The organism is Nitrosomonas sp. Is79A3 (assembly GCF_000219585.1).
Classification (GTDB): Bacteria; Pseudomonadota; Gammaproteobacteria; order Burkholderiales; family Nitrosomonadaceae; genus Nitrosomonas.
Genome location: NC_015731.1, coordinates 1,841,158 through 2,071,843, shown reverse-complemented (window position 1 = coordinate 2,071,843; position 230,686 = coordinate 1,841,158). Strand labels below are relative to the sequence as shown.

186 protein-coding genes, 4 tRNA genes, 2 other RNA genes, 11 pseudogenes, 2 riboswitches and 2 other annotated features (2 of these 207 running past the window's edge) are annotated in these 230,686 nt (G+C 43.7%); of the genes and pseudogenes, 111 read left to right on the top strand and 92 right to left on the bottom strand.

Annotation, left to right across the window (positions count from 1 at the left end; all coding sequences use genetic code 11):
* Window positions 1-2,371: the 3' portion of an endopeptidase La gene (gene lon, locus NIT79A3_RS09500; RefSeq protein WP_013965985.1), read on the top strand. It extends 41 nt beyond the left edge of the window; the window shows 2,371 of its 2,412 coding nt (coding positions 42-2,412); the start codon falls outside the window, past its left edge; its stop codon occupies window positions 2,369-2,371.
* A gap of 48 nt (window positions 2,372-2,419) precedes the next feature.
* On the opposite strand, the gene NIT79A3_RS09495 is transcribed toward lon, so the two are convergent.
* Entirely contained in the window at window positions 2,420-3,175 is a 756-nt protein-coding gene (locus tag NIT79A3_RS09495; RefSeq protein ID WP_013965984.1) for an endonuclease/exonuclease/phosphatase family protein, read from the bottom strand.
* A gap of 436 nt (window positions 3,176-3,611) precedes the next feature.
* Between NIT79A3_RS09495 and NIT79A3_RS09490 the strand changes: the two genes are divergently transcribed.
* Window positions 3,612-4,211, top strand: coding sequence for a CDP-alcohol phosphatidyltransferase family protein (locus NIT79A3_RS09490; protein WP_013965983.1), 600 nt, complete (start codon window positions 3,612-3,614; stop codon window positions 4,209-4,211).
* Window positions 4,212-4,497: 286 nt separating this feature from the next.
* On the opposite strand, the gene NIT79A3_RS09485 is transcribed toward NIT79A3_RS09490, so the two are convergent.
* Both NIT79A3_RS09485 and NIT79A3_RS09480 read right to left on the bottom strand, forming a co-directional pair.
* Complete coding sequence (locus NIT79A3_RS09485; protein ID WP_013965982.1) at window positions 4,498-5,757, bottom strand: hypothetical protein; 1,260 nt, start codon at window positions 5,755-5,757, stop codon at window positions 4,498-4,500.
* A 299-nt stretch (window positions 5,758-6,056) separates the two neighbouring features.
* Window positions 6,057-7,364 carry an alkyl/aryl-sulfatase gene (locus tag NIT79A3_RS09480; protein ID WP_013965981.1) on the bottom strand — a complete coding sequence of 436 codons (1,308 nt, stop codon included), beginning with the start codon at window positions 7,362-7,364 and terminating at the stop codon, window positions 6,057-6,059.
* A 355-nt stretch (window positions 7,365-7,719) separates the two neighbouring features.
* Here NIT79A3_RS09480 and NIT79A3_RS09475 point away from each other — a divergent pair, with 355 nt between their 5' ends.
* From NIT79A3_RS09475 to rng, 21 genes are all read left to right on the top strand, one after another.
* The gene (locus NIT79A3_RS09475; protein WP_013965980.1) at window positions 7,720-8,367 is read left to right on the top strand and encodes a PEP-CTERM sorting domain-containing protein; all 648 of its coding nucleotides are present in this window, start codon (window positions 7,720-7,722) and stop codon (window positions 8,365-8,367) included.
* Window positions 8,368-8,713: 346 nt separating this feature from the next.
* Window positions 8,714-9,580, top strand: a complete 867-nt coding sequence (locus NIT79A3_RS09470; protein WP_013965979.1) for a PHB depolymerase family esterase — start codon at window positions 8,714-8,716, stop codon at window positions 9,578-9,580.
* Window positions 9,581-10,027: 447 nt separating this feature from the next.
* Window positions 10,028-10,468, top strand: a complete 441-nt coding sequence (gene tnpA, locus NIT79A3_RS09465) for an IS200/IS605 family transposase (RefSeq protein ID WP_013965978.1) — start codon at window positions 10,028-10,030, stop codon at window positions 10,466-10,468.
* 702 nt (window positions 10,469-11,170) lie between these two features.
* Window positions 11,171-19,447 (top strand): type I polyketide synthase, encoded by an 8,277-nt coding sequence (locus NIT79A3_RS09460; RefSeq protein ID WP_013965977.1) that lies wholly within the window; start codon window positions 11,171-11,173, stop codon window positions 19,445-19,447.
* The gene (locus NIT79A3_RS09455) at window positions 19,447-24,201 is read left to right on the top strand and encodes a type I polyketide synthase (protein ID WP_013965976.1); all 4,755 of its coding nucleotides are present in this window, start codon (window positions 19,447-19,449) and stop codon (window positions 24,199-24,201) included. The genes NIT79A3_RS09460 and NIT79A3_RS09455 overlap by 1 nt, the downstream gene beginning before the upstream one ends.
* Window positions 24,202-24,225: 24 nt before the next feature.
* Entirely contained in the window at window positions 24,226-24,519 is a 294-nt protein-coding gene (locus NIT79A3_RS09450; RefSeq protein ID WP_013965975.1) for a hypothetical protein, read from the top strand.
* Window positions 24,520-24,533: 14 nt separating this feature from the next.
* Complete coding sequence (locus NIT79A3_RS09445; protein WP_013965974.1) at window positions 24,534-26,132, top strand: alkaline phosphatase family protein; 1,599 nt, start codon at window positions 24,534-24,536, stop codon at window positions 26,130-26,132.
* A gap of 50 nt (window positions 26,133-26,182) precedes the next feature.
* Window positions 26,183-27,202 carry an alpha/beta fold hydrolase gene (locus NIT79A3_RS09440; protein ID WP_348225768.1) on the top strand — a complete coding sequence of 340 codons (1,020 nt, stop codon included), beginning with the start codon at window positions 26,183-26,185 and terminating at the stop codon, window positions 27,200-27,202.
* Window positions 27,203-28,660, top strand: coding sequence for a hypothetical protein (locus NIT79A3_RS09435; RefSeq protein ID WP_013965972.1), 1,458 nt, complete (start codon window positions 27,203-27,205; stop codon window positions 28,658-28,660).
* Between the two features lie 117 nt (window positions 28,661-28,777).
* A complete protein-coding gene (metK, locus tag NIT79A3_RS09430) occupies window positions 28,778-29,941 on the top strand; it encodes a methionine adenosyltransferase (RefSeq protein WP_013965971.1) in 1,164 nt (387 codons plus the stop codon).
* 50 nt (window positions 29,942-29,991) lie between these two features.
* Window positions 29,992-30,069, top strand: a riboswitch (S-adenosyl-L-homocysteine riboswitch).
* A 16-nt stretch (window positions 30,070-30,085) separates the two neighbouring features.
* Entirely contained in the window at window positions 30,086-31,519 is a 1,434-nt protein-coding gene (gene ahcY, locus NIT79A3_RS09425) for an adenosylhomocysteinase (RefSeq protein WP_013965970.1), read from the top strand.
* 147 nt (window positions 31,520-31,666) lie between these two features.
* Window positions 31,667-32,527, top strand: coding sequence for a methylenetetrahydrofolate reductase [NAD(P)H] (gene metF, locus NIT79A3_RS09420; RefSeq protein WP_013965969.1), 861 nt, complete (start codon window positions 31,667-31,669; stop codon window positions 32,525-32,527).
* 145 nt (window positions 32,528-32,672) lie between these two features.
* Window positions 32,673-33,362, top strand: coding sequence for a hypothetical protein (locus NIT79A3_RS09415; protein ID WP_013965968.1), 690 nt, complete (start codon window positions 32,673-32,675; stop codon window positions 33,360-33,362).
* 88 nt (window positions 33,363-33,450) lie between these two features.
* Entirely contained in the window at window positions 33,451-34,317 is an 867-nt protein-coding gene (folD, locus tag NIT79A3_RS09410; protein WP_013965967.1) for a bifunctional methylenetetrahydrofolate dehydrogenase/methenyltetrahydrofolate cyclohydrolase FolD, read from the top strand.
* A 31-nt stretch (window positions 34,318-34,348) separates the two neighbouring features.
* Window positions 34,349-37,009, top strand: a complete 2,661-nt coding sequence (aceE, locus tag NIT79A3_RS09405) for a pyruvate dehydrogenase (acetyl-transferring), homodimeric type (RefSeq protein WP_013965966.1) — start codon at window positions 34,349-34,351, stop codon at window positions 37,007-37,009.
* A gap of 94 nt (window positions 37,010-37,103) precedes the next feature.
* Window positions 37,104-38,414, top strand: a complete 1,311-nt coding sequence (aceF, locus tag NIT79A3_RS09400; protein ID WP_013965965.1) for a dihydrolipoyllysine-residue acetyltransferase — start codon at window positions 37,104-37,106, stop codon at window positions 38,412-38,414.
* A 36-nt stretch (window positions 38,415-38,450) separates the two neighbouring features.
* A complete protein-coding gene (gene nadD, locus NIT79A3_RS09395; protein WP_348225593.1) occupies window positions 38,451-39,125 on the top strand; it encodes a nicotinate-nucleotide adenylyltransferase in 675 nt (224 codons plus the stop codon).
* Entirely contained in the window at window positions 39,122-39,448 is a 327-nt protein-coding gene (gene rsfS, locus NIT79A3_RS09390; protein ID WP_013965963.1) for a ribosome silencing factor, read from the top strand. The genes nadD and rsfS overlap by 4 nt, the downstream gene beginning before the upstream one ends.
* 57 nt (window positions 39,449-39,505) lie before the next feature.
* Window positions 39,506-39,976 carry a 23S rRNA (pseudouridine(1915)-N(3))-methyltransferase RlmH gene (gene rlmH / locus NIT79A3_RS09385; protein ID WP_013965962.1) on the top strand — a complete coding sequence of 157 codons (471 nt, stop codon included), beginning with the start codon at window positions 39,506-39,508 and terminating at the stop codon, window positions 39,974-39,976.
* Window positions 39,977-40,075: 99 nt separating this feature from the next.
* Entirely contained in the window at window positions 40,076-40,696 is a 621-nt protein-coding gene (locus NIT79A3_RS09380) for a Maf family nucleotide pyrophosphatase (protein WP_013965961.1), read from the top strand.
* Window positions 40,697-40,831: 135 nt separating this feature from the next.
* Window positions 40,832-42,286 (top strand): ribonuclease G, encoded by a 1,455-nt coding sequence (gene rng / locus NIT79A3_RS09375; protein ID WP_013965960.1) that lies wholly within the window; start codon window positions 40,832-40,834, stop codon window positions 42,284-42,286.
* A gap of 35 nt (window positions 42,287-42,321) precedes the next feature.
* Here the strand turns inward: rng and NIT79A3_RS09370 are convergent, their stop codons facing one another.
* A complete protein-coding gene (locus NIT79A3_RS09370; protein ID WP_013965959.1) occupies window positions 42,322-43,635 on the bottom strand; it encodes a porin in 1,314 nt (437 codons plus the stop codon).
* 291 nt (window positions 43,636-43,926) lie between these two features.
* Here NIT79A3_RS09370 and NIT79A3_RS09365 point away from each other — a divergent pair, with 291 nt between their 5' ends.
* Window positions 43,927-44,349, top strand: coding sequence for a hypothetical protein (locus NIT79A3_RS09365; protein WP_013965958.1), 423 nt, complete (start codon window positions 43,927-43,929; stop codon window positions 44,347-44,349).
* A gap of 81 nt (window positions 44,350-44,430) precedes the next feature.
* On the opposite strand, the gene NIT79A3_RS09360 is transcribed toward NIT79A3_RS09365, so the two are convergent.
* The 14 genes from NIT79A3_RS09360 to NIT79A3_RS09295 form a co-directional block, all read right to left on the bottom strand.
* Window positions 44,431-45,780, bottom strand: a complete 1,350-nt coding sequence (locus NIT79A3_RS09360; protein ID WP_013965957.1) for a porin — start codon at window positions 45,778-45,780, stop codon at window positions 44,431-44,433.
* A gap of 215 nt (window positions 45,781-45,995) precedes the next feature.
* On the bottom strand, window positions 45,996-46,469 hold the full coding sequence (locus tag NIT79A3_RS09355; protein WP_041360296.1) for a hypothetical protein: 474 nt from the start codon (window positions 46,467-46,469) through the stop codon (window positions 45,996-45,998).
* 159 nt (window positions 46,470-46,628) lie between these two features.
* Window positions 46,629-47,282 (bottom strand): response regulator transcription factor, encoded by a 654-nt coding sequence (locus NIT79A3_RS09350; RefSeq protein ID WP_013965955.1) that lies wholly within the window; start codon window positions 47,280-47,282, stop codon window positions 46,629-46,631.
* Window position 47,283: 1 nt separating this feature from the next.
* Window positions 47,284-50,169, bottom strand: coding sequence for an ATP-binding protein (locus tag NIT79A3_RS09345; RefSeq protein WP_013965954.1), 2,886 nt, complete (start codon window positions 50,167-50,169; stop codon window positions 47,284-47,286).
* 92 nt (window positions 50,170-50,261) lie between these two features.
* Window positions 50,262-50,873: an exopolysaccharide biosynthesis protein gene (locus NIT79A3_RS09340; RefSeq protein WP_013965953.1), complete on the bottom strand. Its 612-nt coding sequence runs from the start codon at window positions 50,871-50,873 to the stop codon at window positions 50,262-50,264.
* A 55-nt stretch (window positions 50,874-50,928) separates the two neighbouring features.
* Window positions 50,929-52,152, bottom strand: coding sequence for an ABC transporter permease (locus NIT79A3_RS09335; RefSeq protein WP_013965952.1), 1,224 nt, complete (start codon window positions 52,150-52,152; stop codon window positions 50,929-50,931).
* Window positions 52,153-52,215: 63 nt separating this feature from the next.
* Window positions 52,216-52,974 carry an ABC transporter ATP-binding protein gene (locus NIT79A3_RS09330; RefSeq protein ID WP_013965951.1) on the bottom strand — a complete coding sequence of 253 codons (759 nt, stop codon included), beginning with the start codon at window positions 52,972-52,974 and terminating at the stop codon, window positions 52,216-52,218.
* On the bottom strand, window positions 52,974-54,122 hold the full coding sequence (locus tag NIT79A3_RS09325) for an efflux RND transporter periplasmic adaptor subunit (protein ID WP_013965950.1): 1,149 nt from the start codon (window positions 54,120-54,122) through the stop codon (window positions 52,974-52,976). Before NIT79A3_RS09325 ends, NIT79A3_RS09330 begins: the two co-directional genes overlap by 1 nt.
* A 104-nt stretch (window positions 54,123-54,226) precedes the next feature.
* Window positions 54,227-55,738 carry a M48 family metalloprotease gene (locus NIT79A3_RS09320; RefSeq protein ID WP_013965949.1) on the bottom strand — a complete coding sequence of 504 codons (1,512 nt, stop codon included), beginning with the start codon at window positions 55,736-55,738 and terminating at the stop codon, window positions 54,227-54,229.
* 44 nt (window positions 55,739-55,782) lie between these two features.
* Complete coding sequence (locus NIT79A3_RS09315; protein WP_013965948.1) at window positions 55,783-57,411, bottom strand: NAD+ synthase; 1,629 nt, start codon at window positions 57,409-57,411, stop codon at window positions 55,783-55,785.
* A gap of 189 nt (window positions 57,412-57,600) precedes the next feature.
* The gene (locus NIT79A3_RS09310) at window positions 57,601-58,977 is read right to left on the bottom strand and encodes a phosphomannomutase/phosphoglucomutase (protein ID WP_013965947.1); all 1,377 of its coding nucleotides are present in this window, start codon (window positions 58,975-58,977) and stop codon (window positions 57,601-57,603) included.
* 113 nt (window positions 58,978-59,090) lie between these two features.
* Window positions 59,091-59,294: a zinc-finger domain-containing protein gene (locus NIT79A3_RS09305; protein WP_013965946.1), complete on the bottom strand. Its 204-nt coding sequence runs from the start codon at window positions 59,292-59,294 to the stop codon at window positions 59,091-59,093.
* A 25-nt stretch (window positions 59,295-59,319) separates the two neighbouring features.
* Window positions 59,320-60,240 (bottom strand): branched-chain amino acid transaminase, encoded by a 921-nt coding sequence (locus tag NIT79A3_RS09300; RefSeq protein WP_013965945.1) that lies wholly within the window; start codon window positions 60,238-60,240, stop codon window positions 59,320-59,322.
* Between the two features lie 284 nt (window positions 60,241-60,524).
* Entirely contained in the window at window positions 60,525-61,457 is a 933-nt protein-coding gene (locus NIT79A3_RS09295; protein ID WP_013965944.1) for an NAD-dependent glycerol-3-phosphate dehydrogenase, read from the bottom strand.
* 189 nt (window positions 61,458-61,646) lie between these two features.
* Between NIT79A3_RS09295 and NIT79A3_RS09290 the strand changes: the two genes are divergently transcribed.
* From NIT79A3_RS09290 to NIT79A3_RS09250, 10 genes and pseudogenes are all read left to right on the top strand, one after another.
* A complete protein-coding gene (locus NIT79A3_RS09290; RefSeq protein WP_013965943.1) occupies window positions 61,647-62,513 on the top strand; it encodes a hypothetical protein in 867 nt (288 codons plus the stop codon).
* Between the two features lie 233 nt (window positions 62,514-62,746).
* Window positions 62,747-63,979: an alpha/beta fold hydrolase gene (locus NIT79A3_RS09285; protein ID WP_013965942.1), complete on the top strand. Its 1,233-nt coding sequence runs from the start codon at window positions 62,747-62,749 to the stop codon at window positions 63,977-63,979.
* A 7-nt stretch (window positions 63,980-63,986) separates the two neighbouring features.
* Window positions 63,987-64,391, top strand: coding sequence for an RNA-binding S4 domain-containing protein (locus NIT79A3_RS09280; RefSeq protein ID WP_013965941.1), 405 nt, complete (start codon window positions 63,987-63,989; stop codon window positions 64,389-64,391).
* 60 nt (window positions 64,392-64,451) lie between these two features.
* On the top strand, window positions 64,452-65,237 hold the full coding sequence (locus NIT79A3_RS09275) for an aldolase (protein WP_013965940.1): 786 nt from the start codon (window positions 64,452-64,454) through the stop codon (window positions 65,235-65,237).
* A gap of 400 nt (window positions 65,238-65,637) precedes the next feature.
* Window positions 65,638-66,867 carry an aspartate kinase gene (locus tag NIT79A3_RS09270; protein ID WP_013965939.1) on the top strand — a complete coding sequence of 410 codons (1,230 nt, stop codon included), beginning with the start codon at window positions 65,638-65,640 and terminating at the stop codon, window positions 66,865-66,867.
* A gap of 47 nt (window positions 66,868-66,914) precedes the next feature.
* Window positions 66,915-67,007, top strand: a tRNA-Ser gene (locus NIT79A3_RS09265).
* A gap of 232 nt (window positions 67,008-67,239) precedes the next feature.
* Window positions 67,240-67,335, top strand: a pseudogene (locus NIT79A3_RS19490) (hypothetical protein); the annotation flags it as partial.
* A gap of 18 nt (window positions 67,336-67,353) precedes the next feature.
* A complete protein-coding gene (locus NIT79A3_RS17895; RefSeq protein WP_348225592.1) occupies window positions 67,354-68,358 on the top strand; it encodes a site-specific integrase in 1,005 nt (334 codons plus the stop codon).
* 356 nt (window positions 68,359-68,714) lie between these two features.
* On the top strand, window positions 68,715-68,954 hold the full coding sequence (locus NIT79A3_RS09255) for a hypothetical protein (protein ID WP_156797055.1): 240 nt from the start codon (window positions 68,715-68,717) through the stop codon (window positions 68,952-68,954).
* 75 nt (window positions 68,955-69,029) lie between these two features.
* Window positions 69,030-70,006, top strand: a pseudogene (locus NIT79A3_RS09250) (IS1595-like element ISNtsp4 family transposase).
* 2 nt (window positions 70,007-70,008) lie between these two features.
* Here the strand turns inward: NIT79A3_RS09250 and NIT79A3_RS09245 are convergent.
* A complete protein-coding gene (locus tag NIT79A3_RS09245) occupies window positions 70,009-71,124 on the bottom strand; it encodes an ISAs1 family transposase (RefSeq protein ID WP_013964816.1) in 1,116 nt (371 codons plus the stop codon).
* A gap of 195 nt (window positions 71,125-71,319) precedes the next feature.
* On the opposite strand from NIT79A3_RS09245, the gene NIT79A3_RS09240 reads away from it, so the two are divergent.
* Both NIT79A3_RS09240 and NIT79A3_RS09235 read left to right on the top strand, forming a co-directional pair.
* Window positions 71,320-72,219 carry a hypothetical protein gene (locus tag NIT79A3_RS09240; RefSeq protein ID WP_013965938.1) on the top strand — a complete coding sequence of 300 codons (900 nt, stop codon included), beginning with the start codon at window positions 71,320-71,322 and terminating at the stop codon, window positions 72,217-72,219.
* Between the two features lie 175 nt (window positions 72,220-72,394).
* The gene (locus NIT79A3_RS09235; protein WP_013965937.1) at window positions 72,395-72,760 is read left to right on the top strand and encodes a hypothetical protein; all 366 of its coding nucleotides are present in this window, start codon (window positions 72,395-72,397) and stop codon (window positions 72,758-72,760) included.
* A 62-nt stretch (window positions 72,761-72,822) separates the two neighbouring features.
* On the opposite strand, the gene NIT79A3_RS09230 is transcribed toward NIT79A3_RS09235, so the two are convergent.
* Entirely contained in the window at window positions 72,823-73,332 is a 510-nt protein-coding gene (locus tag NIT79A3_RS09230; protein ID WP_013965936.1) for a membrane protein, read from the bottom strand.
* A 306-nt stretch (window positions 73,333-73,638) separates the two neighbouring features.
* Between NIT79A3_RS09230 and NIT79A3_RS09225 the strand changes: the two genes are divergently transcribed.
* Together NIT79A3_RS09225 and smbP (NIT79A3_RS09220) are read left to right on the top strand one after the other, a co-directional pair.
* On the top strand, window positions 73,639-74,244 hold the full coding sequence (locus NIT79A3_RS09225) for a Spy/CpxP family protein refolding chaperone (protein WP_013965935.1): 606 nt from the start codon (window positions 73,639-73,641) through the stop codon (window positions 74,242-74,244).
* Between the two features lie 126 nt (window positions 74,245-74,370).
* Complete coding sequence (gene smbP, locus NIT79A3_RS09220; RefSeq protein ID WP_013965934.1) at window positions 74,371-74,715, top strand: small metal-binding protein SmbP; 345 nt, start codon at window positions 74,371-74,373, stop codon at window positions 74,713-74,715.
* 203 nt (window positions 74,716-74,918) lie between these two features.
* Here smbP (NIT79A3_RS09220) and NIT79A3_RS19485 read toward each other — a convergent pair whose 3' ends face one another.
* From NIT79A3_RS19485 to NIT79A3_RS09200, 4 genes are all read right to left on the bottom strand, one after another.
* Entirely contained in the window at window positions 74,919-75,017 is a 99-nt protein-coding gene (locus NIT79A3_RS19485; protein ID WP_348225767.1) for a hypothetical protein, read from the bottom strand.
* A 314-nt stretch (window positions 75,018-75,331) separates the two neighbouring features.
* Window positions 75,332-75,916: an HdeD family acid-resistance protein gene (locus tag NIT79A3_RS09210; protein ID WP_013965933.1), complete on the bottom strand. Its 585-nt coding sequence runs from the start codon at window positions 75,914-75,916 to the stop codon at window positions 75,332-75,334.
* A gap of 122 nt (window positions 75,917-76,038) precedes the next feature.
* Entirely contained in the window at window positions 76,039-76,452 is a 414-nt protein-coding gene (gene smbP / locus NIT79A3_RS09205) for a small metal-binding protein SmbP (protein WP_013965932.1), read from the bottom strand.
* 100 nt (window positions 76,453-76,552) lie between these two features.
* A complete protein-coding gene (locus NIT79A3_RS09200; RefSeq protein WP_013965931.1) occupies window positions 76,553-77,440 on the bottom strand; it encodes a YfdX family protein in 888 nt (295 codons plus the stop codon).
* A gap of 445 nt (window positions 77,441-77,885) precedes the next feature.
* Between NIT79A3_RS09200 and NIT79A3_RS09195 the strand changes: the two genes are divergently transcribed.
* The 3 genes from NIT79A3_RS09195 to NIT79A3_RS09185 all read left to right on the top strand — a co-directional run bounded on the left by NIT79A3_RS09195 (window position 77,886) and on the right by NIT79A3_RS09185 (window position 80,873).
* Window positions 77,886-78,569, top strand: coding sequence for a response regulator transcription factor (locus NIT79A3_RS09195; RefSeq protein WP_013965930.1), 684 nt, complete (start codon window positions 77,886-77,888; stop codon window positions 78,567-78,569).
* Window positions 78,556-79,818: a HAMP domain-containing sensor histidine kinase gene (locus NIT79A3_RS09190; RefSeq protein WP_013965929.1), complete on the top strand. Its 1,263-nt coding sequence runs from the start codon at window positions 78,556-78,558 to the stop codon at window positions 79,816-79,818. The genes NIT79A3_RS09195 and NIT79A3_RS09190 overlap by 14 nt, the downstream gene beginning before the upstream one ends.
* A 68-nt stretch (window positions 79,819-79,886) precedes the next feature.
* The gene (locus NIT79A3_RS09185) at window positions 79,887-80,873 is read left to right on the top strand and encodes a PstS family phosphate ABC transporter substrate-binding protein (RefSeq protein WP_013965928.1); all 987 of its coding nucleotides are present in this window, start codon (window positions 79,887-79,889) and stop codon (window positions 80,871-80,873) included.
* 241 nt (window positions 80,874-81,114) lie between these two features.
* Here the strand turns inward: NIT79A3_RS09185 and NIT79A3_RS09180 are convergent, their stop codons facing one another.
* The 5 genes from NIT79A3_RS09180 to NIT79A3_RS09160 form a co-directional block, all read right to left on the bottom strand.
* Window positions 81,115-82,365, bottom strand: coding sequence for a ferric reductase-like transmembrane domain-containing protein (locus NIT79A3_RS09180; RefSeq protein WP_013965927.1), 1,251 nt, complete (start codon window positions 82,363-82,365; stop codon window positions 81,115-81,117).
* A 154-nt stretch (window positions 82,366-82,519) separates the two neighbouring features.
* Window positions 82,520-82,873, bottom strand: coding sequence for a DsrE family protein (locus tag NIT79A3_RS09175; RefSeq protein ID WP_013965926.1), 354 nt, complete (start codon window positions 82,871-82,873; stop codon window positions 82,520-82,522).
* A 48-nt stretch (window positions 82,874-82,921) separates the two neighbouring features.
* Window positions 82,922-83,974, bottom strand: coding sequence for a cytochrome-c peroxidase (locus NIT79A3_RS09170; RefSeq protein WP_013965925.1), 1,053 nt, complete (start codon window positions 83,972-83,974; stop codon window positions 82,922-82,924).
* A gap of 310 nt (window positions 83,975-84,284) precedes the next feature.
* The gene (locus NIT79A3_RS09165) at window positions 84,285-86,726 is read right to left on the bottom strand and encodes a plasma-membrane proton-efflux P-type ATPase (RefSeq protein ID WP_041360291.1); all 2,442 of its coding nucleotides are present in this window, start codon (window positions 86,724-86,726) and stop codon (window positions 84,285-84,287) included.
* A gap of 38 nt (window positions 86,727-86,764) precedes the next feature.
* Window positions 86,765-88,327, bottom strand: a complete 1,563-nt coding sequence (locus NIT79A3_RS09160; protein WP_013965923.1) for a sigma 54-interacting transcriptional regulator — start codon at window positions 88,325-88,327, stop codon at window positions 86,765-86,767.
* A gap of 260 nt (window positions 88,328-88,587) precedes the next feature.
* On the opposite strand from NIT79A3_RS09160, the gene NIT79A3_RS09155 reads away from it, so the two are divergent.
* Together NIT79A3_RS09155 and NIT79A3_RS18305 are read left to right on the top strand one after the other, a co-directional pair.
* The gene (locus tag NIT79A3_RS09155; protein ID WP_041360832.1) at window positions 88,588-89,241 is read left to right on the top strand and encodes a carbonic anhydrase; all 654 of its coding nucleotides are present in this window, start codon (window positions 88,588-88,590) and stop codon (window positions 89,239-89,241) included.
* 98 nt (window positions 89,242-89,339) lie between these two features.
* Window positions 89,340-89,591: a zinc ribbon domain-containing protein gene (locus tag NIT79A3_RS18305; protein ID WP_013965921.1), complete on the top strand. Its 252-nt coding sequence runs from the start codon at window positions 89,340-89,342 to the stop codon at window positions 89,589-89,591.
* A gap of 235 nt (window positions 89,592-89,826) precedes the next feature.
* On the opposite strand, the gene NIT79A3_RS09150 is transcribed toward NIT79A3_RS18305, so the two are convergent.
* A complete protein-coding gene (locus NIT79A3_RS09150; protein WP_013965920.1) occupies window positions 89,827-90,117 on the bottom strand; it encodes a type IIL restriction-modification enzyme MmeI in 291 nt (96 codons plus the stop codon).
* 24 nt (window positions 90,118-90,141) lie between these two features.
* Complete coding sequence (locus tag NIT79A3_RS09145; RefSeq protein WP_041360830.1) at window positions 90,142-90,600, bottom strand: putative phosphothreonine lyase domain-containg protein; 459 nt, start codon at window positions 90,598-90,600, stop codon at window positions 90,142-90,144.
* A gap of 185 nt (window positions 90,601-90,785) precedes the next feature.
* Here NIT79A3_RS09145 and NIT79A3_RS09140 point away from each other — a divergent pair, with 185 nt between their 5' ends.
* Entirely contained in the window at window positions 90,786-91,010 is a 225-nt protein-coding gene (locus NIT79A3_RS09140) for a hypothetical protein (protein ID WP_013965918.1), read from the top strand.
* Here NIT79A3_RS09140 and NIT79A3_RS09135 read toward each other — a convergent pair.
* A protein-coding gene (locus tag NIT79A3_RS09135; RefSeq protein ID WP_156796972.1) for an IS3 family transposase occupies window positions 91,007-92,235 on the bottom strand; the annotation gives its coding sequence in 2 pieces (ribosomal slippage) (window positions 91,007-91,947 and window positions 91,947-92,235; 1,230 coding nt in all). The two genes, NIT79A3_RS09140 and NIT79A3_RS09135, sit on opposite strands and share 4 nt — an antisense overlap.
* Window positions 91,841-91,957, bottom strand: a sequence feature (AL1L pseudoknot). It overlaps the preceding gene by 117 nt.
* A 38-nt stretch (window positions 92,236-92,273) precedes the next feature.
* On the opposite strand from NIT79A3_RS09135, the pseudogene NIT79A3_RS09125 reads away from it, so the two are divergent.
* Both NIT79A3_RS09125 and NIT79A3_RS09120 read left to right on the top strand, forming a co-directional pair.
* A pseudogene (locus tag NIT79A3_RS09125) lies at window positions 92,274-92,985 on the top strand (IS256 family transposase); the annotation flags it as partial.
* A gap of 760 nt (window positions 92,986-93,745) precedes the next feature.
* On the top strand, window positions 93,746-94,096 hold the full coding sequence (locus NIT79A3_RS09120) for a DUF3147 family protein (RefSeq protein WP_013965916.1): 351 nt from the start codon (window positions 93,746-93,748) through the stop codon (window positions 94,094-94,096).
* A 74-nt stretch (window positions 94,097-94,170) separates the two neighbouring features.
* Here the strand turns inward: NIT79A3_RS09120 and NIT79A3_RS09115 are convergent, their stop codons facing one another.
* Entirely contained in the window at window positions 94,171-94,521 is a 351-nt protein-coding gene (locus NIT79A3_RS09115; RefSeq protein WP_013965915.1) for a DUF6488 family protein, read from the bottom strand.
* A 26-nt stretch (window positions 94,522-94,547) separates the two neighbouring features.
* Complete coding sequence (locus NIT79A3_RS09110; protein ID WP_013965914.1) at window positions 94,548-95,312, bottom strand: HupE/UreJ family protein; 765 nt, start codon at window positions 95,310-95,312, stop codon at window positions 94,548-94,550.
* A 129-nt stretch (window positions 95,313-95,441) separates the two neighbouring features.
* Here NIT79A3_RS09110 and NIT79A3_RS17890 point away from each other — a divergent pair.
* Window positions 95,442-96,502: pseudogene (locus NIT79A3_RS17890) on the top strand (IS5 family transposase).
* Window positions 96,503-96,784: 282 nt separating this feature from the next.
* Here the strand turns inward: NIT79A3_RS17890 and NIT79A3_RS09100 are convergent.
* Window positions 96,785-97,219 carry a hypothetical protein gene (locus NIT79A3_RS09100; protein ID WP_013965913.1) on the bottom strand — a complete coding sequence of 145 codons (435 nt, stop codon included), beginning with the start codon at window positions 97,217-97,219 and terminating at the stop codon, window positions 96,785-96,787.
* Window positions 97,220-97,605: 386 nt separating this feature from the next.
* On the opposite strand from NIT79A3_RS09100, the gene NIT79A3_RS09095 reads away from it, so the two are divergent.
* From NIT79A3_RS09095 to NIT79A3_RS09060, 6 genes are all read left to right on the top strand, one after another.
* Entirely contained in the window at window positions 97,606-98,973 is a 1,368-nt protein-coding gene (locus NIT79A3_RS09095; protein ID WP_013965912.1) for a hypothetical protein, read from the top strand.
* A gap of 27 nt (window positions 98,974-99,000) precedes the next feature.
* Window positions 99,001-99,912, top strand: coding sequence for a class I SAM-dependent methyltransferase (locus NIT79A3_RS09090; protein WP_013965911.1), 912 nt, complete (start codon window positions 99,001-99,003; stop codon window positions 99,910-99,912).
* Window positions 99,913-99,947: 35 nt separating this feature from the next.
* On the top strand, window positions 99,948-100,439 hold the full coding sequence (locus NIT79A3_RS09085; RefSeq protein WP_013965910.1) for a hypothetical protein: 492 nt from the start codon (window positions 99,948-99,950) through the stop codon (window positions 100,437-100,439).
* A 137-nt stretch (window positions 100,440-100,576) separates the two neighbouring features.
* Entirely contained in the window at window positions 100,577-103,255 is a 2,679-nt protein-coding gene (locus tag NIT79A3_RS09080; protein ID WP_013965909.1) for a glycosyltransferase family 39 protein, read from the top strand.
* A gap of 527 nt (window positions 103,256-103,782) precedes the next feature.
* A protein-coding gene (locus NIT79A3_RS09065) for an IS3 family transposase (protein ID WP_156797054.1) occupies window positions 103,783-105,011 on the top strand; the annotation gives its coding sequence in 2 pieces (ribosomal slippage) (window positions 103,783-104,071 and window positions 104,071-105,011; 1,230 coding nt in all).
* Window positions 104,061-104,177, top strand: a sequence feature (AL1L pseudoknot). Its footprint overlaps the gene before it by 117 nt.
* A gap of 26 nt (window positions 105,012-105,037) precedes the next feature.
* Window positions 105,038-105,358, top strand: coding sequence for a hypothetical protein (locus NIT79A3_RS09060; RefSeq protein ID WP_013965906.1), 321 nt, complete (start codon window positions 105,038-105,040; stop codon window positions 105,356-105,358).
* Window positions 105,359-105,433: 75 nt separating this feature from the next.
* On the opposite strand, the gene NIT79A3_RS19125 is transcribed toward NIT79A3_RS09060, so the two are convergent.
* Window positions 105,434-105,580, bottom strand: a complete 147-nt coding sequence (locus NIT79A3_RS19125; RefSeq protein ID WP_013965905.1) for a hypothetical protein — start codon at window positions 105,578-105,580, stop codon at window positions 105,434-105,436.
* A gap of 739 nt (window positions 105,581-106,319) precedes the next feature.
* Between NIT79A3_RS19125 and NIT79A3_RS09055 the strand changes: the two genes are divergently transcribed.
* The 10 genes from NIT79A3_RS09055 (at window position 106,320) to NIT79A3_RS09010 (ending at window position 113,837) form a co-directional block, all read left to right on the top strand.
* On the top strand, window positions 106,320-106,613 hold the full coding sequence (locus tag NIT79A3_RS09055; RefSeq protein WP_013965904.1) for a hypothetical protein: 294 nt from the start codon (window positions 106,320-106,322) through the stop codon (window positions 106,611-106,613).
* Between the two features lie 705 nt (window positions 106,614-107,318).
* Window positions 107,319-108,530, top strand: a complete 1,212-nt coding sequence (locus tag NIT79A3_RS09050; RefSeq protein ID WP_013965903.1) for an integrase arm-type DNA-binding domain-containing protein — start codon at window positions 107,319-107,321, stop codon at window positions 108,528-108,530.
* A 99-nt stretch (window positions 108,531-108,629) separates the two neighbouring features.
* Window positions 108,630-109,172, top strand: coding sequence for a hypothetical protein (locus NIT79A3_RS09045; protein WP_013965902.1), 543 nt, complete (start codon window positions 108,630-108,632; stop codon window positions 109,170-109,172).
* A 168-nt stretch (window positions 109,173-109,340) separates the two neighbouring features.
* The gene (locus NIT79A3_RS09040; protein WP_013965901.1) at window positions 109,341-109,574 is read left to right on the top strand and encodes a hypothetical protein; all 234 of its coding nucleotides are present in this window, start codon (window positions 109,341-109,343) and stop codon (window positions 109,572-109,574) included.
* Window positions 109,575-109,576: 2 nt separating this feature from the next.
* Window positions 109,577-109,990, top strand: a complete 414-nt coding sequence (locus NIT79A3_RS09035) for a hypothetical protein (protein ID WP_013965900.1) — start codon at window positions 109,577-109,579, stop codon at window positions 109,988-109,990.
* Window positions 109,987-111,603, top strand: coding sequence for a YfjI family protein (locus tag NIT79A3_RS09030; RefSeq protein ID WP_013965899.1), 1,617 nt, complete (start codon window positions 109,987-109,989; stop codon window positions 111,601-111,603). Before NIT79A3_RS09035 ends, NIT79A3_RS09030 begins: the two co-directional genes overlap by 4 nt.
* A complete protein-coding gene (locus tag NIT79A3_RS19120; protein ID WP_013965898.1) occupies window positions 111,600-111,971 on the top strand; it encodes a hypothetical protein in 372 nt (123 codons plus the stop codon). The genes NIT79A3_RS09030 and NIT79A3_RS19120 overlap by 4 nt, the downstream gene beginning before the upstream one ends.
* Window positions 111,972-111,978: 7 nt before the next feature.
* The gene (locus tag NIT79A3_RS18745; RefSeq protein ID WP_013965897.1) at window positions 111,979-112,251 is read left to right on the top strand and encodes a hypothetical protein; all 273 of its coding nucleotides are present in this window, start codon (window positions 111,979-111,981) and stop codon (window positions 112,249-112,251) included.
* Window positions 112,238-112,414: a hypothetical protein gene (locus NIT79A3_RS09015; RefSeq protein ID WP_348225591.1), complete on the top strand. Its 177-nt coding sequence runs from the start codon at window positions 112,238-112,240 to the stop codon at window positions 112,412-112,414. Before NIT79A3_RS18745 ends, NIT79A3_RS09015 begins: the two co-directional genes overlap by 14 nt.
* Window positions 112,415-112,685: 271 nt before the next feature.
* On the top strand, window positions 112,686-113,837 hold the full coding sequence (locus NIT79A3_RS09010; RefSeq protein ID WP_156797052.1) for a hypothetical protein: 1,152 nt from the start codon (window positions 112,686-112,688) through the stop codon (window positions 113,835-113,837).
* Window positions 113,838-114,187: 350 nt separating this feature from the next.
* Here NIT79A3_RS09010 and NIT79A3_RS09005 read toward each other — a convergent pair whose 3' ends face one another.
* From NIT79A3_RS09005 to NIT79A3_RS08990, 4 genes are all read right to left on the bottom strand, one after another.
* A complete protein-coding gene (locus NIT79A3_RS09005; RefSeq protein WP_013965894.1) occupies window positions 114,188-115,168 on the bottom strand; it encodes a serine/threonine protein kinase in 981 nt (326 codons plus the stop codon).
* Between the two features lie 2 nt (window positions 115,169-115,170).
* Complete coding sequence (locus tag NIT79A3_RS09000) at window positions 115,171-115,764, bottom strand: DUF1415 domain-containing protein (protein ID WP_013965893.1); 594 nt, start codon at window positions 115,762-115,764, stop codon at window positions 115,171-115,173.
* Between the two features lie 192 nt (window positions 115,765-115,956).
* Window positions 115,957-116,373 carry an alternative ribosome rescue aminoacyl-tRNA hydrolase ArfB gene (gene arfB, locus NIT79A3_RS08995; protein WP_013965892.1) on the bottom strand — a complete coding sequence of 139 codons (417 nt, stop codon included), beginning with the start codon at window positions 116,371-116,373 and terminating at the stop codon, window positions 115,957-115,959.
* A 119-nt stretch (window positions 116,374-116,492) separates the two neighbouring features.
* Window positions 116,493-117,143, bottom strand: coding sequence for a nitroreductase family protein (locus tag NIT79A3_RS08990; protein WP_013965891.1), 651 nt, complete (start codon window positions 117,141-117,143; stop codon window positions 116,493-116,495).
* Window positions 117,144-117,304: 161 nt separating this feature from the next.
* Here NIT79A3_RS08990 and NIT79A3_RS08985 point away from each other — a divergent pair, with 161 nt between their 5' ends.
* The 4 genes from NIT79A3_RS08985 to NIT79A3_RS08970 all read left to right on the top strand — a co-directional run bounded on the left by NIT79A3_RS08985 (window position 117,305) and on the right by NIT79A3_RS08970 (window position 121,235).
* Window positions 117,305-117,799 (top strand): YbhB/YbcL family Raf kinase inhibitor-like protein, encoded by a 495-nt coding sequence (locus tag NIT79A3_RS08985; RefSeq protein WP_013965890.1) that lies wholly within the window; start codon window positions 117,305-117,307, stop codon window positions 117,797-117,799.
* 473 nt (window positions 117,800-118,272) lie between these two features.
* Window positions 118,273-118,695 carry a hypothetical protein gene (locus NIT79A3_RS08980; RefSeq protein ID WP_013965889.1) on the top strand — a complete coding sequence of 141 codons (423 nt, stop codon included), beginning with the start codon at window positions 118,273-118,275 and terminating at the stop codon, window positions 118,693-118,695.
* A gap of 420 nt (window positions 118,696-119,115) precedes the next feature.
* Window positions 119,116-119,736, top strand: a complete 621-nt coding sequence (locus NIT79A3_RS08975; RefSeq protein ID WP_013965888.1) for a PEP-CTERM sorting domain-containing protein — start codon at window positions 119,116-119,118, stop codon at window positions 119,734-119,736.
* A gap of 194 nt (window positions 119,737-119,930) precedes the next feature.
* Entirely contained in the window at window positions 119,931-121,235 is a 1,305-nt protein-coding gene (locus NIT79A3_RS08970) for an IS5 family transposase (RefSeq protein WP_013965887.1), read from the top strand.
* An 88-nt stretch (window positions 121,236-121,323) separates the two neighbouring features.
* On the opposite strand, the gene NIT79A3_RS08965 is transcribed toward NIT79A3_RS08970, so the two are convergent.
* Window positions 121,324-121,656 carry a helix-turn-helix domain-containing protein gene (locus NIT79A3_RS08965; RefSeq protein ID WP_013965886.1) on the bottom strand — a complete coding sequence of 111 codons (333 nt, stop codon included), beginning with the start codon at window positions 121,654-121,656 and terminating at the stop codon, window positions 121,324-121,326.
* Window positions 121,657-121,848: 192 nt separating this feature from the next.
* On the opposite strand from NIT79A3_RS08965, the gene NIT79A3_RS08960 reads away from it, so the two are divergent.
* Window positions 121,849-123,165, top strand: coding sequence for a hypothetical protein (locus NIT79A3_RS08960; RefSeq protein ID WP_013965885.1), 1,317 nt, complete (start codon window positions 121,849-121,851; stop codon window positions 123,163-123,165).
* A 518-nt stretch (window positions 123,166-123,683) separates the two neighbouring features.
* Here the strand turns inward: NIT79A3_RS08960 and NIT79A3_RS18740 are convergent.
* Entirely contained in the window at window positions 123,684-123,821 is a 138-nt protein-coding gene (locus NIT79A3_RS18740) for a hypothetical protein (protein WP_156797051.1), read from the bottom strand.
* A 280-nt stretch (window positions 123,822-124,101) separates the two neighbouring features.
* On the opposite strand from NIT79A3_RS18740, the gene NIT79A3_RS08950 reads away from it, so the two are divergent.
* Window positions 124,102-125,016: a sulfotransferase domain-containing protein gene (locus NIT79A3_RS08950; RefSeq protein ID WP_013965884.1), complete on the top strand. Its 915-nt coding sequence runs from the start codon at window positions 124,102-124,104 to the stop codon at window positions 125,014-125,016.
* Between the two features lie 3 nt (window positions 125,017-125,019).
* Window positions 125,020-126,114: a glycosyltransferase family 4 protein gene (locus NIT79A3_RS08945; protein ID WP_013965883.1), complete on the top strand. Its 1,095-nt coding sequence runs from the start codon at window positions 125,020-125,022 to the stop codon at window positions 126,112-126,114.
* Between the two features lie 135 nt (window positions 126,115-126,249).
* On the opposite strand, the pseudogene NIT79A3_RS08940 reads toward NIT79A3_RS08945, so the two are convergent.
* Window positions 126,250-127,329 (bottom strand): annotated as a pseudogene (locus tag NIT79A3_RS08940) (IS630 family transposase).
* Between the two features lie 589 nt (window positions 127,330-127,918).
* The gene (locus NIT79A3_RS08935; RefSeq protein WP_013965882.1) at window positions 127,919-129,154 is read right to left on the bottom strand and encodes a hypothetical protein; all 1,236 of its coding nucleotides are present in this window, start codon (window positions 129,152-129,154) and stop codon (window positions 127,919-127,921) included.
* A gap of 107 nt (window positions 129,155-129,261) precedes the next feature.
* Window positions 129,262-129,348, bottom strand: a riboswitch (cyclic di-GMP riboswitch).
* A gap of 331 nt (window positions 129,349-129,679) precedes the next feature.
* Between NIT79A3_RS08935 and NIT79A3_RS08930 the strand changes: the two genes are divergently transcribed.
* Window positions 129,680-129,919, top strand: a complete 240-nt coding sequence (locus NIT79A3_RS08930) for a hypothetical protein (protein WP_041360280.1) — start codon at window positions 129,680-129,682, stop codon at window positions 129,917-129,919.
* A 943-nt stretch (window positions 129,920-130,862) separates the two neighbouring features.
* Here NIT79A3_RS08930 and NIT79A3_RS08925 read toward each other — a convergent pair.
* The 3 genes from NIT79A3_RS08925 to NIT79A3_RS08915 all read right to left on the bottom strand — a co-directional run bounded on the left by NIT79A3_RS08925 (window position 130,863) and on the right by NIT79A3_RS08915 (window position 134,391).
* On the bottom strand, window positions 130,863-131,063 hold the full coding sequence (locus NIT79A3_RS08925) for a hypothetical protein (protein ID WP_156797050.1): 201 nt from the start codon (window positions 131,061-131,063) through the stop codon (window positions 130,863-130,865).
* A gap of 731 nt (window positions 131,064-131,794) precedes the next feature.
* Window positions 131,795-133,099, bottom strand: a complete 1,305-nt coding sequence (locus NIT79A3_RS08920; protein ID WP_013965881.1) for an IS5 family transposase — start codon at window positions 133,097-133,099, stop codon at window positions 131,795-131,797.
* 296 nt (window positions 133,100-133,395) lie between these two features.
* Window positions 133,396-134,391, bottom strand: a complete 996-nt coding sequence (locus NIT79A3_RS08915; RefSeq protein WP_013965880.1) for a zinc-binding dehydrogenase — start codon at window positions 134,389-134,391, stop codon at window positions 133,396-133,398.
* Between the two features lie 310 nt (window positions 134,392-134,701).
* On the opposite strand from NIT79A3_RS08915, the gene NIT79A3_RS08910 reads away from it, so the two are divergent.
* The gene (locus tag NIT79A3_RS08910; RefSeq protein WP_013965879.1) at window positions 134,702-136,603 is read left to right on the top strand and encodes a GGDEF domain-containing protein; all 1,902 of its coding nucleotides are present in this window, start codon (window positions 134,702-134,704) and stop codon (window positions 136,601-136,603) included.
* A gap of 140 nt (window positions 136,604-136,743) precedes the next feature.
* A pseudogene (locus NIT79A3_RS19480) lies at window positions 136,744-137,169 on the top strand (transposase).
* A 270-nt stretch (window positions 137,170-137,439) separates the two neighbouring features.
* On the opposite strand, the gene NIT79A3_RS08900 reads toward NIT79A3_RS19480, so the two are convergent.
* On the bottom strand, window positions 137,440-138,237 hold the full coding sequence (locus NIT79A3_RS08900; protein ID WP_013965878.1) for a sulfite exporter TauE/SafE family protein: 798 nt from the start codon (window positions 138,235-138,237) through the stop codon (window positions 137,440-137,442).
* Window positions 138,238-138,286: 49 nt separating this feature from the next.
* The gene (locus NIT79A3_RS08895) at window positions 138,287-138,742 is read right to left on the bottom strand and encodes an EVE domain-containing protein (protein WP_041360276.1); all 456 of its coding nucleotides are present in this window, start codon (window positions 138,740-138,742) and stop codon (window positions 138,287-138,289) included.
* Window positions 138,743-138,841: 99 nt separating this feature from the next.
* Between NIT79A3_RS08895 and NIT79A3_RS08890 the strand changes: the two genes are divergently transcribed.
* On the top strand, window positions 138,842-139,495 hold the full coding sequence (locus NIT79A3_RS08890) for a thiol-disulfide isomerase (RefSeq protein ID WP_013965876.1): 654 nt from the start codon (window positions 138,842-138,844) through the stop codon (window positions 139,493-139,495).
* Window positions 139,496-139,534: 39 nt separating this feature from the next.
* Here NIT79A3_RS08890 and NIT79A3_RS08885 read toward each other — a convergent pair whose 3' ends face one another.
* From NIT79A3_RS08885 to smc, 7 genes are all read right to left on the bottom strand, one after another.
* Window positions 139,535-140,149, bottom strand: a complete 615-nt coding sequence (locus tag NIT79A3_RS08885) for an HAD family phosphatase (RefSeq protein WP_041360274.1) — start codon at window positions 140,147-140,149, stop codon at window positions 139,535-139,537.
* Between the two features lie 92 nt (window positions 140,150-140,241).
* Window positions 140,242-140,421, bottom strand: a non-coding RNA gene (gene ssrS / locus NIT79A3_RS18295) — 6S RNA.
* A 20-nt stretch (window positions 140,422-140,441) separates the two neighbouring features.
* Window positions 140,442-140,741, bottom strand: coding sequence for a cell division protein ZapA (locus NIT79A3_RS08880; protein WP_013965874.1), 300 nt, complete (start codon window positions 140,739-140,741; stop codon window positions 140,442-140,444).
* Window positions 140,734-140,931 (bottom strand): hypothetical protein, encoded by a 198-nt coding sequence (locus NIT79A3_RS08875; protein WP_013965873.1) that lies wholly within the window; start codon window positions 140,929-140,931, stop codon window positions 140,734-140,736. Before NIT79A3_RS08875 ends, NIT79A3_RS08880 begins: the two co-directional genes overlap by 8 nt.
* A gap of 134 nt (window positions 140,932-141,065) precedes the next feature.
* Window positions 141,066-141,311, bottom strand: coding sequence for a CDGSH iron-sulfur domain-containing protein (locus NIT79A3_RS08870; RefSeq protein WP_013965872.1), 246 nt, complete (start codon window positions 141,309-141,311; stop codon window positions 141,066-141,068).
* Window positions 141,312-141,562: 251 nt separating this feature from the next.
* The gene (locus NIT79A3_RS08865) at window positions 141,563-142,732 is read right to left on the bottom strand and encodes a cell division protein ZipA C-terminal FtsZ-binding domain-containing protein (protein WP_348225590.1); all 1,170 of its coding nucleotides are present in this window, start codon (window positions 142,730-142,732) and stop codon (window positions 141,563-141,565) included.
* A gap of 101 nt (window positions 142,733-142,833) precedes the next feature.
* Window positions 142,834-146,379: a chromosome segregation protein SMC gene (gene smc / locus NIT79A3_RS08860; protein WP_013965870.1), complete on the bottom strand. Its 3,546-nt coding sequence runs from the start codon at window positions 146,377-146,379 to the stop codon at window positions 142,834-142,836.
* A 94-nt stretch (window positions 146,380-146,473) separates the two neighbouring features.
* Between smc and queF the strand changes: the two genes are divergently transcribed.
* Together queF and NIT79A3_RS08850 are read left to right on the top strand one after the other, a co-directional pair.
* Window positions 146,474-146,893: a preQ(1) synthase gene (queF, locus tag NIT79A3_RS08855; RefSeq protein ID WP_013965869.1), complete on the top strand. Its 420-nt coding sequence runs from the start codon at window positions 146,474-146,476 to the stop codon at window positions 146,891-146,893.
* A 155-nt stretch (window positions 146,894-147,048) separates the two neighbouring features.
* A complete protein-coding gene (locus NIT79A3_RS08850) occupies window positions 147,049-148,338 on the top strand; it encodes a LysM peptidoglycan-binding domain-containing protein (protein WP_013965868.1) in 1,290 nt (429 codons plus the stop codon).
* Between the two features lie 22 nt (window positions 148,339-148,360).
* Here NIT79A3_RS08850 and NIT79A3_RS08845 read toward each other — a convergent pair whose 3' ends face one another.
* The gene (locus NIT79A3_RS08845; RefSeq protein WP_013965867.1) at window positions 148,361-149,818 is read right to left on the bottom strand and encodes a leucyl aminopeptidase family protein; all 1,458 of its coding nucleotides are present in this window, start codon (window positions 149,816-149,818) and stop codon (window positions 148,361-148,363) included.
* A gap of 169 nt (window positions 149,819-149,987) precedes the next feature.
* On the opposite strand from NIT79A3_RS08845, the gene NIT79A3_RS08840 reads away from it, so the two are divergent.
* Window positions 149,988-150,782, top strand: coding sequence for a thymidylate synthase (locus NIT79A3_RS08840; protein ID WP_013965866.1), 795 nt, complete (start codon window positions 149,988-149,990; stop codon window positions 150,780-150,782).
* Window positions 150,779-151,297, top strand: a complete 519-nt coding sequence (locus tag NIT79A3_RS08835) for a dihydrofolate reductase (RefSeq protein WP_013965865.1) — start codon at window positions 150,779-150,781, stop codon at window positions 151,295-151,297. Before NIT79A3_RS08840 ends, NIT79A3_RS08835 begins: the two co-directional genes overlap by 4 nt.
* A gap of 116 nt (window positions 151,298-151,413) precedes the next feature.
* On the opposite strand, the gene NIT79A3_RS08830 is transcribed toward NIT79A3_RS08835, so the two are convergent.
* The 4 genes from NIT79A3_RS08830 to apbC all read right to left on the bottom strand — a co-directional run bounded on the left by NIT79A3_RS08830 (window position 151,414) and on the right by apbC (window position 155,922).
* A complete protein-coding gene (locus tag NIT79A3_RS08830) occupies window positions 151,414-152,589 on the bottom strand; it encodes a type III PLP-dependent enzyme (protein ID WP_013965864.1) in 1,176 nt (391 codons plus the stop codon).
* 366 nt (window positions 152,590-152,955) lie between these two features.
* Window positions 152,956-154,239, bottom strand: a complete 1,284-nt coding sequence (locus NIT79A3_RS08825; protein ID WP_013965863.1) for a TIGR03790 family protein — start codon at window positions 154,237-154,239, stop codon at window positions 152,956-152,958.
* Window positions 154,240-154,253: 14 nt separating this feature from the next.
* Window positions 154,254-154,820: a dCTP deaminase gene (gene dcd / locus NIT79A3_RS08820; RefSeq protein ID WP_013965862.1), complete on the bottom strand. Its 567-nt coding sequence runs from the start codon at window positions 154,818-154,820 to the stop codon at window positions 154,254-154,256.
* 13 nt (window positions 154,821-154,833) lie between these two features.
* The gene (gene apbC, locus NIT79A3_RS08815; protein WP_013965861.1) at window positions 154,834-155,922 is read right to left on the bottom strand and encodes an iron-sulfur cluster carrier protein ApbC; all 1,089 of its coding nucleotides are present in this window, start codon (window positions 155,920-155,922) and stop codon (window positions 154,834-154,836) included.
* A gap of 123 nt (window positions 155,923-156,045) precedes the next feature.
* On the opposite strand from apbC, the gene metG reads away from it, so the two are divergent.
* The 3 genes from metG to NIT79A3_RS08800 are packed head-to-tail and all read left to right on the top strand — an operon-like array spanning window position 156,046 to window position 159,319.
* Window positions 156,046-158,154, top strand: a complete 2,109-nt coding sequence (gene metG, locus NIT79A3_RS08810) for a methionine--tRNA ligase (protein ID WP_013965860.1) — start codon at window positions 156,046-156,048, stop codon at window positions 158,152-158,154.
* 14 nt (window positions 158,155-158,168) lie between these two features.
* Entirely contained in the window at window positions 158,169-158,546 is a 378-nt protein-coding gene (locus NIT79A3_RS08805; protein ID WP_013965859.1) for a DUF4440 domain-containing protein, read from the top strand.
* Between the two features lie 23 nt (window positions 158,547-158,569).
* Window positions 158,570-159,319, top strand: a complete 750-nt coding sequence (locus NIT79A3_RS08800; RefSeq protein WP_041360808.1) for a YggS family pyridoxal phosphate-dependent enzyme — start codon at window positions 158,570-158,572, stop codon at window positions 159,317-159,319.
* Window positions 159,320-159,360: 41 nt separating this feature from the next.
* On the opposite strand, the gene NIT79A3_RS08795 is transcribed toward NIT79A3_RS08800, so the two are convergent.
* The 3 genes from NIT79A3_RS08795 to NIT79A3_RS08785 all read right to left on the bottom strand — a co-directional run bounded on the left by NIT79A3_RS08795 (window position 159,361) and on the right by NIT79A3_RS08785 (window position 161,862).
* On the bottom strand, window positions 159,361-159,636 hold the full coding sequence (locus NIT79A3_RS08795) for a hypothetical protein (protein WP_156797048.1): 276 nt from the start codon (window positions 159,634-159,636) through the stop codon (window positions 159,361-159,363).
* A gap of 136 nt (window positions 159,637-159,772) precedes the next feature.
* A complete protein-coding gene (locus tag NIT79A3_RS19475) occupies window positions 159,773-160,834 on the bottom strand; it encodes a PEP-CTERM sorting domain-containing protein (protein WP_013965857.1) in 1,062 nt (353 codons plus the stop codon).
* A 422-nt stretch (window positions 160,835-161,256) separates the two neighbouring features.
* Entirely contained in the window at window positions 161,257-161,862 is a 606-nt protein-coding gene (locus NIT79A3_RS08785) for an FxDxF family PEP-CTERM protein (protein WP_013965856.1), read from the bottom strand.
* 733 nt (window positions 161,863-162,595) lie between these two features.
* Here NIT79A3_RS08785 and NIT79A3_RS08780 point away from each other — a divergent pair.
* Entirely contained in the window at window positions 162,596-163,726 is a 1,131-nt protein-coding gene (locus NIT79A3_RS08780) for a DUF3616 domain-containing protein (RefSeq protein WP_013965855.1), read from the top strand.
* 107 nt (window positions 163,727-163,833) lie between these two features.
* Here NIT79A3_RS08780 and NIT79A3_RS19470 read toward each other — a convergent pair.
* A pseudogene (locus NIT79A3_RS19470) lies at window positions 163,834-164,055 on the bottom strand (IS3 family transposase); the annotation flags it as partial.
* Window positions 164,056-164,236: 181 nt separating this feature from the next.
* Window positions 164,237-164,312 (bottom strand) — tRNA-Lys (locus tag NIT79A3_RS08775).
* 897 nt (window positions 164,313-165,209) lie between these two features.
* Here NIT79A3_RS08775 and cysD point away from each other — a divergent pair.
* From cysD to galU, 5 genes are all read left to right on the top strand, one after another.
* A complete protein-coding gene (cysD, locus tag NIT79A3_RS08770; RefSeq protein WP_013965854.1) occupies window positions 165,210-166,106 on the top strand; it encodes a sulfate adenylyltransferase subunit CysD in 897 nt (298 codons plus the stop codon).
* Window positions 166,106-168,016 carry a sulfate adenylyltransferase subunit CysN gene (gene cysN / locus NIT79A3_RS08765; protein ID WP_013965853.1) on the top strand — a complete coding sequence of 637 codons (1,911 nt, stop codon included), beginning with the start codon at window positions 166,106-166,108 and terminating at the stop codon, window positions 168,014-168,016. The genes cysD and cysN overlap by 1 nt, the downstream gene beginning before the upstream one ends.
* A gap of 72 nt (window positions 168,017-168,088) precedes the next feature.
* Complete coding sequence (locus tag NIT79A3_RS08760) at window positions 168,089-169,045, top strand: DHH family phosphoesterase (RefSeq protein ID WP_013965852.1); 957 nt, start codon at window positions 168,089-168,091, stop codon at window positions 169,043-169,045.
* A gap of 75 nt (window positions 169,046-169,120) precedes the next feature.
* Complete coding sequence (gene galE / locus NIT79A3_RS08755) at window positions 169,121-170,146, top strand: UDP-glucose 4-epimerase GalE (RefSeq protein ID WP_013965851.1); 1,026 nt, start codon at window positions 169,121-169,123, stop codon at window positions 170,144-170,146.
* Between the two features lie 78 nt (window positions 170,147-170,224).
* Window positions 170,225-171,118 carry a UTP--glucose-1-phosphate uridylyltransferase GalU gene (gene galU, locus NIT79A3_RS08750; RefSeq protein WP_013965850.1) on the top strand — a complete coding sequence of 298 codons (894 nt, stop codon included), beginning with the start codon at window positions 170,225-170,227 and terminating at the stop codon, window positions 171,116-171,118.
* Between the two features lie 343 nt (window positions 171,119-171,461).
* Here galU and NIT79A3_RS08745 read toward each other — a convergent pair whose 3' ends face one another.
* Complete coding sequence (locus NIT79A3_RS08745; protein ID WP_013965849.1) at window positions 171,462-172,040, bottom strand: DUF2780 domain-containing protein; 579 nt, start codon at window positions 172,038-172,040, stop codon at window positions 171,462-171,464.
* A 199-nt stretch (window positions 172,041-172,239) separates the two neighbouring features.
* On the opposite strand from NIT79A3_RS08745, the gene NIT79A3_RS08740 reads away from it, so the two are divergent.
* The 5 genes from NIT79A3_RS08740 (at window position 172,240) to NIT79A3_RS08720 (ending at window position 177,103) form a co-directional block, all read left to right on the top strand.
* On the top strand, window positions 172,240-172,437 hold the full coding sequence (locus tag NIT79A3_RS08740; RefSeq protein ID WP_013965848.1) for a hypothetical protein: 198 nt from the start codon (window positions 172,240-172,242) through the stop codon (window positions 172,435-172,437).
* A 153-nt stretch (window positions 172,438-172,590) separates the two neighbouring features.
* Window positions 172,591-173,703 (top strand): magnesium/cobalt transporter CorA, encoded by a 1,113-nt coding sequence (gene corA / locus NIT79A3_RS08735; protein ID WP_013965847.1) that lies wholly within the window; start codon window positions 172,591-172,593, stop codon window positions 173,701-173,703.
* A 133-nt stretch (window positions 173,704-173,836) separates the two neighbouring features.
* Window positions 173,837-175,375: an IS5 family transposase gene (locus tag NIT79A3_RS08730; protein WP_013965846.1), complete on the top strand. Its 1,539-nt coding sequence runs from the start codon at window positions 173,837-173,839 to the stop codon at window positions 175,373-175,375.
* Between the two features lie 44 nt (window positions 175,376-175,419).
* Entirely contained in the window at window positions 175,420-175,986 is a 567-nt protein-coding gene (locus NIT79A3_RS08725; protein ID WP_013965845.1) for a hypothetical protein, read from the top strand.
* Window positions 175,987-176,674: 688 nt separating this feature from the next.
* A complete protein-coding gene (locus NIT79A3_RS08720) occupies window positions 176,675-177,103 on the top strand; it encodes a hypothetical protein (protein WP_013965844.1) in 429 nt (142 codons plus the stop codon).
* 5 nt (window positions 177,104-177,108) lie between these two features.
* On the opposite strand, the gene NIT79A3_RS08715 is transcribed toward NIT79A3_RS08720, so the two are convergent.
* Window positions 177,109-177,363 carry a hypothetical protein gene (locus NIT79A3_RS08715; RefSeq protein ID WP_013965843.1) on the bottom strand — a complete coding sequence of 85 codons (255 nt, stop codon included), beginning with the start codon at window positions 177,361-177,363 and terminating at the stop codon, window positions 177,109-177,111.
* A gap of 484 nt (window positions 177,364-177,847) precedes the next feature.
* On the opposite strand from NIT79A3_RS08715, the gene NIT79A3_RS08710 reads away from it, so the two are divergent.
* Entirely contained in the window at window positions 177,848-179,266 is a 1,419-nt protein-coding gene (locus NIT79A3_RS08710) for an IS5 family transposase (RefSeq protein ID WP_013965842.1), read from the top strand.
* On the opposite strand, the gene NIT79A3_RS08705 is transcribed toward NIT79A3_RS08710, so the two are convergent.
* The gene (locus tag NIT79A3_RS08705) at window positions 179,240-179,779 is read right to left on the bottom strand and encodes a hypothetical protein (protein ID WP_013965841.1); all 540 of its coding nucleotides are present in this window, start codon (window positions 179,777-179,779) and stop codon (window positions 179,240-179,242) included. The two genes, NIT79A3_RS08710 and NIT79A3_RS08705, sit on opposite strands and share 27 nt — an antisense overlap.
* A 668-nt stretch (window positions 179,780-180,447) precedes the next feature.
* Between NIT79A3_RS08705 and NIT79A3_RS08700 the strand changes: the two are divergent.
* Together NIT79A3_RS08700 and NIT79A3_RS19465 are read left to right on the top strand one after the other, a co-directional pair.
* Window positions 180,448-181,293 (top strand): annotated as a pseudogene (locus NIT79A3_RS08700) (IS110 family transposase); the annotation flags it as partial.
* A gap of 70 nt (window positions 181,294-181,363) precedes the next feature.
* Window positions 181,364-181,914: pseudogene (locus NIT79A3_RS19465) on the top strand (transposase); the annotation flags it as partial.
* A 6-nt stretch (window positions 181,915-181,920) separates the two neighbouring features.
* On the opposite strand, the gene NIT79A3_RS19115 reads toward NIT79A3_RS19465, so the two are convergent.
* Window positions 181,921-182,469: an IS630 family transposase gene (locus NIT79A3_RS19115; RefSeq protein ID WP_348225766.1), complete on the bottom strand. Its 549-nt coding sequence runs from the start codon at window positions 182,467-182,469 to the stop codon at window positions 181,921-181,923.
* Between the two features lie 8 nt (window positions 182,470-182,477).
* Window positions 182,478-182,981, bottom strand: coding sequence for a winged helix-turn-helix domain-containing protein (locus NIT79A3_RS08680; RefSeq protein WP_013964644.1), 504 nt, complete (start codon window positions 182,979-182,981; stop codon window positions 182,478-182,480).
* A 56-nt stretch (window positions 182,982-183,037) separates the two neighbouring features.
* Between NIT79A3_RS08680 and NIT79A3_RS08675 the strand changes: the two are divergent.
* Window positions 183,038-183,661: pseudogene (locus NIT79A3_RS08675) on the top strand (IS3 family transposase); the annotation flags it as partial.
* 317 nt (window positions 183,662-183,978) lie between these two features.
* Here NIT79A3_RS08675 and NIT79A3_RS08670 read toward each other — a convergent pair.
* Window positions 183,979-184,955: pseudogene (locus NIT79A3_RS08670) on the bottom strand (IS1595 family transposase).
* Between the two features lie 90 nt (window positions 184,956-185,045).
* Here NIT79A3_RS08670 and NIT79A3_RS19460 point away from each other — a divergent pair.
* Window positions 185,046-185,327: a PEP-CTERM sorting domain-containing protein gene (locus NIT79A3_RS19460; protein WP_049785362.1), complete on the top strand. Its 282-nt coding sequence runs from the start codon at window positions 185,046-185,048 to the stop codon at window positions 185,325-185,327.
* On the opposite strand, the gene NIT79A3_RS08660 is transcribed toward NIT79A3_RS19460, so the two are convergent.
* The 6 genes from NIT79A3_RS08660 to NIT79A3_RS08635 all read right to left on the bottom strand — a co-directional run bounded on the left by NIT79A3_RS08660 (window position 185,310) and on the right by NIT79A3_RS08635 (window position 194,047).
* Window positions 185,310-186,719 (bottom strand): IS5 family transposase, encoded by a 1,410-nt coding sequence (locus NIT79A3_RS08660; RefSeq protein WP_013965838.1) that lies wholly within the window; start codon window positions 186,717-186,719, stop codon window positions 185,310-185,312. The genes NIT79A3_RS19460 and NIT79A3_RS08660 overlap by 18 nt on opposite strands.
* A gap of 356 nt (window positions 186,720-187,075) precedes the next feature.
* Entirely contained in the window at window positions 187,076-188,188 is a 1,113-nt protein-coding gene (gene dnaJ / locus NIT79A3_RS08655) for a molecular chaperone DnaJ (protein WP_013965837.1), read from the bottom strand.
* A gap of 147 nt (window positions 188,189-188,335) precedes the next feature.
* On the bottom strand, window positions 188,336-190,270 hold the full coding sequence (gene dnaK, locus NIT79A3_RS08650) for a molecular chaperone DnaK (RefSeq protein WP_013965836.1): 1,935 nt from the start codon (window positions 190,268-190,270) through the stop codon (window positions 188,336-188,338).
* 67 nt (window positions 190,271-190,337) lie between these two features.
* Window positions 190,338-190,931, bottom strand: a complete 594-nt coding sequence (gene grpE / locus NIT79A3_RS08645) for a nucleotide exchange factor GrpE (RefSeq protein ID WP_013965835.1) — start codon at window positions 190,929-190,931, stop codon at window positions 190,338-190,340.
* Between the two features lie 139 nt (window positions 190,932-191,070).
* Entirely contained in the window at window positions 191,071-192,447 is a 1,377-nt protein-coding gene (gene purB / locus NIT79A3_RS08640) for an adenylosuccinate lyase (protein WP_013965834.1), read from the bottom strand.
* Window positions 192,448-192,712: 265 nt separating this feature from the next.
* Window positions 192,713-194,047, bottom strand: coding sequence for a DUF3422 domain-containing protein (locus tag NIT79A3_RS08635; protein ID WP_041360796.1), 1,335 nt, complete (start codon window positions 194,045-194,047; stop codon window positions 192,713-192,715).
* Between the two features lie 172 nt (window positions 194,048-194,219).
* Here NIT79A3_RS08635 and bioA point away from each other — a divergent pair, with 172 nt between their 5' ends.
* Together bioA and NIT79A3_RS08625 are read left to right on the top strand one after the other, a co-directional pair.
* Window positions 194,220-195,557 carry an adenosylmethionine--8-amino-7-oxononanoate transaminase gene (gene bioA, locus NIT79A3_RS08630; protein ID WP_041360795.1) on the top strand — a complete coding sequence of 446 codons (1,338 nt, stop codon included), beginning with the start codon at window positions 194,220-194,222 and terminating at the stop codon, window positions 195,555-195,557.
* 23 nt (window positions 195,558-195,580) lie between these two features.
* On the top strand, window positions 195,581-196,978 hold the full coding sequence (locus tag NIT79A3_RS08625) for an MBL fold metallo-hydrolase (RefSeq protein WP_013965831.1): 1,398 nt from the start codon (window positions 195,581-195,583) through the stop codon (window positions 196,976-196,978).
* A 197-nt stretch (window positions 196,979-197,175) separates the two neighbouring features.
* On the opposite strand, the gene NIT79A3_RS08620 is transcribed toward NIT79A3_RS08625, so the two are convergent.
* The 6 genes from NIT79A3_RS08620 to NIT79A3_RS08595 all read right to left on the bottom strand — a co-directional run bounded on the left by NIT79A3_RS08620 (window position 197,176) and on the right by NIT79A3_RS08595 (window position 206,027).
* Window positions 197,176-200,088, bottom strand: coding sequence for an EAL domain-containing protein (locus tag NIT79A3_RS08620; protein WP_013965830.1), 2,913 nt, complete (start codon window positions 200,086-200,088; stop codon window positions 197,176-197,178).
* 16 nt (window positions 200,089-200,104) lie between these two features.
* Complete coding sequence (locus NIT79A3_RS08615; RefSeq protein WP_013965829.1) at window positions 200,105-201,460, bottom strand: hypothetical protein; 1,356 nt, start codon at window positions 201,458-201,460, stop codon at window positions 200,105-200,107.
* A 22-nt stretch (window positions 201,461-201,482) separates the two neighbouring features.
* Window positions 201,483-201,758: a hypothetical protein gene (locus NIT79A3_RS08610; RefSeq protein WP_348225757.1), complete on the bottom strand. Its 276-nt coding sequence runs from the start codon at window positions 201,756-201,758 to the stop codon at window positions 201,483-201,485.
* A gap of 239 nt (window positions 201,759-201,997) precedes the next feature.
* Window positions 201,998-202,768: a PEP-CTERM/exosortase system-associated acyltransferase gene (locus NIT79A3_RS08605; protein ID WP_013965827.1), complete on the bottom strand. Its 771-nt coding sequence runs from the start codon at window positions 202,766-202,768 to the stop codon at window positions 201,998-202,000.
* A gap of 440 nt (window positions 202,769-203,208) precedes the next feature.
* On the bottom strand, window positions 203,209-204,444 hold the full coding sequence (locus NIT79A3_RS08600; protein WP_013965826.1) for a pyridoxal-dependent decarboxylase, exosortase A system-associated: 1,236 nt from the start codon (window positions 204,442-204,444) through the stop codon (window positions 203,209-203,211).
* Window positions 204,441-206,027, bottom strand: a complete 1,587-nt coding sequence (locus NIT79A3_RS08595; RefSeq protein WP_013965825.1) for an acyl-CoA ligase (AMP-forming), exosortase A system-associated — start codon at window positions 206,025-206,027, stop codon at window positions 204,441-204,443. The genes NIT79A3_RS08600 and NIT79A3_RS08595 overlap by 4 nt, the downstream gene beginning before the upstream one ends.
* A gap of 200 nt (window positions 206,028-206,227) precedes the next feature.
* On the opposite strand from NIT79A3_RS08595, the gene gltX reads away from it, so the two are divergent.
* From gltX to NIT79A3_RS08570, 5 genes are all read left to right on the top strand, one after another.
* Window positions 206,228-207,619, top strand: coding sequence for a glutamate--tRNA ligase (gene gltX, locus NIT79A3_RS08590; RefSeq protein ID WP_041360791.1), 1,392 nt, complete (start codon window positions 206,228-206,230; stop codon window positions 207,617-207,619).
* 53 nt (window positions 207,620-207,672) lie between these two features.
* Window positions 207,673-207,748, top strand: a tRNA-Ala gene (locus tag NIT79A3_RS08585).
* A 39-nt stretch (window positions 207,749-207,787) separates the two neighbouring features.
* Window positions 207,788-207,863: transfer RNA gene (locus NIT79A3_RS08580), tRNA-Glu, on the top strand.
* An 815-nt stretch (window positions 207,864-208,678) separates the two neighbouring features.
* Window positions 208,679-209,896 (top strand): metallophosphoesterase, encoded by a 1,218-nt coding sequence (locus NIT79A3_RS08575; RefSeq protein WP_013965823.1) that lies wholly within the window; start codon window positions 208,679-208,681, stop codon window positions 209,894-209,896.
* Window positions 209,897-210,007: 111 nt separating this feature from the next.
* Complete coding sequence (locus tag NIT79A3_RS08570; RefSeq protein ID WP_013965822.1) at window positions 210,008-211,738, top strand: dihydroxyacetone kinase family protein; 1,731 nt, start codon at window positions 210,008-210,010, stop codon at window positions 211,736-211,738.
* A 47-nt stretch (window positions 211,739-211,785) separates the two neighbouring features.
* Here NIT79A3_RS08570 and NIT79A3_RS08565 read toward each other — a convergent pair whose 3' ends face one another.
* A complete protein-coding gene (locus NIT79A3_RS08565; protein ID WP_049785361.1) occupies window positions 211,786-212,310 on the bottom strand; it encodes a CIA30 family protein in 525 nt (174 codons plus the stop codon).
* Between the two features lie 266 nt (window positions 212,311-212,576).
* Between NIT79A3_RS08565 and NIT79A3_RS08560 the strand changes: the two genes are divergently transcribed.
* Genes NIT79A3_RS08560 through NIT79A3_RS08550 form a run of 3 tightly spaced genes read left to right on the top strand, consistent with a single transcriptional unit; the run spans window position 212,577 to window position 215,340 of the window.
* The gene (locus NIT79A3_RS08560) at window positions 212,577-213,515 is read left to right on the top strand and encodes a chromate resistance protein ChrB domain-containing protein (RefSeq protein WP_013965820.1); all 939 of its coding nucleotides are present in this window, start codon (window positions 212,577-212,579) and stop codon (window positions 213,513-213,515) included.
* Entirely contained in the window at window positions 213,515-214,879 is a 1,365-nt protein-coding gene (gene chrA, locus NIT79A3_RS08555; RefSeq protein ID WP_013965819.1) for a chromate efflux transporter, read from the top strand. The genes NIT79A3_RS08560 and chrA overlap by 1 nt, the downstream gene beginning before the upstream one ends.
* Window positions 214,880-214,887: 8 nt before the next feature.
* A complete protein-coding gene (locus NIT79A3_RS08550) occupies window positions 214,888-215,340 on the top strand; it encodes a chromate resistance protein ChrB domain-containing protein (protein WP_013965818.1) in 453 nt (150 codons plus the stop codon).
* A gap of 179 nt (window positions 215,341-215,519) precedes the next feature.
* Here the strand turns inward: NIT79A3_RS08550 and NIT79A3_RS08545 are convergent, their stop codons facing one another.
* From NIT79A3_RS08545 to umuC, 3 genes are all read right to left on the bottom strand, one after another.
* Window positions 215,520-216,536, bottom strand: a complete 1,017-nt coding sequence (locus NIT79A3_RS08545) for a formylglycine-generating enzyme family protein (protein ID WP_013965817.1) — start codon at window positions 216,534-216,536, stop codon at window positions 215,520-215,522.
* 88 nt (window positions 216,537-216,624) lie between these two features.
* Window positions 216,625-217,989, bottom strand: a complete 1,365-nt coding sequence (locus tag NIT79A3_RS08540) for an NAD-dependent succinate-semialdehyde dehydrogenase (RefSeq protein WP_013965816.1) — start codon at window positions 217,987-217,989, stop codon at window positions 216,625-216,627.
* Between the two features lie 64 nt (window positions 217,990-218,053).
* A complete protein-coding gene (gene umuC, locus NIT79A3_RS08535; RefSeq protein WP_013965815.1) occupies window positions 218,054-219,451 on the bottom strand; it encodes a translesion error-prone DNA polymerase V subunit UmuC in 1,398 nt (465 codons plus the stop codon).
* Window positions 219,452-219,581: 130 nt separating this feature from the next.
* Between umuC and NIT79A3_RS08530 the strand changes: the two genes are divergently transcribed.
* Complete coding sequence (locus tag NIT79A3_RS08530; RefSeq protein WP_013965814.1) at window positions 219,582-221,387, top strand: hypothetical protein; 1,806 nt, start codon at window positions 219,582-219,584, stop codon at window positions 221,385-221,387.
* Window positions 221,388-221,579: 192 nt separating this feature from the next.
* On the opposite strand, the gene NIT79A3_RS08525 is transcribed toward NIT79A3_RS08530, so the two are convergent.
* Together NIT79A3_RS08525 and NIT79A3_RS08520 are read right to left on the bottom strand one after the other, a co-directional pair.
* Window positions 221,580-222,809 (bottom strand): hypothetical protein, encoded by a 1,230-nt coding sequence (locus NIT79A3_RS08525; protein WP_013965812.1) that lies wholly within the window; start codon window positions 222,807-222,809, stop codon window positions 221,580-221,582.
* Between the two features lie 177 nt (window positions 222,810-222,986).
* Complete coding sequence (locus NIT79A3_RS08520) at window positions 222,987-224,249, bottom strand: hypothetical protein (protein WP_013965811.1); 1,263 nt, start codon at window positions 224,247-224,249, stop codon at window positions 222,987-222,989.
* Between the two features lie 426 nt (window positions 224,250-224,675).
* On the opposite strand from NIT79A3_RS08520, the gene NIT79A3_RS08515 reads away from it, so the two are divergent.
* Window positions 224,676-226,115, top strand: coding sequence for a mannose-1-phosphate guanylyltransferase/mannose-6-phosphate isomerase (locus NIT79A3_RS08515; RefSeq protein ID WP_013965810.1), 1,440 nt, complete (start codon window positions 224,676-224,678; stop codon window positions 226,113-226,115).
* 43 nt (window positions 226,116-226,158) lie between these two features.
* On the opposite strand, the gene NIT79A3_RS08510 is transcribed toward NIT79A3_RS08515, so the two are convergent.
* Window positions 226,159-227,592: a TM0106 family RecB-like putative nuclease gene (locus NIT79A3_RS08510; protein ID WP_049785411.1), complete on the bottom strand. Its 1,434-nt coding sequence runs from the start codon at window positions 227,590-227,592 to the stop codon at window positions 226,159-226,161.
* A 118-nt stretch (window positions 227,593-227,710) separates the two neighbouring features.
* Window positions 227,711-228,838, bottom strand: coding sequence for an HD domain-containing phosphohydrolase (locus tag NIT79A3_RS08505; protein ID WP_041360785.1), 1,128 nt, complete (start codon window positions 228,836-228,838; stop codon window positions 227,711-227,713).
* A 153-nt stretch (window positions 228,839-228,991) separates the two neighbouring features.
* Here NIT79A3_RS08505 and ffs point away from each other — a divergent pair.
* Window positions 228,992-229,090, top strand: an RNA gene (gene ffs, locus NIT79A3_RS18065) — signal recognition particle sRNA small type.
* Between the two features lie 92 nt (window positions 229,091-229,182).
* Window positions 229,183-230,686, top strand: partial view of a DNA polymerase III subunit gamma/tau gene (gene dnaX, locus NIT79A3_RS08500; protein WP_013965807.1) — the 5' portion only. The gene runs 101 nt beyond the window's last position; only the first 1,504 of its 1,605 coding nucleotides appear in the window; it begins with the start codon at window positions 229,183-229,185; its stop codon lies beyond the right edge, outside the window.

Here is a 230,686-nt window from a genome sequence, read left to right as displayed (position 1 = left end):
ACTCCTGCCGTTGCGTGATGTGGTTGTCTTTCCGCACATGGTCATACCACTTTTTGTTGGAAGACAGAAATCCATTAAAGCACTTGAACTTGCAATGGAGTCGAATAAAAATATTCTACTTGTTGCCCAGAAAATAGCATCTAAAGATGACCCTGCACCTGAGGATCTCTATAACGTTTGTAGTATTGCGAGCTTATTACAAATGTTGAAGCTACCAGATGGAACTGTTAAGGTCTTGGTAGAAGGTAATCATCGTGCTCGTATTCTGGATTTAATTGATTCTGAGACTCATTTTTCTGGCAGAGCATCGCAAGTATTGCCTGAAACAACAGATAACCCAGAAGCAGAGGCGATGCGACGTGCCATTCTGACTCAGTTTGATCAATACGTTAAACTTAATAAGAAAATTCCACCAGAAATTATCACTTCATTGGGTGGTATAGACGATGCTGGACGCTTGGCTGATACAATTGCCGCTTATTTGCCATTAAAACTTGAGCAAAAGCAGGAAGTTCTGGAAATCTTTGATGTATCCAAACGTTTGGAACATTTACTAGGTTTGTTGGAAACGGAATTAGATATTCTGCAAGTTGAAAAGCGTATTCGCGGTAGAGTTAAACGACAGATGGAGAAAAGTCAACGTGACTACTACCTAAACGAACAAGTAAAAGCGATCCAGAAAGAATTAGGCGAAGGAGAGGACGGCGCTGATATTGATGAAATTGAGAAAAAAATCAAGTCTGCTCAAATGCCCAAAGAAGCACATACAAAAGCTGAATCAGAATTAAAAAAGCTTCGCTTAATGTCTCCGATGTCTGCGGAAGCAACAGTAGTACGAAACTATATTGATGCACTCGTGGCTTTGCCATGGAAAAAGAAAAGTAAAATAAATCTTGATTTGAGCGCAGCGGAAAAAGTTCTTGATAAGGATCATTACGGTTTAGAAAAAGTCAAAGAGCGGATTGTTGAATATCTGGCTGTTCAGCAACGCGTAAACAAAATGAAAGCACCGATCCTTTGTCTTGTTGGCCCGCCTGGCGTTGGCAAGACCTCGCTTGGGCAATCAATTGCACATGCCACAAACAGAAAATTCGTACGTATGTCACTAGGTGGTGTGCGGGATGAAGCTGAGATACGTGGACATAGAAGAACCTATATCGGATCAATGCCAGGCAAGATATTACACAATATGAGTAAGGTGGGTGTTAAGAATCCATTATTTTTACTTGATGAAGTGGATAAGATGGGCATGGATTTTCGTGGTGATCCTTCTTCTGCCTTACTGGAAGTTCTTGACCCAGAACAGAATAATACATTTGTGGATCATTATATTGAGGTGGAATATGATCTATCCGACGTTATGTTTGTGGCAACAGCTAATACTCTGAATATTCCTCCAGCTTTACTTGATCGTATGGAAGTAATCCAAATATCAGGGTACACAGAAGATGAGAAGTTGAATATAGCCACACGCTATTTATTAACCAAACAGATGCGTAATCATGGTCTCGAGGAAAATGAGCTAAGCGTATCGGAATCTGCGTTGCGAGATATTGCGCGCTATTACACAAGAGAAGCAGGTGTAAGAGCAATGGAAAGGGAAATTTCAAAAATCTGCCGGAAAGCTGTAAAAGCGATGTTGCTAAAAAAGGGAAAGAATAAAGTAGTTGTTACATCGCGAAATTTGGATAAATTCTTAGGTGTGAGACGTTACACTTATGGCGTTGCAGAAGAAAAAAATCAAGTGGGGCAAGTAACTGGGTTAGCCTGGACAGAAGTCGGTGGTGAACTGTTGACTATTGAAGCTGTTGTATTACCTGGAAAAGGAAAAACTATTACTACTGGAAAACTCGGTGAAGTTATGCAGGAATCAATTCAAGCCGCACTTTCTGTTGTTAGAGGACGTTCTCATCTGTTAGGGATTGCGGAGGACTTCTATCAAAAAAATGATATTCATATACATCTCCCAGAAGGTGCAACACCAAAAGATGGGCCAAGCGCCGGGATTGGAATTTGTGTTGCAATGGTGTCTGTTCTTACAAATATCGCCGTGAGAGCGGATGTCGCTATGACAGGAGAAATTACTTTAAGAGGTGAAGTGCTTCCGATAGGCGGTTTAAAGGAAAAATTACTAGCTGCGCATCGAGGCGGGATTAAGGCAGTGATTATTCCTGAGAAGAATATGAAAGATTTAACTGATATCCCTTCAAATGTGAAAAATCAGCTAACTATATATCCCGTTAAATGGATAGATCAAGTACTTGATTTAGCGCTAGAGCACAAACCAGAACTAATACCTGCTCCCATTACCCAGCCAACTCTACAGTCAAGTAGTGAAGAAAAATTAGTGGAATCTTTAATTAAACATTAAGAAGAAAATAAAACTTTTATTTTCTTCTTTTGGTATCGAAGTAATATTTCAAATTAATTTGAATTCGGCAAATAGCGGAATATGATCTGACAATTGTTGCCATGGTTGGCCGTGTAAATGGTTGCAGTTGATAACATCGAGTCCGCGGTAATAAATCCGATCCATTGATAAGACAGGCAACCAAGCAGGGAAGGTGCGTGCATATGCGCCACGGGCCATCTTAAAAACCTCCTTAACACCTAAATCTCGATGCAAGTAGTGTTCTGCGCGACCACGCCAATCGTTAAAATCGCCGGCAATGATCAATGGCTCACTGGATGGAACATGGGAGTTGATGCGTTTTGCTAGCGTTGAAAGTTGACGTTCTCTTTCATGCCCAAACAGTCCCAAGTGTACACATATAATGTGAACTTTCTGATGGATTCCGGGAACTTGAATCGTTCCATGTAAAAGACTGCGACTGGCTGATCGTAACATAGAGACATTAATATTCTCCCATTCAATAAAGGGATATTTACTTAATATCGCGTTACCATGATGTCCCGATTCATAAATAACATTCTTTCCGTATGCGTAATGATGCCAAACTTGATCTGCAAGAAATTCAAATTGCCGGTTATTGGGCCAATCATCAAACCGGTTATTGGAGATGTTGCGTTCACCGTGTACTTCTTGTAGAAAAATCACATCGGCATCGATATGGCGCAATAAATTCTTTATTTCATGAAGGATAAATCGAAGATTAGTTGCACTAAAACCCTTGTGGATGTTGTAGGTTAAAACTTTTAGTGATGCACTAGACATACGGTTCCTGAATTTCGGTACAGATCTTAAGTCAAATCAGAAGTAATTTCTGTATAACTTATTGCTTGATTCTACATAATAATGACTGTTGAATTCTTACAGCCAATATAATTAATTATAATAGCAAATAGGGCACTAAGATTAATACGGATGCTTCTTAATGATAATTAAAACTTAGCGATTGATTTTGGTGTTAAGTTAGCACATAACAATAGGGCGCTAGGCTTCTCAAAAGTATAGTGAGACGATTATATTAAGTATCGACTCGAGATGACCCCAAGCAGCAAAGCTCCTTTACTTGATCAGGTGCCGGGATCGCTTTTCCCTGCATTCATGATGATACAAGTTTTTATAATTTTGAGATTTCTTCCATCTTATTGTCTTTACCACTGGACGATGCTCAAGAAGTCCAGTTAATTGTTGGAAGGTTATTATTATGGATCACGCTAAAGATCAAATAGTCAATCTGCCTAACCTGGTTAGCCTAATTCGGATATTGATGGCACCAGTACTGTATTACTTTGCATTTATTCAACAGCCGTACTGGTTTATTGGGGTATTATTATTTGCAGTATTTACCGACGTAATTGATGGATTTCTTGCCAGAATATTAAACCAGATTACCACGATAGGTTCGCGCCTTGACAGTTGGGGTGATTTCATAATCTATTCGACAATGGCAACCTGCGCCTGGATATTATGGCCAGATATCATCCTACGAGAGAAACTTTATTTTATTATTATTATTCTCAGTCTTATTCTGCCAGTAATCGTTGGTTTTATTAAATTTCACAGCGTTATTAGCTACCACACATGGAGTGCTAAACTCGCAGTAGCTATAACTGTATTAAGCTATATTTTACTTTTTACCGGCTTGCTCGACTGGCCATTCAGAATCGCTGCCTTATTCTGCCTTTGTGCAGCTATTGAAGAGATTGCCATTACAATGTTGATTGACCATGAGCTCGTTGATGTCAGAACAGTATGGCAAGCATTAGAGTGTAAAAGGGGAAATAGTAGTAAAAAAAACATATAAATCTTGATTGCTCTATGATTCCAGGATATATATTGTTTTTAACTTGTAATTTCACCGTAGTCTTGCGACGATGAGTGCTATATTGCATTTTTGACGCTAGTGTGGTGCGCCGTCTGGGTTCTCTGCCCGGATCAAATTGATTGACTCTTCTTGAGAATGAGTCAATCAATAAAAAGGATTGATTAGAATCCCCGCATTCCAACCTTCACCACTATGACAAACTATGCTGGTTAATGATTGGCTCTATAACTACTGCAAGATATTGGCTCATAAAGCATTTTAAAGATTATTGTGTTGGTCCAAGTCCAGGGTCAACACGCCATACGCCATCTTGAATAGCAGGGGATGTATCCGTTTGGGGTATGTAGCTATTATAATAAATATAGGGCCCGTTTGATGTTACGAATAATTCTGGATCCGATCTCACCCGAATGAGACTCTTGGTGTTATGAAGCATTCTGAAACCTGTGCTGCTAAGGTCAGTGAGTGCCAAGTAAGTTGGAATCCGCATATCTAAAATAACAGGACTCGGGCTTAACGTGAAAAAAATATAAGATTTATCGTTGTGCGTAAAAAACTCAGGAGACCAGATATTTGGAATAGCTCGTGGAGCTACAATGCTACTAATAGCTGTCCATCTTGGATCGGCACCTGCAGTTTCAGCTATCTTGCGATATACTCTGATTTCATTCCGGTTGACCATAGAAAAGAACACGTATTCATTATCAAATTCTGGCGCTTTCCACATAAAAATTGCGCCCTTCTCTCCGTCATCAAAGGTTAGCTGTTCCAGTACCTTGGTGTCAACATCGTACAAAAAGCATTGTGTCTCAGCAACTCCATTGTCATTCGTGAAGGTAGATGAAAAAACGACCGCACGCATCCCTTCTACCCATCGTCTCGAACCTACTGAACCTTGCGTGTTTGGAACAAGTTCCTCGCTTGCGGGTGCATATAATTCGCGCCAGTAAAATGGATGGCTATCGCGGGATTGGAGAGAAGACTGATAGGTTATTCTCGGAATCGGATCATCCTTATCTGAATTGCCCAAAGGGGATGCATACGCCACTTCATCATCGATAAAATTGGGTATCCAAACACCGTTATTAGATACTGCATGGGCAACACGAGCTGTAGCTGGGCTTTGGGGTTGATTTGGTAGATACTTTGTATATACTATTTCAGTTCCCGCAGCGCTTATCAACCATTCTGGGCCGTTACCGAAATCAGCCATGAATGCGGCTCCTGTATCTACCAACAAACCACGACCGTTCGATGGTTTAAATCCGCCGGTTACCGGATCAACTTTGGCAATCCATAATTTCGAGTTTCTATCCGTAAAAGTAAGCAATGCGTGCGTTTGATCGAATTCGAAGTCAATGATTTCACTCTTCGTCACCTGTACTTCTGGTGGCACAGTGGCTGCCCAGGCATTTAAGGTTAGACCAGAGAGTGCTATCAGCAATATTGATGCTAACAAACTAAATATGGGTATAAATCTATATGTTCGATTTTTGTGTCTAAGTATTTTTTTTATGTAGAACATAGCTCCTCCTAATTAAATATGTGAAATTGGATGATCGATTAACTATCTTCATAGTATTTAAAGGCTATGTAGCAGTTAGTTGTTGAATTTTCCAATTCACTGATGGCAAATGATTTTTTGATAACCATAAAAAAATATAACCAATTGATTAAAAATAAATCGTGTTAGTTTGCAGGTCATTTTCAACAACCAATTGTGACATAGCCTATTTAAATTAGATTCATCCAATCTAAGGTATGCAAACCTAACTGACATAGCTCTGAGGTTATACATGGTCGTCGCGCAGGAGATCTTAGATTTCAGGGCGAATTTAATTTCGCATTGGCTTCATCAATGCCAGATTGCAGCCAATTCTTTTCAATTCCGTTTGTCGAGAGACTTTTCAACTTGACCAGCGCATCGCGACGCACAGTCCAACCGCCGATATTATTTCCATCTGCGGCCAAAACAGCATCAGCCAAATGTAGCGCTAACACGGCATCTTCACTCGAAAGAAGGATCTCCTGAGCACGTTGAATCACATTATCGACACCGCTAGCAAGACTTACTAACTCCGATAAGGCTACTTGTGGAGGATCAGAATACATACTCGACGGGTTAGCATCGAACCATCCTGCGTAGCCTTCATAGATTCCTCGAATAGACCAACTGACTCGTCCGTAGGCTTCACCTACATATAAATCAGGTGGCAATTGTATGCTATTCATTAAAGTAAACACATCGGTGCCAGCATTCATACCAGCAACTACTGCGTCATGCACATAGAGAATAGCATTTTGATATTGCGTCAGCTTCTGCGTAATCGTTGCATTTCCAGAAACCGGCATGCCATGACTGGGCAACATCAATCTTGGTTTCCAGGATAAAACTTTATTTAACGATTGAACATAATCTAATGCCCACCGAGGTTTCGTGCCTCGTAAGCTATAAATATTCGGAAACGAGTTATAAAAATTGTCTCCAACAAAAGCCGCTTGCAATTCGGGGATCCAGACACTCAGATGATCTGGCGTTTCGCCGGGTGTGCTAAAGAGCTGGAAAGTCAACTCGCCAAGTGTAAATTGATATTTTTTATCGAACAGAATATCTGCGGGATTTTGGCCTGCGAAGTTACCGGGATTAGGATTCGAAATGACCGGTATAGGTTGACCTGCTTGTTTAGCGTTGCGTACTGCAAAGAATCCTTTCAATCGTGTCTGGTAATCTAAGAACTCGATAAGGTTATTCTGAGCTATAACTTGAGTTCCACTTTCCTTCCAAAGATCGATGCCGCCAGTGTGATCACCGTGACCGTGCGTTATAATGATATAACGAATGGGTGCACTGCTAACTGCTTTCAGCATCTCATAATGTTGTGGAGCAGCGGCGGGACTGGATGTATCAATGATCACTGCTCCTTGATTGGTGATTACCATAAAGGTGTTACTTGAAATATTGCTACTGCCCTGAGCCATATATATATTATTATTTATCTTGATTGCACTGGCAGCAGTTGCAAATTGTGGCACATAGAAAAGAGTAAACAATAGCAATAGTCCGTTACAGAACGTTCCTTTTCGCAAAAAAGGTATAAAAAAAAGTATCGAACTTAAAAGATTTTTACTCATTGTTTTCTCCAATTACAAACTTATCGCTAAGAAAAAAATGCGAAATTAAAAGAAATGTCTAACCATCTAAATTACTGGCAAGAACTCAGAATTAATATTTCGAATACGAACGCTATAATTTCGTATTAGATTCGCAAATTAAATATGATTTTACACAGTAGCATAATTCATTAGCCCAATCTAGATTGACAATGTCCTGAAAATGTCCTGATATTTAAGGAATAACAGACTATGGAGTTTATTTCTTCACTAAGTTAAAATAACCTTGTTACAAGCAATAATATTAACGAATTATTTATCATGAGATTTTTTAGATTTCTTTGTAAGCTAAATAACAAATTCCCAGGGGATAAAAATGAATAAAGGATTTTCGATAAGACAAGTATTCGTTCTGGCAGGATTGCTGATTACGACAGGTACCGCGCATGCAGGGCTTTCATTTGTGACAACGAGCACAGTAACTTTAACTCAACCGTTCAATGGAATTAGTGGCTTAACTTCAGAGCCTATTGGTTCAACATTGAACGTGGGTCATCTTGACTTCACTGGTCCTGGATCTGGGATAGTTACTTACACATTTCTCGGTGCGGAGTCCGTTACCTTTGTCGACAAGTTTTATGATATTTTAGGTGGCACCGCATTGCTTGAATCTGATTTAGTCGGAACTTCAGTAAGCTCTCAGGTTAGCGCAGCTGGGCCGTTAAACTTCATGTTTGAAGGTAATACTGATAAATTCGCTATCAACGGGGGGGCTTGGTATAAAGGTACATCGATTGGACTCATTGGAACGGATGTGCATATTGGATCAAGTATTTTTCAGTATGTAATTGGCTACAATGACAGTGCAGGCAGTGCGCTTTACGGTGATTGGGATGATTTCGTCATCGGTGTGAATGTTGCATCTATACCTGTTGTACCTGAACCGGAAGCTTACTCCATGCTGCTTATTGGGTTGGGGTTGCTTAGTTATTTAGCATTTCGTAGAAAGTTAATCTTGACCTAATACTAGTAAGTTTAAGAAGGCTAGCGCATGATGATAAAATAATCCTGATTTATTTCGGATTTTCCATTAGAAGACTAATTGATTGATTTGTTGGAGTATTCAGAAAACAGAATATTGTAGTAATTTGCTGATTTTATTAAAATTTGAGGTTCTAATGGAAAATCCTGGTTTATAAGACTCAAAGATTCATACTTTGTCTTTAGCTTTTCGGCCTTGGTTAATCCAATGCTAATAAGTTGTTTTGTATTTGTTTAGCTGCTGAGGTTCTTCAAAAATTAATAGCATAAAAATAAAAGACTAAAATCTGCTGCACTGAGGCAATACCGATACATATAAGAGCACATCTATGAATGAAATAAAATCTTTTGGGTTTTACATAATGAGAAATGTATTTTTGGTTATTTTATCTACTTTAATCCTCGGTGGGTGCGCTTCCCCTCGTGCTGTCGGTAATGATTTGAATCCAGGCAAATTTAAGGAAATGATGAAGAATGCTGTAGCGACTAACGCTCAGCATTATCAAAATTCCATTTTTAATGGAAGAAAATATCTTTTTTATAGACCAGATCAATCAGGAATTCCATTACTGATTGTCTTGCATGGTGGGTTAGGAAATCCCGACTTGATTGCAAACACATTAAATATGCGACCAGTAGCAGAAAGTAATGGGTTCGCTGTTGCTTATCTAGGCGGTACAGGGGGTAGATTCACCCCTAACAATTTGACATGGAATGCAGGAGGCGGTTGTTGTGGTGATGCAGCCAGATTAAATATCGATGATGTTTCTTATATAGAATCATTCATTAGAGAAATGATTAAAACGCAAGAAATTGATCCGAAGAAAATTTTTATAGTAGGGTATTCCAATGGATCGATGATGGCTTATCGATTAATGTGTGAAAAGGGAAATGTTGCCGGCATTCTGGCTATCTCAGGTCCTTTAATGGTTGAAGCATGTTCTAATGCTAGTGGCGTTAATGTTCTCCATATCCATGGTCAGTTAGATGATAATGTGCCGGTTGAAGGCGGCTATGGTCCAAAATCTCGGGCAAAAATTAAATGGAATTCTGTATCCAGCACCGAACAAAAATTAAAGAGTGCAGGCGCTAATGTGTCTGTACAGATCCTTCCTGATGCTGGTCATGGGCTGCCTTCGATAATGAGAGTTGTGAATTTGCCGGAAATTATTACTCGATTTATGTTTTCGAGATGAAATAACAATGTGGATTACATAATATGATCTATATAACTTATTAATAGTGTGTGGGTAATATATAAGTAATATTGCATGCTTAAAATAGAGAGACGCATTACATCGAAATTGGTGTAAAAGTCTAACGAGATCATGCTTCCTTTGGATAAAGATATATTCGAGATGAATTCTGGTAGGCTACGCCCGAGTGTGACAATCACCAAAAAATCAGTTGGTAGTTATTATTTCGGTTATCGCTAGTAAGCTTTCTAGCAAATAGCTTGATTTAGATCATCTATTCAGATCACGACAGTCAAAATTGCATCTCTGATAACTAGAAACTAGAAAGTCAACTTGGCATAATTAATAATAGGTAAACCCCTGGCTCTGCCGGGGACTCCTGAAGGTTTGACCGTTACGGCAATCGTCGTACCGTTCTCGTCCCAATCACGTGACGAGGAGTCAAAGATGAAGGAGTACCAAAGTTTGAGTCATGCACGGTGGGATTGTAAATGCCATGTGGTATTTATACCCAAGAGGCGAAAGAAGATGATATTTGGTAAGCTTAGGAAGCACATAGGGGCAGTGCTGCATGATCTTGCAAATCAGAAAGAAAGCGTGATTGTAGAAGGACATTTGATGCTGGATCACATCCACATGTGCATAAGCATTCCACCGAAGTACTCGGTATCACATGTTGTGGGTTTTATCAAAGGTAAAAGTGCGATAGCAATAGCACGTCAATTGGGAAGAAGAAAGAACTTCACGGGAGAAAATTTTTGGGCGCGTGGATATTTTGTTTCGGCTGTGGGTTTGGATGAAGAAATGGTCAAAGCGTACATACGAGATCAGGAAAAAGAAGATGAGCGATATGATCAGTTGAAATTGGATATGCAAATGCCGCTTTAGCGGCTCACAAACAGCCCTTTTGAGGGACTCCAGCTATAAGCCTCCGGCTCTGCCGGAGGTGATTTAACTATTTTATATATGTATACGATTTTGCGCATAGTATCCTTATCGAAAACTTTCTTGGAAAAACTTATGAATGAATTTGCAGTACTGAAATACAAAATCAGCAATTATAAACTGATTGCATCATAAAATGTTTATTAGATCCAAAATATCAGAATTGTCTGACATGTATACGCGCAAATCACTCGGATGAATCAGAGCGTTAAATACCGTATTCTGTGTTTAGATAATAACCTGCGATGTTTCTTGGAGCAATTAGGCGCAACATTCTATATGAATTTTTTTGAATGTATCGACATGATCACGTAGGTTGTTAGCTTATGAGCATCGCAACTTTGTAGCCATCATTTTTTTGCATCAAATCAAGTTTAACTGTTCTACAACGCGCTTAAAAAACAAGCGTGTAGTGTTATACAAATCGCTAGTATAATTTAGTGCAAATGAATTTAATGGATGCAGAATTAAATATTACTCAACTTAGCTACACTATTAACCGTATATTCACTGCACTACAGCGGATATGTTACCTAATTTGACTTTCTGATTCGAGAATGAATTATAATTTATAAATATCAGTAACTTAATATTTTTTAGCAAGTATTTAACTTCCTAAAACTAACAGGTAATTAAGATAAAATTATGTCTGAATTCATAAAATTTGTTTATACACCGATAGAACATGGCGATATAACTTTGATTATTTCTGCTTGCCGATCAGGGGGGGTTGGAGTTCTTAATGCTGAATACGAAATAAATTCTACATTAATTGTGAATCAACTTGACCTGTTGGCCAAAAAATCCTGTCATGGATATGGTCTTAAAGTCGATCAACTGGATGAATATCTTATCGCAGGAATTCACGATTGCACCAAAAAAGGTTTGCATTGGTTAATAGTTGATTCCAAGATTGTCAGTATCTATAAAGCCTTTTTCCAAGAACTACGACATGCGGGAGTTAAGGTTCTTGCCGAGTTGAAACAATCTTGTTGGACAAATCAACCTCTCGATCAATTAGTCGATGGATTGGTTGTTAAAGGTAATGAAGCTGGCGGTTTTGTTGGTGAAAATAGTAGTTTTATTCTATTTCAAAAATGGCACAAGCAAACTACTTTGCCATTATATATCCATGGAGGTTTGACTCCTCAAGTTGCAGCAGCCTGCAGTGCAGTAGGTGCGGCTGGTGGAGTTTTTGATTCCCAAGTATTGTTGATGGATGAATCACGATTACCTGATTTCTTGCGTTCTATGTTTAGTAATCTAGCAGGAAATGAGACTGTTCTAGTTGGTAATGGAGAAGTTGGTGAATACTTCCGCTTACTCGTTCGTCCTGGTTTTATTGATGTGCAGGCATTTATGCGTGAGGGTGAGGGACAAGGCTACGATACGCTCAAGCGCTTGGTAAACACTAAAATTAACTGGAAGGAATTACGAAAAGGATTATTGCCAATAGGCCAAGATATTTGCTTTGCTGGTCCATGGCAAAAGAAATATAAGCATATAGTTGATCTATTTAAAGCAGTTGATACGGCTATTGAAGAAAATCTGTGCCAAGCAATTGAAGCTAAAATAATATCTCAGAACGCTCCGCTGGCAGAAGCTTTGGGTATTCCTTATCCTCTAGTGCAAGGGCCAATGACCAGAGTGTCCGATTCTGCTGAATTTGCTGCAGCCATAGCAAACGGTGGAGCCTTGCCAATGTTGGCATTTGCCTTACTGAAAGGATCTGCATTAAGAAAGTTATTGTCGGAGACGGACCACTTGCTTGGTGATAATCCTTGGGGAATTGGTTTGCTAGGTTTTGTTCCTCAGGAATTATTTGAAGAGCAATTAACATTAGCAATCGAGTTTCATCCTAGATACGCAATTATCGCTGGTGGTCGACCAGACCAAGCCGTTCGCTTGGAAGCTGCAAAGATTCCTGCTTTCCTTCATGTGCCTACCGCAGATTTAATTTCGCTTTTTATCCAAGAAGGTGCACGCCGCTTTATTTTTGAGGGTCGTGAATGCGGAGGCCATATAGGACCACTGAGTAGTTTTGTGCTCTGGAGCGCAATGGTAGACCGTTTATTAATAGAATTGCAAAACGGGAAAGTACAAGGTGATGAATTAGAGATTCTCTTCGCTGGCGGTATCCATGATGCGATTTCTTCTGCAATTGTGCAAGTTCTTGTGGCTCCATTGGCTGCAAAAAAAGTAAAAATAGGAATTCTGATGGGGAGTGCTTATTTATTTACGAGAGAAATCGTCAGTAGTTCCGCGATACTTCCCTTATATCAAGAAGAAGTCATTAGATGTACCCGAACAGTTAATTTAGAATCAGGTCATGGCCATGCAAGTTGTTGCGCGTACACCCCATTTGCCAAGGAATTCTTTCGTAAGCGTTCGCTGCTGCGTAAAAAAGATGTGCCAGCTGACGAAGGTCGCAAAATATTAGATGATTTAATTATGGGCCGGTTGCGGATTGCATCAAAAGGCTCCATTCGGAAAGGTGCTAAAGGCAAACTACACTATCTTGATGAAGACAAGCAACACGAAGAAGGCATGTATATGCTCGGTCAAGTTGCAACGCTAAGATCGGAAGTTACTGACATAAGATTGCTTCATCAACAGGTAACTGAAGATGCTGCTGAACTGCTTGTTACCCGATTTTCAAAGATTAGCAGGGAATCCCAGCTTCTCACCGAGAAGCCTGTTGATATTGCCATTGTTGGCATGGCATGTCTGCTCCCGAAAGCAAATTCAATCGAAGATTATTGGAATAATATTCTTAATAAAGTTGATGCTATTACTGAAATCCCGTTACATCGGTGGGATTGGCGCTTATATTTTGATGAGGATCGCTCAGCGAAGGATAAGATTTATTCAAAATGGGGCGGATTTCTCGATGATATGCCTTTTGACCCAATTCGCTATGGAATGCCGCCAAAGTCGATAGAATCTATTGATCCGATGCAGTTGATGGCATTGGAAGTAGCTCAACGCACCTTAATTGATGCAGGATACCAAGACAGAGACTTTAATCGCGATCGTGCTTCAGTTATCCTAGGTGTAAGCGGTGGAACTGGAGATGTCGGGACTCAGTATGGATTGCGTGCAGAACTTCCTCGATTCTACGGTTCTTTACCTGAGAATATTGCCGATCGTTTACCCGAGTGGACGGAAGACTCATTTGCTGGACTATTGAATAATGTCAGCGCTGGGCGCATCGCAAACAGACTTAATCTGGGTGGAGTAAATTTTACTACTGATGCAGCCTGTGCATCTGCGTTGGCTGCACTATATCAAAGTGTGTCGGAGCTAACTTCAGGACGCAGTGATTTCGTTATTACGGGTGGTATCGATACTGTACAAGGTCCGTTTGGGTATTTATGCTTCAGCAAAACCCAAGCACTTTCACCGCGAGGTCGTTGTTCTTCATTTGATGCTTCTGCTGATGGAATAGTCATTTCTGAAGGTATTGCAATGGTTGCACTTAAACGTCTAAATGATGCGGAACGTGATGGTGATCGCATTTATGCAGTGATTAAAGGTACCGGGGGCAGCAGCGATGGTAATGCGAAAGGAATGACCGCTCCATTACCCGAAGGACAATTACGTGCTATGCGCCGTGCTTATGTTCAAGCTGGTTTCGATCCCAATACAGTCGGTCTTTTCGAGGCGCATGGTACTGGTACTGTCGCAGGCGACACAGCTGAGCTTGAAAGTACAATGAAATTAATTAAGGAGAGTGAGTACAATCCCAAGCAAGCAGTAATTGGTTCAGTAAAAACAATGATAGGTCACACCAAAGCTACTGCTGGTATAGCTGGGTTAATCAAGGCTGCTCTTGCATTACATCGTCGTGTTCTCCCTCCTCATCGTTGGGCAAGTCAGCCCAATCAGGTCTTACAACAAGCTGATTGTCCCTTTCAACTTATAGATCAAGCGCAGCCTTGGATAGTGTCTGAGACTGTTCCACGGCGAGCGTCGGTAAGTTCATTCGGCTTTGGCGGCACAAATTTTCATATCGCGCTAGAAGAATATACACAGGAATACCGTGAATGGCTTCGCCCTGTAACTTCTCAACAGTGGCCAGCTGAATTGCTATTGTGGAGTGACGATAGCCGTGGAGGGCTAGTTGCTCAATTAGGGGATATTGAAAAGGCTCTACAAAATATACAAAGTCTAGAATTGCGCGATATTGCGAACAGTTTAGCCAAAAAATGGCAAATGAATAATGAAATTGTCGCAATTGTTGCGAAAGATTTAACTGAATTGATAGAAAAGATTAAAGTTTTATTAGCTTATTTTCAGGACAAAAATGTAAAGCTACCTGCAGGCGTTTATCATGGATCGGGTAAAGTTCCTGCCGGGAAACTTGCAATACTGTTCCCTGGGCAAGGCTCTCAGTACACAGGGATGTTACGTGAAGTTTCACTACATTTTCCAATTTATGCTGAAATATTAACCGAAGCTGATAGAATTTTAAATGAAGCTTTCTCGCACCGTTATGGTGAAAGTAAACGTTTAAGTCACTTTATTTTTCCACGCGGCTGCTACAGTGAAGAGGCCAAAGCCAAAGCACAACAGACTTTAACTAGTACTGATATTGCTCAGCCTGCGTTGGGTGCTATTGAAGCAGGGCTTTGGAAGTTATTGCAAACATTTGGAATTGAACCGGACATGCTCGCTGGCCATAGTTACGGTGAGTTTGTCGCATTGCACGCAAGTGGCGCAATCGATTTAAATACATTAATGACCTTATCTTCTGCACGTGGAAGATTTATCATTGATGCAGCAAAAAAAGAAATAAATGAACTCGGTACCATGCTTGCAGTTCAGGCATGCCGGGAAGATATTGAAGCAGCATTGTCAGACCAAAATGACGTTGTAATTGCAAATCATAATGCGCCATTACAGAGTGTTCTTTCTGGTTCACACTCCGCCATTGAATCCGCAGAAAAAAAATTATTAGCAGCAGGAATAATCACCAATCAAATACCTGTGGCAGCTGCATTTCATTCAAGTTTGGTTAAGCCAGCACAACATGCTTTGGCAAATTTAATCGATAATATGGAATGGCAACCATGTCGTATTCCTGTTTATTCAAATACAACAGCAAAACCACATGCTGCTGAAGTGAGCGTTACCAAGAAGTTAATGGCGGAACATCTTGTGAGTTCGGTCGAATTTGTATCTGAAATTGAATCAATGTATCAAGATGGCGCAAGAATATTTCTTGAACTTGGTCCAAAATCTGTTTTATCAAAACTAACCGATAAGATATTAACTAATCAGCCGCATAAAGCAATTTCTATTGATGATGGAAGTGGGTTATCAGGCATGCTGAATGCGCTTGGGCAATTAATATGTGCCGGTGTAAATCTAGATGTAATGAAACTTTTCTCGCACCGAGATTGTATGAGTGGGGATCCTGCCAAGTTGGAATCACTTCAACGGCATAATGCGGTGCCAAAACATGTCTGGATGCTGAATGGTAGTGGTGTCAGACAAGCAAATCAACCGATTAAGCAGATCGGTGTTACCGCCGATCAAGTGGTTAATCAATCTTTGACCATTGCGACTGTTCAGGCTAGCACTGATGAAGCACAAGTTTCTGAGTATCAGATAAATCAAGTAAGTCAGGTAAATGCCGCCGGTTTGGCTAATGCAAAGCAAATACAGCAACAAAAAACATGGAAAAAGGAGAATCAAATGAGAGAGCGACGACCATTGACAAACTCTGGAAATTCTGCGGTTATGTCAGAATATTTTGAGACTATGCGTCAGTTTCTTGAAACTCAAGAACGCGTCATGACAGCATATATCGGTGAGCCGATTGTTGATCAAGGTAGTATACGAGAACAAAGGATTATTAGTTCATATACCCCCTCAAAAGTTCAGGCATACGAAGCCGTGCAGGAGCAGGAGCCTGCAAAGCAGAATCAAGTGATGCAGATACCTGATAAAAAGACTGTCGCGGCTGTATCGGCAAATGAGACAACTATTCAAAACACTTCTAACGTAACTTCTGCCCAGGTAATTGATATTGCGGATAAAAGTAAGGAAAAGAATAAAGTGGCTTCATCTCTTGATCGAGACAGCATAACTAAGATACTGCTGGGTGTGATTGAAGACAAAACTGGTTATCCGCCCGATATGATTGGACTGGATCAGAATCTCGAATCCGATCTTGGTATTGATTCTATAAAAAGAATAGAGATTGTTGGCACATTATTGCAAAAACTTCCTGAAAACTATCGCCAGGAGCTAGGTGAGAATCGTAGCAAGCTCAATACTCAATCGACGCTAAATGGGATACTCGACATATTGGCTAATTTAAAAGCTGGAGGGACCGTAACTGTCCCTTTTAATTTTGCCGAGGTGGGAGGAATGACTTCTGTTATCAGTCATCCACCTCGGCATATTATTGAATCCAAGCAAGAGAATATTGACAAAACCGCACTAAAACAGCTAAAACAAGGGCATTATCTCATCACCGAAGATGAACTAGGTATCGCGGATGAGTTAATGAAAAAACTTATTTCCCGTGGATGTACTGTTAACTTGCTCAAACGAGAGACATTGTCACACGATGATTTATTGATTAACTGGTGTAACTCGCATAAAAATGAATTCCACGAACTTGCTGGTGTAATCCATCTTGCACAGCTTAGTAGAGATTGGCTTAAAACCAATGCTACGTTGGATGAATGGCGTAAGCAGTTGCAAATCAATGAGAAATCTTTTTTTGTTTTGTTACACGATTTTAGTGACAAGTTTGTAAAAGATACACATATAGTGTCAGCAAGCGCTCTTGGCGGTTTTTTTAACCGCAATGGCAGTATTTCACATGGCGGATTAAGTATACAGAGCGGAGCTGTCGGGATGCTTAAATCATTATTCGACGAACGTCCGACTCTGCGTATCAGAGCAATTGATATTGATCCGTCGCAGAATTCTTCTGAGATTTCATCAATTTTACTTGATGAAATGGAATTGGTTGGCGGACGCCTGGAGGTCGGTTATCCCGATGGCAAACGTACGGTTTTTCACACCGTATTTTCACCCGTTAATATCGATGTAGCTAATAGTAAAAAATTGCAAGACATTATAGTTCTTGCAACAGGTGGCGCTAGAGGTGTGACTGCCGAGGTTTTGCGGGAATTGGCGCTCCCAGGTAACACACTGATTCTTACCGGACGCAGTGCATTAGCAGATAAAGAACCAGAGATTCTAAAAACGCTAACCACTGCCGACGCTCTGCGCCAATACTTTATTTCTGAAGCACGAAGCAATAATACCTCTATCACACCAGCTAAGATTGGCCAGAAAATTAATGCAGTACTTGCCACAAGAGAGATGTACAGTAATATTGAAGATTTCAAACAACGTGGTGCGATTGTCGAATATCACGCAGTTGATGTGACAAATGAAGATGAAATGCATCACTTGCTGAGTGATGTTTATACGCGGCATGGCAGAATTGATGGCGTAGTACATGGAGCAGGTATCATTGAAGATAAATTACTTGCAGATAAAAAAATTGATAGCTGGACGCGCGTAGTTGAAACTAAAGTTATGGGTCTTTTAATATTGCAAAAATATCTGCGCCTTGAGTCACTTAAGTTTCTCACAGTTTTTAGTTCTGTTGCTGGACGTTATGGGAATAGTGGTCAATCGGATTATGCTACTGCAAACGAGATTATGAATCGATTATGTTGCCAATTGAAGATGAATTGGAACAATCAGGTAAATATTATCGCTTTTTGTTGGGGTCCTTGGGGTCAAACAAAATTTGGGGCAGGAATGGTGACCGCAGAGACTGAAGCGAAATTTGCAAAAAATGGAGTAAGACTTGTAACAGCCGGAATAGGACATCAGTTATTTAAAGATGAATTAATGCGCATTAATAATACTGATGTTGAAATTATTTGTGGCGAAGGCCCATGGGAAAAGCGTGAATCAACTATTGGTGAGATCAAGAAAAGTTCTCAGATATCAGATGCACATCATATAGGACCACTGATAGGCCGCTCAGAAAAAGTTATATTGACGAAGAATAATCAAGCAATTAATTTTCATATTGATGCTAAGCAAAATTATCTGCAGCATCATCGCATTGATGGAATTCCAGTGCTGCCAGCGGCAGCAGCGCTGGAAATGTTTGCCGAGATTGCACAGCACCTTTGGAATGGCTGGAAGGTAGTTGAAATACAGAATTTCTGCCTCCTAAAAGGAATTGAACTAAAGGATGATGTGCGTAACTTTAGTATTGTTATCAGTCCTCCCCCTTATGGCAGCAGTGCTGGTTTTGAAGTCAATGCGATACTGCAGTCCGAAAAGAAAGATAGTAAGCCATTAATCCACTACAAATCTACCTTGCGTTTAGAACAAAAACTACCGCACGGTATTGAACAAGTCAATAAATTTCATTCCGAGAAGAAACTGACAGTAACCAAAGCATACAATGAATTATTGTTTCATGGTCCTTGCTTTCAAGTTATCGAAGATATTGAGGGATTATCAACGCTTGGCGCAAGCGCAACTGTAAAAACCACCTGCCCGGCTAATTGGATTATTAACGCTGATAAGCATGATAAATGGATCTTTGATCCTGCGATCATCGATTCTGCTGCTCAAATGGGTATTTTGTGGACACGAAATTTTCGTGACGAAACAGCATTGCCGACAAAATTCGGTCGGGTTGTACGCTACCAAGAAACATTGCCTGATCAGTTATATATGGAATTTGAGCTAATACCATCGCAAGACTCTAATTTATTGCGCGCTAATATTTATTTTTCAGATATTGCTGGCCAAATGGTTTTCTTGATTGAGAATATGGAATGCATATCGAGCAAAGCTTTAAATCGGCTTGGGGGAAGCGCAAGAATTACGTCAAACGCTATTGAACTTTTTTCTGGAGAATTGTAATGGGGACCGTCCATACCGACTTGGAACCAATCGCAATTATAGGTATGGCCTGTGTATTTCCCCAGGCATCTAATATACAAGAATTCTGGAAAAATATTGTCACTGGCGTGGACGCAATCACCGAACCGACATCGAAATGGGATGCCGATCGTTACCTTAAATCTGGTCGAATTAAAACAGCTTTTGGAGGATATCTTAAAGATCTGTATCATTTTAGTCCACGAGAGTTTGGTATTATGCCAAGTTCATTGGATGGCGGAGAACCTGATCAGTTCATGGCGCTTCGGGTAGCCCGTGATGCGCTCCTTGATGCTGGATATTTAACTGGCGACCATGATCATAATGATACCGGCATTATACTTGGCCACAGTACTTATCTGCACAGAGGGCAGGGCACGCTGATACAAAATCATATTGTGTTAGACCAAACTATTGAGTTGCTTCAAGTTACCTGCCCTTTTATCAGTGAAGGAAAATTGATCGAGATAAGGGCATTGCTAGAAAGTAAGTTGCCACAATCCAATTCAGATATCGCTCCCGGTTTAGTTCCAAACGTAATGACTGGTAGAATCGCTAATCGATTAAATTTCAAAGGCCCAAACTATTTAATTGATGCTGCTTGCTCATCTTCATTGTTGGCTGTGAACGCAGCGATTGATGAGCTACGTGCAGGGCGTAGTCGTATGATGTTGGCTGGAGGGGTTAATGCTTCCCTACCAGCTGAAGTTGCAGTTATTTTTACTCAACTTGGCGCATTAAGCGAACGTCGTAAAGTTCGTCCATTTGAAGAGGGTAGCGATGGAACATTACTTGGTGAAGGTCTCGGTGTTGTCGCTCTAAAGAAATTATCTGATGCAATTTCCGCCGGGGATCGTATTTATGCAGTTGTCAGAGGAATCGGGCAAGCCAGTGATGGACGGGGGCATGGCCTGCTAGCACCAAGTATCGAAGGTGAAACATTAGCTATACAAAGAGCATATAGCAAGAGTGGTATTGATCCGGCTTCTATCAGTCTAATCGAAGCGCATGGTACTGGTATTCCGCTCGGCGACAAAACTGAAATAGCTGCATTAGAGAATGTTTTTGGTAAGCGCAAAGAAAATTATGGGAGCATAGCGCTAGGGTCAGTAAAATCGATGATCAGTCATTGTATTCCTGCTGCAGGAATCGCTGGATTAATTAAAAGCGCGCTTGCCCTACATCATAGAATTTTGCCACCAACACTATGTGACAATGTTAATCCGGAGTTGGGAATTGCAAGCACGCCGTTTTATATTAATACGCAAAAATCTCCTTGGGTTAGTCAATTAAACGTACCTCGCCGGGTAGGGATCAATTCTTTTGGTTTCGGTGGGATTAATACTCACGCGATTCTGGAAGAAGCGCCCGAATTAGCGGTGAAGCCAGAGAAATTTACTCCGTGGGAGGCAGAAATCTGCATTTTTTCTGCTGATAATCGCGAGGAATTGACGAAGAATCTTAAGCAAGCTGCAGATTTCATAGATCTTTATCCTGAACGACGGATAGTTGATATTGCAGCAGCATTAGCTGCAAAAGATAAAGAAGGCCAATATCGCCTCGCTATCATAGCCAAAGATAACGAAGATCTCACGAGAAAAATTGAAGATTCACTGCGGCGATTACGTAAAAGTGATTCCGCGAGATGGACAACAAAAAGCGGTATTGTGTACAGTGAGACAAGATCTGCTGGAAAGCTTGCATTCCTATTTCCGGGAGAAGGTTCACAGTATATTGGTATGTTATCTGATCTCGCAATGTGCTTTGATGAAGTTCGTCAATGGTTCGATTTCTGGCGAAGCTTATATGATGATCCTCCTGGTTCTACACGAACAGATGTTATATTTCCTCCAATCAGTGAGCTGACTGAGCAACGTCAATCAGAGTTGGAAAAACGACTCAATGATATGGATGTTGGCTCAGAAGCAGCATTTATTGGCGGTCAAGCTATGTATGCTTTACTTCGTTCACTGGGGGTGGAACCCGATGTCATGGTTGGCCACAGTTCTGGGGAATCATCCGCACTCGCAGCATCTGGTGCAATTCCTGCAGATAATCCACAACAATTGGCTGAGTTTATTCGACAGCTTAATAAAGTTTATCAACAGATATTAAAGGATGGCAAGATACCAGTGGGTAAATTGCTGACTGTCGGTGCATTGCCATTGACAGTTGTTGAAAAACATATTGATGCACTTAATGAAAATATAGTTATTGCGATGGATAACTGTACAAATCAGCTGATACTTTATGGCGATGCCGGTCCGATTGAATCAATCCATAAGTCTCTTAGTGCGGAAGGAGGAATCTGCTTTCCGTTACCTTTTGACCGTGGTTATCATACAGCCGCATTCTCTGAAGCAAGCAAGGCATTTTTGAAATATTATAAAAAAATCAAGTTAGTCTGCCCAAGAGTACCACTTTATTCTTGTTCATCGGCTGATTTATTCCCAGATACCACACCATCAGTACAGCAATTAGCTGCCGCACAATGGTCTACCAAAGTCCGCTTCAGAGAAACTCTCTTGAAAATGTATCATGATGGAGTGCGCTATTTTATTGAAGTTGGACCTTCTGGCAACCTGAGTGCATTTGTAAAAGATACTTTAACTAAAAAACCACATGTTTCACTTGCCACGAATCTTCGTCACCGTAACAACCTTGATCATTTTCTGACGACGCTGGCATTTTTATATGTTGATGGTAAGCAAGTAAAAATTGGAAATTTATTTAACTCACGTTTCATTGCACCAGTTGACCTCTCTAATAGTATACAAATAAAACATTCGAGTGTACTACTGGACAATACTATGCCAAAAATACGTTTGAGTGATGCCGATCGCGTTAGTTTGCAAAAATTAGCAATTAATCATGATAAAGAAACTGATGTAATGAGTTTGTCCTCGAGTGACATAGTAATAAAAAGTGAAGAAAATAAATCGAAAGGATCAATAACTCAAGAAAATGTTATGTCGGATTATTTTGATGTAATGCGTAGCTTCTTGGAGCAACAAAGTTCTGTAGTTAAAAATTGGCAATTACAAACTGAATTAATAGCAGAAGAGCAACCGTCATCTTCAGTAATAGAATATACGAGTTTACTGGATTCAATTGTGGAGTTGGATCAACAACATCTGAAAGCGCGATGCTATTTTAATATTAAAGACGACCAATTTATTATAGATCATGTTTTGTCAGGTATCGTATCAAAAAGTGAACCCGATTTGCGAGGCCTTTCTTGCATACCTTTCATGGTTAGTTTAGAGATAATGGCGGAAGCATGTGCAATTCTGGCCAATAGCATTGAAGTATTTGTAATTGAAAATGTCAAAGCCATGAATTGGATTACGCTTGATGATGGAGAAATTACATTTGAAGTACATGCTGAATTAACTGATATAGAATCCAGGATTTTCTGTGCAAAAATTATAACAGCCCAAGGAGTTGCTGTAAGTGCAGATTTCCGATTTAAACCCGACTGGCGTTGCGCAAAATTGTCTGAGCTTAAGGAAAAAAAAGTATCTCGCTGGAATGGGCCTGAATTGTACTCGACCGGAATGTTTCATGGCCCTATTTTTCAAAGTATAGCTCATATTGAAGGTTGGAATGAAGAAGGTATTGATGCAAATCTTTCGAATGTTAGCTTAGATGGATTTCTTACTGCAGGCGAAACACCCAAATTAATAATTAATCCAGTATTACTCGATGCGATGGGGCAACTTTCTGCGTATTGGATAGCACAGCAGATTGGCACTGACTTTAATAGTTTTCCATCCACTATTCAACGAATCGAGCTCTATACCCAGTGTCCCGCAAATATAACGGGCCTAATACTAAAGGCCCGGCAATACTTATTGGATGATACAAGCAAAGAAATTTCATCTGCACGTACTTGGCAGTTTGAATGTATTGATCAGAATGGATATCCGATTGTTAGGTTAGCTAATTTGATAAATATCTTTTTTCCTGTTCCAAACAGATTCTATCAAGTAAGACGTGATCCCCTTAATGGCTGGCTTGGACATCAATTTCCGGTGTTAAAAGATGAAGTTCTGGTATGGGAGTTGCCAAATTTATCTGATGAATTTTGTACGCAATCAGGTGGAATTTTCTTACGCATTTTGTCCCATATCTTTTTATCTTTTGAAGAACGCGATGCATGGAAACAATTGCAAGCAAATAAGCGTTATCAATCTCAGTGGTTGCTTGGCCGGGCATGTATAAAGGAAGCTGTTCGTTTTTGGATTCTTCAAAAAACCGGGCAATTACTCTATCCATCAGATATTTATGTACATCATGATCAATACGGAGCGCCGTACGTTGATGGATTATGGTGCAACACACTTATACAACCACCAGAAGTCTCGCTTTCACATAATAATTGTGCGAGCTTAGTGGCGGTTTCCGAATCACAATGTCCCGTAGGCATTGATATTGAAGAGGTTAGTAAAATCCGAAATAATGATTTAATGATTGAAACACTAACTGCTCGTGAAGAAGCTTTTGTACGGGGTCTGGATAACTCGGCACTGAATGATAAGCTTCTGCGATTTTGGTGTGCTAAGGAAGCAGCATCAAAGTTTCTTGGTTTGGGTCTCCAAGGCAAGCCAACAGCTTTTGAAGTTTCATTTATAGATACAAATTGCGAAAATGCTTGTGTGACTTATTCAGAGATTAAAATTGATGTCGTTGTTACTCGGAAAGATAACTCGATAATTGCGCTGGCTAGTAGTTAACAAAAATTAAGAAAGGGAAGTAAATTGGAAGACTTAGTAAAGCAAGAAAAAATTATCCTGACTGTGATAATGATTATTGAAGACTTAGTTCAGGATTGGGAATTAAATTTGGATGAAGCAATTGGCCAGGAAACATTCTTAGTTAATGATCTGAATTTTTCTTCAGTTGATATCATACAGTTATGTGTGGCACTAGAGCAAAATTATGAACGCAAGCTGGGATTCCATGAACTTCTTATGGAAGATGGCAAATATGTCGGTGATTTATCAATTCAACAGATTTCTGTTTTTCTCGAATCTAAACTAAAAAATCAATAGGAGATGAGTCTCGAATGACTACTCGTACATTATTTATCGGCATGGACGGTGCTACTTTTACAGTACTGAATGATCTTGTTGCAAAAAGTGGTGAAGGTCCAGTAATGCCATTTATGGCGAAAATATTCGACAAAGGAGTACGGGGTGTTTTACGTTCAACGCCTAATCCTTTGACTCCTCCTGCTTGGGTCTCTTTAATGACTGGGAGAAATCCAGGAAATCATGGTATTTTTGATTTTATTCGTGCAGAAGAGCGTGGAAACGATGTGTTCTTTACGCTATACGATTCTCGCGATTGTAAAGCAGAAATGTTATGGTCAATTGCTAGTCGCCAGGGTAAACGAGTAGCTGCACTTAATTTTCCTTTCACTGCGCCTCCTCCAAAAAACTTAAACGGCTTTATGCTGCCTGGTTTCATTCCATGGCGTCATTTGCGGCGTAATTCAGCTCCAGAAGATTTATATGATCGGTTAAAAACTATTCCAGATTTTAATCCGAAAGAATTGGCCTGGGATTTTGAGCAGGAAAAGCAAGCGCTTGATGAGCTAACTAACGAGGATCGCGAAAACTGGGTACGTTATCATTTACCGCGTGAGAAACAATGGTTTTGTATTGCTGATTATTTGCTGCGTGAAGAATCACCAGATTTGATGGCGGTAATGTTCGATGGTGTTGATAAACTGCAACACCAAGCTTGGTTATTTGTTGATCCTAATCTACAGACTGGCGAGCTCAGCGAATATCACCTAAGAATGCGCAAGTTGTGCCACGATTATTTTCGCCAGCTTGACAGTTTTATAGAACATTTGGTTACAACAGCGGGACCGAATGTACAAGTATTTATGGCATCAGACCATGGTTTTACTTCAACAACTGAAGTGGTACGAATTAATTCTTATCTACATGAAAAAGGATATCTGGAATGGAAAGATGTACCTGATACCGAAGCAGGAAAGCGACGAGAGGATAGCATGTTTGCGTATCTAGATTGGGAAAAGACAATTGCTTATTGCCGTACGCCTTCCAGTAATGGAATTAATATCCGTGTTGCCAGAAATCCCGGTGAAGCCGGTATCAAACCAAGCGATTATGAAACTGTTAGGGCAAGACTAATAAGTGATCTGGAAGAATTAAAAGATCCTATTACAGGAGAAAGGATTATTACCGAGATACATACTAGAGAAGAAGTATTCCCAGGCGCTAGTATGGAAGATGCAGCAGATTTATTGCTAGTTTTACGTGATTTCGGTTTTGTTTCTATTAAAAATAAGAAACCTGTAGTTGAGTTACGCTCAGAAATAGCAGGCACTCATCATCCCGATGGTGTTTTTCTTGCTTATGGGCATGGAATAAAACAAGGAGTTGTGACAGAGAAATGCGATATTGTTGATGTCGGGGCAACTTTATTGTATAGCTTGGGATTAGAAGTACCAAGTGACCTCGAAGGAAAAGTACCACATTCAATCTTTAATGAAGATTATCTCTCTGAGCACCCGATCGTGATCGGCACTCCCACTAATAAACATGTTAAAGATAATGAATCAGCCAGAATAGAAGATGATGAAAAAGAGAAAATTATGGAACAACTACGACTACTAGGATATATGGAGTAGATACTGTGCCAGTCGAAATCATTAATGGCCACCGACTAAATTATGTTCAAATGAATTCGGAACAGTCAGGGGATCAGGTAGAAGATCTGATCATGGTGCACGGCTTGGCCACGAATATGGCTTTCTGGTATTTTCAATATGCCCCAGCTTTTTCGAAGAGATACCGAATAACGCTATACGATTTGCGCGGGCATGGCCGGTCTGAGATGACAGAGAGCGGTTATACTCCGCACAATCTTGCCACTGATCTTCAGAGTTTGCTTGACCATCTTGGAATTAAACGTGCATATTTTATTGTGCATAGTTTTGGCGGAATAATTGCTCTCAATCTGGCTTGTATCGATCCGACGCGCGTAGCGGGTTTAATCTTAGCAGATACGCATATTTATACTTTTCGGCAATTGCAAGGTGAGAAAAGTTGGGAATATGGCAAGAAAATTCAATCGCTCCTGCACCAGTATGGATTGGATCTTGAAATTCATAACTCAAAGTTTGGATGTAAGTTATTAACTTTGATGGCACAAATGCAGATAGAAGAAAAGAGTATTCCGGAAAACCTAGCAGAATTGATAATTCCATATTCAGGAAAATTCAGTAACAGAACGGCAATGCAATGGCTAAATTTAATGACTAATACGTCTGCCGAGAATGAATTAATGAGTGAAGATGGCTTGACTCTAGAAAAATTACAGAAATTTAATTTCCCAATCTTATCAATATATGGTGAAAATTCACAGGCTAAATTAACTGGAAGACAATTATTAGATATCTGGCCGAATGCAGAATTTAGACATGTGCGTGGTGCCGGACATTTTTTTCTGACATCAAGATCGGATGAGGTATTGACGATATGCAATCAATTTCTTAACGGTGAGCTTACTAACAATCCTAAATACCGGAACGGTGAAGATTTTAAAAATTATTTTCGATGCGAACGCTTTTTTAAATCTAATGGGAAGTGGTTTTTTTTCACTCGGGAATCTACCAGAATTGGACCATTTATTGAATTAAATGAAGCAAAAAAATTTGTAGGCTCGTATCTTTCAAAAATAATCACAAATGATCGATAAGTGAGTCGAGTAAAAAATAAACTGAGCATCAGACCGGGCCTTAAAAAAGAAGACTTTAGGCTAATTGCACACGGTGGTTTCGGCGATGGTCTAAATGCATATGCACATTCGATGGCTTGGTTTAAAAACCAACTTTATGTAGCGACCACGCGTGGTAATTTTCCCTTTATGAGTTCGCGTCTTTCAATTGGGTTGAATACATGGCCAGTCGAGTGTCCGGAGGATCCATTTGAACTAGATATGCGGGCAGAGATTTGGCGGTATAGCCCAAACAGTGGAAGCTGGGAAAGGATACATAAAGCGCCACTCATAACTGGTAGTCACGGTAAACTCATTACACGCGAAATAGGCTATCGTGGAATGATAGTATATCAGGGAAATAACAATGATGAACCGGTCCTGCTTGTAAGTACTTGGTCGCCCGCGAAAGGACCCGGGCCATTAATCTTACTCTCTGAAGACGGTACCACTTTTACACCTACTTGTGAACCGGGTTTGATTGGTTTGCCTGTAACAACAATACGAACAATGGTGATGTTTAAAGGGCGTCTTTTTACAACACCCGCCGGTTCTCGTGGTGGAAATCCAAATATATCTGCACATTCAGTGGTTTACGAAAGTATAAACCCCGCTAATGGCCAATGGCGACCAGTTAGCGATTTCGGTTTTGGAGATTCTGGTAATAAAACAATCTTTGAAATGGCTGGCTTTGATGATTATCTATACGTTGGTACTTTTAATCTAGAAGGCTACCAGGTTTGGCGTAGTACAGTAGAGGGTGACCTTCCTTATCACTGGGAAAAAATCATTGATCGAGGTGCGTATCGCGGTGCTTTTAATCAGTGCGTGCTCAGTATGTATCCATTCAAGGGGGCGTTGTATGTTGGCAGTGGAATACAAGGGGGAGGGGTTGATCGGCAAAATAAAGTTGGCCCAGCACCACCTGAACTGATACGAATTTACCCAGATGGGCATTGGGACTTAATAGTGGGCGATGCGCGCGAGACTCCAGATGGTTGGAAAGAGGCACTTTCCGGATATATGCCGGGATTTGATAACTTCTTTAACGGTTATTTCTGGCGCATGTGTGAACACCAAGGTTGGCTCTATCTAAGTACTTTCGAGTGGAGCGCATTATTAGGCTATGCAAATAGAGAGAAATGGCCGGAAGCTTTTACTGGGATAGTAAATCATGTCGATCCACAATTTATTTTAGAACGTCAATCTGGCTTTGATCTATACAGAAGTTTCGATGGTGAGAATTGGATACCAGTGACAACCAATGGGATGGGTAATCCTTATAACATTGGTCTGCGAACACTGATATCTTCACCGAATGGGTTATATATTGGCACTGCTAATCCTTTCGGTCCGAAATGTATGCGTTTGAATGATACGCGATACCGTTATAACCCACATGGAGGATGTGAAATATTTTTTGCGAAGAATAAAGAATAAATCGTCGCAGTACAGAGGCTATTTTTGTAATAGGAATAGTAAATTTGACTGAATCCTATTTTCAAAGACGCAATCAGGTATAATTTAAAACTTTTCCTAATTTTGATAGATAAAACTATGAGTGAATATCTTTTTACTTCCGAGTCTGTTTCTGAAGGGCACCCTGATAAAGTTGCCGATCAAATTTCTGACGCTGTTCTGGATGCAATCCTGAGTCAAGATGCCAACGCGCGGGTTGCTTGTGAAACATTATGCAGTACTGGTTTAATTGTATTATCGGGTGAGATAACAACGCATGCTTCTGTGGATTACAATATTATTGCGCGAGAAACTGTTAAGAATATCGGCTATACCAGCTCTAATATCGGTTTTGATTCTACCACGTGTGCGGTCTTGACGGCTTTTAACAAACAATCGCCCGATATTGCGCAGGGGGTTGATCGCACCAAAGAAGAAGAAATGGAGCAAGGGGCGGGAGACCAGGGGCTTATGTTCGGATATGCTTGCGACGAAACACCCCAACTGATGCCCATGCCAATTTTTTATGCACATCGTTTGGTTGAACGCCAAGCTGAACTTAGGAAAAAAGGGAAATTAGCATGGTTGCGTCCTGATGCCAAATCGCAAGTTTCAGTGCGATACTTGAACGGTAAACCGCAATGTATTGAGACGGTTGTGATTTCGACACAACACGATCCTGATATTTCACATCAGGCATTGACCGAAGCGGTTATTGAAGAAATTATTAAGCCAGTATTGCCTTCCGAATTGATCAGCAATCGAATTAAATACCTGGTAAATCCAACAGGTCGTTTTGTTGTAGGTGGTCCAATGGGTGATTGTGGTTTGACTGGGCGTAAAATTATTGTCGATAGTTATGGCGGTTCTGCACATCATGGTGGCGGTGCTTTTTCTGGCAAAGATCCTTCTAAAGTCGATCGATCAGCAACTTATGCTGGGCGCTATGTTGCAAAAAATATTGTAGCGGCTGGGATTGCCAGCAAATGTGAAGTGCAGGTTGCCTATGCCATTGGTGTTGCAAGACCTGTTTCATTGATGGTCAACACATTCGGCACAGGCAAAATTGCTGATGAAAAGATTGTCGAATTAATTGAAAGACATTTTGATTTACGTCCCCGCGGCATCATTCATGCACTTAATTTGTTACGCCCTATTTACGCAAAAACAGCAGCCTATGGACACTTTGGACGTGAACTTCCTGAATTTACCTGGGAAGGTAAGGATAAGGCTGCTCAATTGCGTGCCGATGCTGGTCTATAAATTTTTAGTGGCATTTACCGCTATAAATAGGTTTTAATCGATTTTTCCCCTGTGCTGAGGAGCGCTGCAGCGGTTTGTTCCGTGAGGCTCAACATAGGCGGGTATTGTTACAACGGCGCTCGTTCATATTTTGAGGAGAAGATTATGAACGCTGTGCTTAATCCAAATGGTGGTCTTTTTACTGACTATAAAGTTGCTGATATTTCATTGGCTGAGTGGGGACGTAAAGAAATAGCCATTGCTGAAACAGAAATGCCCGGTTTAATGGCATTGCGTAAAGAGTATGCAAATCAGAAACCATTGGCGGGCGCACGTATCGCGGGTTCTTTGCATATGACGATACAAACCGCCGTGCTGATTGAAACATTAGTGTCATTAGGCGCGGAAGTACGCTGGGCTTCATGTAATATTTTCTCTACCCAGGACCACGCCGCTTCAGCCATTGCCGCCAAAAATATTCCAGTATTTGCTTATAAAGGAGAATCTCTGGAGGATTACTGGGAATATGCTCACCAAATCTTCGAATGGACTATTGCCGGACAACCCAGTGGAGCCAATATGATCCTGGATGATGGCGGTGATGCTACATTACTGCTCATTCTAGGCACTAAGGCCGAGAAAAATCCTACTGTTATTGCAAACCCTACCAATGAAGAAGAGACTGTATTATTTGCCTCTATCAGAAATAAATTATCTTCGCAGCCCAATTGGTATTCAAGCAATCTTGCAAGAATACGAGGAGTTACTGAAGAGACTACCACAGGTGTTCATCGTTTATATGAAATGCATAAGAATGGAGAACTTCCGTTCCCAGCATTCAATGTCAATGACTCTGTGACTAAATCAAAGTTTGACAATCTTTATGGCTGCAGAGAATCGCTAGTTGACGGCATAAAACGAGCAACAGATGTCATGATTGCTGGAAAAATTGCATTGGTTTGCGGGTATGGCGATGTAGGCAAAGGTTGTGCACAATCATTGCGCGGCCTGGGTGCAACCGTTTGGATTACCGAAATTGATCCAATTTGCGCACTTCAAGCAGCTATGGAAGGATATCGTGTTGTGACTATGGATGATGCTTGTGATCAAGCGGACATATTTGTTACCGCAACCGGTAATCTGAGAGTAATAACGCATGATCACATGTTAAAAATGAAGGATCAAGCGATTGTTTGTAATATTGGACACTTCGACTCAGAAATTGATATTGCATCGATTCAGAAATATCAATGGGAAAATATCAAACCACAGGTTGATCATGTCATATTTCCGACAGGGCGGCGCATCATAGTTCTAGCGCAAGGTAGATTGGTTAATCTGGGGTGTGCAACTGGGCATCCTTCCTTTGTAATGTCTAGTTCCTTTACTAATCAGGTTTTGGCACAGTTGGAGTTATGGCAGAATGGAGCCAATTACCAAAAAAATGTTTATGTTTTACCAAAACATCTTGATGAGAAAGTAGCGCGTTTGCACATAGGGAAACTGGGAGTAAAGCTTACTGAATTGACCGATGAACAGGCGAAATACTTAGGACTTAGCAAGAATGGCCCATTTAAGCCAGAAATGTATCGATATTAAGCGTACGTTCCTTCTATTTTAAGCGGTAAGGGTCATTTGAATTTGTATGAATATTCAATGCCCTTTCCATTAAAAAGCTTGTGATACTACCAAAGTCATTAGTAATGACATCGACTGTGATAATTCTGCATTTAAAGACTCGCAAAGATGGAATCACAAAAAAAATTTTCTCCTACGTTCAGCTTTGAACTTTTCCCGCCTCAAACCCCCCAGGGTATTGAGAAGCTCCGGTTAACACGCAAGCAATTGGCTCAATGTAATCCAAAGTTCTTTTCTGTAACCTTTGGTGCGGGTGGGTCAACTCGTGATAGAACTCTTGAAACAGCATTGGAAATACAAGCGGAAGGGCATGTTGTTGCACCTCACCTTTCGTGTATTGGCTCGACCCAACAGAATATTCGAGCTATTCTGGAAAAATATCACCAAGCGGGGATTCGGCATATTGTTGCGTTACGAGGAGATTTGCCATCGGGTATGGCGCAAGCTGGAGAATTTCGTTATGCCAGTGAACTCGTCGCTTTTATTCGTCAGGAATTTGGAGCCTCGTTTCATGTCGAAGTCGCGGCGTACCCGGAATATCATCCGCAAGCTCGATCTGCGCAAGCGGATTTTGAAAATTTTAAGCGTAAAATTGAAACTGGCGCTAATTCAGCGATTACTCAATATTTTTATAATGCAGATGCTTACTTTCATTTTGTTGATTTATGTGAATCGGCCGGTTTAAATATTCCTGTCGTTCCAGGAATCATGCCGATTAATAAATTCTCTCAATTGGTCAGGTTTTCAGATACTTGTGGCGCAGAAATCCCTCGCTGGATTCGTAAGAAGCTTGAGGGTTATAGTGATGATAGTGCATCTATCCAGGCTTTTGGGTTGGATATTGTTACCGATCTTTGCGAGCGTTTATTGCAAGCAGGTGCACCCGGATTACATTTCTATACGTTAAATTCAGCCGATCTGACATCAATGATATGGCAGCGCCTTAATCTTAAAGGAAATACCGTTTAGTATAAGCTTACTTGTTTTTATTATTATTCTGACCCAATGCAAGCAGTATGATCAGTAGGCAATATGATCTTTCTCCTGAATTCTCTAGCCAGTATATAATGCGCACCAATACTCTGATTAAAATAAAAAAGCACGAGGTTCTGAAATGAAAGAAGTAATAACTGATCCAGATAAAACTAATGTCGAAGCATCCATTCCGGAGATAACTACTACTGATGTTTCAACAGTGGATGCTTGTATTGCGCATGCAAGGGAAATAATAGCTGAACAGCTAGAGCACATCAAAAGTAAAGATTACGACTTTGCACCTGAGTTTAAAGATATGACCATTCAACTTTATTTATTTGGTGTGATGTGGAAGTTTGCTGAAAGCTTGGGAAATATTAATGATGCGCGTGAATTAGCCTTCGCAGCTTTGAAAACCATGCTGGTACAAGATGGAATGCATAAGCAGAAAGTAGGTAAACGTATTGAATTTCTAAAAAAAATGTCCAAAGTTGAAGAGGATCATAACGCGCTGGCTGTCGCTATCGGGTATGAATCTGAATCGGATGATAACAGTCTTGCAGAAGTTTTTGACCATTACATAGACGATATGCAAGTTTCAGGCGCCTTTTGGCGACTGTATGATCGCGGTAGAAAAATCATGCTGTATGGTGGCTTATTTATCGCCTTTGCCGTGATCTGGTTTGTAACATTGTTTATGCCAGGGAATAGTGCGATTGCAATTTTTGCTGCTGGGTTAATTGCTGCGGCACTTTTTGTAATACCGGTATTTTTAATTGGCGTATTTATGTATCGCAAAAAGTTAAAGAAAAGCAAACAAGCGGGGTAATCTTTGCGCGTATTATGGGTATGTTCGATATTATCTGGCAAATAACGAGCATTTAAGATTAACTGATCAAACCGGCTACTGCGTAAAAATGGGCGCTCAAATTATTGATGGTAAGAAAATAGCCGAGTTGGTACGTGCTGAATTGAAATTACGTGCTGAAAAACTGATTCAATCCGGTATTAAGCCCGGATTGGCAGTAATTATTGTGGGTGACAATGCTGCCTCTGGTATTTACGTCCGGAATAAAGTTAAAGCTTGCAGTGAAGTTGGTATTTACTCGGAAGTGCATAGTTTTCCAAGCAGCGCACAGCAAAGTGAAGTGTTAAATTGTATTCAATCACTCAATGAGAATCCACATATTCATGGCATTCTGGTTCAATTACCATTACCCTCGCATTTTGAAAATAATCGTGTAATTACATCCATTGCTGTAGAGAAAGATGTGGACGGTTTTCATCTTTACAATGTCGGCGCATTGGTCACCGGAAATACAATATTCTCGCCTTGCACACCTTATGGTGTCGTGGTAATGCTGGAAAGAAATCATATTCCGATTGAAGGCCAGCATGCCGTCGTGATAGGACGGAGCAACATTGTGGGCAAACCGATGGCATTGATGTTACTGGAACGGGGAGCCACTGTTACCATTTGTACTTCAAAAACACGAGATTTACATGAATTTACAAAAAATGCTGATATTCTGGTGGTAGCGACGGGAAAACCGCGCATGATTACTGCAGAAATGGTAAAGCCCGGTGCGGTAGTGATTGATGTGGGTATTAATCGATTACCGGATGGGAAACTCTGTGGTGATGTTGATTATGAGTCTGTTAAAAATATTGCAGGCTATATTACTCCAGTTCCTGGAGGAGTAGGACCAATGACTATTACCATGCTGCTATGTAATACTATTCTGGCGGCTGAACGTGCTCAAGCCAATATTAAAAATAGATAAGCAAATTAAATTTTGATGAGTATGCTAGAACATGGAATTGCAACCTGATATCGATCCACAGGAAACACAGGAATGGCTGGATGCTCTGGATTCAGTCATCATCAATATGGGTGGAGAGCGCGCGCATTTTCTATTGGAGAAGCTGATTGAAAAAGCTCGCCGTTCAGGCGCTTACCTGCCCTATAGCGCCACCACAGCCTATCTCAACACAATTCCGACAGGCAAAGAAGAACACTCACCTGGCAATAATGCGATAGAGCATCGTATCCGTTCCTATGTACGATGGAACGCTATGGCTATGGTATTGCGTGCCAACAGAAATACCAATGTGGGTGGCCATATTGCTAGTTTTGCTTCCGCTGCTACACTCTATGATGTAGGTTATAACCATTTCTGGCATGCGCCTTGTGAAACGCACGGCGGGGATTTGGTATATATACAGGGACATTCTTCCCCGGGTGTCTATGCCTATGCATTTCTTTTCGGGCAGTTAAGTCAGGAACAACTCGATAATTTTCGTCAAGAAACAGGCGGTAATGGTCTGTCGTCTTATCCGCACCCGTGGTTGATGCCGACTTTCTGGAAATTTCCTACAGTTTCAATGGGTTTAGGGCCTCTTATGGCCATTTACCAAGCGCGATTTATGAAGTATTTAGATAGTCGAGGATTCATAAATACTGAAGGCCGCAAAATCTGGGCTTTTATGGGCGATGGCGAGATGGATGAACCGGAGTCATTGGGTGCAATTTCATTGGCATCTCGCGAGAATCTGGATAATTTAATTTTTGTTGTCAATTGTAATTTGCAGCGTTTGGATGGCCCGGTACGGGGAAATGGCAAAATTATTCAGGAATTGGAAGGCGCTTTTCGTGGCGCTGGATGGAACGTGATTAAAGTAATCTGGGGCTCTTACTGGGATCCATTATTGGCTAGAGATACCAAAGGATTACTGCAAAAACGCATGATGGAATGTGTTGATGGTGAATATCAGAATTTTAAAGCCAGAGATGGGGCATATGTTCGTGAACATTTTTTTGGTAAATATCCTGAGTTACTGGAAATGGTTGCCAATATGTCTGATGATGATATCTGGCGCTTAAACAGAGGCGGGCACGATCCTTATAAAGTTTATGCTGCCTATGCAGCTGCGGTAAAACATACCGGGCAACCGACAGTGATACTGGCCAAAACCATCAAAGGTTATGGCATGGGAGAAGCCGGTGAAGCACAGAATATTACCCATCAGCAAAAGAAAATGGGAACAACTTCATTAAAAGCTTTCCGGAATCGCTTTGGTCTGGATATCCCGGATGATAAGATCGACGAAGTGCCTTATCTTACCTTCGCTGAGGATTCCGCTGAATTTGCCTATATGCAAGAGCGGCGTAAAGCTTTAGGCGGCACATTTCATTATCGCAAAACAAGTGCTCAGGCATTAGAGATACCACCATTGTCAGCTTTTGAGTCTTTGCTGAAGGCCAGCGGGGAGGGACGTGAATCCTCGACAACCATGGCCTTTGTGCGTATTCTCAATATTCTGGTTAAAGATAAGCAAATTGGTAAGCATATTGTCCCGATTGTCGCTGATGAGTCGCGCACTTTTGGTATGGAAGGTATGTTCCGTCAACTGGGTATCTGGTCATCAGTCGGTCAACTGTATACACCGCAGGATGCTGATCAGCTAATGTACTATAAGGAAGACAAGCACGGACAGATTCTACAGGAAGGGATTAACGAAGCCGGTGCCATGTCATCCTGGATAGCTGCGGCGACATCTTATAGTACTCATGGCATTCAAATGATTCCATTTTTTATCTTTTATTCGATGTTCGGTTTTCAGCGTATCGGCGATTTAGCTTGGGCTGCCGGGGACATGCGCTGCCGGGGCTTTTTGCTGGGGGGAACGGCAGGGCGCACGACATTGAATGGCGAAGGGTTGCAGCATGAAGATGGTCACAGTCATATTGTTGCTTCAACAATTCCCAACTGCATCTCCTACGATCCGGCATTTGCATATGAATTGGCCGTCATTATTCAGGATGGATTGCGCCGCATGTATCTGGAACAAGAGGATGTCTATTATTACATTACTGTAATGAATGAAAACTACTCGCATCCTGAAATGCCGGATGGTGTTGACAAAGATATACTGAAAGGTATGTATTTATTCAGTGAGGGAAGCGCAAGCAATAATGATTTACGTGTACAGTTGCTAGGTGCTGGTACTATTTTGCGTGAAGTGATTGCGGCTGCAGAGATACTCAAAAAAGAATATAACATACATGCTGATATCTGGAGCGTGACCAGTTTTAATGAACTAAGGCGTGAAGCATTAAGTATAACGCGCTGGAATATGCTGCACCCAACTCAGCCAGAAAAAGTATCTCATGTGGAAAATTGCTTCAAAGAGCGGGAAGGACCTGTAGTGGCTGCCACTGATTACATGAAAATTTATGCGGATCAGATTCGTGAGTTTGTGCCTGGAAGATATCGTGTTTTAGGAACGGATGGCTTTGGGCGTTCGGATACACGTGAGAAATTACGGCACTTCTTTGAAGTCGATCGATTCTATATTACGATTGCAGCGCTCAAAGCATTATCTGAAGAGGGAAAAATCTCAAACCAACAGATTATTCAAGCGATAAAAAAATATGGCATTGATCCAGAAAGACCTAATCCGGCCACAAGTTAAATCAGAATTTAATTTGTAAAATATAAGAATCGATAACCTAAATAAAATGACTGCATCAGTGTCTTTTCGTATTGAAGCATTTTGAGGAAAGCATGTGGCTGAATTAAAGAAAGTATTAATTCCTGATATCGGTGATTTCAAAGATGTTCCAGTAATTGAGGTTCTGGTAAAAGCAGGCGATGAAATTAAAGTTGAAGATTCACTGGTTACGCTGGAATCCGATAAAGCTACCATAGAAATCCCGTCCCCATATTCAGGTTTAATTAAGGAAATCTTTGTCAAATCAGGTGACAAAGTGTCCGAAGGCACTGCGGTTCTAGCCATTGAAGTTTCAAATAGCATTAATGAGATCACTCCCAAACAAGTTTCTGAAATTGAGCCAGTTAAGAAAGATGTTACAACGCAAACTGAAATTGCAATAAAGCAAGCCGCCGTTCAACAAACACTGAAATTATCGCAACAAAATACACTCACAGTCAGCAGCACTTTTTCTCAAGCACATGCCAGCCCATCCATACGCCGTTTCGCAAGGGAATTGGGTACAAACCTCAATTTGATCACAGGTAGTGGTCCTAAACATCGCATCCTCAAAGAAGATGTTCAGGCCTATGTAAAAACCGAATTATCAAAAGCACGAAGCAATGGAACAGGACTCGCGCTTAATTTACTACCTTGGCCACAGGTTAATTTTGCCAAATTTGGTCCGATAGAATTAAAACCTTTAACACGCATTAAACAAATCTCCGGCGCCAATTTGCACCGGAATTGGGTAATGATTCCACATGTGACCCAGTTTGACGAAGCTGATATCACTGATTTAGAGGCTTTACGAAAAGAATCCAATGAAAGCGATAAAGAAAATAAAGTGAAATTGACATTATTGGCTTTTTTGATGAAAGCATTGGTAGCGCCGCTGAAAAAATTTCCAGAATTCAATGCTTCCCTCGATAATAATGCAGATGGCGAAGCTAATCTAATCATTAAGCATTTCTATCATATCGGTTTTGCCGTCGATACGATCAATGGATTAATGGTTCCTGTCATTAAAGATGTTGATCAGAAAGGAATCATAACTATTGCCGAAGAATTGACAAGACTTTCTTTACTAGCACGTGAAGGTAAATTAAAACCAAACGATATGCAAGGCGCAAGTTTTACCATTTCTAGCTTGGGTGGAATTGGCGGCACAGCATTTACCCCGATTATCAATGCACCTGAAGTTGCCATTCTGGGTATTTCAAAGGCAAGTATTAAGCCTGTCTATCGCGACCATCAGTTCATTCCACGGTTAATGCTTCCCTTGTCACTTTCCTATGATCACCGAGTCATTGATGGTGCAACTGCGGCGCGTTTTACGACTCATTTGGCGGAAGTGTTGACGGATATGCGCTTGGCTTTATTATAAGAAGATATGAGTGATGAGTGATTACTGACACAGGTGGTGGCTATCGAAAAATTTCCTCTTATTGGTATTTATGGTGGAACATTTGATCCTATCCATTATGGCCATCTGCGTATTGCTGAAGAATTGCTTGATATGATCAGCTTGAAACGTATCATTTTCGTGCCTTCTGGCGCTCCCCGTTTACGTGTCGCTCCTATTGCAGCAAGAAATCATCGTTCTAATATGGTATATCTGGCCATTCGGGATAATAGTATGTTTTCACTGGATGAGCGTGAAGTCAACCGCCCTGGAATTAGTACAACGATAGAGTCACTTCGCGAGTATCGGTGTGAACTGGGGGATAGCACGGCACTTTGTTTTATTCTCGGAATGGATGCATTTGTAAAAATAAATCAATGGCATCATTGGCATGAATTGTTCAACCTATGTCATATGATAATTGCCGCCCGCCCGGGCTATTCACCTATCAATGATCAGCAGAATCTGCCGGCAGATATCAAAAAGGAATTTATTTCCCGCCGTGTATTGAATGCCAACGATCTAGAGCTTCAAACCAGCGGCTTTATCTATGCGGCAGAAACAACATTGCTGGAAATCTCTGCTTCGCATATACGATCATTGATTAACGCCGGGAAAAGCATACGTTATCTGCTTCCTGAAAGTGTCTCTGATTATATTAAATCCAATTGTTTATACACCGGGAATATATGATTTCAGAAGAATTGGTCAATATCGTTGTCGATGCGCTGGAAGATATTAAGGCCTATGATATTGATGTAATTAATGTTTCAAAAATAACATCAATGTTTGAATATATCGTTATTGCAAGTGCAGATTCTTCTCGCCAGACAAAATCGCTGGCAAACCATGTGCAAGAGAAAGTCAAAGCTGCCGGGGGGAAAGTTTACGGTATGGAAGGAGAGCAAACAGGAGAATGGCTGCTCGTTGATTTAGGAGATGTGATTGTGCATATCATGCTACCGGTTGCACGCGAATACTATAATCTGAAGGCATTATGGTCTGGACAGAATTAAGACAAGCTATCCGGTGTAACAGAATGTGAACTGTCAGTTTTCTGATCTCTCCTAATCATGAAATTTTTTATACTCGCGGTTGGAAACAAAATGCCAGATTGGGTCAGGACTGGCTATTTTGAGTATATCAAACGTTTGCCGCGCGAAATAACAATTAATTTAATTGAGATTAAGCCCGAAAAGCGTGTCAGTGGAAAACAAACCGGACAACTTCTACTGGCCGAGTGTCAGCGGATTCGTGCAGTCCTGCCACCCGATTGTCATATTGTGGCTCTTGACGAAAGCGGCCAACAATGGGCGACAGTAAAATTTGCAAATGTAATAAAAGAATGGACGATTGAGGGTAGTTCTGTTGCATTTGTTATTGGGGGAGCCGATGGACTGCATGAAGATATCAAGCAGGCAGCAAGTGAAATGCTTGCTTTATCCAAGCTTACTTTACCACATGGCCTGGTACGTGTATTGCTGGCGGAACAACTGTATCGTGCCATATCGATTATCAAGAATCATCCTTATCATAGGGGTTAAGTGAAATCATGAAAATATGACTAGAATCACTTTCCATTCTTCTTATAAGATACGATAGATAAAAATGAAACATATTCGAATTTTTGAGTTTTGATTACGATGTTTTCAGAAAACCAAATATACCTTGCTTCAAGAAGCCCAAGAAGGCGTGAATTACTAAGACAAATCGGAGTGAAATGTAATCTGTTAATGATGCGGGAAACACTTGGCCGTGAAATTGATATTAATGAACAACCATTTGTTGATGAAACTCCTACTGATTATATCTATCGTATCGCTCAATCCAAAGCTGATGAAAGCTGGAGGCGTGTAATACAACGTCGATTGCCAATATTACCCGTATTGGTGGCTGATACGATTGTTACTATTGATGGTTGTATTTTAGGTAAGCCGCAAGATAATAAACATGCAGAAGAAATGTTAAAAACATTGTCAGGGCGCTCACATCAAGTTTTAACGGCTATTGGTGTTGGGGTCAGGGATAAAATACAAGTAAGATTATCAACATCAACTGTAAGATTCCGTGAAATCAGCGAGCGGGAAATTCGTAATTACCTGGCAAATAATAACATCCTTGATAAAGCCGGTGCTTATGCTATTCAAGGCATGGCTGCTGCATTTATTGTCGAGATATCCGGCAGCTATAGCGGAATCATGGGATTGCCTCTCTATGAAACTGCACAGTTATTAGAAGAAATTGGTATAGAAATCTTTCAATAGCTGCCAGTCGGTTGAGATTCTAAAATATTGAATTAAGATGTAATACTGAACATACTGCTGGAGAAAATATTATCTTAAGTTTAGTTAGCTTTCAAATCCAGAAGCCAGATTTATCCTATATAGTTCATACGCAACATGAGCAATGAGATTCTTGTAAATATCACTCCGCAAGAAACCAGGGTAGCCATATTAGAACAAGGCGTAACACAAGAGTTACATATTGAAAGGACGAGCGGCCGTGGCATTGTAGGTAACATTTATAATGGACGAGTAAGCCGCGTTCTGCCGGGAATGCAATCAGCTTTTGTCGACATAGGCCTTGACCGGGCAGCATTTTTACATGTTGCCGATATACGGACTTCCAATCAGGAAGGAGATATTACCAAACCAATTGAGAAACTATTATACGAAGGCAATAGCATTCTGGTGCAAGTAATCAAGGATGCGATTGGTACAAAGGGTGCGCGACTATCCACACAAATCAGCTTAGCGGGTCGTCTATTGGTTTATTTGCCGCAAGAATCACACATCGGTATTTCTCAACGTATCGAAGATGACAGTGAGCGTGAATTGTTACGCGAAAAATTACAACAAATTCTGCCGGCAGATGAAAAAGGCGGTTACATCATCAGAACAATGGCTGAAACAGCGAATGAAAGTGATTTACGTGCCGATCTCGAATATTTGCACAAGCTGTGGCACGATATCCAACAGCAATCGATGACTATTGCGGCGCCCATTTTACTATATCAAGATTTAGATTTAAGTCATCGGGTATTACGAGATTATGTGAAAGAAGATACTTCCCGGATACTGGTGGACTCACGCGAAAATTACCAAAAGCTTGTGAAATTCGCGCAAAGCTATATGACGTATATCGCCGAACGTATTATTTTATATACCGGGGATCGGCCATTATTTGATTTGTATGGCGTTGAGGAAGAAATTGAGAAATCTTTGGCTAAACGCGTTAATCTAAAATCTGGCGGATATCTGATTATTGATCAGACTGAAGCGCTTACCACCATGGATGTCAACACAGGTGGATTTGTCGGTGTTAGAAATTTCGACGACACCATCTTCAAAACGAATCTTGAAGCCGCTCAGGTAATCGCAAGGCAGCTTAGGCTGCGTAATCTGGGCGGGATTATCATCATTGATTTTATCGATATGGATTCTAAAGAACATAAAAATGCGGTATTGGCTGAATTCAACAAAGCCTTGCTGAAAGATCGTACGCGCATCACAGTCAATGGATTTAGCGCACTTGGATTGGTTGAGATGACGCGGAAGCGCACTCGGGAAAGCCTCGCGCATGTATTATGCGAATCTTGTCCGACCTGCCAAGGACGAGGAGAAGTCAGAACTGCACAAACAATTTGTTACGAGATCTTACGTGAACTGCTACGAGAATCCAGGCAGTTTGCAGCCAATGAATTCCGTATTCTTGCATCACAGCAAGTGATTGATTTATTCCTTGATGAAGAGTCTCAGAGCTTGGCACAATTGGGGGATTTTATAGCAAAGCCGATTAGTTTGCAGGTTGAGGAATCCTATACGCAAGAGCAGTATGATGTAATATTAATGTAGTGTATTTCTGTAGAATTTTGATACCTGCATAAGTTCTAGAACGGCAATATGAAATCCAGAGAAAACAGAATCTGATCTTTGTTGCCTGCGAACGGTCTGTAGGCAGCCGCTTTATAGGCATCAACGCGATCGTAGCGAATATTTGGGCGAATATTGAGTTTTTTTATTAAATCCCATTTTAACTTCAGAGTCTTGGCTGCTTTCCAATTTAAGCCAACCGTCACATCATAATAATCTGCTGGTGTACTGGTCACACCGTTAAGATTACCGGCATAACTGACTGCCGTACCATTAACAATATTGGCGGCAGCCGCTATGCGGAAGGGCGATAAGTTACGGAAACCATCTCGGTCGCGATACCATTCGCCACGAATACCAACAGACAAATTATCTGTTAGATCATAGTATAAATGCGCGACAAAACTGTACCACTCGGCATCTTTTATCACATTGGTATACTTCAGATTGTTTAACAAGACTCCTCCCGCATGGCCATATACTTGATGGAGTGTTAGGACTGTTTTGGGAGTAATTTTATGTTGAAACACTATGTTATAGAATCCCCAAATTTCACTGCTTTTTGCAGAAGTCTCGCCATAAGTGCCGGAGAAGTGAAATGAGGTCGCTTGACTGTCGCTGGTCCAAGTGAAACCGCCGAGGCCACTCCAGTTTCCCAGTTGTTTGTCCCACCCTCCATCCCATCCGCCAGTCGCACTGCCAGTGACTGGGCCTCCTAAAATCAACCAATTTTTGTTGAATTTATAGCTTGCCAGTAAACCGGTGTGTGTATAAGGTTCACCAACATTTAAGGTATAACCTCTTGTATAGAAGAAATTCTCAGGTGCGGCAACTGTCTCAAAACCAGTTGGCGTGTAAAAATGACCCAACTTGATGTTGAGTCCATTACCAACGGGCACATAGGCTTCCAGGTACGTTTGCGGGAGAGCGATTCCATAGGTGCGTGTTGAAGAACAGCACAAGTTAAGATCCCAATTACTTCTTTCTAAAGGTTTTCCAGAATTCACATCAAAAGTTGGCACGCCAAATGCTTGGGTAAAAACGGCTTCCGTTCCAAACATAAAATCAAATCGTCCGCCAAAATCCCATACTTTGCCTTCCGATACTACAGCACGTCGCATAAACAAATTGAATTGATTTAACTGGAAGCGATTGGCCTGATCTGCCATGATAACTGGGCCATTAAATCCACTACTTTGACTGGGATTAAAAGTTGCACCGCCATGAATCCAGCCACCTACTTCCAGCTTACTATCGTTAAATAATTTTCTTAGGTTACTGGCGTAAAGGTTGTCTGAGTAGTTTGCAAGAGCTAATAAGCTAATAATCATGGGGAATATTAGCCATCTTTGATGTTTAAAGACAGATTGCAATTTGGGATTATTCCAAAAGAGGAGAAGCGGGTGCTATACCGGCATTAATTGCCATTTTTATTTTCCATTTCCGTTTTCTTTTGGTTTCTTGAGAAATGAAACTCATCAGAAAACAGATTAATTATCTTAGTCTTACAGATGTAATGGTTAATGGTTTCCATTAATGAAAAACAATGGTTTTCCCAATATACACATAGCACTGATCGAATTAAGATGGCCTCATTCGGTGATGTCTGGAGGGTGTTCATTATGAAAATATTAAAATTATTGAAATTGTTGTTTGTACTGACGATATTGTCTTCCTGCGCGCAAATGAGTCCATCGGTGATTGCACCGAAAGAGATTGCGAATCATGATCATGAAGCTTTGGTGCAACATTACGAAAACTTAGCCAGAGAAGCGAAAATAAGATTACAAGAAAACAAAAAAATACTGGAAGCCTATGAGGCGCATCCTTATTACTATGGCCGACAAGGTCCGGATCTTCAATCACATGCGTCGGCTAATATTCGTGCGTATGAAAAAGCTTTAAGCGAGAATTTGAGATTTGCTGATTTTCATAGAAAAATGGCAATGGAACAAACAAATAATCAAATAAATAAAGCGGAAGCCAAATTGGACCATGACTTAACAATAGAAAACGAAGCGTATTCTGGTAACAAAGGGCTATGAAAAATGCCAAGCGCCTCGCTGCCTGAAGTTGGTAATTGACGTTTTTTTAAGCTATTCACTTTGCTATTTTAAATAGAGTCATCAAAAGGGCAGTACGAAATCGAGTGAAAACAAGATCTGATCTTTGTTGCCTGCAAATGGCCTATAAGCAGCGGCGTGATAAGCATCCACTCGGTCATAGCGGATATTCGGACGGATATTGAGCTTTTTAATTGAATCCCACCTAAGATTTAATGTTTTGGCTACTTTCCAGTTCATCCCGGCAGTCACTGAATAATAATCTGCCGGGGTAATTGTTACACTACTGATATTGCCTGCATAACTCACTGGAACCCCATTAACAAGATTCGTGGCTGCTGCAATTCGGAAAGGCGATGGGTTGCGAAAACCGTCTCTGTCACGAAACCACTCACCTCGAGCACCAACAGACAGGTTATCTGTTAGATCGTAGTATAAGTGTGTGACAAAGCCGAACCATTCCGCATCCTTTACCACATTGTTGTACTTTAGGTTATTCAACAAAACGCCATCAGCAAAGCCGTGAACATGGTGCAGAACGAAAAGGGTTTTAGGATTAATTCTGTGCTGTAGCACAATATTATACATTCCCCATGATTGACTGCTTTGTGATGAAGTTTCGCCATAAGTGCCAGTGACATTCAGTGAAGTCGCATGGTTGTCGCTAGTCCAGGTAAAACCGGAAACACCGTTCCAATTACCTAATTGTTTATCCCAGCCGCCATCCCAGCCACCAGTGGCACTACCGGTAACTGCGCTGCCGAGAACAGACCAGTTTTTGTTTATTGCATAATTTGCTTGTAAACCGGTATGAGTGAAGGGTTCTCCCGCATTAAAAGAATAAGCGCGTGTATAAAAAAAGTTATCAGGTGCCGGGACTGTTTCAAAACCAGTTGGCGAATAAAAATGTCCCATTTTGAGATTGATTCCATTTTTACCGATTGGTACATGCGCTTCCAGATAAGCTTGCGGGAGTGCGACGCCATAAGTGCGAGTAGAAGAACAACAGATATGGAGATCCCAATTATTTCTGTTGAGTGGTTCACCAGAATTTACATCAAAAGTTGGAACGCCAAATGCTTGCGTAAAAACAGCATCGGTCCCAAACATAAAATCGAAACGCCCGCCAAAATCCCATTTATTTGTTTCCGATATTACTGAACGTTGCAGGAACAAATTCAATTGATTTAACTGGAAACGGTTAGCCTGATCGGCAAAAGCAACCGGGCCATTAAATCCACCCGACTGGCTGGGATTAAAAGTTGCGCCGCCATTAACCCAACCACCAAATCCTATCCGGTTTTCCTTAGCAAAATTTATTAAATTGCTTGCGTGAAGAGTAACTGAATGCGTAACGAACAAAAATATACTGCTCACTGTGATGACAAATAACAACCATTTTGAGTATTTCATCTGTTGGTGACGGTAAAGATATTTGTTCACAAAAAAATAAATACGCCAAAAGCACTAAGATTCTGTTACAAAGAACAGAATCTTAGTGCTTTTGGGATTCCTGAAACTTCCTTAAACTATCAGCTTAACTTTGTTGCTCTTTTTCAATAAATGCTACGTTAACTAGAATAAAGAAACAGTAATTTTGTACGGGTTATCGATTTCAAGCTGTTTCTTTATTGCGTCTTAATAGGCAGATTGTTAACGTCTGAATTTAGTTTGGCTTTGATTTTATGCTTGCCATCTTGCTCAGGTATTTCTGCGGATCCTGCATAATCACGTTGTAACAATTCAGCAGCAATTTTCCTGTGAGAATCTGCTTGCCTTGTAGCATCCAATAAAGCCTGCTCATAATGACGGATATTGGCTGCCGTATGGGATCTAAAATCCTGACCTTGTCTACCATAGTAATGACTATGATCTTCGTATTCTTCTAACGATTCTTTTTTTTCTGCAACTTTTGCCATCATTTCTATGGCTAAATTGTCATAGTAGTTTGCCAAATTAGTGTGATCACTGTACGTTCTGGCATTCTGTACCATCTTTATACTGTCTGTATCTTGTGCTTCCCGTTGGTCCAACTGTGCACAGGCAACCAATAGAGAAAGCATGGGTAACATTACAAGATATTTGTTCAGTTTTATATTCATGATAGTAGTAACTCCAAGTAGAACAATATAGGTGCGCATCCTACCGAATCAATACTTCAATGTATATTAGGGAAACTATGGTTTATTGCTAAGGGAAACCATTAGACCGTCGCATGATGATAGAAAAATAGTTGTTTCAAAAGAAGTCGATAAGATTGCTCAGCGTTCCTCAGAGATCCAACGTGTGGCGTAACGTATCAAGTCGGCACCATCTTTTAAATTCAATTTAACACGAATATTGAAACGATGTGTTTCAATGGTTTTAATGCTGCGGCAAAGTAACTTAGCGATCTCCTGACTGCTATGTCCTTGTCCAATCAGGTGCAGCACCTCAAACTCACTGGGAGTAAGCGTATTAATTAACTGTTCGGGCTCTGAGCCTCCGGCAATCCGCTTTAGCAATTTATCATGCATTTGCTTGCTTAAATAAACATTACCCTTTAATACTTCACGGATAGCAGTTAGCAGCACTTCGCCAGGCTCTTGTTTCATGACATAGCCACGCGCTCCGGCCCGTAGTGCACGTTCAGCATAAACCGATTCATCATGCATGGAAATAAAAAGTACTGGCAGAGTAGGAATCAGTGCATGCATACTTTTTATTACCTCGAAACCTGACACTGTCTTAAGAGTAACATCTAATAGAACGATATCGACAGGACCAGTTTTCTTGAGTATTGCCAGCGCTTCATTACCGTCACCTGCTTCAGCAAACACTTCCATATCTGGCTCCATATTGATGAGCATCGCCATACCATGTCGTAACATGGCGTGATCATCAACCAGCATTACTTTAGCTTTTACAGTTGACATACTAAGCCATCCGCATTTCTAAACGAACTTCCGTGCCGCCCTCGTTGCGCGGAAGAAATTCGAGCTTTGCACCTAATTGCTTCGCACGATATTGCATAATTTTAATACCCATACCCGATATTGTTTTATGATTTGTATCAATCCCTGCGAAACCGCTGCCATCATCACAAATTGATAGACACAGGATTCCTTCATCGAAGGCCAGTGATATTGTGATGTGCTGAGCTTTGCCGTGACGTATTGCATTATTGACAGCTTCTTGGGCAATTCGATAGAGATTAAGCGCCAGACTATTATTCTCATCATTAATCATGATGCTATTTTTACATGAGAAATTACAAATAATGCTGTAAGTCGTGGCTATCCTTGCTGCCAGCGTTTGTAATGCAGGGATCAAACCGTTAGCTTCTAATTCAAATGGCAGCAATCCTTGAGCAATCTGCTTGATATGGATAACAGCAATCTGTGCCTGCGAAGCAATGGAAGCGGCCACTGGAGCCATGCTCTCATTTCCTGCAGCAAATATTTGTTTTTCCAGTGCTCTGGCTTGATAGCCGATGGCAGCTATTTGTTGACCAAGATTATCATGTAATTCTTGACCGATCGTATGGGCTTGTTCTTCAGCTACAAATACCAGCGCTCGCTCTAAACGCTTACGTTCAAGCCAGCTTTCTAAGTCGCTTGCGACTGCATTAACGAGTTTTTGTTCTTCTTGCACCAGAAATGGTTTGTCGGCGGGATAAAATACACGTAATTGGCCACAGACCGTACCATTGACACTAATTGCAGACCAACAAGTGCATGCGGGATCTCTTTCTGCGCGCCATTGATCACGAGTCTTGTTGATGACTTTTGTTTTTGATTGCAATTGAGGTATAAGATCTTGAGAACATTTTCCGGAGGTGAATCGCCAGCCATCCAGTTCGATAATAGCAGTGGCGATCTCCGGGAATTGCATGGCAGGTATTAAATTCTCAAAAATATTCTGGCAAACATTATCTATCGATGATTCCACCCCGATCCCACGGCGGATTTCATAAAGACAGGAGATTTCTTTTAAACGCTCGCGCAGCAATTCATCAACTTGTTTACGCTCTAGCCATTTGGCCAGATCATCCGCAATGGCATCGATGAGTCTTTGTTCCTCGAGCACCAAGAAAGGTTGGTCTTCGGGGTAGAAAACACTCAAATGACCGCATACCTTGTTATTCACGCTTATTTTTGATTGCAAAACGAAGCCAATCGCATCGCTCTTTTTGTAACATTCAAAGCAAACTTTATCATCGGAATGCATATTAGCGTGCAACTTAATAGCAAAACGCTGATCCTGATTTGTTGAAGTGAAGCGCTTGCCATTGACTTCAACGACAACAGTAGTAATCTCAGGGAACTGCATGGCAGGTATCAAATTCTCAAAAATATTCTGACAAACATGATCTATTGATAATTCCAATCCCATGCCCCGGCGGATTTCATAAAGACAAGTAATTTCCTTCAACCGCACGCGCAATAATTCATCAACTTGTTTGCGTTCCAGCCACCTTGCCAGATCATCAGTGATGGCATCAATCAGCCTTTGTTCTTCCATCACAAGAAAGGGTTTGTTTTCAGGATAAAAAACGCTCAGATGGCCACAAACCTTGCCATTGACGCCAATCTTAGATTCCAGCTTATGGACTAAGTTTTGGTTCTGATTCGATGAGATAATTCTTCTCCCATCAAGTTCAATCATGGCAGTGGCAAGATCCGGGTATTGCATGGCGGGTATCAGATGTTCAATAATCTGTTGACAAACATTATCTACGGATAATTCCAAACCAATACTCCGGCGAATCTCATAAAGACAAGTGATTTCTTTCAAGCGCTCGCTCAATTCAATTTCCTTGTGACGTAATTCAATAGAAAATTGCTCGGCGGTTTCCTTGGCATTCCGTGCTTCTCTTTCTGATTTAATCAGTTTACGAATAAACCAGTTTAATAGGAATATCTCGGCGATGATCAGTATGGCAAGATAAAGAATGATTCTTTTCAATTGCCTAGTGATTGGCTTGAACAATTCTTCTTCATCCAGTTTTAGAATCATGCCGAGACCAATCGCGCGTAACGGTGCATACGCTTCTATGACCGGTACTTGGCGATAATCTTTGACGGCGATAACACCACTTTTGCCATCCAGTGCAAAACTGATCGGTAGCACCCCGCCTTCCATTACATACTTTAAGTACCTAAATTTTACGCCATCAATCTGACTTATCAGGCAAGGCATTTCCAGCTCACCTTCTTCAGGTGGTGCACATAAAATGAACTCACCAGTTTCACCGATCGATCTTATTTCACTAAATCTCCGGGTCAGTTGCGGTAGTTTGATTTCTGTTGTGATGCTGCCAATACGGCGTTGTTCTTCATCTAATACATCTTTGCTGGTACGTAGAATAAACTGCTCATCCCATATTATCGATGTATTGCCATGCTTCTTCAGCGGGATTGACTGAGATTGGTTTTCAGAGAAATGTCCGACATGCGATAATGGATTGCCGTTCATGTCATAAACAATTGCTGCTGAAAATCCTGCCTGCGTCAATGAGTTGACGTTTCGTGTCAGGTCGTTCAACGCACTATCGTTATGTGGTTGTGCATTGAGTTCTTGCATAGACTGAACGATGAAAGGGCGAAGCGCTAATGCACGAGTATCTGCCAATCCTTTTTGAACGAGGCTTTCAATTAGTAGTGCTTTACCTTGTAGGGCAACCCCCAATCCTCGACCGAGCACCGACTCAATCTGTTGACGCATCGCACTATAAACTGCAAATCCTGTTGTTAAAGTCAATCCCAGCAGCAGTAAGCCACCGATAATACTGATCTTGCGGTCATCACGTGTTAAAAACAAACCACTCTCCTTAAGTGAATTCTGAGCCAATTAGATCATAGGAACAATGATTCAATAACTCCAGAGACTGTAACGCTTGCTGAGGCAATAAATCAATAGAATGATGGCATCGTCATTCCCATCCATAGCATTACCAGAACAATCATGGTAATGCCGATTCCAATCGTTCCAATAATCATGCCGATCAATATGGTTACACCATCCCTATTCAGAAGTCCCAGAGACATTACCAGTATTCCCCAGCCTGGCGGGAAATTAGTCAAAGGGATTGGGAGCGCTATCGATAGCGCAAAAACAAAGGAAAAAATACCGATAATTCTTTCCCATGTATGCACACTGATATAAGTCATGCGCGGCTGCATACGATTTTCAATTTTTTTGAGCCAAGGATTCGCTTTTGTGACTATTTTCTCAAGATTTGATCGGCTGATTGATCGCTTTTCAATCCAGAGCGGTAACCAGGGGGCTTGCATGCCAAGAGTCATTTGTACGGAAAAAATGAATAACGGAATAGAGAAAAATGTTGTGTAACCGGGTGGAACGGGTACTGGAAGGCATATTGGCAGGGCAGCGATGGCCATTAGGATGCCAAAACCGCGCTCATGCAAGGCGTTCTTAATTTCACCGACAGTCATCGTTTCTTTTGTATTTTCTACTACGACAATTGCTAGAAAATCAGAAGTAGGGCGCTCTTTAAATGACATGAATAACTCCTCTTTCTACACATTAATCCGGGCCGGTTAACAAAAATTAAACAAGCTATTCATATCGAAGTGCATCAACTGGTTTAAGTGAAGCTGCTTTCTTGGCAGGATAAAAGCCAAAGAATACGCCAACCGCCGAAGCAAATAAAAATGCCAAACCGATCATACCAAGCGTAATGACAATGAGCATATCAGCAATTTGACTAATTACCCAAGCACCACCAATGCCCAGTAACAAACCAATCAACCCGCCCATGATACAGATCATCATCGCTTCTAGCAGGAATTGAGTTAGGATAGCACGCTGATTGGCACCGATTGCCATGCGAATACCAATTTCCCGGGTACGCTCAGTCACCGATACTAGCATAATATTCATAATGCCAATCCCGCCAACCAATAAAGATACCGATGCAATAGCGCCCAATACCATTGACATAACTTTGGCGGCACCTGTCGCAACATCAGCAAGTGCAGTTAAATTGCGTACGGTAAAATCGTTTTCTTTACCTTTTGCGATACGATGGCGCTGGCGTAACAATTGGGTAATTTCTAATTCAGCGATATCCATTTCATCCGCTGATTTGCATTGCACTAACATAAGACGGATAGAGCCGGGAAATTGATTGCCAGTAATCTGTCTTTCACTGGTTGTGATTGGTATAAAAATATTGTCATCCTGATCGCGCCCCGTTAAGCTTTGTCCTTTGGCCATTAACACACCAACAACGAGGAAAGGGCGGTTGGTTATGCGTATGGTTTTTCCAACGGGATCTTCTCCGCTGAATAAATTTTGTGCTGTGACCGATCCTAAGACAACTACGCGGTTTGCTGAACGCAGATCAGATTCTGTAAAGATTGTACCCGATTCCATTTTCCAGTTACCTACCGAAAAATAATCCGGTGTAGTGCCTGTGATGATCGTGCTCCAATTTTTAGCGGCATAATTAAGCTGTGCTGTACCAGATACAACAGGCGCCGTTGCACTAATAGATGGTAATTCCGCAATCGCTTGCGCATCATGGATGGTTAAAGTTTTGATGCTACCGCTACCAAAGCTAAACCCACCGGAAGACGTGGCACCTGGAACAACGATAAAAAGATTACTACCCATCTCAGCGATGGTTTGATTAATTTTCGTTTGCGCGCCCTGACCGATGGATAGCATTAAAATAACGGCTGCCACCCCGATGATCATGCCCAGCATCGTCAATCCTGTACGCAAGCGATTTTGACGCAAGGCGCGCAGTGCTTCACCGATAATTGCAAACAAATTCATTGTGTTTGAAGAGATCAATCATTGGCTGGGTTAAATTGGAAACTCTGATTAAACTGAAGAAAATCATGAAAACTTGCCTACAATTGCCTCGGTATCGTTGTTCTTATCATAAATGATATGGCCGTCCTTGAGGCGAATTAAGCGCTTTGCATATGCCGCAATATCATCTTCATGCGTTACCAATACGATGGTAATACCTTGATCTTGATTAAGCTGTTTAAACAGTAACATAATTTCCCGGCTCGTTTGCGAATCAAGATTTCCCGTTGGCTCATCAGCCAAAATCAGTGGCGGTTGGTTAATCAGTGCGCGACTGATAGCGACACGTTGTTGTTGTCCCCCTGAGAGCTGATTGGGCTGATGCATGGCAAAATTTTCTAAACCGGTGCGACGGAGAAGCTCTAAGGCTTGTTTACGGCTTTGGGAGCGGCCGACGCCGGCATAGAGTAATGGCGTTGCCACATTATCCAGTGCTGTTACGCGTTTTAATAAATTAAATCCCTGAAATACGAAACCGATTTTTTGGTTACGAACGCGTGCCAGTTCATCGTTGGAGAGTGTGGCGACATTTTTCTCGGAGAGCCAATAAGATCCACTTGTCGGCGTATCTAGGCAACCAAGTATATTCATTAGTGTCGATTTACCCGATCCGGAATGTCCCATAATGGCGACAAATTCACCTTGATTGATGATCAGATTGATATTAAACAGAACCTGATTGGTGATAGTTCTTCCATTGGCATCTAGTAAATTATAGCTCTTGCAAAGATTCTCTATTCTAATTAACGAATGGCCGACATGATTTGTCTGAATCGGTAGCATTAGAATACTCTTAATTTAAACTTACTTTCCGATTCCTTTTTATCCACAACTTCGCTAATAATTACTTTATCTCCTGCTTTTATCTCACCATTGATGATTTCAGTGAAATTGCCATCAGTAATACCAGCGATCACATTGACAGGGGTGGGTTGATTTCCTGACAGAAGATACACTACGGATTGATTGGTTGATTTTGATTGATTACTGCCTTCATTTGATTCAATATCCTTAGGCTTATAACGTAAGGCTGCATTGGGTACGCGCAGAACATCATTATTTTTGTTAACAACAAAATTGATATTGGCAGTCATGCCCGGCAATAAAGTTTCATCATCATTATCAACCATAGCAACTACGTTATATGTGACAACATTCTCCTGAATCGTCGGATTGAGTCGAACTTGCTTCACTGTGCCGGTGAACTCTCGTTGTTGAAACGCATCAACGGTAAAATTAATGAGCTGGCCGAGATGTAATTGACCGATATCGGCTTCAGCGACACTGATGTTGATTTGCATTTGCCGGAGATCTTTGGCGATTTGAAATAAGATCGGCGTTTGGAAATTGGCAGCCACAGTTTGACCGATATCTACATTCCGCGCGATAACTACCCCCGATATGGGGGACCGGATAATACTATAATTAAGATTAGTTTGATCGCGCTCAACTTGAGCTTTACTGATTGCCAATTGTGCTCGTGCTACTTCCATTTCCTGCTCGATCATTTGTAAAGCTTCAAGAGAAATGAATTCTTTTTCCTTCAGCAATTGATGGCGTTTCAATTTACTTTCAGCAATTCTCACGGTTACTTGGGCATTGAGAAGATTTGCTTTGGATTGCTGCAATTGAGCACGCAGTAGAGCTGGATCCAGTTCAGCCAGAATCTGGCCAACTTCAACATGATCGTTATAATCCGCATATAATTTAGCCACAGTGCCGGAAACCTGGGTACCGACGTTGACAAGAACTACGGGGGTCAGTGTGCCGTTAGCAGAGATAGTTTGTACGATGTCGCCCCGTTCAATGCTCCGGGTTTTATATTGATTTTCTTTAGATTCTTTTTTCCCGCCGCTAACCCAATAGTAGGCAGCTGTGATAGAAATCAGGATTAAAACAATGACGATACGTTTAATGCTAACAGTTAACATTTAGAGATACTTGATGGAATGCAATTGGGGATAAATAGTAATCAAAAAGCTCGCTTAGAAAGTTAGGTGAATGATTGGTGCAGATTGTCTAATAATAAATGCTTCTATTTTTCTTTATCTTCTTCTGCTTTCAGCGCTTGTATTTGCTTTAGGCGCGCTTCAACACTGGATAACTGGTAAAAATTCCCGTTGCTGTTCTGTAGTGCAGTTTGCAATTGATCAAGCGCAGCTGCAATGTGTCCCTTTAGCGCATAGGATTCAGCCAGCGCACGGTGCTCAAGCATTCTATCACCTAATAAGGCGTAGCATTGAGCTTGTAAGCTAAACAGTTGCGGATCATTTGGGATGAGCAGTAATTGTTTGTTAATAAACTCAAGTGCTGTTTCAGTCAGTTTGTTTTGTAATAAAGCGTGCGCATAGCCGTGAATCAATGCGCGATGCTGCGGGTAAATTCTTAATGCAGTTTTATAAATATCAAATGCTTCAGTAATTTTTCCATTAGCCAATTTAACACTGGCTGAGAGTGTTTCAATCATCGCACCAGCAATAACATTTTTATTTTCAACGCGCACTGTTTTTCCCAATGGATGGTTGGTCAGAACTGATGTAGAAGAATCATTCTGTAATATTTGATATAAATGCGCGAGCTCATTGCTGGCCTGGATGTTCTTTTTATCTCGTAACAATGCATGGATATAACCATAGCGTTCGACGGCTTCATTGATATATCGCTTCTCATCTAAACGGGATTTGAATTGCACGACTGTATCATGCGGTTTTCCTTGCATAGCACGTAATTTGGCGCGTACCAGTAAGAAATCAATGCTATCTGGAACTTGGCGGTATGGCATTTCGCGAATACGATTCTGGATATCTGCAATACGCTCATAAGTGATAGGGTGGGTACGCAAATAGGAAGGGGCGCCATTTTCATGGAATCGTCCAGCTCTTTGCAGGCGTTCAAAAAAAGTGGACATTCCCTGTGGTTCGAATCCGGCATCCAACAATATATTTAAACCAATTCGGTCTGCTTCTTTTTCATGTTTGCGGGTAAAATCCAGTTTTGATTGAATAGCACTGGCTTGGGAAGCTACCAATATGGCTTGACTTGCCTGCGGATTAGAGCGCGCAGCGATAATAGCGACCGCAAGTGTCGCTAATGACTTTATCAAATCGAACTTTTGTCCGGCAATCATACGCGCCAGATGTTTTTGTGTTACATGTGCAATTTCGTGCGACATTACAGCTGCCAGTTCCGATTCACTTTGTGCGGCGATGATCAATCCGCTATTGAATCCCATGAACCCGCCAGGTAAAGCGAAGGCATTGATCGATGAGTCCTGTAGCGCAAAAAATTCAAACGATTGCCCTGCATTGGTCTCTTCGGAATTGGCGATTAATTTATGACCGAGGTTGCTGAGATAGCTGGCTATTTCGGGGTCATCCAAATAACTGGGATCGGCGCGAATCTGACGCATGATTTGCAAGCCAATTTGACGCTCCTGATAGGGCGTGATGGTAGCCTGCGATACATCGCCTAGATCAGGTAATTCGTGTGCATAGCTATTGGCTGGAAACAGGATTGATAGCGCAATTATCAAGCAGATCAATTTCATGACAATAGGATAGCTATTTATTATTCAAGTTCCATCGATCCTATTCATCTTTGGATTGCGTACCAAACTTTATAATTGGATGTAATGGGATAATGCCATGCCGTGCCAAAATCGCTATGTGTAATACGAACGCCCGGTGGTGACTGGCGGCGTTTATATTCATTCCCATGAATTAAGTGTATGACTTTCTTTACATCTGTTTCGCTAAAATTCAGCGCAATAATTTCCGCCGGTGAATAATTTTTTTCGACATAAGCTTCTATTATCGCATCTAAAATTTCATAAGGCGGTAAAGTATCCTGATCCGTTTGATTAGGCCGTAATTCAGCGGATGGTGCGCGTTGAATGATACGCTCAGGAATAACCCGGCTAATTTGATTACGGTACTCGCAGAGCTGATAAACTAGAGTTTTACTGACATCTTTTAACACTGCAAAGCCACCTGCCATATCGCCGTACAACGTGCAATAGCCGACTGCCATCTCGGATTTGTTACCGGTAGTCAGCACGATTGAGCCAGAATGGTTTGACAGCGCCATCAATAAAGTGCCGCGTATACGCGCCTGTAAATTCTCCGGTGTGGTGTTTGTTGCGGTGAAATCAGACGGAATTTGGAAATCACTTTCGATTTTTGACAAATACTGATCCAATAAAGATTGGATACTCGATTCGAAGAGGGTCACACCCAATAATTCAGTCATTTCATTGGCATCTTCCAAGCTGATGCTGGCTGTGTACTGCGAAGGCATCATGACAGCTTTAACCTTGTCTGCGCCCAGTGCATCGACCGCAATCGCCAATGTCAGTGCTGAATCAACTCCGCCGGAAAGACCTAACAGGGCACCAGGAAAGCCATTCTTCAGTATATAGTCTTTGACTCCCAAGCATAGCGCCTGGTAGATGCTGGCGATGGGAAGTTGTGGGGTTGCCAGTTTAGTTTTTAAGGGTTGATTGTTCTGAATATCGACCCATTCAATGCATTCAACAAATTCGCCGAGTTGATGAGTTAATTCTCCTTGGCGGTTCATTGCAAAAGAAGCGCCATCAAAAACCAGTTCATCCTGTCCGCCAACCAGATTAGTGTGGATAATGGAGATGCCAGTCTGTTCAATAAATTGGCGGGTGAGTTGATAACGAGTAATCTGTTTGTTGATACGATAAGCCGAAGCGCTGACTACTAATAAAATATCAAGATTGGGACAATCTGCTGCGAGGGACAAATTGCTCAACCAAAAATCGGCACAGATAGCAATGCCAAATTTAATCCCGCCCAGTTCAAATACGCACGATTCAGTGCCTGGATCAAAATAATACGATTCGTTAAAGAAAGGAGATTTATTGAGAATTCGTTTGTAATAGGTGTGAATGATTTTGCCGCGCTGAATCACGGAAGCTGCATTATACAGTTTGCCTTCCTGAGAACTGGGATAACCCACTATGAGTGTGATGTCATCAATCGCGTCTGCCAAATCTGCTAATGCATTGTTGCAAGCTTGACAGAACATTTCGCGTAATAATAAATCAGCAGGAGGGTATCCGGATAGCGCTAACTCAGGGGTAATTACCAACTGCGCTCCGGCCTGCTTCGCCTGCTTCACCGCGCTCAGTATCTTTACAGCATTGCCAGTGATATCGCCTACAGTGCAATTTATCTGAGCGATGGCTATGCGCATTGATTTGCCGGAGTGCTATTGCAAGCTAGGAGTCTGTCGGACTTAAGGCTAATCTACTGCGCCAATGGGGTAACGGTTCATATTTACTCAATTTCTTGTTGCATAGTCTCGCTATGCGCCTCAAAATTGAGTAAATCTGCACTCGCTCTCCTACTTGGCTCGCTACGATTGCTTAAATCCGACAGACTCCTAGAAGGGCAGCTGCGCATCCGGTTTGGCTTGTAAAATATTATGACGGAAGTCTTCTTGGATGCGTTTTAGAGCGATTTCATTATCAGCTTCAAAGCGTAATACGATGACCGGCGTAGTATTAGAAGCACGCGCCAGACCAAACCCATCATTGTATTCAACCCGTAAACCATCAATAGTGATAACTTGCTGTGGATTAGTGAAAACTGCATTTTTTTGTAGCTGTGCAATCAGCGTATGATTTTCACCTTCGGCAACACGAACCTGAAGTTCCGGTGTGTTAATACTATCAGGAAGATTATCCAGCGTGGCATTAATGTCCGCTTCACGGCTCAGTAGCTCCAGTAATCGGGCGCCGGCATATAAGCCATCATCAAAACCGTACCAGCGTTCCTTGAAAAATAAATGACCGCTCATTTCTCCAGCTAATAATGCCTTCGACTCAATGAGTTTTGCTTTGATGAATGAATGACCGGTTTTCCACATGACCGGCACGCCGCCATGCTGACTGATCCAGGGTGCCAGATTCCGAGTACATTTCACATCAAAAATGATTTTGCCGCCTGGGTTGCGCGAGAGCACGTCGGCTGCAAACAGCATGAGCTGACGGTCAGCATTAATAATATGGCCATCCTTGGTAACGATACCAAGCCGGTCACCATCGCCATCAAAAGCCAGTCCAATTTCTGCGTCGGTGGTTTTCAACGCCTGAACGACATCCTTCAGATTATCGGGCACTGATGGATCGGGATGATGATTGGGAAAAGAACCATCCACCTCGCAGAATAATTCAATCACCTCACAACCCAAGCCGCGATAGAGTGCCGGTGCAAATGCGCCCGCTACACCATTGCCACAATCAACAACGATTTTGATCGGGCGAGTGAGTTTGATATCGCCAGTGATGCGTTCAATATACGTATTGACGATAGCATGTTCGGAATAATCACCTGCACCATGAGTGAGATCATTATTTTCGATGCGTAAACGCAATGCCTGAATGGTCTCCGCAGCTAAAGTCTGCCCGCCTAATACAATTTTAAAGCCATTGTACTCGGGCGGATTATGGCTGCCGGTAACCATCACCCCGGAATATTGACACAATTCATGTGCGGCATAGTAAAGCATTGGCGTCGCGACCATGCCGACATCCACCACATGAATTCCGCTTTTCCGGATGCCACGCGCAAGCGCTTGCGATAATTCAGTTCCAGATAATCTGCCATCACGGCCGATGGCGATCGCTGTCAGTTTTCTTGCACGCGCTTCGGAACCAATCGCATGGCCTATTTTCTCAACATTATCAGCAGTGATTGTTTTGCCAACAATGCCGCGAATGTCATACGCCTTAAAAATTTCATGAGGAATTACATTCATAATTTAGTCTCTAAACAAGAGTGATTGTTGACAAAACCCAGTAAGTGAATACTGCTAGATAATTAATTTCCGGAATACATATCTCCACAGATATCAACTCAACTCGCTTTAGTTTAGTGATGCCCGGCGACCGCACCACCTTTAAGCGTGTAGTGTGTGCCGCAATAAGGGCATAATGCCTCACCCGTTGCTTCTATCGGAAGAAAAACCCGCGGGTGTGAGTTCCATAACACCATAGACGGTGTGGGGCAATGTAGTGGCAGATCATCGGTTGTAATTTCTATTTCTCGTGATTTGTTATTGGTTTGTTGATTCATAAAAAAGTAACTCCAATGTAGCTTTTTAAACGAAGGTAAGCCAGCCGGCGTGATTTTTAGCTCTGCCTTTAACGCAATCAAAGAATAAGGTTTGTATTTGCGTGGTGATCGGCCCGCGTTTACCCACTCCGATCATGCGATTATCCAATTCGCGAATCGGTGTGACTTCAGCGGCAGTACCGGTAAAGAATGCCTCATCAGCACAATAAATTTCATCGCGCGTAATACGTTTCTCGATCACAGGAATACCGATTTCTGCAGCCAACTCAATCACGGATGCGCGTGTAATTCCTTCCAGGCATGAAGTCAAATCAGGCGTGTAGAGCTTGCCTTGTTTCACAATAAAGATATTTTCTCCCGATCCTTCGGCCACATAACCTTCGACATCCAGTAACAACGCTTCATCGTATCCATTCAATCCAACTTCTTGATTGGCTAAAATCGAATTGGCATAAGTCGTGACCGATTTGGCGCGGCACATGTTGATATTGACATGATGCCGGGTAAAAGATGAGGTCTTGACACGAATACCGTTTTCTAAACTTTCAGGGCCTAAATAAGTACCCCATGGCCAAGCAGCAATGGCAACATGTGTGGAAAGTGTTCTGGCAGAAAGTCCCATGGCTTCAGCGCCATAGAAAGCGATAGGGCGGATGTAACCGGCGGTTAGCTTATTTTGTTTGACCACATCACACTGTGCTTGCATCAAAGTGGCCTTGTCATAAGGCATTTTCATCATGAAGATATGCGCTGAGTTAAATAAGCGATCGGTATGCTCCTGCAAACGAAAAATCGCCGGACCTTGCGCTGTTTCATAAGCGCGCAGTCCTTCAAAAACCCCTAAGCCATAATGTAGGGTGTGCGTTAAAACATGCGTATTGGCATCCCGCCAGGGAACCATCTTCCCGTCATACCAGATTAAACCGTCACGGTCAGCCATTGACATTCAGGAACTCCCGATAAATATTCTAAAAACCATATTCTAACTTATTTTTAACGCAGCGTTGAATCACGGTAGTATAAATAGGCATCTCCAAAAAAGATTGATTAATTTTTATACTGTCTTTCATAAAAACGCCCAAGATAATCATCAAATTTCAGAGAAACATTGTGTGGATTCCGCACAATCGTATTAATCAGTTGAAAAAGATGAAAATTTTGCGTGTTAAATAACTGGTATTGATTAATCATCTTTAAGGTATGCGGTCCTTCACCGGAGATGTCCTGTGTTTAATCTCTGGTCAATCTGCGTCCTAATTCATGATGATGAGAACTTTCACTGGTGGCGGTAGTGATGAGATCTCCCAATCCTGCCAAATGATACGGACTGTCAGCTTGTCCGCCCAGTGTAAGTACAATCTGGCTCAGTTCTTGTAAAGCCACAACTGCAAGGTAACCGCGCACGTTATCTCCCAGCTTAAGGAGACTCTGATCAAGTCCTTCGACAGGCTCAGGACGAACGGTAATATATTGATTACGTTCGTGGTGAGCTTGCCGAACCATGAATGTAATCAACTTAATCAGAGTTTCCTTAAGTTCATCGGCCATGCCAAACGCCATGGCATAAACATTTTTCAAAATCACCGACCAACTGATACCGGTGATATCGAAAGTATGCGCAATGTACAGTTTGGTGTGGCAAAAACAGGCTTCCATGGTTTGAAATGCTGCAAGATCGCGACAACCCAGTTGTCCAAAAGCATAACGGCCTGCACGGATCTCCTCGGAAATCATTGGGCCATAAAGTAAGGCATAAGGCTGATTTTCTGCTAAATTTTGTGCAAAGATTTGCGCTGCAGTTTTGCCTGTTTCATCCAATCCTTTGGCAATGCTGACACAAAGGCAAGTTTTCTTGAGTAAAGGTGCGATTTGCTGAACGACTTCTTGGTGCGGATTAACCGGCAAGCAGAACAACACGATATTCGCATGCGGCGCGCTTTCTTCTATAACGGCTGAGGAGAAACCAGCATTCGGAAATTTATTCCAAATAGCCAATTGATGGTGATCTTTGAGCAGATATTCCATCGCATGCCCCATTTCGCCATAACCCAGAATAAGAATTTGAAAAGACGCAGTCATAGCTTGAATTTGTTCTGTTATCCCAGGTTCATACTGTAAATTGTCTGGTGTCTTGGGCCTTGCAACTGATTGTAATTTCGTCATTCATTGGGTTGCGGCAATTTGTCGCATTGCTAACGAAAAAGTTATAGCTGACAATTCGATACCTCATTCAGAGTAGTAATTTTTAATAAATATTGCTTTTGTCTCTGACTTCCTCAACAGAACCCAAGTGGTTTCACTATCACTAATCAAATGAAAAATAGATCACAACCATACACGAAAAATCATAGTATGACACTTACCGTCCAGCAACAAACTTCGATCCTTCAACTCATATTGGCGATGTTTAATACTTCCCCAGGCGCGGTTAATCTAAAGATTCTTGGTTCACAGTTGCTGAATGATCGATCTTTGGTGAATTTGGCGCAATCTCTGGCGGAAAGCGCGTTATTTTTTGGCAAAAATTATGCAGCTTTGAGTCCCGTAGAGTTTACCGCTACTTTTGTTGACGATCTGTTCGGTGATCGAGTATCAACCAGTAATAAGACACTGATATTCTATTTTATTGCAAATCAAATGGCTGCTGGCGCAACTCAAGGTGAATTGATTTCAGAGCTGACAAGTGTTTTTTCATCAGTTTCCTCAACAGATCCCAATTGGGGGGCAGCCGCTTTGCATTACAACACCTGCAATGCTACCAAGATTGTAGACTATCTGTTAGCTAGCACGTTTACTCAGGCAGATAAAGCGATAGTAGCGGATCATATTGTGACACAAATGGCTGCAGGTAAAACTTTCGGTGCCATGATCGTGTGGGCTATCATTACCTTGGATTGCGCCGATCACGGCAATCTTGTTTGGGGCAATGCGGCAGCGCTTTTCAAGAATCGAATTGAAGTTTCAAAATATTACTCGATTGATAAGACGTGCACTGCGATCAATCCAGCGGCTTTACAACAAATACTATTAGAAGTAACTGTCGATACTCGCACAGTTGTTGCCGCCAAGACTGCGATAGACAATATACTCGACGTTAGCAACTGCTCACCGGAAAGTGATTGTAAAGACTTTCAATTGAATAACATATTGGAAATTAAAGAAAGTGATTTTTTGTCGATGCCGCGAAGAATATCGTTAGCGACGGAATTGACTTTCTAACTATTGGAATCGTATTTCCTGATCCGGATGCTTCAAAAAACTGACTAACCTGATATTAATCATTTTCTCGCAGCATATATCTGATATGTAAGTAAACATTTTTTAGAGTAACAAAGTGTTGTGACGGAATTTGGATTTTTAGAGATGAGCTTAATCTAATTTTGGTACTATTTGCCTACAGCATTCTGGTTTAAAAAGTTTTGAATGATCTGTTGCTAATAGGTAAATAATCCATGCCAAGAATTGAAGCGGTATTTAAGAATCTACAAGGCGAATCTTTATCGGGTTTGCTGGAAATGCCATCCAAGACTATTAAATCCTACGCGCTATTTGCCCATTGTTTTACCTGCTCCAAAGATAATCCGGCTGCTGCACGAATCGCACTTTCCCTTGCAGATCAGGGAATCGCAGTATTGCGGTTTGATTTTACCGGGCTGGGGAATAGTAAAGGTGATTTCTCAAATACCAACTTCTCGTCCAATTTACAGGATTTATTAGCCGCAGCTAATTATCTTGCGCAGCAATATGCTGCGCCATCTCTTTTAATCGGACATAGTCTGGGTGGCTCTGCCGTACTGGCGGTAGCTCAAGATCTGCCAGCAGTGCAAGCAGTAGTTACTATTGGCGCACCGGCAACGGCGGCGCATATTAAACATTTATTTGCAGATTCATACCGTGAATTGCAGGATAAACAATCCGTACAAGTTGAATTGGGTGGAAGAAGGTTTAATATAAAGCGTCAATTTATTGATGATTTAGAGAAATATAATTCTGTTGCACATGTTCAAGCGTTGAAAAAGGCTCTGCTGATATTTCATTCGCCTGTAGATGCCGTGGTTTCTATCGACGAGGCGGCACGGATATATTCCGCAGCCAAACATCCCAAGAGCTTTGTGTCGCTTGACCACGCAGATCATCTACTATCCAATCCTGAGGATTCACGATATGTGGCAGAGGTTTTATCTGCGTGGGCGAGCCGCTATCTGAAAACGGATCAGATTTCTGATAAAGAAGAAAAAGCGGAAAAGCCGTCAGTCGAGCAGGGCAGCGTGATTGTGCGAGAATGCGATAAAAAATTTACGCGAGAGATTCTGACGCAGCATCATCGCATCATCAGTGACGAACCGATTGCACTCGGTGGCGCCGATCTTGGACTAAACCCTTATGAGTTATTACTTGCGGCACTGGGCAGTTGTACTTCGATGACATTACGCATGTATGCAAATCATAAACAAATTGATTTACGGAATATCCAAGTTGCATTGCATCACAACCGGATTCATGCGGAAGATTGCGCCGGGTGTGAAAAGCAATCGCAACTCATTGACGTAATTACCCGGCGCATTCAATTGACAGGTAATCTGGATAAAGCACAGCGCGCCCGGTTACTGGAAATCGCCAATCAATGCCCGGTTCATAAGACTTTACAAAATAAGATTCAAATTAATACTAATCTAATAGATTAATTTTACAGTGCAACAATCTGAAAAAATAGAGAAACATCGCATTGATAAGTGGCTGTTTGCAGCACGCTTCTTTAAAACACGCTCATTGGCAGCCGAAGCAATTGAGCGTGGGCGGATTACTGTAACCGGCCACCGCGTAAAGCCTGCCAAAATAGTTGCAGTAGGGGATATGTTGACAATTCGAATTAATAATTATCAATATAATATTGAAATATTGGAATTATCTAATAAACGAGGCTCCGCAACGCAAGCACAGCAACTCTACAAAGAAACCGAAGAAAGCCGGAAACAACGGGAATTGCTGGCAGCCAGATTAAAAGCGCAACCGCAGCCATTTTTTACTAAAAGCCGTCCAACCAAGCGCGATAGGCGTGAAATTGAACGGTTCATTTCCATTCAGGAAGATTCTTGAATTTACGAGAAATAACGCCGCCTTCATTCTGATTAATAAGAACAAAACAAGTGAGCTAATATGAGCAATAAGACTTTTAATCTAGATAAAGAACAGTTGATCAAGCAATCCTTGGTTCAGATGGATACGCATCTCCAAGGGACAAATTACACGCAGGCGCAAAAATTGGCACTGACCTGCCGTATTTTGTTTGAAAATGGGCATGATTCGGGATTGGCAGGACAAATCACGGCGCGAGGCGAGAAACCGGGAACATATTTAACCCAACGGCTGGGCATGGGTTTTGACGAAATTTGCGCGAGTAATCTTTTGCTCGTTAATGAAGATCTGGAAGTTCTGCAAGGCGATGGCATGGCAAATCCGGCCAATCGTTTTCATTCATGGCTGTATCGCGCCAGACCTGATGTGCAATGCATTATTCATACGCACGCCGTGCATACCGCCGCCCTTAGTATGTTGGAGGTGCCGCTGGAAATATCGCACATGGATAACTGCGTATTATATGACGACGTAGCTTTCTTGCCTAAGTGGCCGGGTATACCGGTAGGAAACGAAGAGGGCGAGATGATTTCCAAAGCCATTGGCAGCAAGCGCGCCTTGTTGTTAGCGCATCATGGCTTGCTGGTTGCCGCTTCGAACATTGAAGAAGCCTGTATTTTATCCATTGCATTCGAAAGGGCGGCCCGCATGCATTTACTGGCCGCTGCGGCGGGCAAGATTCAGCCGATTGATCCTAAATTAGGCCGGGAAGCTCACGATTGGATTCTTCGCGGGCAGCGAAACACCGTAGGTTTTGCGTATTATGCACGCCGCAGTCTGAAAAAGAATACTGATTGCCTGGAATGAGAGGAAGGTTCCCGAAATTAGTGAAAAATATCAGAAAGACAGCAATTTATTAATATCCTAAACTATTCGTATCTTCACAAAATTTTTCTTTATCCAGATTCTTGAAACCTAAAGAACGAGCAGAAAAATTCCCCTGTAGAGATTTTTCTATTTATTGAATCTTTTCGAAATTGACAAGAATTTTGTCTAGCAAGCCGTTGAAAACTATCTACGTTGCCGCTGCGGTGTTAAAAACAGGCTCAAAATACTCATTTATTAAGCATAAACTGCGCTTTTTCGCCTGTTTTTGCCTTGCATCGGCTGCCTCGAAAACGTTTTTCAACGGCCTGCTAGTTTTCTTTGAGGGAAGCATGTAAAATTGAAAAATTTTTCCATACTAAAATTTAGCGGGTTTTAATCTGTGGCATTTTACGTTCAAAAATATGGCGGCACATCGGTTGGAAGCACTGAGCGGATAAAGAATGTTGCGCGCAGAGTAGCAAAATTCCATTCGCAAGGACACCAAATTGTAGTTGTTGTTTCTGCAATGAGTGGTGAAACGAACCGCCTCATTGCTCTTGCGCACGAAGTACAGGAAAATCCTGATCCCCGTGAATTGGATGTGATGATTTCCACCGGTGAGCAAGTATCCATAGCACTATTAGCTATGGCATTGATGGAACTTAACGTCAAAGCTAAAAGCTATACCGGTCCGCAAGTACGAATACTGACCGATAGCACACATACCAAAGCCCGGATATTAAGTATTGATGAAGCAAAAATTCGAAGCGACCTAGAAGCCGGCTATGTGGTTGTAGTCGCCGGATTTCAAGGAATTGATGAGAAAGGCAGCATCACCACACTGGGTCGAGGCGGATCAGATACTACCGGAGTAGCTCTGGCAGCTGCCTTAAAAGCCGATGAATGCCAGATTTATACGGATGTGGATGGGATCTATACGACAGATCCTCGCGTAGTTGCTGAGGCAAGAAGACTGAATACAATAACCTTTGAAGAAATGCTTGAAATGGCAAGTCTTGGCTCCAAAGTTTTACAATTAAGATCTGTCGAATTTGCAGGAAAATATAAAGTAAAGTTGAGAGTTTTATCCAGTTTTGAGGATGCAGGTCAAGGTACTCTGATTACTTTTGAGGAAGATGAAAATATGGAACAAGCGGTCATTTCAGGAATCGCATTTAATCGTGATGAAGCGAAAATTACTGTATTAGGTGTTCCCGACCATCCTGGTATTGCTTACCAAATTCTCGGGCCTGTGGCTGATGCTAATATTGATGTGGATATGATTATCCAAAATGTAGGCCACGATGGGTTGACAGATTTCTCATTTACCGTTCATCGCAATGAGTTTAAAAATACGATGAATATCTTGAAAGAAAAGATCCAGCCTCATATTGGCGCACGCGATGTACTGGGAGGTGATAGAATTGCGAAAGTCTCAGTAGTTGGGGTTGGCATGCGTTCTCACGCTGGTATAGCCAGTAAAATGTTCCGTGTGCTCGCAGAAGAAGGAATCAATATTCAGATGATTGCTACTTCCGAAATAAAAGTATCCGTTGTTGTCGATGAAAAGTATATGGAACTCGCTGTCAGAGTGCTGCATAAAGCATTTGATCTGGAACAGGCACTTTAACGAAAATAATAATATTCATTGAGAATTAGCTTGTCGAAATAAATAACGGAGAGATGGCCGAGTGGTCGAAGGCGCTCCCCTGCTAAGGGAGTATAGGCACAAAAAGCTTATCGAGGGTTCGAATCCCTCTCTCTCCGCCAATCAATCATCCAAAGAAATCCAAAGAAGTATAAATAAGTCAATAAATCAATAGATTCACTTAAAAATTTGTCCAAAGCTGTCTCATGAAATATACTAACATCCAACTTTTCTGGTAAGACGGATGGTAAGACGAGATGGCGAAAGAAGTCAAAAAGCTAAAAGCTGTACAAATCAATTCATTCCCACCTGGCACACACTCAGACGGCGATAATCTACTTTTACGGGTAAGAGATTCTGGCTCTCGTAGCTGGATTTCGATATAAGCAGAATGGCCGGGCAATTGAGCTTGGATTAGGCTCAACAAATGATAGAACGCTTGCTGAGGCCCGAGAGATAGCCAGTAACATGCGGCGTGCAATCGCACGAGGACAATCCCCAAAAGAAGTATTACGGATAGAAAAGCCTAGCAAGACTTTTTCTGATTATGCTCTCGAATGCATAGAGCATAAAAAGGCTGGCTGGCGAAATAGTAAACATGCAAGCCAATGGAAAAACACGCTCGAGCAATATGCATTTCCATTCATAGGCGATAAATCCATAACAGATATTGGCGTGGATGATGTCAAAGCTGTACTCAATCCGATTTGGAAAGGTAAGACGGAAACTGCTTCAAGGGTAAGACAGCGAATAGAAGTTGTGCTGGATTACGCTTTTCTTCATGAGGATATTGATAAAAGTAACCCAGCTCGATGGAAAGGTTGTTTAGATCACGTATTTGCAGCACCCAAGAAAGTATCCCCTGTTGTCCATTTCAATGCGATTCCGTATATGCAGCTGCCAGATGTTATGCAGGCGCTACGTGCTAAAGACTGCATGAGTGCATATTGCGTTAGGTGGATAGCCCTGACGGCTTGCAGAAGTTCAGAAGCTCGCGGAATCACTTGGGATGAGGTTAACATGACCACAAAGACATGGACAATACCACCCAACCGAATGAAATCGGGTCGAGAGCATCGTGTACCGTTAAATGATGAGTGCTTGGAAATACTTACCAAATTAGAAAAATATAAATCAGCGAATGATGGCATGGTATTTGGTCAAAAGCTCAGTGATGTAGCAGTTAGTAAAACACTAAAAATCGTATCTTATCCCAAAGCTACTGTGCATGGCCTACGTAGTTCATTTCGTGATTGGTGTGGTGACAAAACCAATTTTCCACGGGACGTATGTGAAGCTGCGCTAGCTCACTCGGTTCAGAATCAAACCGAGGCTGCTTACCGGAGAAGTGATTTATTCGAAAAGCGACGTGAGCTAATGGTGAAGTGGGGAGACTATATTGATAACCGCTCCAATTTTAAGCTCGACCAAGAGTTCTTCGAAAACAATAAGCGGCGTGCACTGAACCTGTGATTCGTAATCAGTAGGTCCGCAGTTCGATTCTGCACAACAGCACCATATAATCAATAGGTTATAATTATTTAAAAGATTTTAATGTTTCGATATATGCGTCATGTAGGGGCTATGTAGGAATTTTTAATCAATGCCGACTCAATTCTCGCCCGACAGTGAGAGCGGGCGCTACCATAACCCATCTTTAACATCATACGGCCAATTTTTGCTATATTTTTGTTTTGGCACATTTTTAGCCAATTGATTATTATAAGCAATCACTTTTTAGGCCGCCAAAAATCGTTTTGTTGTGCCAAGCGATCCATGTATCCAATTATGTGTTCCCCGGTGTCAATCAAGATAAGCCACTATCGGATATGAGTTTAACCGCAGCGTTAAAGCGTATGGGTCGTAATGATTTGACGGCACATGGGTTCAGATCAACCTTCCGAGACTGGGCGAGCGGAACCACTGCTTATCCGCAAGAAGTCTGTGGAATGGCACCGGCCCACACAATTGCCAATAAGGTCGAGGCCGCTTATCGCAGAGGAGATTTATTTGATAAACGAATTCATCTTATGAATGACTGGGCAAATTACCAGGGCAATCGGGCTTAAATTAGGCTCTGTAGCAATTAATTGTTGAATTGCTAGTCAAATATGCATCGGAATGTAAAAGAGGGGTTATGCATCATGAAAGCAGCTGAATTCAAAGATTGGATAAAATCGATTGAGAGGATGAGCCGCGGTCAGCGAGACAAGCTTCGAGAAAGATTAGAAAGAAAAGCCGGTGCTGATACGATCATAGAATTGATTGAGCAAGGGCAGAATGAAGAACGAATTTGTCCCTATTGTCAGGAAACAAAGCTGTATCGGTGGGGTAAAGCCAGTGAGTTACAACGCTACCGATGCCGCCACTGCAATCACACATTTAATGCCCTGACAGGCACGGCATTGGCCCGATTACGCCACAAAGACAAATGGTTTGATTATGAGCAAGCGATGGTTCAAGGGTAAGTGTACGTAAAGCAGCGGTCAGCTGCGGAGTAACCACGAACACGAGCTTTAAATGGCGTCACCGTTTTTTGCGAACGCCTGCACTCCATCAATCTCCCAAAATGAATGGCATTGTTGAAGCTGACGAAATGTATTTTCTGGAATCTTTTAAGGGACAACATCATTTACCGAGAGCCGCACGCAAACGAGGCGGCAAAGCTGCCAAGCGCGGCACATCAAAAGAACAGATACCTGTGCTAGTGGTGCGCGATCGTTATGGTGAAACTGATGACCGTATACTGCATGACACAAGCGCAGAGCAAATCGGAACAGTGCTTATCCCTTTGTTAAGCAAAGATGTCATTCTCTGCACAGATGGAATGCCCGCCTACAGACAGATCACCAGGAATGCAAGAATTGTTCATCGTCCAGTCAACATTGCTGCAGGTCAACGAGTTATCAACGATGTTTACCACATTCAGAATGTTAATGCTTATGGCAGCCGACTCAGACAATGGATGGCGAAGTTCCATGGTGTGGCAACACGCTATCTTGCAAGTTATCTGGGGTGGCATAGAATGATTGACCGTCTCGGTCAGAACGTTACACCAACCCTTTGTTTCCTAATGTCACTTGGGAAAACAAGACAATTTCAACAGTTAATTACTACATAGCCTTAAATTACTCCAATAATGCGGAGCAAATAATCATTATTCCAACCGGCCTTTAATCGTTTTATTTTTACACCGACTTTTGATATTTTTTCTTTATTTATCAGGTTTAAAGCAATATGTCTGATAGTGGCAAGATTGGCTGCACTATGGCCTTTGCGTGTCCGGTTGCTATCTTCATCAAAAGCAATATCAAGCACCCAATGTAAATTGTTCTCGATAGCCCAATGAGCGCGAACAGCATGTTCCAGTTTAGCCGGATTATTGGCGCTCAGACTACTGATGAAATAACGCGTTTCCCCGGTGATTCTATTTTCTGATTCTCTTGTTGCTGTAACCGCAATGATACTTTGTAGTCCTGCCCAAGCATGACGTTCTTTTAACCATGCGATCTCATCTGTCACACAGATAGTACGTGTTTCAATGCGTCCATGATCCCCATCAACAGTCACCATGGCGGCTTCAGGCGATAACTGCGAGGTAAAATACGTGGCAACATCTTCATGTAAGTTACCCTGGTTGCCCTTCAGGCTCAAGACATAATCGCCACCTTGTTGAATAATCTGCTGAGCAATTCTTTTCTGGCAACCCATGGCATCAACTGTAATCACACTTCCTGCAATATTCAGTCGCGATAACAGCTTGGGAATGGCCGTAATTTCATTGGATTTATTGTCCACTTTAACCTGACCCAAGACCAGGCTATTGTGCTGCGCCCATGCACTGACCATATGGATAGCTGCCTTTCTTGAAGCCTTATCAATGCTACGCCTTAAGCATTTACCATCAATTGCAATGACTTCTCCTTCAGTCAGACTGGCTAAGTCAGACACCCAGTTGGAAAAACACTCGCCAAACTGTTCATTGTCTATCGCTGCAAAAACATCTCCAAAGGTATCATGCGCGGGTATCCCATGCTGCAAACCAAGCAATTTAGTGAACCAGTCTATCTTGGCTTTGCCAAATTCTTCAATAGCCACCCAATTGTCCGCCCCACAGATAACAGCGCATAAGGCGATAAAAAATATATCCTGTAACTGGTGTTTCTTTTGCCTGTCTACTCTCGGGTCTTCAATGCTTGAAAAGTGATGGATAATTGACGCTATCGGTTTCTCTATCATTTGAAATCAAAATGATAAAGCTAATACCTCATCTTGTTTCTGTTTTCAAGCCTCTTTTAGCCCGATTGCCCTGGGCAAATTACTGCAATGACTTGACGGTAGGTAGTCATTCGTAAACGACAGCACCACTTACCAGACCGTACTAATTTTAGAAAGCGTTAATTCTTTTCTAAAAAACTTATATAGGTGGATGATATGTGTGGATATTGTTACGAAGGCATCATGTTGCATGTTGTGGAAACTGGTCATAGAGGTACACAAGGTTACCGGTTTAGCTATCTCCAGGAATCGGATGATATTAAAACTGAAATACAACAACTCGAAGACCCCAACAACCCGGAATCATTGATTAATCTGGCATTCTGCCGTTTATACGACCATTATTTTGCCTGTGGCTTTGATGTTGAGCTGTTCAATATCCTGCAAGCCAAATTTGGGCATGAAGCCGTGCAAGCCTATCTCACCAGAAGACAAGCCTGTTCCAGTGCATTCAAAGCGGAACTCAGCGATATAAACCTGTTAAGCGATGAAGCGTGTTGGAATCAGTTTGTGACTAAAAAGGAAATAATTCTCAAAAATGCGCTGGATTTGTTGAATTTTTATTACGGCTGGTGGCTTCTTGGTATTGGCAAACAAAAAAGTGGTCCTGATGAGCGGATAGAAGAATCTGGCATAGTGGATCACATTGACAATACCACTCTCGCTGAATGGAACAAATTCGATGCATTATACCCAGCGATATCCTTTGCACTGTCATATATCATCAACCATCAAAGTGATTCGGAAATCATTCAGAGGATTGCATTAACAAACCTGGAAGATGCGCCTGATACTTGGGGCAAAGAATTATGGCTGCAACGAAGAGCCATGATTGCTTGTGTGAAACGAACTGGGCTTTCGTTTATCGTAGATAACCTAAGCCAGATCAGATATGAATTGATCTACTACGTATTGCTAAAGGCAAAAATCACTCCAATTGAGTTAAACACGCTGAGGGAGGCTATTTTTGCTGAAGATAAGCATCCAATGCAAGGAATGATGGAATCTGGGCATGTGGTAGATTTAATTGATAGACTTGTTGACCAAAAAGCCTGACATGTCCCGCAAGTTTATTTTGTAATTTCATTGTGAGAAAAGGATTTCGATGTGAGTGTCAGAACAACCAGGATCAAAGCAGTTATGATTTTATTCTCTTCTGATAAATAAGGTACGGCGTCTTTGTGGAATTATTGGAAATATAATGCCGTGTATATCCCGCGTTAGGTGACCAGTGAAAAGACTGCTTCCAGAGTTTGAAAATCGCACTCAATCCGTAATCCCTCAGCACCAGTTCATTATTCGGCTGGCTCACAGCGGAATCATCGCGCTCGCACTCATAGTCATTTCACTGTTTCTCGGTATGAGCGGATATCACATTCTTGAAGATCAGAGCTGGATTGATGCATTCCTAAACGCATCTATGCTATTGGGCGGAATGGGACCGGTGAATACACCGATAACTTTTGGCGGCAAGCTCTTTGCAGGTCTCTATGCACTTTACTGTGGCTTGGTTGTTATCATCGTCGCTGGTGTTATTCTCGCGCCGGTCGCACACCGCATCCTCCACAGGTTTCACATGGAAAACCGCGATCAATAACCATAGCCTGAGCGCATCAGCCCACTCCGTTACAGCACATCTAAAAGAACCGTTATTTCTTATCAGGGAAACACAGGTATCATTGGTTCTGTACCTTCAATTTCTACTTCAGGTAGATGTTGTTTAACACGCCTCTCTATCTCAAGTACTCTATCAGTTGGTACATCGACCAGTACTAAAAAATGCCCCGCTTCAACCGCATCCTCAAATTCTTTAATCCGTCTGTTGCCAATACTCATACCCACCATGCCGCTCACCCATGCACCGACCCCCGCGCCTACAAGCGTGGTTGCAAGCAGAATGCCACCCGCAATAACCGTTGATGCGGGGGGAAGGATGACTGCGACCAACCCGGCGAGCATGCCGGTTGTACCGCCGAGTGCCAGGCCTTGTTCCACAGCTGGAATAAAATCACTTTTTTGTAACAGATTGGCTTCAGGTAAATCTTCAAGTGGCGTACCGCGTTTTGCAATTACGTGGATATGTCGATCCTCGATTTTTGCTGCCAGTAAATCATCTACGATACGCTTAGTAATAGAAATGTCAGGAACAAGAAAATAGATTCGTCGCATGATAGCCTCCTGAGAAATAGTGAAATGAATCACATTTAATGGATAGAATGAGTCATGAATTGACTCATTCTGATTCGATGGTAAGACAAAATCTTTGTAAAAGCTATAACAAAAAAATGATAAACATTCAAATAGCTGGAAATATGCTATGGTTAAAAAGTGGTGTTTTCAGTTCATTCAGATTGACCGATCTTTGGGCTATCATGGAACGTGCAGAGCGCCGCGAGGTAAAGATTTCTGAGGTAAGTAATACTGCTTTTAAAGGTTTGCAATGTGCATATTCAACCAAGCTTAGGAGAATTCATCATGATCAGCAAAAAATCCATCATTTCTACTATTACCGCTTCTGTTTTTGCCATTACGCTAGGCACGGTCTCTTTCTCATTAGCTGCTGATAATTTCGCTGGGAATCAATTTGAGAATAAAAATTTCATAGTTGCTCAGGCCCATCAGCACGGTCAAGATAAGGAAAGTGAACATGGTGACCGTGGCAAGGATAAAGGAAAAGGCGGTAAGCACGGTGGTGACAAGAAAAGGGCCAGTATGATGAAGGAAGGGCATGATTATGCTCATATGATCATTGCTCATACAGATATATTGAAACTAAGTGATGAGCAACTGGGAAAAATTGTTCGTTTACACCTAAAGCACGAACAAGAGCATAAGCAACTCAAGGAAAAACTGATGAAAAGTATGATGGCATTCCAAAAAGAAAGTATGAAGCCCAATACGAGCGATGCTCAGTTACGTAAGCTCGGTAAGGATCATGCGGATGCTTTCAATGCAATGGTCGAGCATCACGTTAACGAGCGTCAGGCGATACATGCTGTTTTATCAGAAGTTCAGAGAAAAGAACTTAATGCTATGAAAATGGATCACAACGGGGATAGTGATGATCATAATCATCATTGAACTTGAGAATCGCAGTTAACCATTGTTTTGTTCTATAGACCAAGATTTTCTTCGAAGCTGCTGTTTGATCAATAAGATTTACTCAGAATATTGATTTTATCAACGTACCAAAAAGGAGTAATTATCATGCGAGCCATATCAACAACGATTGCAACCGGAATATTAGCGATTTTTATGAGTACACAAGTTTTGGCAGCTGATGCTGGGCATACTTCAGAAGCGATGGAGCACGCTGGGAAAGCTCAGGCACATGGCGAAATGGGGCATGCCAAAGATGCGCTCCAACATGCAAAAGATAGCTTGGCACATGCTAAAGCAGCAAGAGATGATCATGCTGCGGCTCACAAGCATATGGATGAAGCTATCAAGCATTTAGAAGAAGCTATTAAACATGCCGAGATGGGGCATGCAGAAGAATCAGCCAAGCATTCCGAAGAAGCAATGAAGCATATGCGTCAATCTGGCCATTAATCGTACGAATCAGTAAATACCCTCGGCCCTGCCGGGGGTGAAATAAATAGGTTTCTCTTCTATTTAGGATCATTTGTCCCCTAACATGGCGCTAAAAATTGGTTTAGTAAAGGCGATGTGTCATACCTATTAATGGTTCATCCGCTTCCGCATCCTCAGTTGGCGCTGTCGATTTTCTTTTTCTACAGCAGCTTTTAATCGACTCAAGGCTGCAGAGACATCAGCGGCCAGAGAATTGCGCCGGATACGGTTGCGCTGTGCCCCATCATTTTCAATATGGTAAGCGCGTCATTCCCAAACATAGTAATGACGCCAACATCAGTTTTAAATGTCACGAGCATATAGTACCCGTTAAACTTGCAATTCCCCGTGGTAAGACCACGGAGAGCATTATAGTTTGTGTTTTTGAAGTCAGCGTAGCGTGCCGTTTTTGATTTTCTGCATCTTAATACCCCGCGATCTTGCTGCAGGGATAAATGCAGGGTGATTGGAAAAAATTTATATAAGAATCATCTAATTGCCTGAACTTTCTCATGAGAAATTGATCGAAAAGCAAAATACCGGATTTGTGGCTCAATCGATTGAAACATTTCTTACTTTCTCGGTTTCGTACTGGTTATGATTCTGATTCGGAATTATTTTTCTCATGTTCAGCATTCCTAACAGTGTTCGTTCTAAAACTCAGCAATAAAGCCACTGTCCCACTTGCTAATAAATTAATCCCAACCAGTATGCCTAATAAAGCTGCCGATTGTTGGGGCCAACCGCTTAACAATATCATTGCTATTGTGATGGACAGAATCCCACTTACCGCGACCCAACCAATTTTAGGCTGACTGCGCCAGTGCCAGGAATATGTTAGTTTCATTATTCCCTCAACAATAAATAGCGCTCCAACAACAAAAGCTAATGCTTGTATGCCTTCAGCCGGACGCATTAATAACCATAATCCAACTATCACAAAAAGAATCGCCCACAGAAACTTAAACCAAAACGATTCATGTTTGCGTGTGGTCAAAGCAGCCCCAGCTTGAATACAGCCTCCTAAAAGAAATAACCATCCTAACAACAACTCGATGGCAACACCCGCTATCGCAGGGACAAATAAGGCGGCAAAGCCTCCTAAAATAAAAACAATACCAAAAATTTTAAACCACCAGGAAGGCGGTGATAAGTTTAACTGAGTATCCGTTGGTTGCATTTTACTTCCCCAATATGAAAGGTACTAAAACAAGAGTTTAATTACCTGTTGCAAGATGTGATTAATCCGAAAAATGCTGTAATTATGATTTATCACTAACTTATTTATAGTTATAACTTTTCTCAATTATCACTCAGGTAATCGGCTCTCTTGGCGGAATATGCGTGCATCTCATTTAACGCTGCATCGATATGCTTGCTGGCAACATCGGCATGCCCTAATTTGGCGTGCTTTATAGCTTCTTCCAAGTGCTTAATTGACGCATCTATGCGCTCCATCCCTGAGATATTTATTTTTTCAATGACTTCTACCACAGTATCTTTGGCATACTTTAAGCTTATTTCCGCATGTTTAAGAATTTCCTTCGCATCATCTCCATGTGCCTTGGCCATCTCTGCATGTTTGATTGCCTCATCTATTGAACTAGTTGCTTTTCCTTCAGATTGAGCTTGCCCGCCATATCCTGCTGCACTGACCTGGCTACTGAAGAAAATCACCAAAATGCCTGCTGCTAATATAGTCGATATATTATTCATGATATAAATACCTTTTTTAATGAAAGTAAAACATACAGTGTTTTTTTGCTACCAAAGATCAACTCGATAGGCGCAGCACCCTGATTCTGGCCTAGTTGAATTAATTGTTGTTGTAAGCAACCCAACCTTTGATTGTTTTCTTCCATTGGTCAAGTTGATCGCTGATGCGTTGAGTTATTGTTGGATCTTCCTTTCTTAACTCCGCTTGTAATTTGTCCAAATCAACCGAAAGTTTTTCTACAGTTACTTTGTCCACGCCAGAAAGACTCGTATTTTTGGCACCTGCTAATCGCTTCTGCACATAATTAAGTGTGAAGCGTGCTTTATCGTACTGCCCTTTGCTTAAGAATGCCTTAGCAAGCGCTAAGTTTCCGGAAATTGCCAATACAGGATCGTCGATTTCCTCTTCATCAACAATAGCACCCTTAAAAATTGCAGAAAGCGCATTTTGCGCCTTGCTATAATCTTTTTTGTTTATATCTTGGAGCGCCAAATCAAGATTTTTTTTAACTTCGGTCAAATCCACTTTAACATTCACATGAACCAAACCTGCATTCGTTTCCTTTAAACCCAGTTCTTTTGAACGATTGAAGATAGATTCATAATCGCTAATCAAGAGGACGTCATCCACCACGGGTACGTAGTGTTCTTTAATTGTATGACTGTCATCGTACGTCACCTTGCCATACTTAAATGAAGAGTTAATCTTGAACTCTGGTGCCTGTTCTGCGAGCTCGGTTTGAATGAATTGTGCCATTTTAATGTGACTGGAAGCTTCTTCAGGGAGCTTGATGCCCAATGCAAACTGCGCAAGATTGATGTGCCCCATCATTTTGTGTGTCAGTTGTTGGGATTTCTCGCGCTGAAGTTCTACGGGTGTTTTCTCTTTTGTTTGTTGGTTTTTTGATTCATCCGCAGCGTACATTATGCTCGGTAGCATAAATAGGGCAAATAGAATTAGCCCGTAACTTAATGTGTTTTTGTTCATTTCATTTCTCCGGATCGTTAAAAAGTTTAGTGTAGTGATACACGACACATCATCAAACGTGGTAGAAACTTTAAAGGGATGTATGTAAACGTTGCATTAAAATAATGTTAAAGTTTTCTTAAACGCCAGGATATTTAGGCGAAAGTAATCTAGTCTGCGTGACACATATCAAGTGCTGCATCATGTGAAACCAGCACATGAAATCAAAAGAGGCAAACCCTGCGAATACAAACTGACTTATTTAAGCAGTTTTTAACACTATCTTGATATTATTTAAGTTAGACTTTTTCCATTCACTAATACAATATTGAGAAATTAAGACTGATCATATGAAGTTTAATGCATTTAATCAAAACAATAATTTCTCCATTCTCAATGAGCTGCAGATCTTGAGAATCTTGTTTGGTTTTCTTTTGGTTAATTTATTTCGATCAGAAACTCTTTCATGAAAGTCCTTATCATAGAGGACAACCAAGACATTGCCTCCAGTATCTATGATTATTTGGAAGTCTTGGGCTACATGGTTGATGCTGCAGGAGATGGGGTAACGGGTTTACATCTGGCGGTCACAAAAGACTACGATGTAATCATTCTGGACTTGGGTTTGCCGGGTATTGATGGGATAACCCTTTGTCGTCGACTTCGCCTGGATGCACAACGGTTAATCCCGGTACTTATGCTTACTGCCCGGGATTCACTCGAGAATAAATTGGAAGGCTTCAAATCAGGCACGGACGACTATATGGCAAAGCCTTTCTCCCTAAAAGAACTGGCAGCGCGCATTAAAGTGTTATCTGAACGCATCAGCCGTAGACCTACTTCGCAACTGATAGTTGGAGATCTCTCGCTCGATGTGGATGCTCATGAAGTATTTCGCGCTGGTAAGCATATCAACCTCAATCCAACTCAATTTCGGTTGCTGATGTTTTTGATGCAAAATGCTCATCGCGTCATTTCGCGCGAAGAACTCGAATACTTAGTTTGGAAGGACGATCCACCGGATAGTGATGCCTTGCGTACTCACCTTTCCAATCTGCGACTGATGGTTGACAAGCCATTCGATAAACCGCTTTTGCACACTGTACGCGGTTTTGGGTACAAACTAACAGACAAAAATGCAGAAGAATAGCCGAATCGGTCGACATATCGTTCTTGCGTTTCTGATATTTGGAATCTCGTTAATCCTTATACTTGGACTGAGCTTGGTTATTGCATTGAAATCAAGCGAAATGCACATTCTCGATGTCTTACGACACACCGAGCTAAAACATATACAAAAACAGGGTGAAGCTACGCGCCTAGCTGGGTTATTCTATTCGATTTACATTACGCCACTCAATGAATTATCCAGTCTACCAGAGCATGTACGGGATTTACCTCAGGGTACACACGAAGTGATGTACGATAATCAAAACTATCGAGTGCTGGTCGAGCATATCGGCGATATGTGTTTTACCGTGCAAATTAACGAAACTAATATCCAAAAGCGTGAACAAGATTTCGTCCGGGTGATTTGGTCGTGTTTGATTGTCACCTTAATAATAGCACTCGTTATTGGTTGGAAATTGGCACATAAAGTTATTCAACCTATTACACTGCTCTCTAATCAGATTACCACCCTTAGTAAATATCCAAAGAGGTTTTTGGATATTTCAGAATTCAGTGATGATGAAATAGGCGATCTGGCTAAAGTGTTGAATCACTATCATCATCAATTGCAAAATCTGTTAATCCGCGAGAAGGAATTTGCATGCAATGTAAGTCATGAATTACGGACGCCAGTTACGAGCATAAGTTTGGCGGCAGAAGTTTTGGCCGGCAGACCGAATCTATCTGCCAAAGAACAAGAGCAAATCCTGCGAATTCAGCGTGGGGCTGACGAGATGTCTGAATTGATTGAAACCTTTCTAGTACTGGCGCAGATTATTGACGAATCGACCCAATACCAATATTCCTGTGAAATGGAGCCAATTGTCCGAAAAGTGATTGAACAGCAACGTGTATGGTTAGGAAACAAACCAATTGAAATAAAGTTCGAAGAAAATGGACATTTAAAAGTGTCGGCGCCGCCAGGAGTTCTTAGCGTTTTGGTCGCCAATCTGGTGCGAAATGCATTTCGATTTACCAAGCGGGGTACTGTTTTAATATCATTAACATCCGATCAGCTAACGGTCATGGACACTGGGATTGGAATAGATGTGTTTGCGCAGGCTCAAATATTTAAAGAATCTGTAAAGGATAATTTGGGCGATGCAGATAGAATTAAATTAGGTCTCGCAATTGTTCAGCGCATCTGTGAGCGTTACGATTGGACTATATCTTTCGAAAGTACGAAAGATCAAGGTTCAAGATTTACAGTGTTGTTCAATTCCATTTAACCCACTTAATATATATACCATGAATTTACAAGATTTTTTTACTTTTATTTGTCATTTGGGAGACATTAATGTTGAATTCATTTAACTCTAGAATACTCATGACAATTATTTTTTTGAGCGCTACAACTGTCAATGCCAGTCCAATTGTTAAAATTGATGGCTCCAGCACTGTTTTTCCCATTACAGAAGCCATTGCAGAAGATTTTCAGAAAGCCACGCATGGCTCAATCCATGTCACAGTTGGTATTTCTGGTACGGACGGTGGCTTCAGGAAATTATGCCAAAATGAAATTGATATCGTAAATGCATCTCGCCCTATTACACACTTGGAAATGGAAGTTTGTAAAAAGGAAGGAGTGCAATATATTGAAATGCCTATTGCTTTTGATGCCTTAACCGTCGCTATCAATCCAAAGAATACTTGGAGCAAAACCATTACAGTTGATGAACTGAAGAAAATCTGGGAACCAGAGGCTCAAGGTAAAATTAATAACTGGAATCAAATAAACTCTGCATGGCCTGACAAAAAAATTCATCTCTATGGCGCAGGTGCAGATTCAGGCACATTTGATTACTTCACTGAAGCTATTGTTGGCAAAGCTAAATCGGGTCGTGGTGACTTTTCTGCTTCAGAGGATGCCTACGTTCTAGTACAAGGTGTCGCAGGCGATCAATATGCATTAGGCTTTTTCGGTTTTGCTTATTACAGTGAGAACAGCCAGAAAGTCAATGCAGTCGGAGTTGATAGTGGAAAAGGAGCGGTATTTCCATCTGCCGCTACTGTAGAGAATGGTAGCTATCAACCGTTATCGCGCCCACTATTTATCTACGTCAGAGCCAAATCAACGAATAAGCCAGAAGTAAAAGAATTTGTTCATTTTTATATGAAGAATGCACGAGAGCTTGTGGCTAAAGTCAAATATTTTCCTCTTTCTAAAGAAGTATATAACCTCAATAGAGAGCACTTTAATAAGAGAAAAGTAGGTACCGTATTTAAAGACAGGGTAATCAACATAAAACTAGAAGAAATACTTATACTAGAATCTAATTTATAGCAAATAAGGTGTGTTGAAAAAAACCTCTACTAGAGTCTGTTGACATTTCACAAAGGTAGCCACAGATATCCACAAGTCTTGACAGCCATATTTTCTTAATTTCTCTTCAGTTTGTTATATCATGTTGCCACTGCGTGATATTGCTTTAATCGCGCAAAAGCGTTTTTTCACCAAATGAACCTGCTTGTATTATCGATTAGAGCAGGTATCTCTCATTGGAACAATCAACCCAATATACTCATTAACGGAAATCGAATTGTTCAAAATGAATTTGTTGCCTAGGCATGTCATGTTCCCGTAGCCACTTGGTAACCTTAGCCATGAATGGCGGTGGGCCGCACAGATACACCTGTTTCTTATTGAGCTTATCAATGCTTTCCAACCACGTGAATAAAAGTGTTAAATCATTCGTCATCGACAAAGAATGAAAACATAGGAGCGCTTGGTTGGTTGCAAACATCTGCAGTTCTTCTTCGTAAGGAACGCTCTCGCTTTCACGATGAACATAAAACATATCGGTGTGCTGGGTGAGTGTTTGACTTCGCAGCAATGCTAGAAAAGGAGTTAGGCCAACACCAGCAGCGATCCATACTTCTGGCGCGATTGGACGATCAAGTAAGAAGGTACCGTAAGGTCCTTGCAAGCGAACAGCAACACCCGGTTCCAGTGACTGTATATGCTGCGTGCAATCTCCCAATGCCTTAATACTCAACGTCAAACTACCATCTTTTGCGATATGACTTACGGTATACGGATGAAAATCACCACAGCCTTGAAAATGTGGCCCTTCAAAAAAAGCCGCACTTATAAACTGACTGGGTGCAATCGGTATGGGTCTTGCCAGCGGCCGTAAATTTACCTCAGTGATGTCTTTCGCTGGATGATCGACTGCGCTGACCTCATAAGGACGGGCACCAATACCTTGGTCAGCACGCAATAATCGCCATCCCACGGATATTACCGCAGGAAGCAAGGCCGCTGTAAGGCTGATGGAAAATCCACTCACAGACCAAATATGTCCCAAACCTAATGCTATCGCTATGACCAATAACATATGAAAGCGCCGCCACATACCATAAGGCAGATGTAGAACAAAGGTCGCTGCCATGCCAAGCGTAAAAATGATTAATGCCAACCAGCCCAAGATATTAGTCGATTGCGGATTAAGTGGGGATAAATACTCCCATGCAATATCGGGATCCAATGGCAAGTAGTGACCGGCTAGCAATAAAGGATGCGCTAGTAACAATACAAAACCTAGTACACCCATTCCATGGTGCCATCGGTACATCTGTTGCAAGCCCCCAAACCAAGTTGCCCATGCTGGTTCACGAATTATTAACAGCAAACTCGCTGCAATCAATCCAGTTCCTAGCCAGCCCGACAAGAGACCAAATCCGAGTACATTCAATGACAATGAAGAAACGACAGTCAATGCCGGTAGCAAGGCAAAGAAGATAACCAAAATAACCGATGCTGCAATTGATCTCATAACAAATATACTATTTTCGTTTCATCTGTTCGGAGATTTGTTTCTTAATAAGGTCTAATGGAAAATCTGAGCTAAGTTCAACTGAATATCGGATTAAGGATAATGACAAATGCACGGAACATACACGATCTGACGATTAAGAATGTGGAGCGCATTAAAAACTGATGAATTTCGCATCCTGACGGGATACATCATGATGCAGATCGTTCATTCCCCCAAATATAGCATTCTTCACCAGCATATCTTCTCTGATGGAACGCGCCTCAGCACAAGGTTTGCACACGAGAATCTTAGCATTCGGATTGGAAAATACTTCAGCAAATTTTGAAGGTGGACCGAAAGGAATCATCTTCTGATGGGTTCCATCAATAGCAATAGTTACAGCATCATGAAAAAGCATAATCATTACTGTATCCCCTGCCTGTAGGGCAGAGGCAGCAAATATGAACGGTAACGCAGCCCGCGTGACATCGGTCGGACCCCAAGTCGTGGAAATAACGTAATGCATTTAAGCTCCTCATCCGGGGGTGTATACCCCCGGCTATATTTTTTAAGTTTATTCCTTACTTTTACTCGCTAAGGAACCCAGAAACGCTTTTACATCATCAACAAATCCAGGACCAACTTGCCGACCAAGTTGATGTTTTGCCATTAATCGAATGGCTTCATCAAGTGTTTCAACTGAACCATCATGGAAATAAGGACCTGTTTTGGTGATATTTCTAAGACTCGGCACTTTAAATACATGCTTGTCAGTTTCAATCCCAGTTATTTCAAACCGTCCCATATCCTTTGTTTCATAGGGTTCAACAACACCTATTTTTTTGTATGAATTTCCACCAATCACTACCCCATTGTGACAAGTAGCGCATCCCATATGAACAAATTTTGTCAGGCCTCTTTTCTCACTATCGTTCAGAGCATTCTCGTCGCCTTTGAGATAGTCATCGAATCGGGAAGGGGTTAGTAGTGTGCGTTCAAAAGCACCGATTGCTTTACCAATATTTTTGTATTGGTATGGATCTTTTTCGCCCTTGAAAGCTTCTGCGAAAAGTCCTTTATATTCTTCTATTTTTTTTAATTTATCGACGACGGCAGCTTCATTGGGCATGCCCATTTCAATTGGATTCAGAATGGGCCCCAGCGCCTGCTCCTCTACATCTTTGGCACGTCCATCCCAGAATTGAGCGATATGAAGCGCCGCATTCATGGTAGTTGGAGAATTTCTGCCACCGCGTTTACCTTCATGGCCTGGTGATGTGGGTTGGCTGTCTACACCAAAATTATCGAGTCTATGACAAGAGTTGCAGGAGATCTGATCATTGATCGAAAGCCGGGGATCCAGATAAAGCTTCTTGCCAAGTTTGATCAAGGCTTCATTCTTTTTCTCATCAATAATGGATACGGGAAGTGGTTCAAAAAATTGTTTTAAGGTATTTTTATCTAATGCATGGTGGCCACCATGCATTCCGCCCATTCCGCCATGATGATCGCCCTCGTGCATTCCACCATGCTGATCAGTCTTTTTCGTATCGACTTGATGGTCATGACCACTTTGCGCATAACTATAGGAACTTAGCGTCAGCGCCAGAAATAAAAATACTTTCATTTTGCCTCCATTAATAATATGAATAGACAGAACATTAACCATTCTTTTATATCGCCAAATGAAAAATCTAGTTCTGCAATAATTATTAAAGGAAAATTTTTTAAAATTCCTTTTGCATTAATCCCAGAATTACAAATGGCAATCTCATTGTATACCTAACTCGCATTTGTTTCTGGCAATATCCCGTATACTTTTTCCCACGATAATCGCAAATATTAATGCGTTCTAGTGGTACATCATCTTAACTCCGAAATTTACACAGGTGATTTCGTGGAATACATCAGGTTCTCATCCTATTTATCCTTGCTGGCTATGCTGTCGCAGCAGGAACACGCCATTTGATCATCGCAACTTTTATGCTGTCGTTCACTACGAGACAAGAAATCATCGCGTAAGCGAAAATTACTAGTGTTTGCTGCCAGGGTAATGTCATGAGTCCTGGGAGTCCCAAGAATGTAAGGGTGGTACCCAAGAAAGTAACTGAGACAAGAGCAATTACAAGAGTTCTGCTGGGCATCGTTGACCAAAAGAAGTGACGTTCCCGAGCAGATACGATTGAGAAAACGGCAAAGTAGAACAGTGTCAGAAAGCTGAAGGTGTAGAGGGCATCATCATTTTTTGCCAAGTTAAAATGTGACCAACCTATCCACAAGAGAAGTAGCGACTCTACAACCATGACGATGCCCAGTACCACGGATACGGTAATGAACCCTCCGATGTTCCACGTTTCCGGTTGCTTGGACGGCCGCACATGATCAGTGGCGAGAGCGATCTTCGCAAAGTCAGTCATAAATACTAGCAGCAGCATCGCAAAGGCGGAAATGACGAACTTGCCGGTCACCACAAATGCGATAGCCACGAAGGCGGCTTTCAGGATCGTCCGGCTGATCTTGTTGATGATCCAGGTTAAAATGCGCTGATAGATCATTCGCCCTTGCTCGACTAGCGCGACGATATTGGTTAATCCCGGTTCGGTCAGGACGACACTTGCGGCCCCTTTAGCCACATCGGTTGCGGTGCTGACGGCGATGCCCACTTCGGCCTGGCGCAGTGCGGGTGCGTCGTTAACACCATCGCCCGTCATACCGGTCACATGCCCTGCGGCTTGCAGGTGCTGCACCACGATATATTTATCTTCCGGATACACTTCGGCAAAACCATCGGCGCCTGCTAACAAATCTACTGCTTTGTTGTCGGCCTGAGCGCTTGCGGCCTTTAAATCCGCTACGCGCCTGATGTTGGGTAGCCCGACTCCCTGTGCGATTTCACTCGCAACCGCTAATGCATCACCCGTGAGCATTTTCACCGGAACACCGAGGTCGTGAAGTGTAGCGATGAGTTGCTTGGCATCCGGGCGAGGCGGATCATACAAGGTTACCAATCCGACTAATGCCAGGGTACCTGTTTCGGAGCCGCGCGCCACCGCCAGTGTCCGATAACCTTTGAGGGCAGATTCGGCGACACGGGCTTCCAATGCTTCGATTTCCTGGGGATGAAACCCGCAGGCCTGGGCGACGGTTCGCACAGCGCCCTTCATCACACGCAGTCGTTGCCCACTCTGTTCAACAACGGCTTCTGTTCGTCTGTTTGTGGCATCGAAAGGTGTGAAGGAGACTGGCGTGACAGCGGGTATGCCATCAAAGATCTGTCGTTTTTTCGACTCAGCCAGAAATGCCAAGTCAATCGGATCCTGGTTGGCTTCTTGAGAGGCGAGTGCACCGACAAACAACACATCGGTTTCCGTCGTATGCTCCATTGGAATCACGCCAGTGACAGCCAGTTGGTTCATCGTGATTGTGCCCGTTTTGTCCACACAGAGCACGTCCATCGTCGCGGCATCTTCTACAGCACTGAGGCGCGTGACCAGCACACCGCGCTTCGCTAACTCTTTCGATCCGATGGCCATGCTAACTGTAAACATGACAGGCAAAGCAACCGGCACAGCACTCATCAATAGGACGAGCATAAGTGGAATCATTTCAAGAAGCGGCGTGCCGCGGATTAGCGATATGACGATCACCAGGCTCACCAGTGCGCCAACAATAACGAAAAGCCAGCGAACCACCTTAGCCACTACGGCTTCGATGTGGAGTTTCGGTCGTGCTTGCTGCACCAGTTCAGTGGTGCGGCCGAAGTAGGTTTTTGCTCCAGTCAGGATAACCACGCCGTTGCCTTCGCCATGACGAACGACAGATCCCGATGACACCACTTCGCCCAGAACCTTGTCGACATCCTGTGATTCACCGGTCAGAGCCGATTGGTCTACATTCAATTCTCCAGCGAAGAGTTTTATATCCGCCGGAATGATATCGCCGGGGCGCATTCGGATGATGTCGCCTGGAACCAGTTCGCGAGCGGGGCAGACTTGCCAGCTTCCCTCGCGCAGTACCCGCGCGCTTACTTGCAAGCGTTTACGCAATGTTTCAACGACACCGGCAGCCCGCCGTTCCTGTAAAAAGCTCAATACAGCATTGACTACCAGCAATGCGCTCACTATAACCAAATCAGAGAATTTACCCAGAATTGCCGACAAAATCATAATCAATTCCAGCATCCACGCCGACACCCCCCAGAATTTCCCGATAAACATGAGGACCGGATGCTTTTTTTGTTCAGCTACTTCGTTGTAGCCATGTTCCTTCCTACGGTTATCCACTTCAACGTGTGTGAGGCCTATTTCTGGATTTATATCAAGCGCTTTGAGCGTTTCAGAAATAGAAGCTGAGGCAATATCAGGGATATTAGAGCTCATTGGCATTTTTTCGAAAGAGTTAATTCATAGGATGATTTTTAATCAAGAATCCGAAATTCTGCCAAGTTTATTTCGTATTTTTTTAGTTTGGCGTAAACAGCACGAGAAGTAATTCCCATGTTCTCAGAGACTCTTTTTATATTTCCGTGATGCTGTTTCAAAGCTGTTTCAAGGAATGATTTCTCAATTTTTGTAAGGGTATGTTCTTTTATGTTTTTCCACTCAACGATGTTTTTTGCTTGAGTTGGTAGCTCTAAATCCAATTCAGTCATTTTTTTGCTGCTGACGAACAGGATGCTGCGTTCAAGGATGTTTTCTAACTCACGGACGTTGCCTGGCCAATGATAGGCGCGGATTTTCTGCATGACTTCACGGCTTACTGATTCAACTTCTTTGTTATACCTCTTGTTCAATCGCTGAATGATCAATTGCACAAGATAAGGTAAATCTTCCGGTCGCTCGGCCAAGGGGGGGATACTTAAACGAACAACATTGATGCGGTAATACAGATCATTGCGGAATAAATCCTGTTTAACGAGACTTTCCAGATTTTGATTCGTTGCTGAGATGATCCTTACATCAACTGCCAATGTTTGTTTTCCGCCAACTCTTTCCAATTCTGCTTCCTGGATCACACGAAGCAATCGGGTTTGTGCCGCTGGCGATAATGAGTCAACTTCATCCAGAAACAGAGTGCCGCCTTCGGCTCGCTCAAAATACCCATGGTGTACTTCTATAGCACCAGTAAATGCGCCTTTCTCATGTCCAAACAAGGCACTTTCAATCAGACTTTCCGGAATTGCGCCGCAATTAATGGTGACGAATGGTTTATGGCAGCGATCGCTCATCGCATGTATGGCACGTGCTATCAGCTCTTTACCTACACCTGTCTGACCCTGTATTAACACCGTTGCCAGAGTAGGTGCAATAACCTCGATTGATTGCAGTATTTTTTGCATCATCGGTGACTTTGCTATGATCGCAGGAGACTGATGTTTTTTTGATATTTGCGTACTTTGTTTGTGCCAAAGCCTTTGCATGCTTGATTCAATTCGACACTGCAATTCATTTATATCATTAATTTCCTTGACTGGCGTTGTATCGGTATATTCCATTCCGGCATGCCCTTTTGCTGCATGTGGATTGGTGTAAATACATACTTCACATTTGCCATCCTGGCGGGCTATACTTTTTTTGATTTCAACTTTGGCATAACCAAAGTTTCTGGCTGCGATACCCCCAAATACACTGGATGTCATTCTGCATAATTCAGGAAAGTTGGTAACTTGCTCGCCGAAAGGACAACAGGTGTTGGTAACTGTAATACAGTCCTGATTACTGGAAGCCAGTGAAAATTTACCACCGATATTGTTTTTGATGCCGAGTATGAGTTCGGTATAGCTTTCAACATCGAGATGTTCGCTTTTATGAGTATTTTCCCGATAAGTTTCTTCAAAAAAGCATCCTGCAGTTTTGGCTATATGCTCTATCAACTGTTCGCAATGCTTTTGTCCTTGTTGTTCGCTTGCATGCATAAGCTCAAGAATAAAGGTTTGTAGAAAAAAGACCGGTGTTAACTCAGAAAGCGGATTATTGTTCATGGATTATCAATTAGTGAAGTTTAACTTCACTAATTGAATCATGACTACACTATTGTGGCAATAACTATAATCCAACCAATTGTAATTAATGAGAAATATAATTTCATTTTAGTGGCATGGTATTTGCGTTTAATTTCACTGCATCTAAAAATGATCAGATGTGCGGAGTAAATATCCGGTATGAATTCCTTCAGGCGCTACTGAAAAAAGTAGATCACTTTAAGGAGTTTAAAATTCAACCATTAACGAGGAACGACAAATTGAAAACTCTCAAAGAAGAATTAGGCACACGCGTTGCCGCATATGATCTCTGGGCACAACGCCGCCGTCATGGTCAGGACGGACATAATAATCGCAAGTTGTGGGTGCTTGCCTGTATGGACGAACGTCTACCGATAGATGAAGCGCTAGGTATCCATGTAGATACTCCAGCAGGTGGTGGAGATGCGCATTGCTTCCGTAATGCCGGAGGTATCGTTACCGATGATGCAATTCGCTCAGCAATGCTGACTTGCAACTTCTTTGGCACAAAGGAAATCGTCATCGTACAACATACGCAATGCGGTATGCTGTCTGTCAATGCGACCGATCTTGAAAAAATGTTACGTGACAAAGGGATCGACACCGACAATATCGCCATGGACCCGACATTGCCCGAATTAAAGCTGGACAAAGGCGCTTTTGCTAAGTGGATCGGGATGATGGATGACGTGGATGAAACCTGCATGAAGACAATAGAGGCATTTAAAAATCACCCGCTCATTCCCAAGGATGTGGTCATCAGCGGATGGGTTTGGGAAGTTGAGACTCGCCGGCTGCGAGCACCGACACGAGATGCTGAAAAACGAGCCAGAACCGATGTCACCTCAGCGCAATTCGGCGTCAAAGTGAAGCAACCACCTCGTTGGAGCTAAGTTCAAGAGAAAAACCTGGAAACGTGATCACTTGTTGTGCCAAGTGGTCGCGTCATAACATTTCTTAGAAATGCCTTGATTAATGGACGAGATTCTAAATGCCAACTTATGATTACTTGTGCACACAGTGCAAACTACAATTCGAGACGCGTCATTCAATGAATGCGCCCAATCCAAATTGTCCGGCATGCGGGAGTACGACAGAAAAGGTTATTCTTTCTGCTCCCGCGACGCATGGCAACATGGCGCGTGGCCGTGACCTGGCAATACGTTCACTTCAGCCAAAAACCGATCCGGTAAATCACGTACACATACCTGGATGCGGATGTAGTCGTCATAAGCATTCTTAGGCACGAGTGAATCTCTATTTGCTGTTTAAACTCGTTGTTTGAAGTGGTTTAATCTCTTCGGGTGCTAGCTTATTTGTTCAAGAAATTTGTTTCAATAGGGATTTGTTAGCGCAGGAATGAGCCTAGACATTTTTTATGTGCTGGCACAGTTTAGGATTTGGCGCAAGAATTTAGACTTTACGAATAGGTTAAGGTGGATAGGTTAGTTCGATGTTTTTACTATTGCTAGAGCTTACTAAAAAACTTCATGAATAAACTTGGCTTTCTGGCGATTGGTTGCTGGTCTGTTTCTGAGTTTTTCCAGTGTTTTTAGCACTTCACCAGCTGGGCAGGCTGAAATATGTATGTTGTTGTACTGGAGGACTGCACCTGCTATATCGGTTTTGTTGCTATTGCCGCTTCTCAGACGGCTGATGGTCGTGGCCTTGTTCCCAAATGCTTCCAAAAATGCATAAGGGAATTGTGCCGGATCAAATGGTTGCTCCGCCAGTTTGGATATTGCTTCTTCAATCTCTACAGCGTTCAAAACACCACCTTGTCCGATTTCAGGTTAGGCTTTATACAGAGCAAAACCTGCAGAGAGGTCAGAATAGATACCGGCGATGGTTTGTTCATCGCTTTTATATGACGCAGCTCTTTTGAAACCCATTTCACGCAGATGACCTCTTATTTTCATAACATCGCTCTCATCATCACAATCGTAGGTGTAAACACACACGACATAAACGCTACCCTTGCTTCGCCAAGCAGTGGATACCTTTGCTTGCTTCCATAGTTTTCCATCTTCAACAGCCTTCTTTACGTTGCGCCACGTGTCGTCAATATATTTTTCAGCAACAAAGAGCAGCCATTTCCCTACTCGTTTAGGCTCTGGCTGGGGATTTTCCCCTCTATAAGTTGCTACGATAAATGCTGCATGAGTTACTTCACTGGGATTTCCTTCTTCGACAGACTGCACAACATCGGCTTCAAAGTCTTTCTTCGCGCCATACAGTTTTTTATTTGTCATTTTTGTTTTATCTTCCATTGCAAGTAAATTTTTAAACCCATAGTGCATGATTGAGTTATAAGTTACGAGGCTAGCTAGAAGCGTTGAGCTATGATCATTTCTGGTGTATGACAGGAGAAGAGAGCGGTGTAATCTGTTGATAAAGATCTGCCCAGATCAACTATCAAAATAAGGAGAACACCGCAATGACAGATAATAATGTTTTTAAACTGAATAGACCAGAGCAGGATGATCCGTTGCAAGAGGTGCTCCGGGAAGGTGCACGTAAAATGTTGGCTGCAGCTATTGAAGCGGAAGTATCGATCTTTATTGAGCGGTATGGACTTTTAGAAACCGCTGAAGGTAAATCGGCAGTGGTTAGAAATGGTTATCTGAATCACCCCGGGTTCTCTGGAGGCTATTTGGTTTAAGTAACTTTGGCAGAATCCAAGTTGGCTAACTGCCGGTAGTATTGTGCCTCAGCTTCCGCCGGCGGTATATAGCCGATGGGTCCAAGCAAACGCTGGTGATTGAACCAGAACACCCAGTTCAACGTCGCCAATTCAACGGATTCCCTGTTTTTCCATGGCCCCTGCTTGTGAATCAATTCAGCTTTGTAAAGCCCGTTGATCGTTTCGGCTAGTGCGTTATCGTAGCTATCTCCTTTACTGCCAACCGACGGTTCTATTCCAGCCTCGGCAAGCCGCTCCGTATAACGGATAGAGACATACTGGGAACCCCGGTCGCTGTGGTGAATCAAGGCACCCAGCTCCGGTTGCCGGGCGTATAAAGCCTGCTCCAGCGCATCCAGTACGAAGTCCGTGTGCATGCTGGAACTGACCCGCCAACCCACGATGCACCGGGCAAACACGTCGATGACGAACGCGACATATAGCCAGCCCTGCCAGGTGGAAACATAGGTGAAATCCGACACCCATAACTGGTTTGGGCGATCCGCCTTGAATTGCCGGTTTACGCGATCCAGCGGGCACGGCAGCGCCTTGTCCGGAACCGTGGTTCGCACAACCTTGCCGCGCCGCACACCTTCCAGCCCCAACCGTTTCATGAGCCGTTCAACAGTGCAGCGAGCTACCTGCATTCCTTCGCGCTTAAGTTGCCGCCATACCTTGTCGGCACCATACACCTGCAGGTTAGCCTGCCACACACGCTGAATTTCTGGCATCAAAACCTCATCGCGTTGGGCACGAGTGCAACGCAATGCCGGATTGCGCCGCTCGGCCGCGTGACGCCGATACCCTGACGGGGCGACCTGCAATACCTTGCAGATCGGCTCGACCCCGTGGGTGTCACGATACCGGTCGATGAACGACCTCAGGATTTGAGTTTGCGGTCGAGCTCCGCCTGGGCGAAAAAAGCACTGGCCAGTTTCAGAATTTCATTGGCGCGACGTAATTCCTTGACCTCACGCTCCAGTGCTTTGATGCGTTCGCGCTCTTCACTGGTGATGCCATCTCGTAGGCCTGTGTCGATCTCGTGCTTCTTTACCCAATCATGCAATGTCGGCGGCGCGCAGCCGATCTTGGGCGCAATCGATTCTATCGTCGCCCACAGCGAAGGGTACTCACTGCGATGCTCTTGCACCAGGCGGACTGCTCGTTCTTTTACTTCGGGGGAATATTTGTTTGTTTTGTTCATCGCTCCATTCTCTCAAGATTTGGAGCCTCCTCAAAACCCGGGGCGATTCAGACCGGTTATGTTTGTTGGTGATTATCGGTTCCGATGAAACGGGGCGCAAAGAATTGCTGGCGTTGTCTGACGGCTACCGTGAATCGGCTGCGAGTTGGGAGGAAGTATTAACGGATTTAAAGCAGCGAGGACTCAAGAACGCACCTAAATTGGCTGTCGGTGATGGCGCTCTGGGATTCTGGAAAGCTGTCACCAAGCTCTGGCCAGAAACCGATCAGCAGCGCTGCTGGGTGCATAAGACCGCCAATGTATTGGAGAAACTACCCAAATATCATGCAACCCAAAGTCAAAGAAGCCTTGCATGATATTTGGCAAGCGGAAACTCGGGAAGAGGCTTACAAAGCATTTGATGATTGTATTGAACGATTCAGCCCAAAATATCCAGGCGCGATGGATTGCTTGGCCAAGGACAAAGATCCCATGTTGGCTTTCTATGATTATCCTGCCGAGAACTGGCAGCACATCAGAACCACCAACCCAATTGAGTCTGTATTTGCTACTGTCAGACTAAGAACTGCCAAAACGAAAAATTGTGGAAGCCGTATAACAACACTGACGATGGCATTCAAACTCATGGAAACCGCACAGAAAAAATGGTTCCGCTTAAGAGGTTATAATCTGTTAGCAGATGTAATCAATGGCGTTAAATTTGTTAACGGTATTAAACAAGCAGAGGATCAAAAACAGAATGCCGCTTGATTCTCTATACACCAGATTTGACTATAGCTCCATGTCGTTTCTACATACCCAAGGACACAGACTCTGATCGTTCGTGTTTTACATCAACGCATGGATTTCAAACGACACTTACTAACTTCTAAAAAGAACCGTTACATAAATAATAAAATGCTTAACCGCAACTCTAAATGTGTGCCAGCTGATTACTTATGGTTTTCTATGCTACCGCACAGCCCACATCTGCTTCAAGGATGAGCTAAAAATATCCTAGGAGCAATGGAATAACACACCGGATTATAAAGTATGAAAATACGATTTTTGAACCTTGCTTATTAGTCGGGATTGAAAAATCTTTAGCATATTTTTGAAGCACCCTGGATAAACATTACGCCTACCTTACATAAAGCAGTTGCCCACAGCTTTATCCACGGAAATTGTGGATAAAGTTTTAGCTAATAAAATTAAAATATTGATCTGTGCCATTTTCGCAATTGTACTTTCAACATATTAAGTTACGCTGTCAAGTATGGAGCCCGTCAGGATTAAGCGGCAAGCAGATTTACATACTGTTGCTACAAAAATATCGGGAGACAGACAACTATGAATCTGATACTTTCCTCAACTGAGAAGGATGATCATAAATCCAATGGCATTCAGGTAGGGGCCTCTTTACTGAGAAAATCGAAATACCTAGGATCTTCAATAATATAATGAAACTACCGCTAGCCTTTTCAGCCCCTTTATTGTTGCTCATGTGGGATACTGATTAAAAATCAGGCTTATGCTTTATTACACATTCAAAATCCTTCTCTCTGCCATTGTCATCGTGGCCATCACAGAAATTGCAAAGCGGAACACAGGCTTTGCTGCACTCGTAGCAGCTCTGCCACTTACATCATTGTTTGCGTTTGTTTGGCTCTACGTTGACGGCTCTCCGCTATCTCAGATTGCAGAACTTTCAATGCAAATTTTCTGGTTAGTATTACCTTCACTCCTATTGTTCTTGCTGTTTCCCATATTGCTTAAGCATGGCCTGGGTTTCTGGCTTAGTCTCAGTCTATCTGCTGTTGTTACCATTGGTTGTTATTTTATTTTCATATTTCTTCTGCGTCACATTGGGGTGCAATTGTAGAAACGATCTTGCCATAGTCATAGTAATCATAAGAAAGAACTAGCGCCAAATACTATCTCTAAATGTTAATGAGCTTACTTTCCGGTGAAGTTTGCAGCAATAAAATTGCCCGGGGCTGTGAAAAACATATAAAGTTTTTCTTTCGTCTTGTCATCAACAGTAGGATTGGTAAATGTGACTAGCCATTCTTTGCCTTTTTTTCCGTCTACTAGCTCGATCTTATCTTGTTCAATCGTTTTCCAGGACGAGTCGATCTTGCTTTGCTTAATCAATAGCTCTTTTCGCTCAACCGCGCAATTAATTACGACTTCTTCCGTAGCAATTGTTTTTCCATGAAAATGGCAACTGTTGGCTTCGTCCGCTATAACTCCACTTGAAAAAATCAAAACGGTGGTCAATAGGGTCATACGTAATAAGTTTTTCATTACATTACTCCTTAGTAGTGATTTAATTAAAGACTGTCTCGTCCAGTATCGGTACTTTGTTCAACTTCTAGATCCTCATGTGCATGTTTGTGTTCTTGGCTGGGAAAGCGAAAACTATCAGGGTCAGAATCATGTTGATACCCGTGCAATTGCATCAACAGCAAGAGTGTTCCCGCATAAACGAGAGCTTGATTAGACGCAAAGCTGAATCGTTTAAAAGACGGCTTATGTCTCCATAGAGAAAGCACGGCTACCATGACCATCAAAGCGACGATCTGACCTATTTCCACGCCCAGGTTAAAACTCAATATCCGTAACAGAATACCGGCATTGTCGTCACCGAGTGGCAACTGCTGGAGGCGAGTTGAAAGGCCAAAGCCGTGAAGTAAGCCAAATAGAAAAACTGCTCCCAACAGATTGGGAGATTTCATATCCAGATACTTCTGGAAGCCACCGTTATTGTCAAAGCCTTTATAAATCACGCTAAGCGCAATAAATGCATCAATCAAAAAGTAATTCCAGGTAATCTGGTAGAAGGTTGCAAAAATTAGAGTGATGCAGTGCCCGACTGTGAAGGCTGTTACAAACTTGGCTATGTCCTTGAAACTGGACAGGAAAAACACCACCCCAAATAGAAACAGCAAATGATCATATCCAGTTAACATGTGGCTTGCACCAAGCCCCATGTATTGAAGATAACCCCCATTTAGCATGCGTAGCTTATCTTCCTCGGAAATGCCATGGGCTATCGCGGCATCCGGCATTAAAAAGAATAATAAAATAAAGGGCACCTCTAAAAATTCAATTTACAAAATGAGGCAGGTCAGGGAAAGCATGTTGTTATTTTTGGCTGTGTTATGATAACGCATTGTTTTATATGTACAATATGAGAATTATGTTTTCCGATATGAGACCTCACCATGCAACTAGGTTTTTTTGATCTTGACAATCGATATGATCAGCTAAGCAAGCTAAAAGATCCGCTGGTAGAACTGAATCGCGTAATTGACTGGAATCTATTCGCTGATCTTCTCGCAGAGACAACGACGAAGCTCAGGAAAAGTGCAGCGAGGCGCAAGCCCTTTGATCGAGTGATGCTATTTAAGATGCTGGTATTGCAAAGAATGAATAATCTGTCGGATGATCGGCTGGAGTATCAAGTCCGGGATCGATTGAGTTTCATGCGGTTTTTGAGACTTGATATGACAGGGGTAGTGCCCGACGCAAAGACCATGTGGGCGTTTCGGGAAGAGTTGAAGGAGAACCATCTGATGGAGCGTCTGTTTGCAAGATTTGATGAATGTTTACGAGAGCTGGATGTAGAACTGAAGTCAGGTCAGATCATTGATGCGACCTTTGTGACCGTGCCCAAACAACGCAATAGGCGTGAAGAAAATGAGATGATCAAGGAGGGTGCTGTACCGATTGAATGGGGAAAGAATCCCCACAAACTGGCGCAAAAAGACATTGAGGCGCGTTGGACGAAGAAGAACAACGAGTCGTTTTACGGTTACAAAGATCACGCCAATGTGGATCAAGACACCAAGCTTATCACTACATGGGAAGTTACTTCAGCGGAAGTTCATGACAGTCAGGTTTTGGAAGAAGTGCTGCAATCTCCTGAAGAGGGAGGAGCAGATGTTTACGCGGACTCAGCTTATCGTAGCAATGCGCAGGAAGAAAGTCTGATCGCTTCAAGACACACGAGTCACATTCACGAAAAAGGTACTCGCAATCACCCCCTCACGGAAGCGCAAAAATCCAGTAACAAAGAGAAATCACGGTGCGTGCGCGGGTCGAGCATGTGTTTGGTTCGATGACGAATGAACTGGGCGGGATCACCATTCGCACCATAGGTCGTGCGAGAGCAAAGGTACAAATAGGCTTACTCAATCTCGTCTATAACATCAAGCGTGTGGCGATGCTGATTCGCAAAGGGCACTTCAGTTTCGACAGGGTCATTGCGCCCGAAATGGCCTAAAAGGAGCAAAAACGAGAGGATAACAATCCGATGTCACCTTAAATTTAGGAAAAAATCTAATTGTTGGACAGAAAAACTCCGAAAATCGAGTGAAATAGCTCTCCGGGTTGGATTGATTCGCTTTTTTAGTTATTTTTAGAGGTGCCCTAAAACAGCAGTATATGGAAAAACCACGCATTTCAGATGCTTCCGTAAAATTTAATGAAGTGTTTAACTATGTGGAAGCTTTTTTCACTGATGAGAATAGGAGAAAAACCTGCACTTAGAAGGATTGATATTCAATTAAGCGTCATGCACATTACTCTTGGTGTCATTTTTGATAGTTTCCGCCAAGATTTCAGTTTCTTTCAGCACGAAATCAAAATACGTATCGAGGCGTTCTCGCATATCATCTGATAATCCTATTAATTTGGAGCGCGGATCTTTTTTACTCTTTTTTTGAGTAATCAAACCTCGTTTGATTGCAGAATTAAGATATTTTGTAGCTGTTGGCATTGTTTTGCCAGTCATATAACTAATTGCATCTGTTTTTTTTACTGCTGCTTTAGTTCTCCATAATTTCGAAAATAAATCCCAATAAGCTGTATCCCAAAAAGTCTTATCTTCTGGAGGCGTGTTAAAGACCTTTAACCATTCGGCCCCAATCTTCTCTGTCATTTTTAGATAATCCAGCCTATTTTGGCGATTATAAGTTGATAAATTCAAATCCTTTGACATTGAATTACATCCTAATTTAGTTATTTCTCACTTATATTAAATAGTGGATATAGTATCAGATACATTTTTCAATGTAAGTTCTTATGAGCCTTTTAGGTGATTATATTTATTATGATTTGTAGAAAACATACAAATAATTTACATAAAAAAGATTCGAAATAATTAATTATAGTTTATTGCAAGAATAATATTAAATAATTGCATTTACTTTATATTAAATATTATATATATTATTTTACTAAATATCTGCCACATATTGAGATCTCGGGCAAGGAGCTTTTGTCTGGAAAAAGGATTGCGTTAGTATAAAGTCGACGATCTCAGTGTTTGGCGTTCTATAAGAATTAACTTAGCAATGCTTATACGATCAACGTTCGGAGAGAGATATGTTTGAATCCAGAATCACAGTCCACTCTTTAGTTTTGTCACTGATAATAATTTTTCTTGGCGTGGATGTTTATGCCATGCCTAGCTTTGCACGTCAAACAGGTATGGCGTGTAGTTCCTGCCACGTTCAATCATTTGGACCCGGCCTGACACCTGTCGGCAGGAATTTCAAATTGAATGGTTATGCAACGAAAACTAATAACCCAGACCCTAATCTGAAATGGGTTCCACCCATCAGCGGCATGGTCCGCGGGTCGTTTACCCATACACAGAAAGATCAGCAGGATGGAGCAGCCGATCGCTATGGTCGTAATGATAACGCAACCCTTGATGAGGCTTCAGTTTTCTATGCAGGACGCATTACCTCCAATATGGGTGCTTTTGTCCAGGGAACCTACAGTGGCGTAGATGCTAAATGGGCACTGGATAACGCAGATATACGTGTAGCAGATCATACTAACTTAGCTGGCAATAGTTTAGTTTATGGTGTATCAACCAATAATTCACCTTCCGTTTCAGATCTTTGGAACACCACACCGGTTTGGGGTTTTCCTTGGGCATCATCGGAGTTGACCCCAACGCCAGCTGCTGGAAACCTGATTGATTCATTGGGTACTCAGGTTGTTGGGGCAACTGCGTATGCCATGTGGAAAAATCTGTTATATGTGGAAGCAGGTGGTTACACCATGCTGTCTAAGAATGCGCAAAAGGGGATAAACGTATTTGATGCTGAACAAAATAAAATTAATGGCGGAGCACCTTACTGGCGATTAGCACTTCAGCATGATTGGGATGGGCATTATGGAGCAATTGGTACTTACGGCATGCAAGCTAATGTTAATCCACAAAGATTACAAGGCGCTGGTACTGATAGTTATAATGATTATGGATTTGATGTCACCTACCAATATCTGAAGGATATGACACATATCTTTGAGCTAAATGCGACCTACTTGCGGGAGCAGCGCGATATGCATGCCAGTGTTGCATTGGGGCTTGCAGAAAAGAAGTACAGTAGCCTTGATACTGCCCGTATTAGAGCGGGATATACGTTTCAGCAAGCTTATGGTCTTAGTCTGTTTTATTCACAAGCAACGGGCACAAAAGACAATATCATATTCAGTTCAGGAGATCCTATCAGTGGCAGTCAGACGGGAAAGCCTAATAGTCAATCCTTTACTGCTGAAGTGAGCTATACACCTTTTGGAAAATCTGCTTCTACCTTATCCACACTAACTAACTTGCGGCTTGCAGTGCAATATGTTCATAACTTCCGGTTTAATGGAGGTGTTCATAATTATGATCGTTTCGGTCGGAATGCTGTGGGCAACGATACTTTATATTTGAATGGGTGGTTAGCGTTCTAGGAGTATTCACACAACAAAAGGATTTTTATGGACGCTGATTTCTCAAACGATAATCGATTGGTTGAAAGTAACAGTAGAATAGTTAAGAAACTAACATTAAAGCGAGCTGTATTCGAGTGCTTCAATAAGGGAAGTGGATGGAAGTTAACTGCATTAGTAGTCGACATTAAATTCCTTCTCTGGAAGATTCAACATCCGGGCGCCAGCTTCTCAGATTATTATGCAGGCTCAATCGCCGGTGGATTGAAGCAAGGGCGATCGCACAAGACGCTTGGTAACAAGAAATTTTTATCTGGATCACTAGCATCAGACCCTGATCAGTTTAGCCAGGCGGAAAATCAGATTCGCGGTACAAACTACTTTGAAATGGCTAAGAAGTATGGACTGCAGCCAGATCACATTTGCATAGACTACGGATGCGGAAGCCTACGGGTTGGGCAACATCTGATCAACTATCTCCAGCCGGGAAAATATTTGGGGCTTGATATTGTTAGCGACTTCTACGAGGCAGGTAAGACATTACTTGCAGACAGGGTTTTAGAAACGAAAACACCTCAATTTCAGATTATCAATCCAATAGTAATCGAAGCGGCAAGTATACAGTATCCGCATTTTATCTTTAGTTTCGCAGTCTTGAAGCACGTGCCACCAACAGAGCTTAATACATACTTCCGTAACATTATTGGCATGATGGCACCTTATTCGCAGGCGATAATAACTTTTAACCAGGCTGAACGTTCGACTCGAACAGGTGCAAAGATCTGGGATTATTGTCAAGATGAGATCATTACCAGTGTATGTGAACAAGGATTGGATCTTTATTGCACTATTAACCCTGTGTATACCGAGTCCGAAGGAGAATCGTTGCCGCGAATATCCGTATTACTGATCAGGAAGAAGGAATACTCTACATCTAGCATCTATATAGCAGAGATTTAATATCAGTTAATTGTTCTGCATTCCATGGAGCCAATATGAATAATGAAATCTTTCTTAAACTTTTACGCAGTCATTTTGACGAAAGAAACGCACAAATGATTGAGAAGTTTTCTCTAGAGAAACATCGTGTTAAATCTAGCTATGTAATGGATTTATCATCAAATATTATGTTGCTGCATGCTGTAGTAAAAATGGAATTAATGGAAAGCAGCGACATTATTGTTGAAACAGCGTTTGATGTTGTGAAATCGGAATACCTAATATCAAATTACGCTCAAATAAGAAAAGCATGTTCATCTGCATATATGGAGAGAGCATCAGAAATTGAAGAAATATTTCTGCAAAATGTGGCTTATCTGGAGAAAAAATCACAGAATACGGAAAGGATGAATCCTTATACGCCCCTTGCCGACTTTGAGTTTCTTCAACTTGTAGAAATAAATGAAAAAGTTTCTGTAGCTTATCAGGAGCATATTATTCAGCATAGCCGTAATTTAACTCCCTGTAAAAAAGAAAAAATTTGCTGAACAGACTATTTTGTTGAATATACATTTAATTGTGTAAATCAACTTTGGCTAACGATGAACCAAAACTATCTCTGAGGCAATCAGGCTATTTTGTCCAACTAGTGCTGACGGGATACACTTAAACTGCCTCTGATTTAATGAAAAATATCCTCGAAAACATGCGTTCATTGCCTGCCCGATTGATGCAAGCACCAGGCGTACCACAATTCTCCATAGTGGTTCCTACACTGAATGAAGCAGATAACATTGACCCCTTATTAACGCGTTTGTCTGCTTTGGAACTGACTCCAGGAAGTTTTGAAGTTATTTTTGTTGATGATGCGTCGCAAGATGGAACAGCCGACAAGGTGTGTGCGTGGGAAGGGCGTGCAAATTTGCAGCTGCTTGAGCGTCGTGGAAAGCCGGATCTGACGGGTTCGATACTGGCTGGCGTTGCGCTTGCCCGGAGTGATGTTATTGTCGTGATGGATGCAGATCTCAGTCATCCGCCGGAGCGGTTGGCTGCACTGGTGGCACCAGTACTGAATGGCAGCCATGATGTGGCGGTTGGTAGTCGTTATGTTCCCGGCGGCAGCACTGAGGGTTGGCCAATGCATCGTCAATGGTTGTCGCGCGCAGGTAACTGGCTTGCTCACCCTCTTTGCGATGTGAACGACGCAACCTCGGGTTTTTTTGCTTTTCGTCGGGAATTGGCTACGACCATTGCGGAGCGTGCGCGTGGATACAAGATTCTGCTCGAGTTGCTCGTAGCCGGGCAAGGCAAACTCAGAGTTATCGAAGTACCGATCTGTTTTCGCGATCGTACGCATGGCACATCTAAGTTGTCTTTTCAACATCAATGGACTTATTTGCAACGTTTGATGGTGCTTTCCGGTGGTACCGTATCGATCGGTACAGCCAGCCGATTTGCGGCAGTTGGATTGTTTGGCGCCGTGATCGACATAGCGCTGTTCCAATTACTCATAAGCCAAGGGGCAGGTCTTGCGCAGGCGCATATCATGAGCTTTCTTGTGGCCGCTAGTGTAAATTATTCCCTTAATTCAAAGTGGTCGTTTCGTCCGCATCATCCAGGTTATTTGCGCTGGCTTCATTTTGGCCGTTCCCTGGTAGTCGGATTGTTTGCTTTGCTGATGCGCGGGGGGATTCTGGCGTTGATGGTTTATGACTGGCAGGTACCCACGATACTGGCTATTTTTCCGGCTATCGCCGTCACGGCCATTATTAATTATCTCGGCTCCGCTTTCTATGTATTTCCTATTAGGAGCTCTCCACCATCGGCGGATGTACGCTGGCGCGTGGCTTCGCTTGGAATCGTAGCGCTGGCTGTGATACTTCGCCTCGTTTATCTTAATCAGGCCGAGCTTTTGCCGCATGAGGCTTACTACTGGAACTATGCGCAGCACATGGATCTGAGTTTTCTGGATCATCCGCCCATGGTTGCTTGGCTGATCTGGCTGGGTACCGCCATCTTCGGGGACAATGAATTCGGCGTCAGGATCGGCGCATTTATCTGTGGCCTGATTACTATGGGCTATTCATACGCATTAGCGCGCAATCTTTACGACAAGACAACCGGTATGCGCACGGCGTTGTTGTTGGCCATATTGCCGCTCGGCTTTACCTCCGGCATTCTGATGACACCGGACGCACCTTTGCTGGCCGCATGGGCCGCTACGCTTTACTATATGGAACGAGTGTTGCTGGCGGATCGCAAATGGGCCTGGTTGGGGATGGGTATAGCCTTTGGCTTGGGTATTCTTTCAAAGTATACAATGGGACTATTGGGTCCAGCTGCGCTGTTATTTATGATCCTGGATCCAACTTCACGCCGCTGGCTGCTGCGTTTCCAACCATACCTTGCGGCCATGCTTGCCCTGCTAATTTTTTCCCCTGTGATCATCTGGAATATAGAACACCAATGGATTTCTTTTTTGTTCCAAAGCGCACGCAGAATAGATGGCAGCTATGAGTTTTCTGTGCATGTACTAATCATGCAAATTTTAATTTTGCTCACACCCACTGGATTTCTAGCGGTATCGCTGGCACTGATACGTTGCGTGCCCATTATGGCGTTAAAAACTGGAGGAAATGTATTAACTAATCGTAATCAACTTTTTATACTTATATTCACTGTCGTACCACTGTCTGTTTTTGTGATATACAGCATCTTCCATACCATGGATTCTCACTTATTTTGGAACGGCCCTGTATGGCTTGCAGTGCTGCCAACTGTTGCATGGATGATGGGCCAAACTGGACAGGTCAGCGCTTCCGTGAGTCGTCTACAAAATACTTGGAAGCCCACTATCACAGTGACTCTGCTGCTTTATGCGACAGTATTCCACTATACGGTGCTTGGATTGCCATGGATGCCCTATCCCAGTTTTGTAATAGACAATTATTTCTGGCGCGAAGCTTCTAATGAAATCGAAAAGATTGAAGCTGAGTTGCGGATGAGTACCGGCAAGGAGCCTATTGTTGTAGGTATGAATAAATTCTCCGCAGCCAGCGAACTATCTTTTTATGATAACGATGGAGGCGCTAAGGAAGTCCGGTCGCGTAACATGTTCGGTGGCGGGGCTGTCATGTATGCCTTATGGTATCCCTTACAGCAACCAACTTCGCAACCGATCATTCTGGTGGGAACCAAACCACAAGAACTGGAACATGATTCAAAAGGAAGACCTCTTGAAAATTGGCTTCATGAGCTAAGTCCGATCTATTTCCACACTATATTCCGCGGAAATATCCCTGTACGGCATCTATACTACAGGGTTGCACAAGGCTATACAGGGAATAAGGGAAATCTCGAGTAAGGTTGTTAAGAAATCGTTTGGAAATTCTGAATCAGCGGCATCAAGCGGTGACACCTGTTAATCTTTTTTCATCTGGCTCTTAGCATTAAAACATATACGTTTTGCGCCCAAAAAGGGACTATTTCCACCAGAGAGAGGGTGTGGTGTTCGAGAGCATGGCATTCGAGCAGCCGCTTACCCGCGAGCTCATCTATCCAATGACGGACCCAACGCTCGTTGCGCTCCGCCGACTGCCATCGGAGTCGCTTGATGTGAAGAGGCTTACGTGGGAGCCGAGCACTTCCATGCTTTGGGCGGCCGATTACGAGGCATATCTTCCTATCGTTCGCGCCCTGCTCTTGAATGAAGAAGAGAGTCATCCGGATGAACGGGAGAGAGCATTGTGTTTCAATTGGAACGAAATACTGCCCCATCTCTGCAGACTGCATGCTACAGTCCGCGCACATCAAGGGAAAGTGGACCCTTATGTGACAACACTGAATCGCCCCGGGTTTTGAGGAGGCTCCAAATCTTGAGAGAATGGAGCGATGAACAAAACAAACAAATATTCCCCCGAAGTAAAAGAACGAGCAGCCCGCCTGGTGCAAGAGCATCGCAGTGAGTACCCTTCGCTGTGGGCGACGATAGAATCGATTGCGCCCAAGATCGGCTGCGCGCCGCCGACATTGCATGATTGGGTAAAGAAGCACGAGATCGACACAGGCCTACGAGATGGCATCACCAGTGAAGAGCGCGAACGCATCAAAGCACTGGAGCGTGAGGTCAAGGAATTACGTCGCGCCAATGAAATTCTGAAACTGGCCAGTGCTTTTTTCGCCCAGGCGGAGCTCGACCGCAAACTCAAATCCTGAGGTCGTTCATCGACCGGTATCGTGACACCCACGGGGTCGAGCCGATCTGCAAGGTATTGCAGGTCGCCCCGTCAGGGTATCGGCGTCACGCGGCCGAGCGGCGCAATCCGGCATTGCGTTGCACTCGTGCCCAGCGCGATGAGGTTTTGATGCCAGAAATTCAGCGTGTGTGGCAGGCCAACCTGCAGGTGTATGGTGCCGACAAGGTATGGCGGCAACTTAAGCGCGAAGGAATGCAGGTAGCTCGCTGCACTGTTGAACGGCTCATGAAACGGTTGGGGCTGGAAGGTGTGCGGCGCGGCAAGGTTGTGCGAACCACGGTTCCGGACAAGGCGCTGCCGTGCCCGCTGGATCGCGTAAACCGGCAATTCAAGGCGGATCGCCCAAACCAGTTATGGGTGTCGGATTTCACCTATGTTTCCACCTGGCAGGGCTGGCTATATGTCGCGTTCGTCATCGACGTGTTTGCCCGGTGCATCGTGGGTTGGCGGGTCAGTTCCAGCATGCACACGGACTTCGTACTGGATGCGCTGGAGCAGGCTTTATACGCCCGGCAACCGGAGCTGGGTGCCTTGATTCACCACAGCGACCGGGGTTCCCAGTATGTCTCTATCCGTTATACGGAGCGGCTTGCCGAGGCTGGAATAGAACCGTCGGTTGGCAGTAAAGGAGATAGCTACGATAACGCACTAGCCGAAACGATCAACGGGCTTTACAAAGCTGAATTGATTCACAAGCAGGGGCCATGGAAAAACAGGGAATCCGTTGAATTGGCGACGTTGAACTGGGTGTTCTGGTTCAATCACCAGCGTTTGCTTGGACCCATCGGCTATATACCGCCGGCGGAAGCTGAGGCACAATACTACCGGCAGTTAGCCAATTTGGATTCTGCCAAAGTTACTTAAACCAAACAGCCTCCAGAGAACCCGGGGTGATTCAAATAGATTCAAAAGCAATGAGCTTAATCGCGATCTACTTGGTACAAGGTGATGTTACACAAGCGAAAGAACTTATTGCTAGCAATACTGAGTTAGATGAAAAGCAAGTTGATGAGCTGATAAATTCGGTAAAAGATAAGGCCGAAAAATTAGGTAATGAAATTGAGAAAAAAGCGAATGAAGTAAAACAATATGCCAGTGGAATTCTTTGGTTAATATTTATAAGTTATATCATAGCGCTTATAGCAATTATTTTTGGTGCAAAATGTAGTGTAAGAGAATTAAGTTTGCCTATCGTACAACATACTAAATAATTTATTCTTAATAATGAATCTCCGCTGTCTTTATGGCAACGGAGATTTTTACGTTAGCTTGGAATAAGAAAGTGCTTATATGTATTCCTGAGAACCAGACACTTTTAATCCGTCAGAAATTAATTCAAGTGTCTCCAGATAGCTAACTTTTGATGCACGAAGCGTCTTATTGATTCCGTTTTCAAACGTACCGTTGAGCGCATCGTTATAACCGATGCTCATAAATCTCCTGAGCGCCCATGATGTAATAATGCCAACCGCATCAAAGTAGGGCTCTTTCTTTTTATTCAGAAGAAAAATAATGTTTTGCCATGTTCCAACTCTGTTATCCAGAAAGTTAATTATACTTAGGATACGGTGGTGTACTTGATTTTTGAATATAGGACAGATCCAGATTGGCAAAAAACATCACCAACTCTTTTTTCGATGCAGTTGGTTACGGCGTAATGTCAAAACGATGTCTAAAGTTGAAATCTTCATGTTGAAGGTTCCGGCCATTTTTAGTGGCCTTTACTGCGCACTACTTTGTGCACTACGACGGCTTTTAGGGTAGGGGGCATCTATTCCCTTCTTTTGTCTCCTGGCGTGTAATTTATTTAAGCAAGTTTTCAAAGATAACATCCAATTTACGAAGGTGATGTGGTCTAAGGTATGCTACAAGGCGGATTCATTCTACCGGTATTTTTACTTATTTAACAACGAGTTGAACTGAAATCTTGTTAACTCTATCTTTTATGATAAATAAAAATAAATAATCTATAAATATCAATCTGTTAAAATTATATTGTGGTTGTAATATGGTAATTCCCCCTCGAAAATTAGAGTTAGAATAGATTTGCCTTGGGTATGCTACCGCACAGATGAAAATCCTGAATTAAAATATCCTTATCAAGGAAGTTATTCCTGCGTCATAAAGAATGGAAGCTTCCAATAAAGAGTACAATCAACTGGAGATTTAAAAATGTTTAAACTTAAGAAATTTTCGACATCAATAACCGCTATTTTATTAATTATTTTTACCGGTGTGGCTTGCTCTTCAAGCGACCCAGCAGAAAAGGAAGCAGATCGCTTAGAAGATAGAGCCGATCAAATACGAAAAGAAGATAAAGATAATAAAAAAGCTATAGAAAAAGCCGGTGAATCAATAGCTGATAAAAAGGAAGATGACGCTGATCGATTAAGAAAAGCTGCTGAAGATAAGGCCGATAGAATAGAAGATGATGCCGATAGAGTTAGAAAAAACACTAAAAATTAGTTGAAAAATTTGTTATCGAATCTAAAATCTGACAAGATCATGAAAGCATCCGGAACTTAAATTATAACTCCTTGAAAAATAATATTTTCTGAGTCGTTTAATGCTGGAGCGACTCCAAGGAGTAGTATGGCTCAGCGGACGGAATGGCTTTTGATAGTAGGGCAAGAAATCTGCCTAATCACGCCCGAAGATTGAGGAAAATCACTGACTCGTAATTACATGTAAGTAAAAAGTATCAACAAACCTTACGTTGAAACTATTAAAGAAGAATCGCAATAATGCTGAGAATCCCCATCCGAGATTTATTTCTCCTACAAATCGCTTTAATAGCTTACTCTTATTGATGGATTCGAATCCTTACTTAGCTATTTTTTTCATACGATGAGCTATAGATTAAGGAATTCTTAAAGGAAAGACGGAAGGTAAGACTTATTTGATTTATTTATTATATAATTATTATTAATCAATAACTTAAATATTATTATCGCCAGACTCTCTCTCCGCCACAGATGTTCCTAGCAACACCAAGAAACACCAACAAGACCCGCATAAATGATAAGTTTAGCGGGTTTTTTGTTAACCGTAGCCAATCATGTGAAATGTGAGTAACAAGATAAATTTGTGAGTAAGTTAGTGAGTAACTATAATACTCATGAAAATGTTACTCATATATTTTTGCAAGCTACTGGCAGAGGGTGTTTTCACATGAAGCTGACAGATCCGGAAATTAAAGCAGCAAAACCTAAAGAGAAGCCTTACTCACTTCCTGATGGTCATGGGCTTGTTTTACTGGTTCAGCCTTCGGGTGCTAAATGGTGGCGATATCGGTATCGTTTCAATGGCACGGCTAAAATGCTTTCTATGGGTGTTTACCCTGATGTGACATTAAAAGAAGCACGTAACCAGCAAGCGCGCTTCAAAGAATTACTGGCACAGAGCATTGATCCTTCGCTGCACCGCCAAGAACAAAAACAGCAGCAAGCCATAGCGACAGAAAATAGCTTTGAATCAATAGCGCGTCTTTGGTGGAATCAATGGAGCGCAGCACGCAATCAACGCCACGCAGATTATGTTATTCGTAGACTGGAAGCTGATATTTTTCCTGTTATCGGTAGAAAGCCTGTCACTGAGTTATCAGCACCTATGCTTCTAATGGCTATCAAGAAGATTGAAGCCAGGGGTGCACTAGATATTGCCAAGCGGGCATTAACCACTTGCAATCAGATCATGCGTTATGCCGTGGCACATGGACTGGCAGAACGCAATCCAGCAGCAGATATAAAGCCTTCTGATGTACTTAAACCCACCACGAAAACCAACTATGCAAGGCTGGATCAAAAAGAATTACCCGAACTACTCCGCAAGATCGATGCTTACGATGGGCAACCACTCACAAAGCTGGCTTTGCAACTGATGGCTTTAACGTTTGTCCGTACCAGTGAATTAATCGGTGCCAAGTGGGATGAAATAGAACTGGATAATAAGCAGTGGCGTATACCGGCTGAGTGCATGAAGATGAAAACCCCGCATATCGTGCCCTTATCAAACCAAGCTATCGCGGTATTGGGGAAAATCAAAGAGCTGGCAGCCGATCAAATCTTACTGTTTCCCAGTGAACGTAGGGACGGTAATTCAATGAGCAATAACACCATTCTTTACGCACTCTACCGGCTTGGGTATCACTCACGCATGACAGGTCACGGCTTCAGGGGCATAGCTTCAACGATTCTTCATGAGCGCGGTTATAGTCATGAGCATATTGAATTACAATTGGCACATGCGAAACGTGATCAAGTATCAGCGAGTTATAACCACGCTCTATATCTGGAACCACGCGCAAGAATGATGCAGGATTGGGCTGATTATCTGGAAGCAATAAGGGCAGGGGCAGCGATATTGCCGTTTAGGGCTGCATAAAAAGTTTAAAGCCACGCCTGCGACGGGACGAAAACAGGGCAATCCTTACCCTGCTGGCGTGGCTCCTGAATTAAGGTAAACCGCCAGAGGAAACGTGAAATGACTGAACATGAAAAGCCTGCATATCAAAAATACATTGATCTATTGAAGAGTAAAGATCCGTCAATCGATCACACTGGTGGGGTCGTGTTACGCTTGATGAGGGAAGAGGTAGAGCCGCAGATTAAGCGCATGACTAAGCCGCAGTTAATTGAAGCATTTGCAGAAGCAATATACGCAATTTATCACCATGAGCGATGGGAAAGCGTGCTTGATAGTACTATTGAGCATTACAAAGATGGGTCTTTGACTTGGGAGATGACAGCAGAGCTTCTTAAAAAAGAACTTGAAGTAGCACCCGGAAAAATTAAAAGCGAATCAGCCAAACATGCCGCTGATATACGACATGGAAAGACTAAAAACGAGCGGGAGGAGAAGAAACTAAAGATTGTAAAAATATGGGGCAGCGGCAAATTTTCTACTCGTGATCTATGCGCTGAGGAAGAATATTCCGCATTAGGATTTAGTTCGCGGGGAGAAGCGTGTAAAGCACTAAGGAATACACCAGATCCATCACCTTGGCCAGCCAAAAAGAAATCCTGATGCATACTGCTAGCATAGATACCTGCATTTCTAAAGTAGATTCAAATAGATATAGTACCTGCCACTATCCACCTCCTGCGCGCATAGGCTGCCCACTGCGCGCATAGGGTATTCCAACGTTTTATTTTATGTGAATAATAGGCATCTTCTATAAGGAGGATGCCTACCGTGACAACTAAACAGCAACAATTACCCACCCCAGAAACATTACCCGCTACCGGCAAAAGTCGATTCTCACAATTCAAGAAATTCCTTCCGATAAGCAAAGAGAAGTTCAGACAGTTATCTAAAGAAGGTAAAGCTCCGCAGCCTGAAAGAATGGGCATACGGTGTACTTTTTATTGCAACAAGGAATTGCATCGTTTTCTTGCAGACCCGATCAACTATCGGGCTGAGGTGTAGGAATGCAGGCGACCATAAAAAAGCCGCCCCTGGGACGGACGGCTTTAGAAAATGCACACCCTAATCATACTCGAAAATACCCGCCATTCGGTAAAAAGCTTGATGAATTACGGCGTAAGGGTTTAATTCCTGCAATGCGCGTTATTGTGACCACGGACTGGAAACTTGGTGCGGCATTTCCACGGATTGTTATCACTCAAGACCAACCGGTAACCAGCCTTCGTTTTGAATATTTAGCCGGTCTTCATGTTCAGATTGTTTACTACGATCATGACGCATCAATCCTGCCCGATTTGACGGCTGAAATCCAATCAATAAACCCGGCAACATTGGCAGTCTTTAACATGAGTGCAGTTAAGCGCGGCGAACCGGCGTACACGATGATTTACTCACGATCGGAAATGGAGGCCGCATGATCGACCCCTACGAAACGATACCAGCAACACCAGAAGCACAGAAAGCTTTTCATGATGTTGTTATTGCCGAAGCTATCGACCGTGCAAAAGAAAGACATTTCGATAATGAAATGTCAGATAGAACTGATGCAGTTCATAAAAACAAAACCGCACCAAGTCCGCTGCCTTCAATGCCTGCTGTCATGCCGTTTGACTTTGATTATCTACCCAAGGGTGCGCGTGATTATGTCAAAGATATTGCACAGCGTATGCAGTGCCCGGCTGATTATTTGGGTGTAACAGTCTACATCATGCTGGCTGCTGTAATCGGTCGCAAAGTAGGCGTGCGCCCGCTCAAATATGATGATTGGACGGTTATCCCTAACTTATGGGGCGCAAGCATTGGCAATTCCGGTACTCTCAAAAGCCCAGCACAAGCGGCCGTATTAGCGCCCATCAAGAAATTGGCCGCTGATGCTTATGATAGGTATAAAACCGAATGCGCTGAGTACGAAACGAAAGCTTTGCTTTGCCAGCTTAAACAATCGGCCAATAAATCCGCAGCAAAGAAACAACTTCAAGAAAATTGCGAAGCTGATGTATCGGGATTACTGAAACCTGATGTTATTGACGATGCACCGATTTTAAAGCGATACATTACAAACAATAGTACCTATGAGGCGTTAGGTGATTTATTAATACAAAATCCTAACGGGTTATTAATCGAATCAGATGAGCTCATTGGGTTACTTAAACAGCTCGATAGCAATGGGCAGGAACCAGCCAGAGCATTCTATTTGACGGGCGCTGATGGCGATAAGGGATATACCTTTGATCGGATTGGACGTGGTCAAGCATTGCATGTGCCAGCACTCTGTATATCAATCATTGGCGGCATACAGCCAGGCGTGTTAAGTCAATATGTGCGTGATGCAGTAGGCGGCGGCGCGGGTGCAGATGGTTTATTGCAAAGATTCGGCTTAATGGTTTACCCCGATATCTCTAAAAACTGGAAGGAAGTGGATCGTTATCCGGATTCTAGCGTTAAAGAAGCCATGCACCAGTTAGTTAGCAAACTGGATGCTTTAAACCCTTTCGAGATTGGTGCTCAATCAGATGAATATTGCAAAGTTCCATTTCTGCATTTTGACGATAAGGCACAGGCATTGTTCTCTGAATGGCGCGGGAGTATTGAAAGGCGGCTGCGTTCAGGTGAAGAGCATGAATCTTTTGTATCACACCTATCGAAATATAGAAAACTCATACCTTCTCTAGCACTAATCAATCACTTGTGCGAACAAGGCTATAGCGCAATTGATGAAAAATCATTACTCCGCGCTATCGCCTATGCTGAGTATTTAGAGAGTCATGCACGCCGGGTGTATAGCTTTGCCACAAGGCCGGATATCGATGCAGCAAAAACCCTTCTTAAAAGATTATTTGCAAACAAACCGGATAAGCCATTCACAGCACGAGAGATACGCCGAAAAGGCTGGGCAGGATTGGAAACACCCAGCAAGGCACAAGCGGCGATTGATTTGTTAGTTGACTATGGACACTTGATCGAAGTTGAAATATCAGAAACAGGCGGAAGGCCAAAGTGTGTTTATGTCATGAATGAGGTGACCAAATGAGCTATCTGGCAAAACTGAAACAAATCGAAAGCATTGAAAATTTTGAGAATGTCCCAGGTATGGAACTGCCAAAACCGCCGAAACCACCTTTTGGCAGTTTTGGCAGCACGAATACCGAGGATATTGAAAAAAATATTATCGATGATTCAGAGCTGAAACGCGAATCACGGCGGCTGAAAGTATTGGCTATGCTGGCAGAGAAACCAGATTCACAGCGTGCAATCATTACCGATCTGGACAGCGGTCCGGATGACGTGATTCTGACAATCGCTATCCGGGATCAGTACACATTCGAGATGCAGATACCCAAGGATAAGTATGATGCATTCACGTTACTGGAAATGATTAATAAAGGGTTGATCCAATAGGGCAGAAATGAGTAAAAATGGTAACGATGACGATCAACAACCTATTGAAGGAGAAGTAATTCCTTTTACCCCTACCCCCAGGAAACAGGTAAGGTTATCGAGCATAAAAGATTGTCGCCGTGAGTTAGCCAAAGTGTACGCTGATGCAAGGCACGGTTCCATTGATCCACAAAATGCCACTCGATTGACTTATATCTTGGTAGCAATATCAAACATGATTAAAGATCATGAGCTTGAAGAACGCATTAAAAAATTGGAGGAGCAAAGTGAAAAATCTTGAAACACGGATAGCCAAGCTTGAAACAAAGCATTCAGACCCGGTAATTAAAGCTTTCCACGAACTGGCGTGCAAGTTGGCCAGAGAACAAGAATTACCAGAACCGAGTAAGCCAAAAGATTTGTCCATAGCGCTTGTGCAGTTGGCTGATTATTTGCCTGACTAAACAATGACTAAGTTTCTTGAAGCCCGATCGCAACCTTATCACAAAGGGTTTTGAGACCAATACGCGCGCGTAAACAATGACTAAATCCCTTGCAACCCGATTGCAACAGCATGGTTTTAAATTGCCAACCAATGCGCGTATTATTGAATTTGTTGTTATATGATTGATGGTCGCAGGATATGCGGCGGGATGAAAAGCTGGCCAGATGCTTTCTAAGATGCCTAAACATCCGAGTGGCGTATAATGAACTTTAGTAAAAATGGGGTAAATGATGGAACTTCTAGTTTTTATTTTGGTTTTTTTTGGCGCTTATGTAATTTTCTTAATTATTACAGACAATTTTAAAAACCCATTTAAACAAGCAAGCAATGTCGAGCAGGTCCCCATCACCAAGCCTCTGAATTTCTCAAATAAAGACAAACAAGTAATAATTCAGTGTGCGCAAAGAATGGTTGACATTATCAATGAGTCACTCCAAATCTCTAATAACTCAAAGAATCCAAGTACAAAAATCTCCCGTTTGAGAGTAGCCAGCGACAATCTCCACCAGTTAAAACAATATGCAAACGAGTACCCTTTCATAACTCTTACCGCTACTTCAAAAGTAGAAAAATCGATATCTGATTTGAATCAGGAATTTTTGACCGCCGGTTATTTTAATTTGGATGCTAAGGAGATCCACAGGGCCAGAGATTTACTCAAAGAAGCCACCCAACTAAAGAAAGAAAAAAGATATGACGAGGCTTGTGAGAAGCTGAAAGAGGCGTATTCGGCAAACGGATCCGAAGAATTAATGATTCAAGATTATTTAAGATTGCCTATGTACCTGCAGTTAGCAGGTAAGAGCGATGAGGGCTGGAAAGCTTTGGATGAAATACGTATACAAAATAAAGACAATTTCAATGAGTCGACGATAGCGAAACAAATAAAGATTTTCTTTAGAAAAGAGAAAAAATATGAACTAGCAGTACTTTTCTCAGCCTGGGAAATCTGTGAAATTATCGAATCTCAAGAGGATATGCTTAAAAGCTGTATAAATATGGCGGATACGTCAGTTGAAAGCGACAAATATTTTAGTGAATTAGGCATATCCCCGTTTAATTCCAATAAAGGACTGCAATATGGCGTTACACCTAAAGGTAATCCAATTCACGATCATGGATATCACATATTTTCTCAAAACCTAACAAAAACCAAATCGCTTGAATCTATAAAAGAAGCAATATTAAAGGATCTAGTAAAAACGGACTTCATTGATAAAGAAAATGAAATAGCTAAAGATCTTCAGAAATATATCCTCTCCAAAAAGGAATACCACTTGAATGAAGTAATGATAGTTATGAAAAAATATATTACTGGGGATTTATCAATAACTGAAGATGCTCTTTTGTTAAGCGAAGGAAAGGCTATCAGCAGCGTTTAAAGTTCTGGAACTGAGCAGGGTTTCACCTGATGCTATTGGATCAAGCAATCCCGATACATTGAGAAAGTATGATTTCTTGAATAAGACTTTTTATTGTGCAAGAAGCACAAGCTATGCAACAGAAACAAAAATTAACCCGCTCATGTATCGGGTTTTAATTGCCTGTTGTTCCTCTGTATGGACTCCAGAAAACTCCGGAAAAGCGGAGGTACATTTCAAAATGTGAGTAACTTTTACTTCACAAAAAACCAGATGCTCATGGATAGTTGATTTCAGACGATGATATGAATCCCTCTCTCATGAGCATTTCGAATCGATTGGAGAAACTTGAAACCTTAGCAAAATATCAATCAAACCAGTCCTAGCGGCGGCTCGTCCATCAGCGCGATCTGTTCGCGTAATTCCAGTAAGCGCTCTTGCCAATAGAGCTGCGTATTAAACCACGGGAAAGCTTGTTTGAAGGCTGGGTCGTCCCATCGTTGTGCCAGCCAGGCAGAATAATGAATCAGGCGCAAGGTGCGTAGGGCTTCGATCAGATGCACTTCATTTGAATCAAAATCGTAAAAGTCTTCATACCCCGATAGCACGTCATTTAACTGCCGCACCATATCTGTACGCTCACCCGACAACAACATCCACAAATCCTGCACAGAAGGGCCCATGCGGCTATCGTCAAAATCTACGAAGTGCGGGCCGCTATCCGTCCACAGCACATTGCCCGCATGACAATCGCCATGCAGACGCAATGCGTTTATATGGTTGCCGGCACGTTCAAAGCAAAGACGCACGCCAGCCAGTGCTTGCTCTGCTACGCTACGATAGGCAGTTTTAAGATCAGCCGGGATAAAATTATTTGTCAGTAAAAAATCAAGCGGCTCTACACCGAAGCTCGCTATATCCAGTGTGGGGCGATGCTGGAACGGCTTAAGTGCGCCAATGGCGTGGATACGACCCAAAAAACGCCCTATCCATTCCAGTGTGTTCCGGTCTTCAAATTCTGGCGCACGTCCGCCGTGTTTGGGAAAAACGGCAAAGCGGAATCCTTCGAAAGTGTGCAGTGTTTTTCCACCCAACACCAATGCAGGTACCACAGGAATCTCGCGCTCGGCCAATTCCTGCACGAAAGCGTGTTCTTCAAGTATGGCTTCATTTGTCCAACGCCCTGACCGATAAAATTTTGCTACCAGCGGCAAGCCTTCTTCCATGCCAACCTGATAGACGCGGTTCTCATAGCTGTTCAGTGCTAACAATCGGCCATCACTGTGGCATCCCAGGCTATCCAGCGCGTTCATGACGCAATCGGGGGTAAGTAAAGAGAAAGCTAGCGTCACTGTTATAGCTCTTTGCGCATTGATTCATTCTCCAAAGGAGGGTTGATCTTAACCAGCCCCAAATCATTCCAACCTGCGTGACCCAAATCGCGCAATGTCGCAATGTTCTTATCGAATATTTTCCCAGCCTCTGGGAAAGCCAACACCGCCCGCATGACACTGGCTTCGCGCAGCAGATGCATCATAGGATACGGCGACCGGTTGGTATAGTTTTCGATATCATCCGGTTGCGTCCCGGCAAATTGGTACTGCGGGTGAAAACTGGCGACTTGCAACACATTTTCTAAACCCATGCCTTCCAGCGCCGAATCGACCACATCGAGAAAATCGTTGTAGTCGAGAAAATCAATGAGTACATAGGGATGAACCAGCAAGGTTGTGTCGATATTTTCTGCTGATGTTTCAGCCAATATTTCCAGTGCGTGCATCATGTCATTTAGCAAATCCTCATGTGTGGTTGCACTGCTCACCCTATAGCTTATCTGATTTTTCACGTGTACGGCCTTCGCGAACGGGCACAGATTGAGGCCGATGACGGCACGCTCCAACCACAGTTTGGTCGCAACTATTATTTTTTCGTTTGTTGCGATATCCATAGTAATTTTAAATACCTCACAAAATTAAGTCATGCGAATCGATGCGAGCTGACAATTTCGAATTCGTTTTAGTGAAAAATTAATTTATTAGCTTTGCCGGGGCCAATCCGGTTAAATAGCGGGTTCCGTGACTTGGCGAAAAAATAATTTATGCGGGCAGTATCCATGGGACCGCTGCAATTTAAAATATTATTACTCTTCTTCAACCTTGCCGCGCAACGATTTTCTGCGACTCTGAATCGCTTTGCCTTCCAAACGCTTTGTCTTAGAAGCTCTGGTTGGCTTAGTGGGTTCCCGCGGCTTCACCTGGATAGTGACACTCTTGATAATCTCCAATAAGCGATTGAGTGCATCTTCTTTGTTCTTAATCTGACTGCGATACCGCTGCGCCTTGATAATAACAACGCCTTCACTAGAGATTCGACTATCATTTGAATACAATAATCTTTCTTTGTATATTTCTGGTAGTGATGAAGCTTTTATATCGAAACGCAAATGAATCGCAGTCGATACTTTGTTTACATTTTGTCCACCGGAACCCTGTGAACGTATCGCCTGGATTTCGATCTCACCTAAGGGTATTGCCAGATTGTCTGATATTCTCAACATGATTAACTGCTCAGTTTCCGCTTTTTTTGATGATTATTACTTTTTTAGAGCGGAATTATCTAATCTGTCATCAGGCTTCTTTGTCATCTAACCAGCGATCAAAATTGCCAGCCCGGCTATTATGTCATTGTTCTTGTGTACCCGACTGTTTGTGATAGCAATACCTGTTGATCGTGCGTCAATCCAAGTGCATCGGCAATCGCAACGCGATCGATCCAGGCGCGAATTACTGTAGCTAAACCATTGCTGGCAGCGAATAAGTATACATTCTGGGTAATAGCACCCGCTGCGACAGCGGCATAGGATTCTCGTTGTCCTACCGGCACTAGATTCATTCTTGTGTAATCGGCCACATACACCAGATCCAGTGGTGCTTCATCGACAAAATCTTGATAACCCGTAATGCGCCTCAAGTCACTTGCCGCCACCAGATGCAATTCATTTACTGCAGCATCATAGCGGTATGCTCCCGAAGGTAACGCGAGGAACACATCAATTTCTTGAGCATTCAATGCAGAAGGCGCCGTGCGTCCGCCATCCGTGCGATTAATCCCATAAGCTGACCACAGAAGATTTGAAAGTAACTGCATAGACAGCGGATCAGGTGCAAAATCACGGGAAGAATGGCGTATGGCGAGTGCCTCCATCAATGGAAGGCCGCCATGTTTCTCAGGTGGCGGTAGTAAAATCGAAGTTGCCGCATCACCTTTTGCAGGTTTTGCTCGCAACCGTCCCATCATGCCCAGTACCAGCTTGGTAAAGGTATTCATAGTATCACCCCTACATTTTTTTATATGTTAGACATGAGGATACACGCATAAATAGTGAGACGGAAGTTATTGCCATAAAAAGAAAAAACTTTACGAAGCTCTTTTTTTTATGATAAAAGAATAGGGCGGTATTCGATCATTTTAAAGGAGAGAATAAAATCATGGCTGCTTTGATTCTGACCGTTCTGACTCTCACATCGCCATCTTTTTCTCATAATGACTCTATTCCATCTCATTATACTTGTGATGGAATAGATATTTCACCGGCACTTCACTGGACAGGTATTCCTGATGGCACCAAAAGCCTGGTGCTAATCGTTGATGATCCGGATGCCCCGGATCCATCTGCGCCTAAAATGACTTGGGTACACTGGGTACTGTATAACATCCCTCCCAGCGCTAACGGTTTGGCTGAAGGTATTTCAGAAAAAAATCTCCCGTCAGGCACTTTGCAAGGAATTAATGACTGGAAGCGCGCAGGCTACGGTGGTCCATGCCCGCCAATAGGCAGTCACCGTTATTATCATAAGCTGCACGCATTGGACACCGTACTGCCAGATCTGCAGCATCCAAACAAAGCTGCACTTGAAAAGGCTATGCAAGGCCATATCATTGGTCAGGGTGAATTAATTGGACGCTATCAACGCCATCTCTAATTAGCTATTCAACTGGTGTCTGCCGGACTCGAGCGATCATAACGAATTATGGGGAAGAAGTGAGGCCAGATTTTTGTGATTTCGAGACGTAAAGCTTCAGAACACACTATATTCCCTGCTAAATGATCGTATTGTGGAGGCTCACATACCTTCTAATCCTCTACGCGCATTTGCTATGGCTTGTCACCTGAGCGCCTGATAGTTCCTTAGGACAACTGTTTGCTTTTTGCCCAAATTGGTTAGGCTAAAAAACGATCATAAAAGAGAAGAAGGGGAGTTTGTGTAAAAATAAAAACGAGTGTTATTAAAATAGTTAAATATCATCAATTAATTACAAAGAACACTTAATTCTTTACCTTCAATTCTCTGTGATTCAAATTCCTTCCTGAATCCGGTTTAGCTTTATCCCGATTTTTCATTATTGCCAAACGGTTCTGATTGATTATTTACTTGAGGAAGCGCGATTTCATAATGTGAATAATAATATTATAGTACTATTTCTTTTAGGGCATTTATTGGCTATAGACAAGGGACATGCTGTGAGAATTACTATTCAACTATTGATTGTTTTTGGCTTATTGGGTTTTCTTACTTCATGCGCACAGACTAATCGTATTCCGAGAGATACGCCGGAAGCTATTCTTAAAGCTACAACTCGTTGCGATCATGAATCACTTGCGAAGCATTATGAAGATGTGGCCAGGGAAATGCAGTCAAAAATAAAAGAACAAAAGAAAATGCTTGAATCATATGGAACAGTAACTTTTAACTATGGAAAAGAGGGGTTAGCATTGCAATCCCAATGTAAAAGCTTAATTAATTTATACGAACAAGCTGTGAAGGCTAATCTGGATATGGCGAATTCTCATCGATCCATGGCGGCAGAGATTAAATAGTTTAGTTTCTGATAAAAATAACGCCTAAATGACTCAGTCGCTTCTTTTTATGCGTATCTGAATTACGTTACCATCCGGCGCAAAGGATATGCACCCGAAAGAGGGCATGCTGCCCGATCCCTAGCACCTAGCACGGGTTATCTTTACCCTTACTTCCCTTTATTGCTAAACGGTTTTCCAAAACGCACTGTTTAATATTGTTGAAATATAACGAAGAAAATTGAGAACTCCGTTTCATTTAGCGAGAAGTCGAATATAAAGTAGTTTATGAATTAGTATATTGAAGGACATCCTTACTACCGATTTCATGACATATCTCTCTATGAATTCGATATGCACCTCTATAGCATATGCAACTCCATTGTGTAACAGATAGTTGCATAATTTATTCGTAACAAAATTCAATTCTGGAGTTCAGTGATGAGAAATCCAATTCGATTGATAATACTCTTTTGGGCCTTACTATCAATATCGAATGCCAAGGCAGATGCAATTCCACATCCAAATTTCGGAACTGAGAATATAAATCTCTACACCTTCACTGCAACAGCTACGGGTAGCATTGGTGCTTATTTTTATGATGAATCAGCCGGATATACTAACACTTTGTCATTACTGGTGAATGGTGTAATAACCCCTGAATCTGCTGCCGGGGTTTTAAACAATCACACTTCAAGTATGGGAGATTTTGTTAACTTGAGCTCCGTACACGTAGGAGATGTGCTTACATTTCAATTGAATGTGCTTTCCACAGGAGAAACATTATATTCAGACAAATCACTTAATAATGATGGAATTAATCACGTCTATTCAACTTCATTTTCTGGTGATGTTGTTCATGGCATTCCAACTGGAACGTATGTAGGATTTGAAGATCTGCATGGCGGTGGAGATCTTGATTATAACGATGAAACGTTTGTATTTACGAATGTTGTTACAGCGGTTCCGGAGCCAGAAACCTATGCTATGTTGTTAGCTGGTTTAGGTTTAATTGGGTTTATCGCGGGGCGTAGAAAGGAAGCTGACCTTTATTCATACTGATATTTTATCCAGAACGGGAGCCTTTTGGCTCCCTTTTTTTGGCCTTGTGTTGCCCCATTCATTCCTTTAGCTAGTCAACCCTGAAATATCCACAAGCACTTGATACTATGCTTGAATGATCTGATTCTTAATGCTCATAACGACCGGAAATGTTAAAATATCCAAGTGTTTTCTGGTCGAAATGGTGATTAAAAATGCTAAGACATAGCAGTACGATTCATCAACCGAATTTGTTTGGAACAGATTTGTTGATGCAACTTGATCCCAATGATTTGTTGCTGAAGCTTGCATCAGCGATACCCTGGCAAGAATTTGAGGAATCATTTTTCATCCATTACACGACGGCGGCAGGTGCGCCGAGTAAGCCGATCCGGCTGATGGTTGGATTATTGATACTGAAGCAGTTAGAGAATCTGAGTGACGAATCGATAGTATTGCAGTGGAAGCGCAATCCTTATTACCAGGCTTTTTGCGGCATGAAAGAATTCCAGCAAAAGCTGCCTTGCCATAGTACGGAGCTGGTGCATTTTCGCAAGCGCCTAGGCGCGCAAGGTGTAGAGCGGATTTTCCGGATGAGTGTTGGTTTGCATGGGGAATCAGCGCTGGAAGATGTGGTTCATGTTGACACGACTGTGCATGAGAAGAACATCACGTACCCGACGGATAGCAAACTAGCGATCAAGATTATCAATCGCCTCAACAAGATTGGCCCCGCCCACGGCATTTCACAGCGGCGCACTTTCGTCAAAGAAGTGAAGTCACTGCGCCTGGATATTCGGCACTACCGGCACGTGAAGAAAAGAGCTAAGGCCAAACGCGCATTAAAGCGGCTCAGAACCATTGCAGGTGTATTGATACGGGAACTCAGGAGAGAATTACCGCAACACTGTCTGTTTGAATGCTATCAACGGGACTTTCTATTGTATGAGCGCGTATTACGGCAACAGCAAAACGATAAGAACAAGATCTACTCATTGCACGAACCGCAAGTGTACTGTGTCGCCAAGGGGAAAGATCACAAACAATATGAGTACGCTAGCCAAGCATCGATCGCCAGTACCGCAAAAGGTAATCTGATCGTCGGCGTAATCAGTCACGAACAGAATCTGCATGACAGCAATACGTTACCAGAGATCCTGCGTCATGTTGAGATTTCGCGCGGGAAAGCAGCCAAGCAAGCCGTATGCGATCGCGGCTACCGCGGCAAACGTGAAGTCAATGGAACCCAGATCATTTTGCCCGGAAAAGGACTCAAGAAAGATACCCGATACCAGAAAGACAAGAAGCGGAAACAGTGCAGGAGGCGTGCCGCGATTGAACCCATTATCGGCCACCTGAAATCGGATTATCGAATGGCGAGGAACTATCTGAAAGGCGCTATTGGCGATCGCATCAATCTGCTGATGGCTGCTGCCGCCTGGAATCTGAAACAATGGCTGCTGGCCATTTTTTGGCTCTTTTTCCCATGGCGAAAACTGCAAATTTATCGGATTCCTTGATGGAAATTTAAATTACCAGGGCATGCATTTTAGTAGGCGCCAGTTTTCTCGGGTAGCTTTTCCAGAACAACTGTCGTTTGATACTTTTTCAGGGACGATTAGCTACGCGTACCGCCATCCCTGCAATACCATGCGTGAAGTGCTTGACATTCCAACCTGAATAACGACTTTGATATTGTTCCGTTAACTGCATCACTTCATCAACGGGTGCACAACGAGGCGAGACCTGAGTCAGGCGCTTATCCATCAACGCATCCAGTCCGCCTTCGTCATATTTGCTTCTATAACGCCGAAATGTGCGATCACATACACCAAGCAGTAGAGCCGCTTCTGCATGCGTAAGGCACCCGCTTTTACAACCTTCATAGGCTTCTTCAATTCTCATCTTCCGTGTTTCCTGAAGAAATTCCGTTCGTTTCATCTCTAACCTTCCTGGGCCTAAGATAATCCGGACAATTTATTTGTTCTCTACACAGGATTATCAGCTATTCCCGCTCATACACAGACACAAGGAAAATAAAGCGATTCAGCGGTCTTTAAAAATAAGTTTTCGTGAACTTTTAACTAAATTACAATATTATGGGAGCATAAATTAAAGTGATAGGTGAGTATTATGCCGAAATATGCCTTTCGCCGGTATTTAAGCGCGCCCGGTTTAATCAAGGAAGTTCGCGCCTGTTTTGAAAGGATAGAAGACAATGGAAACGGCAAAGTATTCCCATTGAGCGATTGTTTGATGTCGGGATTTGCGGTTTTTAGCTTAAAGTATCCTTCATTATTGCAATTTGACCAAGGCAGGGAAGATGATTTGGTTCGGGCTAATTTGAAATCCTTGTATGGCATTGACCGCGCGCCATCGGATACTTATTTACGGGAACGACTGGATAATGTCTCCCCTGAGCTTTTGCGCCGGTCATTTAGGCGCATACTGCACGTGCTTCAGCGTGGCAAAGGGTTGGAGGGATTTGAATACCTGGATGGTTATTATTTTTTATCCATTGATGGAACGGGCTATTTTTCTTCTTCACCAGTGCATTGTGAACAATGCTGCCAGAAACATCACGGTGACGGTCGTGTGACATACTATCACCAGATGCTCAGTGCCGTGCTGGTTCACCCGGATCAAGCCGAGGTATTCCCGTTGGCGCCGGAGCCGATCATGCAACAAGACGGGTATAGCAAAAACGACTGTGAACGCACTGCAGCAGTGCGATTGTTAAACGCACTCAGGCGTGAACATCCGCATATGAAACTCATTGTGATCGAAGATGGTCTGGCTTCCAATGCGCCGCATATTCGTCTGCTTCAAAAACTGAACCTGCACTTTATCCTCGGCGCCAAACAAACCGACCATCAATTTCTGTTTGACTGGGTGAATACCGTCCAGGGAGTAAAAACTGATGAATTTATCGACGGCAATGGTATCAGACACAGTTTCCGTTACCTCAATGGCGCTCCTTTAAACGACGCCAACTTTGAACTTGAGGTCAACTTTCTGGAATACCGGGAATATCACCCTTCAGGCGAAACCCAACATTTTTCCTGGGTAACAGACATTACGATCACGCCTGAGAATCTGATGCAACTCATGCGCGCCGGGCGCGCACGCTGGAAAATCGAGAATGAAACTTTTAATACCCTGAAAACACAAGGCTACCACTTCGAACATAACTTCGGCCACGGTTACCGGTATTTATCCACTGTCTTTGCCTGTTTGATGATGCTGGCGTTTTTGGTCGATCAGGTACAGCAGCATTGTTGTCTCTTGCTTCAACGGGCAAAACAAAATGCAAAGCGTAATAAATACTTCTGGGAGAAAGTACGTGGATTATTCCTCCATTACTTCCTTCCGGACTGGGAGACTTTGTATAAATCCATTGCCTTTGGAATAAAATCAACCGTACCAGTCTTTAATGATTCGTCTTATTGATCCGGCCATTAAAAAGATTGATTAGAATCTCCGTATTCCGGCTTTCGCCGCTATGACAAATCGAACTATTTAATGGCCGACTCTATAATACGCCAACCGGGGTAAAGTATGTTCGAAGGGTGTTTTCCAGGGAAAAGTAGCCAATTTTAAAAACTGACTTGAGTCAGATGGTTTCGCTTTGCCTCAAAACATAGATTTCGCAAAAAATTCATAAATTTTATTTTGCAGCAAATGTTGTTTGAATTAGCGGGAGGTGCTGCAGGATTATTAGTGTGTTTGACAATCCACCCACTTTCCAGTATTTTGATCTTTTATGAAAAAGAGCGTTTATTCCCTATCCACGTACACTTGCTAACAAACTTGGTTCATCGCGCACCTACCTGCGCGCAAATGGAAATCAACCCCCGGTCTTTCCGGATGCCGAGTTGTTGGAATTTCACTTTGCAGATTTTGCCGGCGAATTATGTCAACATTTACATATGGCGTTTTGGCCGAATAAGTACCGTTGGGGAAGCAAGTCACCCATGTGTTTTCAACACATTGAATTGTTGGGGATACGTTTCCCGTGCGCTCAATTCGTGCGTATCTTTCATATACTCGCGATGCTGCACAATCCTTCCATAAGCGCTGGCACCAGGGACTGGGGCGTTTGGCATTTCTGTGGAAGCAGGCCTGGCAGGTCGAAAGGTATGAAACTTGGTTCTGACAGATACATGGAAGTTGCTTATGAATCGCTAAAAGTGGATGCCGAGGCTAGCTAGAGGTACTGGAAGTGTTATTTCATTGACTTGGAGATGATATTCCCGATAAGCTTCAGCTTGACCGATAGCGATTTATAGCAGAACACTTTATAATTTATGGCATCGAAAGCTTTCCTGACTTTGCCAGGTGCGCTAAGGTTGCCCTGAGACAAACTCCAGAGTGAATAGGTTCTGAATGCCATATTATAGTTATCTCATTCTCGGTGGTACGGAAAAAGCCGGCACCACCTCAGTTTATTCGTATCTCAACGCACATCCCCAGGTTGCTGGTTCCGCGCGCAAGGAGACCGATTATTTCCGGAACGAGGGGCCACTCGATCTGGCTGGTTACGAAGCACAGTATCCCGGCGCTCGGCCCGGGCAAGTACGAATGGAGGCTTCGCCCGGGTATCTTGCGGACAGTGCGTTTGCCGCGCCAACGATTGCGTCGGTGGTGCCGGATGCACTGCTGCTTTTCATCCTGCGCGACCCTATTGACCGGCTGCTGTCGAGCTTTCAGTTTCACAAGTCGCGCTTTTTCATCCCTGAGTCCATGCACTTCGACGATTATTTCACGCTATGCATGCGCTATGAGCGCGGTGAAATCGACCCAAGCACGGCAGGGCTCGCGGAATGGTTCCTTCGCGTACCGGATGCAGGTCGCTATGCGGCCCACCTGAGCGACTATTTCATCCGCTTCCCGCGCAGGCAAATCAAGGTCATGACCCTGGACAGATTACAACGTGATCCGCGCGGTTTCATGCGAGAGGTATGCGCTTGGGCGGAGCTGGACGAGTCTTTCTACGATAGTTTCGATTTCGTGCGCGCCAATGTTACCTTCAGCCCTCGCCGGGTGTGGATGCAGCGGCTGGGATTGTGGGTGAATGATCGACTAGAGCCGTATTTCAACCGTAACCCGCACATCAAACAGCAGCTGCTTGCATGGTACAAGCGCATCAATGGCCGGTCGGCAGACAAGTCAGTCCTTTCATCCGAGACTGCCAGGCTGTTGAGAGATTACTACGCGGATGATGTCGCGGCGTTAATCGATATGATCAGCAGCGGCCTCGACGATGCCCGTCATTGGCTCAGGCAAATGCAGGAAATCTGATTTATGCGTATTCTCCACGTCATCAATGGCGAATTATATTCAGGGGCGGAGCGTGTCCAGGACCTGCTTGCGCTACGCCTCGCGGAATTCGGCTACGAGGTGAGTTTTGCCTGCATCAAGCCGGACAAGTTTCCCGAACAGCGCATGTCGAAGGACGCCCCGCTGCATATGGTTCCGATGACTTCGCGATTCGACCTGGGCTGCGGCGCCAAGCTCGCGCGCATCGTGAGACAGCAGGGTTATCGGCTGGTTCATACGCACACCCCGCGCGCCGCTCTGGTTGGGCGCGTGGCCTCGGTCCTGGCCGGAGTGCCCATGGTACATCACGTGCACAGCCCCACTACGCGCGATACCGAGAATGCGGTACGCAACCACATCAACGCTCTGACGGAGCGCATGAGCATGGCCGGTGTGGCCAGGCTGATCCCAGTGTCTAATAGTCTTGAGCATTACCTGCGCGCTGCTGGGTATGCAACTGCAAGAATCCGCATGGTGGCCAACGGCGTACCCACACCGGGGCCCCTGCTCGAACGTGTCCTGCCGCGCGACGAGTGGGTGATCGGCTGTGTGGCTCTTTTCCGTCCACGCAAAGGGATCGAGGTGCTGATCGAAGCTGTCGCGCATCTGCGCGACGAGGGCCGTGCAGTAAGGCTGCGCGCGGTCGGGCCGTTCGAGACTCTTGAGTACGAGGCAGCGATCCATGCCCAAGCGGCGCGCCTGAATATTGCCAGTGCGATTGATTGGACGGGCTTTACACGTGATGTGAATGCGGAGTTTGCGCAAATGGATGCCTTCGTGCTGCCCAGCTTGTTCGGCGAGGGCATGCCGATGGTGATTCTGGAGGCGATGGCAGTGGGTGTGCCGGTGATCGCATCGGACGTGGAAGGCATCCCCGAGGTGATCGATCACGGCCGCTCGGGATTGATCGTACCCCACGGAGACGCGAGAGCACTTACCGGTGCGCTTGCCGCACTGATGGATGGTCAACACGACTGGCAAGCCATGCGAGAGGCCGCGTGGCAGACGCAGTCGACGCGCTTTTCCGACCGTAGCATGGCACAAGGCGTAGCACGAGTTTACGGGGAGGTACTAGAGTAGATTAGAGTAGATTAGGGTATAGTAGAGAACATGCTTTCACCTGCTCTCTCTCATCAAGCCTTGCCTGCGGTTTTCCCGCACACGGATTTCCGATGTGCTTCACACTAGTGTAGTGTCTCTCAAATGCTCATACATTTAAACAGCGACCTGCGATTGCATCATGGCGTTACGAGCACGCTGAATTTTCCGCAAAATTTCTTCGCCCTTGGCATTCCAGACATAACGTTTGGGATTTTGATTGCGGTCAGCCAAATAGTTAAAGATTCTATCTGACAGTTCCTTAACTGAAGTAAAGCTGCCACTGACGATCTGGTCAGTCAGAACGCGGAAGAAACGCTCGACCAGGTTAAGCCATGAGGATGAAGTTGGCGTGAAGTGCATGTGGAATCTGGGGTGCTTGGCCAGCCAGGCGTTTACCTCGGAATGTTTGTGGGTTGCGTAATTGTCGGCAATCAGATGGATATCCAAATCTTTCGGTGTTTCCCGTTCGATTTTCTTGAGGAACGCCAGCCATTCCTGATGCCGGTGTTGTTTGGAGATTGTTGTGATCAGTTTCCCCTCCAGATAGTTTAGCGCAGCAAATAAAGTCAAGGTTCCATGACGAATATAATCGTGCGTTGTGGTCTTGATATGCCCGATGCCCAGCGGCAAGCCCGGCTGAGTACGCTCCAGCGCCTGACATTTTGATTTCTCGTCGCAACACAGCACCAGCGCTTTTTCCGGTGGATTGAGATACAAGCCGATGACATCCCAGAATTTTTCCTCGAAATGAATATCGTTCGACAGCTTGAAGGTTCGGGTCAGGTGCGGCTTGGTGTCGTTTGCAGCCCACAAGCGTTGTACGCTGGCCGTCGAAATACCCGCCGCTTGCGCCATGGTACGGCAACTTCAGCGCACCAGATTAGCGGGCGGGCGCGTTACTGTCACCAACACTTTCTTGACCGCCGTATCGGGTAACGAAGGTTTGCGGCCACGTTCAGGCGCATCCGTGAGACCAGCCAACCGTTCCTTGGCAAAACGCTGACACCAATAATTCACGGTCACACGTGTCACTCCGGCTTTCGCACCGATTGCTTCCTGCGTATGCCCTTCAGCCCTCAGCAAAATGATTTGTGCGCGCTGCCGATCTCGTACTGACACGGTGCTGGCGCGTAACCGCCTATCCAGCTCTCGTTTCTCTTCCTTATGTGCATAATGAAACTCTGAATAACTCATTTTTGTCATTCCGAGCACAGATAGAAATCTCTTCAAATCAACACTATAGATTTCTCGCTGTGCTCGAAATGACAAAATTACTGTTCGTCCTGAGCCTGTCGAAGGACTTAATCAGAGCTTCCATAATTATTCCACCAAAGTACTCGGTGTCGCATGTGGTAGGATTTATCAAAGGTAAAAGCGCGATAGCATAGTGCGCCAATTGGGCAGAGGAAGGATTTTTACGAAAGAAAGTTTCTGGACTCGTGGGTATTCTGTATCTGCGGTTGGGCCGAACGAAGAGATGATTAGAGCGTATATCGGAGATCGGAAAAAAGAAGATTAATGTTATGATCAGTTGAAACTGGGAAGGTAGGTGCCGCTTTAGTGGTTCACAAACAGCCCATTGGAAGGATTCCTGCGATAAGCCCCCGGCTCTGCCGGGGGTAATTTACCTTAACAGTTTCATTGAATTTTGTGAACAAATTTCTGTTTGAGAACCTTAAATTTCACGCGGCGTGATCAAAAAATAGCTGAGATTTGATCGAGGTGAAGGCTGTACCTTGTGAGGTGCGGTCCTTCACCCAGTGGGTCTCTGTTCAAGAAATTTCTAGTTAACGCAGGAGGAATATGCGCTAGGACAAGTTGGATCCAGCCCACCTGCAGGATCGCTGGTTTGATCTTTCCAATTTAACATCTCTAGTACTTTTGGAAAATATGCTGGATCCCGCGTCCAGAATATATAATTGGCTTTCAGCGTGTCCCGTGCAAAAGTGAGAAGCTCCAAGACAGTTGGCTCATGGCCTGTTCCATCATATCGAGTATTCTTGTAATTTGTCTGCATCACCGAAGGTGTCAGGGGTACTTTCCCAGAAAGTACAGGATAATAATTATAGACACCTTTTGGAGATCCTGGATAGAGTAATCCTGGTTCTTCAATGAAGGTGTCTGGTCCACCTAACCCTGCTCCCATCGCGCTCAGGTTTCCTATGAATGATTCTAGAATCGGACGCGGGTAGTTTGTAAACTGGAACGTCATAGTATTTGGGAAAAAATCACGCATTCTTTGGTTTGCTATGAGCATGTTATTGTAAAAGTTATTTGTCTGAGCACTAGTTATCGGTTTTGTAGGAGTCCCCATAGCTGTTTCAGTTAGGCCAATACCCTCAAAGTAAGGGTGGGAGTTGTAGCGATTCCCAAGCGCTTCAAATAGTTTAACCATGCGCGAAAGTAGATTAGGATTCCACAGTTTGATATTGTAACCATTTATGGTGCTACCGCCATTATTACTAAAAGAAAATACGCCTCCCTCATACTCAACCGCTTTGAGATAGTCTGAGACGGGATATATCTTAGGATCGAATGATTTCATCTGCAGCAGAATGACTAGGCGTTTATTTCGTGCAGCAAGTTCGGCAAGACGCTTGTCAATGGAAGTGAAGTCATACACACCATAGGATGTTTCCAGTTCTGCCCATGAATAACGAATTTGTACTCCGCGCAGAGCGGGCGTGTTTTCTAGTTCGCTGTATATTTGCGCCATATATGTAGAATTATTTTTATCGCTTAAAATTGTATAGTAATGGCCTGGATGCCATTTGACTGAGTTGGACGTTGCGCCGACGGCATGCGCTGTTCCGAAGAGAACCCAAACCATGCTGATGATGAATAATAATATAAGTAGTCGGGCATATGCCTGTCCAGCTTTAGTATTGATTCCTGTGAAATTATAAAAGATGCAGCGCTTTATAATATCGCTTATATTAGCTTGGTTTGTCTGAAAAGATTTTCTGGCGGTCGGTGTCAGTGAGCCGGTAGTTTGTAATACTTGATTGTTAATGTTCATGTTAGATTCCTCCTTAAGATAAAAGGACGGAACTGCATGGATACGCAACAAAGCCGTTTTGTTCGATGCATGTTAATTCATGTATGCGACTGAGACGAGTTGTGTTTCATGGCAGTCCTGCCATCGTGGGGTATTTGCCCTTTAGATCAGTGACTTTGCGTCCCCTGCTTTCGCAGAGTTTGCCTTTTTCAAATTGCAATACTTATAAAGCACGAGTTGTGCCAACTCTGAATTGTTGCGATAAGTTGGTTCGACAATTGATCTTGAAAAGAGTAATTGATGGTTATGTCACAATTGATTGTAGAAAATGACTTGCAAAATAACACGATTGATTTTTAATCAATTGGTTATATGTTTTCATGGTTATCAAAAAATCATCTGTCATCAGTGAATTAGAAAATTCAACAGTTAACTGTTACATAGCCTAATTGATCAAGGTTAAGAAGAGAGTTTTTTGCAAGCTTTCGTTTTGTGAGAAATGTAGGTTTGCCACAAGTGCGATGTACAGGATAGGGCGCAATTATTGTGAAGCGGGATATTTATTTTTCAACCTATGGCAACACATTACACGGCAAATTTTTTGTGAAACCCGGTTACATCACCAACGGAAGTCGAAAATCTATTTTGAATTTTGCTCTGGCTATGCAATATTTAATCAGAATGCAAGGTTTGTGGGATGCCAAAGAAACTTTTGATTTGCCAATAAGATTCGCACTCATGCATCTTCCTGAAGACATCAAATGTAAAATTCAAGGAAGAATATGACGCCGTATTTCGTCATTTATTGACAAGATTGGAATTTTTACCTGTTGCCTGTTAGCAACAAATAGAAATATCCGGTTTTGTAACAAATAGATTGTCCGCTTTAAATTAAAGAAGCTCTGATTAACTCACCTTTGTCATTCCGAACGTAGTGAGGAATCTTTGGCAATCAACAGTATAGATTTCTCGCCATGCTCGAAATAACAGTTTTTCAGAGGTTCCTTAAAACGCAGTGAACCCGTACTGGGGGTCATTACGAAGCTGAGGCGGCGTATTTACACAGCAACTTTTCATTTTGTTTTATTACCTATCCTGTTTTGTCATACTTAACAATTTTTCGTAGCCCATGCAAGATCGTTAATCTACCATCCAGATAACGTAATACAGTCACTTTGGCTTTCACATAGTGACATCTATGCTGGTCAGCTGGGATCTGCAGCTTGAAGTGGTCTCCTGTAACTGAACAATCTGAGAGTAGAATTAAGCTCTGCTATTGTTAGTTAGTCTACCCTGAAATATCTATAAGTACATGATATTATTTGTAAATACACTTATTCTTAATGATGATAACGATCGGAAATGTTAAAATATTCATGTGTTTTCTGGTCGAAATGGTGATTAAAAATGTTCAGACGTAGCGGTACGATTCATCAACTATTGATCCGGCCATTAAATAGTTTTGAGCGGCATATTTTACGTACGGATCTTGGAAGTACACAGAACTCGCATATGTCTTCAGGTTATTGGGATAAATGAATGTGGTAAAGCTATTTTTACCTATCCAGAAATGAAGGAGAGTAGAGAGTCATAAAATTCAACATGTGATTTCTCGCGGTCTTGTCACGGGGTTTTTTATTATGAAGGAAGCTCTGATTAAGTCCTTCGACAGGCTCAGGACGAACGGTAATATATTGATTACGTTCGTGGTGAGACTCTATGGTTCGCGTCAAGCATTTTTTGTAATCCTTTCCGGGTCGAAAGTTGAATGGTAATGATGAATAGACCAGGCTGCGCGGGCGATTTTGCGGGCGATGATTACCAGTGCTGCGGTAGTACTCCAGCCATGGGCGCGGTAATGCTCATAGATAGGCTTCCAAGCTTTGGATTTGGCGGCGGCCATTGCAGCGTTAAACAGCAGGCGACGCAACTCGGCGGTCAATGCACAGCCGCTAGATTCTTCATCGACGTTCGGGGTGTGGGTGGGAGAGTTCTCACTGAGTCTGTCCGCTGCACGGCAGAGGCTTGTCGATGTCCCTCCACCCCGGCTCCTTCCAGTCTCTCAAGAAGGAGCCAGAAACACCATACAAGCTTGTCGAACCATGAATGTAATCAACTTAATCAGAGTTTCCTTATAGAGTCGGCCATTAAATAGTTCGATTTGTCATAGCGGCGAAAGCCGGAATACGGAGATTCTAATCAATCTTTTTAATGGCCGGATCAATAGTACCTAGTGCTGAGTAGAGTGTCTGAGAATTGAATTAAATCAGAAATTTATATTATTTTTTCACATATGTGATCTTTTTGTGAAATGTATGTAAAATTTATGTGAAATTTGATTATTGTAGTTATTGAGAAAGCCTTCCAAGAGATAATCAAATAACTTTGGCGAAGTTAAAGTCTGTTTTGTATTATTCGGAATTATTCCTTTAATCAGTGTTATCTTATTTGGTGTTGTGCCAGTATTTCCAACAATGCAGTCTGTTATAAACTGGATAGGAACGGGCATAAATCTTGGATTTGTTCTTTTTCTGAGTTATCTTGTTGTCGCAATAATAATTAGTCGACCCTGAAAAAGTATCAAACGACAGTTGTTCTGGAAAAGCTGCCCGGGGAAACTCTTGCTTACTAAAATGCATGCCCTGGTAGTTTAAATTTCCATCAAGGAATCCGATAAATTTGCAGTTTCCGCCATGGGAAAAAGAGCCAAAAAATGGCCAGCAGCCATTGTTTCAGATTCCAGGCGGCAGCAGCCATCAGCAGGTTGATGCGATCGCCAATAGCGCCTTTCAGATAGTTCCTCGCCATTCGATAATCCGATTTCAGGTGGCCGATAATGGGTTCAATCGCGGCACGCCTCCTGCACTGTTTTCGCTTCTTGTCTTTCTGGTATCGGGTATCTTTCTTGAGTCCTTTTCCGGGCAAAATGATCTGGGTTCCATTGACTTCACGTTTGCCGCGGTAGCCGCGATCGCATACGGCTTGCTTGGCTGCTTTCCCGCGCGAAATCTCAACATGACGCAAGATCTCTGGTAACGTATTGCTGTCATGCAGATTCTGTTCGTGACTGATTACGCCGACGATCAGATTACCTTTTGCGGTACTGGCGACCGATGCTTGGCTAGCGTACTCATATTGTTTGTGGTCTTTCCCCTTGGCGACACAGTACACTTGCGGTTCGTGCAATGAGTAGATCTTGTTCTTATCGTTTTGCTGTTGCCGTAATACGCGCTCATACAATAGAAAGTCCCGTTGATAGCATTCAAACAGACAGTGCTGCGGTAATTCCCTCCTGAGTTCCCGTATCAATACACCTGCAATGGTTCTGAGCCGCTTTAATGCGCGTTTGGCCTTAGCTCTTTTCTTCACGTGCCGGTAGTACCGAATATCCAGGCGCAGTGACTTCACTTCTTTGACGAAAGTACGCCGCTGTGAAATGCCGTGGGCGGGGCCAATCTTGTTGAGGCGATTGATAATCTTGATCGCTAGTTTGCTATCTGTCGGGTACGTGATGTTCTTCTCATGCACAGTCGTGTCAACATGAACCACATCTTCCAGCGCCGATTCCCCATGCAAACCAACGCTCATCTGGAAAATCCGCTCTACACCTTGCGCACCTATGCGCTTGCGAAAATGCACCAGCTCCGTGCTATGGCAAGGCAGCTTCTGCTGGAATTCTTTCATGCCGCAAAAAGCCTGGTAATAAGGATTGCGCTTCCACTGCAATACTATCGATTCGTCACTCAGATTCTCTAACTGCTTCAGTATCAATAACCCAACCATCAGCCGGATCGGCTTACTCGGCGCACCTGCCGCCGCCGTGTAATGGATGGAAAATGATTCCTCAAATTCTTGCCAGGGTATCGCTGATGCAAGCTTCAGCAAGGGATCACTGGGATCAAGTTGCATCAACAAATCTGTTCCAAACAAATTCGGTTGATGAATCGTACTGCTACGTCTGAGCATTTTTAATCACCATTTCGACCAGAAAACACTTGGATATTTTAACATTTCCGGTCGTTATGAGCATTAAGAATCAGATCATTCAAGCATAGTATCAAGTGCTTGTGGATATTTCAGGGCTGACTAATTACACTATCAAAAAATAAAGTGCGCTATTCTTCGATAAGAATCGTTGCTTAAACATACGTTCTGAAGTTTAAAGGGGTTAATGCATAGTGATTTATGTATGGGTATTGATCTGAATTATTAATTTGTAAATGGGTGACTAAGGATTATCAACTGAGAGATTCGGACAAATCTCAGATTACCATCACAAGCTTGCCGATTGGATGATTTTCCTCGAGAAAATTCTGTGCAGCAACAGCATCTGCTAACCCAAAGGTGCGTGCGATTTCTACGGACAACTTGTTTGCATCGAACAATGCAGTGCATTGCATCAGTATTTCGCCTTGATGACATTTCGCGTCTTCCAATTCCATCAGAACGGGTGTAAGCATTAATTCAAAGCTTAGCCGTACGTTGCGTTTGCGCGCCTCACTCCAATCGGTATCCGGTGCAGGTTGCAGGATAGTCACGACATCACCGTAAGGCTTAACACAATGAAAGCAGCTTTGTAATACCTCCGGACCAATAGTATCAAAAGCGATATCCACGCCTTTGCCATCTGTCCATTGCGATACTTCGGCCGTTACGTCTTGATTCCGGTAATTGATAATTTTGTCGGCACCCAGTCGACGTACAAAATTGGCTTTTTCCTCACTGCTCACTGTTGTTATCACCTTGGCACCGGTTAATTTTGCCAATTGAATGGCTGCATGACCAACACCGCCGGCGCCGGCGTGGATCAATATTGTTTGGTTGCGTGTGATATGTACCCGGTCGTGCAAAGCTTCCCAAGCGGTGATAAAAACCAGCGGTGCAGCAGCAGCCTGTTCAAATGACAAAGCATGCGGTTTCAATGCAAGCAATCCAGCATCTACCAGCACATATTCGGTGTAAGTGCCCTGGCGGTTATTAAAACTCGGTTGCGAAAAATACACTTCATCACCGGGTTTGAAGTTTTTTACATGTAAGCCGACGGCTTGCACAATTCCGGCGCCGTCACAACCCGGTATTAAGGGATAGGTAACGGGAAAACGTTCGGGTGTGGTGCGAATTTTGCAATCGATTGGATTGATACCGATCGCCTTGATACGCACCAGAACCTGATTTTCACCGCAATCTCCCGGGGCCTTGATATTACCATATTGTAGAACGTTTACTGATAAGCCTTTCTCAAGATATATCGCTTTCATCAATCGCTCCAAAATTATCTTTTCTCCCAGTACGAAACGAAAATTTAAGTATTTACACAAGACGTTGAATTTTACAATGGATAGCACGCTATATGTATTTTATAGCTGATTTTAATTTTTCTATACCCCGTCACATTTTTCAGATGCAGCGGGGTGCTTCTAAGCAAAAAAATTGGTGATGGGTTTTTCTGAATCTGATTACTGTATTAATATTTTTGATTGAGACAAAAAGATATTATGCTGAACAGCTCAAGAATGGCAGCATATCTCCGCTAATATATTTTTATTGGTATTTCAGCTTGTTATTTGTATGAATGAAAGTAAAAATTCTAACCCTTCTTTTATAGCGCGTGAAACGTTAAAGCAACTTGCGTTGCTTAAAGTCTCGCCTACACCGGATAATTACCATAAGCTATACGATCAAATTGCGGGTAATCCACCTAATCAAATATCTGCTATTACCGCAAAAATGCTAACTGATTTAGCCAAAGAACTTCCACGCCATACACCGCAATTGCTTAACTTTGCCAATAATCTTGAACAGGCTGCAAATGAGAGAAATTGGATAAAATTTAAATCGGTAATGATTAAGCTTGTTACAAATGAGACTGAACCTGTAAATAAGCATACAATCTTGGTGAATTCAATATCGGAACCGGATATTCCGTGGGGAGGAACAATTGAAGAATTATTTAATCTCTTACCAGCTAAAAACCAAACATTGATTTGTGATAGAAAATGGCAAGACCTTCATCAAGTTCTTATCAAGTTTTCAAAAGACTCGGATCAATTACATAATGAATTAAGAAGGCTTATTGATTCATGGTGCGCATTGGCATCGAATCCTCAAGAAATGATAGCGAATGGTGAAGGCTTCTCGCTTGTTGAATCTGATCCAAAAAATTCTCATCCAGAGTATATTGCCTCAGAACAAAAGGATGTGATCAGTAATTTTACTGGCCAAATGCTGGAGCTATTGGCACAAATGCTTGAACATATCGCGGTGACCCTGCTTGATGATGCTGCGCTAACCAATGAAGCTAGAACATTGGCACAACAAGTACGGAAAATTCAAGATAAACAGGAAATGGAGCAATTTGTTGCTAATTTTCAGAAGTTTTGTGTCAAATTCGAATCGCATGGTGAGAGTGGGATCAAGTTGCAACAGGGTTTGCTCAAATTGCTAAATTTATTAATGGACAGTACCGGTGAATTGTTATCTGAGGATCAGTGGATTAAGGAGCAAATCTCTAGGTTAAAAGAGACCATATCTAGGCCACTGAATTTGCAAATAATGGCTCAAGCAGAGCAGTATCTAAAAGAAATCATTCACAAGCAAGAAATCATAAAGCAAAGCTTAGGCAAAGCTAGGGTTACTGTGAAGCAGATGGTGAATTCCCTCATCCATAATATTGAAGAACTCACTGATGCAACGGGAACATACCAAGTTAAGCTAGAATATTTTTCAGATAAAGTTAATCAGACTAATGATCTAGAAGAACTGAATCAATTGCTCGTGGAAATTATGCAAGAAACTAAACAAGTACAAAGCAGCGTCTTAGAATATCGTGATGATTTAATTGTTACTCGGGCAGAAGTGAGCAAAGCACAAGATCAAATCAGTCAACTTGAAATTAAGTTATTGGAAATGGCGGAGAAGGTACAAGAGGATCACCTCACAGGTACATTTAACCGACGCGGTTTGGATAGCGCATTTGAACGTGAAATATCACGCGCACAGCGTAATCAAGAACCCCTATGTTTTGTGTTGTTAGATATTGATAATTTCAAGCAACTAAATGATACACATGGACATAAAGTAGGCGATGATGCTCTGGTTTTCCTGGTCGGTGCTATCAAAGAAACAACACGACCAGAAGATATTGTGTCGCGCTATGGTGGCGAAGAGTTTGCAATACTACTTCCAAATACGGTGCTTGAAGAAGCACTCTTGATTTCATCAAGAATACTCCGCAATTTAACTAAGAAATTCTTTTTGTACGAAAATAAACGCTTGTTAATTACTTTTAGCGCTGGCGTTGCGCAGTATCAAGTAGGGGAATCGCAAGAGAGTATTTTTAAGCGCGCAGATCAAGCAATGTATAAAGCAAAGAAGACTGGAAAAAATCAGATACTTGCGGCGGATAATTTGCATTCTAGCATAGTGCATCCGCAAGAAAAAAATGCTTCATCAGTAAATTGCACTTGCTAAGACCGGTTTGAAGTGGTAACGCAAAACTGGACAGGCTGTTCAGCTCTGTTATGGACAATATAGAGGATCATGATCATGAGTGGGAAACGCAACCAATACTCCTGTGAATTCAAGGCAAAAGTAGCGCTGGCTGCGATGCGATGCGAGGAGACGAAACGAAACGAAACGAAACTATTCCCCGATTGGCTAAGCCTTTGGCAACGGTCTATTACATGAAAGCAGAGTTGCGCAATATCTGGCATCAATCGGATAAAACCTCAGCTCAAAATGCATTGGATGAATGGGTAAAATAAGCCGCTGCTTAGGATATCAACATGCTCAAGCAATTCTCTAAAACTATTGCGGCACACGGTTCAAGCATCCTGGTTTATTTCGAATTCTATGGTTTATCAACTGGGCCGTTGGAGAACGTCAATAACAAGATCAGAATTTTGCACAAAATGGCCTATGGTTTTAGGGATGCCGGATTCTTTAAACTTAAAATTATGGTGCTGCATGAAGTCATTTTGTTATGGTCAGTTGAAACTGAAAGTACGCACTTCCCGGATGAGCTAGCTTTTAACTGATTGCTTCCGAAATTCCTGGTTATATCGTGTATGGGGTAATTCTATCTTCATCCTCCATTTCATACATTCATTTTATGAAACTTTGGACTCCATAAAAATCAGCCTACCTCCACTGTGGAAGTTAATGGGACAGTAGAGGATGATGATAGGAATCTCAATACCAAACTACCGTATTAATTGCTGGAGTTTGTACACTTCCCTCAGTCACTAGCCGGTTAAAAATGGATTCAATAAGCTCATTTTCATATCGGTGCCTCGCCTTTTTGTCAATTAGAATAATCCCATTAACATTCTAATGCCCAAACCATACAACAGCACAACAAAAATAGTTCTTAGAATAGCAGTTTTGGTGGAATGCGTGAGCCTCGCTCCGAGAGGTGCTGTCAGCATACTGGCTAGCACCAGCCAGAATAATGCCGGCAAATAGACATAACCCAGGCTGTACTCAGGCAGTGCTTCCGGTTGTAGGTAGCCATTGGCGACATAACCGGCGGTGCCCGCTAGTGCGATTGGGAAACCTATGGCTGCTGCTGTGCCTATAGCATGCTGAAGTTTGACATTGCAGAGTGTCAGAAATGGCACGGACAATAATCCGCCACCAATGGCAACCAGACTGGATAGTGCACCGATAATGCTACCGGCGAAAAACATTCCGATTTTCCCCGGGAGCTGGAAAATTGGGCTGGGGCGGAATTGCAACAGCATTTGTGTGGCGGCATAAAAGATGAAAATGACAAAAATGACGCTCAATAACTGACCGGTCATCGTACTGGCCAAAACTGCTCCGCCGAAAGTGCCGAGAAAGATACCGGGTGTGATATTTCTGACGATCTGCCAATTCACTGCACCATGCTGGTGGTGCGTGCGGAAGCTGGAAGCCGAGGTGAAGATAATGGTGGCCATGGTGGTGCCCAGCGCAAGATGGATGATGCGATCAGCAGGAAAATCCTGAGCAGTGAATAGAGAAATCAGTACGGGCACGATAATGAGTCCGCCGCCAATGCCGAGCAAGCCAGCAAAAAAGCCCACAAAAGTACCAGTTAGCAGGTAAATCAGCCACCACTCCATGGATTATTCCCTGTAAGTTTAGATGAAAAAGACAAAAGATTAAAACACATTACAGAACAGTCATAATGAATTGCCATTCTGCCGGATCAACCGGGGTGATCGATAGGCGGTTACCGGTTTGTAATACCCGCATCCTGTGCAGCTCCGGATATTGCCTGAGTTCCTTTATCGGGATCAGGCGAGTTCTTTTAACCAGGGTTATTTCAACATTAAACCATCGCGGATTGTTGATTACTGCTTTGGAATCAAAATATTTACTGCCGGGATTGAATTGCGTGGCATCCGGATAAGCCGGTTTGCTGACGACTGCAATCCCCATGATGCCGGGATCTTTGCAGCATGAATGATAGAAAAAAACCTGATCGTTTATAGCCATTTGATTACGCATAAAATTGCGCGATTGATAGTTATGCACACCTTCCCACGCAACGGTCTGATTTGGCCGTGCTGCAAAATCATCAATGTTGAATTCATAGGGTTCAGACTTCATTAACCAGTAACGCATTTTTTGATGGATTGTAATATTTTTAGTCAAAATTCTGCACGATAACGCTCAGTTTCTGTAATATTCCAAGACTTTCTGCACATTTTAACTATTTTAACCATGAATAATCACTTACTTTCTGATATTACTGTCGATACTTGGGTGCAAGGCGGGCCTATTTTGTTAAGCGATCTGATTGGTTCGGTCGTATTGATCGAAGTTTTTCAGGTTAATTGCCCCGGTTGTTTTATTTATTCATTACCTAGAGCCATTGAGCTGCATGAGAGATATCATCAGCAGGGATTGGTTGTGATCGGGCTGGCTACCGCATTTGAAGATTATGATAAAAATACGCTCGAGAATCTACAGAAATTAGTTACAACGGGCGAAGTGATCGGTGAGACATTCAAAGCGCTTAATCAATATGGCATATTGTCGGAAGGCAAGTTGCCTTGGAAGATACCTTTTGCCGTTGGTATGGATCGCATCGTGGCGGAAACCGAACCTGTAACCGATGAACGAGTACTGCGTTATGCACACGAATTTCTCCCTGATTTTGAGAAATTCAGCGATGAACAGAAGAGATCTGTGCTGCAGCAGGTCAGGCATTACATGGAACAAAAGTCTATGAAAGCTGAAACTTTTGAACGCTTTGCACTACAAGGTACGCCATCTTGTATTTTGTTCGATCGGAAGGGGCAGTTAAAAGATGTTTCGTTTGGTCAGATCGATTATAAACAGGCAATGGTTGAACATTTTCTGGCAGAAAAATAATCGGATGCTTGATAAGCAAAAACTTTCAATGGCCTGTTACTAAAGTTTTTTGAGCCAGATTTCAAAAGCCTGGTGGTCATTCAAATCGTATTGCCAGCACTGAAAACCGAGTTCTCTACCGGATGCAATGTTTTGTGGTTGATCATCAATATAAATGGTTGTCGTTGGATTAAGCTGAAAAGTTTTGATTGCGTGTTGATAAATGGCAAATTCAGGTTTAAGAATACCAATTTCAAATGACAATATTTTGTGTTCAAAGTAAGAGAATTCAGGGTAAGCAGTAAATATCCAAGGGCAATGGATTGCATTGATATTTGAAATCAGAATCAACGCGTGATTATTGCTGGCAAGTTGCCGGACACAGCGCCACATGGGTTCATTTACGGTGAAAATTTGTTGCCAAGCGTGATAAAACTGTGGCAATGTGGCATCGCTTTCGAAGATCTTCAGTGCCCAATTCGCATATTTTTCCGGGTCGATTAATCCGGCTTCTAATGCATCCTTCTGCTCAAGTACTTGTTGAATGCGCTCTTTGGGATTATTAATCCTTTGAGGTATCAACTTTAACAATGCTGATTCAAAATCAAAATCGAGTAGAACGCGGCCAATATCAAACAAAAATGTTTTAGGAGGAAAGGAGAATGGAGTATTCATGCCTTGTCGCATGTGAAATTTATTGTCAGTAAAGTAGCAAGCAGAAAACTAAAAAGGGCAAGAAACGCTTATAAACATTTCTTGCCCCGTAATAGCTCCCCACATATGCCGTCAGATCTTCATCTTGAACCATGAGGTCCAAGGCGGTTGCTTCACGGATACATCAGGCACATCCAGTATATCGGTGCGCACAACAGTATCACTAAAGTCCACAACCATTTTCTAATACTTGGTTCAAAGAATATAGATCTTAACAAACACCGCAGGGATTAACCTTTAATGCACAACAATTCTAACTTCCTTTTTCGCTGATTACTTCATCAACTTTATTCTTCAATGATATAATTCTACGCCTAAATTCATTCATGTCAAAGCCAGTTCCGTTACGCAACATGAGTAATTCATGCGTGATACTTAGTGCTGCAATAATTGCAATACGATCAGAATCAATAACTTTTCCTTCTGCTTTGATTTCCTGAATTTTTCTGTCTAGATAAGCTGCTGCGAGTTGAATTTCTTCTCGCTCTTCATCAGGACAAGTAACGTAAAGCTCACGCCCCATAATATTGAGATTCAGCGGTTTATTATTCATTATCTGGCATATTTAAAAGTAGTGTCTCAAGACGGTCAGCAGCAACATGAATTTTTTCATTTAATTTTTCACATTGGGCGTGCGTGTCTGCAAGCTCTTTACGTAACTTTTTGTTCTCTATGCGAGTATCCTGATACAAGCGTAAAAGTAGAAAAACTTTTTCTTCTAAAGATTTCAGTTCTGTTTCCATGGAGACACTACTTTTTGAACTATTAAAAGGCTAATGGGTAACCAAATTTTAAATTCTGTTGACGTGCCTCAGTACTTGATCGCTCTAGCGATGCTTTGTTTTTCTTTTATGAAAGTACAGTGCCTGTATGCTTCTTACAATTTGAGATGAGTGCCATCACAAAAAGGGGCATTGCTGGTTTTTTTGCAAGTGCATAACCAAGCTGTTTTATTCTCACTAACACTAAATTTTTTGGGTGTGAATTCGGTATTCTTATGAGAGCCATCGCAAAAGGGCTGTGATTTGCTCCGGCCGCAAGTGCACCAATAGTAGTCTTTTCCTGATTCAAGTTTGACTTCAATGGGTGAGAAAGATTGTCTTGTATTTGAAGATTGATTCATTGTTATCTCTTTATTAAAGAAAGTTATTATAGTAATTAATCATCTAATAAAATATGCTATTGCGAATTAAAGTTAATTCTAGTGCTAAATTAGAATATGTATCATCAGCATAGTCTATTATTTACAACTGTCACTTAACAATATTTTCTAACCAATTGTTACAAAATAAATATATCAAAGCGTTGTGTTGCATTGATAGCGATTACGGACGCTTAAGTATTTATCTTTAATTTTTAAGTGAAAAGTTTTTATTACACAAACAATCTCAAAGCGCTTGGGCTGCCTGCATTAATATGATTCTTTTTCATTGAAGTTTGTATTTCAATCAATTGTTGTTTGCTTCTTAGAATTCCACTATCACTCAATGGAACCCGATTATCATCAACCATAATTCCACCAAGTGTATTGGAGAAAATCTTTGCCAGGTGGGTCATTTGGTCAAATACCCTTTCTCCATGCGCAACTCTCGGGACATCCAACAGAAACGTCACGCCGTGTGTTGTGAGTGACTTTATGTTGTCGGGCAAGAATGGAGGTGATTCATAGTTGTTGAGTGTGAACAATACATTATTATTATCATCGCGATATTTGAATATTCCTTCCGATTCGAGCCGAAACCCAGAGGCTTCTGCTAATGCACGGATTTTGGTGCCAACAAATGCGCCGTCATCTTTACTAATGATATTAATGCCTATCATGACATCCACTTCAGCGCAAAATTTATCAAGCATTACGGCTTTTTCATGCGTACTGACAATATCCGGACATTCTGCCGTAGCATGTACTTGTGACGCAAAATCTAGTACTAAATCCCTGAATTTAGATATATTAACTTCACTGATGGGACCGGCTCTATCGGCAAGCTGCAAACAGCCTTTCATATGGCTGTAGCCATCACTATCGACATTGGATTCATTGGTGATTTCTTCCCAAGAATCATTTTTGTCTCGCTGTCCTAGCCAGTAAACCGGTTTCCCGAAGTCAAACTTTCTTTGCAGCAGTTTGGCGATGTAGGTATTGGCAATAACCGATTCTGATCGAATGTTGACAACGTAATTTGTATTGCTGTCGTAATCAAGAATGGGGGAAGTGGCGGATGAATTCGTAACGGCGCTGGCCGAAATATTGGCAGGAGCGTTAGCTGCTGGCCTTGCCGGTGATTTTTTGGATTCAATAGGTGGTAATTCGGTTTGAATAAAAGGATCAAAAGGAATATCCGGCGGTGTTTTATTGAATTTTGGTTCAATCCGTTGAAAGCTTTCTTCAGAATTATGAGTATCTAAAAGAATATCATCGTGCTTGTGATCAAACGCGGCTTGTACTTTACGCCGGTAACGCAGTTGTTGTAGCCAATTGAAGACAGCAACACCGGCAATAATTATTACGCCAATGATAATCAAGCTTATTTGCAAGTCACTCATATTCAATATCTCCATAATACCTCCTTGCTATCTCCTAAAATTACCCTTATGCAAAGCACAGATATCAGATTATGTCAGTTTTATACGTTCAACCACAATCACTAGATTATAGGTTGTACATTCCGCGTACCCATTTTAATGGCATCAGCGAGATCTACAGCCACAATTCTTGATACTCCTTGCTCTTGCATTGTAACGCCTATTAATCGCTGTGCCATCTCCATGGTTATTTTATTATGACTAATAAACAGGAATTGGGTTTGTTTCGCCATATTTTTTACTAACTCACAAAAACGCCCTGTATTGCTATCATCGAGTGGTGCATCCACTTCATCCAGCAAGCAAAACGGCGCCGGATTTAAGCGGAATAAAGAGAAGATCAGCGCCAATGCAGTTAAGGCTTTTTCTCCACCCGATAATGAATGAATAGAACTGTTTTTCTTACCAGGCGGTTGCGCCATCAATAATAAACCGTCATCTGGAACCTTTTCGTCACAAAATTCAAGCCGGGCTTTCCCGCCTGTAAAAATAACCGGGAAAATCTCGTTTAAAAAAGTATTGACCTGTGTAAAAGTTTCTTTCAAGCGTATTTGAGTTTCCCGGTCTATTTGCTGGATAGCATTTTCCAAGGTTGCAATGGCTGCATCGAGATCCTGTAATTGTGTAAGTAAGCTGGTTTCTCGTGCGCGAGCAATCTCGAGTTCTTCTAATGCAGCAAGATTGACAGTTCCCACTGTGGCAATCTCTGCGTTAAGTTGATGAATCTCTGATTGTAATGCTGCAATATCCTTCTCCCCGTAGAAAGGTAACAACTGTTTCGTGTCGACGTTAGCATTATTGATCAGTTCTTCAAATTGGCTAATTGTAATATTGGCTGCTTGTTCCTTGAGCCGGGTTTGATTGATGGCATCTTGCAAGACATGTGATTTTTGTTCTGATGCCATGCGGGTATTTTCAATTTCACGTAAATAGCGTGCGGTATCATCGACTTCCTGCCGTGCCTGTGAAGCTGATTGATCAATCAATTTACGTTGTATCTGAGCAGCCTCTAATTGTTTATTGAGTGGAGTTTCGTTTAAACCCTCTTTTTCTTTGAGCAGATTGACATGGCTCTCTGCTAATTTTTGTAAATCTTCATCGATAGATTTGACGCTAAGTTCTGTCTCATTGATTTTGCTCAGGCAGGTCTTGACATGAAATCCGATCTCCTGCATTTCCTTTGTTGCTTGCTGTATGTGTTGCCGTTTATTTATGAGTATACGATCAGCTGCCTCCCAAGCTAGCTGAGCCTGTTGTACATTTTCTTTGAACGCTTCAATTTGCGCCAGATTTTTTGTTAATCTAGCGTTTGCAGATTCTTGCAGCGAAATCTCATTGTCGAGTGCCTGCTTGATTTCTGCCAATTCAGAATTGATCTGGTCATTGCGATGAACGCTTCGCTCGTTAATTTGTGTAAGCTTCACTGTCTCAAGTTGTAACCGATGCCAATGCTGTTGTATTTGTTTGCTATTCTCTTTAATTATCTGGAGTGCACGATTAAATTCGGTGCACTGTTGTTCAGCTTCAGCTAAAAATCCATGCTGGTGATGGAGTAGAGACTCAATCTGATCAATTTCTTTTTGTAAATTGGTAAGTTCTTGTTGTCTGGACAGAACACCATGCAATTGAGAATCAGGTGCATAGAAGTTAAAACTATTACGCGTAATAATATGCCCTTGCCGTGTTACCAGCATTTCGCTTGAGTCTAACATGGATCTTTTGCTGAGACCCGTCTCAGCATTCTCTATCACATATACTCTGCTTAACCAATCCTCCAGCACATTTTGAGTTTCGTGCTGATTTGTCATGACATAAGTAAGCAGTTTTTCACAGTTTATTTGGTTAGTTATTGAATGATGACTAGTATTGCGCGAAGTGTCTTGGCTTTGCTCAAAAATCGTCCACTTCCCAGACGGTACCTCATTAATCCATTCCCGGATACTATCCAATTGCTCAAATTCGATACTATTGAGCCGCTCTTGTAAAACTGCTTCTAGCGCATTTTCCCATTCAGGCTGGATTTGTATTTTTTGCCATAAGCGAGGTAAAACATCCAATTGCTGTTTACGCAGCCAAGCAGTTAAATCCTGGTTGTTTTCCAGTTTTTGCTGCAGAGCCTGCAGCGCATTGAAGCGGGCAGTTGCCTGCGATAATGTATGTTGCAGTTCTTGAATTTTATTAGTTATTTGCTGTTTAAATTGAGTTGCCGTAATTAATTGATGTTCAATATCCTGATGCTTGCGGTTTTCTTCATTTAACGCAGATTCAGCTTGATCCATTTCTAGCTGTTGCTCTGTTAGTCTGGATTGATCAATAGATGCAAGTTCGCTTTGCTCTTTCAATAAACGGTTATATCGTGCTTCAAGTTGCTGGATATTCTTTTCGGCATGCGAAAGATGGCTACCTTCAAGTTGATTGGCTTGTTCGGTTAAGAGAAGATTATGCCGGTTCTCGTTTAATTTCGTTTGGCAAGCGAGAAAATTCGCTTCAATAACAGGGAGTTTATTGTTTTCTGCATCATGCTTGAGAATACTTTTCTGGTGATTGAGTTCCGCTTTCGTTTTTTCCTGATGCCAATGTGCTAGGTTTTCTAATTTAATTTTTTTTAATTCATTGCTTTTTGCTAGTTGATTCTCAGCTTCTTGAACTTGGTGTGCTATACGATCAGTTGTGTTTCTTAAGAAACTTATTTCTTGCTCAAGACGTCCTATTTCAGCATCGGTAGCATACAACTTCCCTTGTACTTGGAGCAGTTTGTCGTTGACGGCATATTCTTTTGCCCGGCTTTTTTCATATTCTATTTCTGCATTATGTTGACTTGTGCGCACAATATCCAATTCTGCTTCAAATCTTTTAATTGCATTTTCTGCATGAGTTCGCTGGTCAATCGCTTCAGCTTTACGCTGTAGCCACAATAAAGATTGCGATCTATGCAATTTTTCTTGTAAATTCTTATATTGCTGGGCAATCTTTGCCTGGATTTCGAGATGTTGCAACTGAGATATTAATTCCTGGCGAATATCTTCTAGCCGCGTGAGATTTTTCCTGGTCTCTATAAGACGCAAGAAAGTTTCCTGTCGTCTTTCCCGATATTGAGAGATTCCTGCCGCCTCCTCCAGAAAACTTCTTAGTTCCTGAGGTTTTGCCTCAATAATTCGAGAGATCATGCCTTGCTCAATAATCGCATAACCCCGGCCTCCGACTCCAGTGCCGAGGAAAAGATCGTAAATATCACGCCGGCGTACTTGCAGGTTATTGATGAAATAGTTTGAGATGCCATCGCGTTGAAGCACGCGTTTAATCGCGATTTCTGCATAACTAGACCATTGCCCGGTTATTTTACCTAAGTGATTATCAAAAACTATTTCGACACTGGCGCGTCCCACAGCTTTCCGGTTATCTGATCCTGCGAAGATAACATCCTGCATCGAATCGCCCCGTAGCGCAGAGGCCTTAGATTCACCCAGAACCCAGCGCACCGCATCGATGATATTTGATTTACCACAACCATTGGGACCCACGATGCCTACAAGATCTTGGGAAATAGAAATTACAGTTGGATCGACGAATGATTTGAAGCCGGCAAGTTTGATATGGGTTAAGCGCAATTTTTTGTTTATGAGATAAGGCAGTTATAATAGGGAAAACGCATAGCGCAAGATATTTATTGTAACTGAATTAATTTAACCATGAGCATGAAGAATGGCCAGTAAACTTGAGAAGACGCTTGAGACATTTCCAAACCCTTTTATGGGCCGGGATTATCATATCCATATGGAGATTCCAGAATTTACCTGTTTGTGTCCCAAAACAGGGCAGCCTGATTTCGCAACCTTAATACTGGACTATATCCCGGATAAAAAATGCGTTGAACTGAAAAGCCTTAAGCTTTATATCTGGTCATACCGGAATGAGGGAGTATTTCATGAAGCGGTTACTAATAAAATTCTCGATGATCTCGTTGCAGCTTTAAAGCCAAGATATATTCGATTAATCGCTCGTTTTTACGTGCGGGGCGGCATTTTTACCAACGTTACAGTTGATTATCGAAAAAAGGGATGGCAGCCAAAATCAACAATTTTACTTCAGGAATTCAATAGTCAATCCAATATTCGAGAATGATTCTTAATATTTTTCTTAAAGTAATTTATATAATATTATGATAGTAAACATTATTTTCTGAATAGGTGTATTTTTTCATGTAAAAAACAGTTTGCAAAGATCGGAAATTTATATATCCTGTTAGCTGATATGGATATAAAAAATAATATATATAAATGATTTTAAAGAGAAATGGCCTTCTTGTTTTACTGACATCGTTACTTTTTTGGACTTGTACATTTATATCGTTGGATGCATTTGCGGAAAGATTGGTACAAGGAAAGATTCAGTATCATGCAAATTTGTGGAGCCGCTTACAAAATGGTTTTGCACTTGCGTTGCCACCAGACAGTAAAATAGTTCATAGAATAGGTGCTTCCTATTCGCAGAATCCGGAATTTTTTAATCGTATTATCGCGAATAGCGAACGGTATCTGTATTATATTGTGGAGGAAGTCGAGCGCCGCGGCATGCCGATGGAAATCGCGTTGATGCCGGTTGTTGAAAGCACATACAATCCTCTGATTAAATCTAATAGCCAGACTGCAGGGTTATGGCAATTTCAACCTGAAACGGGGCGAATCTTAGGATTGGCACAAAATGTATGGCACGATGATCGCCGTGACATTATTGCATCAACTCAGGCCGCTCTCGATTATTTGCAATATCTGTATCAGAAGTTTGATAATTGGAAGTTGGCCATCGCGGCATACAATTTAGGTGAAGGAGCTGTCAGTAAAGTATTATCTAGGAGCATTCATAAAGGCAGATCAGGCAATTTTTATGATTTGAACCTGCCTGTTGATGCAAAGCACTACGTATATAAGCTATTGGCGGTTAAAGATATCATTGTTAATTCTAAAAAATATGGTATACAAATTCGACCGATAGCGAACCGGCCGTATTTTGACCAAATTAAAATACATGAACCTATCGACATCTCCTTAGTTACCCGTCTAGCAAACATTTCCGAAGTTGAATTTAGTGCCCTAAATCCGGCCTATAATCGCTATGTAATTAAAGTGTCTGATGCGCCGCGTACTTTATTATTACCTAAGAACAATAAAGAGATCTTTTTAAAAAATCTGGAAACTTATCAAGACCCCAGGGTTTCATGGCAGTTCTATCGCGTCAAGAAAGGTGAGAATATCAATGAAATTGCAGCCCGTCATCGTACTACCGTAATGCAATTAAAAACAATTAACGGGATTGCCAGACATAAAAATGTCACGCTTGGACAGAAAATACTAGTTCCGCATGATGTGACGGAGAATCAAGCCGATAATATTGCACGAAAGAAGAAACAGTTACAAAATTATCAGTCGAATGTTTATGTTGTAAAAAAAGGCGATACTTTGTATGAGATTGCAAAACGCTATGGCACAACCGTTGATCAAATTAAATCTTGGAATGATAGTGATGAGAATCTATCAATTGGGCAGAAATTGGTCATAGTAAAAAGCTAGCTGCAATAAGCACTTTACCTCTTCAGACAGTTTTCAGAAATTCAATAGCCCAACCGACACCGAATCCGGTAATTTCACTATCCACTGCGCCCAAACCATCTTTATGACTGCTAGCAGATAAATCCATATGCAGCCAAGGCGTTTCGTTAACAAATCGCCGCAGAAAACACGCGGCGAGAATATGATCGAATTCTCCGCCTAATTCACATTGTTTGATATCTGCTACATTGCTTTCAAGACTTTCTTCATAATCAGCATCCATCGGGAAAACACAAACGCGTTCACCGCTTTCTTTGCCTGCAGAAACAGCTTTTTGGGACAAGTCATCGCGATTACTAAAAACACCACTATAGCGTGATCCCAACGCGGTTTTCATGCTGCCGGTCAAGGTAGCAAAATCGATGATTAGATCTGGCTTCAGATTCCCCGCCAACGTTAAGGTGTCTGCTAGAACCATACGTCCTTCAGCATCCGTGTGGACTATTTCAATTGTTAATCCACTTAGCGCTGAAATGATGTCGTTCTGCTTATAGGCACGTGGACTGATATGGTTTTGTGCTATTGCAAGCCAACAGTCAATTCTGACGGGAATTTCAGCCCGTGTGGCAGCAAGCAAAATACCCAATGCGACAGCAGAGCCATTCATGTCTTCGTGCATGCCCTGCATATACCGGGCTGGCTTTAAATTATGTCCGCCGGTATCAAAGCAGATGCCTTTACCGATAATGGCAACATTCTTATTCTGTGCATGTTGTTTGCAGTGATGTTGCAGATGAACAATGGCAGCATCGTCGGAATCACTGCCTTGGGCAACGGCAACAAAGGCACCTGCACCGATTTCCTTGAGTTTATTTATATCATATTCCTGATATTTCCAGCCTTCGTTCTCAGCCAGTTTCTTAATTTGCTGGCGATAGGTTTTCGGTGTTAGTTCGTTTGCTGGCAATGCGGTTAAGCCACGCGCTAACAAATTTCCCTCAGCCAGCGCGCGCTGCAGGGTAAAGTTCTCGCTATCTTTATAGCCATATAAAAAGATTTTATCTAGCGGTTTTCTAACCGGTTTATTTTTACGTACAGGAAGGGCAGCACCATTGACCCAGGTGGCATAAACTGTTAATTCAGAAAAATTTCTTCGCTGCTGAGTCGTTCCATAGACATTGATATGTATTTCGGAGGGATTTTCTGAGAGAAGCAGTTTAAGTGCTTTCCGTACGCAGGTTTGTTGATCGAATACGGTCTTGCTTGTATCAATCATGACCCAAGCACATAACTCGCCTTTCTCAAGATTTGCACTAACTGGCGTTTCACTTAGATCAGTTAGTTGCATTTCGCGTCGCAATAGCAGCTTTTGCAGCGGCTCTTCACCAGTAATATCGAACTTCTTGGGGACTTTTTCTAATTTGGGGAGTACTACGAGAATATGCGATGCTTTAATAGATTGATCGAAAGGTGATATATTTTGGAAAAGTGATGCCAGCATTGAAAGCTTTCCTGTTGAATATTATTTTTTGAATGACAATACCGGACGTCATTGCATTAAGTTGATTATTGATAATCTTGTTATTATATACGGCTTATGTACATTATGGCTGAGATAGCCTGCAGCGGATGGACTTTATTCTGATTCAAATGAGGAGTTTCAACTAAGGATGCGCCAATATCTTGAGTTAATGCAGCATGTTATAAATCACGGATACCAGAAATCCGATCGAACGGGCACTGGTACACTCTCAGTCTTTGGCTATCAAATGCGTTTTAACTTGGCGGATGGTTTTCCATTAGTGACAACTAAGAAATGCCATTTAAAATCTATAATTCACGAATTGTTGTGGTTCTTGCAAGGTGACACGAATATCGGCTATCTCCGCGACAAAGGCGTATCCATATGGGATGAGTGGGCTGATACGAATGGTGATCTTGGTCCGATATATGGTCATCAATGGCGATCCTGGACAACAGCAGATGGCCAGCATATCGATCAGCTTAAGCAGGTCATCGAACAGATTAAAAGCACACCTGATTCGAGGCGCATGCTTGTTTCTTCATGGAACGTAGGGGATTTACAAAAAATGCGATTACCCCCATGCCATGCATTTTTTCAGTTTTATGTGGCGGATAATCGCTTATCGTGTCAGCTTTATCAGCGCAGTGCTGATATTTTTCTCGGCGTGCCTTTTAATATCGCATCGTATGCATTGCTTACTTTAATGATTGCACAAGTCTGCAACCTTGAAGTGGGAGATTTTGTGCATACCCTAGGGGATGCACATCTTTATCGGAATCATCTTGATCAAGCGCACGAGCAGTTAAAGCGTGAGCCGAAATCACTGCCGGTCATGCGATTGAATCGAAATATAAGAGAGATACTGGATTTTAAATATGAAGATTTTCTTCTGGAAAATTATGATCCTTATCCGGCTATCAAGGCACCAGTAGCTGTATGACGACACCTCGTTTATCCCTACTGGTAGCTATGGCGAGAAACCGGGTGATCGGCAGGAATAATAAATTGCCGTGGCATTTGCCAGCCGATTTAAAGCATTTCAAGTTTCTGACGATGGGACAAACCATTGTGATGGGACGTAAAACATATGAGTCTATTGGTAGACCTCTGCCCGGCAGAGCGAATATTATTGTCACGCATCAAACAGGATATGAAGTGCCGGGAGCGATTGTGGTTAACACCATTGACGATGCGCTTCTGATCTGCGAAAGAACCAAATCGATCAATGGTGAGAATTTTATCATTGGGGGCGAAGAACTTTACCGGCAAACCCTTAAGATTTGTCAGCGCATTTATATCACGGAGATTCAGAGAGATTTTGAGGGAGATGTTTTCTTTCCTGAGTTTGATCCTAACGAGTGGGAAGAAACGCAACGCGATAGGCATATTTCAGAAAACGACACCAATCTGGAATACCATTTTGTCGTCCTTGATCGTAAAGTAAATGCGACTTAACTGGTGTTTTGATAGATTTTTGCACTGTTAATGAAAAAAAATGGTGAAGCGCACTGAAGCTGCTTCACCATTTTTTATTTAAGACTGTTGATTGATGGGCTATTAATACCGGATACTTATATCACTTTCACATCAGGTAAAGGGAACCCATTAAAATTACTGGCGTAAGCAGTCGTATAGGCACCCGCGTTGGGTATATAAATAAATTCACCTTCTTGTATGTCGTTAGGTAGCATGAGATCATGCATTAGAATATCGACTGAGTCACAAGTTGGACCGGCAACAGACCAAGGGATATTGCTACCTTTTCGATCAGTCAGGATTTCGTAGCGTAATCCTTCAGTCATTTCTATGACGCCGCCAAACATGCCTGCATCCCAATACATCCATCGTTTCCCATTTCGAGTTGCAGTACCCACCACTCGACATACAAAATAAGCTGAATCAGATACTAAATAACGGCCAGGCTCTGCCATGATGCGGATATTGTCAGGTAGATCAGCAATGGCATCGTTGATGACTTCAGCGATGATTTCAATCGAAGGAATGGGTTTGATATGACGAACCGGATACCCGCCACCAATATTAAGCAGTCGAGGATTTAAACCCGCAAGTTGCATATCAGCAAAAACTTTCTTGGCGCGTTCAATACCTACTCGCCAATTCTGCGGATTACGGCACTGCGAACCTACATGGAATGTAACCCCGGCCAAATCTGCGTTAAGCTTTACAGCTTCTTGGATGATTTCATTAATGTCGGCAAGATGTGTTCCAAATTTTCCCGCTAATGGCCAGTCACTACCGATATTCGGCGTATCGATGCGTAAATACATCTTGGCATCGGGTTTAACACTGACGATTTTGCGCAGTTCTTCAATACTGTCGAGCACATACCATTCAACGCCTTTCTTCGCGGCGTATTCCAGGTAAGTCCTGGATTTCATTGGATTGCTATAAAATATTTCAGCAGCAGATACTCCCAGCTTCATTAGCAAATCTAGTTCGGCAATAGAAGCAATCTCAAAGCCGGCGCCTTCTTCAATGAGTGTTTTCAGTACACGTTCATCGGGATTTGCTTTAACTGCATAATGCGGATGAACTCGTGGCATCGCAGCTTTAAAACGCCGAGTTTTTTGCTGGATAATGTTGCGGTCAATCAGTAAAAAGGGGCGTTGATAGCCTTTTTTCAGTTCATTCTGAACGTACTTGAAATTCAGACTAATTTCGGGATGGGTATCAAACAGGACTTCAGATTGATCGGATTTCTGAAGTGTAGAGGGAAATATATGCATGGGTTGTCTTCCTTTAAAAATGGCTACGTTACAGGAATATGAACATTGACTAAGTCAACCGCGGCAAAAAAGTTCTTGATAGTTTTCATGATGACCTCCTTATCGGTAAGTTTGTTTGATTTGAATTTGCACGCATTATAGTCTGCATTTCAGGCAAATCAAGTGTTTTTTTATAGCAAGATTAATTTTTTTATAGTTCAAATTAAGTATTTCAAAACAACATATTATATGATGACTATTTATGCGGGATTAGGCGGGTATTTTTCAAAAAAGTTTAGGCAATTCTTATTAAATGAATGTCTGGCTTCAACACCATGATATAGGGACTATTTTATTTCTCAGATTATTGTGTATGCTGGCGATTGATCAATTCCATTGCAACTTCAAATAACCATCTGTTTTTTCATTAAACCTGAAGTGAATAAGATTTTTTCCTCGGCGGATTGATTGCGGCCTCGAATGAAGTTTGAATGGCCCGGCGGCAGAAAGTGATTTTTCAATTCTCAACCGCCCTTCACGGGGTGAGAAGACTGTCAATTCATAGCGTCCGGGATTTATTTTCCGTAATAACGGAGCAAATGGCTTAGCCAGCGGTTCACCGATGAATACGCCTTGTCCCGGCCAGGCCACACTTTTCCAATATGCCTCAATAGCACTAGCGCCCAATGCATAATGAAACATGGCAACCGCAGGGGAAGGAAATTTCTGTGGAAAGCTGCAAGGCTCAGTTACTGTGCCATAACTCGCTGTGGCGCCTGCTTCCAGCCAGCGCAAGCTGCTCATTTGGAGAGAATCGGTCAGCCTGCCGCCTGCCGATGTTAAGTGATCTGCCAAAGCGCCGGGCAGGAAACCAAGCGTTTCCAGCATGGGTACTTCAGTCAATCCGGTAAAGTAAAAAAGAACATCTTGGCGATCAGAAATGAAATTGGTTTCCAGTATCTGCAGAGAAAAAACACCAGCCAGGTCCTTTGCAGTCTGTGCATAACTTGTTGCGCGATTATTCCGCGCTTTGTCTGAAGTGCTGAGTAAATAGGCCTGACCTTTTGGAAAGCTGTGGTCTGAAGCAATACCCCGGTCAATCAGCGCTTTGACTTGTTCAAAGGATGTCCCCGCCAGCATCATAGTTGGCCGAAGTTTATAATCAGTGGCTGGATACTGGCTTGGCGCATTGAAATAGGGACTTGGTGCTGTTGGTGCACATTTTGTGGCGCAATACTTTTCATCGAAACCGAATGCTAATGCGGAAGTCAACGACATACAACCCACCCGGTAGGGGCTGGTCCAGGCAACTGCGTATGCTTGTACGTGATCAGGAGTAAGCCGATCAATATTTTTTTTTAGTTGTTGAAATTCTTTGCGCGTCATCACACTGCGTTCAGATGAAAAACGCAGACGAATCATGTTAATTTCAGGGATATGCCGTGCTTGCTGGTAGTAATTGCCAATTTGCCGGGATAAAGGATCGTCCTCGTTGACGATGACCGCAATATCTTCCGGCATGAATCCGGTATGGGGTAAAGAGATGCGTGTTTGCGCTTCCACAGAAAAAGCTGCAGAAAATAGAATAAGCGCTAAAAATATGGAGAGTCGTTTGGTTTGCTTGACACTTTTTCGTGTCAACAGCATAAAAATGTCCCGCACATCAATCATCAACTTTCACCGCTTTAAATTTTGGGCAATGTGACACCGTGCTGCCCTTGGTATTTGCCGCCGCGATCCTTATAAGAAGTTTCACAGACTTCATCCGATTCAAAAAAAATAACTTGCGCGACGCCTTCGTTGGCATAAATTTTAGCGGGCAGGGGGGTTGTGTTGGAAAACTCCAAAGTGACATACCCTTCCCATTCCGGTTCAAATGGGGTGACATTGACGATAATGCCGCAGCGGGCATAAGTTGATTTGCCCAAACAAATAGTCAGTACATTACGCGGGATGCGGAAATACTCAACGGTGCGGGCCAACGCAAAAGAATTGGGTGGAATGATACACACCTCACTTTTGACATCAACAAATGAATTGGAGTCAAAATTTTTTGGATCGACGATGGTGGAATTGATATTGGTAAATAATTTAAATTCATCCGAGCAACGGATATCGTAACCATAGCTTGAGGTGCCATAAGAAACAATCCGCTGGTCGTTTTTCTGGCGAATCTGATCAGGTTCGAAGGGCTCGATCATGCCATACGTTTGCGCCATGTGGCGTATCCACTTATCTGATTTAATCGTCATTCCTTAACCTTTTCTAGTCATCTTCCATTACGATCTTAGCGAATAATTCTGAGTGATCTTCAGCGGATTCGGCCACTTTAACGGCGACTCTCCGTGCAATCAGCCGATAGATATCGGCTATTTTCCCGTCAGGTTCAGCGACTACGGTGGGTTTGCCCATGTCCGTATGTTCGCGAATTTTGATATCGAGGGGTAACGCACCTAAAAATTCCACGTTATAGTCCTGACACATCTTTTCTCCGCCACCGGTTCCAAATATGGGTTCCGTGTGTCCGCATTGAGAACAGGTATGTGTGCTCATGTTTTCCACAATGCCAAAAATCGGAATCCCCACTTTTTCAAACATTTTTAATCCTTTGCGCGCATCGAGTAAAGCGATATCCTGCGGTGTGGTGACAATGACAGCGCCGGTTACGGGTATTTTTTGTGCAAGCGTGAGTTGAATGTCACCGGTGCCGGGTGGTAAATCCACAATCAAATAATCCAGATCTTTCCAATTGGTATCATGGAGTAACTGTTGCAATGCCTGTGTAACCATCGGACCGCGCCAAACCATCGGAGTTTCCACATCAATCAGCAAGCCAATGGACATGGCCTGGATGCCATGCGCCAGAACGGGTTCCATGGTTTTGCCATCGAGCGAATCCGGGTGGCTTGTGATTCCCAGCATTTGCGGTTGTGATGGACCATAAATATCCGCATCCAGAATTCCTACGACTGCGCCTTCCGCCGCCAATGCTAATGCCAGATTAACCGCAGTTGCTGATTTGCCGACACCGCCCTTGCCGGATGCCACTGCAATGATGTTTTTAACGCCAGGGATCAGCTTAACGCCCTTTTGTACGCTGTGCGGAATAATTCTGCTGTTGACCATGACTTGGATATTTCCAATGCCCGGTATGGATTTCAGTGCATCAACAATTTGTTTCTGGATGGTATCTTTGACACTGTTCGCCGGATAACCCAGCTCGACTTCGAGGGACACATTGCTTTGGTTAATTTGAATATTGCGTACTGTCTGCGAGGTCATGTAATCCTTGCCCGTCGTCGGATCAATGGTTTGCTTGAGTACAGATTGTATTTGTTGCTCAGAAATAGTCACTACAAACTCCTTTTACAGCCAATTTACGGTTAATAATTTAATAAGGGGATGGTAACAAATATCAGGAATGCCCACACAGTTTGTTACAATTCATCTTTGTCTAATCTGATTTCTTGAGAGTTAATGAACAAGCGAAAAATTCTGGTTACCTCAGCGCTACCTTATGCCAATGGCAGCATCCATTTAGGCCATTTGGTGGAATACATTCAAACGGATATTTGGGTGCGATTTCAGAAAATGCGCGGACATACGGTTTATTATGTGTGCGCGGACGATACGCATGGCACACCGATCATGTTGCGCGCGGGAAAAGAAGGCATCACGCCGGAAGCATTGATTGCGCGTGTACACGATGAGCATTCGGCAGATTTTACTGGCTTTCATATCCAGTTTGATAACTATTACAGCACACATTCGGCGGAAACACGTCATTTTTCCGAAGTCATTTACGGCAAGCTCAAGGCTGCAGGATTGATTGCGATACGCGGAATCGAACAACTGTATGATCCGGTTAGAAATATGTTTTTGCCCGACCGGTTTGTCAAAGGGGAGTGCCCGAAATGCGCCGCCAAAGACCAGTACGGCGATTCCTGTGAAGTCTGTGGCGCCGCTTACGTGCCAACGGAACTCAAAAATCCCTATTCAGCCGTATCCGGCGCCAAGCCAATCAAGAAATCATCGGAACATTATTTTTTCAGTTTATCTGATACGCGGTGTGCTGATTTTCTGCGTCGCTGGACCCGTGAAGCGGACCATTTGCAGCCGGAGGCCGCAAATAAAATGCGTGAATGGCTGGGCGAAGCGGGGGAGAACAAACTCTCCGACTGGGATATTTCGCGGGATGCGCCTTATTTTGGTTTTGAAATACCCGATGCGCCAGGTAAGTATTTTTATGTCTGGCTGGATGCGCCGATTGGCTACATGGGCAGCTTCAAGAATTTATGCGTTCGCGAGCACATTGATTTTGACGAATTTTGGCAGCAACAATCGGAAACCGAGTTGTATCATTTTATCGGCAAGGATATTTTGTATTTTCATGCCTTGTTCTGGCCTGCGATGCTGGAAAACGCAGGTTACCGGACACCCACGAAGATTTTCGCGCACGGCTTCCTCACCGTGAACGGTGAAAAAATGAGTAAATCCCGTGGCACGTTCATCACCGCGGAAAGTTACCTGAAGCAAGGTCTGAATCCGGAATGGCTGCGCTATTACTACGCGGCCAAACTCAACAGCACGCTGGAAGACATTGACCTGAATCTGGAAGATTTTGTCGCACGGGTCAATTCGGATTTGGTCGGCAAATTTATTAATATTGCCAGCCGCTGCGCCGGTTTTATCAGCAAACGGTTTGACGGCAAGCTTGCGGATGGTGTGCAGTATCAACAATTGCAGTCCTTGGTGAACGAACGTTTTGCCACCTGGCGGCCCGATTCCATTGTGAAAGCGTTTGAAGAAAGAGAATTTTCATCTGCGATTCGTCAGATCATGAAATTCGCCGACGAAGCGAATGAAATGATTCACGAACTGGCGCCGTGGGAAATCGCCAAGAATCCCGATCGTGGAGAAGAACTACAGCGAGTTTGCAGTCTGGGAATACAACTTTTCTCTGTGCTGTCGCGTTATCTGAAACCCATCTTGCCGGAAACAGTAAGGCAGATTGAGCTTTTTCTAAACTGTGGAACGCTGACATGGCCTGAACTGCGGGAAGGTCAACCGGTTTCGGATTTGTTATTGCCTGCCGGGCACACAATCAACGTTTATCAGCATTTGATGACACGCATTGACGCCAAACAAATTGATGCATTGATCGCAGTCAATACGCAAAGCCTAACACTCGTTGTTCAAGCCCATTCTCCCGCACGGCATGCAGAAAAACAGCAACACGCCGTGACACCGATTGCCGATACGATCTCCATCGATGATTTCAGTAAGATTGATTTACGTGTGGCCAAAATCGTCAATGCCGAGCATGTGCCAGGGGCGGACAAATTACTGAAATTGACGCTGGATATTGGCAGCGAACAACGTACGGTTTTTGCCGGTATCAAATCGGCGTATGACCCGGAACAATTAAAAGGGCGCTACACAGTGATGGTGGCGAATCTTGCGCCGCGCCAAATGAAATTCGGACTATCGGAAGGCATGGTGCTGGCAGCCGGCGGTGGCAACCCGGGAGAATTATTCATTCTTTCTCCTGACGCAGGCGCGCAACCCGGAATGCGTGTTAAATAGCCGGAATCCTTTGTATGGAATTGCAAGGCATCGCGGAGCACATTAAACAACGGGAACTCGAATTATTGCAAACAAATTGGAGAGCAAATCCCGCACTGATCAATGACTGGTTATCCGCAGACTTTGAAGAGATCGGCAACGATGGGAAAATCAGTCAAAGAGTTGACGTGGTCAATTGGCTGTTGAATAAGGATAACGCTATTCGATGGTCGCTAACGGATTTTAGAATCAAAGCGTTAACGGATGGCTTGATAGTGGCTGTCTATTTTGCAAAAAAATGCAATGACCCGAGCAGCACCAGCAAGGGGTCGATAAGAACGTCGATTTGGCAACATCAAGGGAATCATTGGAAAATGGTTTTTCATCAGGCAACTAAGCGATTAGAAACTTAAGCGCAATGGATCAGGAGAATACTTTGGAACTCAACGAAGAGCAGCAATTCAACGAAATTAAAACCAATCTTGCAATGGTTAAGCAACGCATTGTAGATACCTGCCAGCGAATTGGGCGTGATCCCGCCAGTGTGCGGCTCCTGCCGGTTACCAAAACAGTGCCGGCCGAGAGATTGCGCATTGCCTTTGCCGCTGGCTGCCACGAAATGGGCGAGAACAAGATTCAGGAAGCGCGTGAAAAATCCGAGGTGATGAAGGACCTAGATATCAAATGGTCGATCATTGGTCATCTGCAAACCAACAAAGCCAAGTATCTGGCACGTTTTGCCAATGAATTCCAAGCACTCGACAGCCTAAAAGTCGCCGAAGAACTCGACAAACGTCTGCAAAACGAAGGGCGCGCGATCGACGTCTATGTGCAGGTGAACAGCTCCGGCGAAGCCAGCAAATTCGGCCTAGCACCGGAAGATGTGCGCGCTTTTGTCATGGAATTGCCCAAATTCTCATCGCTGCGCATCAAAGGTCTCATGACACTGGCGATTTTCTCTGCCGATCATGACCGGGTGCGCGAATGTTTCATCAAAATGCGCGAAATCCAAGCCATGCTGCGTCAGGAATCGCCGGCTGGCTTATCATTTGACGAGCTCTCTATGGGTATGTCAGGTGATTATGAACTGGCAATCGAAGAAGGCGCGACAGTAGTGCGCGTTGGGCAGGCGATTTTTGGGAAACGGCCATTGCCGGATAGCCACTATTGGCCGGGGTTGGGTTAGCTGGTAGTCCTACTGCAATTCAGATGGCGTCTCTTCAGTAATCACATAGACTCTCTGTCAGCATCCCGTTCAGCCAGTAACGCTTGTATCGCCATCCCCTGTGCCGGCGTTATCCAATGGGATTGTTTGTCGCGATCTTTTTCCATGAAGCTTTCAGCAGGAATCAATACAGGTCTGGGGTGCCAGGGTTTCCATTTTTCCATCTTGATGGAATCGATACGTGCCCAGCCGCCATTGGGGAATTTTCCTGAATCTTCTAACTTACGTTTACCCCAGATGATCCATCTTACGCCGCCATGCTGCAGTGATATGGGCAATCTGGTATCGAGTTAGTACACTTTCACTCCGCTATTTACATGAAACTGACATCACATTGATTTAACAACTGCATTTACCACCCAAGAAAAAAACGGGAACCTAAAGTCCCCGCTCTTGATTAAATCTAAGTCAAATTTAAACTGCTGAATGTTTTCTGCGACGTGCCATGAAACCCAGTAAGCCTAGACCAGTCAGCAACATTGCGTAGGTTTGGGGTTCTGGGACAGGGTTGAGAATATCTGCCGTGACAAAGATACCGTCTTCGGGTTGGCCAGGAAAGTATCCCAGCAAGTTGGCAGTAAAGCTACTCCCATCCGGATGAACTTGCCATACCTGGTGACCGGTTTCGCCAGTAATAATGGCATCACCTTTATAGGCTGTAAACTCGGAAGCCGCAGCAAATTGAATGTCGCTTGGGTAAGCAGCGGCATAGAAACCCTCAAGCGGGTTGCCACTATCACCGAGATCAAGTGGTACGAAACTCACCATTTCTGCACCATACAAACCAGAGATCGCTGTCGTCACGGTTCCGTCTGGTGTAATCGCGCGCAGGCTACCTGAGCCTTCAGATGCAACAAACAGTGTGCCTGCAGCATAAGAACCAAAGGTCTGTGGCGCAAAGCTAATCCCTTCCGCATCTTCGCCTACTGAGGCGAGCAGGGTTGGAACACCTGTATTGCTAACCTCGTAAATGTTTCCGCTAGTGGTTGCAACGATCATATTGTTGTTGTACAAGCCATACGGATCAAACGCAATACTACGCACGCCACCAACCAGTCCAGAGGCAAACAAGTTTTGCGACGATCCATCATTCGCGAACCGATAAACTGATCCTTCGAACTGTGCTCCAGCGTAGATATCACGTGGACCATAGCCGCCGATTCCCAGCGAGCTGCTTACATATACCTCACCGGAGAAGCTGGGTACGGGTGACCCAAACTTCGCGATGCTGCCACCGGTGAGATCTGTCGAGTACAATTGATTATTGTTCGCCCCGTAATACACCGAACCGACAAATTTGTCACCAGCGTAAGTAAAACCGATGGTCGCGGTATTGCCAAGTGTAGTGTTTAGATCCGTGCTTGTAACGAAAGGGCTGAAGGTAATAGCTTGTGCGGACGATGCCATGGCTAGGAGAGTCAGGCACGAAATACTGATGAAAATTTTGATTTTCTTGTTTTTTATTACCTGCTTCATGATATTTTTCCTTATAAAGAAAAGAGTAAAGGATAAATAGCGTGTAATGCTATTAACTATCTATATAATATTTTTGAGATAAGCACACAAAATATTAATTTCATTAATATATGCTTAGAATCCCCTTTGGGGAATAGGATGTTGACACTTTCTTTTAGGTCATTTGTCCTGGTTGAGACCACAAAAATACAAGCCATTAATATAGCTGTATTATTTAAAAATTAGGTTTTGCCTAGTGTGAGCTGCGGATTAACAGTCTGTGACTCTATTGCAATCAAAGCAACGAAAACGGGAGCCGAAGCTCCCGTTCCGAATCAAATCTTAGTCTATTGATCCAGCCATTAAAAAGATTTACTAGAATCTCCGTATTCCGGCCTTCTCTTCTATGAAAAATCGAATTGTTTAATGGCCGACTCTATAACTTAAACCGCTGATTCTTTTCTGCGACGTGCCATGAAACCTACTAAGCCCAAACCTGCCAATAACATGGCATAGGTTTCTGGTTCTGGTATTGTCGCAACCTGTGTCAGAGTAAATGTAGTGGTATTTCCAGCACCGGGATCGAACGGACTTATATTGAAGAGTGCATGCGCTTCATTGCCATCCACTAACGAACCTGTGAAGTTAAGATCACGAGGGCCGCTCGATGGGGGCGAATCTAGTGAGAAGCCAGAAAGTGTTGAACTATTGAAGCTGGTAAATACAACTCCGTTACCTTGATTTGGCTCGGTGATAGTAAAATGAAAGTCGGTCCAATTTACTCCCGTGTTATTTGTAATATGCTCGGTAATGTTGTAGGGATTGCCCGGTCCGGTATCGTGAGCAACCGTAAATGTTAAGACGATTGGATTCACGCTATCAAAAACTTTAGTCAGATCCAGATTTCTGGAACCATCATCAGTATAGCTAAAAGAACCTAAACCTGCGCCGCTGGCAGTAATGTCGGTTATGACGGCAGCTGCAGACGCTGTAGAAACTGACCCTGCGAAGATTAGGGCAGATGCGAGTAATTTCGTTTGTGTGTTCATGCTTTCTCCTGATAAGTTATATTATGTAAAAATACATCGAATGTTCTATTTGAATTGCACTCACCTGAATGTGAAGCTCAGTTAGTTTCCTCTATCCAGAGTTTTAATAATGAAAGCTTTATTTATTCTGAACATGGGCACTAAAAATTCTGCACATGAAAAGAACTTATTGATATAAGCATAATGCTTATTTTTCTGGTGTGAGTATGGCTCTGTCAAAACGAAAAATTATGGAAGCCGGACAGCAACACTGGCTTTTAAATGACTATGTTACAGTTGGTTGTTGAGAATGACTTGCAAAATAACACGATTTATTTTTTAATCAATTGATTATATGTTTTTTTGTTATCAAAAAATCATTTGTCATCAGTGAATTGGAAAATTTAACAGTTAACTGTTACATAGCCTTTTAAATTAATGAAAACTTGAGAAAGCTCTGATTAAGTCCTTCGACAGGCTCAGGATGAACGGTAATATATTGATTACGTTCGTGGTAAGCTTGTCGAACCATGAATGTAATCAACTTAATCAGAGATTCCTTAACAGAAAAATTGGTTCCGGTTAAGAGGGTATAACTTGTTAGCAGACATTTTCAGCGCAGTTAAATTCGTTAACGATATTAAACATACATGGGACCAGAAACAGAATGCCGCTTGATTCTCTATTTACCAGATTTGATTATAGCTGCGAAGGCTGCCTTGTTCGTTAAGTAAATTCTTTTTGGAGTGAATTAATGAAAAAAATCAAGCTTGAATTTGAGAAAGAAGGGAAAGGAATATCGAAATCTCTGTCTGCGTTTGTACGTTTAGAGGATTCTATTTTCGCAGCAGGCGACGAAGGGGGCGATCTAGCCAGACTTAAAGAATTTGATGATGGCACTTGCTTTAAGCTCAAAGAATTGATCAATTTGAGTGATTGGTTTGATTTGCCAATCTCGCCACAAAAAGAACTGACGAAACAGCTAGTGGAAGTTGATCTTGAAGGGATGGATTTTGACTATACGAATCAGCTCTTATGGATGGTTGGATCGCATAGTCTGAAACGCGGTAAAGCGAATGCAATGTTTGATACAAAGAAAAATTTGGAACTACTTGGTAAAGTGAAACCAGATACAAATCGATTTTTTCTAGGTTGCTTGTTCTTGCATAAAAACAAAAACAATCAGTTCCGACTTTCTCCGAGTGCGGACGATAACAACACACGTGCAGCTCAGCTTAGATGTGATGCAACCACAAGCGAACTGCTGGATGAGATTAGACACGACACGCTATTCACTCGTTTTTGTGACAAAAATGGTGGAATTCCTGGCAAGGACAATGGCATTGATATTGAGGGCTTAGCATGTGCACCTAATGGAAGAGTGCTTGTAGGAATGCGCGGGCCAGTGCTGCGAGGAATCGCAACTGTTCTTGAATTAGCGCCGGAGCGGATTGATTCACCTAATACGAAAGCCGATCAATTGCAACTGACAAAAATTGGCCCCACCGGGCTTAAATATCGTCGCCATTTTATGGATCTGGCTGGGCATGGGATTCGTGATTTGTGCTGGGATGGTGATGATCTTTTAGTTCTTGTCGGCCCAACTACAGGTCTTGACTCGCCACCATTAATTTTCCGCTGGAAAGCAGCGATCAAGGCATTTGGGAAAATGAGAGGTGATGAAGAGAAGTTCATCTGGCGTTCAGGAAATGTGCTTGTGCAACAATCCCTAGGCTCAACCTGGAAGCAGGTTGAGGCAGGCGCTGATCATGCTGAAGCGATTACTTTGTTTGATAAGAAACGCTTGATGATCGATTACGATTCACCTAGTACAAAACGTTTTCACAAACCGGCTTCGGTTATAGTGGATATCGTTGATTTGTAGAGCTACAGTAAATTAGAGTTTATTTTGATTGCTGATTAAAAGTTAGTAAAAGCCAATACTAGTCAATGTGGCGTTTGAGGTGTGCTCTCAAAAAGGAGTCGATGTGATTAAACAGCGAATAGATGTGCATAGTATCGCTGTGCAAATGCAGTTGGCGATAGATAGCCAAGCCGTTTCTGCTTGTGCTGCCGGTTATAAAATATCTCGATATATTCGGTAATCTCCTGAATTGCCTGCTACCGTGTTTTGAATTTTTGAAAATGCCCCAGTTCGGTTTTAAGTATTTCTCATAAGCTCTCCATCGGAGCATTGTCATAGCTATCTTGTTTGTGATCTATATCATCAACAATCAGAGTTCCGTCTAAGCTCGGTACAAAACTGATCGCCAATCCACTTCGCTTAATTTCTGGGAAAAATCGAAAAAGTATATCGCTAACAGTATGATAGTAAACGTTTAGTCATACTAATAAAAAAGGGATTAGCCTATTAAGCTAACCCCTTGATTTATTTTGGTAGGCCGTGCGCGATTCGAACGCGCGACCAACGGATTAAAAGTCCGCTGCTCTACCGGCTGAGCTAACGACCCAAAGCGCAATATTATACCTGATTCGGCTGACGATATAAATGGCTTTATCTGATTGGACATCGATATTAAATGGAGCGTGCTGACAACGACGCATTTATAAGTAGTCAGATTGAATTTCCATACTGTTTTAATTATTAATAATATCAATATGTAGTTATTATTTTGCGGTTGAAATGAGGTTTTTTGTTATTTGTATTCCACAGAGGACAGAAACTAATTTCTCGGAGTTTAAGGTAATTTACTCGTTGTTTTATATTAGGTTTTGCGATTAATAGAAAGAATCTATGTGGTATTTCTGTTCAATTCAAAAAAATGAACCTATATCTCTATTATTATGATCTGATTCAATCATTTCTTTGCATAATTAGTTGCCGGGCAATTATATTCATCGCGTTCGCTTTAAACACATAGTTTATTTGCTTTGGACAACAACTCTTATTCACTGATAATATCGCAAGTATCATATACAATACTTTTTGAAATAAACTAAAGGATTTCTTTAAAAACTACAGTGAATTCCTTATTCTTTTATAGCAGTAAAAAAAAGAACTATATATATAATTAGAATTAACTAAATCACATACGCATCTAATCTGCCCAAAATATACATGCAAACTGGCATGTAAATATTCCCCTAACAGGCTGTTTAAAGACGTATTCGAGGCAGTCGATGCAAGGCAAGAACAGGTAAAAAAGCGCAGTTTATGCTTAATAAATGAGCATTTTTGAGTCTGTTTTAACACTGTAGCGGCAAAGCAGATAGTTTCTCCACGGCCTGCTAAGAGTGGGAAGAATTAAGATTGCAGGGATAAAATAGTTTATTTCGCAATAAGAGAAGATCCATAGTCATATTAATATAACGCTGCTACGTTTTACTATTGAAGGAAGCTATTGACAATGTTGACACACTTACAACGCCTTGAAGCGGAGAGTATTCAAATTATGCGGGAGGTGGTTGCGGAGTGCGAGCACCCGGTAATGCTCTATTCTATCGGTAAGGATAGTGCAGTGATGCTGCATCTTGCAGTAAAGGCATTTTACCCCTCGAAACCGCCATTCCCGTTATTGCATGTTGATACCACATGGAAATTCAAAGAAATGATTGAATTTCGAGATGTCATGGCGAAGAAGCTCGGACTTGATCTGATTGTTCACATTAATCCGCACGGGGTTGAAAAAGGAATTAATCCATTTACCCATGGTTCTGCAGTTCATACCGATATCTGGAAGACGGAAGGTTTAAAGCAGGCGCTTGATAAATTCGGTTTTGATGTCGCTTTTGGCGGTGCGCGCCGGGACGAGGAAAAGTCGCGTGCCAAGGAACGTATTTTTTCAATCCGTTCTGCGCAGCATCGATGGGATCCCAAGTTGCAGCGCCCTGAACTCTGGCGGCTATATAACACGCGCAAAAATAAAGGTGAAAGTATTCGGGTATTTCCGTTATCAAACTGGACTGAACTCGATATCTGGCAGTACATTTACTTGAATAATATTCCCATCGTCCCACTGTATTTTGCCAAGGAGCGTCCGGTTGTGGAGCGTGATGGCACATTGATTATGGTGGATGACGATCGTCTTCCGATGCAGAAAGGTGAGGTTCCTATGATGAAGAAAGTGCGTTTCCGTACCCTGGGCTGCTATCCATTAACTGGAGCGATTGAGAGCGAAGCGAATTCGCTGACAGCGATCATTCAGGAAATGCTGCTTGCAAGAACATCCGAACGGCAGGGTCGTCTTATCGATCATGACTCTGCAGGTTCCATGGAGAAAAAGAAACAGGAGGGGTACTTCTAATGGCACACGTGTCTGATTTGATTGCCGAGGATATCGAGCTATATTTAAAAACCCATGAAAACAAAAGCTTACTTCGTTTTATCACCTGTGGCAGTGTTGATGACGGAAAAAGTACTCTGATTGGGCGCTTGCTTTATGAGTCAAAAATGTTATTTGAAGACCAATTGGCTCAGTTGGAAGTTGATTCAAAGAAAGTTGGTACACAAGCTGGGGATCTGGATTTTGCGCTTCTGGTGGATGGACTTTCGGCAGAGCGTGAACAGGGCATTACCATTGACGTGGCGTATCGTTTTTTTTCGACAGATAAGCGAAAGTTTATCGTCGCAGATACGCCAGGACATGAACAATATACGCGCAATATGATCACTGGTGCTTCAACGGCTGATGTTGCGGTTATCCTTATCGATGCCCGTAAAGGCGTATTGACACAAACCCGGCGGCATAGCTATCTGGTTTCATTAATCGGAATTCGCTATGTGGTGCTGGCAATCAATAAGCTGGATATGGTGGGGTACTCGGAAGAAATTTTTAACCGAATTGATAATGATTACCGTATTTTTGCAAAAGAAGTCGGTTTGCAAAATATTGTGACCATCCCTATGTCCGCTCTGAAAGGCGACAATATTACTGAGCTGAGTACGAATACCCCTTGGTATCGCGGGGAAACATTGATGGGATACCTTGAGAACGTACAAGTAGAAGATGCGGCTGAAGAATCTGGAGTTTTTCGCATGCCGGTGCAGTGGGTAAATCGCCCCAATCTAGATTTTCGTGGTTATTCTGGAATCGTTGTGCGTGGCAGTATTAAACCTGGCGATCCTGTTCGAGTCCTGCCGTCTGGCAGAGAAAGCCGTGTGGCACGCATCGTAACCAGTGATGGCGATCTTGAGCAAGTTATTTCCGGGCAATCTGTTACGTTGACTCTGACAGATGAAATCGATATCAGCCGGGGCGATATTCTTGCAGCAACTGACACGCCGCCGAGTGTGGCAGACCAGTTCGAAGCAACTATTGTATGGATGTCTGACGAACCAATGTTGCCGGGCAGACCGTATTTAATGAAGATAGGCGCAAGAACGGTCACGGCTAATATTTCATTGCTGAAATATAAGGTTAACATCAATACGCTCGAGCATGTTGCGGTTACAAAGCTGGAACTCAATGAAATCGGGATTTGTAATTTAAGTTCTGATCAGTTGATCGCATTTGATCCGTATAAAGAAGATCGCGATACCGGTGGTTTTATTATGATCGATCGCCTGACCAATAATACGGTTGGCGCGGGTATGCTACATTTTGCTTTGCGCCGCTCGCAAAATATTCATTGGCAGGCCATCAACATTAATAAGCAGGCGCATGCAGCCATTAAAGGCCAAAAGCCATTCATACTTTGGTTTACCGGATTGTCAGGCAGTGGCAAATCAACCATAGCCAATCTGGTCGAGAAAAAACTCTATTCATTGGGCAAACATACTTATCTGCTGGATGGAGACAATGTGCGTCATGGTCTCAATAAGGATCTTGGTTTTACCGATGCCGACCGCGTTGAAAATATTCGCCGTATCGCTGAAGTCGCCAAGCTGATGATCGATGCAGGACAGATTGTACTGGTATCGTTCATCTCGCCGTTTCGTTCCGAACGGCGGATGGCGCGGGAACTGGTCGAGCAAGGGGAATTCTTTGAGATATTCATCGATACCCCCATTCATGTGGCAGAAGAACGAGACCCTAAGGGACTGTACAAAAAAATGCGACGTGGTGAATTGAAAAACTTTACCGGCATTGATTCACCGTATGAGGTACCAGAAAATGCAGAAATTTGCATTGATACGATGGATAAGACCCCGGAACAGGCTGTTGAGCAAATTATCAATTATCTGACGATCAAAGGCGCACTTAATCAGCCTTGATTTCCTCTTTTTCAATTGGATGAAGATCTGAATTAATGGCTATCCATATGCAAAATCACTTAGTATAACAATATGACTCAGTACTATGTATTTAATGGTGATGCGGATGGATTGTGCGCACTGCATCAGTTGAGACTGGCTGATCCGGTAACCGGCAGCTTGGTCACCGGGGTTAAGCGTGATATTAAGCTACTCGATCGTGTTGAAGCTAATACAGGCGATCGGGTAACGGTGCTTGATATTTCTTTGGATAGCAATCGCAAAGGTTTGATGCGCTTGCTGGAAATGGGTGTAATTGTTGAATATTTCGATCATCATCATGCCGGAGAAATACCGCAACATCCCAATTTGACGCCGCACATTGATTTGTCGGCCGATGTATGTACCAGTTTGTTGGTTGATCAATACTTGAAAGGGGAATTTCATCTGTGGGCAATTACCGCCGCCTTTGGTGATAATCTTATAAAAAAAGCCCATCAGCTTGCGAACTCGGCAGGATTAACTGAAGCAAAAGCGGAACAACTCGCTCGTTTGGGTGAATATCTGAACTACAATGGCTATGGCGACAGTTTATCTGATCTGAACTTTCATCCAGAAGAGCTATATAAGAAATTAGAGCCGTATAGTAATCCATTCGATTTCATTGCTCAATCGGCTGCTTTTACTCAGCTTGCATCCGGATTCAACGATGATATGAGCCAGGCTGCCTTATTGCATCCATTAATGAGTGATGACCGCTGTGCGGCTTATTTGCTACCAGACGCGCCTTGGGCAAGGCGCGTAACCGGTAACTTTGCCAACAAACTGGCAAATGAAAATCCTGAACGTGCGCATGCAGTGATTACGCCGAATCACTCTGGCAAATATACGGTGAGTGTACGAGCTTCTCTTACGAATCCGCAGGGTGCAGACGTGCTTTGCCTGCAATTTGACACAGGTGGAGGGCGCAAAGCTGCGGCAGGTATCAACCATTTACCAACAGACTCGCTTGATAACTTTGTGACACACTTCAAGCAGCATTTTAGTTAGCTGAGTAGAGTCCTGAAGTGCATCAGTGGTCTTCAATGCCGTTGATAAATCTGTCTATTTTCGAGGTTAATAATCATGATTCTTGTCACTGGCGGTGCCGGATATATCGGATCGCATACCTGCGTTGAACTGCTAAACGCGGGTTTTGACATCACGGTATTTGATAATTTCTGCAACAGCAATCCTGAAGCGCTGGCACGAGTTGAACGAATTACCGGTAGAAAGATGGGATTGATTGAAGGCGATTGCCGCAATCATGCGAGCTTGGTAGCCGCCCTAAAAGAATGTAAAGCCAATGCTGTTATTCACTTTGCCGGCCTTAAAGCAGTGGGGGAATCGGTTGAACAACCGCTTTCCTATTACGATAATAACGTGGTTGGCACGTTGCGGCTGTTGCAAGCAATGCACGAATGCGATGTCAAAACACTGGTATTCAGCTCTTCTGCAACTGTTTATGGTGATCCGGTCCGATTGCCATTGACCGAGGATCATCCGCTTGCACCCACCAATCCTTATGGCCGCAGCAAGCTCATGGTCGAAGAAATACTGCGTGATTTTCATCAAAGCGATAACACGCTTAGGATCAGTATATTGCGATACTTCAATCCGGTAGGTGCACACGCCAGTGGATTGATCGGCGAGGATCCACAAGGAATACCGAATAATTTAATGCCTTATGTAACACAGGTTGCTGTAGGGAGAAGAGAAGCTCTGAACGTATGGGGTAACGATTATCCTACCCCCGATGGAACCGGAGTCAGGGATTACATTCACGTTGTTGATTTAGCACATGGGCATCTCAAGGCATTGGAAGCGTCACAAAGCGCGCAAGATAACAAATCAGGCCAGTGCCTGACTGTGAACCTAGGTACTGGACTGGGTTATAGTGTTCTAGATGTAGTGCATGCTTTTGAGAAGGCGAGCGGGCGGTCTATTCCGTATCGGATTGCACCCAGACGTCCCGGTGATATTGCCTCCTGCTATGCCGACCCGAAACGTGCTTTTGAGCTGTTGGGTTGGCAAGCGAAACATGGTTTGGGAGAAATGTGCGCAAGCAGTTGGCATTGGCAATGCACCAATCCCAAAGGCTATCAGAACTGATCAAAGCTACCGCCCATAGGTCAACTGTAAATTTACCGGATCTGAGATTACTGTACTAAATATTAAGGAGAGCTCTAAATGAAAGCGATAAGAAAAGCGGTTTTTCCTGTTGCTGGTTTAGGAACACGTTTTCTGCCCGCAACCAAAGCAAATCCAAAAGAAATGCTACCGATCGTTGATAAGCCATTGATCCAGTTTGCCGCAGAAGAAGCCGTTGCTGCAGGAATTGATGTGTTAATTTTTATCATCGGGCGCAACAAAAGTTCGATACCTGATCATTTTGATAAAGCTTACGAACTGGAAGCAGAACTAGAAGCAAGCGGAAAGCAAGAAATGTTGAACATTGTTCGCAATATCCTGCCGCCACGTATTGATTGCGTCTATATCCGGCAAGCAGAGGCACTCGGATTGGGACATGCAGTGCTATGCGCGCAGTCCGTCGTAGGTGATGAGCCTTTCGCGGTATTGCTGGCGGATGATTTGATCAATACCAACGAAAGAAGTTGTTTAAGCCAAATGGTTGATATTTATAGCCAACATCATTGTTCGATACTGGGAATCGAACACGTTGCTCGCGAGACAGTCAACCGGTATGGCATTATTGACAGTTCCCCCATTTCTGATAGCTTGTCAAAGGTCAATGCGATTGTTGAAAAACCGGCCATCGATAAAGCACCTTCCAATTTAGCGGTAGTCGGCCGTTATATTCTCACACCGCGCATCTTTAAACTGCTTGAAAAGACACAGCGCGGAGCCGGAAATGAAATTCAATTAACCGATGCAATCGCGAAACTGCTAAAAGAAGAAACAGTATTGGGCTACGAGTTTGATGGCAAGCGTTTCGACTGCGGGAGTAAATCAGGTTATTTGCAAGCAACCGTAGAATTTGCACTACAGCATCCGGAGCTCAAGCAGGAATTTGCGTCGTATTTGTATGATTTAGTAAAAAATAAACTGGAAAAATCGCCATAAATTCGGATGTTGAGCTGAGTAAAGTATCCGGCTTTAGTTAATCACAGCACAAACGGTGATTATGGAAGGATACCTGAACGGTACGCCCATCGTTTAGCTTGAGCAATTGCAATGCGGATTGCGTGATCTTCCGGCATTCTTCTTGCTAGCAGGGCATTCGCAATCGCAATTGCTTTCAGCCTTACGGGGCTCGGTAAATTCCGCATCGCGACAGGGTAATATTCTGCTGTCCAAGGCATTACACTTTATGTATTACAGCATTGCACAGGCGATAACATAAGAGTGCAAGCCAATATTTCTATTGGTTTGCACTTTTCTTTATAAATAAATGATTTCGCAGCACTCAACGTGCAGTCAAAGCGGATTGCAACAGATCGGCAGTAGCCTGTCCGCTTGTTTTGCTTACATAATTTGTTACGATGGGGATAAATTGACCCACCATGTCCGGCGAAAGACTCAATTGCTGGAAAGATGCGGCAAGTGCAGTTACGTTGCCCAACGTATTACTTTTATCCCCCATCAGAGAAGATAAACCGCCTGACAAATTGGACATGGCGGGAGCTGCATTCAGCATGCTATCCATTCCGGGAATGGATTTTGATAAAGTGGCAAATGCTTGCGGATTCATAGTTCCTTGCGCCATTTGAAAAATCGCGCCAGCACCTCCTAATGCTTGTTGAGGCGATACACCTAACCGGTGAACCAAAATATCAACCAGTCCGATTTGGTTAATACCCGTTGTACTAGCAGCAGCCGAACCTGCATCAAGTACTTGCCTGCCACTTTGCGCCGCACTTTCTATCGTTGTCAAGCCGCGATCAACCGTGTTCAAGGGATTATTAGGACTGTTGGTAGCTGCACAGCCCATGATTGATATGAGTATTGTTAAAGCACTAAACTGATTGTAAATCGTTCTTCTCATTATGATTGCTCCTTATAAAGAAAATAGAGAGTGATATACGCCGAATATAAATAACATTTAAGTAAATAACATGATGCCATCAATGAACGCTGAGTACTACATAATATACGCATTGTCATAAATTCTTCATAATTCAGTCATCAAATCTTCACACAAGCAGATTAAGCTTACTGACATTATAAATACCCAGGAGAAAGTAATGTATTGCTTGATTAAAGAATGGCCTAATAAAATGGCAACTTTGATGACCGAAGATGGTGTGGTACTCTGGACATTCAGTGATATAGAAGAAGCCCGTAAAGTCTGGCAAGATTGGTGTTCCCTTCAGAATAACCGAATTGCTGATCAAATCGAGTATCTTGGCAAATCAGGCCTATCTGAGCAGAATATTCCCTGATACGCCTTCCGGTAACTCAACCGCATCTGCAGTTTTCTGATCGTTATCGATCAGTCCTATTCTTTTTCCATTGGTTTCTTGCAGTATATTCCCCCAACCGTAAGCAAAGCACTTAGAATAAGCATTTTGGCCATTCGTTCCGGGTAAGCTTCTATGCGTTCTACTTCTCCGTCAGGACACTTCCTGCAGCAACAAACCACTAAAAAATTTTTAAGCAGCGCAGCCGATAAATCCGGGCTTCCTGCGGGAACACTGGTACATATTGGCGAGAAACATGAGTCGGAATGTAAAATTACCGTTACACAATACAATGCGGATACTTTGACGCGCGATGAAATTACTTCGATTGCAGAGTTACAACACTTAAAAAACGCGGAACAGATTACTTGGGTGAATGTGGATGGATTGAGTGATATCCATATCGTGGAGAGCATAGGCCAGGAACTGAATATTCATCCTTTGGTATTGGAAGATATCTTAAGTACCCATCAGCGACCCAAACTGGAAGAGTACGATGATTTTCTTTATATGGTTATCAAAGGTATCAGTCTTAACCGGGAAAAAAACTTTTGTCTGCAGTACGAGCAAATCAGTATCCTGCTATTAGCCAATTATGTGGTTACCTTTAAAGAAAAAGCTGATGATACATTTGATCCCATATACAACCACCTGCAAAACCGCAATGGCCGCTTACGGCAGTTTGGCAGTGATTACTTGGCGTACGTTATCCTTGATACGATAGTTGATGAATATTTTGTTGTAGAAGATAGTTTGGATGATGTTATTGATCCATTGGAAGACGACATATTATTCAATTCCAGTAAAGAGATGCTGCAAACCGTGCAACAGATACGCCGTGGTTTGATATCCATGAAACGCAATATTTCTCCACTGCGCGAATTATTGGCGACAATTCAGCGTATCGATACTCCCTTGCTACAGCAAAAAACGCTGCGTTATTACGGGGATGTTTATGATCATGTACTACGCGTCACCGATTCACTCGAATCTTATCGAGAGAGGATCTCTGCCATGCATGATATTTATCTTTCCAGTATCAGCAATAAGCTGAATGAAACAATGAAAGTCCTAACCATTTTCGCATCCATTTTTATACCATTGACTTTTATCGCCGGTATTTATGGAATGAACTTTGAATACATGCCGGAATTGAAATGGCGATGGGCTTATCCTGCACTATGGGTGATTTTTATTACGATCAGTTTAGGATTGCTTTATTATTTTAAAAAGAAAAAATGGATATAGTGCTAATACTTAATCGACCCTGAAATATCTATAAGCTCCTGATATTAGTTATAAATATACTGATTCTTAATGCTCATAACGACCGGAAATGTTAAAATATCCAAGTGTTTTCTGGTCGAAATGGTGATTAAAAATGCTAAGACATAGCAGTACGATTCATCAACCGAATTTGTTTGGAACAGATTTGTTGATGCAACTTGATCCCAATGATTTGTTGCTGAAGCTTGCATCAGCGATACCCTGGCAAGAATTTGAGGAATCATTTTCCATCCATTACACGACGGCGGCAGGTGCGCCGAGTAAGCCGATCCGGCTGATGGTTGGGTTATTGATACTGAAGCAGTTAGAGAATCTGAGTGACGAATCGATAGTATTGCAGTGGAAGCGCAATCCTTATTACCAGGCCTTTTGCGGCATGAAAGAATTCCAGCAAAAGCTGCCTTGCCATAGTACGGAGCTGGTGCATTTTCGCAAGCGCCTAGGCGCGCAAGGTGTAGAGCGGATTTTCCGGATGAGTGTTGGTTTGCATGGGGAATCAGCGCTGGAAGATGTGGTCCATGTTGACACGACTGTGCATGAGAAGAACATCACGTACCCGACAGATAGCAAACTAGCGATCAAGATTATCAATCGCCTCAACAAGATTGGCCCCGCCCACGGCATTTCACAGCGGCGCACTTTCGTCAAAGAAGTGAAGTCACTGCGCCTGGATATTCGGCACTACCGGCACGTGAAGAAAAGAGCCAAGGCTAAACGCGCATTAAAGCGGCTCAGAACCATTGCAGGTGTATTGATACGGGAACTCAGGAGAGAATTACCGCAGCACTGTCTGTTTGAATGCTATCAACGGGACTTTCTATTGTATGAGCGCGTATTACGGCAACAGCAAAACGATAAGAACAAGATCTACTCATTGCACGAACCGCAAGTGTACTGTGTCGCCAAGGGGAAAGACCACAAACAATATGAGTACGCTAGCCAAGCATCGATCGCCAGTACCGCAAAAGGTAATCTGATCGTCGGCGTAATCAGTCACGAACAGAATCTGCATGACAGCAATACGTTACCAGAGATCCTGCGTCATGTTGAGATTTCGCGCGGGAAAGCAGCCAAGCAAGCCGTATGCGATCGCGGCTACCGCGGCAAACGTGAAGTCAATGGAACCCAGATCATTTTGCCCGGAAAAGGACTCAAGAAAGATACCCGATACCAGAAAGACAAGAAGCGGAAACAGTGCAGGAGGCGTGCCGCGATTGAACCCATTATCGGCCACCTGAAATCGGATTATCGAATGGCGAGGAACTATCTGAAAGGCGCTATTGGCGATCGCAGCAACCTGCTGATGGCTGCTGCCGCCTGGAATCTGAAACAATGGCTGCTGGCCATTGTTTGGCTCTTTTTCCCATGGCGAAAATTGCAAATTATCGGATTCCTTGATGGAAATTTAAACTACCAGGGCATGCATTTTAGTAAGCAAGAGTTTCCCCGGGCAGCTTTTCCAGAACAACTGTCGTTTGATACTTTTTCAGGGTCGACTAGCTACAATTTGTTAGTGGCTAATAAATTCAAATTTCTCATTAGAAACCTTCTTTTACCTGCAGAATCATATATTGAAATCAGAAAACAAAAGGGTACTGCGACAATTTGTCGCACTTCAATATTATTATTTTAGTTTAAAATTAAAAATGAGAGGTTTGATCATCTCACGGAGGTAATATGAATAACGAAAGCTTTCTTAAACTTTTACGCATACATTTCGACGATAGAAATGATCGCTTAATGGAAAAATTATCTGAAGAGCAACAGCGTTTCAAAGCCAGTGATGTAATAAATTCGTCATCGAATTCTACGTTACTACATACTGTAGTGAAAATGGAATTAGTAGAAAGCAGCGACATCATAGTGGAAACAGCATTTAGTGTTGTTGATAAGGAATATTTAATATCAAATTATCCACAAATAAGAAAAGCATGTTCATCTGCATTTATGGCAAGAACAGCAGAAATTGAAGAAATATTTCTGCAGTATGCAGATTATCTAGAAGTAGCATCACAGAATACGGAAATGACAAATCCTTATATGCCACTTGCCGACTTTGAGTTTCTGCAACTTATAAAGATAAATGATAAAGTTTCTAAAGCATATCAGGAGCATTTTAATCAGAGTAGCCATAATTTAACCCCCGAAATAGAAAAACAGCCTGTTCATCAGGCTGTTTTGTTAAGGAGGCCTTTATTTGCAATGACTTTTGCAATCCTGGCTTGTATCACTCTTATTGCTTAATTCGTCGTTTAAGCGAAAGAAAGAGAATCTCAAGCTTAGTATTCAGCATCAAATTTAATTTTTTCCCAAGGGGCGCGCGCCGCCGGCGCAAGAGTACGACCGCCAAAGGCGGCATGCTATCAGAACTCTAACACGATTTATCTTTACCCTGACTTCACCATATTGTTATTTCTTTATTCCTGCCGCTAAATGCCTGATGATTTTTATCGGACCATTTACCTCGTTTAATTTCTGAATACTTCATAATTTTTATTGGCGCATTCGATACACGCGTAGCAAGTCTGTTAAGCGTAGGTATTACGCTATGTTACGGACGAAAAAAAAAGCCTGATTGAGTCAGGCCTTGAAGCTTCTCGAAAAAATCGACTAAAAGATCCAATTCTCTCCAAAATTTCATTCTACACTCAATTGCCAATAATTTGTATTATGTTAAATTGAATAACCGCAGAAATAAATTCCGCAGAAAATCCGATATGTTTTCAGAGTTTCTGGAAAAACTGTTTAGCGGTTTTCAGAATACCAGCGTTAGCCATTGAATCATCATTCTAAACCCGAATCATTCGTGCAATATCCTCATATCCGACAAGCAATAACAACTTCTGAATAAGTTGCTTGTCGGCTTTCTTTTGTCGAAATGAAAATCAATTAAAATTTGTGATGATCTAGTCTTTGCTCTTAGGTTGAAAAAATGAATGAGCTAATCTTTGGCATCAGCATAGAAGAAATCGAAAGAATCACTGGTGAAGATCTAAAAGCCATTAAGAAATGGAAAAAAGGGACTAAGGAAATTCCGGAATCAGCACTCAGGCTTTTAAGGCTATATCTTAAAGGCGATGCGAGCGCTTTACTGGGTGATGATTGGAAAGGATATCGTTTTTCGGGTAATTTGTTTTATGTTCCTGAGTGGAAAAATGGTTTTCCACCGCATGAAATCAGGGCGTTATTTTGTAAATGTCAGCAGATTTGGAGCTTAGAGCGGGAAATTGAGTTGCTGAAGCGAGAATTGGCAAGACGTAATGAAGATATCGATAATCTTGAGGTTAAGGCTGCTTTCTATAGGCGCCAGTTAGTGCTTGAAAGCCGGTTCCGTATGATTTTACAGAGAAGTTTTATTTAAGCTCTTTAGCTAAAAGATGAAACACGCTCATGAAATTCACTCGATGATGCAAGGTATGGGAGCGGAAAATCTGTGTGGTTTTCATCAGCGATTTTTTTCAATGTTTGAATTGCATCAATAATTAGATTACGCGCAGTTTCAAAATCTTCTTCATATACGCTGATATTAGAAAATTCAGCTACCCTACCCACATATAAAATTTCATTGTCGATTTTTTCTTTACGAATCGTGATCGTATAGAATTCTGGATCAAATTTCATTTAAATTACTCCTTTGTTGCATTTCAAGCTGCTTCACAAACTTATGCTTTTTCATATACGGACGTTTAACGGCTTCCTCTACTTAACAGATATAAAGGCACCTATATGTAAATTTTGAGCTCTCAATCTGATTTTATGATCCCACTATGACTGGCGAGGGATAAATACCCAAGCATGGCATTGTATTGGATGACAGCAATGCGAAGGTTAATTCACCACCTAGAAGTGAGCTTACGCGACTGCCAGTTAATAAGTTAGTGAACAAAGTGGCAGAGTGCAGAAGCCAATACACTGATTGCGATAACCTCTGCGGCAATTGCTGAACTACGAACTAATCAATTGAAGAGATACAGAATATAATTAGTCAGCCCTGAAATATCCACAAGCACTTGATACTATGCTTGAATGATCTGATTCTTAATGCTCATAACGACCGGAAATGTTAAAATATCCAAGTGTTTTCTGGTCGAAATGGTGATTAAAAATGCTAAGACTTAGCAGTACGATTCATCAACCGAATTTGTTTGGAACAGATTTGTTGATGCAACTTGATCCCAATGATTTGTTGCTGAAGCTTGCATCAGCGATACCCTGGCAAGAATTTGAGGAATCATTTTCCATCCATTACGCGGCGGCGGCAGGTGCGCCGAGTAAGCCGATCCGGCTGATGGTTGGGTTATTGATACTGAAGCAGTTAGAGAATCTGAGTGACGAATCGATAGTATTGCAGTGGAAGCGCAATCCTTATTACCAGGTTTTTTGCGGCATGAAAGAATTCCAGCAGAAGCTGCCTTGCCATAGCACGGAGCTGGTGCATTTTCGCAAGCGCATAGGTGCGCAAGGTGTAGAGCGGATTTTCCGGATGAGCGTTGGTTTGCATGGGGAATCAGCGCTGGAAGATGTGGTTCATGTTGACACGACTGTGCATGAGAAGAACATCACGTACCCGACGGATAGCAAACTAGCGATCAAGATTATCAATCGCCTCAACAAGATTGGCCCCGCCCACGGCATTTCACAGCGGCGCACTTTCGTCAAAGAAGTGAAGTCACTGCGCCTGGATATTCGGCACTACCGGCACGTGAAGAAAAGAGCTAAGGCCAAACGCGCATTAAAGCGACTCAGAACCATTGCAGGTGTATTGATACGGGAACTCAGGAGAGAATTACCGCAGCACTGTCTGTTTGAATGCTATCAACGGGACTTTCTATTGTATGAGCGCGTATTACGGCAACAGCAAAACGATAAGAACAAGATCTACTCATTGCACGAACCGCAAGTGTACTGTGTCGCCAAGGGGAAAGACCACAAACAATATGAGTACGCTAGCCAAGCATCGATCGCCAGTACCGCAAAAGGTAATCTGATCGTCGGCGTAATCAGTCACGAACAGAATCTGCATGACAGCAATACGTTACCAGAGATCCTGCGTCATGTTGAGATTTCGCGCGGGAAAGCAGCCAAGCAAGCCGTATGCGATCGCGGCTACCGCGGCAAACGTGAAGTCAATGGAACCCAGATCATTTTGCCCGGAAAAGGACTCAAGAAAGATACCCGATACCAGAAAGACAAGAAGCGGAAACAGTGCAGGAGGCGTGCCGCGATTGAACCCATTATCGGCCACCTGAAATCGGATTATCGAATGGCGAGGAACTATCTGAAAGGCGCTATTGGCGATCGCATCAACCTGCTGATGGCTGCTGCCGCCTGGAATCTGAAACAATGGCTGCTGGCCATTTTTTGGCTCTTTTTCCCATGGCGAAAACTGCAAATTATCGGATTCCTTGATGGAAATTTAAACTACCAGGGCATGCATTTTAGTAAGCAAGAGTTTCCCCGGGCAGCTTTTCCAGAACAACTGTCGTTTGATACTTTTTCAGGGTCGACTAATTACAATAGATAATGTAATTAAGCTTCTTTCTAGCGACAGCTTTTTCGGCAATTGGCGATTCTCTTTTACGTTGGTTAAATTCCGATTATGCTGCTTAATATGTTCTTGATATGCTTCAGAGACTTTTCCATTCATTTCGACAAGTTGCATAAACTCAAAATCGGCAAGTGGTGTATAAGGATTTGCCATTTCTGTATCTTGCGATTCTGTTTCTAGATGACCCACATTCTGCAGAAATATTTCTTCGATTTCTGCTGCTCTTTCCATAAATGCAGATGCGCATACTTTTCTTATTTGTGCAAAATTTGATATTAAATATTCTGTATCCACGATATTAAATGCTGTTTCAACAATAATATCGCTACTTTCTATCAATTCCATTTTTACTACCGCATGTAGTAGCATAATATTCGATGACGAATTTTCTTTAAAACGTTGCCTCTCTTGAGTAAACCTCTCAATCATTCGAATATTTCTTTCATTAAAATTCAGATGTAAAAGTTTAAGAAAGCTTTCATTATTCATACTGCCTCCATGGAATGCAGAATTATTCACAACTTGAATTAACCTGAACGAATCAAACCACGAATTTGTTGACATCAAGATGTGATTCTTGAAAAGACGAAAAGTATTTGATAGAAATTCAAATTTATTTGTATTTGCTAACCAGCGGCAAAATCCAGAAATGGAAGATTGTTGTAAATACAACAAACTATATTAAGCAAACAAAGATCAATTGGAGAATAATTGATTTGCACACCCTAATTTATTTATGTGTGCTGTTATGCGAACAAACCGCCTGATTTCAGTAAGCGAAGCCAATTTATGGCAGATCAAGAAACATAGCCGCTTAATCATACAAACCAGAAAATTTCTCAATTCCCTGCTTTATTGCCAGATTTCAGTATTCATTCAGGAAAAATAAACAATAAATAAAGGATGAATTGACTATAGTATTCAATTCATCTTGATATTAATATCTGAATACTCAAGCTCTTACGAATGAATGGTAATTAGTTGAAGTGAAGTAGCTTCTATCAACAGTACAACCTGAGAGATGGTATGGACGCCTCCCCACCGGGGAGCCGGGGTAAACAATAGGAATTGAGTTAGCGCCCCTCGCGGACCTGACGGCATCTACGTGCCAAGGTGGAGCTAATAGAATCTTTCCACAAACGGACGGAGGGGCTGAAATGAATTTTACAACTTATGGGTTGGATATCGCAAAGCGAGTTTTTCAACTGTACTGGGTGACACACGAGAGCGGCGAGATACACAACCGCAAGTTTGGCAAGCAGGAATTGCTGGAATTTTTTGCGCAACGTGAAGCTGGACTGATTGCAATTGAGGCATGCGAAAGCGCGCACTGGTGGCGACGCAAACTGATGGCACTGGAACATGAGGTTAAACTGATTCACGCCAAGTTTGTCCGGCCCTTTGTGCAAGGCAACAAGACCGATGCGGCGGATGCCAAGGCAATCTGGACGGCGGTACGGCAACCGGGGATGCGCATGGTTGCGGGTAAAACAGAAGATCAACAAGCGCTGCTGGCGCTGCACCGGATGAGATTATCGCTAATCAAGTTCTGTACCATGCAAGTGAACCAGCTGCGCGGCTTGCTCTACGAATTTGGTGTTACGTTGAAAGGCGGCAGGCAAGCAGGTTTGTCAGAAATACAGCAGCGCATGGCTGAACTGGAAGAAATCGTACCTGGTGTGCTGTTTGAAGCAGTCAAGGAGCAATTGAATCGACTCGATGAAATCGAAGCAGACGTGAAGAACATTGAGCGCAGAATCAAAGATTGGCAGAAACAGCAAGCTGCATGCAGGAAGATTGCTGAGATCCCCGGTGTGGGAATGCTGACGGCAACTGCCCTTGTCGCCACGATGGGTGAAGCAGATAGCTTTAAATCCGGGCGGGAATTCGCTGCCTTTGTGGGACTTGTTCCAAGGCAGAGCGGCACGGGCGGCAAGATCAAGCTGTTAGGTATCAGCAAACGGGGCGACACGTATTTGCGCACTTTACTGATCCATGGCGCAAGTGAGCTTCCCCCGAAAAATAGTCTTCCAAGGGTGACGTACAATTAACGTTACTATTGAGAGGAAGACGATGAAGAAGATACCGAAGCAGGAATACACGACCGAGTTCAAGGAGCAAGCGGTCAAGCAAGTGAAGATGGGAAAGTCGATTGTTCTGGTAGCGAAGGAACTGGGACTGGTAGAACAAACACTGCGCAACTGGGTAAAGTTGGCGGAGGCAGGCAAACTTAACGGTAAGGGTACCAAGGTTGTCACACCGGAACAAATGGATCTATCCCGGTTACGTGCTGAGAACGTAAGGCTGAAACGGGAGTGTGAGATCCTAAAAAAAGCAACGGCGTACTTCGCGAGAGATGTTGTGTGAAGTACGCCTGGATTGATAAGCAACGGGAGTTTTCTCTCGCCGAGATGTGTACGATATTAGATGTCAGCGTGAGCGGATACCGGTCGTGGAAGCGTGGTGGCAAACCGGATCGCAAACGCATCACCGACGTTCAAATGCTGACGCTGATCCAATCTATTCATGCCGAACTCAAGGGGATCTACGGTAGTCCGAGAATGGTCAGAGAATTGCGTGACCGTGGGTTTCCAGCTTCCAAGAAGCGGGTTGAACGTCTAATTCCAATTTTATTTTAAAACAGCATTAATAATCCAATCCCATCCGGCAATGCTACGCATAGTCTCCTGGTTTAATTCAAAGCTTTTTAGCGCGCTTTCCAGATGTATCTCAAGCGCATCCAGACTATCGAAGGCGCGGTTATGAAAGAATTTTTCCCGCAATTCATCCCATACATGTTCCTGCGGGTTGAGTTCTGGCGAGTAAGGTGGTAGAAACAGGATTCGCATATTCTCTGCCAATTTCATGGTTTGGCTTTTGTGCCAGCCTGCACCGTCCATCACCATAATGATATTTTCATGCGGGTAACGTGCCGCGATTTCATCCACGAAAAGTTGCATGCAGTCCCCGTTCACCCAGGGCAGGATTAGGAAATCAAATCGCCCATCCAGTGGGCTGACTGCGCCATAAGCGTAGGTGTATTGTTGCGTCAGCATGGCACGTACCATGGGACGATGGGGCTTCTTGTCCCAGCAGTGCCGTACATCGCTGATGCGGCCGAAACGCGCTTCATCCTGAAACATTAGACGCAGCGGGCGCGAGACCGCAAAAGCCGCCACTTCCTCGGTTAGCCGCTCGGGGAGTTTTTTTTCCACGCCTCGCGCGCTGCTGGGTCGGCTTGTGGATGGCTTTTATCCGGGGCCAGTTTGCGCCAGCCATGCCGTGCCAACATTTGGTACAGAGTAGACAAAGCCAGTGGCTTGCCCAGCCTAGCTTCAACCGCCGGTTTCAAGGGCGGAACAATGACCACGCCACCGGTAGCAGCCTCACTCAGCACTTCATCCAGAATCCTGGCTTCCTGCTCCAAACTGGCCTTGGCCCGGTTACGTAATTCGCGTTTGCTGCGCGTGGCTTTCTTTTCCTCTCCCGTCGCTGGATCATACCGGGTACGCATTCTGCAGGTGACACCTACTGAACGGCCAATGGCAAGCGCTGTCTGCTCCAGACTCAAACCTAGCGACAATGGCAGCACTATCGCTTGCGCAGCTCGAAGTTCTGCCGCAGTCTTGGCTTTCTTTAACCGTTCCATCGCTACCTCAAGTTGCTCCGTCCCACTTGCCTTCCGTGCCATGATGGCCTCTACCAAAAATAAAAGCTATATTATTACTGTTTTTATCTGTAATTGGAATAATGCGAGAGAACGGCATTCGTGCAAGGCACAAGCGGCGCTACAAGATAACGACGGACTCCAGGCACAATCTGCCGATTGCACCGAATCTGCTGGATCGGAATTTCAGTCCAGCCGCGCCTAATCAGGTCTGGACATCCGATATCACTTACCTATGGACAGATGAGGGCTTGCTATATCTGGCTATCGTGCTTGATCTGTTTAACCGTGAGGTGGTTGGCTGGTCGCTGAAACCGCGCATGACTGCAGACATCGTTACAGATGCACTAACGATGGCATGGTTTCGCAAGAAACCTGCAGCAGGATTGATGCACCACTCAGATCGGGGTAGCCAATATGCCAGCAAAGAATTTCAGAGAAGGCTCAAGAAATACGGCATGATCTGCTCAATGAGCCGTAAAGGTAATTGTTGGGATAATGCCCCAACCGAAAGTTGGTTCAATAGCTTCAAGAACGAGCGAGTACATGGACTGCGTTATGAAACACGCGCAGAGATGGCTGCCATGAGCTTCGGGTACATCGAGGTACTTTACAACCGGAAACGGCAGCACTCAACGTTAGGCTATAAATCGCCAATGAGGTTTCTAAATGACTGGCTAATCCTCAACAGAAGAAAAAGCTGATAGCATAAAACTGTTCGCCTGTTGGAAGACGAAAAACAGAGGGAACCTCAAACATTACAACGACGCTCGGTGGCGATCTTACATACACCAATGGCGGCCTTACCGTACACGCGTTAGGTTCCTACAATGGCGGGGCTTTTGGTTCAGGGGCAGCGGTCGTTCAGGATCATGAAAATGCCTACAACGGAAAACTTTCAGGAAGTGATGCAATCGGCGCAGGTTTAGGTGTATACCACAAGAGTAGCGATACCAGTGATGATAATATTACCTCATTTGAAACGCTTTGGTTGCATTTCGATCAGGTAGTTTCTTTATGGCTATGTAGTAATTAACTGTTGAAATTGTCTTGTTTTCCCAAGTGACATTAGGAAACAAAGGGTTGGTGTAACGCTCTGACCGAGACGGTCAATCATTCTATGCCACCCCAGATAACTTGCAAGATAGCGTGTTGCCACACCATGGAACTTCGCCATCCATTGTCTGAGTCGGCTGCCATAAGCATTAACATTCTGAATGTGGTAAACATCGTTGATAACTCGTTGACCTGCAGCAATGTTGACTGGACGATGAACAATTCTTGCATTCCTGGTGATCTGTCTGTAGGCGGGCATTCCATCTGTGCAAAGAATGACATCTTTGCTTAACAACGGGATAAGCACTGTTCCGATTTGCTCTGCGCTTGTGTCACGCAGTATACGATCATCAGTTTCACCATGACGATCACGTATCACTAACACGGGTATCTGTTTTTTTGATGTGCCGCGCTTGGCAGCTTTGCCGCCTCGTTTGCGTGCGGCTCTCGGTAAATGATGTTGTCCCTTAAAAGATTCCAGAAAATACATTTCGTCAGCTTCAACAATGCCATTCATTTTGGGAGATTGATGGAGTGCAGGCGTTCGCAAAAAACGGTGACGCCATTTAAAGCTCGTGTTCGTGGTTACTCCGCAGCTGACCGCTGCTTTACGTACACTTACCCTTGAACCATCGCTTGCTCATAATCAAACCATTTGTCTTTGTGGCGTAATCGGGCCAATGCCGTGCCTGTCAGGGCATTAAATGTGTGATTGCAGTGGCGGCATCGGTAGCGTTGTAACTCACTGGCTTTACCCCACCGATACAGCTTTGTTTCCTGACAATAGGGACAAATTCGTTCTTCATTCTGCCCTTGCTCAATCAATTCTATGATCGTATCAGCACCGGCTTTTCTTTCTAATCTTTCTCGAAGCTTGTCTCGCTGACCGCGGCTCATCCTCTCAATCGATTTTATCCAATCTTTGAATTCAGCTGCTTTCATGATGCATAACCCCTCTTTTGCATTCCGATGCATATTTGACTAGCAATTCAACAATTAATTGCTACAGAGCCTTCTTTATCTTCAGTCGGTTTGCGTTCAGAAGGTCATAATACAACCGGCTGGGGTTCTGGCAAAACCTTCGAATATAGTTTCGACAATTCAACTTGGACCACAGGATTGTTGCCACTTAACGTAGGTCAATTCGGTTTGATTCACGCAGGGAGTGATTTTTACTTCCGATTTGGCGGCAGCCATGCAGATCAATTCTATCTCAGCTCAATGACTGTGTCGGCAGTTCCAGAACCGGAAACCTATGCGATGTTGTTGGCAGGATTAGGTTTAGTCGGTTTTTCGTTACGTAGTCGACCCTGAAAAAGTATCAAACGACAGTTGTTCTGGAAAAGCTACCCGAGAAAACTGGCGCCTACTAAAATGCATGCCCTGGTAATTTAAATTTCCATCAAGGAATCCGATAATTTGCAGTTTTCGCCATGGGAAAAAGAGCCAAAAAATGGCCAGCAGCCATTGTTTCAGATTCCAGGCGGCAGCAGCCATCAGCAGGTTGATGCGATCGCCAATAGCGCCTTTCAGATAGTTCCTCGCCATTCGATAATCCGATTTCAGGTGGCCGATAATGGGTTCAATCGCGGCACGCCTCCTGCACTGTTTTCGCTTCTTGTCTTTCTGGTATCGGGTATCCTTCTTTAATGCCTTTCCAGGCAAAATGATCTGGGTTCCATTGACTTCACGTTTGCCGCGGTAGCCGCGATCGCATACGGCTTGCTTAGCTGCTTTCCCGCGCGAAATCTCAACATGACGCAAGATCTCTGGTAACGTATTGCTGTCATGCAGATTCTGTTCGTGACTGATTACGCCGACGATCAGATTACCTTTTGCGGTACTGGCGACCGATGCTTGGCTAGCGTACTCATATTGTTTGTGGTCTTTCCCCTTGGCGACACAGTACACTTGCGGTTCATGCAATGAGTAGATCTTGTTCTTATCGTTTTGCTGTTGCCGTAATACGCGCTCATACAACAGAAAGTCCCGTTGATAGCATTCAAACAGACAGTACTGCGGTAATTCTCTCCTGAGCTCCCGTATCAAGACACCTGCAATGGTTCTGAGCCGCTTTAATGCGCGTTTGGCCTTGGCTCTTTTCTTCACGTGCCGGTAGTGCCGAATATCCAGGCGCAGTGACTTCACTTCTTTGACGAAAGTGCGCCGCTGTGAAATACCGTGGGCGGGGCCAATCTTGTTGAGGCGATTGATAATCTTGATCGCTAGTTTGCTATCTGTCGGGTACGTGATGTTCTTCTCATGCACAGTCGTGTCAACATGAACCACATCTTCCAGCGCTGATTCCCCATGCAAACCAACACTCATCCGGAAAATCCGCTCTACACCTTGCGCGCCTAGGCGCTTGCGAAAATGTACTAGCTCCGTACTATGGCAAGGCAGCTTTTGCTGGAATTCTTTCATGCCGCAAAAGGCCTGGTAATAAGGATTGCGCTTCCACTGCAATACTATCGATTCGTCACTCAGATTCTCTAACTGCTTCAGTATCAATAACCCAACCATCAGCCGGATCGGCTTACTCGGCGCACCTGCCGCCGTCGTGTAATGGATGGAAAATGATTCCTCAAATTCTTGCCAGGGTATCGCTGATGCAAGCTTCAGCAACAAATCATTGGGATCAAGTTGCATCAACAAATCTGTTCCAAACAAATTCGGTTGATGAATCGTACTGCTATGTCTTAGCATTTTTAATCACCATTTCGACCAGAAAACACTTGGATATTTTAACATTTCCGGTCGTTATGAGCATTAAGAATCAGATCATTCAAGCATAGTATCAAGTGCTTGTGGATATTTCAGGGCTGACTACGTAGTCAAAAAAGATAATAATAAAACCGGTTTTCTCTCTTAGCATCTGCTGAAGGGGAATGTTTAAAGAGAGATCAATTCATCTCAGAATCAGATCTCTCTCTTTTTCAGACTGCATTAATTCGTTGTGGATATCAGTGTCGATTAATAATCGCCTACTATGTTTAAAAGTAAGCTTTTTCTTCGAAAATGTCACGGATAACACTGTTGAACGTTCTGTTTTAAACCTTCCGTTATTCTGAAAAAAACTCGCGAGCTTTATCCATCCAGGATTTAGCACGAGGACTGTGACGAGGGCCATCTTTCAGGCTTATTGTTTCCAATTCTTCCAATAACTCTTTCTGGCGTGCTGTCAGTTTTACTGGGGTTTCCACAACGACATGACAAAGTAAATCGCCTTTCTCATGACTGCGCACACCTTTAATTCCCTTGCTGCGTAAACGGAAAATCTTTCCTGTCTGCGTTTCTGACGGGACCTTAATTTTGGCATGCCCTTCTAATGTGGGCACTTCGATTTCTCCCCCTAGCGCAGCCACAGTAAAACTAATTGGAATTTCACAATGCAGGTTATCACCGTCACGACGGAAAACAGAATGTGCTGACAGGTGAACCACTACATACAGATCGCCAGGCGGCCCGCCGTTCACACCGGCTTCGCCTTCTCCTGAGATGCGGATACGATCACCATCATCAACACCTTCTGGAATTTTTACATTCAGTGTCTTATGTTGTTTTACACGCCCTATTCCATGACAAGTTAAACAAGGATTCGCGATAATCTTTCCGCTGCCTTGGCACTTGGGACATGTTTGCTGGATGGAGAAGAATCCCTGTTGCATTCTTACCTGCCCATGGCCATTACAAGTAGGACAGGTTTTTGGCGAACTCCCTGGCTTAGAACCACTGCCGTGACAAGGCTCACATTTTTCCATTGTGGGAATGCGAATTTTTGTTTCGGTCCCATGCGCAGCCTGCTCCAGGGAGATCTCCAGGTTGTAGCGTAAATCAGAGCCACGATGCACATTTGCGCGCGCACCGCCGCGGCCTCCAAATATATCACCGAAAATATCACTAAACGCATCGCTGAATCCCTGTGCACCGCCCCCACCTGCTGCACTAGCATCAACGCCGGCATGGCCGAATTGATCATAGGCGGCGCGTTTATTAGCATCCGTCAAAATTTCATAAGCTTCTTTGGCTTCTTTAAACATCTCTTCCGATTTAACATCGCCGGAGTTCCGATCGGGATGATATTTCATTGCCAATTTACGATAGGCTTTCTTGATTGTGTTTTCATCGGCGTCGCGGTTGACACCAAGCACTTGATAGTAATCGCGCTTACTCATATTGATTTCCTGCTACCGGGGTAAAGTTTATGCTGCTTTGGTTTTTAAAAAATGATAATTTCATATCAAACACCAAAACGCAGAGCACGCAGAAGAATTCGAAAATACTCTTCTTACGTCTCTGCGTCTTAACGATTCTAATAAAATTTATTTCTTGTTTTTGACTTCCTCAAACTCTGCATCAACTACTTCACCTTCCACTGGTTTTTCACCTTGGTTGGATGAAGCCCCTGATTCAGGTTGCGCTTGCTGACCTTGTTGATCTTTTTGCTGATACATCTTTTCAGCCAGTTTGTGCGCCGCTTCGGTCAATGCTTGTGTTTTGGCGTCGATATCTTCTTTCTTGTCAGTTTTGAGCACTTCCTCTGCATCCTTCAATGCTGTCTCAATTTTGGCTTTTTCATCGCTGCTCAGTTGATCGCCATATTCTTTCAACGATTTCTTAACCGAATGAATGATGGCATCGCACTGGTTGCGGCTGGAAATCAATTCCAACGCCTTATGATCTTCCTCGGCGTGCGCTTCGGCATCTTTTACCATGCGATCGACTTCATCATCCGACAAACCAGAACTTGCCTGGATTTTGATCTTATTTTCCTTACCGGTGGCCTTATCTTTCGCTGATACATGCAAGATACCATTTGCATCAATGTCAAACGTCACTTCAATTTGCGGCATGCCGCGCGGTGATGGCGGGATATCACTCAAATTAAACTGTCCCAAGCTTTTATTACCCGATGCCATCTCGCGCTCACCCTGTAACACATGTATGGTGACTGCCGTCTGATTCTCTTCCGCTGTAGAAAATACTTGCTGCGCCTTAGTTGGAATTGTAGTATTTTTCTGGATCAGTTTGGTCATCACACCACCCAGCGTTTCGATACCTAACGACAATGGTGTCACATCCAGCAACAAGACATCTTTCACGTCGCCCTGCAGCACACCACCCTGAATGGCTGCACCAACCGCAACGGCTTCATCTGGATTAACATCCTTACGCGGTTCTTTACCAAAAATTTCCTTAACTTTTTCTTGTACTTTGGGCATGCGTGTCTGCCCGCCGACCAGAATGACATCATCAATGTCTGAAGCGGATAGACCGGCATCCTTCATCGCAGTGCGGCAGGGTCCAGCCGTACGTTCTATGAGCTCTTCTACTAGGCTTTCCAATTTGGCACGGGTTACCTTGACCGCCAAATGTTTAGGTCCAGATGCATCAGCAGTAATGTACGGCAAATTAACTTCAGTCTGCTGGCTCGATGACAATTCAATTTTGGTTTTCTCTGCAGCATCCTTCAAGCGCTGTAGCGCCAGCATGTCCTTCTTCAGGTCAATTCCGGTTTCCTTCTTGAATTCATCAACCAGGTATTCAATCACACGTGAATCAAAATCTTCGCCGCCGAGGAAAGTGTCACCATTAGTGGCTAATACTTCAAATTGATGTTCCCCTTCAATTTCTGCAATTTCAATGATGGAAATATCAAAAGTCCCACCGCCTAAGTCATAGACAGCGATTTTCCGGTCACCTTCTTTTTTATCCATACCAAAAGCCAATGCTGCGGCTGTCGGTTCATTGATAATACGCTTCACTTCCAGACCAGCAATCCGCCCGGCGTCTTTAGTTGCCTGACGTTGCGAATCGTTGAAATAGGCTGGTACCGTAATAACAGCTTCGGTTACCGGTTCACCCAGATAATCTTCGGCTGTTTTCTTCATTTTTATCAGCACTTGTGCTGAAACTTCCGGTGGCGCAATTTTCTTACCGCGCACTTCCACCCAAGCATCATTGTTATCTGCTTTGATGATGTTGTAGGGCACCATCTTGATGTCTTTTTGCACCATGTCTTCGTCAAAACGGCGCCCAATCAGCCGCTTCACTGCAAACAATGTATTTTTTGGATTGGTAATTGCCTGGCGCTTCGCTGAGGCGCCTACCAAAACTTCATTATCTTCCGTATAGGCAACGATAGAAGGCGTTGTTCGCGTACCCTCTAAGTTTTCAATAACTTTGGGCTTCCCGTTCTCCATAACGGCTACACAAGAGTTTGTGGTACCCAGATCGATACCGATAATTTTTGCCATGTTAAGTCCTTTTAAAGATTAATTCTGTCTATCAACTGAACTAAAAGTGGAGATACTTCGGGAAAATTCAAGTATCTTTTGCTTTCGAAACCGATACAAGTGCCGGACGGATAATGCGTTCGTGCAGCTTATAGCCTTTTTGCATGACTTGAACCACCGAATTCGGAGTCAATTCAGAATCAACCGTACACATTGCTTGATGTTGATGCGGATCGAACTTTTCTCCTTTTGGATCAATCGCCTTAATGCTGAATTTATCAAACACACTGGTCAGTTGTTTTTGTGTTAATTCCATACCGTTTTTAAAACTTTCCACGCTAGCATTTTCAATTGCCAGCGCTGCTTCGAGGCTATCCATGACCGTCAGTAATTCAGCAGAGAAATTCTCGATGGCATATTTATGCGCATTAGCCACATCACTTTGCGCACGTTTTCGAATATTCTCTGTTTCAGCTTTCGCTCGAATCCAGGCATCATGATGTTCAGCTGCTCTGATTTCAGCCTCTTTCAATAAATGCTCAAGGCTGGGTTGCGGGTCTTTGTTTTCTCCGGTTTGAATAGTTGCATCACTGGTTATTCCGGGTATTTTGGCTTCTTCTTTAGCATAGGGTAATTCAGTTGGGTTAGCTTCTGGATTATGTGGATTTTCTGGACTTGACATCGTACCTCCTAATGACTGTGCAAGCGATATTGGGGTTGCATTTTTAAATTTCAAGCCAACAATTAAAAATTGTTCACACTTCTTGCAAATTTATTGGATTAACACGCCAATTCAATGCACTATTGGCTGTAATTTTCGATCAATTCTTGATTCTTCCGGCCAATGTACTTGCCTTGCCGATATAATTGCGAGGAGTTAACGCCAACAGGCGATCTTTCTCGGCTACAGGAATATTAAGATCAGCAATAAACTGATGCAGTGTTTCTTTGGTAATTCCGCTCTTGCCACGTGTTAACGCTTTCAGTTGCTCGTAAGGGTTGGTTACTCCATAGCGCCGCATCACTGTTTGAATAGGTTCGGCCAGAACTTCCCAGGTGCTGTCCAGATCAGCCAGTAATTGCGCCGGGTTGATATCCAGTTTGTTGAGTCCTTTAGTACAGGAGTCATAAGCCAGCAGAGTATGCCCTAACGCCACGCCCATATTACGTAATACGGTGGAATCGGTTAAATCCCGTTGCCACCGGGATACAGGTAATTTTTCGCTCAAATGACGCAATAATGCATTGGCAATCCCCAAATTACCTTCCGAGTTTTCAAAATCAATCGGATTGACTTTGTGCGGCATAGTTGAAGAGCCTACTTCGCCCACTTTGGTTTTTTGTTTGAAATAACCCAGTGAAATATACCCCCAGATATCGCGATTCAGATCCAACAGAATGGTATTGATTCTTGCATATGCGTCGAAAAGTTCTGCGATCGTGTCGTGGGGTTCAATCTGGGTCGTATAAGGATTAAATTCCAGACCCAAATTTTCAACAAATAACTGTGCAAATTTTTCCCAATCCAGATCCGGATAGGCGGATAAGTGCGCATTGTAATTACCGACTGCACCATTGATCTTACCCAATATGGAAATTGCTTCGAGTTGTTTCTTCCCGCGTTGTAGGCGATAAACTACATTCGCAATCTCTTTGCCTAATGTCGTTGGTGTAGCTGGCTGGCCATGCGTGCGAGCAAGCATCGGGACATCCGCTAATTGATGGGCCAACTCTATCAATCTATTAACAATTCTGTCGAGCGCGGGCACCATGACTTGTTCCAGGCTGGATTTGAGCATCAGGCCATGCGATAGATTGTTGATATCTTCAGAGGTGCAGGCAAAATGAATAAATTCAGCAACCTTGGCAATCTCAGCATTATCTGCCAGCTTTTGTTTTAGCCAGTACTCAACGGCTTTCACATCATGATTGGTCGTGGCTTCAATGGCCTTAACTGCTTCTCCGTCAGCAACGGAAAAATTTACCACCAAATTATCCAGTTGCGTGTTGGTTTCGGATGAAAAAGGCGGAACCTCAAAAATCCCTGGTTCGTTACTTAGCGCTTTAATCCATGCCACTTCAATCTGCACACGGTAGCGAATCAAAGCAAATTCACTGAAATAAATTCGCAGCGGTTCTACTTTTGTTTGGTAACGGCCATCCAAGGGGGATAATGCGGTAATTGCTGAAAAATTCATAGTATTTTCATATTTTTTGAAGCCGGGATTCTAACATGCCTGCTTTGAACGGATAGTGATATAGATGTTATCCCTTCAAACAAAAATTTTCTGAATACCTGCTTTGTAGCGGAAATAGCTCATTCTGAATCATCGATCTTATAGAGTCGGCTATTAAACAGTTCGATTTTTTATAGCAGAGAAGACCGGAATACGGAGTTTCAATAAATCTTTTTAATGGCCGGATCAATAAAACCTTGACCAATGTTGTTCCACGATATCTAACTTAATGCGGCTTAAAGAATTTATCGTGGATACGCCGCGTAGTGCGCCAAACCACCCAGAGTACGATAGGAATCATCAATCCGGCAGCCATCTCAGGATGGATAGGTATGCCAGCAGCCTTGCCTGCTTTGGCTATGTATAGCAATAAACTGATTACGTAATAGGTAATGGCGGCAATCGATAAACCTTCCACTGTACTTTGCAAGCGCAGTTGTAATTCCTGGCCACGAGTCAGTTTTTCCAGTAATTGCTGATTCTGCGTTTCGGTCAGAATATCAACCCGCGTTCGCAGCAATGCGCTCGCTCGTGAGACACGCGCAGAAAGATAACTCATTCGCTGTGCAGTCGCTTCAACTGTCGCGATAGCCGGTGAAAGCCGCCGCTGCATAAATTCTCCAATGGTCTGAGTACCCGGTATGGCTTTTTCTCTGAGTTCGCTGATACGTTGTGTGACCAGTTTGTTGTATGCTTGCGTCGCCGCAAAACGGTACGCATGTTCAACAGTAGCACGTTCGATACGCGTAGCTAATGAAATGAGCGTATCAAGTAATTCTTGATCAGAAGCGGCCTTGTTTTCCAATTGTGCTGTGATATCAGCCAACTGCTGCTCCGCTCTGGTCAATTCAGGAATAAGTTGTTTAGCTACTGGCAGGCCTTTTAACGCCATGAGCCGGTAGGTTTCAATTTCAAGCAGGCGTTGCGAAACACGCCCCGCTCGCGTCTCTGATGCATTAATCGGCATAATTACCAGCATGCGCTCAAAGCCACTGGGACGCAGCATAAAATCTGTCACTGCAATTGAATGACCGTCTCTACCGATCAGTGAAGCTACCACTGGATTCCCTCCAAACCACTGACGTGCCTGGATGAGCAACTCATCGGGTTCGTTCAGATCACCATGCATCATGGCTAGTTTAATAGCAGCGAAAGTACGGCCAGGGATTTCAGCCAGCCAACCTTGCGGTAAGCTCAAGTAAGAAAGTAACTCTGGATCTGTCGCACCCAATTGAGCAACCTCAGGTAGGGGTTGTACAAGCGAATAGCGCGTAAATTCGCTATGACGCTCCCATCTCAAAGAATAGCCCTGCAAACGCAAGCGCAGAAAATTATTCTGCAATTGTTCGAGCATCAGCGTCTCCTGCCCAGGGAGGCGGCGCAAGTGTTCACACTCTTGCTCGCGTGTTATACCATCATTAATTACCGCCACATAAATCACCAGCGCGGGTAATCGGATCCGCTGACTCGGACGTGCATGCACTTCATTGTGCAATGAAATTCGTTGCGGGTCATCGTCAGGCAGCAAACCGGATGAATGAATGCCAATGTTTGGATACATACGCATAGAAGAATAAGATTTTTTTGGCAGACCTGAATGTACCAAGGTTCCAGTGCCAGGTCAAAAACACTGAAAAACGATCACTCATAGTCTACAATGACTGATAATTATTGTAGCTTACTTAGTTTGAAAGCAGTCTTTCGTGATTTTCGTGATACGTTTTAAAAATTATATGTCGAATATCAATCACAACATACCTTTATCAGCATCGCAACTGCAGCTTAGAAGCCTTGAATCTGTATGGCACCCTTGCACGCAAATGAAGCAACACGAAACCTATCCGCTCGTTCCGATTGTGAGTGGCAAAGGGGTATGGCTCTATGATGCTGCTGGAGAGCGTTATCTTGACGCCATTAGTTCCTGGTGGGTCAATCTGTTTGGTCACAGCAATCCTTACATCAACGCGGCAATCCACGATCAGCTTGAGAAAATAGAACATGTCATGCTGGCGGGTTTCACCCATGAACCGGTTGTTTTATTATCGGAACGGCTCAAGAAAATAGCGCCCGGCGCACTCGGGCATTGCTTCTACGCCAGTGATGGAGCATCGGCAATTGAAATCGCATTAAAAATGAGTTTTCATTATTGGCTTTTGTGCGGTCAACCGCAGAAAAACAATTTTGTCAGCTTGCAAAATGATTATCATGGCGAAACACTCGGGGCATTATCGGTCACTGATGTGGCAATCTTCCGGGAAACCTATGCGCCATTGCTTCGGCCGTGCACACATGTTCCCACTCCCGACTGGCGTTATGCGGAAACCGGGGAATCACCGGAAGATTATGCTATCCGCGCTGCTGATGCGCTGGAGCGTTATTTGGCGGAGAATCATGCACAAACTGCCGCATTCATTCTTGAGCCACTGGTTCAAGGCGCTGCTGGTATGGGCATGTATCACTCTGCTTATCTGCAGCGTGCCAGAGAAATCTGCACTCAATACCAAGTGCATTTGATCGCCGATGAAATTGCCGTTGGTTTTGGCCGGACTGGAATACTATTCGCGTGTAATCATGCAGATATCGCACCGGATTTTTTATGTCTATCGAAAGGTCTGAGCGGCGGATATTTGCCACTGTCAGTTGTGATGACTTCTGATACGATTTTTCAGGCTTTTTATGATGACAAAACAGCACATGCATTTTTACACTCTCATTCGCATACCGGCAATGCATTAGCCTGCCGGGCAGCACTGGCCACGCTGGATATTTTTGAACGCGATCATGTCATTGAGACAAACAAGAGCAAAGCGGCCTACCTGAATAAAATTGCAACACCGCTCACAGATCACTCTAAAGTCAAGAATTTCCGCAATTGTGGCATGATATGGGCTTTTGAAGTAGAAACGGATGATCGCGATTTTGCAGCGAAATGTTTTCAGGCAGGTTTAAAGCAGCAAATACTACTGCGCCCCCTCGGGAAAACCATTTATTTCATGCCCCCCTATATTATCAACGAGCAGGAAATAGATTTGCTGGTAAATGCCACGCTGCATGTGTTGGACACGTTATAAATCACTAAAAGGAATTTATTGCAATGCAACTTACTTTCTTGGGTGCAGCCGGTGAAGTGACCGGATCCAGTTATCTCATCGAAACCGGAACAGTACGATTTCTGGTCGATTGCGGCATGTTCCAAGGCGGCCGGGAGGCGGATAGAAAAAACCGTACTGCTTTTAAATTCGATCCTAAAACAATCGATTTTGTATTACTAACCCACGCCCATATCGACCATTCCGGCCTACTACCGCGGTTAAGCGCATGGGGCTTCAGAGGCCCGGTTTATTGCACAGCAGCTACTGCGGATTTACTTCAGGTCATGCTAAAGGACAGTGCGCATATTCAGGAAAAAGAAATTGAGTGGCGTAATAAATCGCGCCATTACAGCCGGTCAACGCAGGAGCTTGCCCCGCTATATACCGTCACTCAAGCGGAAGCACTTCTCAAGCAATTAATCCGCGTGGATTACAATACAGAAATTAATCCCCACACATCCGTACGCTGTTGTTTCCGGGATGCTGGCCACATCCTCGGATCATCCATCATTGAACTTTGGGTTAAAAAGCATGCGGATTACAAGAAAATTGTATTCTCGGGCGATTTGGGACAACCTGGCCACCCGATTGTACGCGACCCAACTTTCATCCAACAAGCAGATATTCTGCTGATCGAATCAACCTATGGCAATCGTTTGCATCGGAATATGCCCGATACCTTGGATGAATTGGTTCATGCGATCAACCATACACTGATCCATAAGGGCGGCAATGTGATCATACCCGCTTTCACTGTTGGCCGTACCCAGGATCTGCTGTTTCTGCTGATCGATCTTTATCGCCAAGGTAAACTGGGAGAAATGGATATTTATGTTGATTCACCGATGGCGCGGGCGGCGACAGAAATTACACTCAACCATATTGCATTGCTCGACAAAGAAACTTCCGATACGCTGCAGTGGATGAATAAGAGTGTGAGAAAACCACAAATACATTTCGTGCAGGATATTGAAGAATCCATGCAGCTTAACCACATGAAACATGGGCTCATCATTATTTCAGCCAGTGGTATGTGCGATGCCGGACGTATCAAACATCATCTCAAATACAATCTTGACAGATCCGAATGCAGCATATTGATTACTGGGTTTCAGGCGGAAGGAACTTTGGGAAGACGATTAGTAGACGGCGCCCGGAAAGTCAGGATCTTTGGTGAGGATGTTCGTGTCAAGGCAACCATATATACCATCGGTGGACTCTCGGCGCATGCCGATCAGGCAGATTTAATCAACTGGTTGCGACACTTCCAGAAAATGCCCGAAAATATTTTTGTCGTACATGGTGAATTCAGCAATTCTTCTGCTTTGGTTACCGCGATTCAGCAGAAACTCAATTGGACGGCATGCATTCCGGAACAATTGTCAGTTGTCACGCTTTAACAAGCCAATTGAAAAACGCTTTCGAGGCAGCCGATGCAAGGCAAAAACAGGCGAAAAAGCGCAGTTTATGTGTAATAAATGAGCATTTTGAGCTTGTTTTTAACACCGCAGCGGCAACGAGATAGTTTTTCAACGGCTTGTTAAACCTGTAAACTGCCGGAATCAGTGATTCACCAGCAATTACTTGTATTCATTACTCATGAATCAGATTTCATGAAAAACGTAGCCGCGGGTGCAGGCTTGCCGATGTAATACCCTTGTGCGTAATCAATATCTATTTTTTCTATCAAAGACAGTATTTCTGCACTTTCGACAAATTCTGCTGTAATTTTCTTACCAAACCCCCTGGCTACGCTACATAAAGCATTCACCAAAATTAGGTCATCACTGCTTTCAGATAAATTACGTATGAATGAACCATCAATTTTAACCACATCAACCGGCAATTCTCTTAAATAATAAAAAGAAGAAAAACCAACACCAAAATCATCCAGTACGAAACCACAACCCAGTTCTCTAATTTCTATCATTAACGCACGTGCGCCAGGCAAATCCTCTAACGCTGCAGTTTCTGTAATTTCAAACATGACACATGCCGGATCCATGTCTCGTGTCATCAATTCTTGTTTCAGGATTGGCAATAGCTCGGGATCATTAAATGCGTGAGCGGATAAATTGATTGAAAAGCTGACCTTGAACCCGGCTTGATATATTTTTGCGACCTGAGCAATGGCTTTCCGCAGCACCATGTGATCAATTGCATGAATTAACCCGGTATGCTCAGCCGCAGGAATAAAATCGGCAGGCGACAATACTGAACCGTCTTTTTCCTGCATGCGCAGCAATACTTCATAGTGTGAGATTTGTTTTGATTTAACATGCATAATCGGTTGCAAATAAAGCACAAAATTATCATGTAAATGGGAGTGTTCAATCTTCTCTTTCCAGTAAACCAATGTATGCATCCGTTCACGGCTACGGTCTTTGTCAGAAAACAGGTACCAGGCATTCCGCCCCATCGCTTTCGCCTGATACATGGCAAGATCTGCAGCAGCCAGCAAATCATGAATATTAGCGCCATGCTCAGGAAATAATGCAATACCGATACTGGCTGAAATTTTATGGGTACGATTACTAATGGTTAATTGGGCCAAGCTCAATTGATCCAATACTTTTTTAGCAACTTCTATTGCGCCACTGGCATTGATTTCCGGTAAGATAATGGCAAATTCATCCCCTCCCAAACGGCCTGTTATATCATCTGTCCGAATAGTCTGAGCCAGCATACCAGCAACCATTTTAAGCAACGTATCACCAGCCTGATGTCCGCTGGTGTCATTAATATATTTAAATCGGTCCAAGTCAAAGAATAACAAAGCGCCCGGATGCCGGTAACGTTCTGCACGGCTTAATACTTGCTCCAATTCTTCGCTAAAACGGCGCCGATTAAACATGTTTGTCAAAGGATCATGATCGGCCAGCCACGCCAGATGCCCTTCAACTCGCTTATATTCGGTGACATCCAGCCCAACCGATAAGATAGACGGATCATCCGCAGATCGCCGGGATAAATGCGAGTGTAGCCAAGCCACATGACGTGTTGTCCCATCTTTACAATGTGTAATAGCTTCATGACGTAATTGCATTCTTTGCCCGGTATGTATCTCATTAAAACGGGAAAGTGAATCTTGCGATTCATACTCCGGAATCAAAATATTTAAAAAAGATTTACCCAGCAACTCACTCTCCGTATAGCGAGTCAACATTTCTCCATAAGCATTGAGTGAAATGATCCTGCCTTCGGAATTCTGTGTCAGAACTATGGCTTGTGCCGTATCCAGCAAATTTTCAACGAAATCTCTTTCTTTACTGAGTGCATTTTTTTGCTCAATCAGCATCGTTGTCCGGGTCGATACTTCCTGCTCTAGTTTTTCCAGTTGTAATGACAAGGATATGGCGGCTTCAGACAATGTGTCCACTTCATCACTGAAACGCTGTACGCGATCGGTTGAGGCCAGAGACAGACGTAATTTCTCAAATTGTCCGCTGGCAAGAAACGGGAGTACAAAAACAACATCTTTTAATTTTGCAAGTAGCCGCGTAAAAATCAGAAATAATAAAATCTCTGAGAAGATAAGCCCAATCAAACCGATCAATGCAATTTTCCAGATGGAATCATGAATATTATTCACTGCAGCCGTCACATCGGTAATGACAACCAAATGGGCCTTGTCGGGTTCATACGAATTGAGCGGAAATAATTTTAGTTGTTGATACTGATCATTCCAGCGGATCTGGATACCGTCATTGAGTGACGGCATTTCCGGATAAATCTGCGCAGCTTTATTGAGAATTTCCCGATTTCTTTCTTTGTTGGTAAGCGCTGGGATATGAACATTCCAACGCAGAAAATCGAAATCATTTTGTAGCAACAGATTATTTTGTTCCTTAATTAACAGGCCTATATCAGCACCCGCTATCCGTTTGAAGGCCAGAAATACATCGGCCAAAGAAATTCCCATCACCACTACGCCAGCTTTTTTTCCTTCGACCAATAGTGGTGAAACGATGTACTGTATGCAGCTTTCCCTGCAAAGCAAAGGGTTGATCGGCCGCTCAGATTGATTGACATGACTTACCCAGGTCGACAACAGAGTATTGCCGTCAATATTCGTGTCCAAACTATCCCAACTTGCATTCAGCTGATTGGCTTGGTTATAAAAATGGATAAATTCAACTCCGTTATGAAATTGCAGCAGCGCCCAATGTTGATCAAAAGCTTTGCTAATACCCTCGCCATCACTTTTGATCAAAGCATTCTTCATTTCATCAAGAAATGGAATCATTTCAGCCAGCTGGTATAAATTCTGCGAGGTATTCTTGATCAGACTGTTGATCTCTCTGGAATATCGCCTGTATTCAACATCCCGTTGATTGTCGAAATTGGCCATTAAGCCCAGATAACTGATAAAGCAAAACATTATTACAACAGCCAGCAGTATCAAACTGCTCCCCAAAGAGATTTTCCATCTCAAGCTGCGAAACCTTCTCCCCTTAAGGTTTGGAGTCAGAGGCGCTTTTTCTAATTGATTCCCGGAATTATTTTCCATCAGAATTTCTTCTTGCTTAGAAGCGATAAGAGGCTTGAATCGCGTATAGATCCCAGTGCTGGCTTAGTGGTCCTTCACTTGCCGGATTGTCTAATCTCGAAAGCCATCCGGTTCCATTTACATGATGATATTCACCGCGCAGCATAAATTGCGGCGTAATATTCCACCGCAAACCTACTGTTATATCCTTGGCAAAACGAGAGTGTTCTTGTCCTGCGCGTGCAGGATTCTGTGCGGCCCAGCGACTTCCATCCCGATCTGATCTATCGGTAAAGAGCACATCATAACGCAGAATACCTTCCCATTTCGGAGTAAAACGATATTCGCCTTGAAAGTAAAAACTCTCGCCAAAGAAATTTAAGCCATCCAGAGCTTTTACATGGAAATTATTGTCATATTTAAAATGCCGTAGCGCGTATTCAGAAGTCAGAGTCCAACGTTCCGCATTATATTGTGCGGAGAAATAGATTGGTGTGAATTGTAGTGCACCGGGGCCTGCTGGATCATTCATTTTGTTCGCGGGATCATAGGCTGAATTTAACCATATTCCGCTAATACCAAGACGAATACGCTTGTCATTCGTTTCAAAAATTCCACGTCCAATGTACGATACATCCCTTGTTAAATGACCCGGCCGTAGTGCCCCAACAAGCGCAAGTTCCGTATCCTTGTCGCTTACAATCGGCAACCATACGCCAAATTGAGTGGAAACAGTACCCAGATTGCCAACTGCAGTTTCACCATACAACTGCACAGAATCTCCAGATAGCCCAAGATTTCGCGTGCGATCAAAATAAATGGATTGTGGCAACAGAATGCTCGGACGTGTGAATGCGACATCCCGGGTTTCATTATAGAAACCAAAAGGGTTTTTTAATCGACCGACCCGAATACCAAACTGATTCACTTCGTGAGAATAAATCCGGTAATCCAGAAAGCCAAAATCAAGGCGTGGCATACCTGTGTTTCCTTCACCCGCACGGCGCGACAATACTTGTGCAGACACTTGCAATCTTGGCAATGGCCGCATGGAAGCATTGAGTCCGGCTTCTGTAAGCCCAAAGCTACCGCCATTATCACTATTTCCAAAAACATCATTGTTTGAAGTTGTGATATAAGCCTGACTGGCAAAACCATGAATCTGCAGATCACCGGGAAGATCTGTTCTTCGAAACCAGTTTACCGCCGTACTCACCAATCCGGGTTTCTTCTTCGTGCTATCCGATTCTGTAGCTTGTGCAGGCAACTCCGATGTTTGCAACCAAACCGGTGATTTTATAGATTCAGGTTGCTTCTGTGCCTGATCAGGTTGTTGCGCATGCACTGAAAAGCAGCCGACAAACAATAACAAGGCCAATTGCCTGGTTATCATCCGGGAAGCGCCTCCAAGCAGGCTACTTAATCTCGAGCACGTTAACATTTTCATTAATATTTGCTCTCCATAAATAACCTATTGCGCCTGGTGTGCTGGCAACCTTGGCAAGCATTTCCTCAGTTGAATTGACGATAATGGGTGCTTGACCCGTACCGGAGAAAACTAAACGATCCCACGTAGACCGTAACTGATAAGGAAATACGTTTAATTTTTCTTTGGAAACAGTCTGATGTAACTGATCATCATCGGATAATACAAAAACTCTAATCTTGGTTCCATCAGGCCATGTTTTCAAACGCATACTGAAGATAGAACGCAACGAATTCACTGAGAGAGCTTTTTCGCTGACCCCTAAATTAGTCACAATTTCATAATGATCATTTGCTCTAGCCTCGGCTTCTATGCCGAGAAGACAGATAGAAAGAGCTATACATAAATAGCCTCTAATCTTTAACAAACAATGCATTGATATAGGATTTGTATGGAGAAATGAAATAAATTCAAGAAACGGGTTTCTGATTCAATGCTATTTTATTAGCTAATAGGAACGGGACTATATTCACCGCACTCGGTCACTACTTCCCAAGCATCACGATGCTCTTTATACATTCTTTGAATAACTTCTTCGACTTTCACGTAATAAGGCCGGCGAATGCCATGATAATTAACCGGCGGTCCAATTGGATTAAAACTCAAACCATAAAAACCCAATAATCTATTTAATGCCGGGTCCATTACTGATAACCAGTTTTTGATATTGTATTTGATTGACATGCGCATAACGCCGGACATAAGTACCAATGCAATGTTAAGCGCTGAACGGCGATCTCCTGCGCGTCTATCTTGTTTCTCTCTTTTGTCGCTGTCGATGTCGGTTACTTGCTTGCGGCGCTCATCAGTACGCCGGTCATTTTTACGCCGGTCAAATTGGCTTATAACCAAAAAACGAGAAATTTCTGCAGTTTGTTGACGGGGGAGTGCTTTGATATCACACAGCACCGGATCCGTTTGACCATACAATTCGACAGGCAATAGCTTCTCTGGTCTTGAAGAATCCGGCAGAATTAACCGGACGGTACCAATAAAATCTCCAGATGGGCGATAGCGCAGGAGAACATGCGATGAATGACTGTCATAACTATCCTTCTCCAGCTTATCCGGACAAAGTGCGGGATCAAATCCAGGCAGGCGTTGTTCTATACACAATACCTGATATCGGATTCTATAAACATTCTCTAGCAACTCGGCTGTATCAGCTACAATAATTTCAAAGAATTTATGAAAATTTTCATACAATTCAGTCATCGAATCACCCAGTTGAGTTATAAGTAGTCGGTTATATCCATATTCAAAAATTTACTTAAATCAATTCTTAATCATCGAAAAAAAGAATGCGTAATAGTAAATTTATTCATTCAATGAGAGAAATAGTAAGCTGCATCCGCGCAACGTCATAATCGAATAAGCACGGGAACTATGGTGCATTTTCTATTTTCAATCGCATAAAGCAAATACTTTTTCATTCAATAAGTAATATATATTCATTGCAGCAATCATTTAAGTATATTTAAAGCGAATATTCAACTGATCTTTATCATTTGATTGAAGAATTGAAGTAATGATGCAAGCCTGTGCACAATAAACAACATACTGGCGTAATGTAGCGGTTTTTTATTTAGTTAAGCGGTATTGATTGAACTTGCGCCAAAGCAAATAAAACAATCCGTTTCGCGTTTGATCCGAAGTTACACCATTACTTCAATGGGTGCAGGATGACCCAGAAATGCTGTCGGACTAGCGGTCAAACCATAGGCGCCCGACTGTAATATCACCACCAAGTCACCAGCCGATGCTTTGGCCATTAGCATTTGATCGGCTAACAGATCTAAGGGCGTGCAAAGCGGTCCCACAACCGAAACAACTTCTCTTTCGGTGCCCTCAACTTTATTTCCGATGATGACTGGGTAATTCTTGCGAATTACTTGACCAAAATTACCGGAAGCCGCCAAATGATGGTGTAATCCTCCATCAGTTACTAGAAAAACTTGTCCTCGCGATACCTTCCGTTCCAAAACCCGGCAGACATAAATTCCCGCCTCAGCCACCATGTATCGGCCTAATTCAATCGCGATCCGAGCATCAGGCAATTGCCGTTTTACTTGTGGCATCAAGCGCTGCAAATTCTCACCAATGGCAGCAATATTCAATGCTTGATCACCGGGGAAATAAGGAACACCAAAACCACCGCCAATATTGAACAACCGCACGGGTGATGGTGCATGTTCTGCAAGTCGAATACCCAGTTGGAAAGTTTTTGCATGCATTTCCTGAATCGCTGTTGCATTCAAATTCTGTGAACCACTGAAAATATGAAAACCAACAAAATTTAATCCACGTATACCTAACTGGTTCAGCATATCAGGTACACGTTCAGCATCTACGCCAAATGGTTTGGAACCGCCGCTCATTTTCATTCCGGAAGATTTAAGCTCAAAATCCGGATTCACTCGAATGGCTACATTGGGAACAATGCCTAAATATTCACCCAATTGCGCGACCAATTCCATTTCCTGCTCGGATTCCAGATTGAGAACGACACCAGTAGCGATAGCGCTGCGCAATTCATGCTCTTTTTTCCCCGGTCCGGCGAAGCTGATTTTCTCAGGCGATAACGTTGTATCCAATGCAGTTTTCATTTCCCCCGCTGAAGCGACGTCAATTCCATCAACCAACTCCGCCAAATGTTGCACCACTGCAGGCATAGGATTTGCCTTCATTGCGTAATGCAGCAGAATCCCGGCAGGCAGATGCAGGCGTAGCAAAGCAATCCGCTCTGTAATTTTTTCCCGGTCATACGCATAGAATGGAGTCGATCCAACACGTTGCGCTAACCGAGTCAGTGCAATACCGCCTATTTGCAGACAATCATCCCGCACGGGAAACTGCACAAGCGGCGCATGCTCCGGAGGTGAATTGCTCATTGCGCATCTCCCGTAAATAAATGCTGCACTTCCTGGAAAAGGAATTTACGGTCTATTTTACCGTTCGGATTACGCGGCAGATTCCCTTCACGCACTTCAATATGACTTGGCAGCATATAAGCAGGCAAACGCTGCTTGCACTCTGCCAACAAATTATCAGTTTTCAACTGAATAGCTTTCCGTGCTGTCACAATCACCACAATCGCCTGCCCCAGCACCGGATGAGGAACTCCGATGGCAATGGCTTCTGCGACACATTCCGTAGCATAGATAACTTCCTCCACTTCTGTCGGGCTAACCCGGTAACCCGAGGTTTTGATCATCGCATCGCGACGCTCAATGAAGTAAAGAAATCCTTCTTCATCCATCTGCACGGTGTCACCCGACCAAGCGGCAATTTCCACAAGCGGCAGACCAGACTGACGCGGTTTAACCGGTTTAAAACACATCGCTGTTTTTTCCATATCATTCCAATAGCCCATCGCGACCAAGACACCCCGATGCACCAATTCTCCAGGTTCACCCGGCACACAGTGTGATCCATCTTCGCGCAACACCAGTACTTCAACATTTGGTATTGCTTTGCCGATAGAATCTGGACGCCGACCCAGCTCCTCCGGCGCCAGATAAGTTGAGCGGAAGGCTTCAGTAAAGCCATACATCAAGAATATTTGCGTAACCGGCAATGCTTTACGTAATCGTTCCAAAGTCGAGCGCGGCATGGCACCGCCTGAACTGGTGATATAACGCAATGAAGACACTTGCCTCCAATCCAACTGAGCCAGTTGAATCCACAGTGGCGGTACAGCCGCGAGGCCGGTGATCTGTTGTTCTTTGATAATATGGATAATGTCACGTGGTAACAGATAATTCATCAAAACATTTGCTGCACCGGTATAAAATGCGGTAGTGAGCTGACTCAATCCATAATCGAAACTCAGCGGCAACACAGTCAGAATCCGGTCATCGCGTTGATTTCCTAAATACTGCGTTACACTTTTTGCACCAGCCATCAGGTTACGATGTGAAAGTACAACTCCCTTAGGTTTACCGGTACTGCCCGAAGTATAGAGAATCGCTGCCATATCACTATCGATCGCGGGTAATGCAGCGCAAATACGGTTTGCAGCATGCAATGCTTCCCAACTCATAACGAGAAGACCAGCAATAGCCGGAAGTTCATCCTGAGCATCTACTACAGCAACTGTATGCAGATCATGACAAGACAGCAAAACTGTTTGCAGTAATTTCAAACGCTCCAATGAAGTAACTAGCACTCGCACATTACAATCGATCAGAATATAAGCCACCTGTTCGGGTTTTAATACTGGATTCACTGGAACAAATACACCACTCGCCGCAGAGGCAGCAAATAATGCCACAACTGTTTCCAAGCGTTTCTCAAGATAAACAGCAACACGTTCACCACGGCTTAAACCCAGTGCACGCAAACCATCCGCTTTTATCTCAATTTCTCCGGCCAAAAGGGAATAACTCATTGTCTGATCTTGATACAACAATGCTTCAGCATCGGGCGCGAGATCAGCCGCTTTAAAAATTAGATCATGAATTAAGTCAGTCATTTATCAAATGCTTTATTGTCATACAGGCAGAAAAAATCAATTGAATTAGATTGTTAATATTATAATCTGCTTTAGCTTGCAAGTTGTTATCAACATGCATCATACCGGCTAAAGTCCGGGTAAAAGAAACACCGTCTTTGCGGAATCGCGTAAACTATCGAATTCTTATACTTAGCATAACAGTAGACACAACAATCATGATGGTACGTACACGATTTGCACCGAGCCCGACCGGTTATCTCCACATTGGTGGCGCACGCACCGCTCTTTTTTCCTGGGCCTATGCACGAAAACATGGCGGTAAATTCATTCTTCGCATTGAAGACACTGATCTGGAACGTTCGACCCAGCAGTCGATACAAGCAATCCTCGATGGCATGGCATGGCTAGGATTGGATTATGATGAAGGACCGTTCTATCAGATGCAGCGATTAGCACGTTACCATGAAGTTGCTGAACAGTTGTTACAGAATAACCAAGCCTATTATTGCTACGCCACCAAAGAAGAATTGGAAGAAATGCGTGAGCAGCAATTGGCTGCCGGTCTAAAACCACGCTACGATGGCCGCTGGCGTGATTCAAAAAAAACCCCGCCCGCCGGTGTCAAACCAGTACTTCGATTCAAAAATCCAATGCAAGACCATGTCACAATTAATGATCAAATCAAGGGACGCATTACTGTCGCCAATAGTGAATTGGATGATTTGGTGTTGTTACGCGGTGACGGCGTGCCGACTTATAATTTCAGTGTAGTGATTGACGATCTGGATATGAACATCAGCCATGTCATTCGCGGCGATGATCACGTGAATAACACGCCGCGCCAAATCAATATTCTTAAAGCTCTGAATGCGCCGTTACCAGAATATGCGCATGTCCCCATGATATTGGGTGCCAATGGCGAGCGTTTATCCAAACGGCATGGTGCCGTCTCAGTTATTCAATATCGTGAAGACGGCTATTTGCCGGAAGCCCTGTTGAACTATCTGGCAAGGCTCGGATGGTCGCATGGCGATGAAGAGATATTCAGCCGCGAACAATTGGTTGAGTGGTTTGACTTATCGGCGATTAGCCGCTCCCCGGCCAAATTCAATCCGGAGAAACTGCATTGGATCAATCAGCAGTATCTTAAAAAAACTGATAATGCGCGTTTGGCTGAATTGGTCGTTCCATTCCTGGCAAAAGATGATTGCCACATTACAGATGGTCCTGATTTGGCGCGTATTGTAGATTTATTAAAGGAAAGGGTAAATACCATCGAAGAACTGGCGGACGCAGCGGTTTACTTTTATCGCCCGTTGGAACCCACCAATGAATTGAAAGCGCAACATCTGACCGCAGAAGCAAAACCCATCCTGGCCGCTCTGATAGAAAAATTTAACCATATTGAATGGACGCGCGAATCGATTCATGCTGAAATAAAAACAACAGCTAAGGATCATGACGTCAAATTGCCTAAAATCGCAATGCCCTTGCGGGTTATGGTTACAGGTGAAGTTCACACGCCTTCCATTGATGCGGTATTGGAACTGCTTGGCCGTGAAGAAACACTCGCCCGCATGAACAGCCGTCTGAGCAGTTTTACTGATTGATCTTTTCTTTACAATGAATCAAGGCATCAGTATAATCCCCCTTCCTTTGATCAGGGGGTATAGCTCAGCTGGGAGAGCGCTTGCATGGCATGCAAGAGGTCAGCGGTTCGATCCCGCTTATCTCCACCAGTTCATCATTGATAGTACGACGCTATAACGACATAATTTGTCCCCATCGTCTAGAGGCCTAGGACATCGCCCTTTCACGGCGGTAACACGAGTTCGAATCTCGTTGGGGACGCCAAATAAAACAGACGCTTGTAGAAATTCTGAAGCTTCTCTCTTCTCCGTGTGAAATCTGTGCGTACTACATGGGGCCAGAATATTTCGGCATTTCAGAGGAGTTGTGTTTGTCGAACTCCCGTCACAAGGATGTTCACATGGTGGGTAAATTAGCTTCATTTTGATGGAATGCACATACCTGCCTCGCACATAAAGCCAAGCAATTACCCTATCACGTTAATTCCATCAGCAACTACAATTGCCGGATAGATCACGCAAATAACCTGATTATTCTTTTTTCTTCTCTATTCTCAAAAATACAAAACTTACTTAACGGAGCAGCATGACAATGCTGGCTTGCAATAATTGCGGCTCTTCTGACCTAACTTTTGCGTTGCACGCGCTCGTTCATGTTGCACATAGCCGTCAGTGTTTTCATTTGCTTGCTATTTGCTTCACCCGGTAGGGTCAAATTCATCCTGAGAAATCCAAAATACCGCCATTACTGAAACTATCGGCGCGTCCCTCGAACTTATCATCAAATTGACTGTTGTCGCTTTTTTTCCGCTTCAGCGAGTTTACCATGTCCACCCGAAGGGAAGATTAAAATCCAATCGCAGGATTTGGATTTTTCAATGTGTTTGACACATCTACAAAATGGCATTATTTTTCCTAACAGGTCGTTGAAAAACTATCTGCGGTGCTAAAAACAGACCCAAAATGCTCATTTATTAAGCATAACCTGCGCTTTTTCGCCTGTTTTCGCCTTGCATCGGCTGCCTCGAAAACGTTTTTCAACGGCTTGCTAAACACTTACTTCAATTAAAGGAAGATCAAATGCTAACTAATGTCAAAAACACGACATTAATGGCTGCACTGTTTTGTGTTGTTAATTTGTGCTATGCCAATACTGCGAACGCTGAACAATCCAATGATCTCGCCACGTCTGATCCGGTCAAATTTTCATTTGCTTTTTTTGGTTGTAATCGCTTAAACAAAGAAGGCGTAGAAAGCACTCATTCCGACAGCACTGCCAACATAGCGCAATTACTGCAATCCTTTAAAGATATTGCCAATTCACCGGTACCGCCTAACTACTTATTTCTAGCAGGCGATATTGTGAAAGGTAAAAAACCCGGAACCAAAAAACTATCGAAAGAGCTGGCTGAATGGGTCAAATTAGTCAGTGATCCCAATCAGAATCCCTTGATACAAAAAAATATTCCCATAGTTGCTTTTACGGGTAACCATGAAATATTAGTTAATCAAGAAGACGGTAAAAATTGTATCTACGCACAATGCCCTAATCCGCCAGCCTATTTGTACTGGCAGGATTACATGGGCAAAACCAACACGTTCATTTTTGGCAAAAATGGCCCTGTCACAAATGCCAATGGTGGTAAAGATGATTTGTTAACTGACGAAAAGCACCTCTCCTATAGTTTCCGGAGTGGTGACGTATTCTTTATTATTCTCAATACCGACACACAAATAGATGCTGTCACGATAGGTGATATTCCTTTGCACTGGATTAAACAGCAGTTAAAAGCTGCACAACAAGATCACAACGTAAATCATATTTTCATCATGGGACACAAGCCATTGTTATCAAGTGATAATAATGGCAGTGACACAACGGGAAATGGGACTATCCGTAGCGCAGAAGCTGAAGCGTTTTACGCCTTATTAAAATTAAATAATCCTGCGGGAGATAATAGCTCAACGAGCAAAGTGCGCATTTTTCTAGCAGCGCACACACACGAATGGAACTACATGCCTAAAATGACGGTTGGTAATATTACAGGAATAGTGCCGCAAATTATTGCGGGCAATGGCGGTAGCCCGCCGAACTCATCCTGGTTAAACGATGATGCCTATTTTGGTTACACTTTGGTAGAAATTACCCAGAGCGGTGTTGTAACGGCAAAAAGTTTTGGCCGGCCATTTGATACCAAAGAATATTACAAACAATCGCCGATTGAACCCGCTACATTGCGGACTACTTATACTTTGCACACACCGGAAAATAATAAGCAAGTGACATTAAAACACTAAATAATTATCGGCCAAATCCGGTGGTTGTTTAGTAAGCGCATCATCAATTCCGAAATATTTCTGCATAGTTTTCTTTAATCATAAAGCACAATAGCATGAGATCAGCCAAGCATGACATACCTATTCAACGATCCGGCAAAATTTGCGGATGAATTGATTGAAGGCCTCGTGGCGGCGCATGCAGGCCGGTTACGGCGAGTGGATGGCGGCGTCATCCGCCGGCATAAGGCCCAGCCCGGCCAAGTTGTAGTGGTGATCGGCGGCGGCTCGGGTCACTACCCGGCGTTTGGCGGTTTTGTCGGTTCCGGAATGGCGCATGGCGCCGAGCTGGGAAATATTTTCGCGTCGCCCTCAGCGCAGCAGATTTGTAACGTCGCGCATGCTGTGAATGCCGGAGGCGGTATTCTATTTTGCTACGGCAATTATGCCGGTGATGTACTCAATTTCAACCAAGCGCAAGAACATCTTCGCGCTTTGGGAATTGACGTGCGCACGGTGGTTGTAACCGATGACACCGCATCGGCGCCCTCCTCTGAAAAACATAAACGACGCGGTATCGCCGGTACTTTGCCCGTTTTCAAAGCCGCATCTGCCGCTGCCGATTCTGGAAAATCGCTTGATGATGTCTTCCGTATCGCCACCGCAGCAAATGATCGCGTACGCACGCTGGGTGTTGCTTTCTCCGGTTGCACTCTTCCGGGCGCGGATAAACCGCTTTTCGAAGTCGAAAGCGGAAAAATGGAAGTCGGGATGGGCATTCACGGGGAACCCGGACTTTACCGCTTGAACGCAACAACTGCGGATGGCTTAGCAGAACTCTTGGCCGGCAAGCTGCTCGCAGAAATTCCTGCAGTTATTGGCAACCCCGAAGGCGCACGCGTCGGTGTAGTACTCAACGGCCTCGGAGCCATCAAGTATGAAGAGTTGTTTGTGGTTTATCGCAAGATCGACCAACTGCTTTCCGCACACGGATTGATCATTATCGAACCGGAAGTGGGTGAGTTGATCACGAGCTTTGACATGGCGGGTGTTTCGCTCACGTTGTTTTGGATGAACGATGAACTCGAACAAACTTGGCTTGCTGCGGCCGATACACCGGCTTTTCGTCGAGGAAATATCGCGCCATCCTTTGGGGAAGAGGCCGATACCGCGACGCCGAAAGGTCCGCGCCGGTTAAACGCCGGTTCTGAACAATCGCAAGCGGCTGCGGCGGTTGTGCCTGCAGCGCTCGAAGCTGCTTGGCAAGTAATCGGTAAGTACCATGAAGAACTCGGCCGCCTGGATGCGATTGCCGGAGATGGCGATCACGGTATCGGCATGCAACGTGGACTCACTGCGGCGGTCGCCGCGGCGGAGGAAGCGCGTGTTGCTATGGTTGGTGCGGGAACTTTGCTCACAGTCGCTAGTGATGCTTGGTCCGGCCGGGCGGGAGGCACATCCGGCGCGTTGTGGGGAGTGATCCTTCGCGAACTGGGTAGCGCCTTTGGTGATGAAGCCATGCCTGATGCATCAACAGTTGCGACTGGCGCTGCCGCCGCGCTTCGCGGCGTAATTGGACTGGGCAAAGCACAGATAGGCGACAAAACCCTGGTTGATGTTCTTCACCCATTTACAGCGGCGCTTGCTACCGGTGCGTCCCGTGGTCTCTCGATCCCGGATGCCTGGGCGGCCGCAGCGATTGTCGCCGATGAAGCGGCCCAGGATACGGCACGCCTTCTGCCAAAGATAGGCCGTGCGCGTCCTCACGCCGCGAAAAGCATTGGCTCACCTGATCCCGGAGCTATTTCAATGGCTCTGATCATTCGTGCAGTTGAAAGAATACTCAGAGTACATTGTTCTTGAACCTGTCCAGATTTCACCCGACACGATTGTCGTTAAGACTGTGTTTCTCAATCCACGGCATAAAATCTTATCGATGACACACACATATCCGCCTGGAAATTTCGTCCGATACCGACTAACCCTATGCGTTTGAGTTTGTCTTGATAGAATTTAGTTGTCGTTCTGTAGGCCTCTAAATTTACAAAAGGAACGCGAATTATTTGCCAGTCCGGTGTGGCCTTAAAGCTGAAGCGGTATGATTGCCACGGCAGCCAGAGATCAGTCGTGCGAATATGAATATTGTAGTGTTCGTTATTACCGGAGATACTGAGTTCAATACCGGCATAGGCTGAAGCATCAAGCGACGCATCTTGAGTTAAATCCAATGCTATTTGCACAAAACCGCCATTTCTACCGGTAGAAACATCACCGCGCATGCGCAGGCAGTTCTTGCCTTTATAGTTATCCAGTGTTAGTTCTCCATTGGAAACGCCGCCCATGACCTGATCAGTGACCAGTCGCCATTGCGTGCCCAAACTGGAGCTTAAATTGTCACTGGTTCGGTCATCAATAATGAGATCTTCTGCTAACACGATATGCCACACCCCTAAATTTATCGTAAAGCCTATTAAAAGGTTTATGAGTATAAAGCGAATGTCAGGTAATTGAAAACTCATCGGGCATCACTAATCGAATGGATTTTTTGGAAGTAATTTTCTCGTACTTTACAGAATCCAATTGAACATCTGCAATTTTTTTAGATAACTGAACGCTATATGCCCAACTTCATCTGGAGCAAATAAGAACAAATTCTCCACAATAATTGAGCAGTACTCTACAATAATGTAGAATTCAATTCATGAATTATTGGCTTTCCTTCATCACCAGCCTGCCGACCGAGAATGCAATCCTCAGGCAACGGGCATGGCGCGCGCTAAAGGCATCCGGCGCGGCGGTGCTGCGCGATGGTGTTTACTTGATGCCGGAGCGCGAATCCTGCCGCGCCACGCTTGAACGCCTGCAAATTAACGTGCGTGAAGGCGGCGGCACGGCACTAGTGCTGCGCATGGAAGAACCCGAAGATGCAAACTTTATCGCTTTGTTTGACCGCAGCGCAGATTACGCCGGCTTATTAACTGAAGTGATGCAAACACGCGAATCACTCAGACCGGAATCCGCTCAGGAAGCCATCAAACAAGCACGCAAGCTTCGCAAAGTGTTTGCAGCCATCGCTGAGATCGATTTCTTCCCGAGCGAAGCGCGGCATCAAACTGAGGCCGCATTGAATGATCTTGAAATTGCAACAGCACGTGTGTTGTCCCCGGATGAGCCCCATAACGTTATAGGACAGATTCAGCACTGCAGCATTGCACATTACCAAGGGCGTGTGTGGGCAACGCGGCAACGCCCGTGGGTAGACCGATTGGCCAGCGCTTGGCTGATCCGCCGCTTCATCGACCCATCCGCCCGGATTCTTTGGATCAAGAGCCCTGCCGATTGCCCGCCCGATGCACTGGGCTTCGATTTTGACGGCGCGGCGTTCAGCCATGTTGCCAGCCGCGTCACCTTTGAGGTGCTGCTGGCGAGCTTTGCATTGGAACAAAATGCGCTCGCGCGCCTGGGGCTGATGGTGCATTACCTTGATGTCGGCGGTGTGCAACCGCCCGAAGCGGTTGGCGTGGAAAGTGTGCTCGCCGGGCTGCGTGACACCATCACCGACGATGATCAACTGCTGGCTGCTGTATTTAACGTGTTTGACGGATTGCTGGCAAGTTTTAACAAAGGAGTATCCCCGTAATGAATCAACCCGAACCGCAGACTACCCCCAGTGCGACCCCGCTCCCGCAACCCGTTAGTTTCTGGCAAGCTTTCGTGTTCTGGCTCAAGCTGGGTTTCATCAGCTTTGGCGGCCCTGCCGGACAAATTTCCATCATGCATCAAGAATTGGTCGAGAACCGGCGCTGGATTTCCGAGCGGCGTTTTCTACATGCGCTCAATTACTGCATGATGCTCCCAGGCCCGGAAGCGCAGCAACTCGCCACCTATATCGGCTGGTTGATGCACCGCACCTGGGGCGGAATCGTAGCTGGGGTGCTGTTCGTACTGCCTTCGCTGCTGATTCTGATCGCTCTCTCCTGGGTTTACATTGCCTACGGTGATGTGCCAGTGGTCGCGGGGTTATTCTATGGCATCAAACCTGCCGTCACCGCCATCGTAGTACAGGCAACCCACCGTATCGGTTCGCGTGCACTCAAGAACAATTGGCTATGGGGTATTGCAGCGGCCTCTTTCGTCGCCATTTTTGCGCTCAATGTGCCGTTCCCGGCGATTGTGGCAGTGGCGGCAATGATTGGCTACTTCGGCGGCCGCATCGCGCCGGACAAATTCAAAGCCGGGGGTGGTCACGGAAAGACAAAAACATATTCCAATCCTGCTCTCATCGACGATGACACGCCGACGCCGCTGCATGCCAAGTTCCGCTGGAGCCGGTTGACTCAGGTTGTCCTTGCCGGTGTGCTGTTATGGTTAATACCGATGGGTTTGCTGACTACCTCTTATGGTTGGGACCATACCCTAACACAGATGGGCTGGTTCTTTACCAAAGCGGCCTTGCTGACTTTTGGCGGCGCCTATGCCGTGCTGCCCTATGTCTACCAGGGTGCAGTCGAACACTTTAGCTGGTTGACACCGGTACAGATGATCGATGGCCTGGCACTGGGTGAAACAACGCCGGGGCCGCTTATTATGGTTGTGGCTTTCGTTGGTTTTATCGGTGGTTACGTCAAGGTTCTGTTCGGCCCGGATGCAATGTTTCTTGCCGGCGCCGTGGCGGCGACACTGGTGACCTGGTTCACCTTCCTGCCCTCCTTCATATTTATCCTCGCCGGCGGGCCGCTGGTTGAATCCACGCATGGAGACCTGAAGTTCACCGCACCATTGACCGCCATCACGGCAGCCGTAGTCGGGGTAATTCTGAACCTGGCATTATTCTTTGGCTACTACGTCCTTTGGCCCAAAGGCTTCGAAGGTACTTTCGATTGGGTATCTGCGTTGATCGCACTCGGCGCAGCCGTTGCGCTGTTTCGCTTCAAAGGCAACGTGATTCACGTCATCGCGGCCTGTGCGGTGGTTGGCTTGGTCCTAAAAACCTTAATTTTGTGAGGTGAGTGATGAAATGGATTACCCGTGAACGTCCGAAAATCGACCGCATTGCCTGTCCGTGGCTTATTGCCCGCTTTATTGATCCGCAAGCGGAATTCCTCTATGTGCCGGCGGGAGATGTACTGCGCGTGGCCGAGGACACTGGCGCAATACCCTATGATATTCCCGGCGTAGAACTCAGTCACGTCGGGGAATTGTGTAGTTTTGATGCCTTCCTGACCAAATACAGCCTGGATGACCCGGCTCTCAAACAACTCGCTACTATCGTGCGCGGAGCCGACACCTCACGGCTTGATCTCACGCCGCAATCCGCCGGTTTGTATGCACTGTCGCTTGGTCTGTCACAAAACTTTTCCAATGACCACGAAATGCTCAAACACGGCAGGGTGATGTACGATGCGCTCTATGCATGGTGCCAGCACTGCCAGAGCGAAACACACAATTGGCCACCAAAAATGTAACCGGAACCGTTAAATTAAGGTAATAAGAGCAATCTCTACGTATGGAATCCGTTTGCCCTTCAACACACTCCATGTGAACGGAGCTGGTTTTTGCATCTGTGCAAACTTCGTCCTCCGCGAGGTATTTGTGAAAGCGATTAAAACCGTGTTAACCGTTTTTCTTTGATCCCAACAAGCTGCTAATGTGCTGGCAATTCACGAACCAAACGCATCCCGACCAGCGCGTAGCGCGAATTAGGAGAAATCCAGTTGCGATAGGATGAACGCGCGTACAAAGACCAAGTATGCCAAGAGCCGCCACGCCGTACGCGCACGACACCATCGGGCGGCCCTTGCGGATCGTCAACAGGCGATCTGGCATAATAATCATCCGCATACCAATCAGAAACCCATTCCCAGGCATTGCCATGCATGTCATAAAATCCCCAGGCATTGGGTGCAAAGCTGCCAACAGGCGCGGTGAATGCAAAATTATCATGTCCTGACAGCGTAAATTCCGCCCAGCGTGGCCAGTATGCTTTGGCATCTGCATCGAAAATATTGGCGATTGTCAGCAAGGATTCTGGATCGTCGTCGTTTGCATAGCGTGTGCGTGAACCGGCACGGCAGGCATATTCCCATTCCGCCTCAGTTGGCAGGCGGTACTTAACGCCCTCTTTTTCACTAAGCCATCTCGCCATCGCCACCGCATCGTTCCATGTCACGTTCAAAACCGGATGATCGTCTCCCTGAACAAAGCCCGGATTATGCCAGGAGTATTTCGGATCACGCCCTTCGAAGGCATCGCCGCTAACGGACTTTACCGCATCATAATCTATGTTGTATCCGTAAGCTCCCGTCCCATCTGCCACTGATTCCGGAATATAGCTGGAAGCTTCTAAAAATTTGCGGAACTGGCCGACACTGACTTCAAACTGGCCAAGGTAGAAAGGTTGTGTGATGCGCACGCGATGCACTGGCGCTTCGTCTCCCAGCTCCTCAGCACGGCGGCGCTCGTACTGCGGATAGGCTTTTGACAACACATCCGGCGACTCATCGCTCCCCATCACGAACTCACCGGCAGGCACCAGTACGAACTTCATGCCCAGTGTATTCTCGATTGCAGCGGGTGTAGCACCATGATCGGCTGCAAAGATTGATGCAGATAGCAATACGGAAACGATAAAGCTTAGTGTTACAGCCAACAGATGTCGCATAACCGTCTCCGTTCTATAAGATTAGTGTCCATCTTTCGGTTATATCCGGGTAGATCACCTTAATAGCCAATTCAGGTTTCACCCATTGCTACTTGATCCACACCGTTTTGATATTCATGAATTCACGGATACCGTGATAAGACAGCTCCCGTCCATACCCGGAATCTTTAATCCCACCGAACGGTAAGCGCGGATCGCTTTTGACGATGCCATTGACAAAGACGCAGCCCGCATGAATTTTCCGCGCCAGCGCTTCACCCCGCGCCGCGTTAGATGTCCACACACTGCCGCCTAAACCGAAATCTGTCTGATTGGCCAATTGGATGGCTTCTTCGATATTTTTTACCCGCACTATCGCAGCCACCGGGCCGAACAATTCCTCATCAAACGCCGGCATGCCCGGTTGCACATGATCCAAGATTGCCGGCGCGTAATACGCGCCTTGTGTGCCGGTAAAAGTGCCGCCGGTCACGAGCTTTGCACCCGCTGCCAGGCTCCTTTCCACCTGGTCGTGCAGCGTGGCGCGCAAATCGGCGCGCGCCATCGGCGCAATGCTGGTGGCATCGTTTTTCGGGTCGCCGCTCCGCAATTGGCTGACCAGTGCCTTAAATTGCTCAACAAATGAATCGGCGATAGTATCCACAAGAATGAAACGTTTGGCTGCAATACAGCTCTGCCCCATATTCTGGAAACGCGCCACGAGCGCTTGCTGCGCGGTGAATGCGATATCGGCATCGTCGAGTACGATAAAGGGGTCCGACCCGCCGAGCTCGAGTACGCATTTTTTAAGATGTTGACCGGCAGCCGCCGCGACTTTCCGTCCTGCCGCACTGCTGCCGGTCAAGGTGACCGCCGCAATACGTTTATCGGCGACCACTGCTTCCGCTTGTTCGGCGCTGATCATCAGGGTGCGGAATGTATAAGCAGGAAATCCGGCTTGCCGGAATGCCTCTTCCAGCGCAAGGGCACAACGGGGAACATTTGATGCATGCTTTAACACCACCGCATTGCCTGCCATCATCGCCGGTGCTGCCGCGCGTATTAATTGCCAAAAAGGAAAATTCCACGGCATGATGCACAATACGGTGCCCAAAGGCTGATAAATAACCATGCTACGACTGGCATCGGAAGTAATCACTTCATCGTTTAAATACGATTGCGCATGATCGGCGTAGTACTGACAACCCATCGCGCATTTTTCTATCTCCGCCCTGGCCTCTTTGAGTAATTTTCCAATCTCTTCCGTGATCAGATTGGCATACTCCTCGCCACGCTGCCGGAATATCTTCGCAAGATTCCGCATACAGTTCGCCCGCTGCGCAAAACTGAGCGCCGCCCAATCAGTCTGCGCGGACGCCACCTGACTTAATGTCGCATCGATTTCGGCGCTTTGCCAGGTTGGAAAAGATTGTATGGTTTGGCCTGTGGCCGGGTTGATCGATAACATCGGCATAGGGAAAATCCTCAAGTTAATAATTTATATACGCAGTTATACCAGCAAAGTGGATTTGCTCTGTTTATTTCGTGACGCAAATCAATTCATCCCATCGCGTGGTGTAACTTGGGCTCCGGTTTCCTCGCTTCATCTTCCAGGGTTGCCGGAAGCCTTCGGATGCCAGTTTCAACGTGCTTTTACCCATTCTGGCGTTGATTTGATCGATCACAGCCATCAATTGACTGGATTTGCTCTCTATTACTACCGAACCAAACAAATCAGCTTGCCGGTGATTTGCAAAAACCAGCTCGGATAGCATCACGCCTGCTTTCTGATAGCGATAGCCGCTGCGATAAATTTTGCATAATCCCCACAAAGCAACCTTGGTTAGCCGCATCGTATCATCGGTTGGCGTAGGGAGCGGAATGGTCAGGCCATTTGCATAATACCGGTCTTTCTCGTTGAATGGGCTGGTACGGATAGTAATGTACACGGAACCGGCATACGCGTGTTGCCGGCGTAGTTTTTCTGCCGCACGGCTGATATAGAGCGAAACAGATTCTTCCAGACTGGCCAAATCTGAAACAGGAATTCCAAACGACCGTGAACTGACGATTTGTTTTTTGGCAGGAGAAATTTCTTCCAGCTCAATACACGGCATACCGTTAATTTCACGAATAATTTTCTCCATCACAACCGAAAAACTGGAACGCATATCGGATGGCGAGGCGCGCTTCAGGTCCAGCACAGTTTTGATTCCTCTGTCATGCAGTTTGGGCGCAAGCCGTCTGCCAATACCCCATATTTCTCCGGCCGCAATTTGGCTGAACCAATCCTCTTGCTGTTGCGGCAGCAGACTATTTAGATCGCACACACCATTCCATTCAGAATTCTTCTTGGCGATATGGTTGGCCAACTTAGCCAGCGTCTTGGTTGATCCTATCCCAATACAAACCGGCAACCCTGTCCATTGTTTGACCCGCTGGCGAATCTGCTGGCCGTACAACGTCAGGTTCCGCGTTTTAAATCCGCTGAGATCAAGAAAGCATTCATCAATCGAATAAATTTCTTGTTGCGGACTGAACGCTGACAATAGGCTCATCACGCGATTGCTCATGTCGGCATACAGCGCATAGTTGGATGAATGCGCGACAATTCCGTGTTCTTTGGCCAAATCCTTTAACTGGAACCACGGCTGCCCCATTTTCACCCCCAATGCTTTCACCTCATTACTCCGGGCAACCGCACAGCCGTCATTGTTGGAAAGCACGACAACCGGCCTGCCTTCCAACTGCGGATTGAACACCCGCTCGCAACTCACATAGAAGTTGTTGCAATCAACAAGTGCAATGGCGCGGGTCACTTGAATTTGCGCATGGAATCGGTAATCACACCCATAGGTCTGCCCGCATTTTCCCGTTTCCCGCCGCGATTTATCATACTCATACTGTGGATAATACTCAAATTGATAATTGTACATTATTCAAACATGATGCACTGGCTACTGTCAAATAGATTGATAAAGGTGATTGAAATTGCGCGACAGGAAGTACAATCTATTGTGAGATTTCTATTTCTATCTTTCTAGAAAAACCATTGAAGGAGCGTTGATGCGTTCTTACCGATTAGGCTATTTTCCGGGTTTACTGACCCAGTCCGCGAATTATTTCATTGTTTTCTTGCTGGCATGGGTCAGCATTTCGGCGGCCCATGCTAAGGACACGGCATGCGAAGCAACCGGTGCGACACGCATTTGGGTCTCCCCCCTCAGTCCTAAGATCGGTGACCCGGTCAAGATTATGGCCGTGTCCACGGATGGCCCAGTATCCGAATTGACCCTGATCGACAACCAAGGCCAGCGCATACCGTTGCAGTCCCGTCGCCGCGGCGGCCCGCCTTGGAGTCTGATCGCCGGATTGGAAAGACTTAACGAGGGACAATATCGCATAGAAGCAAACCGGGATGGCAAGCTTACTGCTTGCCAGCAACTCACTATTGGCGGGCCAGGACCACAGGAAAGACCGCAAATATGGAATCTTGCCGCCGAAGCCTTTTATTCCGCCTGGATAGAAGCCTTATTTGGCGCACCGCCCGAGGAAAACCTCAGCTTTAATTCCCTGGAACCGGTGCTGCGCAATACCGAGCGCAACTTTCTGCACAACTATCATGGTCTCAACGAAGATAATAACTTGCCGCTAACCCCCGATTGCGCCGATCTGCCCTACACCTTGCGGGCTTATTTTGCCTGGAAAACCGGTCTGCCAATTGCCTTCCGCCCCTGCGGGCGTGGTTCGGCCAAAGCGCCGCCGTATTGCGGCGCGCCCACCATCATGACCGAATTTACCCGTGGCATAAGTTCGCAGGCCGATTTCAAGAAATTCAGCAGACGCTTGGCAGATACTGTTCATTCCGGCTCTGCGCGCACCGGGCTTGCCGATGAATCCACCGACCTGTATCCGATTCCGCTCAGCCGCGAGACACTGTGGCCGGGAGCGGTTTATGCCGACCCCTACGGGCATATTTTGGTACTGGTTGAATGGGTGCCGCAAACAGCCGATCGCCCTGGCATGCTGCTGGCTGTCGATGCGCAACCGGACAATTCAGTCGCTCGCAAACGAATCTGGGAAGGCACCTTGCTGTTCGCCAACACCGGAAACGCCGGGCCGGGTTTCAAGACTTTCCGGCCTTTGATCCCTACAACCTCGGGCAAATGGCGGGTACTTTCTAATGACGAGTTAATCGATCACCCCGAATTCACTGCCTTTTCGTTGGAGCAAGATTACCTCACACCCGATGATTTCTACGCCACGCTGGCCAAGCTCATCAACCCTGGCGGCCTTGATCCTGTACAAGTTTACGAAGCTACGCTGGCTGCCTTGATCGAACAAATCGAGACGCGCGTAAATTCCGTGGCCAATGGCGAGGCATATTTCCGAAAAAACCCGCGTAGCGTCATCCCGATGCCCAGCGGTGCTGCGATTTTTCAGACCCTCGGCCCCTGGGAGGATTACTCCACCCCTTCCCGCGACATGCGCCTGATTATCGCGATCAATGTACTGAACGATTTGCCTGAGAAAATCGTGCGCCATCCCGAGTTGTTTGTACTGAATGGCAAGAACCCCGACGAAGCCAAGGCTGAGATCGAGCAATACCACGCAAAGCGAATCCAGGAACGCAACATCCGCTACACGCGCACGGACGGCAGCCCTTGGGAGCTTTCCGTGGCCGAGGTGCTAGCACGCAAACCGGCCTATGAAATGGCTTATAACCCGAACGACTGCGCCGAAATACGCTGGGGCGCGAAGCCGGATACAGAGGAATATGCCACCTGCCGCCGCCACGCACCAGCGGAACAGCGCGCGAAAATGGAACAATACCGGGTTTGGTTTCGTGAAGTGCGAAGACCGGTGCAATGAAATCAAACACATCCGGAAGAGCCGGTGGTATTTGACTTCATTGGATCGAAGAATTCCGTAATTGTTGCCATGCTTGATATTGCAGTTGTCACCATTTCTGATGCCAAAAGTAAAGACTCATCCAACGCTTGGAGCGTAGCGGAAAGCAGTCGGCAGGATCGCAATGTGAGCGTTGTGCGTTGTGCGTTGTGCCTAGTCCAAGAATCTAACGGATTTCAATACTTGATTGAAGAGGGCGCTAGACTCGTTGAAGTCCTGCGCGTCATCCCAGAAGTCAAATGTGTAAATTCTCTTTAGTGGTTCGTTGTAACAAATCACGCGCATCCTAACCACTTGCTGGAATACCAGTCGTGGTTCTTCCGTTTCACTCTTGGGAGACATAGATGTTTTGCCTTCTGCATCATTTGGTTCCTGCGCAATGAGTTCATCGGAAGGCTTCGAGATCGCGTGGATTCCGATTTGCTCCTCAGTCTTATCATCTCTACTTACACCCAGAAAAAGCTTGTTGGAGCGCAGTCCGTGTACCTCCGGATTCTCCCACTCTATTTCTACTTGGTTTCGATAGGCAATATCCTCTTTCAGCACGGTGACGACCGCTGTTTTGCCGTCTTGGCTCACGTTGGCTTGAGCCTGTCGAGTACCAACATAGCATACGCCCCCCTTACGGAGTGCGTATCCCGTAAGGGTTACCGAGGTTGACATACTCGCACTCACACTCTCAGGGGATGTGCCAAAGAGAATGCCTGCAGCCTCATCTTTGTGAATCAGAGACCAATTTCTCTCAACGTTTCCAGTAACTGGCGAACGCTTCCATTCGATTCGTACGAATTGTCGTACAATTATCTTCAGACTTTCTTTGACTCCGGCAAGTTCGGCACCTATGGGTACCATCTCAGTCGTAAAGGAGCCGACAAAACCTACCGCATCCTCCAAGTCTTTCAGTTGCCTATCGACCCACGCTGCCCGGCTTGACTTGGGATCGATCGGCTCGAAGAAACAGCGGAATGTAGGAACGAACGTGTCACCATCCTTCATTTTTTGCTCGGATAGCTCGAGATCGAAGATCAAACCACCCTTCGGTTGCCATTCTTCCGGTCTTGCGAGAACAATTCGTTGTCTTTCGTCCACCTCAATAGTAAAGCCCTCAGGTTTTGGAGCGCCCCTAATCAACTTGTGCTCGAGTTCTACGGTGCGATCGCGCAGCTGTTCAAGTTCTCTGCTTGATCCTCGCACCTGCAAATACACTGAAGTTAGTACTCCCCAAGAAACGAGCGCCCCAGCAATGGCTCCACTGAACGAATACTTCTCCAACTGGCCGCTTGCCTCGGAGCTTAGGATTCCAAAAGAGACATACGCAGTTACTAACCCACCGGCTACGATTAGCAGCCATACGATGAGCTCAAAGATCCTCTCCGGTTTCATTGATCATCTCCATATATCTAACGGTTCATTTTTGAAATGGGTCGATCTGACACGCCCAACGTAATATATAAGACACCCGATGTCTTATAAAAACTGCAAATTGTCTTATGATCATAACAAACTCAAATTATCCTGCTATTAATTATCGGTTTACTATAAGCAAGCACGGATAATCAATCACTGCTCCCTGAGCTTGATTTCAATTTTAGGTGTCCGGTGCTGCTCTGGCGACGGCAGGCGGTTGAGTCCTAATACTGTGATGCGGTGCGCGGCATTGAAGCTGGGTGCGCCATCTTGGTCGCGCAGGATGGACGATACTTGATATTCCAGGCTGTTGGCTTCCGGATTGAAGTGGATGTCATGGATCCAGATGCCTGCCCGTTGCACTTGCTGATGCTCGCATTCGTAGGAGAGGTCCCAGCCGGTCAGCATCGGCACGGCATAGTCGTAGGGTAAATCATTGATGCGGAATGTCTGGGTGCGGACAATGCCGTCGGTGTTTTTGCGGCAGGTAGCGGTTTTTCCGGCGCGAGGATTCAGTGCCAAGAAGTCTGCGCGCAGTTTGACGCTGCTGCCGCGAATCTGGGCGGCGCGTGTTTTAATGCGGTGCGTGCGCGTATCGTTATCTTTGAAAATGGTTTGAGTGACCCAGTGCGGGCTGCCGTCGCGGTTAGGCGAAGCGCCGGTTTGAGACAGACTGTAGGCAGCTTGCAGCAAACGATAGTCGGCACGATCCGCCCATTTACAGGGGGGGAAACGTAATTCGCATTCGAAGGTGTCATCAAACTGAAAATCAAATCCGCGCGGAATAATCGCAATCACATCATTACCTTTCAGCGTGCCTTTGCTTCCCAAGTTTTCCACAGTGGCCACTGCGCCTTGCGCTTTATTCTGTAGCGCTGATGCTTCAATCCCGTTGTAATCCCATTCAATCGCGGCATCAAACCAAACCGAGCGATAGCCGAATCCGCTATAAAATACACAGAACTCGTACGCACCGGCACGATTCTGGTCATCCAGTTTGCCTTGTACTTCAAACACCAGGAAGGAAGAACCGGCGCTTTTAACCAGCTTGCTGTGGATGATGTCGGCTTTCATCGAGTTCACTTCGCGATCTTTCTGCAGATAGCGCAGATCCCAGCCATTCAGCACGACGGTCGCACTATCCACGTAGCCGGGCATTTCGATCCATTGCAGCACGGTTGCCGCCTCTGCGCCATTGTCCCGCTGCATGCATTTGCTTCCTTCGATCAGGATGAATTTTCCTTCATCCTCAAAAACCGTTTTTCCTTCCGATTTGAAAGATAGCTGCTCAAAAGGTGTCAGAATCTTGGCCTTATCGGGCGAATCCGGCGTTTTCTTTTCTGGTGTTTTGGTTGCACAGGCAGAAAACGCGAATAGTATAAATAGCGCAAGAAGCATGTACAGATGGCGAATCATTCGTACTCCCCAAAGATTTGAGCCCTTCGACGGACTCAGGACGGACGATAATATACTAATTACGTCCATGGTGAGCTAGTCGAACCACGAGTGTAATCAACTTAATCAGAATTTTCTTAAAGATTTAACCTGGATTCTCTATTAGGAAACTACTCTAATGGAAGCAATTATAATAAGTTACTAGAAATAATAGCATTTTTGCAGCGGAGTAGTTTTATTACGGAGCCTATCCACTTCGGTCAGAACTGCAGTATCAACGTAAATAACAAAAACATCCAGCATGATTAATGAACACTGCTATGCCAGTCTTTTTGCCGCCCATTTGACAATCGGACAGATGCCTTGCAGTATTGGCGATGTCAAGCTCAGAGTGCAAGAATCGTCTTACCACGCACGTCTCGTAACAAATAAGGATACTTTAAGCAAATGAACGTAAACATTCACCCCATCATCCTTTCCGGTGGAAGCGGCACGCGATTATGGCCCCTTTCACGCGCCAACTATCCTAAACAATTGTTACCGCTCGTCGCAAAAGAAACCATGCTGCAGGCCACACTCGTCCGGGCAACTGCACTATCGAATTCGCAGGCTCCTATTATTGTGTGTAATTTTGAACATCGTTTTCTGATCCAGGAACAATGTGAAGCGATAAAAATCAAGCCGGAAGCGATTTATCTTGAGTCGGCCGGACGCAATACCGCGCCAGCGATCGCGCTTGCTGCATTTCATCTGGCACAGATCGATGAAAACGCTTTGATGATCGTTTTACCAGCCGATCATGTCATAGACGATCAGGTTGCTTTTGCACAGGCGGTGGAAACAGCAAAAATGGCTGCCCAGGAAGGTTATTTGGTGACTTTTGGTGTCGTGCCATCTGCACCGGAAACAGGCTATGGTTATATCAAGGCCGGTGCAGCGCTTTCGTTTGCCACACCGATTGCACTGACTGCTTATCAAGTTCAATCTTTTTTTGAAAAACCTAACCGGGAAACCGCTGCCGCTTATTTGCAGGAAGGCGGCTATACCTGGAATAGCGGCATGTTCGTTTTTACTGCCGGAAATTATCTGCAAGAATTGCAACGGCATCGACCGGACATCTTTGATGCTGTCCAGAAAGCTTGGCAAGAAAAAACAACGGATCTTGGCTTTATCCTTCCGGGTAAGGAAGCATTTGCAGCTTCTCCATCGGATTCGATTGATTATGCGATCATGCAGGTAACCGATCGTGCCGCCGTGGTACCCGCACAATTCGGCTGGAGCGATGTCGGATCCTGGGATTCCCTATGGCAGATTGCGCCCAAGGACGGCAATGGCAACGTCACCAGCGGTGATACGCTCGTTTTCGATACCCAAAAAAGCTATATTCGTGCGGAAAATCGCCTAGTCGCCGTAATCGGACTCGACGATATCATTGTTGTTGAAACCGCCGACGCCGTGCTGGTAATGCACAAAAGCAAGGCACAACATCTCAAGACTGCACTACAACAACTCGAATCCAATCAGCGCAAGGAACATCTCGAACATCTGCGAGTTCACCGCCCATGGGGCTGGTATGAGGGAATCGACAAGGGGGAACGGTTTCAAGTCAAGCGAATCATGGTGAAACCGGGAGAAAGGCTGTCACTTCAAATGCATCACCATAGAGCGGAACATTGGGTAGTCGTCAGCGGTACCGCCAAAGTCACTGTAGAAAATCAAGAAACCTTATTTACAGAAAACCAATCGACATACATCCCGCTCGGCAAATCGCATCGTCTCGAGAATCCCGGGAAGATTCCTTTACATCTCATAGAAGTTCAGTCAGGAACCTATCTTGGCGAAGACGATATCGTAAGATTTGAGGATTCTTACGGACGTATTATTTAATCTGAAAAATCCATCCCTGAATATGGAATGTCCGCTGATACATTCAACAAAATAACTTTCTAATCCATACTTCCAGTCTTCGGGTGGCTGTGACGTCATCACGGTTATAATTCAGTATCTCCGCCTTGAGTTTTTGCTTCTCGGTTAAGTTCGATTCCGAGCGGAAGCGATTGAATTGCACAACTGACCATTGCGATCCGGATTCTTCATTTTCCCATTGAAAATTAACCAGGTCCGGATGTTTGCAGATGTCCTTAAGACCATACCCCTGTAGCGGCAGCACCAAACAATCCAGAACAGGATTTTGCATATCAAACAACGGGCTATTATCACCGAGCAGCCATGTCACAGTAGTATGATTTTCCATCGCATAGCGTTCGGCATATTTCCTGATAGTGGCTTTTTCGTGATTGGAATAATGTGCTAATACCAATGGTGAATAGCGTACACGATATTCTTCAATTTTCTGCAAGAAACCGAGCCAGCCTTCGTAATCGCCGGTTTCATCATCGGTCCACACATACTCAAAGCTCTCTCGGGTATATGCAGGTACCAAAAACCCCCAAAGATAAACATGACGCTCCCGGTTTGGCGTTAAAGGATTATCTTCAATATCGAAATGAATCCAGGTGCCCTCCGGCAAAATGGCTTTAACCAACTGAAATACTTTACCGCTTAGAAATGAGCCGGCTTGCAGAATGGCGCGGTGCTTTCTTTTATTACCTTTGAGATAGGGCACATCCGGGATGGATTCAGCTGTACTCATGGCAAGCTGTGAAATTGTTGAAATACCCGCTTCCGCCAGATGCTTCGCAGCTTTACCGTGAATTCCATAAAGTAACGAGATATCTTCTTGCGCTTCAAAATCCGGACGGCAATGGGCCTCATACGGACAAATACGACATTTGCTATGGCTATAACGAACGGTTGGCTGTTGCGGAAGATCAAGCAACGCTCGCATTCCGGTTATAAACTCATCGACCACGGGATTAACCTCATCACCAAGCAATCCAGTGCGTCCATCTCCGAGGAAAACCATGGCGGGCAATTCATTTCTCAGTAACCGGCGGTAGATGCCCAGTTGGATCTGAATCGCCTTTTTATTTTCACTGAGTGAAAGCTTGGCATCAGCAGGTTGATATTGACCGCTTTCGTGACGAATCAGAAAATCGGGATAACCCACCAAACCTTGCTGTTCATCCATCAGCCGCCCTTGGTAGATAACCGGTGCGCCTTGTTGCATCAAAACTTGGGTATGATCAAAGGAAATTGCTTGAATCACTGGAAACTGATTTTCCAGTCTGGCCAGCATGGCGGCTTCATGTTCTAGTCCAAGATCACTGAGTAACTGATTAAATGCATCAGGCTCATAGGCTGCGGGTTGATGTTTATCCAGCCATGCACGCCGGATGCATGCAATCCACGCGGTGGCATCACTGGGTTTGATCAGAGTTTGGGTAGATTGGTTGGCAATCATGGCTTTATTTAAAAGCCTCAAAATAAAACTGCCTATTTTAGCGGATTTAATTGATGCGCATTCACCGGATATTTGAAAAGGCAAACTCCATACCGCGCATGCAACCGGTTAGATACTATTAACCATAGATATTTTCTTTGAATTGCTGCTGAATCAATTCAACTTTCTGTTGATTCTCAATCAAAGCATTCACGCAGTCACTATCCAGTTTCTCACCGGCAAGCTGTTTGAGCATATCGAATGCTTTTTCATTGCCCCATGCCTCCTTGTAGGGACGGCGGGAAGTAAGCGCGTCAAATACATCGGCTACCGCAACAATGCGTGCTTCAAGCGGAATTTCACCCTTGATCTTTCCGGCCGGATAACCGCTGCCGTTAATAGCTTCATGATGATATTCGGCGATATTTCGCAAAATATCAATGTTATCGAGATTGCCAAAACCAAAATTTGCGACAATATCATCAATCATTCTTCTGCCTTTATATGCGTGCGTATTCATGATTGTTCGCTCTTCCGCATTCAACGGTCCTGGCTTTAACAAGATACTATCCGGTATCGAAATCTTTCCAATATCGTGAAGTGGTGAGAACATAAAAATATGTTCAATATAAGCATCATTCAGATCATACTGATCGGCAAGTGATTCGGCGATGATGCGGCTATAGCGTGACATACGATCCAAATGACTGCCCGTCTCAGGATCGCGCAAATGGGTAATACCACTGGTTGTTTTCAACGCCGCACTCATGACTTTTAACGTGGAAAGTTCGTTCACGATCATCAATGAGATCAAATGTCCGTAAATATCGAGGATGCTTAAAACATTCTCTGTAAATACATCGCTTTCATTTGAATTGAAGAACAAAAATCCGACAAACTCACCGTTATGAAAAACTGGCATGGTATAGCTCGCTGCATAGCCTTGGCGGCCTATCCTTCGCGTGTGCTCATGCGTACCATTTTCAAAAGTAACTAAATTATTGACAACCCGCGGCAGTCCTTTAGCCAAAATCTCCTTTAATGATGGTGCATTAACCAAGGGGGCTTGATAATGAACCAATGGCTTGTCTTCTCCACTACTATCCATATAAGTTTTCAGTATGCGTGTTTTGGTATCGTACAGTGCGATAGCAATACGTGAAATAAAAGGAAATTTATCCTGAACAGAATGGTGTGCGCTGACAATCTTATCTCTTAACGGCAATGGCTTATTCAGATCATCAAGCAGGTCATAATGATGAAACATAATTCCAATCTCAAGAGCGAAAAATAACATAACGGCCACGCCGGATTTAAATTTGAATTTATTTCATTTCTCAGATAAATGCTGCTTATTCAGCAATCGAATTGGAGTAATCGATCATCTGCTGGTATACTGCGGCACTTTGATAGGTTTTATGGCGGGCCTCCCCGCATTGCAAGATGGTGAATCTGGTCAGGTCCGGAAGGAAGCAGCCACAGCCGTTTATTGCGAGTGCCGGGGGTCTGGCTCGCCACCCAACACAGGCTTTAGGAATCTATTTTTCTATCTTTACGGACAATTTATTGGTTTAATAGGTCTAATCCGCTTTTCCAATTCAATCAAAAAACGTGTCTCAAACACAAGTCCTTGCGCGTAAGTGGCGCCCTAGAAATTTCTCAGAATTAACCGGACAAGAGCATGTGGTCAAAGCGCTGACCAACGCGCTTGAGCAAAACAGATTGCACCATGCTTATTTGCTGACCGGCACGCGCGGCGTCGGCAAAACAACCATCGCCCGTATTCTGGCCAAGTCGCTCAACTGTGAAGCGGGCGTAACCGCAGCCCCGTGCGGCACTTGCCCGGCATGCCTGCAAATTGATTCTGGCAGTTTTATTGACCTGATAGAGCTGGACGCGGCATCCAACACGCAAGTGGATAATATGCGTGAATTGCTGGAAAATACACTGTATGCCCCTACCAGCGCGCGCTACAAGATTTATATCATTGATGAAGTCCATATGCTTTCCAAATCAGCCTTCAACGCCATGTTGAAGACTTTGGAAGAGCCGCCTGCGCATGTCAAATTTGTATTGGCTACAACCGATCCGCAAAAAATACCGATCACAGTTTTATCGCGTTGTTTACAATTCAATCTGAAACAAATTCCGCAGACACAAATTGCCGGCCACCTCAATAAAATTTTGGCACAAGAAAAAATCCAGTGCGACACGCCATCGCTGCAGTTAATTGCCCGTGCTGCTCAAGGTAGCATGCGCGATGCATTAAGTCTGCTGGATCAGGCTATTGCTTTCGGCGAGGGGTGTGTTGCAGAAGCCGGTGTCCGTGATATGCTGGGTAGCATTGATCAAGGCTATCTTTTTGATCTGCTGGAAGCTCTGGCGCAGAGGAATGGTTTAAAATTATTGGCATTGGCCGATGAAATGGAAGCACAGTGCCTTTCGTTTGATTCAGTCTTGCAGGATTTGGCAGCTTTATTGCATCGCCTCGCGCTGGCACAAACCGTTCCGCAAGCGATCAATGAGGATACGCCAGAATACGCGCGTATTTTTTCATTGGCAAAAACTTTTTCGCCCGATGACATTCAGTTGTTTTATCAGATTGCATTGCACGGACGCAGTGATCTGGGACTGGCACCGGATGAATATGCCGGTTTTACTATGACGCTGATGCGCATGTTGACTTTCATGCCGGAGGATCTTTCAGCAAATAATCAACCGCCGCAAGTTTCATCAATGCTTACCAAGCCATTCAATGAAGCGGATACTTCACAGCAAGCAGAGCCTGAGCAGAAGGTGCAGCCCTCCCCTGACAGTATCCGTGTTGATTTATCCGGTCTGGATTGGCCGAAATTGACGCAGCAATTAAAGCTGACTGGAATGGCTAAAATGCTGGCGCAGCATAGCGAAGCCAAAGTTCTATCAGCAGAAAACATAGAATTGTATCTACCAGATGTGCATAAGCACCTGCTGGAAAAGAAATATCAGGATAAAATCCAGACAGAATTAAATAGTTATTTTGGTAAACCTGTCGTGCTTAATTTTATTGTTGGCAGCCTCACGGGGTTAACACCCGTGGCACTACAACAACGTGAAGAAGAAGAAAAACAGGAAC

Bases quoted from the DNA above. Each gene is read 5' to 3' on its own strand.
- NIT79A3_RS08710 (WP_013965842.1), top strand. From the start codon at position 177,848: ATGCTAAGACTTAGCAGTACGATTCATCAACCGAATTTGTTTGGAACA.
- NIT79A3_RS09115 (WP_013965915.1), bottom strand. From the start codon at position 94,521: ATGAAAAACTTATTACGTATGACCCTATTGACCACCGTTTTGATTTTT.
- NIT79A3_RS08525 (WP_013965812.1), bottom strand. From the start codon at position 222,809: ATGAAACCGGAGAGGATCTTTGAGCTCATCGTATGGCTGCTAATCGTA.
- NIT79A3_RS09050 (WP_013965903.1), top strand. From the start codon at position 107,319: ATGAAGCTGACAGATCCGGAAATTAAAGCAGCAAAACCTAAAGAGAAG.
- NIT79A3_RS08760 (WP_013965852.1), top strand. From the start codon at position 168,089: ATGACTCAGTACTATGTATTTAATGGTGATGCGGATGGATTGTGCGCA.
- NIT79A3_RS08830 (WP_013965864.1), bottom strand. From the start codon at position 152,589: ATGCATATATTTCCCTCTACACTTCAGAAATCCGATCAATCTGAAGTC.
- NIT79A3_RS09100 (WP_013965913.1), bottom strand. From the start codon at position 97,219: ATGTCAAAGGATTTGAATTTATCAACTTATAATCGCCAAAATAGGCTG.
- chrA (WP_013965819.1), top strand. From the start codon at position 213,515: ATGAATCAACCCGAACCGCAGACTACCCCCAGTGCGACCCCGCTCCCG.
- NIT79A3_RS09210 (WP_013965933.1), bottom strand. From the start codon at position 75,916: ATGCAACCAACGGATACTCAGTTAAACTTATCACCGCCTTCCTGGTGG.
- NIT79A3_RS08845 (WP_013965867.1), bottom strand. From the start codon at position 149,818: ATGCTGGCATCACTTTTCCAAAATATATCACCTTTCGATCAATCTATT.
- rlmH (WP_013965962.1), top strand. From the start codon at position 39,506: ATGAAATTTTTTATACTCGCGGTTGGAAACAAAATGCCAGATTGGGTC.
- NIT79A3_RS08625 (WP_013965831.1), top strand. From the start codon at position 195,581: ATGCAACTTACTTTCTTGGGTGCAGCCGGTGAAGTGACCGGATCCAGT.
- NIT79A3_RS09365 (WP_013965958.1), top strand. From the start codon at position 43,927: ATGAAAATATTAAAATTATTGAAATTGTTGTTTGTACTGACGATATTG.
- NIT79A3_RS08880 (WP_013965874.1), bottom strand. From the start codon at position 140,741: ATGAATAATAAACCGCTGAATCTCAATATTATGGGGCGTGAGCTTTAC.
- NIT79A3_RS09085 (WP_013965910.1), top strand. From the start codon at position 99,948: ATGAATAATGAAATCTTTCTTAAACTTTTACGCAGTCATTTTGACGAA.
- NIT79A3_RS09080 (WP_013965909.1), top strand. From the start codon at position 100,577: ATGAAAAATATCCTCGAAAACATGCGTTCATTGCCTGCCCGATTGATG.
- NIT79A3_RS08720 (WP_013965844.1), top strand. From the start codon at position 176,675: ATGAATGAGCTAATCTTTGGCATCAGCATAGAAGAAATCGAAAGAATC.
- NIT79A3_RS08595 (WP_013965825.1), bottom strand. From the start codon at position 206,027: ATGACTGACTTAATTCATGATCTAATTTTTAAAGCGGCTGATCTCGCG.
- NIT79A3_RS09230 (WP_013965936.1), bottom strand. From the start codon at position 73,332: ATGCGACGAATCTATTTTCTTGTTCCTGACATTTCTATTACTAAGCGT.
- queF (WP_013965869.1), top strand. From the start codon at position 146,474: ATGGCCAGTAAACTTGAGAAGACGCTTGAGACATTTCCAAACCCTTTT.
- NIT79A3_RS08560 (WP_013965820.1), top strand. From the start codon at position 212,577: ATGAATTATTGGCTTTCCTTCATCACCAGCCTGCCGACCGAGAATGCA.
- NIT79A3_RS09480 (WP_013965981.1), bottom strand. From the start codon at position 7,364: ATGAGTAAAAATCTTTTAAGTTCGATACTTTTTTTTATACCTTTTTTG.
- dnaJ (WP_013965837.1), bottom strand. From the start codon at position 188,188: ATGAGTAAGCGCGATTACTATCAAGTGCTTGGTGTCAACCGCGACGCC.
- NIT79A3_RS09140 (WP_013965918.1), top strand. From the start codon at position 90,786: ATGACAGATAATAATGTTTTTAAACTGAATAGACCAGAGCAGGATGAT.
- NIT79A3_RS18740 (WP_156797051.1), bottom strand. From the start codon at position 123,821: ATGCCAAACGCCCCAGTCCCTGGTGCCAGCGCTTATGGAAGGATTGTG.
- NIT79A3_RS09305 (WP_013965946.1), bottom strand. From the start codon at position 59,294: ATGAATCAACAAACCAATAACAAATCACGAGAAATAGAAATTACAACC.
- NIT79A3_RS09175 (WP_013965926.1), bottom strand. From the start codon at position 82,873: ATGCATTACGTTATTTCCACGACTTGGGGTCCGACCGATGTCACGCGG.
- NIT79A3_RS09475 (WP_013965980.1), top strand. From the start codon at position 7,720: ATGAATAAAGGATTTTCGATAAGACAAGTATTCGTTCTGGCAGGATTG.
- NIT79A3_RS09255 (WP_156797055.1), top strand. From the start codon at position 68,715: ATGAGTTTAACCGCAGCGTTAAAGCGTATGGGTCGTAATGATTTGACG.
- NIT79A3_RS09180 (WP_013965927.1), bottom strand. From the start codon at position 82,365: ATGAGATCAATTGCAGCATCGGTTATTTTGGTTATCTTCTTTGCCTTG.
- aceE (WP_013965966.1), top strand. From the start codon at position 34,349: ATGGAATTGCAACCTGATATCGATCCACAGGAAACACAGGAATGGCTG.
- folD (WP_013965967.1), top strand. From the start codon at position 33,451: ATGGGCGCTCAAATTATTGATGGTAAGAAAATAGCCGAGTTGGTACGT.
- NIT79A3_RS08825 (WP_013965863.1), bottom strand. From the start codon at position 154,239: ATGATTGATGTGCGGGACATTTTTATGCTGTTGACACGAAAAAGTGTC.
- NIT79A3_RS08745 (WP_013965849.1), bottom strand. From the start codon at position 172,040: ATGAGAAGAACGATTTACAATCAGTTTAGTGCTTTAACAATACTCATA.
- NIT79A3_RS09290 (WP_013965943.1), top strand. From the start codon at position 61,647: ATGACACTTACCGTCCAGCAACAAACTTCGATCCTTCAACTCATATTG.
- smbP (WP_013965934.1), top strand. From the start codon at position 74,371: ATGCGAGCCATATCAACAACGATTGCAACCGGAATATTAGCGATTTTT.
- NIT79A3_RS08895 (WP_041360276.1), bottom strand. From the start codon at position 138,742: ATGCGTTACTGGTTAATGAAGTCTGAACCCTATGAATTCAACATTGAT.
- NIT79A3_RS09315 (WP_013965948.1), bottom strand. From the start codon at position 57,411: ATGCGCATAGCCATCGCTCAGATAAATTGCACTGTAGGCGATATCACT.
- NIT79A3_RS08910 (WP_013965879.1), top strand. From the start codon at position 134,702: ATGAATGAAAGTAAAAATTCTAACCCTTCTTTTATAGCGCGTGAAACG.
- NIT79A3_RS08680 (WP_013964644.1), bottom strand. From the start codon at position 182,981: ATGGCACGGAAGGCAAGTGGGACGGAGCAACTTGAGGTAGCGATGGAA.
- NIT79A3_RS09285 (WP_013965942.1), top strand. From the start codon at position 62,747: ATGCCAAGAATTGAAGCGGTATTTAAGAATCTACAAGGCGAATCTTTA.
- NIT79A3_RS09240 (WP_013965938.1), top strand. From the start codon at position 71,320: ATGTGTGGATATTGTTACGAAGGCATCATGTTGCATGTTGTGGAAACT.
- NIT79A3_RS08885 (WP_041360274.1), bottom strand. From the start codon at position 140,149: ATGAATACTCCATTCTCCTTTCCTCCTAAAACATTTTTGTTTGATATT.
- NIT79A3_RS09145 (WP_041360830.1), bottom strand. From the start codon at position 90,600: ATGACAAATAAAAAACTGTATGGCGCGAAGAAAGACTTTGAAGCCGAT.
- galE (WP_013965851.1), top strand. From the start codon at position 169,121: ATGATTCTTGTCACTGGCGGTGCCGGATATATCGGATCGCATACCTGC.
- umuC (WP_013965815.1), bottom strand. From the start codon at position 219,451: ATGTACAATTATCAATTTGAGTATTATCCACAGTATGAGTATGATAAA.
- NIT79A3_RS08505 (WP_041360785.1), bottom strand. From the start codon at position 228,838: ATGTTTCATCATTATGACCTGCTTGATGATCTGAATAAGCCATTGCCG.
- NIT79A3_RS08915 (WP_013965880.1), bottom strand. From the start codon at position 134,391: ATGAAAGCGATATATCTTGAGAAAGGCTTATCAGTAAACGTTCTACAA.
- NIT79A3_RS08730 (WP_013965846.1), top strand. From the start codon at position 173,837: ATGCTAAGACATAGCAGTACGATTCATCAACCGAATTTGTTTGGAACA.
- NIT79A3_RS09440 (WP_348225768.1), top strand. From the start codon at position 26,183: ATGAATTCGGAACAGTCAGGGGATCAGGTAGAAGATCTGATCATGGTG.
- NIT79A3_RS09320 (WP_013965949.1), bottom strand. From the start codon at position 55,738: ATGAAATTGATCTGCTTGATAATTGCGCTATCAATCCTGTTTCCAGCC.
- NIT79A3_RS08965 (WP_013965886.1), bottom strand. From the start codon at position 121,656: ATGAAACGAACGGAATTTCTTCAGGAAACACGGAAGATGAGAATTGAA.
- NIT79A3_RS08870 (WP_013965872.1), bottom strand. From the start codon at position 141,311: ATGAATCAATCTTCAAATACAAGACAATCTTTCTCACCCATTGAAGTC.
- corA (WP_013965847.1), top strand. From the start codon at position 172,591: ATGCGTTCTACTTCTCCGTCAGGACACTTCCTGCAGCAACAAACCACT.
- NIT79A3_RS09330 (WP_013965951.1), bottom strand. From the start codon at position 52,974: ATGCTACCGATTCAGACAAATCATGTCGGCCATTCGTTAATTAGAATA.
- NIT79A3_RS19485 (WP_348225767.1), bottom strand. From the start codon at position 75,017: ATGTTTGGGAATGACGCGCTTACCATATTGAAAATGATGGGGCACAGC.
- rng (WP_013965960.1), top strand. From the start codon at position 40,832: ATGAGCAATGAGATTCTTGTAAATATCACTCCGCAAGAAACCAGGGTA.
- NIT79A3_RS08850 (WP_013965868.1), top strand. From the start codon at position 147,049: ATGATTTTAAAGAGAAATGGCCTTCTTGTTTTACTGACATCGTTACTT.
- NIT79A3_RS08785 (WP_013965856.1), bottom strand. From the start codon at position 161,862: ATGAACACACAAACGAAATTACTCGCATCTGCCCTAATCTTCGCAGGG.
- NIT79A3_RS09415 (WP_013965968.1), top strand. From the start codon at position 32,673: ATGAAAGAAGTAATAACTGATCCAGATAAAACTAATGTCGAAGCATCC.
- rsfS (WP_013965963.1), top strand. From the start codon at position 39,122: ATGATTTCAGAAGAATTGGTCAATATCGTTGTCGATGCGCTGGAAGAT.
- NIT79A3_RS08570 (WP_013965822.1), top strand. From the start codon at position 210,008: ATGACATACCTATTCAACGATCCGGCAAAATTTGCGGATGAATTGATT.
- cysD (WP_013965854.1), top strand. From the start codon at position 165,210: ATGTTGACACACTTACAACGCCTTGAAGCGGAGAGTATTCAAATTATG.
- metG (WP_013965860.1), top strand. From the start codon at position 156,046: ATGAACAAGCGAAAAATTCTGGTTACCTCAGCGCTACCTTATGCCAAT.
- NIT79A3_RS08575 (WP_013965823.1), top strand. From the start codon at position 208,679: ATGCTAACTAATGTCAAAAACACGACATTAATGGCTGCACTGTTTTGT.
- NIT79A3_RS08715 (WP_013965843.1), bottom strand. From the start codon at position 177,363: ATGAAATTTGATCCAGAATTCTATACGATCACGATTCGTAAAGAAAAA.
- NIT79A3_RS09095 (WP_013965912.1), top strand. From the start codon at position 97,606: ATGTTTGAATCCAGAATCACAGTCCACTCTTTAGTTTTGTCACTGATA.
- NIT79A3_RS08835 (WP_013965865.1), top strand. From the start codon at position 150,779: ATGACGACACCTCGTTTATCCCTACTGGTAGCTATGGCGAGAAACCGG.
- bioA (WP_041360795.1), top strand. From the start codon at position 194,220: ATGTCGAATATCAATCACAACATACCTTTATCAGCATCGCAACTGCAG.
- NIT79A3_RS19120 (WP_013965898.1), top strand. From the start codon at position 111,600: ATGAGCTATCTGGCAAAACTGAAACAAATCGAAAGCATTGAAAATTTT.
- NIT79A3_RS08890 (WP_013965876.1), top strand. From the start codon at position 138,842: ATGAATAATCACTTACTTTCTGATATTACTGTCGATACTTGGGTGCAA.
- NIT79A3_RS08725 (WP_013965845.1), top strand. From the start codon at position 175,420: ATGAATAACGAAAGCTTTCTTAAACTTTTACGCATACATTTCGACGAT.
- NIT79A3_RS09190 (WP_013965929.1), top strand. From the start codon at position 78,556: ATGCAGAAGAATAGCCGAATCGGTCGACATATCGTTCTTGCGTTTCTG.
- NIT79A3_RS08945 (WP_013965883.1), top strand. From the start codon at position 125,020: ATGCGTATTCTCCACGTCATCAATGGCGAATTATATTCAGGGGCGGAG.
- NIT79A3_RS08950 (WP_013965884.1), top strand. From the start codon at position 124,102: ATGCCATATTATAGTTATCTCATTCTCGGTGGTACGGAAAAAGCCGGC.
- NIT79A3_RS09170 (WP_013965925.1), bottom strand. From the start codon at position 83,974: ATGAAAGTATTTTTATTTCTGGCGCTGACGCTAAGTTCCTATAGTTAT.
- NIT79A3_RS08515 (WP_013965810.1), top strand. From the start codon at position 224,676: ATGAACGTAAACATTCACCCCATCATCCTTTCCGGTGGAAGCGGCACG.
- NIT79A3_RS09340 (WP_013965953.1), bottom strand. From the start codon at position 50,873: ATGTCATTTAAAGAGCGCCCTACTTCTGATTTTCTAGCAATTGTCGTA.
- NIT79A3_RS08740 (WP_013965848.1), top strand. From the start codon at position 172,240: ATGTATTGCTTGATTAAAGAATGGCCTAATAAAATGGCAACTTTGATG.
- NIT79A3_RS09195 (WP_013965930.1), top strand. From the start codon at position 77,886: ATGAAAGTCCTTATCATAGAGGACAACCAAGACATTGCCTCCAGTATC.
- NIT79A3_RS08660 (WP_013965838.1), bottom strand. From the start codon at position 186,719: ATGCTAAGACATAGCAGTACGATTCATCAACCGAATTTGTTTGGAACA.
- NIT79A3_RS09225 (WP_013965935.1), top strand. From the start codon at position 73,639: ATGATCAGCAAAAAATCCATCATTTCTACTATTACCGCTTCTGTTTTT.
- NIT79A3_RS09460 (WP_013965977.1), top strand. From the start codon at position 11,171: ATGTCTGAATTCATAAAATTTGTTTATACACCGATAGAACATGGCGAT.
- NIT79A3_RS09030 (WP_013965899.1), top strand. From the start codon at position 109,987: ATGATCGACCCCTACGAAACGATACCAGCAACACCAGAAGCACAGAAA.
- NIT79A3_RS09010 (WP_156797052.1), top strand. From the start codon at position 112,686: ATGGAACTTCTAGTTTTTATTTTGGTTTTTTTTGGCGCTTATGTAATT.
- NIT79A3_RS08620 (WP_013965830.1), bottom strand. From the start codon at position 200,088: ATGGAAAATAATTCCGGGAATCAATTAGAAAAAGCGCCTCTGACTCCA.
- NIT79A3_RS09185 (WP_013965928.1), top strand. From the start codon at position 79,887: ATGTTGAATTCATTTAACTCTAGAATACTCATGACAATTATTTTTTTG.
- NIT79A3_RS09490 (WP_013965983.1), top strand. From the start codon at position 3,612: ATGGATCACGCTAAAGATCAAATAGTCAATCTGCCTAACCTGGTTAGC.
- NIT79A3_RS09355 (WP_041360296.1), bottom strand. From the start codon at position 46,469: ATGAATATAAAACTGAACAAATATCTTGTAATGTTACCCATGCTTTCT.
- NIT79A3_RS08530 (WP_013965814.1), top strand. From the start codon at position 219,582: ATGCGTTCTTACCGATTAGGCTATTTTCCGGGTTTACTGACCCAGTCC.
- NIT79A3_RS18305 (WP_013965921.1), top strand. From the start codon at position 89,340: ATGCCAACTTATGATTACTTGTGCACACAGTGCAAACTACAATTCGAG.
- NIT79A3_RS08600 (WP_013965826.1), bottom strand. From the start codon at position 204,444: ATGAGCAATTCACCTCCGGAGCATGCGCCGCTTGTGCAGTTTCCCGTG.
- NIT79A3_RS09300 (WP_013965945.1), bottom strand. From the start codon at position 60,240: ATGTCAATGGCTGACCGTGACGGTTTAATCTGGTATGACGGGAAGATG.
- NIT79A3_RS09245 (WP_013964816.1), bottom strand. From the start codon at position 71,124: ATGATAGAGAAACCGATAGCGTCAATTATCCATCACTTTTCAAGCATT.
- NIT79A3_RS08545 (WP_013965817.1), bottom strand. From the start codon at position 216,536: ATGCGACATCTGTTGGCTGTAACACTAAGCTTTATCGTTTCCGTATTG.
- NIT79A3_RS09055 (WP_013965904.1), top strand. From the start codon at position 106,320: ATGTTTAAACTTAAGAAATTTTCGACATCAATAACCGCTATTTTATTA.
- NIT79A3_RS08975 (WP_013965888.1), top strand. From the start codon at position 119,116: ATGAGAAATCCAATTCGATTGATAATACTCTTTTGGGCCTTACTATCA.
- NIT79A3_RS09090 (WP_013965911.1), top strand. From the start codon at position 99,001: ATGGACGCTGATTTCTCAAACGATAATCGATTGGTTGAAAGTAACAGT.
- metF (WP_013965969.1), top strand. From the start codon at position 31,667: ATGGAATCACAAAAAAAATTTTCTCCTACGTTCAGCTTTGAACTTTTC.
- NIT79A3_RS08900 (WP_013965878.1), bottom strand. From the start codon at position 138,237: ATGGAGTGGTGGCTGATTTACCTGCTAACTGGTACTTTTGTGGGCTTT.
- NIT79A3_RS09335 (WP_013965952.1), bottom strand. From the start codon at position 52,152: ATGAATTTGTTTGCAATTATCGGTGAAGCACTGCGCGCCTTGCGTCAA.
- NIT79A3_RS08990 (WP_013965891.1), bottom strand. From the start codon at position 117,143: ATGAATACCTTTACCAAGCTGGTACTGGGCATGATGGGACGGTTGCGA.
- NIT79A3_RS09360 (WP_013965957.1), bottom strand. From the start codon at position 45,780: ATGAAATACTCAAAATGGTTGTTATTTGTCATCACAGTGAGCAGTATA.
- NIT79A3_RS09485 (WP_013965982.1), bottom strand. From the start codon at position 5,757: ATGTTCTACATAAAAAAAATACTTAGACACAAAAATCGAACATATAGA.
- NIT79A3_RS08605 (WP_013965827.1), bottom strand. From the start codon at position 202,768: ATGACTGAATTGTATGAAAATTTTCATAAATTCTTTGAAATTATTGTA.
- NIT79A3_RS08520 (WP_013965811.1), bottom strand. From the start codon at position 224,249: ATGATTCGCCATCTGTACATGCTTCTTGCGCTATTTATACTATTCGCG.
- NIT79A3_RS09035 (WP_013965900.1), top strand. From the start codon at position 109,577: ATGCAGGCGACCATAAAAAAGCCGCCCCTGGGACGGACGGCTTTAGAA.
- NIT79A3_RS09445 (WP_013965974.1), top strand. From the start codon at position 24,534: ATGACTACTCGTACATTATTTATCGGCATGGACGGTGCTACTTTTACA.
- metK (WP_013965971.1), top strand. From the start codon at position 28,778: ATGAGTGAATATCTTTTTACTTCCGAGTCTGTTTCTGAAGGGCACCCT.
- NIT79A3_RS08865 (WP_348225590.1), bottom strand. From the start codon at position 142,732: ATGAGTGACTTGCAAATAAGCTTGATTATCATTGGCGTAATAATTATT.
- NIT79A3_RS09275 (WP_013965940.1), top strand. From the start codon at position 64,452: ATGAGCAATAAGACTTTTAATCTAGATAAAGAACAGTTGATCAAGCAA.
- NIT79A3_RS09325 (WP_013965950.1), bottom strand. From the start codon at position 54,122: ATGTTAACTGTTAGCATTAAACGTATCGTCATTGTTTTAATCCTGATT.
- gltX (WP_041360791.1), top strand. From the start codon at position 206,228: ATGGTACGTACACGATTTGCACCGAGCCCGACCGGTTATCTCCACATT.
- dnaK (WP_013965836.1), bottom strand. From the start codon at position 190,270: ATGGCAAAAATTATCGGTATCGATCTGGGTACCACAAACTCTTGTGTA.
- NIT79A3_RS19125 (WP_013965905.1), bottom strand. From the start codon at position 105,580: ATGAGCATCGGTTATAACGATGCGCTCAACGGTACGTTTGAAAACGGA.
- dcd (WP_013965862.1), bottom strand. From the start codon at position 154,820: ATGACGATTAAATCAGATAAGTGGATACGCCACATGGCGCAAACGTAT.
- ahcY (WP_013965970.1), top strand. From the start codon at position 30,086: ATGAACGCTGTGCTTAATCCAAATGGTGGTCTTTTTACTGACTATAAA.
- NIT79A3_RS19475 (WP_013965857.1), bottom strand. From the start codon at position 160,834: ATGAAGCAGGTAATAAAAAACAAGAAAATCAAAATTTTCATCAGTATT.
- NIT79A3_RS08970 (WP_013965887.1), top strand. From the start codon at position 119,931: ATGCTAAGACATAGCAGTACGATTCATCAACCGAATTTGTTTGGAACA.
- NIT79A3_RS09380 (WP_013965961.1), top strand. From the start codon at position 40,076: ATGTTTTCAGAAAACCAAATATACCTTGCTTCAAGAAGCCCAAGAAGG.
- NIT79A3_RS09200 (WP_013965931.1), bottom strand. From the start codon at position 77,440: ATGAACAAAAACACATTAAGTTACGGGCTAATTCTATTTGCCCTATTT.
- NIT79A3_RS09000 (WP_013965893.1), bottom strand. From the start codon at position 115,764: ATGGATATCGCAACAAACGAAAAAATAATAGTTGCGACCAAACTGTGG.
- NIT79A3_RS09495 (WP_013965984.1), bottom strand. From the start codon at position 3,175: ATGTCTAGTGCATCACTAAAAGTTTTAACCTACAACATCCACAAGGGT.
- NIT79A3_RS09455 (WP_013965976.1), top strand. From the start codon at position 19,447: ATGGGGACCGTCCATACCGACTTGGAACCAATCGCAATTATAGGTATG.
- NIT79A3_RS08960 (WP_013965885.1), top strand. From the start codon at position 121,849: ATGCCGAAATATGCCTTTCGCCGGTATTTAAGCGCGCCCGGTTTAATC.
- NIT79A3_RS08840 (WP_013965866.1), top strand. From the start codon at position 149,988: ATGCGCCAATATCTTGAGTTAATGCAGCATGTTATAAATCACGGATAC.
- NIT79A3_RS18745 (WP_013965897.1), top strand. From the start codon at position 111,979: ATGAGTAAAAATGGTAACGATGACGATCAACAACCTATTGAAGGAGAA.
- tnpA (WP_013965978.1), top strand. From the start codon at position 10,028: ATGAAGGAGTACCAAAGTTTGAGTCATGCACGGTGGGATTGTAAATGC.
- NIT79A3_RS09370 (WP_013965959.1), bottom strand. From the start codon at position 43,635: ATGATTATTAGCTTATTAGCTCTTGCAAACTACTCAGACAACCTTTAC.
- purB (WP_013965834.1), bottom strand. From the start codon at position 192,447: ATGAATTTTTCAGCAATTACCGCATTATCCCCCTTGGATGGCCGTTAC.
- NIT79A3_RS09165 (WP_041360291.1), bottom strand. From the start codon at position 86,726: ATGAGCTCTAATATCCCTGATATTGCCTCAGCTTCTATTTCTGAAACG.
- NIT79A3_RS09160 (WP_013965923.1), bottom strand. From the start codon at position 88,327: ATGAACAATAATCCGCTTTCTGAGTTAACACCGGTCTTTTTTCTACAA.
- NIT79A3_RS08935 (WP_013965882.1), bottom strand. From the start codon at position 129,154: ATGAACATTAACAATCAAGTATTACAAACTACCGGCTCACTGACACCG.
- galU (WP_013965850.1), top strand. From the start codon at position 170,225: ATGAAAGCGATAAGAAAAGCGGTTTTTCCTGTTGCTGGTTTAGGAACA.
- NIT79A3_RS08510 (WP_049785411.1), bottom strand. From the start codon at position 227,592: ATGATTGCCAACCAATCTACCCAAACTCTGATCAAACCCAGTGATGCC.
- grpE (WP_013965835.1), bottom strand. From the start codon at position 190,931: ATGTCAAGTCCAGAAAATCCACATAATCCAGAAGCTAACCCAACTGAA.
- NIT79A3_RS08705 (WP_013965841.1), bottom strand. From the start codon at position 179,779: ATGAATAATGAAAGCTTTCTTAAACTTTTACATCTGAATTTTAATGAA.
- smbP (WP_013965932.1), bottom strand. From the start codon at position 76,452: ATGAATAATATATCGACTATATTAGCAGCAGGCATTTTGGTGATTTTC.
- cysN (WP_013965853.1), top strand. From the start codon at position 166,106: ATGGCACACGTGTCTGATTTGATTGCCGAGGATATCGAGCTATATTTA.
- NIT79A3_RS09470 (WP_013965979.1), top strand. From the start codon at position 8,714: ATGAATGAAATAAAATCTTTTGGGTTTTACATAATGAGAAATGTATTT.
- NIT79A3_RS08635 (WP_041360796.1), bottom strand. From the start codon at position 194,047: ATGTATCCAAACATTGGCATTCATTCATCCGGTTTGCTGCCTGACGAT.
- NIT79A3_RS08780 (WP_013965855.1), top strand. From the start codon at position 162,596: ATGAAAAAAATCAAGCTTGAATTTGAGAAAGAAGGGAAAGGAATATCG.
- NIT79A3_RS09310 (WP_013965947.1), bottom strand. From the start codon at position 58,977: ATGAATGTAATTCCTCATGAAATTTTTAAGGCGTATGACATTCGCGGC.
- NIT79A3_RS08540 (WP_013965816.1), bottom strand. From the start codon at position 217,989: ATGCCGATGTTATCGATCAACCCGGCCACAGGCCAAACCATACAATCT.
- NIT79A3_RS17895 (WP_348225592.1), top strand. From the start codon at position 67,354: ATGCGGCGTGCAATCGCACGAGGACAATCCCCAAAAGAAGTATTACGG.
- NIT79A3_RS08920 (WP_013965881.1), bottom strand. From the start codon at position 133,099: ATGCTCAGACGTAGCAGTACGATTCATCAACCGAATTTGTTTGGAACA.
- NIT79A3_RS08875 (WP_013965873.1), bottom strand. From the start codon at position 140,931: ATGGAAACAGAACTGAAATCTTTAGAAGAAAAAGTTTTTCTACTTTTA.
- NIT79A3_RS08615 (WP_013965829.1), bottom strand. From the start codon at position 201,460: ATGATAACCAGGCAATTGGCCTTGTTATTGTTTGTCGGCTGCTTTTCA.
- NIT79A3_RS08985 (WP_013965890.1), top strand. From the start codon at position 117,305: ATGGCTGCTTTGATTCTGACCGTTCTGACTCTCACATCGCCATCTTTT.
- NIT79A3_RS09045 (WP_013965902.1), top strand. From the start codon at position 108,630: ATGACTGAACATGAAAAGCCTGCATATCAAAAATACATTGATCTATTG.
- NIT79A3_RS09295 (WP_013965944.1), bottom strand. From the start codon at position 61,457: ATGACGAAATTACAATCAGTTGCAAGGCCCAAGACACCAGACAATTTA.
- NIT79A3_RS08550 (WP_013965818.1), top strand. From the start codon at position 214,888: ATGAAATGGATTACCCGTGAACGTCCGAAAATCGACCGCATTGCCTGT.
- NIT79A3_RS09120 (WP_013965916.1), top strand. From the start codon at position 93,746: ATGCTTTATTACACATTCAAAATCCTTCTCTCTGCCATTGTCATCGTG.
- NIT79A3_RS09350 (WP_013965955.1), bottom strand. From the start codon at position 47,282: ATGTCAACTGTAAAAGCTAAAGTAATGCTGGTTGATGATCACGCCATG.
- arfB (WP_013965892.1), bottom strand. From the start codon at position 116,373: ATGTTGAGAATATCAGACAATCTGGCAATACCCTTAGGTGAGATCGAA.
- NIT79A3_RS08805 (WP_013965859.1), top strand. From the start codon at position 158,169: ATGGAATTGCAAGGCATCGCGGAGCACATTAAACAACGGGAACTCGAA.